Here is a 227,352-nt window from a genome sequence, read left to right as displayed (position 1 = left end):
TTCGCGAACGTCAGCAGCGCGTCGTACGGCGTCTTCCCGCCCTTCGACTTCACCGCCTCCGGCTTCTCGCCCGCCGCCGCGAGCGCGCCGATCACGATGGAGGTGGAGTTGGCGTCGCTGGCCCCGCCCGGGTTGTAGCCCCAGCCGCCGTCCGCGTTCTGCACGGACTTCAGCCAGCCGGCCGTCTTCTTCACGGTGGCGTCCTGCCCTCCGAGCGCGGCGAGCGCCTGCACCGCGGCGGCCGTGGCGTTGGAGTCCAGCGGCAGCTTGGCGTCGCACGCCTTGGCCGCGTCCGCGCGGTACGAGGGGAAGCCACCGCTGTCGCACTGCTGACCGGTCAGCCAGGCCACGGCCTTGGCCGCGGGCTTGACGCCCACCGTGTCCTGCGCGAGCAGCGCCAGCGACTGCCGCCAGACACCGTCGTACGTCGGGTCGCCCGTGCCGTACAGACCGGACGGCAGCACGGTCGACGGCGTCGGAGACGGCGCCGCGATCGCGGCCGGCGCGGCGGCCGAGGCTATGGCCATGCCGAGTACGGCGGAGGCGGCGAGCGATATGGCGCTGCGGCGAACGGGGGTCATGGCGGGCTGGGCCTCTCCTGCGGGAGCCGGGCACAGGCACGCTCAGGTACCAGGGCTCCGGCCCCGTATACCTCGACGGTGCCGGCCACCGGCGGGCTGCCGGTGGCACGAGCCGGTCACGACCAGGTACGGGGCATTCCGACTCACCGCTTGCGACGGCGGTTCACGGCTGCGGGTCAGCGCCGGATTTGCACCGGCTTCCCCCCGTACGGTCATGATGACGACTCGCTCACTCTACCGACCGGCCGGTGGTCGATCGCCGGTGGCCGGTCGCCGGTGGCCACCAGGGGTCAGACCGCCACGTACAGCGTCGGGTCGCTCCCCGCCAGCACCTCCGCGCGCCCCAGCTTCACCAGTCGCCGCAGATGTGCCTCCGCCTCCGAGACCGCGATGTTGCGTGATCCGTACGGGATCTGGTCCCAGGGCCGGTTCCACTCCATCCGCTCGGCGACCTGCCACGCAGTGCGCGGGGCGGCCAGCAGCCCGAGCAGGCCGGTGAGCCGTTCCTCGTGGTGGTCGAGCAACTCCCGTACCCGGGACACGGCATCGGGGAAGGCGTACTGGTGCGCCGGGAGCACCTCGGCGGGTGCGAGGCGGCCGATGCGCTCCAGGGAGTCGAGGTAGTCGCCGAGCGGATCGGTGACGGTGGCTGTGTCGCCGGCGTCCGGATCTTCGTAGAGGCCGATGTGCGGGGTGATCCGGGGCAGCAGATGGTCGCCGGAGAAGAGCCGCCCATTGCCGGGTCTGCCCGCCGGATGGGCCTCATCCAGGTGGAGGCAGACATGGCCGGGCGTGTGGCCGGGGGTCCAGATGGCGCGGAGCCGGCGGCCCGGCAGGTCGAGGAGTTCGCCGGGGACGATCTCCCGGTCGGGCAGGGCCGCGCGCAGGCCCGGCAGCGTACGCATCCGGCCCGAGGCGCGGGCCGCGCGCAGCGGAGCGGTGTGTTCGTCGGGGGCGCCGGCCCTGGAGAGTTTGTCCGCCAGGTAGTCGAGCCAGCGGGCCGGTTCGGCCTCCCTGGTGCGGCGTACCACCGCAGTGTCCGCGTCGTGCATCGCGATCCAGGCGCCGGAGACGTCCCGGACCTGCCCGGACAGGCCGTGGTGGTCGGGGTGGTGGTGGGTGATGACGACGCCGTGGATGTCACCGACCGCGACATCGAGGGAGCCGAGACCCGCGACGAGGGCGTCCCAGGAGGCCGGGTCGTCCCAGCCGGTGTCGATGAGTACGGGCCCGCGGTCGGTGTCGAGCAGGTGGACCAGGGTGTGACCGAGAGGATTGTCCGGAATGGGCACCTCGATGGACCAGACGCCCCCGCCGTGGTCGGTCACCTGGGTCATGGGGCTCTCGTCTCTCCTCGGCGACACAGCCACGGCCCACTATAACTAGAACTGGTTCCAATGGTCGCCCAAGTCGACTGTCATTCCAGCGGAGTTGGCTGACCTGCGGCGCGCCGACGACGAAGGCCCCGACCGGCGAACCGGTCAGGGCCTTTCATCCGCTGGAGCGGCCCGCCATCCCCGCAGAAGCGATACCGGGGCAAGCGGTGGCCGGATTCCTGGCGCCCGCTACTGGGCCGTTCCGAAGTCCTGCGTCCAGTAACTGTTGGGCTGCGCGAGGCCGATGCCGATCTCCTTGAACGCACAGTTGAGGATGTTGGCCTTGTGGCCGGGGCTGGCCATCCAGCCCGCCATGACGCTCTCGGGTGTGGCGTAGCCGTAGGCGACGTTCTCGCCGTAGGTGCTCCAGTTGTAACCGGCACTCGTGATCCGGTCGCCAGGAGACGAGCCGTCGGAGCCCGTGTGGGACATGTTCTTGTGGGAAGCCATGTCCTTGCTGTGGTCCTGGGCGGCCTTCGTCAGCTTCGCGTTCATGGTCAGCGCGGAGCACCCGACCTTGCCGCGCTCGCTGTTGACGAGCTGCAACACCCGGGCCGCATCCCCGGATGCCGGGGCGGCGGTCTTCGGTGCGCTCGGAGTCGCGGTGGCCTTGGGTGCGCTCGGAGTCGCGCTGGTCTTCGGTGCGCTCGGAGTGGCAGCGGGCGTCTGCGACGCTCCCGCCGCCGGCTTCTGGCCCCATGGAGCACCCGTCCACCGCTGCTCGGAGTTCGCACTCTTCCAGTGGTGGCCGTTCCAGTGGTGGCCGTAGGACTTGCTGCCCGCGTTCTCCTGGGGGTTCATGCAGGCCATGGCGGCAGAGGGCACACCTATGGCTCCCACGGCGACGGCCGCGATGGTTATCTTCCGGTAGTACGTCTTCCTACGGTGCTTGCTCATGCGTGACCTCGCTCGTTAATCGCGGGGCGCCCCCGGTGTGGCCGACTCTGCGCAGATCCGGCACCTGAGCTGCGGAGACGCTTTGCGCCGCCATTCTTAGAACTGCTGTCAGGGCAGGGCAACGAGCACCAGTACTACCTTGATTCGTAGGGCTGGAGGACTCTTGAAATGGGCGCACGGGCGTGCTGGTCCGGCTTTCGGGGTCGCGGGAGGTCCTGATGCTTCGTCAGAAACCCTTGCTCGCTCGCTGGACGGGCGAAAGTGACGAGCGGACCGAATGCCGTCAAACCCTGCGCGGGTTATGTCTGCACCAAGACGGACAAATATCGCTATGTCGCCAACGTGCCATCTACTATTCAGCGACCTAAGTGCCGAATGTCCGTGTGGCTGATGTCACTGGGCGATGGAGGAACCAGCCTCCCCGTTGGTCGCTCTGCGTGACTTTGCCGCTTATGAGGGTGAGTGGCGTGCGAGCGCGAATGTAGCCAGGGCGCCGTTTCGAGGCGCTCCTGGCTACATGTCCCCCGTGGTCGCGCTGGTCGGTGAGAACGCTAGGCGCGGAAGCCGTCGAAGGCGATGTTCAGGTGACGGGGTCCACGCAGCACAGCGTTCTGGCGGTAGGGCGGTGGGTCCTCCATCAGACGGGGGTTGTCGAGCCTGCGGGCGAGCTCGGTCAGGGCGAGCTGTGCCTCCATACGGGCGAGGGGCGCGCCGAAGCAGTTGTGGATGCCGCTGCCGAGGCCGAGGTGCTGGTTGTCCCTCCGGTCGGGGTCGAACCGGTCGGGGTCGGGGAACCGCTGCGGGTCCCGGTTGCCGGAGGCAAGGACGAGCCAGAGGGACGCGCCCTTGGGGATGGTGGTGCCGGCGACCTCGATGTCCGCGAGCGTGGTGCGTTGGGGCAGCAGCTGCACGGGGGGCTCGAAGCGCAGGAGCTCTTCCACGAGCGGGACGGCCAGCTGCGGCTCTTCCCGCAGCCGCTTCAGGACGTCCGGGTTGCGCAGCAGGGTGAGCATCCCGTTGGTGATGAGGTTGACCGTGGTCTCGTGGCCGGCGATCAGGAGCAGGGCAGCAGTACTGATCACCTCCATCGGGGTCATCTGCCCGTCAGGGCCGTGGTCGGTGGCCAGCGCGGAGAGCATGTCGTCGCCGGGTGCCTTGCGGCGTTCGTCGATGAGCCCGGCCAGGTACATGCCCAACTCGGTGCGGGCCTGCTGGGCGATGCGACGCCGCTCGGTGGGGTCCTTGGACGGGTCCGGGTCCAGGCTGGCGGCGATGGTGTCGGCCCAGGTGTGGAAGCGCGCCTCGTCGTCGCGGGGGATCCCGAGCAGCCTGCAGATCACCGTCACGGGGAAGGGGTAGGAGAAGTTGTCGACGAGGTCGACCTGCTCCCGGTCTCCGAAGCCGTCGATGAGATCCGAAACGATCTTGGAGAGTTCGCCGCGCATGTTGTGGACGCGCCGAGGGGTCTTCGGCGGTCCGAACGGCCGCATCGTCATACGGCGCAACCGGTCGTGCTCGGGAGGGTCGAGCTTCAGGAAGGTGGGCGGCAGGGTGCCCTCCTCCTCCTGGTCAGGGAGGGCGCCGGCGGCCTCGGGGGACAGATTTCGGGCGTCGGAGCTGATCCGCGGATCGTGAAGCAGGCCCTTGATGTCCCAGTAGTTGCTGACCACGTACGTGCTGCCGTCCTCCTCTCGGAACACCGGGGTCTTGCGGAGCTCGGCGTACAGGGGGTAGGGGTCGGCGCGGTTGGCGTGGTCGAGGATCTGTCCCAGGAGCGTGGCTTGCGTCATGACGGGTCCTTGTGGGCGTTGGAGACGGCTTTGCGGGCCGTGGACGGGCGTTGCCGTGCCCGCGATCAGGCTCGGACCGGGGTGAAGGAGATCCGCCGGTCGGTCGGCGAGTAGCCACTGAGGGTGACGGTCGGCGCATGTGTGGGCAGCGAGGGGTCCGGGAAGTCGGCCGAGACCGGTCGCAGACCTTCAGGACGGCGGTCGACGGTGGGGAAGCTCAGCGGGAACGGCGCGGCCGATTCGATCAGCCGCTGGTAGAAGTCCAGCCACTTCGTCTGGTCGAAGGTGACGGCGGCGATGACCCGGCCCTGGTATCCGTACACGCCGGTGAAGCGTCGCTCGGCGAGTGACCCCTGGGCGATGAGGATCTCCTCGCCCAGGGACGGAACGCCGACCGACTTGATGCTGACGCCGAACTGGGAGGACCAGAAGGCAGGCACCCACAGGTGCGGTCGGCGGTCCGAGCTGGCGCTGATCATGTTGTGCGCCGCGATCTCGGCCTGCGCGACGGCATTGCCCCAGTGCTCCAGGGACAGGAACTGGTAACCGAAGAGCGCATGGGGGGACCGCGCGACGTCACCGGCGACGAAGACGTCGTCGGTCACGATGCCCCGGACGTCGAAGGCGCGGCAGCCCGCGTCGCAGGCGATTCCCCGGGGTCCGGCGCCGAGCCCGGATCCGGCCAGCCACTCGGTGTTGCGTGTCGCGCCGAGCGAGATCACCGCCACGTCCGCGTCGATCGTCGTGCCGTCGGACAGGTGGGCACTGCGCAGCCGCCCTGCCGAGTCGCCCTCCAGCCCTGTGACCATGACGCCGCAGCGCAGGTCCACGCCTGCTTGGCGTTGCAACTCGGCGGCCACCTCACCGACCACGCCGCCGAGCGCGCCCACGAGAGGCGCGGCCGCACGCTCCGCGACGGTGACGGGCAGTCCCTGCTCACGGCAGGCGGAGGCGATTTCCGAGCCGGTGAAGCCGGCGCCGATGATGAGCACCCGGCGAGGTCCGGCCGCCAGCCGGCGGTGCAGCCCCGCCGCGTCCTCGCGCGTGCGCAGCACAAAGACCCCGTCCAGCTCGGCCTCTTCTTCATGCGGCCACGGCCGGGCACGGACGCCGGTGGTGATCAGCAGCCGGTCGTACTCCACCTCGTCGCCGCCGGCCAGGCGTACCCGCTTGGCGGCCATGTCCAGCCCGGTGGCGGCATCACCGAGCCGCCACTGCGCATCGATCGCCCAGCGACGGGGCAGTGCGGTGTGCTCCGCGGACGCCTTGCCGAGCAGGACCTGCTTGGACAGTGGCGGCCGGTCGTACGGCTCGTGGGGCTCGTCGCCGATCAGCGTCAGCGAACCGGTGAAGCCCTCCTCCCGCAGGGTCTCCGCGGCCCGGAGGCCGGCGAGGGAGGCGCCCACGATCACGATCCGCCCCTCGCGCCTCAGCCATTCCAGCTCACCGTCCACTGGACACCCCCTCCCTCACCGGGGCCGGCTCATTGCCCAGGTCGTCCACCAAGATGGCCTGGACCGGGCAAGCCGCGGCGGCGCGCGCCACGTGCTCCCGCTGTGTGTCGTCGGCGTGCGGGTTGTACAACAGCGCCTCGTCGCCGTGCATGGTGAATACGTCGGGTGCGAGGAAGGCGCACTGCGCGTACCCCTGGCACCGGTTGAGATCGACGACAAGCCTCATCAAGGGGCCGCCCTTCCAGTAGTACCCCTGCCCCAGCCTGTGCGTGCTCCTGTGGTTTCGCGAGCACAGGCGGGCCAAAGGAGTTGTCAGCCGATAACGCTCGGGAAATAGCTGGTCATGACGAGGGGGCCGGTGCGGGCCGCGGGCGGAAACTGGACACCAGAATGTAGAGGCTGAGAACCAGAGCCCACAGGGGGAAGACCAGCTCCGACCAGGGGATGCTGCTCGTCACGAGGAGCAGTGTCAGGGCGACGAGATAGCCCAGGATGGAAAGCCAGCGCGGCAGGACTCCCAGCCGACGCCCGATGGACGAGGTCGAGAAGGTGAATACCGCGGCCATGCGCATCGAGTAGGTCGTCAGAAGGCTGTAGGTGAAGTGATGGCCGAAGGACCGGAGTTGCACGGAGTCGGCTCCGGCCGTACCGGCCGTATCCAGCAGACTTCCGGCTGCGGCCGCGGCCCCGAAGAGAGTCGCCACGAATACCAGACCGCTGCCCATGAAGACAGTGGCGAGGAACTGATCCTCCGCCTCTCCGATACGCGCGCGCACAGTGCCCATGAACCACAGGAAGAAGATGCCCGCGAACGGGATGAGGGCGAGCGCCGTCTGTACCGTGTGCCGCTTCGAGGGATCGACGAACCAGGTGCCGCCCCCGCCGCTCGGCTCCTCCGGTATGGCCAGGCGGATCAGAACGATGGCAGCAGCGAGTAGTACGGCGAAAATGATCCCTACCATTCCTGCGGCTCGTGGGGTGCGCAGCGCCTGATCTCTCCTCTCCATGGGTGTCGTCGCTTCCTCTCCCTGTCGACTAGGACCAGCAAGCACCCGCGCACGCGGCCGCGCCACCCGGACCGCCCAAGAGGGTGACGTGCGCGGACCGGCAGCGAGTCGGCGTCGTGCGAATCGTGGTTCCGGATGATGCTTGGTAGCACCTCGCTGCTGTTGGAACGGCCCGGAAGCGCCGCGCGGCCCCATGGCGGACCCGCGCAGGCCGGTCGCCCCCGCCCAACGGGAAACCACTGGTCGGGGGCTATTTCGTTCCTGCCGTGGACTCCTTCAACTAGAACTGGTATCAGTTCTGAAACAGTGTCAGATAGCGCCGGGCCGCAGGAGGCAGCAGCCATGACCGAGCTTGTGGAACACGGAAAGCTGTTCATCGGCGGGGAGTTGACCGATCCGCTCGGCAGCGACGCCATCGAGGTCGTATCGCCGCACACCGAGCAGGTCATCGGGCGGGTCCCGCACGCCTCACCGGCGGACGTCGACCGAGCGGTCGCCACCGCCCGCAAGGCCTTCGACGAGGGGCCCTGGCCGCGTATGACGCTCGACGAGCGGATCGCCGTCATCACCAGGATCAAGGACGCGATCGCGGTACGGCACGAGGAGATCGCCCGCTCCATCAGCGCGCAGAACGGCTCCCCGTACTCCTGGAGCGTGCTCGCGCAGGCGCTCGGCGCGATGATGGTGTGGGACGCGGCGATCACCGTCGCGCGCGGATATCCGCACGAGGAGCAGCGGGCCGGAGTGCTCGGGCCGATCCTCGTACGGCGGGAGCCGGTGGGCGTCGTGGCGGCCGTGATCCCGTGGAACGTCCCGCAGTTCACGGCCGCGGCCAAGCTCGGCCCGGCGCTGCTGGCCGGCTGCACGGTGGTGCTCAAGCCATCGCCCGAGTCGCCCCTGGACTCGTACATCCTCGCTGAGATCGCGCAGGAGGCCGGGCTGCCGCAGGGCGTCCTCTCGATCCTGCCCGCGGACCGCGAAGTGAGCGAGTACCTGGTCGGGCACCCCGGCATCGACAAGGTCTCCTTCACCGGCTCGGTCGCGGCCGGCAAGCGGGTCATGGAGGTCGCCTCGCGCAATCTCACCCGCGTCACCCTCGAACTCGGCGGCAAGTCGGCGGCGGTGATCCTGCCGGACGCGGATCTGGAGTCGGCGGTGGCCGGGATCGTCCCGGCAGCCTGGATGAACAACGGGCAGGCGTGCGTGGCCCAGAGCCGTATCCTCGCGCCGCGCAGCCGCTACGACGAGATAGCGGAGGCGCTCGCCGCAGCGGCGAGCGCCCTGGTGGTCGGTGACCCGCTCGACGCCTCGACGCAGGTCGGTCCGCTGGTGGCCCGGCGCCAGCAGCAGCGCTCGCTCGACTACATCAGGATCGGGCAGGAGGAAGGCGCCAAGGTACTTACGGGCGGCGGGCGTCCGGCCGGTCTTGAGCAGGGCTGGTACGTGGAGCCGACGCTCTTCGGCGGGGTCGACAACTCCATGCGCATCGCCCGCGAGGAGATATTCGGGCCGGTGATCTGTCTGCTGCCGTACGGGGACGAGAGCGAGGCGGCGAAGATCGCGAACGACTCCGACTACGGGCTCAGCGGCAGCGTCTGGACGGCCGACGTCGAGCGTGGCATCGACTTCGCGCGGCGGGTCAGGACCGGGACGTACAACGTCAACACCTTCAGCCTCGACATGCTCGGGCCGTTCGGCGGCTACAAGAACTCGGGCCTGGGGCGGGAGTTCGGGCCGGAGGGCTACAGCGAGTACCTGGAGCACAAGATGATCCATCTGCCGGCCGGGTCCGGAGAGAACTGAGAGGAGAACTGATGGGAGACCGCTGGCACGTAGAGGTCGACCGGAACGTCTGTATCGGCTCGGGCATGTGCCTGAGCCACGCCCCGGACGGCTTCGCGCTCGACGCGGCCCGGCAGTCGCATCCACAGGACGCCGACACCGACGCCAACGAGAAGATCCTCGCGGCAGCCGAGAACTGCCCGGTCGAGGCGATCGCCATCACGCTGCTGGAGAGCGGGGAGCCGGTCTTTCCGCCCGAGGAGTAGCGGAGCAGCAACCGACCTTCGAACAGTGTGGAACAGAGGTTGACTCGTGCGTATCGCACAGTGATCTCATGACATGCGTGACTGTCCGGCCCCCCGGCCCCGTGGAAATCTTGGTGTCACGTCGCCGAGGGGGGAAGGGTCATGGACAAGCGGTACGAGGTCTTCTGTCTCGCGGACAGGATTTTCTACGAGACTCCGGACCGCTTGTCCTCCACGCGTACGTCTGCCGGCATGCCGTCCCGAACGGAGAGCAGCGTCCCGCTCTTCGAGGCGGCTCAGCGCCCGGTCCCCGAAGGGTGGCGAAGCTTCCTCTCCGGGGACTGGCTCCACATCAGCCCGGTGGACACGGTGCGCCCCCGCCAGGGCTGGAAGATCCATGCCTCGGCCTGTCTCGACAACGCCGAGAAGACCGCGGCCAAGGTGTGGGACTACTGCGTCCCACGGGAGATTCCCTTCAAGTTCGTCCCCGGCCGGCAACCACTGCACCTGCGCAACTCCAAATACGCGGGACGCGGCTCCAGCGGCAAGTTCGCCACCGTCTATCCGGCCGACGACACGGAACTCCAGCTGATCCTGGAGGAGTTGGGTGCGCTGCTCGACGGCGAGCCGGGCCCGTACATCCTCACCGATCTCCGCTGGAACGACGGCCCGCTGTATGTACGGTACGGCGGCTTCGCGAAGCGGCACTGTGTCGACGAAACCGGCTCCGGCGCCCTCGTGCCCGCCATCGAGAACCCCGAAGGCGTACTGGTGCCGGACCGCAGGGACCCGGTCTTCCAGCTGCCCGAGTGGGTGACGCTGCCCCCTTTCCTCGAGCCCCAGCTGGCGGCGCGCAACGCGACCACCACCGGCGAACTGCCGTACCGCATCGAGCGCGCCCTGCACTTCTCCAACGGCGGTGGCGTGTATGCCGGCACCGATCTGCGGACCGGCGAGCAGGTGGTACTCAAGGAGGCGCGGCCGCATGCCGGGCTCGCCGCGGACGGGGCCGACGCCGTGACACGGCTGGAGCGCGAGAGAGCCGCGCTCGAGCGGCTCACCGGGCTCGGCGTCGCACCCGAGGCGCGTGACTGGTTCATCCTCGGCGACCACCGCTTCCTCGTCATGGACTTCCTCCCCGGCCGCACCCTCAACTCCTTCTTCGCGCAGCGTCATCCGCTGCTGGCCGTCGAGCCGGATCCGGCGGCGCTCGCGGAGTACACGCAATGGGCGCTGGGTGTGCTGCACGCGGTCGAGGAGGCCGTGGCGGCCGTGCACGGCCGTGGTCTTGTCTTCAACGACCTGCATATGTTCAACATCATGGTCGACCCGGACGACGATTCCGTGCGGCTGCTGGACTTCGAGGCCGCGATGCCGGTGGGAGAGCACCGCGGCCAGGCCATGGCCCACCCGGGGTTCGTCGCGCCGGGTGACCGTGAGGGCTTCGAGGTGGACCGCTACGCACTCGCCTGCCTGCGGCTCGCCCTCTTCGTGCCGATGACGACGCTGCTGGTCGTGGACCGGGGCAAGGCGGCGCATCTGGCCGAGGTCGCGGCGGAGCAGTTCCCCGGCCTGCCGGACGGTTTCCTCGACGAGGCGGTACGGGTGATCAGAGGCAAGTCCCCCGAACCCACGGGGAGTTATCTTCCCGCGAAGACCGGGGACCGGTCTCTCGGCCGCGACTCCATGGTCCGCGCGATCCTCGCGTCCGCGACACCGGAGCGCGACGACCGGCTCTTCCCCGGCGATATCGCGCAGTTCGCGGACGGCGGCGGACTCGGACTGGCGCACGGCGCGGCCGGAGTGCTGTACGCCCTCGCCGAGACGGGCGCGGCACGCTACGAGGCGGGCGAGGAGTGGCTGCTCAGCCATACGGCCCCGCCACCGGCCGGCACCCCGCTCGGTCTCTACGACGGGCTGACGGGCGTCGCACACGTCCTCGACCGGCTCGGCCACCGCGAGCGTGCCGTCGAACTCGTCGGGCGGGTGCTCGACGAGAAGTGGCAGCGGCTCGCGCCCGATCTGCACGGCGGGCTGGCCGGCATCGGCCTCGTACTCGACCGGCTCGGACTGCGCGCAGAGGCGCTGGAGGCCGCGCGGGTCCTCGTCGACCGGCCGCCGACCGCCCACGGCAGGCGCGCCGGGCTGCTGCACGGCGCGAGCGGACCCGCCCTGTTCTTCCTGCGGCTGTACGAGTCCACCGGCGATTCCGCCCTGCTGGACCAGGCGGCCGAGGCGCTGCGCCGGGATCTCGCCCGGTGTGTGACGGACCGGTCGGGGACCCTGCTCGTGGACGAGGGCGTACGCACCATGCCGTACCTCGGAGCGGGCAGCGCCGGCATCGGCGCGGTCCTCGACGACTACCTCGCCCACCGTCACGACGAGGAGTTCGCCCGCGCCAGGGAGGCGATACTGCCCGCGGCTCGGCTGCGGTACTACGCGCAGCCCGGACTGTTCAACGGGCGCGCGGGGATGGTGCTGCACCTGGCCCGTACCCGTGCCCCGCGCCCGCAGCTGGACGCCCAGATCGCCGCACTCTCCTGGTACGCCGTGCCGTACGAGGGTGAACTCGCCTTCCCCGGCGACCAGATGATGCGGCTCTCCATGGACCTCGCCACCGGAACCGCCGGCTGTCTGCTCGCCCTCGGAGCCGCGTCCGGTGAACGTCCCGCGCAGCTGCCGTTCCTGCCGCCGCTGAAGGCGGCCCCACAGACGGCCCCGCAAGGGGTCGAGCAGTAAGTACGTACCGTCCCCATGAAAGAGGAGATCACCATGGCACTTCTGGACCTGCAGAAGCTGGATGTCCCCGAGACCGACCACGGCGGCGGTGGCGGGGAGAGCAGCGTTAGCCTGCTGCTGTGCGACAAGCACAGCTCGCACAGCAACCTTCTCTGCCTCTGATCATCTGCTTCTGATCAGGTGATTTGTTCGCGGCCCCGGACGGCACCGCTGGCCGTCCGGGGCCGCGTGCACGCATGCAGATGGTGAGGGAGGGCGACCATGTTCCTGCGCGAAACCGTCCGGCACGGTGCGCCGCGTGCCGTCTCCGTCCTTCTGCTGACCTGCGCCCTTGCCGCGACCGGGCTTGCACTGCCCGCCGTACTGGGCCGCGCGCTGGACCTGCTGCTCGCCGGCCGGCGGTCGGACGCCGGGCCGTGGCTCGCTCTCTGCGCGGGCCTCACCGGCCTCGCCGTCGTACTCGGCGCCCTCGACGGACTCGTCACCGGCACTGCCAACGCCCGTACCACCGCCTGGATACGGGAACGGGTGCTGCGGCACGCCCTCGCGTCCGGACCCCGGCTGCGCCTGGCCCCCGGCGAGGTGGTGGCACGCCTCACCGGCAACGCCGCACAGGCCGGGACCGTGCCGACGACCCTCGCGACCGCGCTCGCCGCCGTGATCACACCCGTGGGCGGGCTCGTCGGGCTCGCCGTCACCGACTGGTGGACCGCGCTCGTGGTGATCGCGGGGATGCCCCTACTCGTCCTGCTGCTGCGGGTGTTCATCCGGGATTCCGGCGAGAGTACCGCGCGCTATCTGCGGGCCCAGGGCGAGATCGCGGGACTGCTGACGGAAGCGGTGCGCGGAGTCCGTACGATCGCCGCCGCCGGAACCCGGGGCCGGGACGCGGCGCGCATCCTTGCGCCGCTGCCCGAGCTGTCACGGCAGGGCCACCTGATGTGGTGGATCATGGGCCGATCCACCGCGCGGGCAGCCGCGCTGCTGCCCCTGCTGCAGCTCGCGGTGCTGGCTGTCGCCGGAGTACGGCTCGCGGAGGGCGCGTTGAGCGTCGGCGGAATGCTGGCCGCGTGGCGGTACGGAGTGCTCGCCACCGGCACCGGCGTATTGGTCGGACAGCTCAACGGCCTGGTGCGCGGACGCACGGCGGCGGGCCGGCTCGCGGAGATCCTCGAGACGCCCGAGATGACGTACGGGGAGCGCGAACTTCCACCGGGCGAAGGTACTTTGGAGCTGCGCGGGGTGCGGCTGAGCGGGCTGCACAATGTCGATCTGGTGATACCGGGCGGCTCGGTCACCGCCGTCGTGGGCCGCTCGGGCAGCGGCAAATCGGCCCTGGCGGCCGTCGCCGGACGCCTTGCCGACCCCGAGGCGGGGACGGTGCTTCTCGACGGCGTCCCGGTGGCCGGGCTCTCCCGAGAGGTGCTGCGCCGCGAGGTCGGCCACGCCTTCGCCCGGCCGGCGCTGCTCGGCGGGACGGTCGGCGGCACGATCGCCTTCGGTGCGTACGAGCCCGGCGATGCGGCGGTGGCGGAGGCCGCGCGAGCCGCGTGCGCCGACGACTTCGTACGCCGCCTGCCGCACGGCTACGCCACCGCGTGCGCGGCCGCGCCCCTGTCCGGCGGTGAGGCCCAACGCCTCGGCCTGGCACGGGCTTTCGCGCATGCAGGGCGACTGCTGATCCTGGACGACGCCACCTCCAGCCTGGACTCGGCCACCGAACTGAAGGTGTCCCGCGCGCTGCTTCACGACGTCCGCGCCCGTACCCGTCTGATCGTCGCCCACCGCGCGCCGACCGCGGCCCGCGCGGACCTGGTGGTCTGGCTGGAGGAGGGCCGTATCCGGGCCGTGGCCCCGCACGCCGAGCTCTGGCAACTTCCTTCCTACCGCGCGGTGTTCGCGGAGGACGCGGTCGACGACGCAGCCGCGGAGGAGACGGTCGCGGAGATCGCGGCGGGGGAGAAGGCGGTCGTGGAGAACGCAGCCGGACGGGAGGCGGTCGCGGAGAACGCAGCCGGACGGGAGGCGGTCGTGGAGATCGCAGCCGGGCAGGAGGCGGTCGCGGAGAACGCAGCCGAACGGGAGGCGGTCGTGGAGATCGCAGCCGGACGGGAGGCGGTCGCGGATGGCTGAGGCCCGGCTCCGGCTGCTGCGGCACCGGCCGCGGGTGCTCGTACGCCTCGCCGCGTGGTCTGCGCTGGAGGCGGGGCAGACGTTTCTCCTCGGGTACGCGCTCGCCCGCGCCATCGACGGCGGATTCCTCGCCCAGGACCCCGCCCACGGTCTGTACTGGCTGGCCGCCGCCGCGGTCGCCGTCGTCCTCGGGGCCTTCGGTACCGGCAGGGTCCACCGGGTGGTCGCCGCGCTGGTGGAGCCCGTACGGGACGATCTCGTACGCCGGGTGGTGGACCGCGCTCTGCGGGACGGCGACGACGCGGCAGTCTCCCGGCTCACCCATCAGGTGGAGATCGCCCGCGACACATTCGCGGGCCTCGTGCTGGTCTCGCGCACCTTCGTCTTCACCGCGGCAGGGGCTCTGGCCGGGCTGTTCTCCCTCGCGCCCGTCCTGCTGCTGGTGGTACTGCCGCCGCTGCTCGCCGGCCTCGCGCTCTTCCTGGCGACCCTGCGCCCGCTGGCCCGCAGACAGGAGACCTTCCTCGCCGCCGACGAGGCCATCGCCACCGAACTGGGCGCGCTGGTCTCTGGATTGAGGGACATCACGGCTGCCGGGGCCGAGGATCGCGTGGCGACGGACGCGGCTGCCCGGATCGCCGACGAGTACCGCGCGGCCCGCGGCCTGGCCCGCTGGGGCACGCTGCGGGTCCTGGCCGTCGGCATCGGCGGCCGCCTCCCGGTGGTGCTGCTCCTGATCACCGCGCCCTGGCTGCTCGCGCACGGATTGACCGCGGGCGCTCTGGTCGGCGCCCTCGCCTATCTCACCCAGTCCCTGCTCCCCGCTCTGCAGTCGCTGATGCAGGGCCTCGGCACCTCGGGCGCCCGCCTCGCGGTCGTGCTGCGCCGGCTCACCGCGGAGGGAGTCCCGGAGGAGCCGCGCGCGGTGCGCACCGGCCCCGACACCGGGGCTGGCGCCGGGGCCGGTACGGCGGTACGGCTGCGCGGCGTGACGTTCGCCTACGGTCCGGGCGCCGCGCCCGTCGTCGACGGGCTCGATCTGGCCGTTCCCGTGGGCGGTCATCTCGTCGTCGCGGGCCCGAGCGGCATCGGCAAATCCACGCTCGCCGCGCTGATCGCCGGGGTGCTGCGGCCGGACGACGGCGAGGTTCTGCTCGGCGCCGAGCGGGTGCTCGTGCCGCAGGAGGCGTATATCTTCACGGCCACCGTGCGCGAGAACCTCGGCCATCTCTGCCCCGAGCCGCCTCCGGACGCCGCCGTACTCGCCTCCTGTGCGGCCGTCGGCGCACACGGGCTCGTCGAGCGGCTGGGCGGTCTCGACGCGCCGGTCGACCCCACCGCGCTGTCGGCCGGAGAGCGCCAGCTGCTCGCGCTGGCCCGCGCCCATGCCGCGCCCGCGCCTCTCGTGCTGCTCGACGAGGCGACCTGCCACCTCGACCCGGCGGCCGAGGCGCGCGCCGAGCGGGCGTTCGCCACCCGGCCCGGCGGCACGCTGATCGTCGTCGCGCACCGGATCGGCTCGGCGCGGCGGGCCGGCCACGTGCTGGTGATGGACGGGACGCACACGGAGTACGGCACCCACGAGGAGCTGTTGGCCCGCTCCTCCTTCTACCGCGAACTGACAGGGGCCTTCGCAGGGTTCTCACACCCAGCCTTCGCCCTGGGAGATCCTTATGGCGTCGACCCGGTTGCGCGCACCGGTCTTACGGGTGATGGCCGCCATGTAGTTGCGCACCGTGCCGTTGGACAGATGGAGACTGTTCGCGATGTCGCCGATCGAGGCTCCCTCGGCAGCCAGTGACAGCACGCTCAACTCCCGTTTGGTCAGCGGCATTTGAGCGGCTCGCAGAAAGCTGAAGCCCAGTGAGGTGTCGACGAAAAGTTCCCCCTTGGCCACCTTCCGGATGGCGGCGATCAGATTCTCGGGCGTGCCCTCCTTGTCGACAAAGCCACAGGCGTATGCCTCGACGGCCCGCCGGAGTGGACCTGGCCGGTTCGCGTTGGCGAGCACCAGTAACGGGCTGCTTCCCCCACCGGTCCGGCTTCCCGGCAGCTCACCGAGCGGCGCGATGCCGTACGACTCCGAACAGTCCAGGTCCACCGCGCACACGTCAGGGCGGAGCATTCGCGCCCGGCTCGGCGCGCTGCGCCAGGGCGCGTGAAAGACCTCCAGGTCGGGCTCTCCGGCGAGTCTCTCCGCCAGCGCCGACCGCAACAGACACACATCGTGCACCAGAAGTACCCGGATCACGTTCTGTCCCCCTAGCTCACCGCTCAACGGTTGCTTCATTCAGAACGCAAACATTCTTAGCGTGTCGCCCGCGTCATGGAGGTGCAGAACCAGCCAAGGGGTGGCAAGGGGGGCGCACGTGCCAGGCGCGAACCCCCAGTCTGCGACAACCCGCGCACGCGCGTGCCAGGCTTCTGCGGTGATCGAACGGGTGCTCGAGAGCGGCGGCCGAACCGCCCGCGCCGTGGCGACACACCTCAGCCCGGGCACACGCCAATGGCGCAACGACGAAAGAGAGTTGCGCATGGCGCTATGGGCGACTTCCGGTGCGCCTGGGGTCTATGCGGCGCATTTGACACCAAGTGTACATATGGTTACTTTAGAACCAGATTGAACGAAATATCCGTCTTCTCGCCTGGCGAGAAGACGAACAATCTCAACATCCCGATCGACGACCACCCGGTCGTTGGTTGTCCGATGGACGGATGCTCCGCCGCGGGGATTGCTGCACTCAGCAACCCAGGTGGGCCCGATGCCGCGCATTCAGCGTGTGAGTCGGCGACGGAAACTCCCGTCGTGGTGATACTCCCGCCATGACGATGGCAACTTCCGCCATCTTCAAGGCCGATGTACCGGACCCTTCGCGAACGCATCATTGCGTCACCAGTACTGACGCCACCGCGGCCGTGCAGGCTCGGGCCCGTCTACGCTCCCGGGAAGGGAAAGCACCATGCGGGTAATGACATCCAGGACTCTTCGGCTGCTTGCCAGCCTGTTTGCTGCTCTGACTCTCGGCCTCGTTGGAGCCGGCGCAGCCAGTGCCACCAGCTCGTCCCACCCCGCTGCGCACGACTACTGCGGCTACTCCAACAGTCGTTACGACGACTGGTGCAACTACGGCAACCGTGACTCCCGTGACTTCCGCGACTTCCGCGACAACGGCCGCCGCGACTTCCGTGACTTCCGCGACTTCCGTGACTTCCGCGACGCCAATACCGTCATCGTTTTCGTCCGCTGACGCATGAAGGCTTAGGCCGAATCATCTCGGCGAGGCCGGTCGGGCCCTTTCTCCGGCAGTCCCGCGTGGCGACAGCTGCGCGGGACTGCCTGTGTCGCGATCAATGCAAGCCCCGGCCGCGGCCCTCGCCCGGCCCTTGCGGCGTCGTCAGGTCGATCAGCCGGCACACCGTCTCGATGTCGATCTTCACTTGCGCGATCGAGGCGCGCCCCGAGAGCCAGGTGATCAGCGCCGAGTGCCAGGTGTGCTCGATCACCCGCACCGCCGAGAGCTGCTCCGGCGTCGGATTCTCCAGCCCCATGGCGTCCAGGATGATCGCCGTGGTCTGGCGGGAGACCTTGTCCACCTCGGGGCTGACGCTGCGGTCCGCGAAGGTCAGCGCCCGCACCATCGCGTCCGCGAGATGCGGTTCGCGCTGGAGCGCCCGGAAGGCCCGCATCAGCGTCTCGGCAACCCGCTCCGCCGCGCTGTCCCCGGCCGGCGGCTTTTTGCGCAGGGTCGTGTGCATGTGCTGGAGCTGGTCCTGCATGGTGGCGACCAGCAGATGGATCTTGGAGGGGAAGTAGCGGTAGAGCGTGCCGAGCGCGACGCTCGACGACTCGGCGACCTCGCGCATCTGCACCGCGTCGAAGCCGCCCCGGCTGGCCAGCTGGGCGCTGGCGTGGAGGATACGACGCCGGCGCGCCTCCTGGCGTTCCGTCAGGGGCGGCGAAGCAGGCACCGCCGACTTGGCTTCGGCTGTCATATGTCCCGTTCCATGCGCGAGTCCGGATCGCACAGCATGGCAGGGCCCCCGTCGTGGCGCGAATCACCTGATCCGGCCCTTACAGCAGCGCTACCTGCCGGTAGATTCGAAGCTCCTTGAGCGATCAAGTCTGAAACTTGTTCTAGATTAGCGTGAGCGGTTACGCTCCGGCGAAAACGCAGTGAGAAGGGGGCCGTGAGTGACCGCTGAGGCCATAGAGGCCGGCCCTCGTCCGGGCAGGTCCGGCGGCGGTGACGAGCCGCTGCGCATCGCGCTCCTCACCTACAAGGGCAACCCCTTCTGCGGCGGCCAGGGCGTCTATGTACGGCACCTCTCGCGCGAGCTCGCCCGCCTCGGCCACAGCGTCGAGGTGATCGGCGCGCAGCCCTATCCCGTACTCGACGAAGGCGTGCCGCTCACCGAGCTGGGCAGCCTCGATCTGTACCGGAGCCCGGACCCGTTCCGTACGCCGAAGCGCGACGAGTACCGCGACTGGATCGACGCGCTCGAGGTCGCGACCATGTGGACCGGCGGCTTCCCGGAGCCGCTGACCTTCTCGCTGCGCGCCCGGCGTCATCTGGCCGCTCGGCGCGGTGAGTTCGACGTCATCCACGACAACCAGACGCTCGGGTACGGGCTGCTCGCCGACCTCGGCGCACCGCTGGTCACCACCATCCACCACCCGATCACCGTCGACCGGCAGCTGGACCTGGACGCCGCGGACGACTGGCGCAGGCGTGCGTCCGTACGCCGCTGGTACGGCTTCACGCGGATGCAGAAGCGGGTCGCGCGCCGGCTGCCGTCGGTGCTCACCGTTTCCGGTTCCTCGCAGCAGGAGATCGTCGATCACCTCGGCGTGCCGGCCGGCCGCGTCCATGTCGTCCACATCGGGGCCGACACCGACCTCTTCTCGCCGAACCCGGCGGTCGCGGAGGTCCCCGGCCGGATCGTCACCACTTCCAGCGCGGACGTCCCGCTCAAGGGCCTCGTCCATCTTGTCGAGGCGCTGGGGAAGCTCCGTACGGAGCATCCCGCCGCGCATCTCGTCGTCGTCGGCAAGCGCGCGGAGGACGGTCCCGTCGCACAGCTGATCGAGCGGTACGGCCTCCAGGACGCCGTCGAGTTCGTCAAGGGCATTTCCGACCCCGAGCTGGTCGATCTGGTGCGCAGCGCGCAGATCGCGTGTGTGCCGTCGCTGTACGAGGGCTTCTCGCTGCCCGCAGCGGAGGCGATGGCGACGGGCACGCCGCTGGTCGCCACGACCGGCGGTGCGATCCCGGAGGTCACGGGCCCGGACGGGGAGACCTGTCTGGCGGTGCCGCCGGGCGACGCGGGTGCGCTCGCCGCGGCGCTGGGCCGGCTGCTCGGCGACGAGGCGCTGCGCGTACGGCTGGGGGCGGCGGGCCGGGAGCGCGTGCTGGAGCGGTTCACCTGGCGGCAGGCAGCGATCGGTACGGCCGAGCACTACCGCGAGGCGATCGCGACGCGCTCGCCCCGCTCCGCGGCGCTGGGGGCCGCCCGGTGACCCGTCTCCACCAGGCGCGGTGTGACAGGACCCGTACCGGCTCCCGGCATCCCCGGCGCTCCGTGCCACAGGCATCGGCCCGCTCCGCGGCGCCGTACCCCGGCCGCTCCGCGGCCATATGTGTGGGCCGCAGGCCCACGAATCCGGACCGCACTGCGGACCCGCGTACTGGAACCTCCGACCGCGAAAGCAGGTCTACGTGCTGACCGTCGACTTCTCCCGCTTCCCGCTCGCCGCGGGCGACCGCGTGCTCGATCTGGGCTGCGGTGCAGGCCGGCACGCGTTCGAGTGCTACCGGCGCGGTGCGCAGGTCGTGGCCCTCGACCAGAACGGCGAGGAGATCCGCGAGGTCGCGAAGTGGTTCGCCGCGATGAAGGAGGCCGGGGAAGCGCCGGAGGGCGCCACCGCCACCGCCATGGAGGGCGACGCGCTCAACCTGCCGTTCCCCGACGAGTCCTTCGACGTCGTGATCATCTCCGAGGTCATGGAGCACATCCCGGACGACAAGGGTGTGCTCGCCGAGATGGTGCGGGTGCTGAAGCCCGGCGGACGGATCGCCGTCACCGTGCCGCGCTACGGCCCCGAGAAGATCTGCTGGGCGCTGAGCGACGCGTACCACGAGGTCGAGGGCGGCCATATCCGCATCTACAAGGCCGACGAACTGCTCGGCAAGATGAGGGAAGCCGGCCTCAAGCCGTACGGCACGCACCACGCACACGCGCTGCACTCGCCGTACTGGTGGCTCAAGTGTGCCTTCGGCGTCGACAACGACAAGGCCCTGCCGGTCAAGGCGTACCACCAGCTGCTGGTCTGGGACATCATGAAGAAGCCGCTGGCCACACGGCTCGCCGAGCAGGCGCTCAACCCGCTGATCGGCAAGAGCTTCGTGGCGTACGCGACCAAGCCGCACCTGCCCGCAGTGGCCGCCAAGTGACTGTGCCCAAGCGCGGCCCCGGCCGTACGGAACACCTGGTCCTGCCCGGGGTCCTCACCGCGGAGGAAGCACTCGAGACCGTTGCCGGGATACTCGCCGTACAGCGCGAGGACGGCGCTATCCCGTGGTTCCGGGGGCATCACCTCGACCCGTGGGACCACACCGAGGCGGCCATGGCGCTGGACGCGGCGGGCGAGCACGAGGCCGCGGCCCGCGCGTACGAGTGGCTGATACGGCATCAGAACGAGGACGGGTCCTGGTACGCCGCGTATCACGACGGCGAGGCGGACCGGCCCACCGACCAGGGCCGGGAGAGCAACTTCTGCGCGTACATCGCCGTCGGCGTCTGGCACCACTTCCTGGCCACCGGCGACGAGGGGTTCCTCGACCGGATGTGGCCGGCCGTCTACGCCGCGATCGAGTTCGTACTGGCGCTGCAGCAGCCCGGCGGCCAGATCGGCTGGAAGCGGGAGACGGACGGCACGGCCGTCAATGACGCGCTGCTGACCGGCAGTTCGTCGGTCCACCAGGCGCTGCGCTGCGCGCTGGCGATCGCCGAGGAGCGCGAAGAGCCGCAGCCCGACTGGGAGCTGGCGGCGGGCGCGCTCGCGCATGCGATCCGCCGGCATCCGGAGCGTTTTCTCGACAAGAGCCGCTACTCGATGGACTGGTACTACCCGGTCCTCGGCGGTGCGCTGACGGGTGCGGAGGCCAAGTCCCGTATCGAGGACGGCTGGGACGACTTCGTCGTACCGGACCTCGGAGTGCGGTGCGTGCTGCCCAACCCGTGGGTGACCGGCGGTGAGAGCTGCGAACTCGCCCTGGCGCTGTGGGTGATGGGCGAGTCCGACCGGGCGCTGGAGATCCTTCAGTCCATCCAGCATCTGCGCGCCGAGGGCGGCATGTACTGGACGGGGTACGTCTTCGAGGGCAACCGGGCCGTGTGGCCGGAGGAACTCACCGCCTGGACGGCGGGCTCGCTGCTGCTGGCGGTGGCCGCGCTCGGGGGAGACGAGGCGACGGTTGCGGTGTTCGGCGGGGAGCGACTGCCGCGGGGGCTCGCCCCGGAGTGCTGCTAGGCCCTGCCGGCTGGGGCTCCGCCCCAGGGCCCCCGTACGCCCTTCGGGCGCGTCCTCAATCGCCGGCGGGGCTGGACTTTCCAGCCCCGCCGGCGATTGAGGCGCGGGGATCCGGGGGCGGAGGCCCGGTTACGGGAAGGGGCGGGGTGGGGAAGGCTCCCCCGGTCACCGGCTAGTACCTCCGCAGTCGGCCCGCCACCGCGTGGCCGATGAAGAGGTACACCACCGCCGCCAGGCCGTAGCCGGCGACGACACGCGCCCAGGCGTCGTCGAAGGTGAACAGGTCGTAGGACCAGCCGGCGAGCCAGTGCGCGGCGTCCTGGATGAAGCTCACCAAGTCGTTGGCGCGGTTGGCGTCCAGCAGGTACATCAGGATCCAGAGGCCGAGGATGACGGCCATGACATCGGCAACGATCATGATGACCGCTGCGGCCTGATTCGTTCCGTTGTGATGACGAGGACTCATGGGCATCGGGTTACCGCTTGTGAGCGTGTGAAACCCTCGACGTACAACAGGCTCGGGACGGAGCTGCCGTACCCCTCCCAACTGGGCGAGCGAGCCTAGGAGTTCAGCTCCGCAAGGACGCGCAAAGTGTGCGGGTCCGGAGCGGTCACCAGCAGGTCCGTGACCGGGCCCTTGCGCCACAGCTCCAGGCGTTCCGCGATCCGTTCACGCGGCCCGACCAGCGAGATCTCGTCGGCGAAGGCGTCGGGCACGGCAAGCACGGCTTCCTCGCGGCGGCCGTCGGCGAACAGTCGCTGGATATGGCGGGCCTCGGACTCGAAGCCCATCCGGGCCATCAGATCGGCGTGGAAGTTCCGTGCAGCGTGGCCCATGCCGCCGATGTAGAAGCCGAGCATCGCCTTGACCGGGAGCAGGCCCTCCGCCACATCGGTACAGACCTTGGCGCGGGCCATCGGCGCGATCATGAACCCGTCGGAGAGGCTGCCGAGCGAGGCCTCGTAGACGTCCGTACGCATCGGCGACCAGTACAGCGGCAGCCAGCCGTCGGCGATGCGCGTCGTCTGGGAGATGTTTTTCGGCCCTTCGGCGCCCAGCAGGACGGGAAGTGAGGCACGCAGCGGATGCGTGATCGGCTTGAGCGCCTTGCCGATGCCGGTAGCGTCCTCTCCTCGGTACGGATGGGAGTGGAAGCGGCCCGCCAGTTCAACAGGGGCCTCTCGCCTGAGCACTTGGCGGATCACATCGACGTACTCGCGGGTCGCCGTCAGCGGGCTCTTCGGGAACGGACGGCCGTACCAGCCCTCCACCACCTGCGGCCCCGACAGACCGAGTCCGAGCATCATCCGGCCGCCGGACAGATGGTCCAGGGTGAGCGCGTGCATCGCGGTGGCGGTGGGGGTGCGGGCGGCCATCTGTGCCACCGCCGTGCCGAGTCGGATGCGGGAGGTGTGCGCGGCGATCCAGGTCAGCGGGGTGAAGGCGTCGGAACCCCAGGCCTCCGCCGTCCATACGGAGTCATAGCCGAGGCGCTCGGCCGCGCGCGCGAGATCGAGATGGGCGGGGTCCGGGCCGCGGCCCCAGTAGCCGAGAGCGAGTCCGAGTCGCATGCCGTGTCCCCTCCAGCGCTACGTTTCTGACGGTGCGTCAGAGTACGCCAACGGCCCCCCGCCCGGAAGGGCGAGGGGCCGCTCTGCGGACCGCTGTTCGCGTCAGCCGCGCTGGATGCCCGCGGTGTCCTGCAGCACGCCACGACGGCCGTCCTGCGTCTGGGCGATGAGGCCCGGACCGCGCTGCTCGACCGCGAGGTACCAGGTGCCGGGCGCGAGCTCGGCGATCGGGGTCGGCGAACCGTCCTCGCCGTACAGCGGGCGGGCCACCGGCACCGCGAACCAGAACGGCGTGAAGTCCGCGGCGCCGCCGGCGTTCTGCGGCGCGGCCGGGGCCGGCTGCTGCTGGCCCGGCTGCGGCTGGGCGCCGTACGGCTGGGGCTGACCCGGCTGGCCGGGCTGCGCGCCGTAGGGCTGCTGCTGGGCACCCGGGTAGCCGTAGCCGGCTCCGGGGACGCCCGGCTGCGCGCCGTACGGCTGCGCGACCGGCTTGGGGGCGCCGAGGAGCGGGGCCTTGAAGGCCGGGACGATGAGCGAGCAGACCGCGCCGGCGGCCAGGACGAGCGTGGCGATGAAGCCGAGGATGAGGCCGACGCCGGCGTCGACACTGCCGCCGACGTCCAGGGAGCCCGCCGGGTCGAAGATCGCGCCGAGCGCGCTCCAGGCCGTGAAGACGGTCAGGGCGACGCCGAGCTGGCCGAGGTCGAGCCCGATGACCTTCGGCGGCTGCGGCAGCCCGCGCGAGATCACGATCAGAGCGGCGCCGATGATGCCGGCCAAGTAGACACCCAGGAGCAGGGACCCGTTGTCCCAGGCGTTCGGCACGCCGTCGCAGTTGCTGCCGGAGCAGTCGAACGTGTCGAGGAACGAGGCGATGAACAGCAACACCGCTGCTCCGATCACCACGCCATCGCCTCGAGTGAGGGAGCGGATGTTCACGTAAATGTCCTTCGTCGGGTCGTGTCATCGGGGCGGTCGTCGCTGCCGCCGGTGCGGCGGTGTGCACGGCGCGGAGCTCGGGGGTGACTCCCCATCGTAGAGCTGAATCTATCGTCTGCCCGATCCGGCCGTCTGCCGGGTATGGGAGTTACCGGTCGAGGTAGCTGCTGATGCCGTCAGCCATTCCCTGCGCCGCTTTCTGCCGCCAGTTGGAACTTGTCAGCAGAGCGGCATCCTTCGGGTCACGCATATTGCCGCATTCGATGAACACCTTGGGCACTGTGGACAGGTTGAGGCCGCCGAGATCCTCGCGTACGTCCAACCCCGTGCCGTCGCCCACATAGTTGGAGGGCGCGCTGCCGGTCGCGTGTACGAACTTTCCGGCGATCCGCTCGCCGAGTTCGCGCGAGGGGCCGACGATGGTCGCGGTGTCCGCCGCACCCCCCTTGACCAGGGCGGGAAGGATCACATGGAAGCCGCGGTTGCCGACGGCCGAGCCGTCGGCGTGAATGGAGATCACCGCATCGGCCTTGGCCTTGTTTCCGATGCGCGCCCGTTCATCCACACAGGGGCCGAAGGGCCGGTCGTTGGTGTGGGTGAATTTCACCGTTGCGCCCTGCTTCTCGAGCAGTGTGCGAAGACGTTGTGAAACATCGAGGCTGAATTCGGCCTCGGTGTAACCGGCGTTGGTGGACGTGCCCGTCGTGTCGCATTCCTTGCGGTTGGTTCCGATATCCACGAGTTTGTTGATTTCGCTCGTGTGCTGGAAATTGCGGGGGTTGTGCCCCGGGTCGACGACCACGACCCTGCCGGCGAGCGGCCCCGGCGCACCGGCCCTCCCCTTCGACGGCGACGGCGACGGCGAGGCGGTGGCAGAGGTGGCGGACGGTGACGGAGAGGCCGGCGGGGCGGGCTTGCCCGCGGCGGTCGACCCGCTCGGCAACGCCCTCGGCGGCTCGTTCTCGTCCGGGCCGCTCATTGCCTGCCAGCCGAGCCACCCCGCCAGCGCGGTCGGCACCAGCGCGGCAATCACGATCGTGAGATTGCCGCGACCGAAGCGGCGCGGCGGCATGGAGGGCTGGTTCTCGTCGTACGACACCCTCGCGATGCTAGCCCGGCGGCTCAGATCCCCGTTCCGGTACGCCGCAGGACGCGCAGCGAGTCGGTCGCCGAGACCTCGGTGAACGCGCCGGACGCGAGTGCCCGGAGGTAGACGCGGTACGGGGCCTGGCCGGTCCACTCGTCGACCGGGTCGGGGAAGACGTCGTGGATGACGAGGAGGCCGCCGTCGGCGACATGCGGCGCCCAGCCCTCGTAGTCGCCGCCCGCGTGCTCGTCGGTGTGGCCGCCGTCGATGAAGACCAGGCCCAGGGGTGTGCCCCAGACCTTCGCGACCTGCGGGGAGCGGCCGACGACGGCGATGACGTGGTCCTCGAGACCGGCCTTGTGCAGGGTGCGGCGGAAGGTCGGCAGCGTGTCCATCTCGCCGACCTCCGGGTCGACCACGGTCGGGTCGTGGTACTCCCAGCCCGGCTGCTGCTCCTCGCTGCCCCGGTGGTGGTCGACCGTGATCGCCGTCGTCCCCGCCTCACGGGCGGCGTCGGCGAGCAGGATGGTCGAGCGCCCGCAGTAGGTGCCCACCTCGAGCAGCGGCAGCCCGAGCGCCCCGGCCTCGACGGCGGCCGCGTAGAGGGCGAGGCCCTCGGCCACGGGCATGAAGCCCTTGGCCGCCTCGAAGGCGGCGAGGGTCTCCGGCTTGGGGGCGGCGGCCATGGTTCCTCCTGGTCGTGCGGGGTGTCCGGCCGCCCATCGTGCCTCACACGTCGCACTCGAACCACATCGTCTTGCCGCCGGGTGCCGGCAGCGTGCCCCAGCGGTCGGTGACCGCCTCGACCAGGAGCAGCCCGCGCCCGCCCTCGTCCAGCTCGTCGCCTCTGCACTCGGGGCGCACCGGGCGGGGGCAGTGGGGGTGCGCGTCCGCGACCTCGACCCGCAGCCCGTCCGGCCGCCGCAGGATGAGCAGCGTGCAGCGCCTGCCGGGCACATGCCGGACGACATTCGCGACCAGCTCGGTCAGCGCCAGCTCGGCGGCGTCGGTGAGCCCGGGCATGTCCCAGCGGGTCAGGAACGTCCGCAGGATGCGGCGCAGGTGGCGGGCGGAGTGAGTGCCCACCGTGAAACCCATGCGGTAGCAGTCGTCCATTGCCGCAATTGCCGCTGGTGGGCAGTCGGTTACGTGATTCATGTCACCAGCGTGGAGTGGTGCGATTACGCTCGGCTACGAACGGAAACGAACGCCGCGAGGCGTGAGCTTGGGGGTGACCGCCGCGTGGTCAATATCCGCGACCTCGATCCCAGCGCATCGCCGCTGGACTATTACGGCTCCGAACTGCGCCGCCTGAGAGAGGATGCCGGGCTGAAGCAGGGCGAGCTGGGCGGCTGTGTCTTCTGTACGGCGTCGCTGATCGGCCAGATCGAGACGGCGAGGAAGGTGCCGACGAGGGATTTTTCGGAACGGGTGGACGCGGCGCTGGGGACGGGCGGGGTGTTCTCAAGGCTGGTGGGGCTGGTGCTGCGGAGCCAACTGCCGAGCTGGTTCCAGGCGTACGCGGAGATGGAGGCCCGGGCGGCGTACATCTCGTCTTTCCAGGCGGAGGTGGTGGACGGACTGCTGCAGACGGAGGGGTACGCGCGAGCAGTGCTGGGTGTACGGAACGAGGAGAACCTCGACGCGAAAGTGGCCGCCCGCATGGAGCGGCAGCGCATCCTCGACCGCGACAATCCGCCGCTGATGTGGGTGGTGCTGAGCGAGGCCGTCCTGCATCAGGAGATCGGCGGCCGGGAGGTCATGCGGAACCAACTTGCCCACACGTTGGACCTGCGGGGGCGGGAGTGGGTGCAGGTGCAGATCCTGCCCTTCGAGGCAGGCGCGCATGCGGGGGTGATGGGCTCGTTCTACTTGCTGCGGTTCGACGACGACCCGGATCTCGTCTATACCGAGGACTTCGTCCAGGGCCATATGACGGCCAATCCGCAAGCTCTCAGGGAGGGTTCACTCCGTTACGATCACTTGCAGGCCGCCGCGCTCTCCGTGGAGGATTCGGCGGCACTGATCGCCCGCGTAATGGAGGAGCGCTATGGCCACGAACCAGCATCTGACGGGCGCGCGTTGGCGTAAGTCGTCGTACAGCGGTGACACCGGCGGCGCCTGCGTAGAGTGCGCCCCGCTCGGCCCCGCCGCCTGGCGCAAGTCGTCCTACAGCGGGGACACCGGCGGTCAGTGCATCGAGGTCGCCGCCCACCCCTGCCGTATCGCCGTCCGTGACTCCAAGAACCCCGACGGCCCCGCCCTCGCCGTCACCCCCGCCGCCTTCGCGGCCTTCGTCACAGCCGCAGCCGTGGGCGGCCTCTGAGAGGCCCGATCCGGCGTCGCACTGTGCGGAGGGCGTGCTGGACACGCCCTCCGCAGTGCTGAGTCAGTCCTTCTTCTTCTCCAGGCAGACGACGTACGCCGTCAGGCTGGCGCCGGGCTCAGGATGCGTCACCGAGACGGCCCAGCCGGTCGCGCTGGTTCCATCGGCGGCGGGGGCGCCGTTGGCGCCAATGGGGTAAGAGTCCGTGAGGTAGGCAGTGACGGCGTCGGTGGTGTTGGTGAAGCCGCCGCCGCCGACCGCAACTCCTTTGGGCGGGCACTGGACCCATGCGGTCACATTCTGGTCCGGAACCAGGGCCATGGGGGCGCCGACGTAGGTCGTCGCGACCACCTTGCCGTTCTTGTCGGATCCGTCCGTATCCGGATCGTCTGTCGCGTAGGCCGTGGATGTCATGCCAGTCGCGAGCATCATCGGGACGCTCGCCAGAGCGAGAACTATGGAGCGCTTCAACTCCAGACCTCCTGTTAGGGGTTGATACCCGATCCGCAATCTGTAGCGGATCGATCACGTAGTGTGTAAAGCTAAAGGTGCATATGGTCGATTTGCCACTGCGTGGGCCTGAATGGGTGAGGGGGGCCCTTCCGGTCGTGGTCGTCCCGGTGTCCGGCCCGCAGCCGCGACCATCGAACGCCGGCGAGCGGCCCCCGTGGCAGCCAATCCGGCGCGGGCCTACCCCAGGTACCCCCCCGATCTGATCTACCGTCAGATTGAAACGTGTTCTAGTCTGCCGTTCATGGGCATCGGAATCACGCAAGAGCAGCGGGAGTTGGCCCGGTCCGTACGCGGCTGGCTGGCGCGCGCCGTGCCGCCCGAGGCCGTACGAAAGCAGCTCGACGCGACCGGCGCCGGGGCGGGGGGACGCCCCGGCTACTGGGACGGCGCCGCCGAACAGGGGCTGCTCGGCGTGCATCTTGCCGAGAAGTACGGGGGCGGGGGCGGGACCATCCTCGACCTTGCCGCCGTCCTGGAGGAAACGGGGCGCGCGGCGCTGCCGGGACCGTACCTGCCGTGCGTGCTCGCCTCCGCCGTATTGGCCCGCGCGGGCAGAGCCGATCTGGCGGGGACGCTCGCGCGAGGGGAGCGCATCGCGGCCGTCGCGCTCGGTCCCGGGACGCTCACCGCCACCCGTACTCAGGGCGGCCACCGGCTCGACGGCACCGCCCCGCCCGTCCTCGGCGCCGGGCACGCCGATCTGCTCGTACTCGAAACCCCGACGGGCTGGCTCGCGGTGGACGCGGGTGCGCTCACCGTCCGAGTGCACGAGAGCGCCGACCCGACCCGGCCCACCGCCGAGGTCACCGCGCACGGCGTGACCGTGCCCCGGGACCGTGTACTGGAGATCGACACCGCTCTCGTACGGGACCTCGCCTCCGTGCTGTACGCGGCCGAAGCGTGCGGCACCGCCGCCTGGGCCCTGCACACCGCCTCCGAGTACGCGAAGGTGCGCGAGCAGTTCGGGCGGCCCATCGGGCAGTTCCAGGCGGTCAAGCATCTGTGCGCCGACATGCTGGTGCGCGTCGAGCAGGCGAGGGCGCTGACGTGGGACGCGGCACGCGCGGTGGACCAGAGCCCGGGCGTACGCGGCCTGGTGGCCTCGCTCGCAGCCGGGACCGCCCTTGATGCCGCGTACTCCTGCGCCAAGGACTGCATCCAGGTGCTCGGCGGGATCGGGTTCACCTGGGAGCACGACGCGCATCTGTATCTGCGGCGGGCTCTCGTCGCACGGCAGCTGCTGGGGGCGGGCGACAGCCACCGGCTGCGGGCCGTGCGGCTCGCCGCGGGCGGGGCGCGGCGCGAGCTCAGACTGGAGCTGCCCGCCGAGGCGCAGACGTACCGGGAGCGGGCCCGCGAGGCCGTCGCGGCGGCAGGCGGCCTCGAACCGGCCGCCGCCCGCCGCGTGCTCGCCGCCACCGGCTACGCCGCGCCGCATCTGCCCGAGCCGTACGGCCTCGGCGCAGGCCCTGTCCAACAGCTCGCCGTACAACAGGAGTTGACGCACGCCGGGGTCGAGCTGAGCGGTCTGGGCATCGCGACCTGGGTGGTGCCCTCGCTCCTCGCGTACGGAACCGAGGAGCAGAAGCAACGCTTTCTGCTGCCGACGCTGCGCGGCGATGTGCTCTGGTGCCAGCTGTTCAGCGAGCCCGGAGCGGGATCGGATCTGGCGAGCCTGCGCACCAGGGCCGAGAAGACGGCGGACGGCTGGCGGATCACCGGACAGAAGGTGTGGACGAGCGCCGCCCAGTGGGCCGACCACGGGATACTGCTCGCCCGTACGAACCCGGATGCTCCCAAGCACAAGGGGCTGACGTACTTCCTCGTGGACATGAAGAACACCGAGGGGATCGACATCCGGCCGCTCAAGGAGATCACCGGGGAGTCGCTCTTCAACGAGGTGTACTTCGACGGGGCGCTGCTCCCGCACGACGCCGTGGTCGGGCAGGTCGACGACGGCTGGAAGGTCGCCCGTAACACCCTCGGCAACGAACGCGTCCACATGGCCGACCAGCTGACCTTCGACACCGGGCTCGAAGCGCTGCTCGCGCGGGCCTCCGGCCTCGACGGCGCCTGCCGCGCCCGGATCGGGTCGCTCGCCGCCGAGGCGCACGCTCTCGCCTGCATCGGCCTGCGGACCACCATGCGGCAGGTGTCGGGCCTCGACCCGGGCGCCGGGGCGTCCGTACGCAAGCTCGTTCAGACCACGCACCAGCAGAAGACCGCCGAGCTCGCCGTCGAACTGCTCGGACCCGAGGGCGCGTTGCGTGAAGGGGCCGGGGAGCGGGCGGTGCACGGGCTGCTGATGTCGCGCTGCCTGACCATCGCGGGCGGCACCACGCAGGTCCAGCTCAATGTCATCGCCGAGCGCATCCTCGGCCTCCCGCGGGACTGAAGGAGTAGGACATGAAGAGCTACATCGTCGGCGTCGGGATGACAAAGTTCGAGAAGCCCGAGTCGAGGGACTGGCAGTACTGGGACATGGCGAAGGAGGCCGGCTCGCGGGCTCTCGCCGACGCCGGGATCGCCTACGAGCAGGTGGAGCAGGTCCCCGTCGGCTACTGCTTCCAGGCATCGACGGCGGGCCAGCGGGCCGTGTACGAACTCGGTCTGACCGGCATCCCCGTCTACAACGTCAACAACAACTGCGCGACCGCGTCGACGGCGCTGATGATGGCGCGGCAGTTCGTCGAGGGCGGCGTCAGCGACTGCGTACTCGCGCTCGGCTTCGAGAAGATGGCCCGCGGCGCTCTGGGAGCGGGCTCCGACGGCGGAGCCCGCGGCGGAACCGCCGGTGTCGGGGGCGGGACGTCGCCGGTCGCCCGGCACTACGGCGTCATGGCGGCCGGGCACGGCTTCGAGATGTCCCCGCCCACCGCCCAGATCTTCGGCAACGCCGCTCGCGAGCACATGGAGCGGTACGGCACCACCGAGGCGCAGCTTGCCGCCGTCGGCGCCAAGAACCACAAGCACTCGGCGACCAACCCCAACGCCCAGTTCCAGGACGTCTATTCGGTCGACGAGATCCTCGCCGCGAAGACGATCCACCGGCCGCTGACCAAGCTCCAGTGCTCGCCGACATCCGACGGTTCGGCCGCGGCGGTCGTCGTCTCCGAGCGCTTCGTCGTCCAGCACGGCCTCCACGACAAGGCCGTGGAGATCACGGCCCAGTCGATGACCACCGACACCGGCGAATCCTTCGCGTCCGGCTCCTGCATCGACGTCGTCGGCAAGCCGATGTCCCGCGCGGCCGGTCAGCAGGTCTTCGGGAGCTCCGGGCTCGGCATCGAGGACGTCGACGTCGTGGAGCTGCACGACTGCTTCTCCATCAATGAGCTGCTCACCTACGAGGCGCTGGGCATGTGCGCGGACGGCGAGTCCGGAAAGCTGGTGGAGAGCGGGGCGACGACCTACGGCGGACGATGGGTGGTCAACCCGTCGGGCGGCCTGATCTCCAAGGGGCATCCGCTGGGCGCCACCGGACTGGCCCAAGTGGCAGAGCTGGTCTGGCAGCTGAGGGGCGAGGCGGGTCCGCGGCAGGTGGACGGGGCGCGGGTCGGGCTCGCGCACAACATCGGGCTCGGCGGGGCCGCGGTGGTCACACTGCTGCGAAGGTCCTAGGTCCGGCGGGTCCCCGGTCCGTACATCGAATTCCCGATGTACGGACCGCCGGGCGGCTGCGACCATGACCGTCATGGCCCAAGCCCCATCAGACGTCGAGCAGTCCCTCATACCGGCATCCGCCGCCCGGTCCTCGCGTACCTGGGCGGTGATTCTCGCCGCGTGCGCCGGCCAGTTCCTCGTCGTCCTCGACGTGTCCGTGGTCAATGTCGCGCTCCCCTCGATGCGCGCCGACCTCGGGCTCTCCACGACCGGCCTGCAGTGGGTCCTCAACGCGTACTCCATCGCCTTCGCCGGCTTCATGCTGCTCGGCGGCCGGGCCGCGGACATCTTCGGCCGCAAGCGGATGTTCCTCGTCGGGCTCGGCCTGTTCACGGCCGCGTCCGTCGCGGGCGGGCTCGCACAGGAGGGCTGGCAGCTGCTCGCCGCCCGCGCCGTACAGGGCCTCGGTGCGGCCGTGCTCGCTCCGGCGACCCTCACCATCGTGACGGCGGCCGTGCCGCCGGGTCCCGCGCGGACCCGGGCGATCGGCACCTGGTCGGCGGTGGGCGCGGCGGGCGGCGCGGCCGGCGGGCTCGTCGGCGGCGCCCTCACCGATCTGCTGTCCTGGCGCTGGGTGTTGCTGATCAATGTGCCGGTCGGTGCGCTGGTGCTGGTGGGCGCGGCGATCTGGCTCACCGAGAGCCGGGCGGGCGACGGCCGCCGGCTCGACCTGCCGGGCGCGGTGCTGGTCACAGGCGGCCTCGCGGCGGTCGCCTACGGCATCGTGCAGACCGAGGAGTCGGGCTGGACCGCGCCCGCCACGCTGCTGCCGCTGCTCTGCGGGCTTGCGGTGCTCGGGGTCTTCGTGGCGGTGGAGGCGCGGACCGGGGCGCCGCTGATGCCGCTGAAGGTGTTCCGGTCGCGGGCGGTCTCCGCGGCGAATGTGGCCATGCTGGTCTGCGGTTCGGCGTCCTTCGCGATGTGGTTCTTCATGACGGTGTACGCGCAGAATGTGCTGGACTACACGCCGTTCCGGGCGGGCCTGGCACTCATCCCCAGCTCGCTGAGCGTCATCGTCGGCTCGAAGCTGGCACCCCGGCTGATGGCGAAGGCCGGCGCCAGGAACGTCGCCGTCATCGGCGCGCTGGTCGCCGCGACCGGATTCGGCTGGCAGTCCACGATGACCGCCGACGGCACGTATCTCACCTCGATCCTCGGCCCCGGCATCGTGATGATGGCCGGCGTCGGTCTCGCCGCGACGCCGCTCGCCTCGCTCGCCACATCGGGCGCGGCACCGGGCGACGCGGGCCTGGTCTCGGGGCTGATCAACACCTCGCGCACGATGGGCGGCGCGCTGGGCCTGGCCGTTCTGTCCACGGTCGCGGCGGCGCGCACGGGGGGCGGCACCAACCCGGAGGCGCTGACGGCCGGTTATGCGCTGGCGTTCCGTACGGGGACAGGGGTGCTGGTGGCGGCGGCGGTGCTGATGCTGTTTTGGCTGCCGCGGCGGGTCGAGTCGTAGCCGGGGCTCCGCCCCAGACCCCGCGAGCCTCAAACGCCGGCGGGGCTGATTTTCGAGGCTCCGCCCCCCGGACCCGTACGCGCTTCGCGCGTGTCCTCAATCGCCGGACGGGCTTGATATGTGGCCCGGCACACTCAAGCCCCGCCGGCGATTGAGGCGCGGGGGTTCCGGGGCGGAGCCCCCCGGTTACAGCCAGCCCTGCCGGCGGGCCGCCCGTACCGCCTCCATGCGGTTGCGCGTGCCTGTCTTGCCGATCGCGGACGACAGATAGTTCCGTACGGTCGACTCGGACAGATGCAGGGCCGCCGCTATGTCGGAGACCGTTGCTCCGTCCACCGAGGCGTTCAGTGCATCCCGTTCACGCGCGGTGAGCGGACTCGGCCCCGCACTCAGCGCCGCCGCGGCCAGCGCCGGGTCGATCACGGTCTCCCCGGTCAGCACCCGCCGGATCGCCGCGGCCAGCTCCTCGACGGGCCCGTCCTTGACCAGGAATCCGGCGGCCCCGGCCTCCATCGCCCGGCGCAGATAGCCGGGCCGGCCGAAGGTGGTGAGGATCAGCACCCGGCAGTCGGGAACCTCCTCCCGCAGATCGGCTGCCGCGTCCAGGCCGCTGCGGCCCGGCAGTTCGATGTCCAGCAGCGCCACGTCGGGCCGCGAGGCGAGCGCGGCATCGACGATGGCGTCGCCACGGCCGACCTGCGACACCACCTCAATGTCCTCCTCGAGCCCCAGCAGCAGTGCGAGTGCGCCGCGCATCATGCCCTGGTCCTCGGCGAGGAGCACTCTTACAGATCTTACAGGGCGGTGGTCCTGCGGCATCTCGTCCATGCACCAAGAGTACGGGCGGAGTTGCTGGTCAGAGCAGCAAGAGACCCCGCCCGGCACTTGGCCGAACGGGGCGTCGAACGAGCACCAGGACGACTAACGCGAGCCCCGCCCATGCGCCACGGGGGCAGCACACGGACGGGGCTCGCTTCCCTCACCGCGCGGGGGTCGGGCGCGGCACCCTTCAAAGATCGGCCCGTCATGATCGGACCGGCTCACATCTCGCGGGGCGGACCGGGGCGGGAGTCCGAACAGTCTCGTTCGGTCGGGGCACGTCTGCCCCTACTCGGGCTTGTCCGGTCGGGGGAACCGTCTGCCCGCCGGCTCACGGGTGCCGGACGAGCGGACGGGGCTTCGGGCTAGCGGAGCGCAGAGAGGACCCGGTTCCGCAAGCGCTCGTCCGTGAGCGTGTCAGGGCTCCGCCACACGAATCCGCTTACCTCCTCTTCCTGCAACTCGACTTCCACGGGTCCGGACGTGCGGAACAGGTACCGAACGTCCGCGTGCTGGTGCGCGGGCTCGCCCTTGCTCTCGCTCGCCGGGATCTCGTGCACGTCGATGTGCACCGGTCCCGGCAACAGGGGGGCGATACCGGACCGGATGCCGGTCTCTTCGCTGAGTTCACGGAGCGCGGCACCCAACAGGTTCGGGTCCTCGGGCTCCAAGTGCCCGCCGGGGGTGAGGTACTTGTTCAAACCCTTGTGGTGGATGAACAGCACTTCCCCGTTGTCGTTGACGAGCACGGCTCCCGCAGTGACGTGGACGGGCTCGGTCTTGCGGCTGGTCAAGTCGGCTTCCTTGTCCAGCGCTTCCAGTACGACGGACAGCGCGGCTTTCTCGTCGGGGTGCGCGTTGGCGTACTCCGTGAACGTCTCTCGGATGTGGTCGGGCTTGATGAGCATGAGGTGATCACCTGTTGAAGTAGTTGAGCCAGGTACGGGCGATGGTGCTTCGGTCGTCCGCCGATATCTCGTGCACGGCGGGGGCGAGGTCTCCGCGAGCGAGCGCACGAACACCCGCGATGATCTCGGCTTGAACAAGGAAGATGAACGGTCCGACGCTCGCGCCGTGGATGAAATTGACCGCCTCACCTCCATTGAGCAAGTAGAAGTAGTGCCCGGTCGTCTCGAACCGGGTCACGTGCTCTTGAGCGGTGTTCCGGGTGTAGCCGTCCGGAAGCCCGGCTAGTTCCAACTCGTCTTCCGAGCTGGTCACGGTGGCGACGTACGCCCCGTTCTTGAGTTGCGGAAAGTCCTCGCCCCTCAGAGCCATTGAGCCCGTGGCACAGAGCACCAGCCCCGCCGTGCTCAACGACGCTTCGCGGTTCCGCGCTACGGCGAACCCTTGGGAGAGTGCTTGCGCGCGCCGTACCGGGTCGATGTCGTACACCGTGACGTGCACCCCCTTTGCGTGCAGTAGGCGCGCGATGCTGGACCCGAGCTTGCCGAACCCGATCACCAGGGCCGGGCGACCGTGCAGGATGTCGCCCCGCCCTCGCAACAGGGCTTCGGTGGAGAACACCACGCTCTGACCGACTAGGAAGTCTTCCGGGTCTTTGAGCGGGCTCCGCGCGACGGAGACCACGGGGCACGGCAGCTTTTCCCGCTCGGCGTAGCGCTTGTGCCCGTTCTCGGTGTCTTCCACCACGCCGAGAATCCGCCCGGAGAACCGTTCACAGAGCGCGTCCAGCACGGGCGCGAAGTACCCGCCCACGTCCAGTAAGACGACCGATTCGCCGGCTGCCCGGGTCTCCAGGTACGTCACGGCTCGGTCGGGGTCGGCGAACAGCTCGCGGGACAGCTCGTCCACGGCAAAGCTGGATTCGACTTCCCGCCGAGCAACGGCGGTAACGGACTTGGGCTTGGGCAGCACGGCCCGAACTTCCGAGACCGTGCCGACCGCGCGCACGAAAGCGGGACGCTCGGGCAACAGGTGAGTCACCAGGAGCGATGACGGGCGTTCCGTCGGGGTGAACAGTTCGGCGATCTTCCGCCAATAGGTCTCTAGCCGTGCGCGCTCTGAGGCTTCCACGGGTCACCCTCTCTTGTTTTGTGGCGGTCGATTGGGCCCGTCCGGCTACCACCGTCCCCAGACAGGGGGCAGCCGGACGGGGGCTAATGGGTATCCGCCGTGATTGCGTCGTACTCGGGGTCATCCATGGCCCATGAGCACGTGGGGGCTACGCATGGGCGAGGACACCCGGAACCGGGGCGGGGGCCGGGACGACCACGGGGCGAGCGGTGAGCCCGTACCAACCGGTCTCGTCGCGTGCAACGAACTGGAAGGCGAGCCCCGCTGTGAGCTGCCGCAACGCGTCGTCCTGGTGCTCGTTGTTGTCGGCCCATGCGCGAAGCTCGGCGGGTGCGTTCCGCTCGGCGTGCGTCACTGGTTGAAGGGCTTGGGGCGGAAGCCACTCGGCGTACGGGTCCGGGTCCAGCGCGTTTGCGCACCGGAGAGCCTGACCACGGAGCCAACGCAGAGCAAGCCGGCGGAACGGAGCGACGTAGCCGCCGAGATAGACGGTCGTCACAGCATCGCCCGCGTACACCTCGGCGACGTACGTAACCCCGGTCATGCGGCACGCTCGCCGTTGCCGGGCTGGACCAGGTTCCGAAGCCGGTCGGCTGCCGCTGCAATCTCTTCCAGCTCGGTCGTGCGTTCCGCGTTCCGCTCGGCAATCGCAGTGTCCAACTCCGCGAAGAACAGCGCTCGGTACATGGGGTCCGATTCGATGCGCTGTAGCTCGGCGAACGGATCGTAAGGCTCGGGGCGTGGGGTCAGTGCCCACATGATCCGGGGGAAGCGCTGCCGCAAATGGACTTCCACGGCCCCCGCAGCGAGGACGAGCCGAACCGGTAAGAGCTTCACGCCACTTCCCCCCGGCTTCTCGCGTTCTCTCGCGCGGTCTTGGCGCTAAGCCGCTCGGCGGGCGTGGCGGGGCGGACGTGCTCGGGCTCGGCTTCCCACTCGGTGCCACCAGCCACGGGCCGCAGCGACCAGTACGGGCCGGCGAGCCCTCGGAACTCCCCGGTTCGGTTCGCGTGTCCCGTGTCCACCAGGAGCACTCCCACGGCGGGTACTAGCGACTCTGTCTCCACTGTCCTTGATCCCTTCCGCGTCGCGCTCGGGCCGTTCGCTCTAGGCAACAGCCTGGTCACGCACAGCGGTACTGTTGGGAAGCGCACAAGAATTAAGAGCGTTAAGCGCTTAGCGCCACCGTGCATGGGGAGTTGAACGAACCGTGAGCACCAGCGAGCCGAACACGGGCCTAGAGCGGCTGTATCGCGAAACGGGTTGGACGCTGCGGCAGTGCGCCCAAGCGATCAACCGAGTGGGAACCGAGCAAGGCACCCCAACCCAGTACCGTGCACCTTCCGTACATCAGTGGTTGAGCGGGAGTGTGCCGCGCGAGGATGTGCGGCCACTGATCTTGGAAGCGTTCGCCCGCAGGCTCGGGCGACCCGTCACACACCTTGAAGCGGGCTTTCCGGCACCCAATGGCGGGGCGGAGGTAGAGCCCCATGGCACAGTTGACGGGATCATTGATCTTGGAAGGCTGGACATGGACCCTTCCCGCCGAAGCGTGCTGAGCGCTGCCCTCTTCTCTGTCGCCCTCACCGTGCCGAACTGGCCGGACGTGGTGGGTCGCATGGAAGCCGCCCAGCGAGGGACCAGGACGCGCATAGGAATGTCCGACGTGGCTACGGTCTCCGCAATGACCGAACAGCTCTCGTCCATGGATGACCAATTCGGGGGCCGTACCGCTCGCCCGCTCGCCGCAGCATTCCTCGTGAATACGGTTGCCCCATTCCTCCAGACTGACGGGCCGGATGACGTACGCAAAGCGATGATGTCCGCAGCGTCCGATCTCTGCTATCTAACGGGCTACATGGCCGTTGATGAGGGCTTGCATGGACTCGCACAGCGCTACTACCTCAAAGCGCTGGAACTCGCCGGGGCTTCGGAAGATCACCTGACGTTCTGCACCACGCTTCGGGGCATGAGCGTGCAAGCCGTAGACCTGAATCAAGGCCCAATCGCCATGCGACTAGCCAATGCAGCTGCCGCGTCGTCTCCCCAAGCTGGTCCCCGGATGCGCGCCTTCCTCGCCGGTCAGCAAGCCCATGCCGCCGCACAGATCGGCGATCACCGTGCCGCGCGCATGTACCTGACGGAAGCCGAAGTTGCGATGGACCGTGCGGAGTCCCGCGGAAAGGCGTTCGGCTCGTATGACCCTGCATCGCTCAACTACCACACGAGCCAAGTCCGCTTTGAAATGGGCGACTTGACCGGCGCTGTTGCCGCCATGCAGGAATCGGACAAGCTGCGATACAGCGTCTATCGCCGAACGCGCGTTAAGGAACGGGCGATCCTCGCAGAGCGGCAACTGACCGTCGGACACCTAGAAGCCGCGTGCACAACGTGGGGGCTCGCACTTGACGACTACCCGCAAGTTAACTCGGGCCGTATCGACAAGCGCATTACTGACATGTTCAGTCTCATCGGTCCGCACCTCAAGAACCACGATGCGCAAGCGCTGTACGAGCGCGCGCGGACGATTGTCCGCCCCGAACTGATCCCCGCATGACGAAAGCCCCGCCGGGCCCCTGAGTCGGAAGCATGGCGGGGCTGGTGGTCACGCTGCCCGGCGGTAGGGCTCGGGGCGCGCGAGGGTGCCGAAGCTGAGCACGGCGGGGGGTTCCTGGTCGGGCTCGCGGTCTGTGAGGTACACACCCCAACCCTGATCACTGCGGGACACAGGGATGCGGTGCACGGACACGCCGAACCGCTCGGTGAGCCGAGCGCGGACTAGGACGGCAGCCAAACGGGCAGCGTTCGCCGAAGCGTCGTCGCGCTGCTCGAATCCGTCCACGAACGTCCGAACGTTCTCGGCGCTCACGCGGCGACCAAGGCCGTGTCTTCGGCATGTGCAGTGGTGTTCACGCCGATCACGAGTGCCATCGCGCCTACGGCGGCAAGGGCAAGAGATGCAATCCGAGATTTCAGCATATGGTGTCAACTCCCTTTGATGTTCTAGTGGTTACCCTCGTTGTGCACCGTGGAGCCCGTTCGCCTCGGGCACCGGTCCCGGTTTCGATAGCGTCGATAAGGTCACGCCGTTTGTGAACGTGCACCTCGTCCACAATCGCCCCGCTCACGTTCAACCCGTGGGCTGTCTCGGCAATCTTGGACAGTGCCCGGAAGATACCGCTGGTCCGCGGGACTCGGATAAGCCCCCGTAGAACCTCTACGCGGCCCCGTACGGCTCGGGAAGTCAGAGCCATACGCTTAGCGTCGTCAAAGACGCGTTCGGCTTGCGGAAGCGATCCGGCAGCCGCGTATACCTCTGCCCCGATCTCCCGATCCGCGAGCAACAGGACCAGACCGATACCGCTGGATAGAGTCGATTTCCCGTTCTTACGCGGAACTTCAATCCACACGGACCGGATGACCCGCACCGCTCGCCCTAGCTCGGGGTCATGAGCGAGCCATCCGAAGATCGGGGCAATCACCCATACCGTCTGCCACGGCGAGAGCTTCACCGAGTTGAACCCCAACGTCCCTTGGTGTGCTTGAACGACTGGATAGCGTCGATGGCTCGCCGAGCGGCTGCCACGTCGAAATACGCGCCCGGTGCGTCCGCTGCCTGTTGAGCAACGACCAGCGGGCGGGACTCCAGCGCTTCGGCTATCTCGTCCTCGGACAAGCCGAGTTCGTACAGAGCGTCCAGCGGGACGGGCAGAGCGTCAGTCAAGGATCCCGTCATCCTCGCCCCCGCGGTCATCCGGCGGTGTCAGCCGGCCACGGGCGGACGGGGACAACCCAAGTTCTCCGATGTACCGGGCAAGCTGAGAGCGGTACTGCCCCACGATTGTGGTTGCGTCGTTCTTCTGCATCCCGCGTTCGCCCTGCATGAGAATGCCGTTCGCGGATATCTCGCGCTCGCACTGGTCGATACGGGCGACGCAAATGCAGTAGTCCGTAAGCGTGGCGGTGTCCACCGTGCCGATACCGGCCGTGAACTCCAGTACCGGGACGACGCGTTGCCACTCGCGGGAAGCGACTTCCCGGCACCGGGCATTCACCGCGCGCTGATCTCCACCAGCGTCCCCGAACGTGTCCAGCCAATCCGGCTCGGACAGCTCGGCTGGCGGAACCCGCACACCCTCGGAAACGGGGCGCCTGCCGGGGTTCCCCTCGCGGATCACTTGCAGTGGCGGTGTCTTGCGCGTTGGGTCTGCCATTCCCTCACCCCTCCCATGGGTCGTGAGTAGGTCATGTGGGCAGCGCAGAGCCCCGCGCAAAGGGCGGTAGCTGCGGCGCGAGTTTTTTGCCTCCCTGCCGTTCTTTTGCGGGAGGGCGAGGGGGCACCCGCCTGGTCGGCTACGACCGGCGCGGCTTCACACGCTCGGCAGCCCAACCACCCGGCTGGTGCTTCGCGGTCTCCTTGTTGTGGCACGACGTGCACAGCGGACGGAGCCGAGAGAACGCGTCCGGATCTTTCACACCCTTGGCGACCAACTCACGGCGAGACTCGGGGAAGTGGTCAGCAACGGTCGCCGTCTTGCTGCACAGTACGCACCACGGATGCGCGTAGCGCACCGCGCGCACCGGGCACCACCACGGGCACCCACCAGAGCACGGAGCCGAACGGCCCCCGAGAACACTCGGACCAGCACCGCACGGCGGACCCGCCGAGCACGCACCGAAGCACGCCGTTCGTAGAACACCCATCCCGTTCAGCCAGCGGCAGACCCCGCGTGTGGACACTCCGTCCTCGGCGATCATGCGGAACATCTCGCGCACCAGGGCGGCGGGGCTCCACTCCTTGCGGGTCGCTACGTGGCAGAGGAACGGCTCGTCGTCCGGTGACAACACGCGGTCCCGGGAGACTGTGTATTCGTAGGGGGCTCGCCCAGCGACCCACAAGCCCCGGTCGCGCTGATCCTCTTTGGTGTCTCTGGCGCGCTTGGAAAGACCCTCGCTGTACTCGCGGGCTTCTTCTGCACGGTTGATGATCCAGCGACGGTCACGCGGCTCGTTGGAGTCCAAGCCGTCCATGTCGAAGATGACGCGCGCCTTGCCGATGACCTTCAACAGGTCCTCGGCACCCTTACGGCTGAACCGGTCGATGGCGTAGGCCCAGAGCGCCGGAACGTCCTCGTTGGCGAGGGCAGCCAACGCGCGATCAAAGTCGGAGCGCTTCACGGCCTTGAACGCGCTAGCTATGTCCTTCCAGACCTTCCAGACCTTCCAGACCTTCCAGACCTTCCAGACCTTCCAGACCTTCCGTACCGCGTACCCCTTGCGGTGGCTCCAGCGGTGCCCCTGCTCCGTCTGTGCGTCGGTGCTCTGCTCCCGGCGGTGGTCGTCCCGGCTGAGCTTCTTGGACTTCCTGACATAGAGATCGATGGCGTTCGGCTCGGACTCTCCACAGATGGTGCAGACGTATGCGGCTGACATGTCACGCGCTCCCGGTAGGCAGTAACCCTTAGGGCACGTGGGGACCAATGGATTCCCGGGACGGAAAAGCACAGGTCAACCTAGGTGTCTAAGGGTTCACTTCTCCTCGGCGAGGAGGACGCGTACGGACTTGGCGGGCCGGTGATTCCGGGGCATCTCTTCCACGGCGTAAGAGTATGTCCGACCAGGGCTCATTCGACCTGCGCCGGTTCCGCCCGCTGTTCGGCTTCCGGCTGGCCTTCCCGCTGCTGTTCCTGCAGTGCGTCCACGGGGAGTTCCGCCCGGACCCGGAAGCCGCCCCGCGACGACGGGCCCGCCGCCAAGGATCCGCCCGAGGCCGAGAGGCGTTCCGTCAGGCCCTTCAGGCCCGTGCCGCCGAGTGTGGGGGCGGCATCGTCGACGGGGGACCCTCGGCCGTCGTCGGTGATCGTGAGGCGGACCCGGTCCGGGGCGCCCTCCAGAGTGATCTCGCAGTGGGCCGCGCCACTGTGGCGTATCGCATTGGTCACCGCCTCGCGGACCACCCAGCCCAGCAGCGCCGCCGTCTGCGGTTCCAGTGGCGGGCCCGACTGGCGGACCACCGGCTCGATGCCGGCCGCCGTCAGCGCCGAGCGGGCCCGGTCCAGTTCGGTGGCGAGGCTGCCCTCGCGGTAGCCGGTCACCGCCTCGCGTATCTCGGTGAGGGCCTGGCGGCCCACCGACTCGATGTCCGTGATCTGGATGATCGCGGCGTCCATGTCGCGCGGGGCGAGGCGGCGCGCGGCCTCCGACTTGACCACGATCACCGACAGCGTGTGGCCGAGCAGATCGTGCAGATCGCGGGAGAAGCGCAGCCGCTCCTTCTCGACGGCGGTACGGGCCAGCTCCTGCCGGGTGTCCCGGAGTTCCCGCACGGTCTCGGACAGGGCGAGGATCGCGGCGGTCACCATGCCGGAGATGAACGTCCCGTACGCGACATTGACCGCACCCCAGCCGTCCCGCACCCCGGCGATCACCCCGGCCAGGGCGCTCAGCCCCAGCACGGTGGGGCCGAGCCGCCGCCCCCGTACGACCGAGCCGACAGCCAGGCCGAGGAGCGGGAAGAAGAGCAGCCAGCTGCCGCCGTACCCGATGGCGAGCCCACAGGTGACCGCGGTCATCGCCACCAGCAGCCAGCGGGTGGAGGGCGCCTCCCGCGCCTCCTTGTGGAAGGCGCGGAACACCACGGAGATGTAGAGGGAGTTGAAGACCAGCAGACCGATGCCGCCGATCCAGGGGTTGGGGGTCTTGCCCTGGAGGAGGTTGGAGAAGGCGCCCATCCCCATGAACAGCCAGGGCAGCATCGCGAAGCCGTTGGGCGGGCCCATCTCCTCGGCCCCTCGCTGCCCGGCCTTTCTGCGAGTCCGCCATTCGGCCTTCTGTCCGCACCAGTCGGCCTTCCAGGCGTCCATCCGCGCGGTGTACCCGGCGTACCAGTCGCTCTTCCCGCGCATCGTCGCTCCCGTCATGCCGTCCTCGCAGCCCGACGGTATGAGATCACCGCGTACGAGCCGAACACCAGCAGCCAGCCCAGCAGTACCGTCACCGTGGTGAGGCCGGGCGCATGGCCCAGTGTCGTCGACCAGCCCAGGTCCGCGAAGCGGTTGGCCGGGGTGTACTGCGACAGCGAGCGCAGCCAGCCGGGGAACAAGTCCACCGGGAACCACAGTCCGCCGACGACCGCGAGCCCCAGATTGCAGGCCATGTTCACCACGCCCGTCGTCTGCGCGGAGAGCCGGTAGCCATTGCCGAGCCCCAGCAGCGTGAAGGGGAGTGCGCCGAGCCAGAGCAGCACGCTGAGTGCCACCCACTGCCAGGCATCCAGCCGTACGCCGTTGAGCAGACCGCCGGCCGCGAGGACGGCGACGATCGCGGGCAGCACGGTCACCGAGCCGGTGAGCGCGCGGCCGGTGACGACCTGGCGCGGGCTCATCGGCGTGATCCGCAGCTGCCGCAGCCAGCCGAGTGCCTTGTCCTCGGCCACCCCTCCGCCGGTGGACAGGGCTGCGCCGAGCGCTCCGTAGGCGGCCATGCCGACCATGGAGGCGGTCTTCCACTCGGCGGCGTTCTCGCCGAGGTTGGTGAAGAGCAGGTACATCATCACCGGCATCCCGATACCGAAGATGACGAATCCGGTGTCGCGCAGCGTGCGGCGTACTTCCAGCTTGAGGTAGGCGGTGATCATCGGGCTGTCTCCAGTTCGGGCGAGGCCGAGGTGAGGGCGAGGAAGGCGTCTTCGAGCGAGACCGGGGCGACTTCGAGGCCACGGATCGCGCCCAGTTCGGCGAGTGCGACGACCGTCGCGTCGGAGTCGTCCGTACGCAGCCGGGCACGGTCGCCCCGTACCTCCACGGAGACGACGCCGGGGAGCAGGGTGAGCCCTTCGGTGCTCCGGCCGGCCAGGTCGAAGGAGACGAGATTGCCGCCGGCCGAGCGCTTGAGCTGCTCGCTCGTGCCGTCGGCCACGATCCGGCCGTGGTCGACGACGACGATCCGGTCGGCGTTGTCATCGGCCTCCTCCAGGTAGTGGGTGGAGAAGAGCACGGTGTTGCCGCGCTCGGCATAGCCGCGCATCGACTTCCAGAAGGCGTGCCGCGCCTCGACGTCGAGTGCCGCGGTCGGCTCGTCGAGGATGATCAGCTCCGGGTTGCCGGCCAGCGCGACGGCGAAGCGGACGCGCTGGACCTGGCCGCCGGAGAGCCGGTCGGCGCGGCGGTCCGCGAGCCCGGTGAGCCCGGCCAGCTCCAGCGCCTCAGCGACGGGCAGCGGCCGCGGGTAGGTGGCGGCCACGAAGGTGACCACTTCGCGAACGGTCACCCGGGGGATCGGGCGGCCGTCCTGGAGCATCGCGCCGACACGGCCGGCGGTGACCGCGTGCTCGGGCGCGCGGCCGAAGAGCCGGACCCGGCCGGCGTCGGGGTCGTTCAGGCCGAGCATCAGGCTGATGGCGGTGGACTTGCCCGCGCCGTTGCGGCCGAGCAGGGCGACCGTCTCGCCGCGCCGGATGTCGAGGTCGATGCCGTCGACGGCGCGCACCTCGCCGAAGACCTTGGCCGCCCCCGCGAAGCTCACCGCCGCCTCGCTGTCTGTTGTCTGCCACTGCGTCTGCGTCATGTGGATCACGCTACGGAGCGGGCACAGGGTCCCGGCAGATGCGCATGTACGGACTCGGCAGTGACAAATGTCCTGGGTGGGCCGCACTTCTGACGTGGCGTCAGCAGTCTTCACAAGTGTTGGGGCCTGCGTTATACATAGGGGCCATCGGCCTAGAACGCGTTCTAGAACGGGCGTCGGGGCCGGTCCCGTACGACCTCGGTGCGGCCGACGGTGCGGACGGCCGCGCCGAGGTCTTCCACTCCTCAAGGAGCAGCATCCTCATGCCCATTGATGCCGCCAAGGCCGTCGCCGCCGAACCCCGCAGCGCCGAGATCGGCTGGGACCACAAGGACGTCCTGCTCTACCACCTCGGCCTCGGCGCGGGCTCCTTCCAAGGCAGTCCGGGCCCCGCCACCGACCCCGACGAACTGCGCTACACCCTCGAGTCGAAGTTGCATGTGCTGCCCAGCTTCGCCACCGTCGCCGGCGCGGGCAGAGGCGTCATCGGCGGGCTCACCGGACCCGGTCTCGACATCAACCTGGCATCGGTACTGCACGGCGGACAGACCGTCGAGGTCCACCGCCCGATCCCGGTCGAAGGCAGGGCCGTCTCGACCTCCCGGATCGCGGCGGTCCACGACAAGGGCAAGGCCGCGATCCTCGTCCTGCGTTCCGAAGCGGCCGACGACGAGGGCCCGCTGTGGACCAGCGACGCCCAGATCTTCGTACGCGGAGAGGGCGGCTTCGGCGGCGACCGCGGCCCCTCCCGGCGCATCGAACTCCCCGCCCGCGCCCCGGACAGGACCGTGGAGCGCACCATCCGTGAGGACCAGGCGCTGCTCTACCGGCTCTCCGGCGATTTCAACCCGCTGCACGCGGACCCCGAGTTCGCCAAGCTCGCCGGCTTCGACCGGCCGATCCTGCACGGGCTCTGCTCGTACGGCATGACGCTCAAGGCGGTCGTCGACACGATGCTCGGCGGGGATGTCACCCGCATCCGCTCGTACACCACACGCTTCGCCGGGGTGGTCTTTCCCGGCGAGACCCTGCGCATCAGGATGTGGCGCTGCGCCGAGGGCACAGCCCGCGTCCAGGTGTCGGTCACGGCCGTCGAGAGGGACGACGCGCCGGTCCTCGCCGACACCATCGTCGATCATTCCTGAGCCGATCACCTGAGCCGATCACCTGAGCCGATCACCTGAGCCGATCACCTGAGTCGATTACTCCTGAAGGGAGCCGCGCCGTGCGCGCAGCCGTACTGCACGAGACAGGGCAGGACAAGCTCGAAGTCCTCGACGACATCGAGGCGGTGGGCTTCGGCCCCGGAAAGGTCAAGATCCGGGTCCGGGCCACCGGACTCTGCCACTCCGACGTCTCCGCGATGAACGGCGTGCTGCCGCAGCCGGCGCCCTTCGTCCCGGGCCACGAGGGCGCCGGCGAGATCATCGACGTCGGCGACGGTGTGAGCGGCGTCAAGCAGGGCGACCGGGTGCTGCTGTGCTGGCTGCCCGCGTGCGGTGTCTGTCCCGCCTGCAAGCGCGGCCAGACCCAGCTCTGTCTCGCCGGCTTCATGAACGCGGGCACGCCCAACTTCAAGCGTGCCGGCGCAAGCCCCTCCGACGTGTTCGGCTTCGCGGGCACCGGCACCTTCGCCGAGGAGGTGGTCGTCGATGCCGGCTGCGCCGTACCGATCCCCGACGATGTGCCGTTCGACATCGCCGCGCTGATCGGCTGCGGAGTGACCACGGGTCTCGGCGCGGCCGTCAACACCGCGGATGTGGCGGTGGGTTCCTCGGTCGCAGTCATCGGCTGCGGCGGCGTCGGTATCTCCGCGATCCAAGGAGCCAGGCTCAAGGGCGCGGCTCAGATCGTCGCCGTCGACCCGGTCGCGAGCCGACGTGCGGCCGCCCTCACCTTCGGTGCCACCGAGGCCGTCTCGCCCGACGAGCTGGCCGACGCCAAGCAGCGCATCACCGCCGGCGAGGGCTTCGACTACGTCTTCGAGGTCGTCGGCAAGTCGGCGACGGCCCGCATCGCGTACGAGACGACCCGGCGCGGCGGCACCCTGTGCATCGTCGGCGCGGGCGCCATGGACGACTTCCTCCAGCTCAATATGTTCGAGCTGTTCTTCGACGAGAAGCGGATCCTGCCGTCCATGTACGGGGGCGGGGACGTACTCACCTCGTACGAGCGGGCCATCGCCCTGTGGCGGGCGGGCCGGATCGACCTCGAAGGGCTGATCACCCACCGGGTGCAGCTCGCGGAGATCAATGACGCGCTGGCCCAGATGCGTACGGGCGAGGCGCTGCGTACCTGCATCGAAATCTGAGAGGAACCGGATGTCTCTGCCACTCGACGGCCTGTCGGCGATCGTCACCGGGGCGGGCCGCGGTCTCGGCCGCGCGGAAGCTCTGGAACTGGCCGGGCTCGGCGCGAGCGTCGTCGTCAACGACTTCGGCCTGCCGGGCCGCGACGGCTCCGGAGAGGCCTCGGCCGCACCGGCCGAGGAGGTCGCCGCCGAGATCCGGGCGGCGGGCGGCTCCGCCGTGGCCCACCAGGGGGACGTCTCCGACTTCGCGCAGGCCCGCGAGCTCGTCCAGCTGGCCGTCTCCCGCTCCGGAAAGCTCGACATCCTGGTCAACAACGCGGGCATCCTGCGCGACCGGATGGTCTTCTCCATGAGCGAGGAGGAGTGGGACTCGGTCATACGGGTCCACCTCAAGGGCCACTTCAACACGACCCACTTCGCGGCGGTCCACTGGCGCGAGCGCTCCAAGACCGCGGGCGGCCCGGTCTACGGCCGGATCGTCAACACGTCGTCGGAGGCGTTTCTCGCCGGCTCCGCGGGCCAGCCGAACTACGCGGCGGCGAAGGGCGGCATCGTCGGCCTCACCACGTCCACGGCGCTGGCGCTGGGCAAGTACGGAGTGACGGCCAATGTGATCTGCCCGCGCGCCAGGACCCGTATGACGCAGGACGTCTTCGCGGGCTTCGCGGAACCGGTGGACGGCGGGCTCGACCCGCTGGCGCCGGAACATGTCGCCCCGCTGGTGGGATATCTGGTTTCTCCGGCAGCGGCAAAGGTCAACGGCCAGCTGCTCGTTGCGCACGGCGGAATGGTGGCAATCGTCGAACGGCCCAGGGTGGCCGCGAAGTTCGACACGTCCAAGGAGGCGTTCAGCTACGACGAGCTGGACGGGCTGCTCACCCCGCACTATGCGGACCGGCCGCCGAACGAGACGTTCGCGGCGGCGGAAGTGCTGGGCCTCAAGCACGGGTGACCGGGGCCGTCCGGTGGCCGGCTTGTCCTCAATCGCCGGACGGGCTCGGGTTCAGCCCCTCCGGCGATCGAGGAGCGCGGTCCGGGGCGGAGCCCCGGGTGTCCGCGTCAGACCGCGCTGCCTACCTCCCCGGGCCGGCGGTGCCGCCCGTGCGCCGGAGTCGCGGAGTCCTCCGTCGTGGCCGCACCACCCCGGTGCTTTCCGGCGCCGCCGGCCTCGGCCTGGACGGCGGCCGCACCGTGCGGACGCTCCTGGGTCGTGTCGGTTCGGGCTTGAGACATGTGGGAAGTCACCCCGTCGTGATCGCTGAATTACGTGTCGCAGGGCCCCCGCCCACACCCATGAACCCCGTCACCGCCGGCGTCGGTCGGTGCGGCTGAGCAGCCCGGCCCGAGAATTTAATCAGGGGCCGTACGCCCGGTGAGAGGCGCCTGCTGCAAAGGAACCGGCTTGCACACAACAGGAGTCCCGGCGCCCTCGGACGGTTCCCCACCTGCGCATTCCGCTTGTGCCGGTTCTGTGATCACCTCGGGCTGCGTGGTCACATCCGGTACGAAGGTGTCCGTGGGCCCGTCGATCCGCGCCACCCCGCACGGCACCGCCCCGGTCGCGTACGGCAGTTGCAGCACCCCCTCCCGGCTCCACAGCCCGGCTCCCGCCAACCACCCGTCCGGCGCGGCAAGTTGATGCAGCCGACGCCCCGCTGGGCGCCACAGGCCGAGCCAGCTCCCCGCCGCCCCGTCGATCCGCAGCGCCACCGCGCAGCTCTCCGGCATCAGCGCCTGTCCGGGCTGCACGGCGAACGGCGTCACCGCGCAGTCCGCGAGCCGCAGACATTCCGGGAAGCGCACCGGCCGCAGACTTCCCAGTACCCCCCAGCCGAGCCGGCCGTGGCCCGGTGCGTTCGAGCGGATCAGCAGCAGTCCGCTGTCCGGCTCCGCCAGCAGCAGCCGGTCGTCGCTCTCCTCGGTGATCTGCAGCAGCGGCGTCGCCTCCCCGCCCCGCTCCAGATCGACCGCCACCGCCTTGACCGGGCCGTCGTCCCACTGCCGGTCCAGGGCGAGCATCCGCCCCGTACGGTCCAGCCAGACCCCGCCCGAGCAGCGCCCCGGCACCTCGGCGACCAGCTCGGGCCCGAACGCGCCGCCCGCCACCAGCCAGACCGCGGTGGACTTCGCGCCCGGTGCCAGGGCGTAGGCGGACACGCCGTCCGGCGACGGCGGCAGCAGCGTGAGCTCCGCCGACTCGATCCAGCCGAGCGGCAGTTCACCCGTCCCCGGCCCCGTCGGATACAGCAGCGAGAAGGCATGTGTGCCCGCCACCCGCCGCCGGATCAGCACCCGCCCGTCGGTCAGCGGCAGTACCTCGGCGTCGCGCTCCTCCGGCTGGCCGAGCGGCAGTGGTACCGCATACGGCTCGGGTCCGTCGAGCGTCCACCGCTCCGGGAACAGGGCCTCGCCGTCCCCGGCCAGCCGGGCCGCGTAGGACCCGTCCGCAGTGATCGTGAACCCCGTACTCCCCACAGCTCCGTTGGCGGTCTCGATGGCACAGGCTGTCATCGGCACGTCACCTCCGGTGACTGAAGCTAGGTATCCTCCCTATGCCGGACAACATCGAAACCGCCCACTTCACACATAAGGGTGGCCGGGCCGGGATTCGCCTGAGGGGCAGGGGGCGACTGTGCTCAGCGGGATGGCGGTGCTCAAGGTGAGGCACGCCCAAGTGCTGCGCGGACAAGGTCCTCGAGTTCCCCGGCCGTAGTCGATCAAGCAGTGGCGGCGGTCGAACAGGCCTCCCAGACCGACGGGGCACCGAGCGCGGGTAACCTGTTCTCGTGCCCCGTCTGTCTGAAGTCCTCGCCGCGCTCGACGCCCTGTGGCCCCCCGAGCGGGCCGCAGAGTGGGACGCCGTCGGCACGGTCTGCGGGGAACCGGAAGCCCAGGTCAGCCGGGTCCTGTTCGCCGTGGACCCGGTGCAGGAGATCGCCGACGAGGCGATCGAGCTCGGCGCCCAGCTGATCGTCACGCACCACCCGCTCTATCTGCGCGGTACGACGACGGTCGCGGCCTCCACCTTCAAGGGCCGCGTCGTGCACACGCTGATCAAGCACGACATCGCCCTGCATGTCGCGCACAGCAACGCGGACACCGCCGACCCCGGGGTCTCCGACGCCCTCGCGGGCGCGCTCGACCTCCGGGTCGTACGCCCTCTGGTGCCGGACGCCACGGATCCGAGCGGTCACCGCGGCCTCGGCCGGATCTGCGAGCTCGACCATCCCGAGACACTGCGCGACTTCGCCGCCCGCGCGGCGAAGCGACTGCCGCCCAGCGCGCAGGGCATCCGCGTCGCCGGCGATCCGGACGCACTCGTCCGTACCGTCGCGGTCAGCGGCGGCTCCGGCGACAGCCTCTTCGACCAGGTGCGGGCCGCGGGCGTGGATGCGTTCCTCACCGCCGACCTGCGCCACCACCCGGCCTCCGAAGCCACGCAGCACTCGCCCCTCGGGCTGGTCGACGCCGCCCACTGGGCCACCGAATGGCCCTGGTGCGAGCAGGCCGCCGCACAGCTCGACGAGATTTCCGACCGGCACGGCTGGGGCCTCAGGGTCCACGTCTCGCACACGGTCACCGACCCCTGGTCCGCCCACCACTCTTCTCCTGGAGCCCCCAACTGAACGCCGCGCCCGCCGACCAGATCCGACTCCTCGACGTCCAGGCCCTCGACGTACGACTGTCGCAGCTCGCCCACAAGAGCAAGTCGCTGCCCGAGCACGCCGAGATCGAGTCGCTCAACAAGGACCTCACGCAGCTGCGCGACCTGCTGGTCGCCGCGCAGACCGAGGAGAGCGACACCGCCCGCGAGCAGACCAAGGCGGAGCAGGACGTCGACCAGGTGCGCCAGCGCGCCGTACGCGACCAGCAGCGCCTCGACTCGGGCGCGGTCACCTCGCCCAAGGACCTGGAGAACCTGCAGCGCGAGATCGTCTCGCTCGCCAAGCGCCAGGGTGACCTGGAGGACGTCGTCCTCGAGATCATGGAGCGCCGTGAGTCCGCGCAGGAACGTGTCTCCGAGCTGACCGAGCGGGTTTCCGCAGTCCAGGCCAAGGCCGACGACGCGACCGCGCGCCGGGACGCCACGCAGGAGGAGATCGACCGCGAGGTCGCCTCGGTCACCAAGGAGCGCGAGGTCGTGGGAGGTTCCGTACCGGCCGATCTGCTGAAGCTGTACGAGAAGCTGCGCGTCCAGCAGGGCGGGGTGGGCGCGGCCCGCCTCTACCAGCGCCGTTGCGAGGGCTGCCAGTTGGAGCTCAACATCACCGAGGTGAACGAGGTCAAGGCGGCGTCGCCGGACACCGTGCTGCGCTGCGAGAACTGCCGCCGCATCCTGGTCCGCACCGCAGAGTCGGGCCTGTAGTGCGGGAGTTCGTCGTCGAGGCCGACGGCGGCTCCCGGGGGAATCCGGGCCCGGCCGGCTACGGCGCGGTCGTGCTCGACCCGAAGTCGGGCGAGCCCCTGGCCGAGGTGGCCGAGTACATCGGTGTGGCGACGAACAACGTCGCCGAGTACAAGGGCCTGATCGCGGGGCTGAAGGCCGCGAAGGCCCTCGACCCCGGGGCCTCGGTCCGGGTCCGGATGGACTCCAAGCTGGTCGTCGAGCAGATGTCGGGCCGCTGGAAGATCAAGCACCCGGACATGAAGCCGCTCGCGGCAGAGGCCGCGCGGATCCTGCCGTCCGGCCAGGTGACGTACGAGTGGATCCCACGCGAGAAGAACAAGCACGCGGACCGGCTGGCCAACGAGGCGATGGACGCGGGCAAAAAGGGCAAGCAGTGGGAGCCGTCATGCTCCACGGCGGCCCTGGACGCGCTTGACGCGCGGGACGCGGAAGCGGCGCGAGTGGTGGGCGACGCGGCAGCCGGCGCGGCGAAGGCGAGGGCGGCGCTGACGGGCGGCGGGCCGACGGATTCGGGCCGTGCGGAGTCTTCTGTCGGGTCCGGGTCGGCCAGTGCGAGTCGCGCGGGGTCTTCCGTCGGGGCCGGGCCCTCGGGTTCGGGTCGCGCGGGGTCTTCTGTCGGGTCCGGGTCGGCCAGTGCGAGTCGCGCGGGGTCTTCCGTCGGGGCCGGGCCCTCGGGTTCGGGTCGCGCGGGGTCCTCCGTCGGGGTCGGATCGACCCCGAGCAGCGAAGCCGCGCCGACGGCCCCGCCGGTCGGCTGGGGCCCCGCGGACCTCGGCGCCCCGGCCACCTTTGTCCTCCTGCGCCACGGCGAGACGCCCCTCACCCCCGAGAAGCGTTTCTCGGGCAGCGGCGGCAGCGACCCCTCACTGTCTCCGGTGGGCCTGCGCCAGGCCGACGCGGTCGCGGCCGCGCTCGCGGCGCGCGGCACGATCGAGGAGATCGTCAGCTCCCCGCTGAAGCGCTGCCGCGAGACCGCGGAGGCGGTCGCGGCCCGCCTGAACCTCGATGTCCGTATCGAGGAGGGTCTGCGTGAGGCGGACTTCGGCGCGTGGGAGGGCCTGACGTTCGCGGAGGTGCAGGAGCGGTACGGCGACGATCTGACAGCCTGGCTGGCCTCGTCGAAGGCGACCCCCTCGGGCGGCGGCGAGAGCTTCGCGACGGTGGCCCGCCGTGTCGCGGCAACCCGCGACAAGCTGCTCGCGCGCTACGCGGGCCGCACGGTGCTGCTGGTCACGCACGTCGCCCCGGTCAAAACCTTCGTCCGGCTGGCCCTGGGCGCTCCGCCGGAGTCCTTGTTCCGGATGGAGCTCTCGGCGGCGTCGATCTCGGTGGTGGCGTACTACTCGGACGGAACCGCGTCGCTGCGCCTGCTCAACGACACGTCTCACCTGCGCTGACGCGATGACCTGGTATCTGACCGAGGACGTCGAGGAGTTCCGCCGCGCCGCCGGCGACTGCCTGGCGCGGGACTCCGCCCTCAGCACCGCGCTGCTCACCGTGAGCGAGAGGGTGCGGCGGCACGGACCGCACGCGTACGGGGACGCGGAACCCGCTCGGTTCGGGTGGTGGCGGGAGAGCGACGACGCACCCGTGGACGCCGCGTTCCTGCAGACGCCGCCGCGGCCGCCGCTGCTCGGCCCGATGCGGAAACCCCTCGCCCGTGTGCTGGCGCGGAAGTTGCGCGCGGCAGGGGTACCGCTCAGTGGCGTGAAAGGCGGGGACGGCAGCACACAGGCCTTCGCCGACGAGTGGACGGGCGGAGGCGGCTGGACCGTCGCCACGCGGCTGCGGCTCTTCCGGCTCGGTGAGCTGACGCCGCAGCAGCCTCCGCCGCCCGGCCGCGCCCGGCAGGCCACCGCCGACGACGTCCCGGCCGCCGCCGCCTGGATGAAGAGGTTCGCCGCCGACATAGGTGAGACGTCCGACGCGGACTACACGCAGAACATCTCGCGCCGCGTCGCCGACGGATGCCTGTACTTCTGGGAGACCGACGACGGACAGCCGGTCTCCATGGCCGCGCGCTCGCCGCTCGTCGCGGGACAGTCCCGGGTCTCGCCCGTCTACACCCCGGCCGGGCTCCGCGGACGCGGATACGCCGGCGCGGTCACCGCCGCCGTCAGCCGCGCCGCGCTCGAGGCGGGCGCGGAACAGGTCCTGCTCTTCGCGGACCAGGCCAATCCCACCAGCAACGCCCTCTACCAGCGCCTCGGTTACCGACCGCTGGCCGACTTCGTAGACGTGGACTTCGTGGAGGTGGACTTCGTGGAGGTGGGCTTCGTAGAGGTGGACCTCGGCTGAACTCAGCCGCGCAGCGCGGCCGCTCCGGCCGCCAGGGTCTCGACCCGTGCCCAGTCCTTGGCAGCGATCGCGTCTGCGGGCAGCATCCACGTACCGCCCACGCACCCCACGTTCCGCAGCGCCAGATACGACGGTGCCGAAGCGGACGAGATCCCGCCCGTCGGGCAGAAGCGGGCCTGCGGAAGCGGCCCGGCGAGGGACTTGAGATACGGCGTGCCGCCGGCCGCCTCCGCCGGGAAGAACTTCATCTCGCTCACTGAGCGCTCCAGCAGCGCCACGACCTCCGAGGTCGTCGAGACACCGGGCAGGAATGGCACGCCCGACGCCTTCATCGCGTCCAGCAGCCGTTCCGTCCAGCCGGGGCTGACCAGGAACCGCGCTCCGGCCGCCACCGCCGCGTCCACACCGTCCGACGAGATCACCGTGCCCGCGCCGACCACCGCCTCCGGCACCCCGTCCGCGATCGCGCGGATCGCATCGAGCGCGGCCGGCGTCCGCAGCGTCACTTCGATCGCAGGCAGACCCCCGGCGACCAGCGCCCGCGCGAGCGGTACGGCATCGGCGACGTCGTCGATGACGACGACGGGTACGACAGGCGCGAGGTCCAGCACGGAGGTCATGGCCCCATCCTGCCGGTCCCACTGCGCACCCCGCAACGACCGTTGCGCACAGTGCAACGCCTCAGTGGATCTGAGTGACCACCACGTCCAGCGCCCACGCCCGCCCCGCCCTGGCCGGCGCCTGCGCCTCCACCACGTACCCGAGATCCCGCAGCGTCTCCACCAGTTCGCCGGGCCCCGCCGGCTTCGCGCCCGTCATCAGCAGGTCCCGTACCAGCCGGCCCTTCGTCGCCTTGTTGAAGTGACTGACCACCGAGCGCTTCTCGACCCCGTCGACCAGCTGCGAGTGCAGCACCCGCACCGTCGCCGTACGCCCCGCCACCTCGCCCTGCGGCTTCCACGCCGCCGTGTACGCCGAGGACCGCAGATCCAGCACCAGCCCGTTGCCCGCCGCCTCCGGCAGCACGGAGGCCATCCGCCCGCGCCAGTACGCCCCCAGCGCGCCGAGCCCCGGCAGCTTCACGCCCATCGAGCAGCGGTACGACGGAATCCGGTCGCCGACCCGCACCGCGCCCCACAGCCCCGAGAACACCAGCAGCGACTGCCGGGCCCGCCGCCGTGCGTCCGGCTCCAGCGTCGCCAGACCGAGCGCGTCGTACAGCACGCCCGTGTAGATCTCCCCGGCCGGCCGGGTCCCCGCGGTCCGCAGCTCCACGTTCTTCGCGATCTCGCCGCGCAGACCCTCGCTCAGCCCGAGCACCTCCCGCGCCTTCTCCTCGTCGGCGGCGCACAGTTCGACCAGTTCGTCCAGCACCGCGGCGCGCGCCCCGGCAAGACCCGGCAGCGACAGCGACTCCGGCTTCAGCGGAGCCCCGCGCCCGGAAGCGGCCTTACCCTCCGACGGCGGCAACAGCACGAGCACGGCAGGTCTCCTTCGTACGTACGGGGGCGGGGGGTGCGGCCCCCGCGCCAGCCTACGGTCATCCGGGTGCCGTCCGACTCCGCCCGCCATACGCTCGGTCCATGCCCCGCCGCCATATGCACATGACCGGCGCAGCCGAAGCTCCGCTGCGGGCCGCACTGCGTGAGCTGCGTACCACGCTCGACGTGCCCGAGGGCTTCCCGGCCGAGGTCCTTGCCGAGGCGGAGTCCGCCGCCAAGGCGCCGCGCCTGCCGGACCACGACGCCACCGACATCCCGTTCTTCACCATCGACCCGCCGGGCTCCGTCGACCTCGACCAGGCGATGCACCTCGCCTCCCGCCGCGCCGGCGGCTTCCGCGTCCACTACGCGATCGCCGACGTCGCCGCCTTCGTCACCCCCGGCGGCGCGATCGACGCCGAGGCCCACCGCCGGGTGCAGACCCTCTATTTCCCGGACGAGAAGGTCCCCCTGCACCCGGCCGTGCTCTCCGAGGGCGTGGCCAGTCTGCTGCCCGACAGGACCGCGCCGGCGCTGCTCTGGCGGATCGACCTCGACGCCGAGGGCCGTACCGTCACGACCGAGGTGCGCCGCGCGCTCGTACGCAGCCGGGCCAGGCTCGACTACGAGGATGTGCAGCGGCAGATCGACGCGGGCACCGCCGAGGAGCCGTTGGGGCTGCTCAAGGACATCGGGCTGCTGCGCGAGGCGCTGGAGCGCGAGCGCGGTGGCATCTCGCTGAACGTCCCGGAGCAGGAAGTCGTCGAGCGGGACGGCGCGTACTTCCTCGAATACCGCGCCCCGCTCCCGGCCGACGCCTGGAACGCCCAGATCTCCCTGCTCACCGGGATGGCCGCGGCCGACCTCATGACGGCGTCGGGCACCGGCATCCTGCGCACCCTGCCCACCGCCCCGGTCGGCGCGGTGGCGAGGCTGCGCCGCTGCGCGAAGGCCCTGGGCATCGACTGGCCGCACCATGTCTCGTACGCCGAAGTGGTGCGCTCCCTCGACCCGCACAACGCCCGCCATGCCGCCTTCCTCCAGGAGTGCACGACGCTGCTGCGCGGCGCGGGCTACGCCGCCTTCTCGGGCGGCGAGCTGCCCTCGCCCGCGGTCCACGCCGCCGTGGCCGACGAGTACACGCACTGCACCGCGCCGCTGCGGCGGCTGGTCGACCGGTACGCGGGCGAGCTGTGCGTGGCGGCGGTGGCCGGGCAGGCGCCCCCGGAGTGGGTGACGGCGGCGCTGGACAAGCTGCCGCGGGAGATGGCGGAGGGCTCCCGACGCGCCAACACGGTGGAGCGGGAGTGCGTCGACCTCGTCGAGGCGGCGCTGCTGAGGGAGCGGGTCGGCGAGATCTTCGACGCCTTCGTGGTGGATGTGAAGGAGCACGAGCCGGCCGTCGGGACGATCCATCTGGCGGACCCGGCGGTGGTGGCCAGGATCGACGGCGGCGGCGAGAAGCTTCCGCTGGGGGAGCGTGTACGGGCCCGGCTCACGCAGGCCGACCCGGGGACGGCGAAGGTGCTGTTCGCGCTCGCGTGAGCGCGCCGGCGAGCGCTTTCGGGTCATCGGCGTGCCGATCGTCCGGGCGCCGGTCCTCGCGGGCCTGCGCGGCCGGCTCGCCCACATCTCGTACGATCGCGCCTTCGGCTACGGACTTCGAACCAAGAAAGGCTTTCAGAGTGCCTGACTCCACCCGTGCTCAGCAGATCATTGCCGCGGCCCGCGAACTGCTCGAGCAGGAAGGCCCGGAAGCCCTCACCATGCGCCGCCTCGCCGAGCGGGTCGGCATCAAGGCCCCGTCCCTCTACAAGCACTTCCCGGACAAGTCCTCGGTCGAGACTGCCCTGATCGCCGAAGCCCTTCGCGAGAGCGCCGAGGTTCTCGAGGCCGCGGAGGCCGCGACCCCCGGCTCCTTCCAGGCCCTGGCCACCGCCTACCGCGCCTACGCCCTGGCTCACCCGCACCTCTACCGCCTCGCCACCGACCGCCCGCTCGCCCGCGAGGCCCTGCCCGCCGGCGTGGAGGACCGTGCCGCGGCCCCCCTTGTCCGCGCGGTCGGCGGCGACGCGGACACCGCCCGCGCGGCCTGGGCCTTCGCCCACGGCATGACCATCCTCGAACTGAACGGCCGCTTCCCGCCGGGCGCCGACCTCGCGGCGGCCTGGGCCACCGGCTCCGCGGGCTTCGTCCCCGCACACGCCAGGTAGCATGGCCGACACGGCAGACGAGCCGGGCGGACGGCCGCGTGAAGATCTTCTGGATCTTCCCGAGGAACGTCCGGGCTCCACAGGGCAAGGTGGTGGGTAACGCCCACCCGGGGTGACCCGCGGGACAGTGCCACAGAAAACAGACCGCCGAGGACCTCGGTCCTCGGTAAGGGTGAAACGGTGGTGTAAGAGACCACCAGCGCCTGGGGTGACCCAGGCGGCTAGGTAAACCCCACCTGGAGCAAGGTCAAGAGGGGTCGCGGTAAAACGCGGCCCTGCGCGGACGTTAGAGGGCTGCCCGCCCGAGTCCGCGGGTAGACCGCACGAGGCCGGCGGCAACGCCGGTCCTAGATGGATGGCCGTCTCCCCGGCCGCCGCGAGGCGACCGGGCGACAGAACCCGGCGTACAGCCCGACTCGTCTGCCGCCACCTGCTGCTTTGCCTCGGAAGGGGCCTCTGACCTGCGTCGGAGGCCCTTTCTGGTCTTTCGGGGCTTGCCGCGTTAGGCCGCGAAAAGTCCCTCGGAAGTCCCTCCGACAGGGCTGAAAGTCCCTGAAAAGCCCCTGGAGCGGAGGGGCGGGCGACGCCCCCCGGCCATGTGATCGGTCGCGTATTTTCCCGTCGAAGGCGTCGCTTTTCGCGCCGCGTGATTCCCAGCTCGGCCGAGGTCGTTGACGGGCTGTCCGACGGGCAAGTACGAGACCTGGCCTGGTCAACCGAGCGTGCCTGCGGCGACGCTCGGAGCTGGGCTTCGCCCACCCCGGACAGTACTGACCAGCCTGACCGGAGGTCCGGCTGGCAGACGGCTCGGAGACCCTGGCGTCGTCGGGGACGGCGGAGTGGTCGCGTAGACGCGAACGCCTCCGTTTCTGTGGCCAATGTGGCGACGCGCTCAGGTGGGGAATTGTGCGGCCTCAGGCCTGGGCGAATATCGCCGTCCTCCACACCCGGCTTCACCGTCGGCACCAGTGGTCGCAGGATTTCCCACTCGGCGTCGGACAGATCCGTCGAGCAACGGATGCGCGGCTCGCCCACGTCGGCCCCCGAAAGCGCGCCGCCACTCCGCTACCTGCCCGTATGGTCCGCTGACCAGCCTTACAGACGCCTTCCAGGTAACTGGGAGGTGTAGTCCTCTCAAGCGCCGGCTGCTGGAGAGAGCAGGCGGCGCAGGAACGGGCTCGGAGTGCCGTGCCAGAAGATGTCGAGGCTGTCGCGCGCCCGGGTCGCCGCGACGAACAGCAGGGATCGAGCCCGCGCAGCCTCCCTGCGATAGCGGGCGGTGTCCGCCTGGCGCAGCTGGTTCACCTGTTCGCGCGGGACCAGACCGTCGCTGACCCCAGCGATGATCATGCGCTGGTACTCCAGCCCCTTGAACCGGAACATGGTCCCGATGTGGATTCCGGGCTCGCCCCGGGCGCCGTCGGCTCCGATCTCCAAGGCCCGGACGCCGTGTTCCCCGAGCGTTCTCCCCAGTTCGCTCGCCATGTGTTGGTGGGGACGCAGATGGCGATCTGCTCGTGCGCGATCCGTTCATCCGGATGAGCGTCCCAGGCCAGGATGTGCGCGGCGATCGCCTCGCGCTCCGACTGCCAATCGACGCACGGGTGCAGGCCGGGTGTCCCGCCGCTGAGCACGGAACGGTATCCGGCGAGGGTCTCCGAGCTGCCGTCGAGGTCGTCGTAGATCTCCTCGCCCAGTACCTCCAGCGCGGACCGCAGGATCTGCCGTGTCGTCCGGTAGCTGAGGCTGAGCTTCGCGGAGCGCCCGCGGATGTTGATTCCGAGGCTGCCGAGCGTCACCTGGTTCTTGTAGATGCGCTGGTGGGTGTCGCCGACCAGGAACAGGTCGTCAGTGTCGCGGGCCGTCATCGCCCGCAGCATCTTCCAGTGTGCTGGGCGCAGATCCTGCGCCTCGTCGACCACGATGTGCCGGTACCGGTAGCGCAGCCAGCCGCCGGAGCCGTCCTGTAGGTGGATGTTCTCGAGGCCGCCTGCCTCTTCCCGCTGGCGTTCGATGGCGCGGATGCGCTGTTCCCGCCCTATCTCGAGGCGGGCGGCGCGCTCGGCCACTTGGTCCCACGTCTGGCGTCCGAGCCGGTCCAGGCGCTGGGAAAAGTGCTCGGCGAGCTGCCAGATGGCGGCCCGCTCCGACCGGCCCACGTTTTTGCCGCGACCGGCACGGCGGGCCCGGAAGTAATCAGTGCGGGTGCCGACGGCCTGCCCGAGGATGACCTGCGTCCACTCGTCGTGCAGGAACTCCGCGTCCCAGCCGCTCTCGTCGAGTTCGTCGAGCATCGCCCGCCACTCCCGTACGGCCTGGCTGTCGTCGATGGTCTGCTTGCGGCTGCCGGGCTCGGCTTCCCGTACGACACGCAGCGCGAGCTGGTCGACGTGGCTCACCTCCACCCGCGACAGCAGCTGCTCACCGCCCAGTTCGAGGAGACGGGAGCGCAGATCGGCGGCGAGGTTCTTGTTGTAGGTAGTCAGCAGCACGGGCTTGGTGTGACCGGGCGGCAGCTGGGACACCAGGTGTCGGACACGATGCAGGGCCACGATGGTCTTGCCCGTGCCGGGGCCACCGCCGACGCGAGCGGGGCCGGAGTAGCGGCGCTCGACCAGCTTGGACTGGGCGGGGTGGAGGAAGACCTTCCAGCGGCCGAAGTCCCCGGCCTCCAGCGCCTCGCGCAGCGCGTCGTCGGACGTGGTGACGACCGTGGCGGGTCGCTCGGCGGCCGTCCGGAAGTCCTCGGTGTCGACGGCGTCCGGGGCGGCGACGGGGGCGGTGACCTCGTCCCGAACCTCTTCGAACGGCTTTCCGTCGTAGAGCGCGAGTAGGACCTCACCGGTGAGCTGCGGCGCGTACTCGATCAGCCCGAGGAGCTGTTCCTCGGTGGTGAGGGTACGGATGACCGGCACCAGGGGCTCCGCCACACCCAGTTCGCTCAACTGCGCGTCGCTCCAGGCGGCGAACAGCGGCTGGGCGGAGGGGAGCGGGGCTTCGGCGGGCGCGGCCGGGGCGGTGGGCGACGGTTCCTGTGGCGGGATGCGTCGCAGGACGCTGTCCTCCACCACCTGGAGGTCGACGTACTCGATGCCACCGGTGACGTGGTTGATCCCGTAGGCCAGCCGGTCGTAGACCTCCTTGCGGTGCTTGACCGAGACGATGAGCCAGTCGTCCTCGGCCAGCCGGAGCAGCAGAGCGCGGTACTCGTCGTTGATGCGCGCGGACCAGATTCTGCTGTCGCCCTTGAGCTGCTTGAGCTTGAGCCCTGGGGTACGCGGGTTGTCCTTGAACTTGTGCTGGAAGTCGAACAGGGCGCCCTTGACCGTGCGCGGCAGCCGGAGGATTTCCTTGTCCGCCTTGTCGAGCAGGCGCAGCGTCACGCCCCCGGTCTTCGTCATGCCGACTCCCCGTTCTCGTTCTCGTCGTGCCGGGTCGTGCCGGTGCCCGGCCGACCTTGATCTGTAGGGCTGTTCGGTGTCCGCTCGGCACCGACACCGAGACGTCCGGCGATCTCCTCCGCGGTCCACCCGCCCGCTGGCCGTACGTCCCAATGGGCGGCGGTGAAGGCACGATCGCGGTCCTGGGCCTCGACGTCCGGTTCCTCGGCCGTGCCCTGCGGCGCCAGAACCACACCCAGCCGGGCATAAGGCCAGGCGAGTTCGGCCTGCCAGCCGTGCTCGTCGAGTTCGAAGCCGTCCTCGGGCGCGGGAACGCCCAGTTCGGCCAGTGCGTGGGCCAGTTCGGCCAGCCCCGCCTCGTCGGGGTCCACGTACTCCAGCACCGCGTTCCAGGCGCCGTCGCGCTTCGGTCGGGACTCGGCGGGCGCTTCCTGGGCCGTTCTCGCGGGTACCGCGGGCAGTCCGGTGGTCACGGCAACCGGTGGCAGGCTGTCCGGTTCCCTCTGCAAGCCGTCAGCGGTGGGCAAGGCGATCCGGGTCGAGGACAGCCACCCCGCTCCGCCGGTCACGGTGAGCACGTCCGCGGTGAAGCCGTCCAGCAGCGCGGTGGTGAGCTGTGCGCTGTCGCCGCCGCCGTGCTCCAGGAACTGCAACACGTTGCTCCAGTACAGCCAGGCCTGCCAACGCCGCTTGTGGGTCTTCTCGTTCGCGACGGCGTGGGCGCTGTCGTCCAGGAGCGTGAGTCCCGTCCAGGCCGGTGGCCGGTGCCGTACGTCGGCGACGAGGACGAGTCGGCATCCGGACCGGTCTGTCGCCGTCAGGACGCGCAGGGGCCCGCTCGGCGCGTCGGAAAGTTCGCCGCGCAGCGCCGCTTCGACGGCCCGTCCGACCGTGTCCGCTCGCACCGGTGTGTCCCGCAGGCCAGGTGTCCCGATGAGTCCGGCGACGGCGGCCTCGGCCCGGTGGTGCCACCGTTGGGCGTCGGGGGCCCGGAGATAAGCGAGCAGCAGTTCGGCCGGGTTGACCCACACGGTCTCCGACAGCTCGCCGGGCAGGCCGCCGCGCGTGCGCTCGTAGTAGGCGCGTGCTCGCTTCTGTCCTTCCTGGTCGTAGGGCAGCCACACCGGGTCTGCGGGAGCGACCCCGGCGTATCCCGTGTCGCGGACCCGGTTCTGCCACTCTTTGATGTCGTGGTACGTCAGTTGGAACACCCGCAGCCCGTCTGCCCGCAGCCGGGCGCGTTTCGCCGCGTCGTCCGCGAGACGGTTGTGCTCGGTGCTCGCGTGATAGCGGTATCCGTCCAGGTAGACGGCGAGCCGTGGGCCCGGTGCGTCGAGCCGCTCGAAGAGTACGTCGGGCCGGGTGCCCTCGAGGACGCGCTGCTGCGAGACCCGCCAGCTCACGGTCGTTCCCTCGCCGGTGGTCAGCCGCAGATCCAGCGCACGGGTGCCCGCCGGCGTGGTGTACGTGTCCGCCGTCGCCCGGGACTCGGGCTGCTTGGCCCACTCCTCCAGCGTGTCGACGAACATGACCTCCAGGTCGCTCTCCGCCTGTCGCTCCAGCGGGATCTGACGGGTCGTCGAGATCGGCGAGGTCTGCCAGCGTTCGCCGTGGGAGCCGAGGAGCTCGTCCAGCATGGACTGCACTTCCCGGCGGGAGACGCGGTCGTAGTCAGAGGGGGGCACCCTGCGCAACAGGCACTGGTGACAGCCGTCCAGCTCCTTCTGCTGGCACGGGCAATTGTCGATGACCTCCCGCGCCTTGAGGAGCACCTCGCGGAAGCCGTCCGCGGACGCCAGCCGGTGCAGATAGCCGGTGCCACCGGGCAACCGGTCGTAGACGACGAGGAAGCGCCGCGGGAAGTCCGAGCCGAGCTGGTCCGGACTGTCCGGCATCGAGGCGGCGGCGATGTCGATGTGGTCGGGGTCGCCGCCGTAGCGTGCCGCGATACCGGCGAACAGCGCCGCGGTGAACGAGGCGAGCCGTTCCCGGGCCCGTGTCACCGAGGCGGGCAGCAGGATCCGTACGGCTTCCGTGGTCAGCTCGTGGGCCAGCAGCAGCGGTACGTCCCGGCCCGCCCCTTGTCCCTCTCCGCGTCCGGAGCCCTGAGTGCGCCGCCGCGGGCACCACAGCAGATGATGGGCGCTGCCCTTCGTGGCGGCGGCCCCCGAGTCGGTCAGTGCGTGCTGCGGCTGGTCGACGACCGGCTTGCCCTCCGCCGTCGCGCCACCGCAGGTCGTGCAGACGTAGAACGGGTTGATCCGTACTTCCTCGCCGGCCAGCGGCACCGTGGAGCTGCCGTCCTGCCGGTCGAGTCCCAGATTCAGCGTTCGGATGACAGCTCTATGGGAGAAGTCCACGCCGAAGGTCGCCGTGTCGTGCCGCCAGGAGTCGATGGCCAGGTGGTCGGGGTCGATGTCCACGGTGGTCAGGACCGCGTACTGCCGACGGGCCCGCTCGTCGCGGTCGTCCCGCACTCGGGCGTCGTCCCGCTTGTCGCGGGCGACGACCCGGCGCGGCTGGAGCACGTACTGGACACAGCCCGCGTCGGCGATCTCCTGCCCGTCGCAACGTGGGCAGGGTGAAGTGTCGGTCTGCGCGTGCTGCGTGCGCACGTATCCGCAGGACGGGCACAGCCGCCATACCGACCAGGCGCGGCGCTCCGGACTGCCGATGTCGAGGGCGCGCACCACATGCTTGTAGCCGTTGACGTAGAAACTGTTGCCCGGGGCCAGCTCGGTGAGGGCCGTTTTTCGGGAGCGTTCGTAGTCGTGGGTCTCGCTGCGGTAAATGCGCCCCGTACCGGGCGGCTCGGCTTCCCTCGGGGCGCCGCTCTCGGCGGGTTCGTCGGTGTCCGAGGGAACCTCGGACCAGTACAGGGTGGCCTCCAGCTGGGTCGTGGTGTCGGCCAGGCTGTAGTTCGGCAGGAGTCCCAGTTCGACGAGTGTGCCGTGCGCGCTGGTCCGGCTCAGCTCCCGCAGGAGGTCCCCGGTGCTGCGGCGCTCGGCGAGCAGCTCCCGTCGTTCCCGGTCCTGGACCTCGTCGGTGCGGGCCAGGGAGTCGACGGCCTCGTCGATCGCGGCGATCCTGCGCCGCAGTTCCTCCCGCCGCCCCGTCCAGTCCTCCTCCGCCTCCTGGAGAGCTCGTACGATGCCGCCGGTCGCGTACTTCCGGAGCTCGTCGGCGGCGTGGGCTGACACCCCGGTGTCGTCACCATCCGGCGAGGCGAGGCCGTCCGCGGCTCGCGGGTCGGGTCCTGGAGAGGTGCGCGGTGTTGCCCCGCCGACGCGCGTGGGCGTCGTGAGGGTCAGAACCCGGCTCGCGCCGCGTAGGCCTCGCGCAGCTGCTGGGCTGTGCGCCTGGCCTGCGCGGAGTGGCGGAGAGAGCGGGCGGGGGGCCGGCCGGTGTCACGAGCACGCCGGGGCAGGTCCTGCGCATTACTCGGGTCCTGCTTGTCCGGGGTGCCCTGCTCGTCCTGTGTGCTCTGCGTCCTCTGCGTGCTCTGTGGCGCCAGGGCTGTCGGCTCCGGTTCGGCGGGCGGCCCGGCCGGGGGTGTCTGATGTGGCGACGTGAGGAACAGAGTGGGCGCGGCTTCCGAAGTGGACTCGTCCGTGGGCGGTGCGTCCGCCGGACGGGACGGAACGGGGAGCGGCGACACGACGCCTTCCGACGCCGCTGCCGGAAGCAGCGTGAGGAACTCCTGAGGCGGCGCGGCGGTGTAGGTGGTGAGACGCCGGCGGGCCTGGGCGAGTTTCAGTCCCTGCGCCTCGACCAGGGCACGGCAGTGCTGGACGACCTCGCTGACCGTGGGCCGGGCTTGAGCCTGATGGGACAGCATGGAAGTCAGCAGGGGGACCAACTCGGGCGGGGTCCCGGTCAGATCGGGCGCGGTCGCCGGATCGGTCACCATGCGGAAGAGCACATGGATGTTGGTCGCGTGGTACGGCAGATGGCCCGTCGCGGCGAACAGCAGCACCGTCCCTAGTGCGTACACGTCGACGGCGCTCGTCAGCGGCTTCTCGCCGTTGGCCTGCTCGGGTGGCATACAGGACGGCGTGCCGACGACGGTGTTGGCCGCGGTGAGAGAGGCGCTCGACTCGGCGAAGACGGCGAGACCGAAGTCGATGATCTTGGGGCCGTTCGGTCCGAGCAGAATGTTCGCGGGCTTCAGGTCACGGTGCAGCAGACCCTGTTTGTGCACATAGCCCAGGCCCTCGGCGATGGTCGCGCCGAGCGACAGGACGAGAAGCGCGGGCAGCGGACCGTGCGTCATCACGTGCTTGCCGAGATCCGGTCCCTCCACGTACTCGGTCGCCAGCCACGGCTGCTCCGCGTCCGCGTCCGCATCGAGGAGCTGTGCGATCCGTGCGCCCCAGACCGTCTTCAGGATCTCGATCTCCTGCGCGAAGCGCTGTCGGGAGGTCGAGTCGACGATCGACGGCTTGATGACCTTGACCGCGGCCGGCTCGCCGCCCGGCGACTCACCCAGGTATACCTGGCCCATACCACCCTGGCCGATCCGGCCGAGTAGCTCGAAGCCACCGATCCGGACCGGGTCCTCGGGGCTGAGCGGCGTCGTCTGCACGTCTTTCCTCTGGTCGGGTACGGCGGGTGAGCATGGTGGGACAGGCTGCGTAACAAGCTAGCCGATCCGGCCGACAGACCGCTGTGGCCCGGCGATTCCGTCCTGTGAACTCCGCACTCACCATGCTCCCGGACGACTTGCCCACGGCGGGACTGCGATCGAAATCCGCCTATGGCCTGGCGACGTGCTCACCAGGGGCGCTCAGATTCGGGGCTGCCTGCCCCGACGGCCCGGGGCCGCGGTCGCGACCGCTGGAGGTAGCCGCCCCCGCCCGGCGCGCAGTGCATGGTCTGGGCCACTGATGAGGTCGACCTTTCGACAGGCCGCCGACGGGGTGGGCCAACAACCCTAAGCTGGCGGTCGTCACAAGCGATCCCGGTGGAAGACGTAAACGCATGAACAGCCTTACCGAGGCGAACCTCAAAGCGCTGGCCGGTCCCCGTTCCTACGAGCGTGGCCTCGGCTGCCTCGACGCCGTGTCCGGGGTCGAGGTCGGCGACAGCCGGGTCACCGCGACCGTTCACGGCACGGAGCGGTACGAGGTGGAGCTGGTTCTTGAAGGGCCCGGCGGGCTCGGTGGCGAGTGCGACTGCCCATACGGTCTGGAGGGCAACTTCTGCAAGCATCTGGTCGCTCTCGGCCTCGTCGTGCTGGCCGAGCCGGAGGGCAGCCTGCCACGGCAGAGGAAGGCGGCCCGGGACCGGGGACAGGACTTCGACGCTTGGCTGTCCGGCCTGTCCAAGGAGGAGTTGCTGGGCCTGATGCGGGAACAGGTGGGCGAGGACCGGCAGTTGCGGCGCCGTCTGGAGCTGCGGGCGGCGAGCGCCCGGGGTGACCTCGCCGGGGTCAGGGCGCGCATCCGTGAACTCCTCGACATCGGCCCGTTCGCGAGGTACGGATACATCGAGTACGCCGATGCCCGAGCCTACGCCGACCAGGCCGGGCAGGCGGTTTCCGCCATCAGGGCACTCACTGCTTCGGGCCGGTCCGCCGACGCGATGCCCCTCGCGCGGGAGGCGATGCTGCTGCTGACCGAGGCGGTGGAAAGCGTCGACGACTCTGACGGAGGGCTCGGGCAGGTCGGCGCCGACCTCGCCGACGCCCATCTCGACGCGTGTCGTATGGCGCGCTGCGATCCTGAGGAACTCGCGCGCTGGCTGGTCGGCCATGTGCTCGGTGACTTCGACGACCTCACCGGCATCGATCCGCTCGACTACGAGAACGTCCTCGGTGACCGGGGGATGACCGTCCTGCGGAAGCTGGCCGTGGAGGCGTGGCGGGGCAACCGTACCGGTTGGGCCGAGAAGTACCTGATGGAACGCTTGGCCAAGGCGGGAGGCGACGTCGACGCGGTGGTCGCCGTGCACGCGGCCGACCTCGCGGAGAACGGCCACACGCACCTGATCATCGCCCGCGAACTGGACACCGCCCGTCGCCCCGACGACGCCCTGCGCTGGGCGGAACGCGGCATTCGGGATGCCAGGGACCCAGCCGCTGTCGACACGGCCCTCGTCGACTACCTGTGCGACCGCTACGCGCAGGCGGCCCGGCTGCCCGATGCCGTCGCCTTGCGCCGCGACCACTTCGGCGCTCGCCGCACCCTGCTCGCGTACCAGCAGCTGCGCGCCGCCGCGCGGGCCGCCGACTGCTGGCAGGCCGAGCGCGAGGGGGCGCTGGTCCTGCTGCGTGCCGACGCGGGACGACGGCAAGAGGGCTGGTACGGCGGTCCTGTCCTGGTTGACGCCCTGCTCGACGACAAGGACGTCGACGCCGCCTGGGAGGTGGCCACAGAAACCGGCGCACACGACCGGCAGTGGCTCGCCCTCGCCGACCAAGCCCGTGCCAGCCGTCCCGCCGACGCACTTGGCGTTTACCTGCGTCTGACCGAGCCGCTCACCAAGCAGACCGGCAACGCGGCCTACGAGCAGCTCGTCAGCCTGCTGCTCAGCGCCCGCGACTGCCACCGCCGCCTGGGCACACTGGACGAGTTCACGGCGTACGCCATCGCGCTGCGCACCGCCCAGAAACGGAAGCGGAACCTCATGCGCCTGATGGAACAACACGGCCTGTGAGCCGGTACGGCGTACCGGTCCGTGAGCGGTGCCCCCTGCCGGGTGCACGCGATGTCACGTGTACGCGATATGTGCAGCGGTGGCCATTTGGAACGCACGCGCTGCTCAGAGGCCGATCGCACGAATCGCGACACACAGGTAGCTACTCCCGGCGTACAGCCCGACTCGTCTGCCACACCGCTCCGGCCCCCCGTCGCTGGGAGAGTGGCCACGGGCCTTGACTGCTCGGCGGATCCGCGCGTTCACCGATTCGATCGCATCGGTCGTGCAGACGGTCCGGCAGATGTCGGTATCGAAGCGGAGGAACGGCGTTACGAACGCCATCCCCGCAAATTACCTGGCCTTTCTCGGACTCGCCGCCGCCCTGTGCTGCTACGAACGACTCCTCCGCCTCACCATGCAGGACACGGTCTTGGCCCTGATGATGCAACATGATCAACAGACCGAAGCTACTCAGCGCAGTACGGCCGCCAGCAGGTCGGCACCCAGCGCCGTCAGATCGGGCAGATTGAGGGTGTAACGGACGTAACGGCCGTGCCGCCGGGCCGTAAGCAGGCCCGCGCGGCGCAGGACAGCGAGGTGGCGGGAAACCTCCGGGGGTGAAAGTTCCCAGGCGTGGGCCAGCTCACCGGTGGTGTGCGGGCCGCGGGCCAGGGTGCGCAGCAGCCGCAGCCGTACCGGATGTGCGAGTGCCTCCAGCCGTAGTCCGACCGTTTCCAGCGATACCGGCTCTGACGGACTCGGCTCGGCCACGGGGTACTGCACCACCGGCTGCCATCCGGGCGTGTGGACCGCCACCAGGTGCGGGCTGCCGAAGACACTGGGGATGAAGGTGACCCCGGTGCCGTGGGCGGCGGTCGCCTTGTCCTGCAGCTTGTCCACGATGATGCAGTCGCCGTCCGGTGCCAGGGTGACTGCGTCGGAGACCGATGCGAGTGCCGCCCCGATGCCCTGGCGCTTCAGCAGGTCGTTCTTCAGGCGCAGGTCGGTGGCGAGCTGCACGGCGACGCCCGCCCAGGCGGTGTCGAAGAAGGCCTCGGCGCACTGTTCGAGGGTGTGGCGCACCCGCGCCCGCACAGCGGCCGGGTCCGCGAGCAGCCGTTCCGCGAAGGCCTCTTGCAGCGGGCCGCGGGCCTGTGCCAGGTCCAGGGCCCGCTCGCGCGCAGTCGCGTCGGTGAGCGGCGACGGCGCGGCAAAGTGGACCCGGTTGCTGCCGCACGTGGTGACGAGCGCGGCGGTCACATACGTTTCGTCGTCGATCCGGTCCACGTCGTCCAACTCCTCGGCGAGGCTCGGCCGAGGCCGGGCGGGGACCAGGAAGTCGGCTTGTGAGGAACGCCAGAGGAACTCCGCCTCCCGCAACCGCTCGGCCAGCTCCGGCCGCAGCCCCGCCCAGACATCCCCGGCCCAGCCGGCGAGCTGCGGATGATGCCCGGGTTCGGCCAGCACATGCAGCATCGCCGTCAGCTCGGCCAGCGGGGAGGCGGCGAACCGCAGTCGCTCGGACGGCAGGCCGCTGATGTCGATCCTCAACGTCATCCCCTCAGCATCCCTGACCGGATGGCCGGTGACGGCGTCGGTTGACGGTGTCCGTCAACCGACGTACCCAGCCCTGTGGCCGAACGCACCGTTGACGCCATGGCAACCACCACCAAGATCCAGCCCCGCGCCCTCGTCCGTGCCTCCGGAGGCCCCCGCTACGCCGTCGCCCTGGCCGTGGACGCGCTCGGCACCGGCCTGCTGCGGCCCTTTCTGCTGCTCTACGGGGTGACGGTGCTGAGGCTGTCCGCGCCGGCCACCGGCATCGCCATGACGGTCGGCGTCGTCGTAGGCCTGGTGTGCATGCCCGCGGTGGGCCGTTGGCTGGACCGGGGTGCACGCAGCACGGTCGTGGCAGCGTCGATGCTGGTGCGGGTGCTGGGCGTGGTGCTGCTGCTGGCCACCCCGGCGGGGCACGTCTGGCTGTTCGCGACGGCGGCGCTCTTCCTCGGCATCGGCAACCAGGCATGGCCGGCCGCCCACGCAGCTCTCGTGGCCACGGTCGCCCACGGCCGGGAACGCGACACCGCTCTCGCGGGAGGCCGCGCCCTGCGCAACGCCGGCCTGGGCGCGGGCGCGCTCATCGCCACCGCTTGCCTGGCGGGCGGCACCACCGCATTGCAGGCGCTGGCAGCCGTCACCGGGCTCGCCTATCTCACTGCGGCGGCCTTGGCGTGGTCGGTCCACCTGCACGCGCATCCGGCCGCTGCCCCGGCCATGGACAGGGCCGACGGGCCCGCACCCCGGATGCGCGCGCTGCTGGCCGCCAACGTGGTCTACGTCTTCTGCCTCAACGTCCCCGAAATCGCGCTCCCTCTGGTCCTGTTGACACAGTTGCACGCATCCCCGGTGTGGTCGGCAGCCATCTTCGTGGCCAACACGGTGCTGGTGGTCACCCTGCAGGTTCCGGTCACCGTCCTGATGTCCCGCTTCTCCCGGCGGACCGTGCTGGCCCTCGCCGGCGTGGTACTCACCGCGTCCTACCTCGGCTTCCTCGTGGCCACCTCACTGGGACACGGCTGGGGTGCCCCGGCCGTCGCCACGGTGTCCGTGGTCTGCACTATCGGCGAGATCATCTATGCCGGCAGCGCCACCGCGCTCGTCACCGCCCTCGCCCCGGCCCATGTCCTGGGACGCACCCTCGCCCGCTTCGAGCTCTCCACGGGCTTCGGCCTCGCCGTCTCCCCGGCGGCCATCACCGCTCTCGCACCCCACGGCTCGGCCGCCCTCTGGGGCAGCCTCGCCGCTGCGACGCTCCTCTCCGCCTCCGCCGTTGCCACCGAGAAGGATCAAGGAACGCGACTCAGCGGTTGCTGCCGCCGGGTGCGAGCAGGCTCGTGAGCTCGGCAATCGCCTCTGGCGACGGTTTGAAGTAGCGGCGGACGTTCTCCGAAGTGCCCCGGCCGGGGTCGAGCTGGTTACCAACCCGATGGATGTCGTGCGCTACTGCCAGGCTCGCGAGGCTGCTTGGCGCAACGCGGCACCGCACGCCGAGGGGTAGCGGTACCGTCCGGGTGACCACGGACTTCCAGCAGTCCCGCGTTTCCCTCGGCGGGCGGCTCCGTGAGCAGCGCGGCCCGGTGTCGGGCCGCGCTGGTCACGGAACGGCTGGGCCGGCCGCAGTCGAAAGTGTCGAAGTTGGAGACCGGCCGGCAGACCGCGACCGCCGAGGACCTTCGGGCATGGGCGGAGGCGGCCTGCCGGCCTGAGGCTGCGGCCGAGCTGGAGGCCCCGCTCCAGGGGCTGGAGTCCCGCACCCGATCGTGGCGCCGACAGCTCCGGGCCGGGCACCGCCCGCTGCAGGACCTTCACGCCCTACGCGGTCTGCGCCGACACCACACCGTAGGGCGGCCTGCCGCACGACGTGACCCCAAGACGTTCGGCGAGACGGTGGAGCTGACCGCCGTAGAGGCGCCGCCTCGGGAGTGGGAAGCCCCACAGCGTGGCATGTCGGATCAACCCTTCACCATGCCCGGCTACGGCCGATGGCGCGCTCAACCACCTCAGTTTTCGTACTGGTTGGGTGGGGCCGGGACCGGTCTGGCCCGGCTGACGTCGATGAACGGGATGATGCCGTCGTTGACGGGGTCCCTGGTCTGTTTGCCGGTGTAGGTGCCGATGACTTCGAGCCAGGTGTCGGGTTGCAGGGCGGAGGCGGGGGGAATCCGTCCGGACAGGCCGATCTTGACGGGTTGGGCGTCGGCAGCGCAGCAGTTGAGGCTCATGCGGACGAGGTAGGGTGCGCCGCTGCCGTCGAGGGTGATGAAGCCGGTGATTTTGATCCGCCGGTCGCCGAGTGAGTGTCCGTGGTCGTAGACCGCGCGGCCGGCGTAATCGACGACGCTGAGCTGGAGAGGGTCGCCGGCGGGGAGGGTGGGGAAGCCCCAGGGTTGTTGCAGGGCCGTGCCGGCGCGCAGGGCGCTGTAGGAGCCCAGTGCCGGTGGGGCGACCAGGATGAGAGCGAGCACGGGCAGGACGAGGAGCCAGGATATGCGTGGTTCGCGATGGGCGTGGCCGCGACGGTCGTGGTGCTCACGCCCGGGCTGGTTCTCCTCGGTCGCGCGCGGCCGTCGCAGTTCGTACCAGACGGTGGCGACGGCGGCGACGATCAGGACGATGCCGGCCACCAGCAGCAACGGGCGCAACCCGGCCTTGACGTAGCGCAGGTAGAGGTCCGTGAAGCCGGCGTGCAGCACCGCCGCGCCGATGAGGAACAGCACGGCTGCTTGCGCCTGCCGGTTCACAGCAGGACCGCCCCGACCAGGACCGACATGAGGACGGCCAGGGTGAAGGTGGCGGGGGCGAACCGCAGCGCGAACCCGCGGCCGAACGTGGCGGCCTGCATGGCGAACAGCTTCAGGTCGATCATCGGTCCGACGACGAGGAATGCCAGCCGGGCGGTGAGCGAGAACTGGGTCAGGGACGTGGCCACGAACGCGTCGGCCTCGGAGCAGATCGACAACACCACCGCGAGGATCGCCAGGGTGAGGATCGACACCACAGGGTTGTTGGCCGCGGTGTGCAGCCAGCTTGCCGGTACCACGGCTTTGAGGGTGGCCGCGGCCATCGCGCCGACGACGAGGAAGCCGCCGGCGTGCATCACGTCGTGCCGTACGGATCCCCAGAACGCCGCCCCCTTGCCGAGGCCGTCGAACGACGGGTGGGCCGGTGGGCGCAGCCAGTCGCTGCGGCCCAGCCGCTGCCACAACCAGCCCATCGCGCACGCCACGAGCAGACTCGCCACGAGCCGGGCGAGAACCATCTGCGGGTCGCGGGGAAACGCGACGGCGGTGGCGGTCAGCACGATCGGGTTGATCGCCGGGGCGGACAGCAGGAACGTCAACGCCGCCGCGGGGGTGACGCCGCGGCGCACCAGCGCCCCGGCCACCGGCACGGAGGCACACTCGCAGCCGGGCAGGACCGCCCCGGCCATCCCGGCGACCGGCACCGCGAGGGCCGGCTGTTTCGGCAGCGCGCGGGCAAAGAACGACGGTGGGACGAACACCGCGATGATCGCCGACAGCAGCACGCCGAGGACCAGGAAGGGCAGGGCCTGGACGACCACCGCGACGAACACGGTCATCCAGCTCTGCATCACCGGCACGGACAACGCCCGGCGGATCGGCCCCTGCAGCACAACCACCAGGAGCAGCGACATGGTCAGGACGAGAGGTGAGTTGAACCGCCAACCCTGCGGATCGTCCGCGTCGCGATGGTCAGCCCGGGGCGGGGCTGTTCTGGTGGCGGTCACGGGTGAGGTACCTCCGGTATGGAAAGGCTTCGCGGGTTGGTTCCCCTCCACCTTCAGTACGCCGGTTCGGGCACAGCTTCTCATTCCTGAATCAACACGAGTTGATCGAGGCTTGCCTTGGTGTACGGGGGAAAACCCACCGCGACGTTCGTACAGGCAGGATCGATCCGGCCGGCAACGACTGTGATCGTGGAAGCATGGAGATCACGCAGCAGTCACTTCGCCGTTCCGCCGGTTCGTTCGTTGCGAAGACCCTGGGCAGGCCCGGCCGGTCTGGGTCTGGCGGGGCATCACCAGGGGCGGCCCCACCCTGGCGGGTGCCTGGGCGGCACACGCGGCGCTGGCCGTGCCGATTCTCGTCGCTACCGTATGGCTACTGCGTGGCCTGGTCGTACTCGGTTCCGGCAATCAGGAACCGTCCACCGGATCGAGGTCCCACTGGTGTGGCAGGCCGCTCGCCCTCCTGTTGGCCGCAGCGGGGCGGTGTTGTTCGTGGGATGGATCAATCAGCTGTGAACCGGAGACGGCGTTCGGCACTCTGCGCCCTGCCGGACGGCAAAACCGTGGCCCGTCAGAGCGGCCGCGCCGACTGGCCGACGAACTCGAACGAACTCGACCCAACTCACCAACGCGGTGGTACCTGCGGCCTTCTGTGTAGCCGCTGCGGTTCGGGCGGGGGCGGCGTATTGGCCCGCAGTGGAAGCGCCAGCAACGCCCCGGCCACGAAACCGACCACATGGGCGAGATAGGCAACGGTGCCGACCTCCGCGACGCCGTAGCCGGCCGAGTAGAACGCCTGCAGGACGAACCACAGTCCCAGCACCGCCCAGGCGGGGAGCCGCAGAGGGAAGAAGAACAGGAAGGGCACCAGGCCCCACACCCGAACCCGCGGGTAGAGCACCAGGTAGGCGCCCAGCACGCCGGCGATTGCCCCGGACGCCCCGATCAGCGGTTCGGCGGAATCGGGGTTGGCCAGCGCGAAGCCGTACCCGGCCACGTACCCGCAGAACAGGAAGAGCAGCAGGTACCGCACCCGCCCCAACCGGTCCTCGATGTTGTCACCGAAGATCCACAAGAAGAGCATGTTGCCCAGCAGGTGCAGCCAGCTGCCGTGCAGGAACATCGAGGTCAGCACGGACAGCGGAGGCGCCTTGTCGTAACGGGGCGGTCCGAGCAGGCAACCCGGCCCCTGGGGGCCCACCGCGGGGGTCCCGGTCGGGACCAGGTCCGGCACCCGGTTGTGGATCAGCTCCCGCGGGACGGCGCCCCACTGCTCGAGGAAGGCATGCAGATGGCACAGCCGCGCGAGGCCGCTGTCGTCCGCGATCGAGGACACGGCCACGGGCGTACGCAGGAACACGACCACGTTGGCCACGATCAGCGCGTAGGTGACCCAGGGGGTGCGTCGCACCGGATTCGAGTCATAAACGGGAATGACCACATAAGGAACCTGCCCCGATCGTACGGAGAATCCGGCCCGGCCCCTGCCATGTCAGCCGCCCGGCCGTATCGGCGGCGGCTCCTCGCGCTGCCGAGCCGATGTCAAGCGCGGTTGCAGCGGTGGGGTTCAGGCGTCGCTGAAGCCGGTCGAAGGCCGGTCGCCTTCGTGCCGGATGACCAGCTCACTCGCGTGCTGACGTCCTGCCGCCGCCAATAGGATCTAATGGAGTGGCGCACGCGGAGCAGAGACATACCGATCATCACCGGTCGACAGTTCCGCCTTGGATCCGCGCGGCTCTCAAACTCTGGATGGTTGTGCATGACTGCTGCCTCTCCCCACCTCGAACCTGCCCGGCCCGGACAGACCACGGCAGGCTCGCCAGCTGCGCCGCAGCACCACGATCTGTTTCTTCAGCCGCAGTACACCGTCGAGCTGCCGCCACTGGATGAGGAGGAAGAAGACGCCTCCTACGCGGTTTCACCCCTTCCCGCGCACCGGCGGCGCGGAGCAACCCGCGGACGTTGACCGCTGCCCGTAGCGCGCGGTGAGTCGTTCTGCTGCGAACTACGGGCTACGCGGAGGACTGCGGCGGACGCGGGCGAGGACGAGCACCGTGTCGTCGTCCGGCGGGTCGGGCAGCAGGCTCGAGAGCATGCGGTCCGCTGTTTCCTCCAACTGGCCCGACGCCCTGCGTAGTTCGGCACGCACCGCGGCCAGGCCCTCTTCGATGTCCTGGCCGCGTGCTTCGATGAGGCCGTCGGTGTACAGGGCGAGAATGGCGTCCTCCGGCAGGGTGATCTCGATTGTTGTGAAGGGGTGACCGCCCACCCCGAGGGGAACTCCCAGGACATTGCTGATGGTCTCGACCGTGCCGTCAGGGTGGCGTACGAGGGGCGGGGGGTGGCCGGCGCTGGCCATGCGGGCGCGGCCGGTCGTGGGGTCGTACAGGATGTAGAGGCAGGTCGCCAGCTCGATTCCCGCCTCCTGGGCACAGGTGTCGAGCTCGGCGAGCAGTTCGTGCGGTTCCTGGGTGTGCCTGGCAAGTGCCTTGGCCGTGATGCGCAGCCTCCCCATGGCCGCGGCGGCCGGCACCCCGTGGCCCATCACGTCACCGACGACCAGGGCGACCCGGTCGCCGGGCAGGTTGATCACGTCGTACCAGTCGCCGCCGACCTCGGTGATGTGGCTGCCGGGCAGGTAGCGGTGGGCGACCTGCACATAAGGGCTCGTCGCCAGGGCGCTGGGGAGCAGCGCGCGCTGGAGGGTGACCGCGATGTCATGCACTCGGCTGTAGAGACGCGCGTTGTCCAGGCAGAGCGCGGCGCGGGAGGCGAGCTCGCCGGCCAGGCTGAGGTCCTCCTCGGTGAAGGCCGGCCTGTCCGCGGAGCGTCCGAACATGGTGAGGCCCTGGACCGTGCCCCGGGCGATGAGCGGGGCGATGAGGATGCAGGCCAGGCCGCTGTCTCTGAGGAGCTGTGCGCGGGCCTGGTGGATGACGGTCCGGGTCATGAACTCGTCGTTCACCAGGACGGAGACGGGGCGGCCCGTGCGCAGCATCCGGTGGATGGCGGAACCCGGTGGGTATGTCACGCTCTCCAGCCCGCTCACGAGTTCGGTGGCGGGCGGGGGCAGGATGGTGCCGGAGGCGATCCGGCGCGTGACCAGCGGAAGTTCCGGGTCGAACACCTCAGGCTCGTCCATCCACTCCACGACTTCCACGACGGAGGCGTCCGAGAAGTCGGGAACCGCGGCGTCGACCAGCTCCCGGGCGGTGACGTTCACGTCCAGGGTGGTGCCGATCCGGGCCGCGGCCCGGTCCAGCAGAGCCAGCCGCTGACGACCGGCGGTTGCCTCCATGATGGCCTGCTCCCGGTCGGTCACATCCACCAGCAGGCCGCCCACTCCGGACCGGCTTCCGACCGCGCCGCTGAGGGGGAAGAAACTCACCGACCGCACCTGATCACGATCCGGGTGACCCGGCGTGCGTACACCCACCAGCGCGCCCACGACGGGCCGTCCCTCCGCGGCGACCGCGCGCAGTATCCGCTGGTACTCACCCCCGTCGGAGGTGATCATGATCTCTTCCATCCGCCGTCCGAGGTGCTCCTCGATGGGAAGTCCGTCCATGTCGGCGAGCGCCTGGTTGAGGTGGACGTACCGCAACTCCTCGTCGAGCATGACCAGGCCAATGGGGCAGGTCTCGAAGAGGGCGTCAAGGAAGGCCAGGTTGGTCTTCACCCGATCGAGTTCGTCACTGCGGCTCGCCAAGGCCATGACCACCGAACGGCCCCCTGCGCCGGTGACGGGGAAGACCCGGAAACCGCAGTCGAAGACCGCGCCGTCCAGGTGCCGTGCCTGCAGCCGGCCGCGCCAGTACCCCAGGGTGCGGCCTCGCTCCGCCAGCCGGATCGAAGCGTCAGGGGCGCCGCGGGGCGGATCCGGGAAGAGCACGCCGGCGGGTTTGCGCAGCACCGCAGCGGGGTCGTGCCCGAAGAGGTCCCGCGCGCCGGGTCCCCAGTAGCAGATCCGGTCGTCATCATCGATGCCGAAGACGGCAACGGCCACGTGTTGCAGTAGCGTCCCGGGCTCGGACCAGAGCGGACCGGGAGCCTTCTCGCCCCCCGACCGATCTGACGGCACGACTGTCGCCTTCCACCCGCGGCACAACGCATCGCCTCGCCCCACCCACCGGGCGCCGATAGAGGCTCAGGCGTCTTTGTCATCCATTGTGCAGATATCTGAGTGACTCTGTACGGTCAGAGGCTCTGTCGCTCGACCCGGTTGCCAATCGTGCCGGCACCGTTACTCCGAGTGATGCATGGATCGCCGCGGCCTCCACCGACGGCGGCTGCCACGAGGCGGCCCGGCGTGCGGCGACGGTGCTCACGGTCGCTCCGCGCGGCGTGGTGCCGGTACGCCCCGGTCGTTCTGAAGGACCCACAGTTCCTGGAAGAGCCCGGGGGATCCGACCAGTTCCCCGAAGGTGCCCTGCTGGATGACGCGCCCGTGGTCGAGTACGACGATCTGGTCCGCGACGGCGACATTGGCGAGGCGGTGGGTGACGAGCACGACGGCGCGGTCCTTGGCGATGTCCCGGAGTCCGGTGAAGATGCGGTGCTCGGCGCGGGCGTCGAGTGCGCTGGTGGGTTCGTCCATGACGAGCAGCCCGGCCGGGCGGTGGAAGGCGCGCGCGATGGCGATGCGCTGCCACTGGCCGCCGGACAGTTCCACCCCGCCGAACCACTCCCGCGCGAGCAGCGTGTCCAGACCGCTGCGCAGACCGTCGACCACCTCGGCGGCCCCGGAGCGTGCGGCGGCGCGGAGAACCGCCTCGTCGCCGTCGTGGAGCTGGCCCAGCGTGATGTTGTCCCTGGCGGACATGGGCCAGTGCGCGAAGTCCTGCGGGACGATCGCGGTCTGCGTCCACAGGGCGTGCGGATCGAAGTCGGCGACGTCCTTCCCGTCCCAGGTCACGGTGCCGTCGGTCGGAAGGTAGAGGCCGGTCAGGAGCTTGCTGAGAGTGGTCTTGCCGGAGCCGTTCTCGCCTACCAGAGCCAGGACTTCGCCCCGGCGGACCTCGAGACTGACCTTCTCCAGCGCGGGGCGGTCCGCGCCCGGGTAGCGGTAGGTGAGGGCCTCGGCCTTGACGGTCTGCGGGGGCGGCGGTGTGAGAGTGCCACGATGCAGACGGTGGCCGCCGGCCTCCTCGATGAACTCGGCCCAGTCGTCGAGATAGAGCCCGGTGCGGAAGAGGCGGGTGCCGTAGCCGACGACGCCGTGGAGCGAGGAGCCGACCGTACGCAGGGCGAAGACCGCCGTGCCCGCCGAGGCGACCGACATCCGCCCCGACGCCAGGAGCAGAGCGAGGGCCACCCACACCAGCCCGGCCGCCAGCCCTCCGGCCATCGCGCCGACGATCGCGTAGCGCGCGCCCTGGTGCACGGCCTTGTCGGTCGCGGAGTCGACCCGGTTGCCGATGGCCCGGTAGCGGTTCAGGAGGAACTCCGCCATGGTGCACGAGCGCAGCTGGTCGGCGGTGTCCTTGTCGACCACGAACCAGCGCAGCAGGTTCAGGGTCCGGCGCTCCGCGGCCATGGCGCGCGAGGTCTCGTAGTGGACGCGGGCGCCCTTCACGCTCGCGATTCCCTGCGGGACCGCGGCGAGCATCAGCAGTGGCAGCAGGACCGGATGCAGGACCGTGACCACTCCGGCCGCCGCGACGAGCGAGGCGACGCAGGCCATGACGTCCTGGGATTCGGTCAGGAGATCCTGGGCGACCTCGGCGCCCCGGTCGGCCGCCTCGCGCTTGTCGTTGAAGCCGGGATGGTCGTACGCCGCCAGCTCCGCGTTGACCGCCGCGCTCAGCATCTGCAGCTCGGCCTCCCGGGAAATCCTGGGGGACAGGCGGCTGGAGATGTTGCTGACGGCGATACCCAGAAGGGCCCGCAGGCCGGCCGCGCCGGCCAGTACGCCGATCGAAGGGAGGGCGTCCAGAAGGTTGTCGCCCATATTGCCGCCGGCGATCAGCGCCGTGATCGTGCTCGTCGTCGCGAGCAGCCCGAACGCCTCCATGAAGCCTGAAAGGGCCTGGCAGACAAGGAGGGTGACGACCGCGCGCCGGTCGACGCGCCAGGCGAGGGCCAGAGCCTTGCGTACGAGCTGGGGCAGCCGCTTGGCCATCGCCTTCGTGGTGACCGGCTGCTGCTCGAAGGCGGCAAGTGTGGCTGAGCGGTACCGCAGCTCCTCACCGGGGTTCTCGGCGGCTTCGGTGGTCTTGATGGTTTCGGTGGTCTTCGTGGTTTCGGTGGTCTCAGGGGTCTCGGCGGTCAACTCGGTCCCTTCTTCAGCCACGCCACTGTCCTGACGGGTTGAACTCCGGGAACCACCTTTCCCGCTGTCGGTCCACGGCGATGTCGAAAGCGCCGAAAACCAGCGAAAAGTGTCAGGGCTGACACGCGGCGGCGGACGGGGGCGGGTCAGTCCGGTGACCGCTCCAGCGAACGCACCGCAATACCGCGAAGATGCGCGTCGAAGACCTCCGGCGCGTCCGGCGTGAGCGTCCGCAACGCCACCATCGCCGTGATGATCACGTCGCAGAGCTCCGACTCCACGTCCTGCCAGCTGTGCGTCGTCCCCTTGCGCGGGTTCTGGCCCGTCGCGCCGATGATCGCCTGGGCTACCTCGCCGACCTCCTCCGACAGCTTCAACATCCGTAGCAACGTCTCCTGTTGGGGCGGCAGATCGCTCTCCGCGTCGAGCCAGTCGTGCAGCCGGCCGACCGTGTCCCAGATGGGGTCCAGGGTGTGATTCATGCGCGCAGCCTGCCATGTATGGGGTGCTTTCGGGGTGCAGTCGGCGGGGTGCAGTCGGCGGGGCGCAGCCGACGAGGAACGGCTCGCGCAGGTGGCCGACGCCAAAGGGTGAGGCGGGGTCCGGAGGTGTAGGGATGGAGGTGGCTCCGCCCAGTCCTCGTAGCGAAGGAGACCCCGTGACCATTTCCGTGGACAAGCTCAACGAACCCGCCGTCCGCGCCTTCGTCGGCGCCCTCAACGCCGGTGACCGCGAACGCTTCCAAGCCATCCTCGCGCCGGGCGCGACCATGTCCGACGACGGCAGCGACCGCGACCTCGACGACTGGACCGAGCGTGAGATCTTCTCCTCGCGCGGGCATATGGAGGTCGATTCGCAGTCCGCCGACGGGCTGTCCCTGGTCGCCCGCTACCTCAATGACACCTGGGGCGAGATGAGGACCTCCTGGAAGTTCAAGGTGGAGGGCGGGAAGGTCGGCCGCTTCGAGACCGGGCAGGCCTGACCGGCCGGCCTCGATGACGGGATCTCGGTGACGGGACCTCAGCAGCGGAGCTCGGTGGCGCATCCCGGTGGCAGACCTCGGTGGCGAACCTCAGCGGCGGGCCGGCCTCAGCCGACGTCGGGAATGCGGGCCCCTGAGCCGCTCACCCGCACCCGCGGATCGCCTTCGCTGAGCGTCACCGTGAGCACTCCGGGACGGCCCATGTCCTCGCCCTGGTGCAGGATGAGTTCCGATTCGCCCGGTACGAGGCCGAGTTCGCGCACGTACGCACCGAACGCCGCCGCCGCCGCGCCCGTCGCCGGATCCTCGACCACACCGCCCACCGGGAACGGGTCCCGGACATGGAACACCGAGGCGGACTCGCGCCACGCCAACTGGACCGTCGTCAGGTCGAGGCGGTGCATCAGCGCTTCGAGGCGTGCGAAGTCGTACTGAAGATCCGCGAGCCGGGCGCGGGTCGCGGCCGCCAGGACCAGATGGCGCGCGCCCGCGAAGGCGATACGCGGCGGCAGCGCCGGATCCAGGTCCTCGGCGGCCCAGTCGAGAGCGGCGAGTGCCTCGCGCACATCATCGGCGGCCGCCTCCTCGACGTGCGGCTCGACGCTGGTGAGCGTCGCGCGCAGCACGCCGTCCACAGACTCGACCGTCACCGGCACGGGGCCGACGCGGGTGACGAAGACGAAGTCGCCGGGGCCGGTGCGCTCCGCCAGCGCGACGGCCGTCGCGACCGTGGCGTGACCACAGAACGGGACCTCGGCCTTCGGGCTGAAGTACCGGACGGTGAAGGCCTGCCCGGACACGCCGAGGCCCTGCCCGGAGACGCCGAGGCCCTCGGGCGGTGCCGTCAGGAACGCGGACTCGCTGTAGCCGACCTCGGCCGCGACCGCGAGCATCGCCGCGTCGTCGAGCCCGGACGCATCCAGGACGACCCCCGCGGGGTTGCCCCCTTCGGGGTCGGTCGAGAAGGCCGTGTAGCGCAGCACATCGGCAGTCGTGATCATGGCCGGAACCCTACGCGACCGCCGCGCCCGCCAGAAAGGGAGTTCAGCCCCGGCCGATGTACGGCATGGCCGTCGCCATCACCGTCGCGAACTGCACATTCGCCGCCAGGGGCAGCTCCGCCATATGGAGCACCGTCCGCGCCACATCCGCCGCGTCCATCACCGGCTCCACCATCACGTCCCCGTTGGCCTGCAGGATCCCCGCCTGCATCCGCTCCGTCATCTCGGTCGCCGCGTTGCCGATGTCGATCTGGCCGCACGCGATCGAGTACGCCCTCCCGTCGAGCGACAGCGACTTCGTCAGGCCCGTCATCGCGTGCTTCGTCGAGGTGTACGGCGCCGAGTTCGGGCGCGGCACATGCGCCGAGATCGAGCCGTTGTTGATGATCCGGCCGCCCTGCGGCGACTGCTCCTTCATCGCCCGGAACGCCGCCTGAGCGCACAGGAACGCGCCCGTCAGGTTCACGTCCACCACCGTGCGCCAGGCCTCGTACGTCAGGTCCTCGAAGCTGACGCGGGGGCCGGATGTGCCTGCGTTGTTGAACAGCAGGTCAAGTCGGCCGTGGTGTTCCCGTACCGCGGTGAACAGCGTGGTGACATCGGCCGGTGACGTCACATCAGTGGGGAAGCACAGCACATCCCCGCCCGCCAGAGACGCCGTTTCCGCCAGGGCCTCGGCCCGCCGACCCGCCAGGACCACCGACCAGCCCGCACCCGCCAGCGTCAGCGCCACGCTCCGGCCGATGCCCGAACCCGCTCCCGTCACCACCGCAATCCTCGATACAGCGTTCATGGACGCGCAGCGTAGTCGCCTATCTGTACGTGGAACTCATCCGACCGACATACGGATGTTGTGTACTCGACAACGCAGAGTCGTCGGCCCCTACTCCAATGCGGAAGAACAACAGCCGTCAGGGGAGGGGCACATGAGAACCACATCGCACGCACCCGAGCTCCGGGCCGCCGCCCAGCACATCGGCCGCCGCAGGTTCCTCACCGTCACCGGCGCCGCCGCCGCGCTCGCCTTCGCCGTCAATCTGCCCGGTACCGCCCACGCCGCCGAACTCGACGCCAAGAAAATCACCGAGGATCCCTTCACCCTCGGCGTCGGCTCCGGAGACCCGAAGCCCGGTTCCGTACTCCTGTGGACGCGCCTCGCGACGCGCCCGTACGAGCCCGACAGCGGACTGCCGCGCGCCAAGGTGCCGCTGCGCTGGGAGCTCGCCCACGACTCCCGCTTCACCCGTATCGCGCGACGCGGATCCGTCACCGCCCACCCGGAGTTCCACCACAGCGTCCACGTCGACGTCCTCGGCCTCGACAACGACCGGCCCTACTACTACCGCTTCCGCGCCGGGAACTGGATCAGCCCGACCGGACGGACCAGGACCGCGCCCGCCCGGTCCGCGCGGATCAGTGAGCTGAAGCTCGCCGCCGTCTCGTGCCAGGCGTACCACGACGGCTACTTCACCGCGTACAAGCACCTCGCCGAGGAGGAGCTCGACGCCGTCTTCCACCTCGGCGACTACCTCTACGAATACGCCGTGGACGCGGTCGGCGGCGCCCGGAAGTACCCGGACCGCCGCCTCCCCGCCCACTACAACCGCGAGACCGTCACGCTCGAGGACTACCGGCTGCGCTACGGCCTCTACAAGTCCGACCCCGATCTGAAGGCCGCGCACGCCGCGCACCCCTTCATCGTCACCTGGGACGACCACGAGACCGAGAACAACTACGCGGACGAGACCCCGGAGAACGACGTCCCGCCGGAGGAGTTCCTGCTGCGCAGGGCCGCCGCCTACCGCGCGTACTGGGAGAACCAGCCGCTGCGCAAGCCGCAGCAGCCCGCAGGACCCGATATGCAGCTCTACCGGCGGCTGTACTTCGGGCAGCTCGCGCAGTTCGACATCCTCGACACCCGTCAGTACCGCTCCGACCAGGCGTACGGCGACGGCTGGCAGATCCCGGGACCGGAGTCCGAGGACCCGGCGCGCACCCTCACCGGCGCCGGGCAGGAGCGCTGGCTGCTCGACGGGTGGAAGGCCTCGCACGCTCGCTGGAACGTCGTGCCGCAGCAGGTCACCTTCGCGCAGCGGCGCGATGTCCCCACCGGCACCTTCAAGTTGAGCATGGACTCCTGGGACGGCTATCCGGCCTCCCGCGACCGAGTCCTGGCCGGTGCGCAGGCGGCCGGTATCGAGAACCTGATGGTTCTCACCGGGGATGTGCACGTCGGATACGGCCTCGATCTGAAGAAGGACTTCAACGACCCCGCGTCCCGCACCGTCGGCACCGAGATCGTCGCCACCTCCATCAGTAGCGGAAAGGACGGCGCCGAGAAGCCCGCCAACTGGGACAAACTCACCCAGGCCAACCCGCACATGAAGTTCTACAACGGCCGCCGCGGCTATGTGACCGTCACCCTCGGCGAGCAGCAGGCGCGCGCCGACTTCCGGACCGTCAGCGCCGTCACCACACCGGGCGCGCCCGTCATCACGGCGGCGTCCTTCGTGACCGAGGCCGGCGACCCGGGCCTCAAGCCGGTGTAGCTCGCGCCGTCGGTTCAGCTCGCGCCGTCGGTCTGGCTCCCGCCGCCGGCCTCGCCCGGGAAGCGGATGCCGACGCGGTCCTGTACCGCGTCGGCGTCCGCATCACGGCACGGCCGCCGGCGCACCCCACCGCGATCCCGCTCGTCCCGGACCCGCCCTCGAGAAAAAGGGTCCCGACCACTCCCGACGAGCTGAGAGCATGGATGCGGACACCAGGAACAGGAGCTGTTGATGCCGGAGAGCGGCCAGAGCACACAAGGACACATACCCTCCGCCGACCCGGCACCCGCACAGGCAGCACCCGTACCCGCAGCTGCTCCCGTCGCCGCGGCCCGCCGCGTCGGCCTTCTGGTCACCCTCGTCCTCGGCGGCCTCACCGCACTGCCGCCGCTTTCCATGGACATGTACCTCCCGGCGCTGCCCGCCGTCACCGAATCGCTGCGCGCGCCCGCCGCGACCGTCCAGCTCACGCTCACCGCCTGTCTCGCGGGCATGGCGCTCGGCCAGCTCGTGGTCGGCCCGATGAGCGACAGGTGGGGGCGCCGCCGCCCGCTGCTCATCGGCATGATCGTGTACGTCGTGGCCACCGCGATCTGCGCACTGGCGCCGACCGTCGAGCTGCTGACCGGTTTCCGGCTGCTGCAGGGACTGGCGGGCGCGGCCGGCATTGTCATCGCGCGGGCCGTGGTGCGCGATCTCTACGACGGCGTGGAGATGGCCCGGTTCTTCTCCACCCTGATGCTGATCTCCGGTGTCGCGCCGATCATCGCGCCGCTGATCGGCGGCCAGGTGCTGCGGATCACCGACTGGCGCGGCGTCTTCGTCGTCCTCACCGCCATAGGCATTCTGCTCACCCTCCTCGCGGTGAAGTGGCTGCACGAGACCCTCCCGCAGGAGAAGCGCCACAGCGGCGGCGTCGGCCAGGCCCTGCGCACCATGCGCGGGCTGCTCGCCGACCGGGTCTTCACCGGATACGTGCTCACCGGCGGCCTCGCCTTCGCCGCACTCTTCGCGTACATCTCCGCCTCGCCGTTCGTGGTGCAGGAGATCTACGGCGCATCCCCGCAGACCTTCAGCCTGCTCTTCGGCGTCAACTCCGTCGGTCTGATCATCGTCGGCCAGATCAACGGCAAGGTGCTGGTGGGCCGGATCAGCCTGGACAAGGCGCTCGGCTTCGGCCTGGCCGTGATCACACTGGCCGCCACCGCGCTGCTGCTGATGACATCGGGAGTCTTCGGAAGGGTGGGCCTGTTCCCGGTCGCGGCCGGTCTCTTCGTGCTGATGTCGGCGATGGGTCTGGCGATGCCCAACACCAACGCCCTGGCCCTGATGCGTACCCCACACGCCGCGGGCTCCGCGTCCGCGCTGATCGGGACGGCGTCCTTCCTCATCGGCGCCGTCGCATCCCCGCTCGTCGGGATCGCGGGCGAGGCGACGGCGGTTCCGATGGCCGTGGTCCAACTGGCTTCCGCACTGGCCGCGCTGGGCTGCTTTCTGGTCCTGTGCCGGCCGTGGCAGCGGCGCGCCGAGGCCGTCTGACCGAGGCCGTCCGACCGGGGCAGTCCGACGCGGGCGAGACCTGGCTGCCGGGGCCGGCCCGCGCAGCCCGAGGTCAGCCCTGGCGGCGCGGGTACCCGATCAGATGCAGCCGGTCCTTCGTATCCGTCCAGCTGAAGACTCCGACTCCCGCGGTCTCCGCACCAGGCAGCCGGACATTGGGCGAGAGCGCCTGGGGCACCGCGGTGGCCAGGTCCAGCTCGATGGGCGCACCGCCGCCGGCCAGCGCGTCCGCCGGGCTGCGCGCGCTCGTCGCGCCGTACGCCGTACCCGAGTCGGTCACGGTGGTCAGCGTCAGCGGCTTGGAACCGTCCGACTCCTCGAAGCAGTACGCCTTGCGCTGCTCCAGGTCGAATGCGAGGTTCCCGGCGACGAGATAGCCGCCCTCCGGCGAGAGCATCGCCTGCGGATACTCGCCCGGCTCGATGGCCGGCTTGTGACACCGCACCTGGACCAGCGGCCTCCCGGTCGTCACCTCGTGCACCGCCCAGATGTCGTACGTGCCCGCGTCCTTGCTGCCCTTCGCCGGCTGCCACTTGGCCAGTACGTACCCGGGGGCCACCGAGGTCGGCACTCCGGAGGCGGGATCGGTGCGGGCCGGACCCACGCTCCGGCTGGACCAGCCGCCGCGGACCCAGAAACCGGGATCCCCGCTCAGCAGCAGCCCTTTCGTGGTCACCCCGCGTACCGCGGTCAGCCGGCGGCAGCCCGTACAGCCCTTGGGGTAGCCGAGCGCGTCCTGCGGGACCCGGGTCACCTCGCCGGAGACCGGGTCGACGACCGCGCTCCTGGTGCCGCCGTCGGAGATGAGAATGCCGGGACCGGTGCCCGAGACGGTCGGCGCGGTGGGCCACGGGACCTCTATCCGCTGCCGGCCGCCGTCCGCGACGTCGTACACATCGAGCGCGACAAAGGTGCCGGCCGCGTTCAGCGCGTCCTCGCCCGCCGTACCGAAGGACCAGGTCACGAAGTACTCGCGGCCGTCCTTGGCGACAGAGAGCAGCCCGGGGAACTGGTCGGCGGAGGCCGGCGGATGCCAGGGCTGACCGGTCCACCCGGGCCTGCCGGTCGCGGAGTCGAGCGTGCGCAGCCGGAACCGGGACTCATCGACTCGCTCCAGATAGCCGATACGGCCGCTGTCCTGCGCGATGGCGTACTCCGGAGAGACGTTGGAGATCTCCCACCCCTGCCGGGTGTCGTACGCGGACGGGACGGTGAGCCGGGTCAGGGGGCCGGCGCTGTGCCGCACCGGCTTGCCGGTCTTGTCGTCGGCGGCCTTGCCTGCGCCCTCGCCATCACCCCCACCGCACATGCTCAGCAGGAGCAGCAGCGCCAGGACGATCAGCCCGGCCACCAGGGTCACGCGAACGACCCTCTGTCTCATGGTCCCCCCGTGAGCGGTGCGGCACGTAGCGTGTGCGGCGACGGCCGTCAGCGTAGCAACTGCCCTTGCGCTGCCAGCAGTTCGATACTGTCGCCGTTCCGTCCCGGTTCCGTACCACCGGGGACGACAGTGGGAAGGGGCCGCCGACACGGCCGACATGCCTAGAATCTGTCGGTGAACGCCACCCTCCCCACCGCGGAAGCCCTGCGCAGTGCCCTCGCCGGGCTGCTGGACGGGCTGCCGCCCACGCAGGCGGCGCAGGCCGTCGAGCGGCTGATCGTCAACTACCGCGGGACCACCCCGACGGACGCTCCTGTGCTCCGTGACCGTTCCGATGTCGCCGCATACGCCGCGTACCGGATGCCCGCGACCTTCGAGGCCGCACGGTCCGCGCTCGCCGCTCTGCGCGCCGCGGCACCCGACTGGTCCCCGTCGACGCACACCGATATCGGCGGCGGGACGGGAGCGGCGAGCTGGGCCGTCGCCGAGGCCTGGGAGGAGGACGGCCCGCGCACCACCGTGCTCGACTGGGCCGAGCCCGCGCTCGAGCTGGGCCGCGAACTGGCCGTCGCGTCCGGAGTGCCCGCCCTGCGTGCCGCCGAGTGGCAGCGCTCGCGGATCAGCGCGGCGCTCAGTATCGAGAGCACTGATCTCGTCACGGTCTCGTACGTGCTCAAGGAGCTCACCGCCAAGGACCGGGCTGCTGTCGTCACCGAGGCCGCCCGCGCGGCCCAGGCCGTCGTGATCGTCGAGCCGGGCACACCGGACGGTTACGCCCGGATCATCGAGGCCCGCGACCGGCTGATCGAGGCCGGCCTCAGGATCGCCGCGCCCTGCCCGCACAGCGCCGCCTGCCCGATCACCGCGCTCAATGAGGCGGGTGGCTCGGACTGGTGCCATTTCGCCGCGCGGGTCAGCCGCTCCTCGCTGCACCGCCAGGTGAAGGGCGGCTCGCTGCCGTACGAGGACGAGAAGTTCAGCTATGTCGCGGCGGTGCGCTTCCCGGCCGCGCCGGCGCCCGCACGAGTCACCCGCAAGCCCCAGATCCGCAAGGGTCTGGTCCTGCTCGAGCTGTGCACCGAGGCGGAGGAGCTGCGCCGTGAGACGGTCACCAAGCGCCATGGCGCGCTGTACCGTGCGGCGCGCGATGTGGCATGGGGCGACGAGTGGCCGCCGCCCCACAGCACCCACGACGCGTCAGACGCGTAGCTCCTGAGTGCAGCACTTCACGCTGCCGCCGCCCTTGAGCAGCTCGCCGAGGTCCATGCCGATCGGCTCGAACCCCCGCTCCCGCAGCGGCTCGAAGAGCCCGACCGCGGCCTGCGGCAGCAGCACATGGCGGCCGTCGCTCACCGCGTTCAGACCGAGCGCCGAAGCGGCCGGCTCCTCGGCGATCAGCGCGTCGGGGAAGAGCCGGGCCAGTACGGAGCGGCTGCCCGCGGAGAACGCGCCGGGGTAGTACATGATCTCGTCGGCCGCGTCGTCCAGCACGCTCAGCGCGGTGTCCAGGTGGTAGTTGCGGGGGTCCACCAGGTCCAGGCCGATGACCGGCCGGCCGAAGAACTCCTGCGCCTCGTCGTGCGAGAGCGGGCTGGACCGGAAGCCGCGCCCGGCCAGCAGGTAGGAGGCGGTGACGGCGAAGTCGCCCTCGCCCTCGTTGATGTGCACCGGCTCGTGGATCCCGGTGAAGCCGTGGGCGCGGAACCAGTCGAGATGGACCTCGGCCTCGGCGGCGCGCTCCGGATGCGCGAACCGGGCGCCGAGCACACGGCCGTCGATGACCGTGGCGCCGTTCGCCGCGAAGACCATGTCGGGCAGTCCGGCCCGCGGATCGAGCAGCTCGACGGTGTGGCCGAGCGAGCGGTAGCGGTCGCGCAGGTCCTCCCACTGGGTGAGGGCGAGCGGCAGATCCACCGGTTTCGTGGGATCCATCCATGGATTGATGGAGTAGGTGACCCGGAAATGGGCCGGCGGACACATCAGGTAGCGGCGTGGCGAGGCTTGACGACCAGAAGGGCGGCGCGAAGCGTCTCGGTGAGGGGCGGCGGTCGGGCGGCGGGTGGGAGTTGAGCGCAATGAAGGCTCCTCACGTACGGCAAGAGGCACGCGGTCTGCATGAGCCCATGGTGCGGCCTGCGAAGCCCGCGCGCTGTGAACCGATCGGGTGGTTCATCGTCCAAGCAGACGATCTTCCGCCGGTCGCCTCCAAGGCCCCCGTCCCCCTGCGGCCATTCAGCCCGGGGCGTACACGGGAAGGTACCGACCGCTACCCCGGTTGGGGACTGTGTCCACCCGAGGAGCAGGATGGTGGGACCATGGCAGAGTCCGCCAAGGGCGAGCGTGAGGTGTGAGGGGATAGATGGGCGACGGTATCGGCCGCTACCGCGGCACGGAGAACAGGCTCTCCCGGGAGAGCAGGCTGCCCCAGTGGCTGCGCCGGCGCCCGAAGAACACCGACGCCGAGGACTCCCGCCGCGAGACGCTGCTACTGGCCGCCGCTGCCGCGGGACTGCCACTCGCACCCGCCGCGTACCCCGTCGCCTACCGATGTTCCTGCGAGCGAATCGGCTGCCCCACCCCGGGCAGGCACCCGGTCTCCTTCGCCTGGCAGACGCAGTCCACGACCGACCCCGGCCAGATCGGGCGCTGGGCCCTCGGCCAGCCGCAGGCCAACTTCATCACCGCGACCGGCATGGTCCACGACGTCCTCGACGTCCCGATGGAAGCCGGCCGCAGCGCCCTCGCGCGGCTGCTCGAGCTGAACATCGAGGTCGGCCCGGTGGCCGAGTCCGGCGACGACCGGATGCTGTTCTTCACCGCCACTCGCGGCACCCCCGAGGACGAGGACGAGTGGTGGCCCTGCGAGCTGGACTGCCACCCCGAGACGATGGACGAGCACCCCGGGCTGCGCTGGCACTGCCGCGGCAGCTACGTCCTCGTACCGCCCGCGCGGCTCCCCGGCGATCTTGAGGTGCGCTGGCTGCGTGGGCTGGAGCATCCGCTGCCGGATCCGCTGACGCTGCTGGAGACGCTGACGGATGCGTGCGCGAAGTGGGCGGGCGGGGTGGAAGGCGTGGACCGCCACGAGGTGGCGTGGCCGCAGAGCCGCTAGGCCTTCCCGAACCGGGCTCCGCCCCGGACCCGGCGCCTCAACCGCCGGCGAGGCTTGAGTTTCCGCCGGACGGGCAGAACATTTAAGCCCGTCCGGCGATTGAGGACCCGCCCGAAGGGCGCACGCGGAGCCCCGGCTACGGTCAACTCACGTGCCGCTACGAGCCCTTGGCCGCCGTCAGCCCCGTCAACCGGCCCAGCACATCGACCTTCCCGGCGTTCGCGCCGCCGCCCGGCGGCACCACCACCGCCTGGCTGGAGACCCGCTCCTTGGTGACCGTGGACTTCACGTCACCCGTCAGCAGCGCCTTGACATCCGGGTGGACCTTCAGCCGCAGCCCCTTCGCGGCCGTCTGCCGCTCGTAGTTGCGCACCGAGAAGAAGACCAGCGCGCCGCCGTCCTCGGTGGTGAGCCCGAGCGGTGCGAAGTCGTCGCTGTCCAGCGACTGGTCGATGTACTGCGTGGACATCCCCGGCAGATTCGCGTCCTTCTTGCGGGAATCGCGCCAGCCCGAGGTGTGCGGCCCGTCCTTGAAGTGCTCCGGCTTCCCGTTCTGCATGTACGAGGCGTACTCCTCGCTCAGATTGCGGGGAGCGACGGCCAGCGCCGCGCTGTCCGGGGCGACGGGCTCGGCCCAGCCGTCCTTGTCGGTCTTGAACGCCGGAATCCTGCTGGGGGAGAGGATCGTCAGATACGCCGCCTGCCACACCTGGTCCGGGTCGCTGCGTACGAAGACCAGCACCCAGCGGTTGTCCTGATTGCCGTTGTCCCGGTCGCGGTTGGAGTCGACATCGGCGACGAACCAGCGCGGCCAGCCGGCCTTCTTCGGGATGGTGTACTTCGCGTCCGTCAGCTCCAGCGGTACGTGCTGCGGATTGCCGTCCGGGTAGTTGACGCTGCGCGCCTTCAGCCCGGCCTGGTTGATCGCACCGAGCGCACCGGTGACCCGGCCCGCGTCGAGGGCCGGGTCGTAGGCCTTGTCGGCCGCGTTGTACGCCTCGGCGAAATCCTTGAGCGCCTGTGTGGCCTCAGGTTTTGTCGCCGACGGAACGACTTCCCGTTCCCCGTGCACCGTCACGCACCCGCTCGCCGTCAGGGACAGCACCGTCATCGCCGCGAGCCTCGCCGCCGCCCGATCCAGCCTTCTCATCGGTTGCCTTCTGCTCTTTGACCCCCACTGACCGTCCGAACCCTACCGGGGCGAGGAACAGCCCGAGCGTCGGGATCAAATACAGCGCCCACACCGTGACCTGGATGACAGTCGGGTCGGGCTGGAAGTTGAAGACGCCCTTCAGCAGCGTGCCGTACCAGCTGTCCGGCGGGATCGTCGCGCTGATGTCGAAGGCCTTGTTCGCCAGACCGCCGAGGAAGCGCGCCTCCTGCAGGTCATGAACGCCGTACGCAAGGACGCCCGCCGCCACGATCACCAGCATGAGGCCGGTCCACTTGAAGAACTTCGCCAGGTTGATCCGCAGCGCGCCCCGGTAGAACAGCCAGCCCAGCACCATCGCGGTGGCGATACCGAGCAGCACACCGATCAGCGGCCCGGACGAGCCGTCGCTGCTGGCCCGTACCGACGCCCACACGAACAGCGCCGTCTCCAGACCCTCGCGACCCACCGCCAGGAACGCGGTGGCGACCAGCGCGCCCGTGCCCATCTGCAGCGCGGCGTCCAGCTTGCCGTGCAGCTCGGACTTCAGATGCCGCGCGGTGCGCCGCATCCAGAAGACCATCCAGGTCACCAGGCCGACCGCGAGGATCGACAGCGAGCCGCCGAGCAGCTCCTGCGCCTCGAACGTCAGCTCCTGCGAGCCGAATTCGAGCGCGAAGCCGAAGCCCAGCGAGATGGTGACCGCTACCCCGATGCCGATCCAGACCGGACGCAGCGCGTCGCGTCGCCCGGCCTTGACCAGATACGCGATCAAAATGCAGACGACGAGGCTGGCCTCCAGGCCCTCGCGCAGGCCGATCAGATAATTGCCGAACACGTCGGGTCCCTTCTGGTCAGGAGAACAGCGCCCGGCCCCACCAGTCGTCCTTGTCCCGGACGCCCGGCGGGACGGCGAACAGCGCCGAACCCACGTGCTGGATGTACTCGTTGAGGTCGTCGCTGGCCGCCAGCGAGCGCTGAACCGGAATGAAGCCCTTGTGCACGTCGCGCTGGTACGCGAGGAAGAACAGCCCCGCGTCCAGCCGGCCCAGACCGTCCGTGCCGTCGGTGAAGGAGTAGCCGCGGCGCAGGATCCTCGCACCGCCGTTGGTGTCCGGGTGCGCGAGCCGTACATGCGCGGTCGGCAGCATCGCCTTCAGGAAGGGCTCGTCGCGCTCCTTGGCCTTGCCGACCGGTGCGCCCTCGCCCTTGTCGCGGCCGAAGATGTCCTCCTGCTCGCTGAGCGGAGTACGGTCCCAGGTCTCGATGTTCATCCGGATCCGGCGCGCGACGAGATACGAGCCGCCGGTCAGCCAGCCCGAGCCCTCCTTCTCGGAGACCCAGACATGCTTGTCGAGTGCGGCCGTGTCCGTGCCGGCGATGTTCCGGGTGCCGTCCTTGAAGCCCATCATGTTGCGCGGGGTCTGCGCGTCGGGCGTCGTCGACGAGGTCTTGCCGAAGCCCAGCTGCGACCAGCGGACCGCGACCTTGCCGAAGCCGATGCGGGCGAGGTTGCGGATCGCGTGCACCGCGACCTGCGGGTCGTCCGCGCAGGCCTGCACACACAGATCGCCGTCGCTGCGCGCCGGGTCGAGGTTGTCGCCGGGGAACTTCGGCAGCTCCGCCAGGGCCGCCGGGCGCTTGCCCTCAAGGCCGAAGCGGCCCTTGGCGAACAGGGAGGGGCCGAAGCCGATGGTGAGCGTGAGCCGGGACGGCTTGAGGCCGAGCGCCTCGCCGGTGTCGTCCGGCGGCGACTCGGCGAGACCGCCGAACGCGCCTTCGCCGACTGCCTGCCCGGCCGTCATCCGCTCCGCGGCCCGTGTCCAGTCCTTGAGCAGCTGGACCAGCTCGGCGCGGTCGTTCGTCTTCACGTCGAAGGCCGCGAAGTGCAGCCGGTCCTGTACGGCGCTGGCGATGCCGGCCTGGTGCGCACCGTGGAAGGGCACGGCCGCACCGGCCGAGGCGGCGGGCTCGGCCGTGTCCCCGCGGCTCAGGGCAACGGCGCCGCCGGCCGCGGCGGCGCCGAGCGCGAGGCCCGCACCGCCCCAGCCGAGCACCGAACGACGGGACGGGGCCTGGTCCTGGGACTGGCCGCCGGTCTCCGTGGTCTCCGTGGTCTCGTCGGTCTCTTCGTTCTTCTCGGACATGCCGATCCCCCCGTTACTTCGCAACCGCGGCGCCGAGCTTGGACAGCGGCTCGGCGAGCGCGTTGACGCCGTCGCTGAGCTCCTTGCGCTGGTCCTTGCCGACCTTGTCGTAGGAGGTGAACTCGTACGAGGTGGTGTCCTTGCGGTACTTGTCGAGCAGCGCGTTCAGCGTCGCGAACTGCTTGTCCAGCTCGGCGACGAGCTTCGGGTCGTTCTTGGTGGCGACCGGCTTCAGCAGCTCGAAGGACTTCTGCGCACCTTCGACGTTGGCCTTGAAGTCGACCAGGTCGGTGTGGCTGTAGCGCTCCTCCTCACCGGTGACCTTGCCGGTGGCGACCTCGTCCAGCAGCTCCTTGGCGCCGTTGGCCATGGAGGTGGGGGTGATGTCCGCCTTGCCGACCTTCTTCTGCCAGTCGGCCAGGTCCTTGGTGAGGGTCTCGGCGAGGGCCTTCTCCGCGGGGCCGAGCTTCTTGGTCTGCCACAGCGCCTTCTCCAGCGTGTGCCAGCCGGTCCACTTCTGGCCCTTCTCCAGGCCGTCCTCACGCAGGTCGACCTTCGGGTCGATGTCGCCGAAGGACTCGGCCACCGGCTCGGTGCGCTCCCAGCCGATGCGGGAGTCGGCGTAGGCCTTCTTGGCGGCCTCGATGTCGCCGGCCTTGACGGCGTCGGTGAAGACCTTCACCTTGGGCAGCGTCTCGTCGGCCTGCTGCTGCACGTACTGGCGGTACGCGGCGACGGCGGCGTCCATCTGCGGGCTGCGCTTGGCGGCCTTGCCGTTGCCGGTGGCGGTCACCTTCTGGCGGATGCCGTCGCCCTTCATGCCGGGCTTGCAGGCGATCTCGTAGTCACCGGCCTTGACTTCGGCGGTGATGTTCGCCTTGGTGCCGGGGCCGATGTTCTCGCGCTCGCTGACGATGCGGCCGTCCGGGAAGAGGACGTAGACCTCGGTGACCTTGGAGCCCTTGTTCGCGATGTCGAGCTGGACATGCCCGGCCGGGAACTCCTTCTTCGACACCTCGCAGGAGTCGTCCTTCGCGGTGACCTGGACGGCGCCGTCGCCGCCCTTGGCATCGCTCTTCTCGGCGCAGCCCGTGACGGCGGTCAGAGCTGCCACGGTCGCGGCTGCGGTGACGACGGAGAGACGGACGGGTCGCATGCGGGCTCCACGATGGAAGGGGGTACGGGGACGGTGCGGGGGGTGGGGACTGGCTTGGAACTTAGGGTGAGGCGGACCTAACTTAACCGAGGCTTACCTGACCGATACCCACCCGTCCAGTGATTCAGCTCTCATGTACGCGGAGAGACACGGCGGGGTCACGAGGTGCTCACGGCGACGCCACGAAAGGGTCAAGTAATGGCCAAGGGGCGCGATTTCGACGGCGGGCAGCCGAGGGGTAACTCGGCGGGCTCGGCGGGTCAATCGCGGCGGCCCGGGAGGCTCTGATGCTTGAATGCCGGAGTGAATGAACTCGACGTGCTCGACGTGCTCCATGTGTTCTGCGGCGCCGACGGCCGCCACGGCAACACGCTCGGTGTCGTACGCGACCCCCGCCGCTACCCCGACCAGGCGTCCCGGCAGGCACTCGCCGCCGAACTCGGCTTCAGTGAGACCGTCTTCGTCGACGACCCCGAGCGCGGTGTCGTCGACATCTACACCCCAGGCCTCCGGCTGCCGTTCGCCGGCCATCCCCTCGTCGGTGCCGCCTGGCTGCTGGACCTCGAGGTCGTCAATCCGCCCGCCGGTGAGGTGTGGGTCCGGCAGGACGGGGAGTTCACGTGGATCACCGCGCGCGCCGAGTGGGCGCCGCCGCGCACGCTGCGGCAGTACGGATCGGCTGCCGAGGTCGAGGCATTGGAGGTGCCGCCGCCCGGGGAGTGGGTCTACGCCTGGGGGTGGGAGGACGAGGCCGCGGGACGGGTACGGGCGCGGGCGTTCCCCGGCCGTGACGACGGCATCGACGAGGACGAGGCGACCGGGGCCGCCGCCCTGCTGCTCACCGACCGGCTCGGCCGGGCGCTGAACATCACCCAGGGCCGGGGATCGCAGATCCTGACCGCCCCCGGCCCCGACGACACGATCGAGATCGGCGGGCGCGTACGCCTGGCCGTGCCCGCTCCTGCTCTGCGCTGAGCGGGCTATGCGCTGAGCGGGAACTCCGCTCCCAGCTCCCGGAACACCGCCCCATTGAAGTCGAACGCCCGCTTGCACTCGTCGATGATCCGCTGCTTCTCCAGATCGTCCGCGTCCACCGCGTCCAGCAGCTCGCGGTAACCCCGCTTGAACGCTGCCGGGTTGGCGATCTCCTCGAAGACGTAGAACCGCACGCCGTCGCCCTTGCGTGCGAACCCCCACGTCTTCTCCGCCCTGTCGCGGATGATCTGGCCGCCGGAGAGGTCCCCGAGGTAGCGGGTGTAGTGGTGCGCGACATACCCGGGGGGCCAGCTCCGCGCGCACTCCGCGATCCGCGCGGCATACGCGGCGGTGGCGGGCAGCGGCGCGAGCCCCTCGCGCCAGTCGGCGCCCCGCAGATGCGCCAGGTCGCGCTCCAGCTCCGCGGTGCGCATCAGCTCCGGCCGGATGAACGGCCCGGCGACCGCGTCGTCCTTCAGCGACCCCGCCGCCTCCTCCAGCGTCCGGTACACGAACCACAGCTGCTCGGTGTAGCGCGCGTACGCGGCCACGCTCAGCCGGCCGCCGAGCAGATCGCTCATGAAGGCCGAGGTCTCCGCCTCGGTGTGCTGCTCGTGCGAGGCGGCACGGATGAGCGTCGAGAAGGGCGTACCGGAGCCGGTGCCGGTGGCGGTGGCGTCCAAGGCGGGCCTCCAGGGACCGATGGGGACGGGAAAGGAGGCGATGACGGCAAGGCGCGACTGCCGGCACCGATCTTCCTGCTCAGGCTTACCTGAGCCAATGTGTTCCCGACGTCCTGTCGGTAAAAACCCTACGCCTCGCAGCGATCACGGCAAGGTGAGGATTTCGGCCCCGCTCTCCGTCACCACCAGCGTGTGCTCGAACTGCGCCGTGCGCTTGCGGTCCTTCGTCACCACGGTCCAGCCGTCGTCCCACATGTCGTACTCGTGCGTGCCGAGCGTGAGCATCGGCTCGATCGTGAAGGTCATCCCGGGCTGGATGACGGTCGTCGCGTGCGCGGCGTCGTAGTGCGGGATGATCAGCCCGGAGTGGAACGACGAGTTGATCCCGTGCCCGGTGAAGTCACGGACGACGCCGTAGCCGAAGCGCTTGGCGTACGACTCGATGACCCGGCCGATGACATTGACCTGGCGCCCCGGCTTGACCGCCTTGATGGCGCGGTTGAGGGACTCCCGGGTCCGCTCCACCAGCAGCCGTGACTCCTCGTCGACGTCGCCGCAGAGGTAGGTGGCGTTGTTGTCGCCGTGCACGCCGTTGATGTACGCGGTGACGTCGAGGTTCACGATGTCGCCGTCGCGCAGCACGGTGGAGTCCGGGATCCCGTGACAGATCACCTCGTTCACCGAGGAACAGAGCGACTTGGGGAAGCCGCGGTAGCCGAGCGTGGAGGGGTAGGCGCCGTGGTCGCACATGAACTCGTGCGCGACCCGGTCCAGTTCGTCCGTGGTCACGCCGGGCGAGATGTGCTTGGCGGCCTCCTCCATCGCCTGCGCGGCGATGCGACCCGCGACGCGCATCCGCTCGACGGTGTCGGAGTCCTGGACCTCCGGCCCGGCGTACGGCGTCGGCGCGGGCTTCCCGACGTACTCGGGGCGCCGGATGTTTCCGGGAACGGAGCGGGTGGGAGAGAGCTCCCCTGGTACGAGCAGCGACTGGCCAGACATGCCAGCGAGTCTAACCAGGGGCGATGGGGCAGCATGGCCCCATAGGAAGGAGCCGACGATGGCCCTGTTCAAGAAGCGCACGGTCGGAAAGCCGGGCGAGTGGTACTACTGCCTGGAGCACAAGAAGGTCGAAGAGGGCCCGGAGTGTCCGGCGAAGGACCGCTTCGGACCGTACCCCTCCCGCGAGGAGGCGGAGCACGCGATGGAGATCGCGCGTGAGCGCAATCTCGAGTGGGAGAACGACCCGAAGTGGCACGACACGTCCGCGCCGTCCGGCGACGACCCCGCGTAGGGGCGCCCGGCCGTTCGGTACGTCCACGACCCGCGCAGGGGCACCCGGCCCGGTGGCGCGGGCTGCCTGCGGCGCTTTCCCTGCCCGCCCCTTCCCTGCCGGCCCCTTCCCTGAACCGGGGCAGGCCCCCGGACGCCCGTTCGGGCGTGTCCTCGAACGCCGGACGGGCAGGACTTCAGCCCCTCCGGTGTTCGGGGAGCGGGCCGGTTTCGACCGGCTCCGGCGTACCGGCTCTACCAGCGGGCCGGCGGCGGCGCGGTCAGCTGGTCGGCGAGGCGCGAGAGCCGGTCCCGGAACCGGCGCCGGCCGCGCTGTGCGGGCAGGCTGTTCTCCCCGGTCGCAGCGCTGACCAGGTGCTGCACGGTGTCGATGTCGACCTCGTCGGCCTGCGCGGTCACCGTCAGCGCCTCGTGCGCGAGACCGTGCACCTCCGGGTCCCCGCCGTCCAGCGCCAGCACCGTCGCCCCGGCCCGCCGCGCATCGTGCACCCGCTCGAGCAGCCCGGCGTCCGGCCGTGCGGGCGCCACCACCAGCAGGGTCTCGCCGCGTCGCGCCGCCTCCAGCCTGCCGAGCCCGACGGCCAGCTGTGCCGGGTCCCCCGGTCGTACCCGGTGCCGTACGAGCGTCGGTGTCAGCTCCGGCTGCCCGGACCACGCGGCCTCGTCCACGAGATGCGCGGACAGATGCCACGGCTCGTACTCCTCGGTCCCCACCAGCAGCAGCCTGCCGCCCTGCGGCACCACGGAGGACCGCAGCACGCCGGCGAACCTCCGGGTCGCCGCCGGCCACTGCGTACCCGCCAGGACTTCGCGCAGCAGCGCGACGCGTACGGCATCCATGCCCCGGCATCCTGCCCCACGACCGCGCCCGGTGGGGCCCGGTTGGCACCGCCTCACCCGATCGGGAGCCGATACCGGCAAGTAAAGTCGGGCTCATGACTTCTACTGACAGTGCGGGCACCGCGAAGGCCCCGGCCAAGGACCCCTGGGACCTCCCCGACGTATCCGGCCTGATCGTCGGCGTCCTCGGCGGCACCGGCGACCAGGGGCGCGGGCTCGCGTACCGGCTGGCCAGGGCCGGGCAGAAGGTGATCATCGGGTCCCGGGCCGTGGAGCGCGCCGAGACGGCGGCCACGGAGCTCGGCCTCGGCATCGAGGGCGCCGACAACGCCGAGTGCGCGCGGCGCAGCGATGTCGTGATCGTGGCGGTGCCGTGGGAAGGGCACGCCAAGACTCTTGAGGCGCTGCAGAAGGAGCTCGCGGGCAAGCTCGTCGTCGACTGTGTCAACCCGCTCGGCTTCGACAAGAAGGGCGCGTACGCGCTGAAGCCGGAGGAGGGCAGCGCCGCCGAGCAGGCCGCCGCCCTGCTGCCCGACTCGCGGGTCACCGCGGCCTTCCACCATCTGTCCGCCGTACTGCTCCAGGACGCGTCGATCGAGGAGATCGACACCGATGTGATGGTCCTGGGCGAGGCGCGCGCCGACACCGACATCGTGCAGGCGCTGGCCGGCCGTATCCCGGGCATGCGCGGAGTCTTCGCGGGCCGGCTGCGAGGCGCCCACCAGGTGGAGTCGCTGGTCGCCAATCTGATCTCGGTGAACCGCCGCTACAAGGCACACGCGGGTCTGCGCGTCACCGACGTGTAGGCGTCGGCGGGCATGGCGGGGCATGGGGGACACTGGTCGGGACGTACAACACCCCGACAGGAGCCGTACCCCATGCCCCGCCTCGCTCTGTACTCCCTCGTCGTCTGCGCCCTCGCCGTTGTCGCGGCCGTGGTGTCCTTCGTGCAGGGCAGCTGGCTCGGGATCGTGTGGGTGCTGCTCGCCGGGCTCTCCTCGAACATGGCCTGGTACTACCTGCGCCGGGCGAAGGCTGCCCGCGGGGCCGGCGAGTAGGGCTGCCGCCGACCGACCGACCGACCGACCGACCGACCGACCGACCGACCGACCGACCAGGCCGACCGACCAGGCCGACCGACCAGGCGGCCGGCTGACGGACCTACCGGCGGTCGGGCCTACTGACTGGCGATCGAGTCGCAGACCGGGTTCCGCTCGCTCCAGAAGCGGTAGAAGTCCTGACCGCAGTACGTCTCCGCCTGGCCGACACCCAGCCCCCGCAGGATCGCGTCGATCGCGTCGAAGAACGCGTGGTTCACCTCGGGGATGAAGAGGATGCCGAAGACGGCGAGCAGACCGAAGGGCGCGTACGGCTCGACCTGGCGGCGGATCTTGTACGAGAGCCACGGCTCGATCACGCCGTAGCCGTCGAGGCCCGGCACCGGCAGGAAGTTCAGGATCGCGGCGGTGAGCTGCAGCAGCGCGAGGAACGCGAGCGCGAACCGGAAGACCAGCGGCACCCCGTCCAGCGCGCCCAGCCAGAACGGCGCGGTGCACACGATCGCGAACAGCGCGTTCGTCAGTGGTCCGGCCGCCGAGATCACACTGTGCTTCCAACGTCCCTTGATCCGGCCCCGCTCGATGAAGACCGCGCCGCCGGGGAGGCCGATACCCCCCATGATCACGAACAGTACGGGCAGCACGATGCTCAGCAACGCGTGCGTGTACTTGAGCGGGTTGAGGGCCAAGTAACCCTTCGCGCCGATGGTGATGTCGCCGCCGTGCAGCGCGGTGCGGGCGTGCGCGTACTCGTGCAGACAGAGCGAGACGATCCACGCCGAGGTGACGAAGAGGAAGACGGCCACACCCGGGCTCGACGCGAAGTCCGTCCACACCGCCCAGCCCGTCACCGCCATCACGGCGACGATCCCGAGGAATACGGGACTGATCCGCCGGTCGCTGTGGCGTGAGGTCGCGGTGGTCATGGGTGCGGCTCCTGGAGACGTGGCGGGCATGCGTGTCGACCGTACCGGTGGCGTGGGGAGAACGTCCCACGCGTACGCCCGGGTTCCTGCTGTACGGGCTCCGCTCCGCACCGGTGACAATGGACGGGTGCACTATCGGGTTCTCGGTACCACTCAGGCACTTCACGACGACGGCACACCCGTCGCGCTCGGTGGCGCGCGGCTGCGTGCGCTACTGGCCGTGCTGGCGTTGCGGCCCGGGCGTACGGTCCCGGTCGGCCTCCTGGTCGACGAGGTGTGGGACGGCGACCCGCCGGCCGACGCGGTGGGCGCGGTGCAGGCGCTCGTCGGGCGGCTGCGGCGGGCGCTGGGGCACGCCGCGGTGGCCTCGGCGGACGGCGGCGGCTACCGGCTGTGCGCGGACAGCGAGGATGTGGACCTGCACCGTTTCGACCGTCTCGCGGGGGAGGGGGCGCGGGCGCTGGACGAGGGCGACGCGGTGAAGGCCGCGGCGCTGCTCGACGACGCGCTCGCGCTCTGGCAGGGGCCGGTGCTCGCCGATCTGCCCGACCGCACGGCGGAGGCGGCGCGTTGGGAGGCCCGCCGACTGGACGCCCGCCGCTCACGTCTGGCGGCCGCGCTCGCGCTGGGCCGGGCGGAGGAGGCGCTGCCGGAGCTGGTCGCGCTGTGCGAGGACCATCCGATGGACGAGCCGCTGCAGGCGCTGCGGATCCGGGCACTGCGGGACGCGGGCCGCGCGGCCGAGGCGCTGGCGGCGTACGAGGGGGTACGCGCGGATCTCGCGGACAGCCTGGGCGCGGACCCGGGCCGTGAACTGCGGGCGCTGCACGCGGAGTTGCTGAGACCGGATCTTTCCGAAGCCGGGACCGGAACGGGCTCGCGACGCGGTCACTCCCCGGCCCCGCCCCTTTTGGGGACGGGGGCTGCGCGCCGGGCCCCGCTCCCGACGCAGCCCGAGACCCCGCTCCGCGATGAAGCATCCTTGGGCACGGCCCTGGAGCGGGGGGAGGCCCGCCCCGGCAATCTGCGTGCCCGGCTCACCTCCTTCGTCGGGCGCGAGGCCGATATCGCCACCATCCACGGAGACCTCGGCCGCGCCCGCCTCGTCACCCTGCTCGGGCCCGGCGGTGCCGGGAAGACCCGGCTCTCGCAGGAGGCCGCCGAGCGGGTCACGGCCGACGCGCGGAGCCCGTGGCCGGACGGGGTCTGGCTCGCCGAACTCGCGCCCGTGGACGATCCGGAGACCGTCCCCGAGGCCGTCCTCACCGCGCTCGGCGCCCGGGAGACCGTGCTGCGCGGCGCGCGCGCGGAGGAGATGCGGGCCGCCGAGGGATACGCCGACGACGCCCTCGTACGGCTGGCAGAGCACTGCTCACGTCGGCGCATGCTGCTGCTCCTCGACAACTGCGAGCACGTCATCGGCGCCGCAGCCACCCTGGCCGAGCGGCTGCTGGAGAGCTGCCCCGGCCTTACCGTCCTGGCCACCAGCCGGGAACCGCTGGGTGTTCCCGGCGAGTTGGTGCGGCCGGTCGATCCGCTGCCGGATCCGATGGCGCTGCGGCTGCTCGCCGAGCGGGGCGCGGCGGCCAGGCCCGGTTTCCGTATCGACGCCGATGAGGCCACCGCCGCCGCGGCCGCCGAGATCTGCCGTCGTCTCGACGGACTGCCGCTCGCCATCGAACTCGCCGCCGCCCGGCTGCGGATGCTCACCCCGCGCCAGATCGCCGACCGCCTGGACGACCGCTTCCGCCTGCTGACCAGCGGCAGCCGCACCCTACTGCCGCGCCAGCAGACACTCCGTGCCGTCGTCGACTGGTCCTGGGACCTCCTGGAGGACCCCGAACGCGCCGTTCTGCGACGGCTGTCGGTGTTCGCCGGCGGCAGCGACCTCCCGGCCGCCGAGGACGTGTGCGCCGACCCGGGCGGGCTCGACGTCGCCGACGCCCTTGGCTCACTCATCGACAAGTCCCTCGTCGTCGCCGCGCCCGCCCCCGACGGCGAGATGCGTTACCGGCTTCTGGAGACCGTCGGCGAGTACGCCGCCGAACGCCTCGACGAGGCCGGCGAGCGCCCCGCCGTCGAGCACCAGCACCTTGTCCACTACCGGGAGTTCGCCCGTACCACCGACCCCCTCCTGCGCGGCCACGGGCAGCGCGCCGCCGTCGACCGGTTCCAGCTCGAGTACGAGAATCTGCGCACCGCGCTCCGCCGCGCCGTCGCCGCCCGCGACGAGCACGAGGCGCTCTGCCTCGTCCTCTGTCTGTCCTGGTACTGGCAGATGCGGGATCTGCGCACCGAGGCCCGGCACTGGGCCATGGCCGCGGGCGAGCTCGGCCCCGACCCCTTCACGCCGCCCGTCGAGCCCGCCCCGCCGATCACCGAACGGTTCACGGACGCACCGCCGCCCATGTCGCCCGAGCTGCTCCAGGAGGCCCGGCGCGGTGCCGCGCTGCTTCTGATGCTCTTCATGGACTACGACATGGACGAGTGGGCCACGCCGGAGAAGCTGGACCGGCTGCGCGTGGTCACCAAGGTCTACCGGCCGGGGCTGCCGCAGACCTGCCGGCCTCCGGGCTCGCTCTGGTTCTTCGCCGTTCTGCTGACCGGGGGCGGTGAGCAGCTCAGGAATCTGCTCGACGAGAGCATCGCGGCCTGCCGCGCGTACGGATACGAGTGGGAGCTCGCCGCCTCGCTCCAGGCACGGGCCAATGTCCTCGCCAACCGCAGCGAATGGACGGGCGACGCGTCCCGCGACGCCGACGAGGCCCTGGAGATCTTCACCCGGCTCGGAGATCTCTGGGGCACGGCCGAGGCTCTGTCCGCGCGTGGTGAGGCGCGGGAGCGCAGCGGTGCGTACCCGCTCGCCGCCGAGGACTTCACGGCCGCCATCGGGTACGCGGAGCAGATCGGAGCCCAGGCCCAGACGGCGGTGCTGCGCTCCCGCCTCGCCGGCGTCCTCGTGGAGATGGGGGAGGGTGAGCGGGGCGAGGCCCTCGTCCGTGAGGTGCTGGCCGAGCAGGGGGGCGCGAACAACGAGTCGTCGGCCGCGGCCCGGATGATCCTCGCCCTGTGGCTGGGCCGCACCGATCGCATCCCGGAGGCCCGCGCGGAGATCGAGCTGCTGATGGTGCAGTTCCGGTCCAGAACCCTCGCGATCTTCGAGGGCATGGTGACCGGCTTCCTGGCCTGGCTGGACCTTCTCGACGGCGAGTACGAGCTGTCGCTGGACAGGGCGTGCACGGCGCTGGACAAGGCGCAGGATCCGCTGACCCTGATGGTCGCTCCGCAGATGCCCTCGATGCACATGGTGACCGTCGCCTGGGCGTTGGCCCTGGGCCGACCGGAGCGCGCGCGGGACGCGGCCCGGATCATCGGAGCATCCGACGGCATGCTGCCGGCCGGCCATTTCGCGCCCAAGTACGAGCGGGAGAACCGGGCCGATGCCGAGGCGGCCGTGCGCGCCGTCCTCGGGGACGCGGCGTACGAGTCCGCATACGCCGAGGGCGGCAGCCTCACCATCGAGGAGGCAGCCGCCCTCGTGTGACCCCATGTCGGGATCAGGTCTTCTTGCGGAACTTGGCGACCGCGAGCGGCGCTGTGACCAGGGTGATCAGCGCCGCCCAGCCGAGCGTCATCCACACCGAGTGGGCGACCGGACCGCCGTTGATCAGACTCCGGGCCGCGTCCGCGAGGTTGGACAGCGGGTTGTAGTCGGTGAAGCTCTGCAGCCAGCCGGGCATCGTGGTCGGCGGGGCGAAGATCGACGAACCGAACTGGAGAGGCATCAGGACGAGCATGGCCACTCCCTGGACGGCCTGGGCCGTCTTCATGGTGAGACCGAGCAGAATGAAGATCCACATCAGCGAGGCGCCGAAGACCATGGACAGGCCGACCGCCGCGAACAGTTCGAGGACCGAGGTGTGGATCTCCAGGCCGAGCAGGAAGCCCATGGCGAGCAGGATGGTCGTGGCCACCAGCATCCGGCCGACCTCGACCACGATCTTCGCGATGAGGACGGAGGAGCGGGCGATCGGCATGGACCGGAAGCGGTCCATCACGCCCTTCTTGAAGTCGTCGTTGACGCCGGTGCCGACGGCCATGGCGATGTTCATGCCCTGCATCGCCATCAGACCGGGGATCACGTAGTTGACGTACTCCTGCTGGTTGCCCTTGCCGGAGATCGCACCGCCGAAGACGTACACGAACAGCAGCGTGAAGACGATCGGCATCAGTACGGCGTCGAACATCGACTCCGGGTCCTGCTTGATCTGCAGCGCGTTGCGGCGCACCAGCGCGCCGATGTGCCGGAGATTGGCCCGCAGGCCGATCCGGCCCTCGCCGGCCGGCGCGCTCCGCACCGGGGCGGGCGCGGGCGACTGAGCGGTGGTGGTGGCAGTTGCCGTACTCATGCGGCGACCTCCTCGGGAAGCGTGTCAGACCCTGCCGGCAATGTGGTCTTCTCGCCGGTGATCGCCAGGAACACTTCGTCCAGGCTGGGCAGATGGGTGCCGATGTGCGCGATGCCGAAGCCGCGCGAGCCCAACAGCCCGACCACAGCCGTCAGTTGCTCATCGCTGAGAATTGGGATGTACAGCAGACCGTCGTCGGGCACGACCGTCGCACCGGCGATCCCGTCGAGTCCAGACTCGCCCAGCGCACGGGCCATCGCGGGCAGTTGCGCCGGATCGGTCGGCCGGATCTGCAGGGTGCGTCCGCCGACCTTCGCCTTGAGCTCGTCCACCTTGCCGTTGGCGATGACCCGCCCGCGGTCGATGACCGTGAGCTCGCTCGCGAGCTGCTCGGCCTCTTCCATGTACTGGGTGGTGAGCAGCACGGTCGCCCCCTCCGCGACCATCCGCTGCACCTCGTCCCAGACCTCGTTACGGGTACGGGGGTCGAGGCCCGTCGTCGGCTCGTCCAGATAGAGCACGGCCGGCTGCCCGATCATCGAGGCGGCCAGGTCGAGCCGGCGGCGCATACCGCCGGAGTACTGCAGTGCGGGCCGCTTCGCGGCCTCGGTGAGCGAGAAGCGCTCCAGCATCTCGTCGGCACGCCTGCGGGCGTCCTTGCGGGACAGATCGAGCAGCCGCCCGATCATGTAGAGGTTCTCCCAGCCGGAGAGCTTCTCGTCGACCGAGGCGTACTGGCCGGTGAGGCCGATGGTGCGGCGCAGCTGCCGGGGCTGCTTCACCACGTCGAAGCCGGCGACCGTGGCATGGCCGGCGTCCGGGGCGACGAGCGTGGAGAGGCAGCGTACGAGAGTGGTCTTGCCGGCGCCGTTGGGGCCGAGGACACCGAGGACGGTGCCTTCGCGGACATCCAGGTCCACGCCGTCCAGCGCTTTGGTCTCGCCGTAGTGCTTGACCAGCCCCCGCACCTCGACGGCGTTGCCCGTGCCGCCGTTGGGGTTCTTGTCGATTCGCGTCATGCCGTCAACGGTGCCGGGCCTCGCCGACAGGCCGCCGACAAGCTGCCGACACATGGCCGACAAGTCGGCGACGCCGCGGAAATGGCAGGTCGGAGGGGCTGTTCGGAGTGCGGGGGATCAGGCGCGCCGGGGCTCCCCGGGGCACTCATGCCGACAGCCCGCCGACGGGGGATGATCGGCGGGCTGTCGTCTGTACCGGAGGTGGTCAGTGGAAGGTGTGCTCCTCCTGCGGGAACGCTCCGCCGACGACATCCTCGGCGAACTCGCGGGCGGCGTCGCCGAGCGTCTGGCGGAGGTTGGCGTACTGCTTGGTGAAGCGCGGCACCTTCCCGCCCGTAAGGCCCGCCATGTCGGTCCAGACGAGGACCTGAGCGTCCGTGTCGGGTCCCGCGCCGATGCCGATGGTCGGGATCTGCAGGCTGCGGGTGACCTCGGCGGCCAGCTCGGCCGGTACGAGTTCCAGCACGACCGCGAAGGCGCCGGCGTCCTGTGCCGCCTTGGCGTCGCGCAGCAGCCGGTGCGCATCCTCGTTACCGCGGCCCTGCACCCGGTAGCCCATGGTGTTGACGGACTGCGGAGTCAGGCCGAGGTGCGACATGACCGGGATGCCGGCCTGGACCAGCAGCTCGGTCTGGCCGAGCGAGCGCTCGCCGCCCTCCAGCTTGACCGCGCCGACGCCCGCGTCCTTGACCAGCCGGGTGGCATTGCGCAGGGCCTGGACGGGGCCTTCCTGGTACGAGCCGAAGGGGAGGTCGCCGACGACGAGGGCGCGCTTGGTGCCCCGTACGACGGCGGCGGACAGCAGCGTCATCTCGTCCATCGTGACCGGCACGGTGGTCTCGTAGCCGAGATGGCAGTTGCCCATGGAGTCGCCGACGAGTACGACCGGGATACCGGCCTCGTCGAAGACGGACGCGGTCATCGCGTCATAGGCGGTAAGCATGGGCCACTTCTCACCGCGCTCCTTGGCGGCGGTGATGTCGTGGACGGAGATACGGCGAGTGCCCTTGCCGCCGTACAGCGCCTTGCTGCTGTCGGAGGGCTTCGGGGCAGCCTGAAGCGTCATGGCTCAACGGCTCCTTCGTCATCTCGAGGCGCCCTGACGGCGTCCCCGGATCCCCTACATGGTGGCACCTCGTGCCGCTCCGGCGGAAGGGGACCCGTCCGTTCGCTAGAGTGTGTTCCTATACGAGACGGTCTCGTATCGGAATAGGCAGGCTGAGGTCCATGTCGACAGAGTCCGGCACACCTGCCGCTCCCCGCCTGCCCGAAGCCGTCCACCGCCGCCGCTGGGCGATCCTCACGGTCCTGATGTTCAGCCTGCTCATCGTCGTGCTGGACAACTCGATCCTGAATGTGGCCGTCAAGACGATCTCCGGCCCCGAGCCCACCGGCATCGGCGCCACCCAGAGCCAGCTGGAGTGGGCGATCAACTCCTACACGCTCGTCTTCGCCGGACTTCTCTTCACCGCGGGTCTCCTCGGCGACCGCATCGGCCGCAAGAAGGTGCTGCTCTTCGGCGTCGCCGTCTTCGGCGTCGGCTCGGCCCTCGCGGCGTTCTCCGGCTCGCCCGGCGAGCTGGTCGCGTACCGCGCGGTGATGGGCTTCGGCGGGGCCTTCGTGATGCCGGCGACCCTCGCCGTAGTGATGGACGTGTTCGAGCGCCACGAGCAGCCCAGGGCCATCGGCATCTGGGCGGGCAGCGTCGGCGTCGGCATGGCCATCGGCCCGATCACCGGCGGGCTGCTCATCGAGCGCTTCTGGTGGGGCTCGATCTTCCTGATCAACGTGCCTGTCGTGGTCGTCGCGCTGATCGCGATGGCGCTGCTCCTGCCGGATTCCAGAGACCCGAACCCCGGGCGTATGGACCCGCTCGGCGTAGTGATGTCCGTCATCGGGCTGATCCTGCTGGTGTACGGCATCATCCGCGGCGGCGAGCTGGCGGACTTCTCGGCGCCGTCCGTGCTGCTGCCGATGCTGGGCGGTCTGGTGGTACTCGTCTGCTTCGTACTCCACGAGTGGCGCAGCGACCATCCGGCCATCGACCTCACGTACTTCAAGAGGCCGGCCTTCGCGGCGGCGGTCACCGCGATCGCGCTGGTCTTCTTCGCGCTGACGGGCGTGACCTTCTTCTCCGCGTTCTATCTGCAGAGCGTGCGCGGCTACGGCCCGCTGCAAGCGGGCCTGCTCATTCTGCCGCTGGCCGTGGCGCAGATGGTCGTCTCGCTGCGCGCACGGCTGATCGTCGACCGGTTCGGGGCGCGGACGGTGTGCACGGTCGGCATGCTGCTGGTCGCAATGGTGCTGGGCGCTTTCGTGATGTTCGATGCCGCGACCCCGGTGTGGGGGATCGAAGTGGTCCTCTTGGTGCAGGGCACAGCGATGGCGCTCATCACGCCCCCGGTGACGGTCTCGGTGATGCAGTCGCTGCCCCGCGAGAAGGCGGGGTCCGGCTCGGCGGTCAGCAACACCTTCCGCCAGGTCGGTGGGGCACTGGGTGTCGCGGTGCTCGGTTCGCTGCTGTCCACGCAGTACCGGGGGGCGATCGAGGGGCACCTCTCAGTGGTCCCGAGCAGCGCCCGCCAGGCCGCGGGTGAATCGATCGAGTCGACGCTCGCGGCTGCGGAGAGACTCGGCCCGGCGGGCAAGGCGCTGATCGGCCCGGCGAACGAGGCGTTCCTGCACGCGATGCATCTGACGGCGATGGTCTCGACGGGTGTGGCACTGATCGGCGCGCTGGTGGTGGCGGTCTTCCTGCCCAACGGAGATCCCGAGCCGGAACGGGAGAGTGCCGAAGGTGCTCCGGGGCGGGCGCTGCCCGTCAGCGGGCGATGACGATGACGAGAGGCGGACCGGACGTGCCGGTGAGCGACCACCAGGACAACCGCGGCCGCAATGCCGATCCCGCCGCCCGTCGCGACAGCACGCCCCGCGACACGGGGTCGGCCGCAGCGGCTTCGGCGTCCGGGGTGGCCCCGGTGCCGGGCGTCTCCGGCGCGGCGTCCGCCTCCGTATCGGGGCCCGGGCCGGCCGGCTCCTCCTCCTCCCCGGCGCGGCGCGGTCGGCCCCGCAGCGAGGCCGTCGAGCGTTCGATCGTCGAGGCCGTGGTGCATCTCCTCGAAGAGGGCGTACCCCTCTCGGAACTCTCCATAGAGCGCATCGCCCGCACCGCCGGAGTCGGCAAGGCCACCATCTACCGCCGCTGGGAGGGCAAGGAGGCCATCTTCGTCGATGTCGTCCGCTCGATGGAACCGGTGGACCCGCCGCTGCCCGGCACCTCGGTCCGCGACGATCTGGTCGCGATGATCGAGATGCTGCGGCAGCGCGGCCTGGCCAAACGCTCTTCGGCCCTGCTGCACAACGTCTTCGCGCAGATGCAGAGCTATCCCAAGCTGTGGGACATGTACCACCGCACCTCGGTACTCCCGCGCCGGCAGCTGATGAACAAGGTGCTGCGGCGCGGGATCGCGAACGGCGAGATCCGGGCCGACCTCGACTTCGAGCTGCTCGGCGATCTCTTTGTCGGCCCGATGCTGGTACGGACCGTGCTGCGGCCGCACGGGACGCCCGGCGAGGGCAGCGCGGAGCGGCTCGTCGACGCGGTGCTGGACGGTGTGCGCCCGCCCCGCTGAACAGCCACTTTTCCGCCCAGTCCGAAGTGTGCGGGTTCTGTCACAGCGTCCCTGCCCGGGCCGTGGACCGGAACCCCGCGCGCTGCCCTGTCGTCATCGAGGCAGTACGGCCGTCCGGCGACGGCAGGGAAATCACCCGTCATCCCCTAGGGTCAACGGCGAGGACGGCGTGACGGCAAGGCAGTGAGGACAGCTCCATGGCGCAGGCGGAAATGACGGAGACCGGGAACGGCGGCCCGGCGAACCGGCCTACCGGATCCCGGGTCCGGAGCCTGCTCGACCGCTGGCGCGGTGACCCCGGCATCTGGCAGCGCGGTATCGCTCTCGCGGCCGTCGCCGTACTCCTCGCCCTGCTGATGAGCTTCCACGCGCAGATCCCGAACCGGATCGGCAACCTGGGCAGCCTCACCGAGACCTTTCTGCCATGGCTGGGGATCTTCATCCCGGTGATCCTCGTCGTGGCGCTGCTGCGGCGCTCGGCCACCGCGCTGATCGCCCTGCTGGTGCCGGCCGTTGTCTGGCTCAATCTCTTCGGCGGGCTGCACACCGAGAAGTCGGGCAGCGGCGGCGATCTGACCGTCGCCACGCACAACGTCAACGCCGACAATCCGGACCCGCAGCGCACGGCCAAGGACGTCGCCGCCTCGGGCGCGGACGTACTCGCGCTGCAGGAGCTGCCGGCCGGTCAGGTCGCCACGTATGAAGAGGCCTTGGCCGGGACGTACAAGTACCACTCGGTGCAGGGCACCGTCGGGCTGTGGAGCAAGTTCCCGATGAGCGACACACAGCCCGTCAACATCCGGCTGGGCTGGACCCGCGCCATGCGCTCCACGGTGACGACGCCCGAGGGAGAGGTCGCGGTGTATGTGGCCCATATGCCGTCCGTACGCGTCAAGCTCAACTCCGGCTTCACCGCCAACCAGCGGGACAACAGCGCGGACGCGCTCGGCGAGGCGATCGCCCACGAGCAGCACGGCAAGGTCGTGCTGCTCGGCGACCTCAACGGCACGATGAACGACCGCTCGCTGAACGCCGTCACTTCCCAGATGCGCTCCACTCAGGGCGCGGCGGGCGACGGCTTCGGCTTCAGCTGGCCCGCGGCGTTCCCGATGGCGCGCATCGACCAGATCATGGTGAAGGGTGTCGAGCCGGTCTCCTCCTGGACGCTGCCGCAGACCGACAGCGACCACTTGCCGATCGCGGCGCGCATAAAGATGTGACCTCCCCTCGGATCCATCCTCGTCGGCGTTCGAGGCGCGGGGGTCTGGGGGCGGAGCCCCAGCTATGTGACGGCAACCACCCGTTCACCGGGCGGAACAATCCGCGTGCGAGCATTTGTTCAGAAGGAGAACTAACCTCGGAAGGGCACTCCATGCCGCTCGCGCTGCTCGCGCTCGCCGTCTCCGCCTTCGGTATCGGCACCACCGAGTTCGTGATGATGGGCCTGCTGCCCAATGTCGCGGACGACCTCAACACCTCCGTACCCACGGCGGGTTACCTCGTCTCCGCGTACGCGATCGGCGTCGTCATCGGCGCACCGCTGCTCACCGCCCTCGGCTCCCGCATACCGCGCAAGCGGATGCTCCTGCTGCTGATGGCGCTCTTCGTCGTCGGCAACCTCGCCTCAGCCCTCGCGCCCGGCTTCGGCTGGCTGATCGCCGGTCGCGTGCTCGCCGGGCTGCCGCACGGCGCGTTCTTCGGCGTCGGCGCGGTCGTCGCCGCGCGGCTGGTCGCGGACGGGCGCCAGGCGCGGGCCGTGGCGACGATGTTCCTCGGCCTCACGGTCGCCAATATCGTCGGCGTACCGGCGGCCACTCTGCTCGGCCAGAACCTCGGCTGGCGGGCCACCTTCCTGGTCGTCACCGTGATCGGCCTGGTCGCGATGGCCGCGCTCGCCCGCCTCGTTCCGTACGTACCCGTCGACGCGCACCAGAGCGTGGGCCGCGAGCTGCGCGCACTGGGCAACCGGCAGGTGCTGCTCGGACTGCTCACCGCGGTCTTCGGCTTCGCCGGCGTCTTCGCGGTGTACTCCTACCTCGCCTCCATGACGACCGAGGTGATGGGCTTCGGCGAGTCCTCGGTGACGCTGGTCCTCGCGCTCTTCGGCATCGGCATGACGCTCGGCGCGCTGGCCGCGGGACCGCTGACCGACCGGGCGCTGCGCCCCACGCTGTACGGCTCGCTGGCTGCCCTCGCGCTCGTGCTGGTCGCCTTCCGCTTCACCGTGCACATCCAGTGGGCGGCCCTGGTCACGGTGGTGGTGCTGGGCGCGGTGGGATTCATGACGACCACACCGCTGCAGATGCTCGTCATGAACAAGGCGAAGGACGCGCCGACGCTCGCCTCCGCCTCGAACCACTCGGCGTTCAACCTCGCCAACGCGGGCGGCGCCTGGCTCGGCGGCGCGGCCATCGCAGCGGGCTGGGGCTGGACCTCACCGGCTGTCGTCGGCGCGGTCCTCGCCGCCGCCGGCTTGGCGATCGCGGTGACGGCGGGCCTCCTCGACCGGGGCGGCCGGGACGGCGTGGACGGCCTGGACGGCCTGGACGGGCGGGCCACGACAAAGGGGGCCTCCCGCGTGATCGCCGCAGGAAGCCCCCGTACCGCGGAGCCGGAACTCAGCCGCTCGTCGTCTCCCGCCAGCGGTTCGTGATCGGCAGCCGCCGGTCCTTGCCGAAGCCCTTCGCCGAGATCTTGGTGCCCGGCGGGTACTGGCGCCGCTTGTACTCCGCCGTGTCCACCATCCGCAGTGTCTTCGCCACCAGCTCCTCGTCGAAGCCGGCCGCGACGATCGCGTCCTTGCCCTGGTCCCGGTCGACGTACAGCTCCAGGATCCGGTCCAGTACGTCGTAGTCCGGCAGCGAGTCGGTGTCGACCTGGCCGGGGCGCAGCTCCGCGCTCGGCGGCTTGGTGATGGAGGCCTCGGGGATCGGCGGGGTCTGGCCGCGCTCCTCCGCCGCCCGGTTCCGCCACTTCGCGAGCCGGAAGACCGTCGTCTTGTAGACGTCCTTGATCGGCCCGTACGCGCCGACCGAATCGCCGTACAGCGTCGAATAGCCCACCGCCAGCTCGGACTTGTTGCCCGGCGCGAGCACGATGTGGCCCTCCTGGTTGGAGACGGCCATCAGTGTCGTGCCGCGCAGCCGCGACTGGAGGTTCTCCTCGGCGAGACCGGTCAGCTGGAGCGCGTCCATGTACGCGTCGAACATTGGCTCGATCGGTACGGTGCGGAAGTTGAGCCCGGTGCGGCGGGCCAGCTCGGCCGCGTCGCCCTTGGAGTGGTCCGAGGAGTACTTGGACGGCATGGAGATGCCGTACACGTTCTGCGCGCCGAGGGCGTCGCAGGCGATCGCCGCCACCAGCGCGGAGTCGATACCGCCGGAGAGCCCGATCAGCACGGACCGGAAGCCGTTCTTGGCCGCGTACGCGCGCAGGCCCACGACCAGCGCGGAGTACACCTCCTCGTCGTCGTCGAGCCGGTCGGCGTAACCGCCGGCGAGCTCCGCCTCGTACGCCGGCAGCGGCTCCTCGGAGAGCACGACATGCTCGATCCGCAGCCCGTCGTCGACCACGCCCGCAGGTACGTCACCGGCGGCCGGCAGCTCCAGATCGAGGACGATGCAGCCCTCCGCGAACTGCGGGGCGCGGGCGACGACTTCGCCGTCCGCGTCGACGACGATCGAGTCGCCGTCGAAGACCAGCTCGTCCTGCCCGCCGATCATGGCGAGATACGCGGTGGTGCACCCGGCCTCCTGGGCGCGCTTGCGCACCAGCTCGAGCCGGGTGTCGTCCTTGTTCTGCTCGTACGGCGAGGCGTTGACGGAGACCAGCAGCCCGGCCGCGGCGGACCGGGTGGCCGGGACACGGCCACCGTCCTGCCAGAGGTCCTCGCAGATCGCGAGCGCCACGTCGACGCCGTGCACGCGGATCACCGGCATGGTGTCGCCGGGCACGAAGTAGCGGAACTCGTCGAAGACGCCGTAGTTGGGCAGATGGTGCTTGGCGAAGCTGAGCACCACCTCACCGCGGTGCAGCACGGCGGCTGCGTTCTGCGGCGACCCGGCGGGCTGGCCGTAGCGGGGCTGGGCCCGCTCGGAACGGTCGAGATAGCCGACGATGACCGGCAGCTCGCCGAAGCCTTCGTCGTCCAGGCGTACGGCGAGCGCGCGCAGGGCGGCCCGGGACGCTTCGACGAACGACGACCGCAGGGCCAGGTCCTCGACGGGATAGCCGGTCAGCACCATCTCGGGGAAGGCGACGAGATGCGCCCCCTGCTCGGCGGAGTGCCGGGTCCAGTGCACGACCGCCTCGGCGTTGCCGGCGAGATCGCCGACGGTCGAGTCGATCTGATTCAGAGCGAGGCGTAGTTGAGGCACGCGGCCCAGTGTAATCGTCTCTCTGACGCGATGTCTCCGTCGTGTGGTGAGTGCCACCCCATGCCCACCGGCGAGAGTGTGCGTGGGACCGAATCCCGGCGAGCCAGGTCCCCGGGGCGGGGGTTCGGGGGCCCCGCCCCTCCCCCCAGGGCTACGCGCGGTAGGCGACGGTCGTCATCATCCCGGACTCGGAGTGGTAGATGTTGTGGCAGTGCAGCATCCACAGGCCCGGGTTGTCGGCGTCGAAGTCCACGGTCACTTTGCGGTGCGGCAGGACCGCCGTCGTGTCCTTGCGGGCGCCGGACCCGTTGATGCCCGCCAGGGCGAAGGTGTGGCCGTGCAGATGGATGGGATGCCACATCTCCGTGGTGTTGATGAACACCATGCGGACCCGCTCGTGGGCGCGGACCGGATAGAGCCGGTCCGGGGAGTAGGGCTTCTCGTCGAAGGCCCAGTCGTACTTCTTCATGCCACCGGTCAGCTTGATCCTCATGATGCGGTCCGGTCTGCGCCGGGTCAGGGCCACCGACTCGTCGGGTTCGAGGTGGGCGGCCGACGACAGCACCTTCCGGTTCAGCTCCGCCGGACGTACGGACGGCGCAGGGAGCGCCCCGCGGCCGGTGCGCAGCACGGCCATCGACGAGGCCTTCTTTCCCTCGGCGAGTGCGGTGAGCGGAAAGACCCCGTCCCCGGCGGTGACCATCACGTCGTACCGCTCGCCCATGCCCACGAGCAGGGAATCGGTCTTGGTGGGGCGGACGGGGAAGCCGTCGGTGTGGGTGACCGTCAGCTTGTGGCCGCCGAGCGCCACCCGGAAGGCCGTCTCACCGCCGGCGTTGATGATGCGCAGCCGGATGCGGTCGCCGGGCTTGGCGCTGAACTGCGCGGGGTCGTCCGGCATCCGCCCGTTGATCAGGTAGTACGGGTAGGCGACATCGCCCCCTTCGCCGCCGAGCAGCTTGCTGGTCGCGCCTCTCCTGACCCGCGATGGGCCTTTCGCCTTTCCGGCCGGGGGTGCCATGGACATCATGTGCTCGCCCGAGTGTCCGGCCCTGCCGTGGTTCAGCTCTGCCAGGACCGCCTCCGGTGTGGAGCCGTCGACCCCGTCCACCCAGTCGTCCAGGAGGACGACCCACTCCTTGTCGTACGACATCGGCTCGTTCGGGTCCTCCACGATCAGCGGGGCGTACATACCGCGGTCCAACTGCACACCCGAGTGCGGATGGAACCAGTACGTCCCCGGGTTGGAGACCTTGAAGCGGTACGTGAACTCCGCGCCCGGGCGGATCGGCTGCTGCGTCACACCCGGCACCCCGTCCATGTCGTTGCGCATCGAGATGCCGTGACAGTGCAGCGAGGTCTCCTGCGGCAGGTGGTTGGCGAGGGAGAGCGAGAGGATCTCACCGGCCTTGAGCCGGACCTCCTTGCCCGGCAGCCGGTCCCCGTACGCCCACGTCTTGACCGTCCGGCCGCCGCCCAGCTCCAGCCGGGTGGCCGTGGCGGTCAGCTTGAAGGTGCGGACAGGGCCGGAGTCCCGTGCCTCCTCGCGCCCGACGACATCCGGGCCGTCGGCGGAGACGAAGCCCTCCGGGCCGTCGGGGGCGACATAGGCCTGCGGCGTCGCCTTGGGCGTCGCCTTCGGAGGGCTGCCGCCGTGGTTCGTCGATCCGTGGCCGGTGCCCGACGAGTCGGAGCAGGCGGCCAGAACTCCCGTACCGGCGGCGGCGATTGCTGCGCCGAGCACGGCGCGGCGCGTGTGGTGAGCGCGCATGACTGTGCACCTCGTGGTGTGTGGTGATGCGTGGCAGATGGGCGCGTCTGCTGCTTCTGGTACACCGCTCGGAGCGCGGAGGTTCCCAGGCAGCCGGGCGCATTTCTAGATCCGCAGCACCGACAGCCTGGCGAGGAGGGTCTTTCGGAGAGGCGGGTTGGGCCACAGCGCACGGAGTATCCGGGCGTGCCAGGCCGCGAGCAGAGCGACGGGGTCGGTCCGCAGCAGCCCCGCCGTCAGCAGGACGAAGGTGAAGGTGTCCAGCGCGGCGAGGCACAGCGTCATCAGGTCCATGCCTATGCCCGGGAGGTCCGGTCCGGCGTTCTGCAGGCTCACGGGACCGGCGGTGTGGTGGCGCCCAGGGAGCGCCATGTCCACCGCCGAGGACGAGAGGGTATGCCCCACTGCCGAGGTCGGGACCGTGTGTTCCTGCGCCGGGGACGGGGCCGCGTGCTTCTGCGCAACGTCACCGTGCACCGGCACCGGGCGTCCCGCCGTGTGCATCGTGGCGATCCCGAACAGCAGCGCCACGAACAGCAGCGGCTGCCCGAACCGCGCACGCAGACCGATCGCCATGGCCCGCACGCTACCCCCACCCGGTATGCGTCAACGTGCGACCCGCCCTCTCGCCTCCAACTATTAGCCCATAATGTCCGGAAGTGTCTGCGTCGCTCTGCCGGGAGTGCTCGCCATCGCCCGGACCCTCCGCCGACGCCACCTTCCAGGCAGGCCGCCGCACTTGGTCACGGGGGCGGGTAATGGCTCCACGTGGTCCTCGTGGCAGGCTGGCCGACGGTGCTCGCGCTGTCCCTGGCGCGGGAGGGGGCGAAGGAGCGACGGTGACCTTTGTACGAGTGGGCGGCGTACCGCACCATGTGGTCGTCGAAGGCAGCGGCCCGGTCTGCGTACTGAGCGCGGGCCTCGCGATGAGCTGGTTCGACTGGGACCCGGTCGTGCCGCTGCTCGCACCGCACCGCACCGTCGTCCGTTTCGACCGGCCCGGACACGGGCTGAGCGGCCCGGCCGCCGTACCGCCCTCCGCCGCTGGGGAGGCTCATCGCATCGCGGGCGTCCTCGACACCCTCGGCCTGGACGGGCCCGGCCAGGACGGGCCCGCGACCGTCGTCGGGCACTCGATCGCCGGGTTCCACGCCGAGGCCTTCGCCCGCCTCCACCCCGCCCGTACCGCGGCCGTTGTCCTCGTCGACTCCAGCGTCGAGGAGCACGCGCGCGTGCCCGCCGCACCCGCACTGCGCACCGCTGCCGCCCGTACGCTCGGCACCGCGCTCGCCGCCGCCGGAATGCCCGCGGCCCTCGGGCCGTTCACCCGCCGCGCCATGATCCGCCTCTCCCGCACCGCCGGTGGCGACCCGGCCCCCGCCGCTCTCGTACGCCGCCGCTACGCCACCTCCCGGGTGCTGCAGGGCGCCCTGCTGGAGAACACTCACTACCGCGCCGTCGCCGCCGGGCTCCTCGCCCTGCGCGAGCGCCACGCCATACCGGACCTCCCGGTCACCGTCCTCGCCGCGACGGCCGGGGCGACGGCCGGCGGGGCGCGCTGGCTGGAGCGGCAGCGCGCACTGGCCCGGCAGCTCGGCGGCCGCTTCGAAGCGGTCGAACCGGCGGGCCATCTGATGATGCTGGACCGTCCGGAGGCGGTGGCCCGGGCGGTCCTGGACAGCTACGGTTCGCGAGCCGGGCGAGCCGGGCGAGCCGTCCGGGCCACCCGGGACGGCTCCGGTTCGGCGTCCCAGCCGCTCGCGTAGACCCGCTCGGTCCGGTGAAAGGGGCCCTCTGGCATGGCACGGCTGACCCTGCGCATCACGGGCCATGAGCTGCCCGGCAGCGCCTGCGGCGAATACCGCCATATCCATGTGGGCACGCAACGCGGCAGGGATCCCGACCAGCTGGTGTCCGCCGACGCGGCCGATGCGGTATTCGAGATCCCCGTCGAGACCGTCACCGCGCCCGATGGAACGGCCGACTTCCGCGGCCCGTACGTCCAGGGGCGTCGTGGCGAGCGCTTCATCTATCTGACCTGGGGTGAGCTGCCGCCGGGCGGCACCTTCGCGATGTTCCGCCGGGCCAAGGTCTTCCTCGCGGAACTGCCGGAAGAGGCCCTGGCCGGCGGCGCCGTGGAAACCTGCCTCGGGCTGACGGACGGGCAGGGCATGCCGCTCTGCGCCGCCATCCGTCCGCCCCGGATCGCCTGGCGGCTGACCAGGACGGACGGCTGAGCGCGGCCGGGACTCTCAGGCCCCGGCACCGGGATCTTCAGGTCCTCAGGTACGGACCTCGGCGCCCCGCTTGTGCAGCAGATCGACCATCAGGCCGACCTCCGAGCGCTGGGCGTCCACCATGCCCTGGGCGAGATCCCGCTCCGTATCCACGGTGCAGAGCTTCACACAGCCCTCGGCCATCGAGATGCCGCCGTTGTGGTGGATGATCATCAGCTGGAGATATTCGATCTCGGCCTGCCTGCCACTGGCCTTGCCGAGCCGCCCCAGGTCGGTATTGGTCGCCATGCCCGGCATCAGCGAGCCGTCCTTGGCCTGATGCCCGGAGTGCGCGGCGTGACCGCCTTTCATGTCCGGCATCATCCACGCCATCGGCTCGCTGTCCGTGGAGACCTTCGGCAGCCCCCACAGATCCAGCCAGCCCAGCATCATCCCGCGCTGGTTGGCCTGGGTGTTGGCGATGTCGTACGCGAGGCGGCGCACCTCGTCGTCCTTCGTACGGTCCCGGACGATGAAGGACATCTCCACCGCCTGCTGATGATGGACCGACATGTCGCGCGCGAAGCCGGCGTCCGCCGAAGCCGCCGACGGCGTACGGGACGTGGCGCCTTCATTGCCGCTGCCGCCCGCGGAGGCCACCGTGGCGGCGCCCGCGAAGAGCAGCGCGAGCACGACCGCCGTGATGGCCGCCCAGTGCGTACGGGTCATACCCGTCACTTGGCACCCAGACCGTTGGTGCACGCCGCGCCCGGCTCGGGGGTCTGCGTGCCCTGGACGTACTTGGTGAAGAACTGGTTCACGCGCGGGTCGTCGGCACTGTCGACGGTGACCTGCTTGCCCCAGGCGCTGAGCATGATCGCACCGGACTGGTTCTTGACCGGGCTCATCAGCGTGTACGGGGTCTTCTTGACCTTCTCGCCGAGCTTGGTCACATCGGCCGCGGGAGCCTTGTCGTTGTACGTCACCCAGACCGCGCCGTGCTCCAGCGAGTGCACGGCGTTCATGTCCGGGATCGGCTCCTTGTAGACGTCACCGTTGCAGTTCATCCACACCTGGTTGTGGTCGCCGCCGACCGGCGGCTTCATCGGGTAGGTGACCGTTTTGGTGACATGGGTGCGGCCGAGCTTCTTCGCGTTCCAGGACTTTTCGCCGGTGATGGGAGCCTTGGCGTCGGCGACCTTCTGCTCCTTCTTGTCCGACTCCTTGTTGAGCGCGAAGACGCCGAAGCCGACGAGACCGGCGACGACGACAGCGCTGATGCCGATCGTGATGATGCGGTTACGGCGCTCGCGGCTCTGCTCGGCGCGGCGCATCTCTTCTATCCGGGCCCGGCGGTCGTTATTGCGGGAAGCCATGGTGGTTGTCGTCCTTCGTGAAGTCTGCGGTGATCAAGGGGCTGGGGGAGGCGGGACCTGTTATGTCCGCAGCACTTGAAGAACGTGAAGGTCCGGGGCGCGCGCGAGCGCCCCGGAGCGGGGCAGCCGGCCGGTGGGAGCCGGCAGGTCGAGATGCGGGGGCTGTGCGCCGGCCTCGAGCGGGGAGTCCAGCGGTGGCGCGGTGAGCACGGCCGGGCTGACCAGCGGCAGCAGACCGCAGGCGCCGTCGTCGTACGGGCAGGTGTACGCGGTCGGGACGTCCGGACGGGCGGTGTGGTGCGGGGCGGGGGCCGACGGGCTCAGACAGATGAAGAGCGCGCTGAGGAGCGTCGTCACGGCACTCAGCAGTGCCATGGGACGCGCGGTGCGCGCGATGTGGTTGAGCCGGGAACCCCCCATGGCCGCAGATGGTAGTAGGCAGCGGCGTTGCGCACCTCATATGGGGCTGGTAACAGCCATTCCCCCACCTCCCGGGAAGTGGCGGGGAAGGAGCGAAGGGGGCCTCAGGGTCGTCTCGGGGTACGTCCTGACCCACAATGGGCACTGTCGGTACTGCCGGTACAGCGGGCACCGGCGGCGCGGGCAGTGGACGCGGGCCGCAACGCGCCTGAAACTCTTGGATGGCATGCTCGTGCGGAGCAGGCGGCTTGACCAGCAAGGATGGGTGGAAATGGATAAGCAGCAGGAATTCGTGCTCCGTACGCTCGAGGAGCGCGACATCCGCTTCGTGCGCCTCTGGTTCACCGATGTGCTCGGCTTCCTGAAGTCGGTCGCGGTGGCGCCCGCCGAGCTCGAGCAGGCCTTTGACGAGGGCATCGGCTTCGACGGCTCCGCGATCGAGGGCTTCGCACGGGTCTACGAGTCCGACATGATCGCCAAGCCGGATCCGAGCACCTTCCAGATCCTGCCGTGGCGCGCCGAGGCGCCCGGCACGGCTCGGATGTTCTGCGACATCCTGATGCCGGACGGTTCCCCGTCCTTCGCCGACCCGCGCTTCGTACTGAAGCGCATCCTCGCCAAGACCTCCGACCTGGGCTTCACCTTCTACACCCACCCGGAGATCGAGTTCTTCCTGCTGAAGAGCAAGCCGCTCGACGGCACCCGCCCCACCCCCGCGGACAACTCCGGCTACTTCGACCACACCCCGCAGAACGTCGGCATGGACTTCCGCCGGCAGGCGATCACCATGCTCGAATCCATGGGCATCTCCGTGGAGTTCAGCCACCACGAGGGCGCGCCGGGCCAGCAGGAGATCGACCTGCGGTACGCGGACGCGCTGTCCACCGCGGACAACGTCATGACCTTCCGCCTGGTCATGAAGCAGGTCGCGCTGGAGCAGGGCGTGCAGGCGACCTTCATGCCGAAGCCGTTCAGCGAGTACCCGGGCTCCGGCATGCACACCCACCTCTCACTCTTCGAGGGCGACCGGAACGCCTTCTACGAGTCGGGCTCGGAGTACCAGCTCTCGAAGGTCGGCCGCTCCTTCATCGCGGGCCTGCTCAAGCACGCGGCGGAGATCTCGGCCGTGACCAACCAGTGGGTGAACTCCTACAAGCGCATCTGGGGCGGCTCGGCCCGCAGCGCGGGCGCGGGCGGCGAGGCCCCCTCGTACATCTGCTGGGGCCACAACAACCGCTCGGCCCTGATCCGCGTTCCGATGTACAAGCCGGGCAAGACCGGCTCGGCCCGGGTCGAGGTCCGCTCCATCGACTCGGGCGCGAACCCCTATCTGACGTACGCGGTCCTGCTGGCGGCGGGCCTCAAGGGCATCGAGGAGGGCTACGAACTCCCGGCCGGCGCGGACGACGATGTGTGGGCGCTCTCCGACGCGGAGCGCCGGGCGATGGGCATCGAGCCGCTGCCGCAGAACCTCGGCGAGGCGATCGCGCTGATGGAGCGCAGCGAGCTGGTCGCCGAGACGCTGGGCGAGCATGTCTTCGACTTCTTCCTGCGGAACAAGAAGCAGGAGTGGGAGGAGTACCGCTCCGAGGTCACCGCGTTCGAGCTCCGGAAGAACCTGCCGGTGCTGTAAGACCAGGTCAGGGCGGTCTCTTCCGTCCGTTAAAGCGCAGAGGCCGACGATTCGCATCGTCGGCCTCTGCGATCACCTGCGTGAGACCTGTCAAAGACCGAGGCAGGACAATCCCACGCCGCATCCCCCAGCGGCCGTGCGGCACGCGCTTCACACGAGCGCACCGGCATAGACCATGGACGCAGTCACCACCGCTATCCGATCAGGACGGGCTGGGACGGTTGTTCACCCCGAACCGGGGCTCTGCGGACGCTCCTACCACTGGTCCCGCCGTCGTCCACTCACACGTGCTGTGCTGCGGAGCGTCCACGGAAATGGGACTCTTGAAGCTCAGCCTCCGGGTACGGGTCACCGACTCGAGATTGATTGCTCAGCAGGAGGACCGCCCATGATCAGAGTTATGCGGCCGCTTCTTCACGGCGCTGTTGCGGGACTCGCCGGTACGACCGCGCTCAATATCGCAGGCTATGCCGACATCGCGCTTCGAGGCCGGCCCATCAGCGATGCACCTGAGATCACAGTGCGTAGCCTTGCTGCGAAGCTCCGTATTCGGATCCCCGGGGACGGTCAGATCCTGGAGAACCGGATCGCTGGCCTTGGCCCCTTGACCGGATACACCGTGGGGCTGGGCATGGGGGCGGCGCTGTCATTGGCACAGGCTGCTGGTTGGCCTCCGACGAAGGCTTCCCGCTATGTCGTTGCGTCTCTCTTTGCCCTGACTGCCACAAATGCGCCGATTATTCTTTTGGGAATCACGGATCCACGGACCTGGGCAACCTCGGACTGGGTCTCAGACATCATTCCGCACGTTCTCTATGCGGTAGTCACAGTCAGCGTCATTGACAAGCTGGAAGCAGCAGGCCCCAGCTTTGATGGCCAGATCCCGCAATGACGCCCTCGGACAGTCCTTCACCCAACCTCGATTCGTCGGCAGCCACACCCGAGACCGTGACCTGCGGCAACATGGAATAGTCAAAGGGCCTCCGGAGCCGTGTGCTTATCAACTCCTGGGCAGTCGAGCAGTGGCTGGCAACAATCATTGACAACTCCCCGTTGCCTGGCGCGAAGGGTCCGGCGCGGCCTGGCCGACCCCGACGCGGAAGGCCGGATCGACTGGTCGATGGTGAGCGTCGATCCGACCCGTCTCTGGGCCGTCGAAGGGTGGCCCACAGCGACCAACAACGACCAAGAACCTGCCAGTGCTGTAGCGGCAGGTCAGCGGCGCTCAGCCGACAGAGCAACGTACCGGGCCAGAGGCAGTTCGCCTCTGGCCGGCGTTGTCTCAGGGGACCTTTAGCACGGGATGACGTGCCAGACCGGGGCCCAGTCGTAATTGCCGTTGTTGGCGTACGCGCCGGGCGTTGTGTAGATGGTGTTGTAGCCGCGGTCCAGGAACCTGGCCCTGGTGCCCGGGGTCTGGTTGTTGCTCCAGGATCCGGGGCCGTTCCAGTTCGAAAGGTCGTACGTCTGGCACTTCCACAGGTTGAACTGGGTGCCGGTGAAGCTGGTGCCGGTCCACATGCAGAAGTTCTCGTACGGACAGGCAGCCTTCGGGCCCGCCGCGCTGGTCAGGTCGCGGGCGTAGCGCTCTCCGGGTACGGCGACGACGATCTCGCCCTTGCCCGCCAGTTCGATCTTGTTGGCGGCGACCTGCTTCCCACCCACCGTGGTGAGGTAGCCGTCGACCGTGGTCTGCAGTTGCTTCGCCTGGGCGCCGGTCAGCCCCGCCTGCTTCGCCTGGGCGGCGAAGTCCTGGTGGCTGATACCGCTTGCGGCGGAGGCCGTGCCGGTGAGTCCGATCAGTGCTGCGGCGACGAGTGCCATGACGGCGAACACCGACGCGGTCAGCTTGCGTAACGCCATGCGTGATTCCCTCAACTGGTTCTCGAGCTGAATGCCCGCGCTCTTGCGGCGGGTATGCCCATGAGTCTCTCGGGGCGTCAGCGGGGCGGACAACCGCTTTCTGTATAGATGTCCACAAGACGCCACTCATGCCATTGATCACTCAACGGGCAGGAATGGTCCTTGTGTTAGCGCGCCCCTCCCGGGGCTCGGGTGGCGGGGACGCGGCACGTCGCCCGGCGGCCCGGCGGCGCCGTAGCCCGGCCGGCCGCTCCCCGGATGCCACCCACCCGGGAAACCGGCAGGGTGGCTTCACCAGGACTTTCCCGCACAGACGAGGACCGCCCATGTCCGTGACCGATCACCGGCGTCTCCGCGTCGCCGCCGGGGCCGTGCTCCTGACCTTCGCCGTCTCGGGCTGTTCCGGTCACGGCCGCGACGCGGTGGGCACCATCTCGTACAGCACGGAGAAGAACCTTGTGGTGACGGTGTCGAATCCCCTGGTCACGGGCTGCCACCGCCTCGGGCCCGCCGGTGCGGTCAGGGTCGTCAACAACACCATGGTGGACATGGTTCTGTACCCCAACGAAAACTGCTCCCGCGGTACGACGACGTATGTGGCAACCACGTTGTCCGACAACATCGCGCCCGTCGCCAGGCCGTGGCGGAGCTACAGCCTTGTCCATTGAGGTGCCCCGACGCCGGCCGAAATCTGTTCGGCGACCGCGAAGTACCGCGCCTCACTGTTGGTAGATGTACCTACATTCGTATCGAGGAGCCGTCGTGCACTCACACGCTGAACAGCCCGCCGATGTCGTCGCCCGGCTGCGTGCCACCTTCCGCACCGGGCGTACCAAGCCGCTCTCCTGGCGTACCGAGCAGCTGATCGGCCTGCGGACCATGCTGACCGAGCACAGTCAGGAGTTCGCTGCCGCGCTCCGTGCGGACCTGGGCAAGAGCGAGCGCGAGGTGTCCCGTACCGAGATCGGCTCCACCGTGGGCGGGATCGACCACACCCTGGAACAGCTGGAGGAGTGGCTGCGGCCCGAGCCCGTCGAGGTTCCCGAACGTCTGCGTACGGCGACGGCATGGACGGTGCAGGACCCGTTGGGTGTCGTACTGGTCATCGCGCCCTGGAACTATCCGGCGCACCTGCTGCTCGCGCCGGTGGTAGGCGCGCTCGCCGCGGGCAACTGCGTCGTCGCCAAGCCGAGCGAGCTGGCTCCGGCCACCTCCCGGGTCATCGCCGAGCTGCTGCCGCGGTTCGTCGACAGGGACGCGCTTGCCGTGGTGGAAGGCGCCGTCCCGGAGACCACCGCCCTGCTGGAGCAGCACTTCGACCACATCTTCTACACCGGCAACGGAACCGTGGGCCGCATCGTGATGCGCGCGGCCGCCGAGCACCTCACCCCGGTGACTCTGGAACTCGGCGGGAAGTCGCCCGCGTTCGTCGACCAGGGCGCGGACCTGCAGACGGTGGCCTCCCGGCTCGTAGCCACGAAGTTCGTGAACGCGGGCCAGACCTGCGTAGCCCCGGACTATGTGCTCACCGACCCGGTGACCGCGAGCAAGCTCGAGGACGCCTTGGAGACGGCTGTGCAGCAGGCGTACGGCGATGACCCGGCGGCCTCGCCCGAATACGGGCGGATCGTCAACGAACGGCACTTCGACCGGCTGACCGGCCTCCTCGGCTCGGGCCGTCCGGTCGTCGGGGGCGAGCACGACCGCGCGAGCCGCTATCTCGCCCCGACCGTACTGGCCGGAGTGTCGCCGGACTCCCCGGTCATGTCCGAGGAGATCTTCGGCCCGATTCTGCCGATCGTGGAGGTCGCCGGCCTCGACGAGGCCATCGCGTTCATCAACGACCGGGACAAGCCGCTGGCGCTGTACGCGTTCACGGGATCCGCCGCGACCCGCGACCGGCTGCTGGCGGAGACCTCCTCGGGCGGCGTCGGGTTCGGCCTCCCGATGGCCCATCTCACGGTGTCCGGTCTGCCCTTCGGAGGGGTCGGCGAGAGCGGCATGGGCAACTACCACGGCCAGTACTCGCTGGAGACGTTCAGCCACCGCAAGGCCGTGCTGGACATGCCGCTCGGCTGAACCGCGCGGTGGCTCCCGGGCGGGGAACCGGGGTTTCACGCTGTCTCCCATCCGCCGGCGAGGCGGCGGTGCCACCAGAATTGCGTGCGCCACCTCCTGCGGCGGGCGAACGGGTCCGGCAGGGTGCGTCGCGAGTACGCCGCATCCAGCGGATCCAGGAGTTGCTTGAATTCGGCACGTGCTCTCGCCGGCAACTTCTCCAGGACGTCCTCGAGCACGTCGCGTGCGTGCCTGACGTCATCGAAGGAGCAGCCACGGCATGGGCACACTGCGTCCTGCGGGTACAGGGCGCGTCGACCTGGTGGGCTGAGGAACTCCCGATACCGCCGCAATGCCCGATCGGTGGAACCCGGAGATACGTAGTAGTCGTCGCTCAGTCCCTCGACACGGTGTACTGCCACGCTCGTGTCGGCAGAGAGGCCATGGATTCGGGCGGGCGGGGCAGGTCCCCAGACGCGGGGCAGCGGCTGTTCGGCGCGCAGAGCGCGAGGCCGTCTACGCGGCATCGGCCTTTCGGCATATGGTCATGGCTGTCATCATGCCAGCCTCAACGGCCGCGTGAGCACCTGGTGTTCCCAGCCGAGCCGCTCGGACTCGTCGAACCCACCTGCTCTCGCTCTCACCAGGGTGTTACGGGACGGGGCTCCTCTGTCAGCGGTTGGATGTGTACGCAATGAAGTCGGCGCATGCTCGCGGCGCGAGGGCGAGCTGTGCGCCGTCCACGTCCTTGGAGTCCCGTAACGGCGACCGCTGCGACCGAGCCCTCCGTGCTCCGGAACCGGGATGCTGCCCCGGCTGTGCCGCACGCGGAGACCTGGCCGCCTGAGTCAGCGTTCCGCGAGTGGTGCCGGGGCCTCCTGGACCACCCAGCCGTTGCCGTCCGGGTCCTTGAAGAACATGAACGAGTTCCATGTCTCGCCCGGGCCGTCCTCCCAGCCCCCTCGGCCCACGTGCTGGATCGCGCTGACGGGCACGGACCGGTCGGTCAATGCGGTGTGGGCCGCGGCGATGTCCGTCACGCACAGTTGGAGGCCCTGGAGTGAGCCCGGGGTCATGGCCTGCTGGCCCGGACGGTCGGGCATGCCGCTGGTCAGTGCGATCGAGCAGCGGGAGCCGGGCGGGGTCAGCTGGATGATGCGGATGCCGGGGGCCACCTCCTGGTCGAGGTCGACCTTGAAGCCGCAGCCGTCCTCGTAAAACGTCTTCGACCGGTCGAGATCGGAGGACGGGACCATGATCACTTCAAGTGTCATTTCCATCGGTGGTGTTCCCCTCGCTGAGATCGATTGAGCTGAGACCGATTGGATTGAGATCGACTGAGCTGAGACCGATTGGATTGAGATCGATTGGGTGGAGACCTGCCGAGTTCACTGCGCGAACTGCCATCGGGTCTGCCCGAACGGGTCGCCCTTGCTGAAGCCGAACGCCGTGCGCGGCGAGACCCGGAAGACCAGCGCCGGGCCGCCGCCGCCCACGAACACGCCGTCGCGGACCTCGAACTTCCAGTCCTCGCCGTACTTCTCGACGTACACCCCGGCCAGCGCGCGCAGTCGCGTCTCGTCGGTCACCCGCACCGCCTCGCCCTCGACCACCAAGTCGTAGCCCTCGCTCAGGGCGTTGGCGCCGGTGGTGAGGACGACCTCCTGATTGTGGCGGAGGTTCTTCGCTTTGCGCTCGTCCGCGCCGGTGCAGAAATGCAGCCCGCCGTCGTGCCATACGGCGATCAGCGGGGTGACGTGCGGACGGCCGTCGGGCCGTACGGTCGACAGCCAGAAGATCTCGGCGGCGCTCAGGCGTTCAACCGCCCGGGACCAGTCGGCAGTGGTGGCCTTCTCGTCGCTGTACCGGGCGTCCAGCTCGGCTTGGGGCTCGTCCTCGGGGTTGTTTCCGGGGCTGTTCACACGGTCGTTCTCGGGCATGGCGCGGTCCTCTCGCATTCGGGGTCACCGAATGTGTAGACCGTGCCCCGCGCCCGTACTCATCGGTCAGCCGACCGGAGTCCAGGAAGCCAGCGAACCGCGGGCATCGGCCTGCGCCCAGTACAGGCGGCCGTCCAGGCCCACCGCCGCCAGACCCGCGCTCTTCGCCCCGCCCGGTACCCCCGACGGCGCGCCCGCGAACAGCGAACCGGCCGCCCGCCACTGGGCCCGCCCGGTCTGCGCCGACCTGCCTGCCGCGCCCGTTCTGCCGGTCCCCGCGACGGCCGGTGCGAGCAGCGCCGTGCCGGGTACCCCGGTCCGGGAGCGGACCGCGAGCAGGGTGTCGTCCGGGCCCGAGGCGCTGACCGGACCGAAGCCCGCCAGGCCGCCCAGCTCCGTGACCGGTGAGACGCCGGTGCCGGAGAACCGGACCGTGCGGACATCGCCCGAGCCGGGCTTGCGGAACCAGAGCCGTACGCCGTCGCCGTCACGGCCCGCGCTCAGCGTGAGCGTCGTCGGCGGCAGTCCGGTCGCGGTCGGGCCGGTCAGCGGCGCGCCGGGCGCCGGCTGGATGAAGGAGACGACCGAGCGGGCGGTGCTGACGAAGACGTACTGGCGGCCCGTCGCGTCGGTCGCGGCGACCGGGTCGCCATGCAGATTCCGGCCGCCCCGCGCCTGCCACGGCGTCCAGGAGCCGTCCGGCCGCTGGGCGGTGGAGCTGAGCGAGTGGCTTCCATTGCGCAGATGGACGGTCATCAGGCCGGCGCTGTTCACGGTCACCGCCGGGGCGCTGATGTCGGAGGTCTTGGAGGCGTCGTCGCGCTCGGGGGTGCCGAGCGAGCGCCATGGCCCGAACGCGCCGTCCGGTGTGCGCTGCACGGTCGTGACGACGTCCCTGCGGTAGTCCTCCGGGCCGCCGCCCAGCGTCGTACGGGTGCCGAACACGGCGATCCGCCCATCAGGCAGCTTCGCCGAGGTCACTCCGCTGTCGATGCCCCCGCCCGCCAGCAGCTTCGGACCGCTCCACGCGCCCTTGGCTCCGGCAGGCCCGGCCGCCCTGTGCCAGACCGCCAGCCGCGTGTCGAGCACCGAGAACGCCCAGAGCCCGCCGTCCCTGCCCGGCTGCACCCAGGACGTGGACTCGCCGCGCGTGTAGCGGACGGACTGCGCCCAGCCGTGGCCGGCGGGGCGGGCGGCCACCTTGCGGTCGCCGCAACCGGCCTTGTCGCCGCAGTGGTCCTCGCCGTCCAGCCAGGCGTACGTCTTCAGCGTGCGCAGCTTGGCCGCGGCGGTGGCCGGGTCGAGGGTGCGCGGCAGTCCGCTGGTGAAGTAGCCCAGATAGTTCTGGACGCTGAAGGCGGGACGGCCGGGTGAGTCGGCGTACCGCGTGAGCGCCGCCTGCACGAACCGCGCGGCGTACATGTGGTCCTGGTGGTCGGTGAGCTTGCCCGACGTGGCGTTGCGGCCCGGCGTCGGGTCCTGCATCCGGACGTGGGTCGGGCGGAACCGCTCGAGGAGACCGGCGACCGTGTCGACGACCTCTTCCCTGGTGTACGCGAAGCGCTTGGTGACCGGGCCGCCGGAGGCGAGCTGCGAGCCGAGCGTGTCCACCCGGCCGTCCCACAGACCGTGCAGGCTCTTCGGCCGGTCGCCCGCGATCGAGCCGGCCTCGTGCAGCTGCACCCACACCAGGTTGACCTCGGGCCGCGTCTTGAGGGTGTCGAGCTCGGCCGTGCCGCCGCCGGCGGTGGGGATCGTGATGCGCTGCCAGGGGCTGGTGCGGTTGCCGGTGGCCATCTCCGCGTAGGCCGCGCGAATGCCGTTCTGCCGGGCCTCCGCGTAGCGGCCCTTGTCGGCGGCGGGCAGCTTGGCGAGCGCGTCCGCGGACAACGGGCCGCCGCCCGGAGCGCTTTTGGAGGCGTTCACGCCGTCCGCTTCGCCCGCCGTGAGGTACACCGACGTCAGAGCGCGGCCGGCACCGACCGACTGGCTGGTGTCCGGGTTCATGAAGAACAGGTCGTCGTCCGGGTGGGCGACGATCTGCATCACGGAAGCGCCCGCGGGACGGGCCGCCGGGATCACGTTCTCCTGGGCGTCGGAGGTGGCCTCCTCGGCGCCGGAGAGGCAGGCGATGGCGACGAGCGGAGCCAGGATCAAGGTCGCCGTCAGGCCACGACGGGACAGCAGGGCGGAGCGGCGGGGCCCGGACGACAGCATGCGGTTGTGCCTTCGGTTTTCAAGGGGTCAAAGGGTCCTGACCAGCGGTGATCGAGAGCGATCAGTGCTGGTCGGCCAAGAAGACGGAAATATCGAGCATGCGGTTCATTCGCCCCGAAGGCCGAACAACATGTCTCATGTCACGTCACCCGCACCGCGGCTCACACTTCATCCGCACCGCGGCTCACCGGGGTCCCCCGCGCGTCCCTGCGGCTACGCTCGAATCCGGACCTTGATCGGCCGGTACGGGACCGCAGAGCCCGGCCGGAACAGGGCAGGCAGGACAGGGCAGGCAGGCAGGACCGGGCAAGCAGGACAGGAGACCGCGGAATGACGGTGCCGGGGCGCAGGAGCAGTAACGTCACCCGACTGCTGCGGCACGGCTTCACCGATCCCTCCGCCGCCGAACGTCTCCTCGACCTCCCCGACATGTCCTCCGCTCGGACGGACCCGGTGCTGCTCGACGCGCTCGGGGCCACCGCCGACCCCGACCTCGCGCTCCGCGGCCTCGTACGGCTGGTGGAGGCGCAGGACCCGGCCGAGCGCCAGAGCCTCCTCGACACCCTCATCACCGCGAAACCGCTGCGCGACCGGCTGCTCGGAGTGCTCGGCGCCTCCGAGGCGCTCGGCGACCATCTGGCCCGCCACCCGCGCGACTGGCAGGCCCTCGTCACGTACGAGGCGACCGATCTGCACCCGGGCGTCGCCGACTTCGAACGCGGCCTCGCCGACGCCATCGACCCGGTCACCCTGCGGATCGCCTACCGGCGGTGCCTGCTGTCCATCGCGGCCCGCGATGTGTGCGGTACGACCGACGTCGCCCAGACCGCCGCCGAACTGGCCGATCTGGCGACGGCCACGCTGCGGGCGGCCCTCGCCATGGCCCGCAGCGCCGCGCCCGCGGACGCGGCGCAGTGCCGGCTCGCCGTCATCGCCATGGGCAAGTGCGGCGGCCACGAACTGAACTATGTCTCAGACGTGGACGTCATCTTCGTCGGCGAACCGGTGGAGGGCGCCGACGAGAGCAAGGCCATCCAGGCCGCGACCCGGCTGGCCTCCCATCTGATGCGGATCTGCTCCGAGACAACGGTCGAGGGCACCATCTGGCCGGTCGACGCCAATCTGCGGCCCGAAGGGCGCAACGGCCCGCTGGTCCGTACGCTCTCCAGCCATTTCGCGTACTACCAGCGCTGGGCCAAGACCTGGGAGTTCCAGGCGCTGCTCAAGGCCCGTCCGGTCGCCGGTGACCTCGCGCTCGGCGAGGACTACATCGAAGGCGTCTCACCACTGGTGTGGCAGGCCGCGGAACGCGAGAACTTCGTCGGCGACGTGCAGAAGATGCGCCGCCGTGTCGTCGACAACATTCCGGTCGCCCAGGTGGAACGCGAGCTCAAGCTGGGCCCGGGAGGTCTGCGGGACGTCGAGTTCGCCGTACAGCTGCTGCAGCTGGTGCATGGGCGCAGCGACGCGACACTGCACAGCGGCACCACGCTGGAGGCCCTGCGGGCGCTGGCGCACGGCGGATACGTGGGCCGGGCCGACGCCGCGCAGCTGGACCAGGCGTACCGCTTCCTGCGCGCCATGGAGCACCGCATCCAGCTGTACCGGCTGCGGCGTACGCATCTGGTGCCGGAGGACGAGGCCGATCTTCGCCGCCTCGGGCGTTCGCTCGGCCTGCGTACGGACCCGGTCGCCGAGCTCAACAAGGAATGGAAGCGGCATGCGTCGGTGGTGCGACGGCTGCACGAGAAGCTGTTCTACCGGCCGCTGCTCGACGCCGTCGCCCAGCTCACACCCGGCGAGACGCGGCTCAGCCCGGAGGCGGCGCGGCAGCGGCTCGAGGCGCTGGGTTACGCCGATCCCGGCGCCGCACTGCGCCATCTGGAGGCCCTGTCATCGGGTGTGACCCGCAAGGCCGCGATCCAGCGGACCCTGCTGCCGGTGCTGCTCGGCTGGTTCGCCGACTCGGCCGACCCGGACGCCGGTCTGCTCGGCTTCCGCAAGGTGTCCGACGCGCTCGGCAAGACCCCCTGGTATCTGCGGCTGCTGCGGGACGAGGGCGCGGCCGCCGAGAATCTGGCGCGCGTGCTGTCCGCCGGGCGGCTCGCCCCGGACCTGCTGCTGCGGGCCCCGGAGGCGGTGGCCCTGCTGGGCGACCCGGAGGGCCTCGCGCCGCGCGGCAGGGAGGCGCTCGAGCAGGAGGTCCTGGCGGCCGTCGGGCGCGCGGACACGGCGGAGGCCGCGGTCGCCGCGGCCCGTGGTGTACGCCGACGGGAGCTGTTCCGTACCGCCGCGGCGGATCTGATCGGTTCGTACGGCACCGAGGACAGCCCGGCCGAGGCCGACCCCGGCGAGCTCGTGGACCGGGTCGGGAACGCGGTCACCGACCTGAACGCCGCGACGATCTCGGGCGCGCTGAGGGCCGCTGTGCGCGCGCAGTGGGGCGACGCGCTGCCGACGCGGTTCGCGGTCATCGGCATGGGCCGCTTCGGCGGCCACGAGCAGAGCTACGGCTCCGACGCGGATGTGCTCTTTGTCCACGAGCCGCGTGAGGGCGAGGACGAGCAGGAGGCGACGCGGGCCGCGAACAGAGTCGTCGAAGAGATGCGCAGGCTGCTTGAGCTGCCCACCGCGGACCCGCCGTTGCTGATCGACGCGGATCTGCGTCCCGAGGGCAAGAGCGGCCCCGTGGTCCGCACGCTCGCCTCCTACGAGGCCTACTACCGGCGCTGGTCGCTGGTGTGGGAGAGCCAGGCGCTGCTGCGGGCGGAGCCGATGGCGGGCGACGCGGATCTGGGCCGGCGCTTCATCGATCTGGTCGATCCGCTGCGCTATCCGGCGGAGGGCCTCGGCGACGACGCCGTACTCGAGATCCGCCGGCTGAAGGCCCGGATGGAGTCCGAACGACTTCCCCGCGGCGCGGATCCCACGCTCCACACCAAGCTGGGCCGCGGCGGGCTGAGCGATGTGGAATGGACGGTCCAGCTGTTCCAGATGCGCCACGGCTGGGCGGAACCGGGCCTGCGCACGACCCGCACCCGGGAGGCGCTGGCGGCCACGCACGCGGCGGGGCTCATCTCCACGGAGGACGCGCAGATCCTGGACGAGGCGTGGGTGCTGGCGACGCGGGTGCGTAACGGCGTGATGCTGGTGCGCGGCCGGGCGGGCGACACGTTTCCGTCGGGCGGCCGCGAACTGGCGGCGGTGGGGCGGTACTTGGGTTATGGCCCGGGGCATGTGGGCGACATGCTGGACGACTACCGCCGGATTACGCGCAGGGCGCGGGCCGTGGTGGAGGTGCTGTTCTACGGGGCGTAGAGGGGCGCCGGGGTGGAGTTCCCGGGGCCCCTGTCGGGGCCACGCCCCGAACCCCGCTCCTCAATCGCCGGAGGGGCTTGTTCTGGCCCGGTAGGGCTTGTGCGGGCCCGGTACCGCGCCGCGCTCCTCAATCGCCGGTAGGGCTTGTTTTCAGCCCGGGGTTTTCAGCCCGGGGCTGAAGCGGGGTAGCGGCCGGCCCAGGGTGTCGTTCTTCTCCACCAGCTGTGGCAGCTGATGCGGCAGCGTCCGGTACCAGGCGTACGAGACCGCGAAGCCGAACGCCAGACAGATCATGCCGCCCACCGCGTCCAGCCAGAAGTGGTTCGCCGTGGCCACGATGACGACCAGCGTCGCCGTCGGATAGAGGATGCCGAGGATCTTCACCCAGGGCGCGGCAGCCAGAGCGCAAATGATCAGGCCGCACCAGAGCGACCAGCCGATGTGCATCGACGGCATCGCCGCGTACTGGTTCGACATGTTCTTGAGGTTGCCCGAGGCCATCGAACCCCAGGTGTGGTGGACCAGGACCGTATCGATGAAGTCGTGGCCGTCCATCAACCGGGGCGGTGCGAGCGGATACAGGTAATAACCGACCAGAGCCACACCTGTCGTGGCGAAGAGGGCAGAACGGGCAGCCGCATAACGGCCCGGATGCCAGCGGTAGAGCCACACCAGCACACCGATCGTCACAATGAAGTGCAAGGTGGCGTAGTAGTAGTTCATCGAAACGATCAGCCATGTCACGGAATTCACGGCGTGGTTGACCGTCTGCTCCACCGCGATGCCGAGCGAGTGCTCGGCATTCCAGATCCAGTCGGCGTTGCGCAGTGCCTGCGCCTTCTGCTCCGGCACAGCGTTGCGGACCAGCGAGTATGTCCAGTAACTGACCGCGATCAGCAGGACTTCGAACCAGATCCGCGGGCGGCGGGGCGACCGTAGCGTGTGCAGTCGCGTACGGGCTGGCGCTTCGGCGGCCTCGTCCACCATGGGTGACGGGGCAGCCGTCCGGCTTTCCATAGTCTTCACGGTCGTTTCACCCATGGGACGAGAGTCTGCCAGATGCCGTCCCCCGACCGATCATCCCCTGGTTGAGTTCCCGACGCATCCGCTACGCCTTGAGGACACTCAGGTACGCCCGGCGGCTCCGGGTCCGGAAGCCGTTGAACCGCGAACCACCAGCTCAGGCATGAAAACGAACTCGCTGTGCGGGGCAGGGGTGCCGCCGATCTCCTCCAGGAGCGTTCGGACGGCTGCCTGACCCATGGCCTGCACCGGCTGCCGGATGGTGGTCAGCGGCGGGTCCGTGAACGCTATGAGCGGAGAGTCGTCGAAGCCCACCACGGATACATCCCGCGGCACCTCCAGACCCTGCCCACGGGCGGCCCGGATCGCTCCGAGCGCCATCATGTCGCTCGCGCAGACCACGGCGGTGCACCCGAGCCCGATCAGGGCGCTTGCCGCGGCCTGACCGCCTTCCAGTGTGTAGAGGGAGTGCTGTATGAGCTCTTCGGACTCCTCGGGGGCGAGGCCGAGTTGATTCTCCATTGCCTGCTGGAAGCCCTCGATCTTCCGCAGCACGGGAACGAAGCGCTTCGGGCCGACCGCCAGGCCGATCCGGGTGTGGCCGAGTGAGGCGAGATGGGTCACCGCGAGGTGCATCGCGGCCCGGTCGTCGGGCGAGACGAAAGGGGCCTTCACCTTGGACGAGAAGCCGCCCAGCAGGACATAGGGGACACCCTGCCCGCGCAGCTGGTCGTAGCGCTGCATGTCGGCCGTGGTGTCCGCGTGCAGGCCCGAGACGAAGATGATCCCGGAGACGCCACGGTCCACCAGCATTTCGGTGAGCTCGTCCTCGGTGGAGCCGCCCGGGGTCTGGGTGGCCAGGACCGGGGTGTAGCCCTGCCGGGTCAGTGCCTGGCCGATGACCTGCGCGAGTGCCGGGAAGATCGGGTTGTCCAGCTCCGGCGTTATGAGGCCGACCAGGCCGGCGCTGCGCTGTCGCAGGCGCACCGGGCGCTCATATCCGAGCACATCGAGCGCGGCGAGTACGGATTCGCGGGTTGCCGCGGCCACACCGGGCTTGCCGTTGAGCACGCGGCTGACTGTGGCTTCGCTGACCCCCGCCTGGGCTGCGATGTCGGCAAGCCGTGCGGTCACAGGATTGGACTGTACCGGTCGCACGTCAGATTGCCCACCACGCACAGCAATCAGCCGGAATACGGGCTGTGTCACCCGTCGGCTCCATGGTCCCGGAGGAGAGCAGCAGCCGTCCCGGCAGGGGCACTTCGATCACCGATCCGGTGGTGTTGAGGGTGCAGGCCAGGCCCGGGCGGGACAGGGCGAGCAGCCCTTCGGGGCCCGGCAGCCACCGCATCGGGCCGCCCGGCAGCTCACGGCGGAGCGCCAGCGCCGAGCGGTAGAGCTCGAGCGTCGAGTACGGGTCGCCGGTCTGGGCCGCCACGGACAGCTCCCGCCAGCTGTCCGGCTGGGGCAGCCAGCTGGATCCGGGGCCGAAGCCGTACGGCGGTTCCTCGCCGGACCAGGGGATCGGCACCCGGCAGCCGTCGCGGAAGCCGTCCTGCCCCGCCGCGCGGAGGAAGGCGGGGTCCTGGCGCACATCGCTCGGCAGATCGGTGACCTCGGGCAGGCCGAGCTCCTCGCCCTGATAGATGTACGTCGAACCGGGCAGCGCGAGCATGAGCAGCGCGGCCGCGCGGGCCCGGCGCAGCCCCTGCTGCCCGCCGCCGTAGCGGGTGGTGTGACGGACCACGTCGTGGTTGGACAGCACCCAGGTGGTGGTCGCCCCTACCGAGGCGGTGGCGGTCAGTGACTCATCGATCACACTGCGCATTTCCTCGGGATCCCAAGGGCACCGCAGGAACTGGAAGTTGAAGGCCTGGTGCAGTTCGTCGGGGCGTACGTACAGTGCGAGCCGGTCCGGGCCGGGGGCCCAGGCCTCGGCGACGCCGATCCGGTCGCCGGGGTAGGAGTCGAGGAGCCTGCGCCAGGAGCGGTGGATCTCGTGCACCCCGTCCTGGTCGAAGAAGGGCAGTTTCTGGGCGCCGATCAGCCTGGCCTGTTCCTTGTGGCCGATGTCCGGCAGGCCGACCGCCTTGACCATGCCGTGCGCGACATCGATACGGAAGCCGTCGACGCCGAGGTCCAGCCAGAAGCGCAGCACAGACTCGAACTCCTCGTGCACCTCCTCGTTCTCCCAGTTGAGGTCGGGCTGCTCGGGCGCGAAGAGGTGGAGGAACCACGCACCGTCCGGAGTGCGGGTCCAGGCTGGGCCGCCGAAGACCGACTCCCAGTCGTTCGGCGGCAGCTCACCGGCGGTGCCCCTGCCGGGCCGGAAGTGGTAGCGCTCGCGGGCCGCACCCCCGTCGTGGTCCGCGAGCGCGGCCCGGAACCACGGGTGCTGGTCCGACGTGTGGTTCGGGACGATGTCCACGATCACCTTCAGGCCCAGCGTGTGGGCGGTGCGGACGAGATCGTCGGCGTCGGCGAGATCCCCGAAGAGCGGGTCCACGGCCCGGTAGTCGGCGACGTCGTAGCCGCCGTCGGCCTGCGGCGAGGCGTAGAAGGGCGTGAGCCATACGGCGTCGATGCCCAGCTCGGCGAGATGAGGCAGACGCCGGGTGGCCCCGCGCAGATCCCCGACGCCGTCACCGTCACTGTCGGCGAAGGAGCGCACGTACACCTGGTAGATGACGGCATCGCGCCACCAGCCAACGCCCTGGGTGGAAGAGCTTGCAGAACGCGGACCCTCGGCTGCCGCGGGGCCGGGCAGGGCGACGGCGGAAGCGAGTTCGTGGGTCATAGGTGGTCCCTCTCGTACGGTCCGGATGCGGGGGGGACGTACAACTAACGAGGTCAACGTGGGTGTGGGCGCGTGGTGGCGGTGCTCGGAGGACCAAAATAACAGCCTTGCAAGAGCTTGCGAGGGGTGTTGCGGAAGTCTGCCGCAGGTGCCCAGGGCGGCGGAAATGGCCTCCGTCAAGCGATGTAATGGCAACTCTCAGGACACGCGGATGTAACGATCCCCCGCTCTTGCAGAAAATTGCCGCAAGGTCTTTCCGCTCTCTTTCATCCTTGTTACGTTCCTGCCGAACCCGGCGCCGCGAGGGAGCGGTCGGCAGGGGGCTTGGCCTCCGCCATCTCGGGCATCTCTGAAGGAGTTCACATGCGGCGTGGCATAGCGGCCACCGCGCTGGTAGCGGCACTGGCACTGGCAGCGACGGCGTGCGGCGGGGACGACGGCGGTGACAAGGCCGGCGGCCCGGTCACCCTCACCTGGTGGGACACGTCGAACGCGACCAACGAGGCGCCGACGTACAAGGCGATGATCGCCGAGTTCGAAAAGGCGAACAAGGACATCAAGGTCAAGTACGTCAACGTCCCGTTCGACCAGGCGCAGAACAAGTTCCAGACCGCGGCCGGCAGCAAGGGCGCTCCCGACATCATCCGCGCCGAGGTCGGCTGGACCGCCTCCTGGGCCAAGTCGCAGTTCCTGGCCCCGCTCGACGGCACGGACGCGCTCAAGAACACCGGGGACATCACTCCCTCGCTCCTCAAGCAGGCGCAGTACCAGGGCAAGACCTACGGTGCCCCCTTCGTCACCGACTCCCTCGGCCTGATGTGGAACAAGGAAATCCTGAAGAAGGCCGGCTACGACAAGGCGCCGGCCACCTGGGACGAAGTGAAGACCGTCGCCAAGGCGGTCAAGGCGAAGGCCGGCGTCGACGGCTTCACCGTCCGCGCCGACGCCTACTTCGAGCTGCCGTTCCTCTTCGGCGAGGGCACCGACATGGTCGACGCCGCCGGCAAGAAGATCACGGTCAACTCGCCCGAGGCCGTCAAGGCCGTGGACACGAGCAAGGCCCTGCTCGCCGCGCCGGGCGTCTCCAAGCTCGATGTGACCGCCGACGCCTACGCCCACATGATGGACGCGTTCAACACCGGCAAGGTCGCGATGATCGTCCAGGGCCCGTGGGAGCTGACGAACGTCTACAAGGGCGCGGCCTTCAAGGACAAGGCCAACCTGGGCATCTCCAACGTCCCGGCCACCGCCTCCGGCAAGGCCGGCGCCCCGACGGGCGGCCACAACCTCTCCGTGTACGCCGGCTCCGACAAGGCGCACCAGGCCGCGGCCCAGAAGTTCGTCGGCTTCATGACCTCGGGTGAGACCCAGGCCAAGATCGCGCTGAAGAACGGCACGCTGCCGACCCGCACCTCCGCCTACACCGCCGAGGTCAAGGCCACCCCGGGCATCACCGAGTTCCAGGCGATCCTCGCCGGCTCTGCCCGGCCGCGTCCCGAGCTGCCCGAGTACAGCTCGCTCTTCGCCGACCTCGGCACCAACCTCGCCGCGATCCTCCAGGGCAAGGTGAGCACCCAGAAGGGCCTCGACACCACCGCCGAGTCCTACAAGAAGCTGCTCAAGGACTTCTCCTAAGGCGCCCGCCGGCCGTCCGGACCGCTCCCGAACAGGGACGGGCCGGACGGCCGCCCGTGGTGGTACGGCCGGCCCACCGGCCGTACCACCAGGCCGCACACCCTGCTGAGAATCTGTTGTAAAGGTGTCGAAGATGACCGTCGCCGTCGAGGGCGGAAGCCGAAAGACCCAGCGTGGCCCCGGGCCGCGTCGCGGGCCGATGAGCCGTATCAGGCAGTCGTACAACCGCAATTGGTACGCCTGGGCGATGGTGGCCCCGGTGGTCGCGGTCATCGGCGTCCTGGTGCTCTACCCCCTGGTCCGCGGCATCTATCTGTCGCTGACCGACGCCAACAGCCAGAACGTCGGCCGGACCATCGGCGTCAACAAGATCCCTGACAGCTTCTCGTGGGTGGGTCTCGACAACTACACGGAGATCCTCTCCGGCGGCGACCACCAGTTCTGGCCCCACTTCACCTGGACGATCGTCTGGACCGTCGTCTGTGTGGCCCTGCACTACGGGATCGGCATGAGCCTCGCTCTGCTGCTCAACCGTAAGATCCGCGGCCGCACCTTCTACCGGATGGTCCTGATCCTGCCGTGGGCGGTGCCGACCTTTGTCACCGTCTTCGCCTGGCGGCTGATCCTCGCCGACGACGGCGGTGTCTTCAACATGGCTCTGGAATGGGTGCACTTGCCCACCCCGGCCTGGCTCAGCGATCCCTTCTGGCAGAAGACCGCCGCCATCATGGTCAACACCTGGGTCGGCGTCCCCTTCATGATGGTCTCCCTTCTCGGCGGACTGCAGTCGATCCCGCCCGAGCTCTACGAAGCCGCCGAGGTGGACGGTGCCACGCCCTGGCAGCGCTTCCGCCATGTGACGATTCCCGGTCTGCGCTCGGTGAGCAGCACGGTCGTCCTGCTCGGCGTCATCTGGACCTTCAACCAGTTCGTCGTCATCTTCCTGCTGTTCGGCAACAACTCGGGCACGGACGCCCAGATCCTCGTCACCTGGGCATACCGCCTCGGCTTCGGACAGGACCCGCGCGACTACGCCGGCTCCGCCGCGTACGGCGTCATCATCCTGTCGATGCTCATCGTCTTCGCCTCCTTCTACCGGCGATGGCTGGCCCGCAACGAGAAGGCCGTCTGACGGTCCGCCCAGGACCACCGGGCAATCAGCACCAGCCATGACGAAAGAGAGGGCCAACCCCATGAGCACCACAGCAGATGTCCGGGTCGCGGGAGCGGCCGAGGCGGCTACCGCCGGCCCGCCCCGCAAGCGCGCCGCGGGCAAGAGGCAGTTGAAGCGCGGAGAGCGCCCCCGTTCCGTATCCCTGCTGATCCACGGCGCGCTGATCACCGCGAGCTTTATCGCGGCCTTCCCGATCGGCTGGATCGCCTGGATCTCGCTCGGCCCGGACAAGACCGACTTCCTCCACCCCGGCGACATCGCCGACAAGATCAGCTTCGAGAACTACACGACGGTCCTGAACGACACGTCGTTCATCCAGTGGTTCGTCAACTCGCTGATCGTCGCGCTCGGTACCTGCCTGCTGGGCGTGTTCATCGCCGCGAGCTCCGGCTACGCGGTCTCCCGGATGCGTTTCCCCGGACACCGCCAACTGATGTGGACCTTCCTGGTCACCCAGATGTTCCCGGTCGCCATCCTGATGGTGCCGCTCTACAACATCCTGGCGAACCTGGGTCTGCTCGACACCTACTGGGCCCTGATCCTGGTCTACTGCACCACGGCGATCCCGTACTGCGCCTGGCTGCTCAAGGGGTACTTCGACACCATCCCCGCGGAGATCGACGAAGCCGGCCGGATCGACGGGCTCACTCCGTTCGGCACCTTCTACCGGCTGATCCTGCCGCTCGCCCGGCCGGGTATCGCGGTGGCCGCGTTCTACACCTTCCTCACCGCCTGGGCCGAGGTCGCCTACGCGTCGGTGTTCATGCTCAGCGACGACAAGTACACCCTCGCCGTCGGCCTGAAAACCTTCATCAGCGAGCACGACACCCAGTGGGACCTGATGGCCGCGACCTCCGTGCTCATCGCCATCCCCGCGTCGCTGTTCTTCTACCTGGTCCAGCGCCACCTGGTCACCGGCCTCACTGCCGGCGCCGCCAAATCCTGACCCCCACGAACCGGGGCACCCGGCCGCCTGACCGGCCGGGTGCGCCCTGCTGCCCGACGTTTCGCCCGAATTGCTGTACCGAGCCTCAGAGGGATCGAGAATGACCCAGTACCTGGCTGACGCCCATCACGCCGACCTGCCCGCGGCTTCCGCGGACTGGTGGAGAGACGCCGTCATCTACCAGGTGTACCCCCGCAGCTTCGCCGACGGGAACGGCGACGGCATGGGCGACCTTCCGGGCATCCGCAGCAGACTGCCGTACCTCAAGGAACTCGGCGTCGACGCCGTGTGGCTGAGCCCCTTCTACGCCTCCCCGCAGGCCGACGCCGGCTACGACGTCGCCGACTACCGCGCCATCGACCCGATGTTCGGCACGCTGCTGGACGCCGACGCGCTGATCCGGGACGCCCACGAACTCGGGCTGCGCATCATCGTCGACCTGGTGCCCAATCACTCGTCCGACGCCCACGAATGGTTCAAGCGCGCACTGAATGAGGGCCCGGGATCCGCGCTGCGCGACCGCTACCACTTCCGTCCCGGCAAGGGGGAGAACGGCGAACTGCCCCCCAATGACTGGGAGTCCATCTTCGGCGGCTCCGCCTGGACTCGCACCGAGAACCCCGACGGCACCCCCGGCGACTGGTATCTGCACCTCTTCGCTCCCGAGCAGCCCGACTTCAACTGGGAACACCCGGCCGTCGCGGACGAGTTCCGCTCGATCCTGCGCTTCTGGCTCGACATGGGCGTCGACGGCTTCCGGATCGACGTCGCCCACGGCCTGGTCAAGGCGCCGGGCCTGCCCGACATCGGCGGCAGCGACCAGCTGAAACTGCTGGGCAGCGATGTCATGCCCTTCTTCGACCAGGACGGCGTCCACGAGATCTACCGCGCCTGGCGCAAGATCCTCGACGAGTACCCCGGCGACCGCATCGCCGTGGCCGAGGCGTGGACACCCACCGTCGAGCGCACCGCCAACTACGTGCGCCCCGACGAGCTGCACCAGGCCTTCAACTTCCAGTACCTGGGCACCCATTGGGTCGCGGACGAGCTGCGCCGGGTGATCGACGAGTCGCTGGACGCCATGCGGCCCGTCGGCGCCCCGGCCACCTGGGTGCTCTCCAACCATGATGTGACCCGTCACGCCACCCGCTTCGCGGGCCCGCCGGCAGGCACCCAGATCCGTGCGGCCGGCGACCGGGAGCTGGGACTGCGACGGGCCCGCGCCGCCACCCTGCTGATGCTGGCGCTGCCCGGATCCGCCTATCTCTACCAGGGCGAGGAGCTCGGTCTTCCCGACGTCACCGACCTGCCCGACGAGGTCCGGCAGGACCCGGCCTTCGGGCGCACGGAGGGCCAGGACGGCTTCCGCGACGGCTGCCGGGTGCCGATCCCGTGGACCGCAGAGGGCTCGTCGTACGGCTTCGGCCCGGGCGGCAGCTGGCTGCCCCAGCCGGACAGCTGGGCCGGGCTGAGCGTCGAGGCGCAGACCGGTGACCCGGACTCGACCCTGGAGTTGTACCGCAGCGCCCTCGCGGCGCGCCGCGGGCACCCCGCGCTGGGCGCGGGCGACGCGGTCGAGTGGCTGGAGGCGCCCGAGGGCGTGCTCGCCTTCCGCCGGTCAGGCGGCTTTGTCTGCACCGTCAATACGACGGGCGCGGCCGTACCGATACCGGCACCCGGCCGCGTACTGCTGGCCAGCAGCGCTGTTGAGACGGCCGAGGGCGAGGCCGAGCTGCCCGCGGACACCGCTGTGTGGTGGACGGTGTGACGATTCCCCCGCCGCGGGGCGGCGCCGTCCAGACCGGCACCACCCCGCGGCTCGCGGACATCGCGGCTCAGGCTTCGGTCAGCGAGGCGACCGCGAGCCGCGTGATGAACGGCAAACCGGGCGTGGCGAGCGGCACCCGTCAGCGGGTGCTCGCGGCGCTCGATGTGCTCGGATACGAGAGGCCCGTACGGCTGCGGCAGCGCAGTGCGGGTCTCATCGGCCTGCTGACCCCCGAGCTCATCAACCCGATCTTCCCCGCGTTCGCCCAGGCCATCGAGCAGGTCCTGGCCGGACACGGCTACACCCCGGTGCTCTGCACCCAGCTGCCGGGCGGCGCGACCGAGGACGAGCTGGTCGAACAGCTCCTGGAGAGCGGCGTCAACGGCATCGTGTTCCTGTCCGGACAGCACTCCGACGCCTCGGCCGATCACACGCGGTACGCCGAACTCGTCGCCCGGGGAGTTCCGTTCGTCCTCATCAACGGGTACAGCGAGCGCATCAGCGCGCCCTGCGTCTCCTGCGACGACCGGTCGGCGATGCGTATGGCTGTGCACCATCTGGCCGAACTGGGGCACGAGAGGATCGGTCTGGCGATCGGTCCCGGCCGCTATGTGCCGGCTCACCGCAAGACCGAGGGCTTTCTGGACGGCCTCGCCTCCAACCTGGGCTACACCGCCGCCGCGGCCGAACAGCTGGTCCAGCGCTCCTTGTTCAGTGTCGAGGGTGGCCATGCGGCGGCCGGTGCGCTGTTGGACAAGGGGTGTACCGCCATTGTCTGTGGCAGCGACATGATGGCGCTCGGCGTAGTGCGGGCGGCCCGGGAGCGCGGCCTCGATGTGCCGTACGACCTCTCGGTGGTCGGGTTCGACGACTCGCAGCTGGTGGCGTTCACGGATCCGCCGCTGACGACGATCCGCCAGCCGGTGAAGGCGATGGCGGCCGCGGCGGTCGGCGCGCTGCTGGAGGAGCTGCAGGGAAGTCCGGTACAGAGCACGGAGTATGTGTTCCAGCCGGAACTCGTGGTCCGGGGCACCACCGCGCAGGCGCGCCGGTAGTCGCGTAACCGGACCGGCCGGCCGAGCGCGTGGGGACCGGACTTGCCGGGCCCCCGGCCGGCCGGCCCGGAGCCATGGCTGAAAGTAGCACCCCTGCAAAGCTTGCGAAAGGTCTTGCAGTTGGGAAACAGCAAGATTTCCGCAGTGCGACGAGAGTGTGTCCGAAGGGTTGACCCCGGACCGGGGAGGCTCGTACGGTCGCGACCGCAATAACTTTCTGCTGCCTTGCAGCAAGAACCCTCAAAGGCCTTACGGGCACGGCGCGTTGCCGGACAAGGCTGCACCGTCACCCGCACCTCCCCCCATGCAGGAGGAAAAATGGCCGGCAGACCTCTGGCCGCGGCGCTCGCCCTTGTGGCGGGCGCCGCGGTGAGTGTGGTTGCACCGACGGGCGCCGCGCAGGCGACCCCGCCGGGGGACAAGGACGTCACGGCCGTCCTTTTCGAGTGGAAGTTTGCGTCGGTCGCGAAGGCGTGCACCGACACCCTGGGCCCGGCCGGCTATGGCTATGTCCAGGTCTCTCCACCCCAGGAGCACATCCAGGGCGGCCAGTGGTGGACCTCGTACCAGCCCGTCAGCTACAAGATCGCCGGCCGGCTCGGCGACCGCGCCGCGTTCCAGAGCATGGTGAGCACCTGCCACGCGGCGGGTGTGAAGGTCGTCGTCGACAGCGTGATCAACCACATGGCGTCGGCGTCCGGCACCGGTACCGGCGGCTCCTCGTACGAGAAGTACAACTACCCGGGCACCTACTCCGGCGCAGACATGGACGACTGCCGCTCGAACATCACCAACTACGGTGACCGCGCCAACGTCCAGAACTGTGAGCTTGTCGGGCTCGCCGACCTGGACACCGGTGAGGATTACGTACGCGGCCGAATCGCCACGTATCTGAACGACCTGCTCTCGCTGGGCGTCGACGGCTTCCGTATCGACGCCGCGAAGCACATACCGGCCGCGGACCTCGCCCACATCAAGTCCAGGCTCAGCAATCCCGGCGTGTACTGGAAGCAGGAAGCGATCTACGGGGCGGGCGAGGCGGTCTCGCCCAGCGAGTACCTGGGCAACGGCGACGTCCAGGAGTTCCGGTACGCCCGTGACCTCAAGCGGGTCTTCAACAACGAGAACCTCGCCTATCTGAAGAACTACGGCGAGGGGTGGGGGTACATGGAGTCCGGCAAGTCCGGGGTCTTCGTCGACAACCACGACACCGAGCGCGGCGGTGACACCCTCAACTACAAGGACGGCGCCAACTACACGCTCGCGAATGTCTTCATGCTGGCGTGGCCGTACGGATCGCCGGACGTCCACTCCGGCTACGAGTGGTCGGACAAGGACGCGGGGCCGCCCAACGGCGGCACGGTGAACGCCTGTTGGCAGGACGGCTGGAAGTGCCAGCATGCCTGGCCGGAGATCAAGTCGATGGTCGCATTCCGCAATACGGCGCGCGGTCAGGGCGTCGTCAACTGGTGGGACAACGGCGGGGACCAGATCGCGTTCGGGCGGGGTTCGAAGGCCTACGTCGCCATCAACCACGAGTCGTCGTCGCTCACCCGCACGTTCCAGACATCGCTGCCGGCGGGTGGCTACTGCGATGTGCAGTCGGGCCGTCCGGTGACGGTCAGCACCTCGGGCCAGTTCACGGCAACGCTGCCACCGAACACGGCGGTGGCGCTCCACGCGGGAGCCCGCGCCTGCGGCTAGCCCTTGCTGGGGCTCCGCCCCGGACCCCGCGCCTCAATCATTTCAGCCCGTTCCGGCGATTGAGGACACGCCCGAAGGGCGTACGGGGGTCTGGGGGCTTGCCCCCAGACACGGGAAGGGGCGGGGTGGGGGAAGCGCCCCGCGCAGCGGCTCCGTAGCCCGCACCCCGCACCCCGCACCCCGTCCCCCGACACCAACACCTCCGCCCCACCCAAGGAGAACCAACCGGTGACCACCACCCCCCGCGTCAGCGCGGCCGGCACCGCCATAGGCACCGCCGCCGCCCTCCTCGCGGCGCTCATATCCGCCGGGCCGGCCGCCGGCGCGCCCAGACCCCCCGCCCCGCCCTCCGACCGCGCGCTCGCCGCCACACCCGCGCGGCATGACCTGACGCGGGAGCAGTTCTACTTCGCCCTGCCCGACCGGTTCGCCAACGGCGATACGGCCAACGACCGCGGCGGACTCGATGGCGACCGCCTCGAAACCGGATACGACCCCACCGACAAGGGCTTCTACCAGGGCGGCGACCTCAAGGGCCTGACGAGCAAGCTCGACTACATCAAGGGCCTCGGCACCACCGCCATCTGGATGGCGCCCATCTTCAAGAACCGGCCCGTCCAGGGCACCGGCAAGGACGCGTCCGCCGGGTATCACGGGTACTGGATCACCGACTTCACCCAGGTCGACCCGCACTTCGGCACCAACGCCGACCTCGAGAAGCTGATCGACAAGGCCCACGCCAAAGGCATGAAGGTCTTCTTCGACGTCATCACCAACCACACCGCCGACACCGTGGACTACGCCGAGAAGAAGTACGGCTACCGCCCCAAGGGCGCCTATCCGTACCTGGACAGGAGCGGCCGCCCGTTCGACGACCGGGCCGGCGTCGGGAAGGTCGACGCCGGCTCCTTCCCGTACACGCCCAAGGTCAGCGGGAAGAAGGTGCCCGCCTGGCTCAACGACCCGACGATGTACCACAACCGCGGTGACTCGGCCTTCGCGGGCGAGAGCTCCGAGTACGGAGACTTCTCCGGCCTCGACGACCTGTGGACCGAGCGTCCCGAGGTCGTCAAGGGCATGCAGGAGATCTACGAGAAGTGGGTCCGCGACTTCGACATCGACGGCTTTCGTATCGACACCGTCAAGCACGTCGACATGGACTTCTGGACCCAGTGGGCCACCGCGCTCGACGCCTACGCCGCCAAGCGCGGCCGAGACGACTTCTTCATGTTCGGCGAGATCTTCGCCGGGGACACGGCGATCACCTCGCCGTACGTCACGCGCGGCCGGCTCGACGCCACGCTCGACTTCCCCTTCCAGAGCGCGGCCCGCGCCTACGCCTCCCAGGGCGCGTCCGCCGACACGCTCGCCGACGTGTTCGGGAACGACTACCGCTACACCAGCGACAAGGCCAACGCCTATGAGCAGGTGACCTTCCTCGGCAACCACGACATGGGCCGCATCGGCACCTTCCTCAAGCAGGACAACCCGAAGGCCGACGACGCCGAGCTGCTGAAGCGGGCGCGGCTCGCCAACGAGCTGATGTTCCTCTCCCGCGGCAATCCGGTGATCTACTACGGCGACGAGCAGGGCTTCACCGGCGCGGGCGGCGACAAGGACGCCCGCCAGAGCCTCTTCGCCTCCAGGACCGCGGACTATCTGGATGACGACCAGCTGGGCACGGACCGTACGCACGCGTCCGACGCGTACGACACCTCGCACCCCGTCTACCGGTCGATCGCCGCGCTCTCGAAGCTCACCAAGGAGCACCCGGCGCTGCGCGACGGCGTCCAGACGGAGCGGTACGCCAAGGACTCGGTGTACGCCTTCTCCCGTACCGACGCCAAGGCGCGCACCGGGCCCATCGAGTATCTCGTCGCCGTCAACAACGCGGACAGCGCGAAGACCGTGACCATCCCGGCGGACGCCACGGACTTCCGTGCGCTGTACGGCGGTTCGGGTGCGGTGCACGCCGTCGACGGGAAGATCACCGTCACCGTGCCGGCGCTGTCCTCCGTCGTGCTCCAGGCCGCGAAGCCGCTCGCCGCGCCCGCCGCCAAGCCCACGCTCACCCTCAAGGCCCCGGCCGCCGGAGCCACCGGCACCGTCGAGATCGCTGCCGACGTGAACGGCGGAGGTCTCAACCGCGTCGTCTTCGCCGCCCAGGCGGGCAACGGCAAGTGGCGCACCCTCGGCTCGGCCGACCACGCCCCGTACAAGGTCACTCAGTACGTCGATGTGGCGGCCGGAACCTCCCTGCGCTACAAGGCAGTTGTGGTGGACAGCGCGGGACGTACAGCCAGTGACCGGGCGGAGACGACCGCCGGCCAGGCACCGCCGCCCGAGAAGCCGGTCGTCGAGCGCGACTACGCGGTCGTCCACTACCAGCGGCCCGACGGCGACTACGACGGCTGGCAGCTCAGGACCGGCACCCAGCAGACCGCCTTCACCGGCCGTGACACGTACGGCGCCTTCGCCTGGGTGAAGCTCGCCGAGGGCGCCACGACCGTCCCGTACACCGTCGAGAAGAACGGCACCGCGGACGGCCCGCAACGCACCGTCGACCTGGCCCGCACCGGCCAGGTGTGGATCGCCCAGGGCAAGGAAGGCCAGTCGGACACCGCGCCCGACGGCGCCTACCCGCCGCAGGACAGGGCGAAGGCCGTCCTCCACTACAACCGCGCCGACGGCGACTACGACGGCTGGGGTCTGCACACCTGGACCGGCGCCGCATCGCCCACCGACTGGTCCAAGCCGCTCCAGCCGGTGAAGAAGGACGCGTACGGAGTGACCTTCGAGGTGCCGCTCGCCGCCGGCGCGACCTCGCTCAGCTACATCCTCCACAAGGGCGACCAGAAGGACCTGCCGACCGACCAGTCCCTGGACCTCGCGACGTACACGAACGAGGTCTGGCTGCTGGCCGGGCAGCCGAAGTATCTGCTCCCACAGACCGGCGGCGCGCCCTCGCTCGACCTCGCCAAGGCCGAGGCCCAGTGGATCGACCGGAACACCGTGGTCTGGAAGGTGAAGGCGACCGACGCCACCAGCCAGCAGCTGGTGTACGCGGCGGACGGCGGCATCACCGTCAAGGACGGCGCACTGTCCGACGAAGGCCGGTGGCTGCGTCTCACCTCCGCCAGTCTGAGCGACGCGCAGAAGGCGAAGTACCCGCACCTCAAGGACTATCCGGCGTTCACCGTCGACACCCGCGACCGGGACCGGGTCCGGCAGTCGCTGCGCGGCCAGCTCATCGCCACCCAGCGCGCGGCCAACGGCGCGCTGCTCGCCGCCACCGGCGTCCAGACGGCCGGGATCCTCGACGACCTGTACGCGGGCAAGGCCACCAAGGCAGCCCTGGGACCGGTCTTCGACCGCGGCCGCCCCACCCTCTCCCTCTGGGCTCCCACCGCGCACTCCGTCTCGCTCGAACTCGACGGCAGAACGGTCGCCATGCGACGGGACGACGCGAGCGGCGTCTGGTCCGTCACCGGCCCCAAGGGCTGGTCCGGAAAGCAGTACAGATACGCGGTGAAGGTCTGGGCGCCCAGCGTCCAGAAGCTCGTCACCAACAAGGTCACCGACCCGTACTCCACCGCCCTGACCACCGACTCGGCACGGAGCCTGGTCATCGACCTCGCCGACCCGAAGCTCGCTCCGGCTGGCTGGACAGGTCTCGCGAAGCCGGCCGCGACACCGCTGCGCGACGCGCAGATCCAGGAGCTCCACATCCGCGACTTCTCGGTCGCGGACCGCACATCGAAGCACCCGGGGCAGTATCTGGCCTTCACCGACCGTGACTCGCAGGGCATGAAGCATCTGCGCGCACTCGCCGCCTCCGGTACCTCCTACGTCCACCTCCTGCCGGCCTTCGACATCGGCACCATCCCGGAGAAGAAGTCCGACCAGTCCGTGCCCGACTGCGATCTGTTGGTGTACGCGCCGGACTCCGACAAGCAGCAGGCCTGCATCGCGAAGGCCGCCGCGAAGGACGCGTACAACTGGGGCTACGACCCGCTGCACTACACCGTCCCGGAGGGCTCGTACGCCTCCGATCCGGAAGGCACCCGGCGTACGGTCGAGTTCCGGCAGATGGTGCAGTCCCTGAACTCCAGCGGCCTGCGCACCGTCATGGACGTCGTCTACAACCACACCGTGGCGAGCGGACAGGCCGACAAGTCCGTGCTCGACAAGATCGTGCCGGGCTACTACCAGCGGCTGCTGGCCGACGGCACCGTCGCCACCTCCACCTGCTGCGCGAACACCGCGCCCGAGAACGCCATGATGGGCAAACTCGTCGTCGACTCGGTCGTCACCTGGGCGAAGGAGTACAAGGTCGACGGCTTCCGCTTCGACCTGATGGGCCACCATCCGAAGGCCAATATCCTCGCGGTGCGCAAGGCGCTCGACGAGCTGACGCCCGCGCGCGACGGCGTGGACGGAAAGAAGATCATCCTCTACGGCGAGGGCTGGAACTTCGGGGAGATCGCGGACGATGCCCGCTTCGTCCAGGCCACCCAGAAGAACATGGCGGGCACGGGAGTGGCGACCTTCTCCGACCGGGCCCGTGACGCGGTGCGCGGCGGCGGGCCCTTCGACGAGGAACCGGGCGTGCAGGGCTTCGCCTCCGGCCTCTACACCGACCCCAACTCCTCGGCGGCGAACGGCACTCCGGCCAAGCAGAAGGCCCGGCTGCTGCACTACCAGGACCTGATCAAGGTGGGTCTGACGGGCAATCTCGCCGCGTACTCCTTCACCGACAGCTCCGGCCGCAGCGTCAAGGGCTCCGAGGTCGACTACAACGGCGCCCCGGCCGGATACGCCGCCGCCCCCGGCGACGCCCTCGCCTACGCGGACGCACACGACAACGAGTCGCTGTACGACGCTCTCGCCTTCAAACTCCCGCCCGCCACCTCACCGGCGGACCGGGCCCGTATGCAGGTGCTGGCGATGGCGACCGCGGCCCTCTCCCAGGGACCGGCGCTCTCGCAGGCCGGGACGGACCTGCTCCGTTCCAAGTCGCTGGACCGCAATTCGTACGACAGTGGTGACTGGTTCAACGCGATCCAGTGGGACTGCCGGGACGGCAACGGCTTCGGCCGCGGGCTGCCGCCGGAGGCCGACAACAAGACCAAGTGGCCGTACGCCAAGCCGCTGTTGACGTCGATCACGGTCGGCTGCCCGCAGATCACCGGCGCCTCGGCCGCCTACCGGGACCTGCTCACCATCCGTACCACCGAGAAGGCCTTCAGCCTGGGCACGGCGGGTGAGGTGCAGTCCGCGGTCTCCTTCCCGCTCTCCGGCAAGGACGAGACCCCGGGCGTGATCACGATGCGCGTCGGCGATCTGGTCGTGGTCTTCAACGCCACACCGGAGCGGCAGACGCAGCGGGTCACGGCGCTGGCCGGGAAGGCGTACGCGCTCCACCCGGTGCAGGCTGCGGGCGCAGACCTTATCACCAAGTCGGCTTCGTGCGAGGGGAGTTCGGGAAGCTTCACCGTACCGGCGCGTAGCGTCGCCGTTTTCGCCCGCAGTTGACCGAAGCGGGTTAGCGTGGTGGGCCGACTACGGGGCGGGGTGTCCTCGGTCCGAGGAGATGCGCAACATGACCCAAGCCGACGGCGCCACTGTGCTGGTCGTCGACGACCTCGAGGCCAATCGTTACGCCATGGGCGCGGTGCTGCGCCGGGCAGGCCACCGGGTCGTGTCCACCGCGAGCGCCGGCGACGCCCTGATCGAGCTCGATACGAGACTCAGGTCGGGTGCGTTGCCGGACGCCGCGCTGGTCGACATCGGCCTGCCCGACATGAACGGCTTCGAGCTCTGCCGCCGGATCAAGGCCCATCCGTTGATCGCCGCGATGCCGGTGGTGCACTTCAGCGCCGCGGCGATCACCCCGCGCGACCGCAGCCGCGGACTCGACGCGGGTGCCGACGCCTATCTGACGGTCCCGGTCGAACCGGAGGAGATCGAGGCGGTGATCAGGGCCGCGCTGCGCGGGGCCCGCTCCCGTCACGACGCCGAGGCGCAGGCGGGCCGGCTGACCCGGCTCGCCGCCGCGATCACGGAGCTGCACTGCGCGCACGGCCCGCAGGAACTGGCCGATCTCACCGCCGCCGCGACCGCCTGGCTCACCGGCGGCCCGGCGGCTGCCTTCGTCTTCGGTGCCGAGGACACGCTGTACGCGGGCAGCCCGCGGCGTTGGGGATCCCCGCCGGACTCCGGCGCCCGCATAGCCGTGGCCCAGCTGCTGCAGCGGTGCATGGCGGGCCGCTCGGGTGTACATCCCGTGATGGCGCCCGCGCCCCTGTGGCCGCCGGGATTCTTCGTCCCCGAAGTCCCCGGCGGCGCAGCCCTGTTACTGGCCCGCAGCCGACCCGGCCAGCCGCCGGTCTGCCTGGCCCGCCCCGCCTACGCCCCCAACGACCCGGACACGGCACATCTGCTCGGCCGGCTCGCCCACGCCGCCGCCCTCACCGCCGGGACACTGCGCACCGCCGCCGAGGAACGCCATGTGGCGCTGACCCTGCAACGCAGCTTCCTGCCCCAGCAGCCGCCCGCCCTGCCCGGCGCCGACCTCGCTCTGCGCTATGTGCCCGCCTCCCGGAACGCCGAGATCGGCGGGGACTTCTATGTCGCCCTCTCCACCCCCGCCGGACTGCTGGTCGGCGTCGGCGACGTGGTCGGCCACTCACTGGACGCGGCGACCGTGATGGTCGAACTGCGGCACGCCCTGCGCGCGTACGCGACCGACGAGAGCGACCCGGCCGTGCTGCTGCACCGCCTCGACCGGATGCTCCAGCGCTACCACCCGGAGGCCACGGCCACCGTCTGCCTGGCCCTGATCGACCCGGTCACCGGCCGCGCCCGGATCGCGAACGCCGGCCATATCCGCCCGCTGGTCGTCGCGGCCGACGGCGAGACGTCCTACCTGACGGTCTCCGGCCCACTGCTCGGCCTCGACCTGGAGCGTCCGCATCCAACCGCAGTCCAACTGACTTACGGCGACCGGATGTTGATGGTCACCGACGGACTGATCGAGACCCGCGGCACGGACCTCACGGTCTCCCTCGAACGACTCCGCCACGCCGCGGCCCACGCGCCGCGGGGCGTCGCCGCTCTCTGCGACACCCTGCTGGACTGCTTCGGCACCCGGGAGGACGACGTCGCGCTGCTGGCCCTTCAGCTGACCGGCCTCAGCTGACGGGCCTCAGCTGACCGGTTTCATCTGACCGCTTTCTCCAGCAGGATCACTCCGTAACGGCTGCCGTCCTTCGCCACCTTGCCGGGCTCCTCACCGGCGACGCGGTAGCCGGCAGCCTCGTAGTACGTCCGCAGCGCGGGATTGTTCGACAGACAGTCGAGCCGTACGAACTCCCGCCCGGTATCGGCGATCCGCTGCTCGGCGTGCGCGAGCAGCAGCCGGCCGAACCCGGCCGGAGCCGCATCCCGGTCGATCATCAGCCGGTGCACATACCCGGCCACGGGGGGCTGGATCCCCCAGGCGGGCTGGTCCTCCCACCACAGTTCGTATGCCCCGATCGCATCGCCCTCCGCGGTCTCCGCGATCCAGACCTCCCCCTCCTTGATCCAGTGCCGGAAGTGGTCGGCATCCTTGTCGCCGGGCTTCCACTGGGCGATGCCGTTGAGCTGCATCCAGCGGGCGGCCCCGTCGAAGAGAGCGACGAGGGTTTCCACATCGGTGTGTGCGGCGAGCCGACAGATGATCTTCATTCCAGCATTATTGACGGGGTCATGGACACTTGCGTAAGGGTGGGTCCCGCAACTGCCCGACCATGCCCTGACTGTGCCCGACCATCCCTTGTCACCTGTCACCCGTGCTGGAGCGCCCGATGCCGCAGATCACCGTCGACTACTCCGCGAACCTGGAATCCTCGTTCGACCGCCGGGGCTTCGCGCTCGCGCTGCACCCGCTGATCGTCGAGTCGATCGACACCGAACTGGGCGCCTGCAAGACCAGGTTCCGCCGTGTCGACGAGACGGTCGTGGCCGGAGGGACGCCCGACGACGCGGTCATCCACATCGGAATCGCCCTGCTGCCGGGCCGCGCCCCCGAGCTCAAGGCGCAACTGTCGGAAGTCGTCCTGGACCTGCTGGCCGGCCATCTGAAGCCGTCCGAGGGCGTTGTGCCCGTCATCTCCGCCGAGGTGCGTGACCTGGAAGCGTCCTACCGCAAACGCTGAGTCGGCACCTTGGAGAGCGAGGGCGCCAGCGTCATGAGCCGGCCGACCAGATCGCCGAACGGGCCGTCGGCCGGCTCGTCCACGAGGACGCGGATCAGGATGCCCGCCATCTCTTCGTCGTACGCCGCACTCACCGCACACAGCGCCGCGAAGTCGTGCACCAGCTGCAACTCCAGCTCGGCGCGCGGAATGCGCCGCCCGTCCAGCCAGAGCAGCGCGGTCGACTCGGCGAGCGACACCCAGGACCGTACGACCAACTCCAGGCGCGCCGGCGGAGTGCCGATCCCCAGATGGGCCAGGATCTGTTCGTACGCCGCCTGCCGGACCTCGTCGATCATCGCGTTCGTCGCCGAATCCGCGTCCCTTGAGCAGGCTCCGCCCGCGGAGACCGCGGGACCGCCCCGCATCAACGCCGAGAACCCGGGCCCGTGGTCGTTCACGAAGTCGAAGAACCGTCCCATGACCCGCAGCAGCCGCGCCCCGAGCGGCCCCTCGGGCGGCTCCAGGAACCGCGCGGCCAGCTCGTCGGCGGCTCGCCGCAGCGCGGCCTCGTACAGGCTCTGTTTGCCCGGGAAGTAGTGGTAGACGAGCGGCCGCGAGATTCCGGCGGCCGCGGCTATCTCGTCGATCGAGACATCGTCGGGCGAGCGGTTGCTGAACAGCTCCAGCGCCACACGGATCAGTTGCTGCCTGCGCTCCTCGACGCCCATCCTGCGGCGTACCCCGGTCGTCATGCGAACACCCTAACGGGCAGCGAACGCATATCGGGCCGACGGGTCGAGGCACTGCGACATGACGTCGACGTACTGGCGGGTAGATCGCAGCGAGAGAGGTGAGCCGGAGAATTCCGGGAGCCGCTCAGTGCAGCGCACCCACCCGACGGCCGTCCTTCAGGCGGCCGTTCAGCTCCGCCCGCGCACCCTCCTTTGCCTGTACCGCCAGCAGATGACCCTTCGCGCTGCCGTCCACCCCGCCCGAGGTGGCCAGCGTTGCGAACTGCTCGCTTCCCGCCGCGAGTACGAACCAGTGCCCCGCCTGCGACTTCCACAGCACACCCGCCAGCACCCGCGGATCCCGCACTCCGCAGGACGGCGAGTCCTCGGCCCGCGCCGCGATCGCACCCGGCGCGCCCGCCTGTGCTCCCGGCGCGTGGAACTGCGCCATGACCCGGCTCCCCGTCCCCCGCCAGGTCTCCGCGCGCGTGCACAGCCAGGCCGCCGTGCCGTTCGACTCGGGCAGCGACTGCTGTGCGTACTGCCACGAGTTGACGCTGCGCACGCCGTGCGCGCGCACCCCGGGCAGTAGACAGGCCGTACGGGCCCACGAGGCGCGGGCCGCCTGACCAGTGACGTCCTTCGGGGCGGACGGTGGCCCCGAGGTGAGCCTGGCCGGGGTCAGTTCACCGAGGTCGGTCAGCAGCCGCTCGGCCGTTTCGTCGCGCACCTCCAGCACGTCCCAGGACCGGCAGTCCCGCGCCTGCGCAGGGCTCGACAGCGGGCTGGTCACACCGTCCGTGCCCCGCTGGAGGGGACGCGGAGTGCCAGCCGGGTCGAGCAGATCCCGTACGGACGTCTTCCGCACCCAAGGAGCAGTCAAATAGCGGACACTGCCATCGGTACGGCTTGCGACAATCGCGGCCGAGGAGGCGGCGTCGGCGCCGTCCGTCCGCGCGAAGTCGAGCGCCACACCGCCGGTGCCGTCCTTCGGCTCGGCATAGCGGACCACGCGCAGCCCGTCGTGGAGCAGCACCACACGTGCCTGGTCGACCTCGCCCGCGTACAGCAGCTGCGGCGAGCCCATCGGCGGGCCCGGGGGAGTGCCTGGGGTCGCGGAGACCTGGACCGCGCTGCCGGGCCTGGCCCAGACGGCGAGCGCGCGGCGCAGCAGCGCGCGGTCCTCGGTGAGACCGCCGCGGGCCGGCCAGACGGAGAAGTCGGTACGGGACGAGCGCTGCCACGCCGTGGCGGAGACCAGCGTCAACCGGGCCGGGTCCAGGGCGGATTCGGCCGCTGGGTTACGTGCGTACGGCGGCGCGGCCGCACCGTCCGGGCCCCAGCCGTCGCCCGGCAGCCCGAGCAGCGCGCCGCACACCGCGAGGGCCGCGGTCGCCACCATGGCCGCCTTGCCGTGCTGGCGGCGGCGCATCAGATCGGTGGGGCGTGCCTGCAGAGAACACGGGTCGAACTCGGAGGATTCGAGAAGAGCCGCAGTGCCCTTCACCTCAGTGCCTCCTCCCTCCGTGCCCCTTCCCTGCGTGCCCTCTCCGCCCCGGCTCTCTCCCGCCGCCACCGGGTCCATGCCGTCCGCCTCGGCCAGCGCTGCCCGCGGATCACCGACTCCGGCCGCGCTGAGAGCCTGCTGCACCTCGGTGTCGGGCAGCCCCTCCAGGCCGCGCAGCACATAAGCCGCCCTCGCGGGCCCCGAAAGCGCGGAGAGGCGCTGGTCCAGAGCGAGTTCATCGGCACCGCCCGAGCGCGGGAAGACCCGCAGACCCCACACATGCGGCAGCAGCGGCGGGAGCTGCGAGCGCTTCGGCCAGGCCAGCCGCCGCAGCGGGAGTCCGGCGTCCAGGGCCTGGCGCAGCACCCTTCCCCGTACATACGCATAGCCGGGGTCGGCGTCGCCCGGCGCCCGCCGGGAGGCCGGGATCGCCGTGTCCATGGCGTCTGTGGCGCCCGCGGGAGCGGTGCGGCCGCGCGGCAGCGAGCGCTGCGCGAGGGCGTGCGCGGTCAGTACACGGCGATTGCGGCCGAGTGACGGCGGAAGTACGAGATACGCGATCCGTACGAGCCGGGGGTAGTGCTCGACAAGGGCCGCTTCGGCCTGCTCGACCTCGACACGGCCGGCGATGGGGGCGGGAGCGGGGGCGGGAGCGGGCGGGGTGACGACATCCTGTGGGCGCACGTTCAGCAGAACGAGCGAATCGTCTTACGGTCACCAGGCCCAGGAGCTCAGCTCGTCGCTGTCAGCCGTTCCCGGATGCGTTCGACCGCCTGGTCCGGGACGCCGAGCCCCTCGCGCACGTACCTCTCCATCGTGCCGTGGCGGGCAGCGACCGTGTCCAGCGCCGCCGCCAGATACTCCGGGAACACGCCGATCATCGCGAGGGCGGTCTCCGGGTCGCCGCCCTGTGCGATGAAACCCTCGACGAGCGAGGCGAAGGCCTGCCGTACCGCCGGATTGACGGAGAGGTACTCCGCCTCGACGGTCTCCGGCGTCGCGCCGAGGAGCGTGAGCAGGATCGTCGCCGCCCAGCCGGTGCGGTCCTTGCCCGCCGTGCAGTGGAAGAGCAGCGGTCCGGCGCCGGGCTCGGCGAGTTCGCTGAGGAAGGCGCCGTAGGCGTGCCGCGCGGAGTCGCTGATGACGAAGGCACGGTAGGCGTGCGCGAAGAGCGACTGCGCCCGGCCGCCGCCCAACTCCCGCTCGGCGACGGCCGGATCGCTCAGCGCCTGCTTCAGCTGGGCCGCGACCGGCATCCGGCCGAAGGCCACCTGGTCGGCGAAGACATCGGCGAGCAGCAGCCGCCCGCCCTCGGGGACGTGGTCGGGGCGGGCGCGGCGCTCCGCCTCGGTGCGGAAGTCGACGACCGTACGGATCCCCAGCGCGGCGACGACCGGATCGGCGGCGGCGTCGAACCGGTCGAGCATCCCGGAGCGGAAGACAAGACCGGGGCGTACGGAACGGCCGCCGGGCAGCGCAATGGAGCCGAGGTCGCGGAGGTTGGCGACGGTGTGGGCGGGGATCGCGGTCATGGCGGGAAGGCTCCCTGACTGATCGTGCGGTCGATATCTACCGAATAGCCGTGCTTTGTGCGGAACGGTAGTCGACGGTCACGCCACCGGCGCGGCACCGGCTGTGCCGGTGCCGCAGGCAGCGGATCATCCCGCGATGACCGACCAGCCGCTGAAGTGCACCGTGCCCCTGGCCCCGCTGCCCCCGCTGGTCGCGCTCATGAAGAGCCCCACGTCCTGGACGGCGGCGGACCCCGGCACGGAGACGGTGGCGACCGTGCGCCAGGTGGCACCGCCGTCCGTGGAGCAGGCGCCGGTGAAGGAGGTCCCGGCGTTCCGGGTGAGCCGCAGCAGCACCGGGGCCTTGATACCGGTGATGCGCAGGTACGTGTCCAGGGTGCCGTCGGCGTTGGTGTCGTACGACAGCACGATGCCCTGGCCGGGGGTCGCGGCCAGATTCAGGAACCCGGTGTCCCCCGGCTTCGCCAGGCTGTTGCGTACGACAATGCCGGACCGGGCCCAACTGCTGGTGTTCTCCTGGGAGTCCACCCGCAGGACGACGCTCACACCCTCCGTCAGCGCGCCCTCCCGGTAGGCGGTGCCGAACTGTGTGGTTTCCCTCCACAGGTCGTTGCCCGCGCCATTGATCGCGAAGCGGTCGCCGACCTGCCCGAAGACGGCCGCGTTGCTGGTGAAGGTGCGCCACTCGGGATCCAGCGGCGCCGCCAGCTGCAGCTTGCCCTTCTGCGTGACAGCCACCCGCTCCTCGCCGCGCGGTCCGTACTGCGTGCGCAGCTCGTAGTCCATGGCGACCAGCGGCTCGGTGAGCGGTTCGGGGGGCGCCGTCACCCGCCAGGAGACCCTGCCGGTGCCGCCGGCCGGCACGCTCTTCAGGAAGGTCGGGCCCTGCGGCTCGGCGGCCGGGCCGGTCAGGGCCAGGTCGACGCGGCCCGTGGAGCGCAGCCCGTTGAAGTTGCGGAAGGTGGCGGCGACGGTGCCTGTGCTGCCGGGGGTGAAGGCCGGCGGGTCCGCGGTGACGGAGACGAAGCCCTGGTACGGGGCGGTGGCGAGGGTGTCGTACACGCGCCGGGCGGTGCGGTACGCGTCGCCCGTCGGCCGCACCGGATAGGCGCGCCGGTCCTTCGTCCACGCCTCCTCCGCCGGATACCAGTCGAAGGACCTGGGTGCGCGGCCCTCGGCCATCGCCGCGGCCTGCTCCTCCAGATACGCCTCCCACTGCGGCACATGGACGTCGTTGATCAGTCCGTGCCAGTCGCGGTTGGCGTAGTTGCTGAGCTGGTTTGCGGCGGCCCGGTCCGCCCAGGTGGTGAGCAGCACACGGGCGGTGCGCTCCAGCTCCACCGCCTCGGCCGGACCGGGGGCCAGCCGCTTGGCATCCTCCAGCCAGGGACCGAGCAGGAACGAGCGATGGCAGCCTGCCATGGTGTCGCTCAGCCGCATCAGCTTCAGCCAGAGCCCGGACAGGGCACGGAAGGTGTCCACATCCTTGTCCAGATACGCGGCGCGCAGCGGGAGCTGGAGCGTGCGCGAGCGGTTGGCGAGCGCCTGGCGGGCCAGATCGGTCACGTCGTGGCGGTACGCGTCACAGTCGCGCAGCGCATGCCGTACGTCCAGCAGCGCGGCGAAGGCCCGGTCGAACCCGGCCGGGTCGAAGGCCGTGCCGATGGAGGAGGTCATGCTCGGTCGGCGGCAGAACAGCGAGTCGTACGGGCGGCCGTCGGTGCTGGTCAACTTGTACGCGGTCGCGGCGAGCGCGGCGAAGGCGGTGTGCGCGGAGCGGTCCTCGCCGCCGTAGCGGACATCGGCGTACTGCTCGAACCACGCGTCCCGGTCGATCTGCTCCTCGCGCCAGGCGAGCTCGCTGAACAGCTCCAGGGCTGCGGGATCGCGCTCGGCGGCCTCCGGCATGTACGCGGTGCCGGCCAGCGCGCTGCCCGGTTTGTCGCGCCAGGCGGTGAACTTCGCGGTCCACCGGTCGGTGTTCGCGCCGATCGTCGTACGGCCGCCGAAGTTGGGGATGGTGCCGAAGGCGTACGGCGCACCGCCCCACTCCGTCTCCCGGTCGGTGACCGTGTCCAGGTCGGAGAGACCGTCGACGATCAGCACCCGGTCGGTGTCGATCGCGGCGAGCAGCGCGGGCCGCGGATTGGACTGCCAGCCGAGGATCACCCAGGTCGCGCCGGGACGGGCGGTCTGCAGGGACTTCTCGACGGCGCGCGCGGCGTCGGCCACCGGGACGTCCCCGGCGGTGCCGCCCTCGTGCAGCAGATCCATCTTGAAGTGGCCGACCTCGCCGAAGAGTTCCGCCTGGTGCCGGTAGAAGGCCGCGGCGACGTCGCCGAAGCTCGAGGTGCGCGGGTCGAGCCAGTCGGGGCGGCGCTTGCCGTTCCAGGTGCCCTGCGGGATGACGCGGGCGCCGGCGTTGCGGGCGACGAAGCCGTCCGGGACCGTCCCGAAGTAGCCGGGCAGGACCGGGTGCATACCGAGCTCACGCATCCGGTCGGCGATCTGTCTGCCGAGGCCGGCGCGTCTCTCGATGAGTTCGGGGCTGAGCGGGCCGCCGTACTCGCTCATGTTCTGCAGCAGCCACCACGGCTGGTGCGAGGGTGCGGGGAGCCAGCTGCGGGCCTCCGTGTCGGTGTACCCGAAGTCCTGCAGGAGCCGGTGGTAGACGGCCTCCTGGCCGGGGGTCACCAGCACCTCGTTGCAGCCGTGCAGGGCGAGGATGTCGAGCAGCCGCTCCCAGCGCGCCCAGTCGGCGTACGGGGCGGTGTAGCCGTCGTGCGTGTCGTTGAACGCGAACCGGTGCGGGACGGTCGCCGAGCGCTCGAGCGCGTCACGGGGCGCGGGCAGCAGTCCGGGCAGATCGAGCTGGCTGCCGGACCACGAGATGTGCGCCCGGCAGACGTATTTGAGGTACCAGTGGACTCCGGTGAGCAGCACGGCCGGACTGGTGCCCGCGACCTCGATACGGCCGGTGGAACCGGTGACCCGGAAGCGCTCGGGGCCTTCGAGAGCCCGCAGCCGGAACTGGCCGGCATGGCGGGGAAGCAGTCGCTGGAGTGAATCCTGCGCGGGTGACGTGGAGAACACTTCCGCCGTGGCCGGGGCGGCGGCGGCTCCGGCTGCTCCGGCGGCGGACGCGGGCGTGTGCCCGGTTAACGCCGCGCCGATGCCGATTGCTCCGGCGGTGCCCAGCAGAGTACGTCTCGACAGCTCGTTCATCAGCGCTCCTTATATGTTGTTCAAGTGACAACAGGTGCGTGCGTGTCGCGCAGGTTACCCGCCGTTCGGCTACCCGACAGGAGTGCGAGAGGGCACGATGGCCGGATGAGTACGAGTACGAACACCGGCGCGAGGCGTACGGCCCGGACAGCACTGGCGGTTCTGGTGCTGACCCTTGCCGCGGCCTGCGGAGCGGGCGATGACGGCGATGGGCGTGGCGGCGGCGAGAAGAGTCCCGAGCCGCCGAAGACAGCGACGGGCAGCCTGGAGCAGCTGGCGGCGAAGGCCGAGTGCAAGCCGAACATCCAGACGAATGCGGCCGAGCTGCGGCAGGCCAACTGCACCACGGGTGACGGCAAGTATGTGCTGGCCACCTTCGCCACCGACCGCGGCCAGCGTGAATGGATCAACGAGGCCAACGACTACGGCGGCTCGTATCTCGTCGGCAGAAAGTGGGTCGCGGTCGGCGACGCGAAGGTGGTCACAGCGCTGCGCGGCCGGCTCGGTGGATCGGTGGAGACCGGCGCTCAGCACCACTCGGGGAGCAGCGGTGGCACTGGGGAGAGCGCGGGAGGCCACTCCGCGGGGGGCCACTCGGGGCACCACGGGAGCTGACCGCGCAGGTACGTGGCGGGGGGCCGGTCGCAGCGGAGCGGCCCCCCACCCTGGGGGGCCGCTCCAGCCTTCCGGGTCAGTGGATCACGTGCACTTCTGGCCGCTGTTGATGCAGTTCACCACCTTGTTCATCAGGTTGTCGTCGAAGACACTGATGAAGTCGCCGTGGTCGGTGACCGGCTTGTGCAGCTGCTCCGGGAAGGAGTCGACCGCGAAGCCGGGGCCCGGCGGGACGTCGTACACGATCCGCTGCACCAGCTGCGGGATCGCCTTGAATCCGTTTCCGCAGTTGCCGTTGGCGTCCGCGAACGCCACATGGGTGCGGTGATTGGCACTGTCGATGTTCTGGCCGTCCCAGCAGCTCTGGAACTTGAAGGAGCGCACTACCTGGCTGCCTTGGGGGCAGATCGGGTACTTGTCCTTCAGCTGACGGTCCTCGAATCCGGTGCAGCTCCAGGAGGCATTGGCGTTCGCATCGCCGTTGGTGAATGCCTTGGCGTCACCGGTAATGATCCGCAGGAATCGAGGCATCGCGGTGACCTTGCTCACCGGATTGCCGACGAAATTCAGCGTGACCTGGGACGGAGTCTGGATCTCTCCGATGTTCTGGTCCTTGCCGCCGCCGTCCGCCTGGGCGTCGTTCTCGTTCTGCCCGTTCTGCAGTCGCAGTACAGGCCAGTAGTACGTGGACTTGTCGCCCTGGTTCTGGCAGGTGGTGTCACCGTTTGCCAGATCGTCGTCACTGGCGAACGCGTCGTTGGCCTGGTTTCCGACGTAATCGTGCATATGGTGCGCGCCATTGCTCACACCAGGGGCGACGATGACATTGTCCGGATTGAACTTGCCGTTCTCGTTCTTTCCGCACTCCGTGACGAAGGTTCCCTTGGAGCCGCCGCCGCGCTGCTGGGGCTGGGCGACGTTCGGCTGGACGGACTGGATGTCTACGAAGTCGGCGGCTTCGGGGCCATTGCCCTGTCCGCCGCCGTTGCCCTGGTCATTGCCCTGACCCTGGCCATCGCCCTGGTCATTGCCCTGACCGTTGTCCTGGCCGCCATTCTGGTCACCATTCTGACCACCGTTCTGGTCGGCGCCGTCCTGCCCGGTGTTGTTCGCGCCGTTCTGGTCGGCGCCGTTGGCGTCACCCTGGCCGTCGTTCTGGCCGTCGTTCTGGGCGTTGCCGTCGTCAGCTTGCAGCGAGCAATCGGCGAGGTCCTGCATGCCCTGCGGACGCTGGGCGTTCCGGCCGATAGCCGTGGCAATCCGGTCGATGCTCGCCCGCCGCTTGTCCCTGAGCGGATTCAGGATGGCGTTCTTGCCCCATTGGGGATCGCTCTGGACCTGCTGCTTCTGGTCCGCGAACCTCTTGTACGCGTCGGTGATCTGGCTGTCCATCTTGGCCAGCTCACCGTCGACTTCCTGGCGCGCCTGGGGCGGCACGTCCGGGAGGCCGTTCGCGACCTCGGGGCAGTCGATGGTCGACACCTGCTGCCCGGCGGCCTTCTTCGTCCAATTGGAGCCTTGACCGGAATGGTTTTCGCCCGCGGATGCATACACATTGACCGCGACCAGCCCACCCCCGCCCAGGATCAATGCGGCGGAGGCGACGATCGCCCGGTTCGCCAGTGTCGAGCGTTTTCTCGTTGCGTGTCCCATGGAACTCCTCTGCTTCGTCGCCGGGTGTGGGTTAGGGGGGTACCGGCTGAGGGAGAAGCGCGACGTTCCATACGGGTGTGGCTCATGGGGTGTTCAAGCCGAGTGGGTCCGGAGCGGGAATTCGTAGAATTCTCCATCAGCAAAACCGCCGTATTGCGCTGAAGTCGGACGCGCCCGCGGATGGCAGGATGGGGCCCATGACCGAGATCCAGACTCCCCGACTCCTCCTCCGCCGCTGGCACGAGGACGACCTTGTCCCGATGGCCGAGATCAACGCGGACCCGGAGGTCATGCAGTGGATCGGCGACGGCTCGGTCCGCGATCTCGAACAGACCGCGGAGGACATCGAGCGATGGGAGGAGGAGTGGGACGAGGAGGGCTTCGGCCTCTTCGCCGTCGAGCTCCTCGCCTCGGGCGAACTGGCAGGCTTCGTGGGCCTGTCCGTCCCCGCGTTCCTGCCTGAGGTGCTGCCCGCCGTGGAGATCGGCTGGCGGCTCGGCCGGCAGTTCTGGGGCCAGGGGTACGCCTCCGAAGCCGCCCACGCCTCACTGGAGTTCGCGCTCCAGGACCGCGGACTGGACCGCGTGATCAGCATCACGCGGACCGGCCACGAGGCATCCGAGAATGTGATGCGCAAGCTCGGCATGGAGCTGGAGCGCCAGACTACGCACCCGGTGTACGGCCTCCCGCTGAGCATCTATGCGATCGACCTCACGCAGTACGAGGCCTGACGCGTCGGCCGGCTCGACCTCGAACGCCGGACGGGCTTGATTTCCAAGCCCGTCCGGTGATCGAGGACAGAACAGCCCTAGCCGCGGTCCAGGTACGCCAGCACCGCCAGCACCCGGCGGTTGTCGTCGTCCGACACCGGCAGATTCAGCTTCCCGAAGATGTTCGACGTGTGCTTGGCCACCGCCCGCTCCGTGACCACCAGCTGCCCGGCGATCGCGGTATTGGAACGGCCCTGCGCCATCAGCTCCATGACCTCCAGCTCGCGCGGGGTCAGTCCGCCCATCGGCTTGTCCTGCGCCCGCCGCGACAGCAGCTGCGAGATCACCTGCGGATCCATCGCCGTACCACCGGCAGCCACCCGCCGTACCGCGTCGATGAACTGCTCCGCGTCGAAGACCCGGTCCTTGAGGAGATAGCCGACCCCGCCGTTCCCGTCGGCCAGCAGCTCACGCGCGTACAACTGCTCCACATGCTGCGAGAGAACGAGCACCGGCAGCCCGGGTCTGGCCTGCCGCGCCGCCAGGGCGCACTGCAGCCCCTCGTCCGTGTGCGACGGCGGAAGCCGGACATCGACGACGGCGACGTCCGGTTGCAACTCGGCGAGTGCTTCGGTGAGTTCGGGTCCACTCTCCACGGCGGCCAGGATCTCGAAGTCGTAGGCCTCGAGCATGCGGACCAAGCCGTCACGCAGCAGGAACAGATCTTCGGCTAGGACAACTCGCAAGGGATCTCCATGGTGACCATGGTGGGACCGCCCACGGGACTGCTGACGGCCAGGACGCCGTCGAATGTACCGAGTCGGCGTTCGATACCGCTCAGTCCGGAGCCGGTTCCGATCACCGCGCCGCCCTTGCCGTTGTCCGTGACCGCGATACGCAGGAAGCCGCCCGAGTGGGTGACGTCGACCCAGAACCGGTCCGCGCCGGAGTGCTTGACCGCATTGGTGAACACCTCGCTGACCGCGAAGTACGCCGCCGACTCGACGGGCGCGTCCGCGCGACCGGGCAGCTCCACGTCCACCTCGGTCTTGACCGGCAGCCGCAGTGCCAGCGCCTTGACCGCGTCGCCGAGGCCGCGCTCCGCCAGCACCGGCGGGTGGATGCCGCGGACCAGGTCGCGCAGTTCGGTCAGCGCCTCGGCGGAGGACTCGCGGGCCTTGGAGATGAGATCCTTGGCCTGCGCCGGGTCCTTCTCGATGAGCGCCTCGATGGTGCCCAGGTTCATGCCCATGGCGACCAGCCGGGCCTGTGCTCCGTCGTGCAGATCCCGCTCGATACGGCGCAGTTCGGCTGCCGAGGTGTCCAGGGCATCGTGCCGGGTCTCGGTGAGCCGGTCGATGCGCTGCTCCAGCTCGAGGTCGTGGTTCGGGGCGAGCATCGCGCGGCTGAGCCTGAAGTGGGTGCGGATCAGCAGCTGGTTGGCGTTCATGGCGACGGTCAGCCAGACCAGTCCGAGCAGTGCGGCAAGACCTGCCGTGCCCCATCCGTCGACCGGGACGAAGGAATACCAGTACGTGCCGTCCGCTTCGACGATCGGCTGCCACAGACCGGCGAGGAGCAGCAGACCGAAGATGCCTTCCAGCACCAGCGTCGGCGGGAGGATGGCCACGATGGCCCCCGCCGTCATGTCCATCAGCAGCCACTGCATATCGCGCCAGGTCGCCGGGTCCTTCAACATCAGTGTGCAGCGCTCCACCTGGCCGGTGATGCCGGTGCGCATATCGCGGGGGAGGGGGCGGTACGGGAGCGGGATGCGTACCGAGGACCACTGGGCCGCCAACAGCCGCCGCCTGTTGGCGTGGGCCCGCACCAGGTGCAGCAGGGCGGGTGTGGTGAAGACACCCACACCGATCGGTATGAGGGCCATGGAGACCACCGCCAGGCAGAAGACGGTGACCGAGCCCACCAGCCCCATGAGTGCCAGCGCAAGCCCTCGTGCGCCGGCCACCACCGCGTCACGTGCCTTCGTCGCGTTCATCGGATCCCCCTCGTTGTTCGGTCTCGGGCACCAGTGTCGCCGGTGCCCGCTGTCACGGCACTGGGCCCGGACACCAGCTGGGGGTGTACCTGGCACCACCTTCCTGAGCTCGCCTTTCGTCTCCGCGGCAGGGGGCCTTGACGGCTGGGACGCGAGGCCGCGGATTTCTAGCGTCGTACTCGACTTATTCGGCGCTTACCTCTGGGGGCGAAACGCCATGCGGCGTAACCTCGCGGCACGTATCGGTGTGTGGAGCGCACACCACCGCAAAACGGCGATCATCGGCTGGCTGCTTTTCGTCGTCCTGGCCACGGTGGTCGGCGGGGCATCGGGAATGGTCGAGATGTCCGAGTCCGAGCAGGGTACGGGCGACTCCGCGCGGGCCCAGAAGATCCTCGACGACGCCGGCCTGGATCAGCCGGCCGACGAGCTCGTCCTGGTCAGCAGCAAGACGGCCGGCGGCTGGAAGGACGCGGCGCGCGAGCTGGCCGTGGCCATCGACAAGACGGGCGAGGCGCAGAAGGTCGAGCCGCCGCTCGCCTCCAAGAACGGCAGGGAAGCGCTGATCCGCTTCCAGGTCAAGGGCGATTCGAGGACGGCGGCGGACCGGGTGCAGCCCGTGCTCGACGCCGTACGGGACACGGGCAAGGTCCAACAGGACGTCGAGATACATCAGTTCGGGCAGGCCAGCTCGGAGAAATGGCTCGGCGATCTGCTCTCCGAGGACTTCCAGAAGGCCGAGTTCACCGCCGTACCGCTGGCGCTCGGCATTCTGCTGGTCGCCTTCGGGGCCGTTGTCGCGGCGCTGCTCCCGGTCGGTCTTGCGCTGACGGCGTGCATGGCTGCCTTCGGTCTGCTCTCGCTGGCCAGCCATCAGCTGCACCTCTTCCAGACCACGTACTCCGTGATGTTCCTGATGGGGCTCGCGGTCGGCGTCGACTACTGCCTGTTCTATCTGCGGCGCGAGCGTGACGAGCGGGCCGCCGGGCACGACGCCGAGACCGCGCTGCGGATCGCTGCCGCGACCAGCGGGCGGGCCGTCCTCGTCTCCGGTGTGACCGTGATGCTGGCGATGGCGGGGATGTTCCTGTCCGGGCTGATGCTCTTCAAGGGCTTCGCGCTGGCCACGATCCTCGTCGTCTTCATCGCGATGCTCGGCTCGGTGACGGTGCTGCCGGCGCTGCTGGCCTGGCTGGGGGACCGGATCGACGCGGGACGGATTCCCCTCCTGAACCGGCGTGGCAAGAAGGGCGCGCACGAGAGCGGCGCGGTGGCGGGCGCGGTGCTCAGGCCCGTACTCGCCAGGCCGAAGCTGTTCGCGTTCGGCGCGGTCGCCGTGCTGCTGGTACTCGCGGCGCCCGCGGTGGGCATGAAGACCGAACAGCTCGGAATGGAGAAGCAGTTCGGCTCCGACGCCGCGCTGTCCGTCGCTTACAAGAAGATCACCGAGGCCTTCCCGGGCGGTCCGGAGCCGGCGCGGGTGGTCGTGAAGGCCGACGACATCGACTCGGAGCGGATGCGGGGCGCGCTCGCGAAGTTCGACGCGAAGTCCGACAAGGTGACCGTGCACAAGGCGCAGAACGTCGCGGAGATCGAGGTGGCGCTGGCCGGCAACGGCAGCGACGCCCGCTCGAGGGAAGCACTCGCGGACCTGCGCGAGAAGCGGGTGCCGACGGCGTTCGCGGGGACCGGGGCGGAGGTGCATGTGGGCGGTGAGCTGGCGGGGTCCGTCGACTTCAACGACCAGCTGAAGCGCGGCATCGTGCCGGTCTTCGCGTTCATCACGGCGGTGACGTTCCTGCTGATGCTGTTCTGCTTCCGGTCGTACGTCATCGCGGTGACGTCGATCCTGCTCAACCTGCTCTCGGTGGCGGCCGCGTACGGCGTCATGGTCGCCGTGTTCCAGCACGGCTGGGGGGCGTCGGCGCTCGGTACGGAGTCGGTGGGCGCGATCGAGGGCTGGCTGCCGCTGTTCGTCCTGGTGGTGCTGTTCGGTCTGTCGATGGACTACCACGTCTTCGTGGTGTCGCGGATTCGCGAGGCGCGTGACCGTGGGACGGACACGCGCGCGGCGATCAACGAGGGCATCCGCCGCACAGCGGGCGCGGTGACGGGCGCGGCGGCGATCATGGTCGCGGTGTTCGCGGTCTTCGGGACGCTGTCCATGCAGGACATGCAGCAGATGGGTGTGGGCCTCGCGGTGGCGGTGCTGCTGGACGCGACGATCGTACGGATGGTGCTGCTGCCGTCGGTGATGGCGCTGCTGGGCGAGCGGAACTGGCGCACGCCGAGGGGCCTGAGGTGGCTGCCGCACCTGGAACACGGCGAGTCGGACGTACGGCCGACGCCGCAGGGCGACCGCCACTCGCCCCCGGTGCCGGCGGAGCTGCGGAGGACTCGGGCCTGACCTGGGCTCCGCCCCGGACCCGGTACGCCCGCAAATCAAGCCCCGCCGGCGATTGGGGCCCGGGGTCCGGGGCGGAGCCCCCCACGCGGCGCAGCCGCACATCCGCACTGCGGGAAGCGGCGGGCAGGGGAACACGCCCGCCTCGGGCGACCCGTTCACGTGCCGAGCAACTCCGCCTCCACCACCGGGTCCAGGCCAACCGGCACGCGGTCCGGCCGTTGGGGTGCGGGGCCGCCCAGGGACTGGAGCCAAGCCCATGTGTCCGTCACCGTTGCGCCGACCGGGCGGCAACTCAGGCCCACGGCAAGCGCCTTGGCGACGTTCACTCCATGGATCGCGCGGTGGAGCTCCGGCTGCTGCTCCCGCGGGATCCAGATCGGGAGGTCCGTCCAGGGCTCGATGCCTGCCGCCAGGATCGCCTCCGGTGGCGTCCAGCGCAGTTCCGCGTCCGAGCCGGTGGCTCGCGCACACGCCTCCAGCAGTTCGCCGGTCGTCGTGTGGCCCTGCTCGCTCACCAGGTTGTACGGGCCGCTCAGGCCCCGTACCACCGCATCAAGCATCCACTCCGCGAGGTCGCGTACGTCGATGTACTGCAGCGGGGTGTCCCGCGGACCCGGCGCCAGCACCGGGCCGCCGCGGGCCATCCGCCGCAGCCACCACGGCAGTCGGCCGATGTTCTCCCACGGACCGATGATCAGCCCCACCCGGACCAGCAGCGAACGCTCCGCACCGAACGCGTCCAGCACTGCCAGCTCCCCGCCCCGCTTGGCCTCCGCGTAAGGGACTTCGACCGCGTCGGGCGAGGCCTCGACCACCGGGCACGTTTCGTCGTTGCCGGCCGATGGCGGCCAGGCATACACCGAGCAGCTCGATACGTAGACATAGCGGCCGACCCGACCCGCCAGCAGCCGGGCCGCATCCCGTACGACCGACGGCGCGGCCGACCAGGTGTCGACGACCACGTCCCACTCGCCGTCAGCGAGCGCCGCAAGCCCGTTCGGCGCGGTGCGGTCGCCGAGCAGCGATGTGACACCGGCCGGTGCTTCGTGCCGCCCGCGATGGAAGACCGTCACCTCCCAGCCGCGCGCAAGGGCCGACTCGACCACCGCACGGCCCGCGAACTCCGTGCCTCCCAGAATCAGAAGTCTCATACCCGCGACTCTGCCTGCTGGGCCGTTCCGGACCAAACGATTCTGCTGACAGGGAAGCGAAGCGCGGGCTCCTCCCGAACCCCGGCCCCGGGAGGGCGGCATGTGCGGACCATGTCGCCGATGCGCGCCCTTCGGTCCGTGTGTGTCCGGACGGCCAAGTCCCAAGTGGGCGTGTACATAAGGCGGCGGTCTCGTTGATCTGTGCGTGACGACAGACCTCGAGACTCTCGCGTCCGTGTACAACACGTGACACACACAAAATCGACACACTATGACATTCGCCAATGAAACGTTCGCGCTTCGGTAGTCTCGTGGTTGCGCCCCGTTACGAGTGTTCTGGGGCACGTGTCTTGTCAATCCGGCGGCGACCGCCGCGCCTTTCCACGTCTCAGGGGACCCTTTGTCAACTTTCGCTGTGCCTATCGCCGGGGGCCGTGCGCTGCCGGTCTGGCCTCAGTCATCCTCCGAAGACAGAACTGCCACTGCCCCCGAGCCGGTCGACCGGAGACCGGTGGCGATCGTAGGTATGGGATACGTGGGACTCCCCACGGCTCTCGCGTTGCTCGCCTCGGGGAACGAGGTCATCGGACTCGACGCGAGTCAGCAGCGGATCGACGACATCCGAGCCAGCCGAGTCGACCTGGTTTCCGACGACCACGAGCGGCTGCGGGAGTTTGCAGGGAGTGACAAGTGCACCCTGACCACCGATCCGGAGCGGCTCGCGGCCGCGGGTACCGTCGTGATCTGCGTACCCACTCCGGTGGACGGGCATCTCGTACCGGACCTGAGCGCACTCTCCGCGGCCTGCGCCACGGTGGTGGAACACGCGGTACCCGGCCAGACCATCGTGCTGACCTCGACCAGCTACGTCGGCACCACCCGCGACCTGCTCCTGCAGCCGCTGGCTGACCGGGACATGCACGCCGGGCGCGACGTGTTCGTCGCGTTCTCCCCGGAGCGGATCGACCCGGGCAACACGGTCCACCCGCAGAACGCCACGCCGCGCGTCGTGGGCGGCGAGACCGAGGAGTGCACCCGCCGTGCGGTCGCCGTTCTCAAGGGCTCCGCGCCGGAGGTCCATCAGGTGGGCTCCCCGGAAGCCGCCGAGATGTGCAAGCTCCTGGAGAACACCTTCCGTGCCGTCAACATCGCGCTGGCCAACGAGTTCGCCACAGCCTGCGGGCACCTGGGACTCGAGGTCACGGAGGTGATCGACGCCGCCGCGACGAAGCCCTACGGGTTCATGCCGTTCCGCCCGGGGCCGGGGGTGGGTGGTCACTGCATTCCCTGCGACCCGCACTACCTGCTCTGGCAACTGCGGCGGCAGCGCGTCACCCTGCCGCTCATCGACACAGCGATGACCGCGATCGCCACCAGGCCCCGGACGGTCGTACGCCGGGCTCGCGAACTCCTCGCGGACAGCGGTGTGCCGCTCAGTCGTGCCCGCGTTCTGGTCCTCGGCGTCAGCTACAAGCCGGATGTGGACGACCTGCGGGAGTCCCCGGCGCTGGAGATCCTCGCCGAGTTGACCCAGGCAGGCGCCGTGGTCTCGTACACCGACCCGAGGGTGACGGAACTGGCCGTCGCCGGGAAGCGGATGGAGAGCGTGGCGAAGCCGCAGGCCCAGATCTGGGACCTGGTGGTGGTCCACACCGTCCATCGGGGCCAGGATCTGGACTGGCTCCAGGAGCAGCCACTCGTCCTGGACGCCACCTACCGCCTGGACGCGGTAAAGGGCCGGACGGTGGTGTGATGACGGTCCAAGCCACCGGATACAGCACGACCCCCGCCCAGGCCCAGGCCCAAGCGCAAGCCCAGGCCCCGGCCCCGCCCAGGACGCAGGACCAGGCCCGAGCGCTCTCGCCGTCCCCGCCGGAGCAGTCCCGGCGCCCGGTCCTCGGAAGCCTGAACCACGCGCCGCCCCCGCCGGAGCGGCGGACTCGGCGCCCGGTCCTCGGACGCCTGAACCGGCTCGATCCCGTCCTGCGGCAGGCCGTACGGCGGCTGCTCACCCTGCTGCTTCTGCTGCCGCTCCTGCTGCTCCTGGCCCGGAGCGCCCCCGAACTCCTCCGGTCCCCCTTCCTGCTCGGCTATGGCTTCCTGGTGCTGTTGGGGGCGATCGCCATCTTCTACGTCGCCTACGCCCAGTACGACGACCCCGCAGTAGGCCAGTTGCGCAGGCGGCCCCGCAACCTCTCCCAGTTCCCGGCCCTGCCGACGGTGCCCCGGGTGAGCTTCCTGCTGGCGGTCAAGGACGAGGCCGAGTGCATCGAGGCGTGCGTGCGCTCGATGGTCTCCAGTAACCATCCGGATCTGCAGATCGTGGTGGTGGACGACGGCTCCAACGACGGCACCCGGGAGATTCTGGCGTCCCTCGCTGCCGAACTCGCCATCACCGTACTGCCGTTGGAACAGAACGTGGGCAAGAAGCACGCTCTGGTGCGGGCCGCTGAGCTCGCCGACGGCGATGTGATCGCCTTCACCGACTCCGACTGCGTGCTGGCCGAGGACGCGCTCACCCGCTGCGTCACTGCGCTGCTGCGCCACCCGGAGCTCGGCGCGGTCAGCGGGCACGCGCGGGCGCTCAACGCCGACGAGAGCCTCCTCTCCCGGATCCAGGACGTCTGGTATGAGGGCCAGTTCCGGGTGTCCAAGGCCGCCGAGTCCGCGTTCGGCTCCGTGACCTGCGTCTCCGGGCCGCTCGCAGTCTTCCGCCGAGACGCCGTCTACAACTACCTGCCCGCCTGGGCGGGTGACCGCTTCCTCGGCGGCGAGTTCCGCTTCGCCACCGACCGCCAGCTCACCGGATACGTCCTCGGCCAGCAGTGGAAGGGGCGGCGGCTGAAGCGCCGGTACGCCGATTCGCCGTTCGTGCAGGAAGCGGACTACCCGGAGCTCCCGTGGCGCGTCGGCTATGTCGAGTCGGCCAAGGTGTGGACCAACGTGCCGACCCGGTTCCGGCCCTTCATGCGCCAGCAGGTCCGGTGGAAGAAGAGCTTCGTCCGCAACCTCTTCTTCACCGGAACATTCATCTGGCGGCGCGGGCTCGGACCCGCGGCCCTGTACTACCTGCACGCCCTGTGGGTCCTGGCGGCCCCGGTGATGGCGGTGCGCCACCTGGTGTGGGTGCCGTTGCAGGGAACGTACTTGCTCACCCTGCTCTACCTGGCCGGGGTCCTCGTCAAAGGAACCTTCTGGGGCCTCGCGTTCAGGCTCGACAACCCCGGCTCGACCGGATGGCGTTACCGGCCGCTGATGAGCCTTCTCTCGTCCGTGCTGCTGTCGTGGCTGCTGTTCTACTCCGCCGCCACCATCCGGCGCGGTGTGTGGTCGCGGAGCGCGACATGAGAGCCGTCATCCGCGTGTTCACCGTGGCCGTGACCGGCGCGGTCGTCCTCGCCCTCTACCTCGTCGTGCTGTCTCGCGGAGGAACGGAGACATGGCCCTTTCCCTAGCGCCGCCGGGTAGCCCACCAGCGGGCCGGTCGCCGTCGGGGCGCGATATTCCCCCCGCCGCTCCTCCGAGGCGCCGACTGCTGCGCGCCCTGCTGGCCCTGGCCGCCGTCCTGGTGGTGACGGTGCCCTTCGCCGTGGCGTGGCGGCTGCACAATGCCCGCGAGAGCCTCAGCCCCCAGTACACCACCACCCCCGCCGACATCGATGCGCAGACCCTGAACACGTGGCGGGCGCTCGGGGCGGGCCTTCCCCAGCATGCGGCACCGGTGGTGCTCGCCTACCACGACGTCCGGCCCGACAGTGGAGGCAACCGTTATGTGGTGACACCGCATCAGTTGGACGCGCAGCTCACCGCACTGCGCGCTGCCGGCTACCGGACGCTGACGGCTGACCAGTTCGTCTCCTACTTCCAGGGCGGAGCCGTGCCCCGCCGGTCGGTCCTGCTCACCTTCGACGACGGAACGGACGGTCTGTGGCGCTACGCGGACCGCATTCTCGAGCGGCACCACCAGCACGCCACGTCGTTCCTGATTTCCGGCCGGGTCGGGAAGCACCGCCCGTACTACCTGTCCTGGGAGGAAGTCGGCCGGATGGCCCGCTCCGGCCGGTGGGACTTCCAAGACCATACGCACGACCTGCACAGTCGCGGAGTCGTCGGCCCGGACGGCCGCAAGGGCTCGTTCCTGACCAACCGGATCTACGACCCCGCCGGCGGCGAACTGGAGAGCCTCGCGCACTACCAAACGCGCGTCCGGAGCGATCTCGCCGCATCACTACGGGACTTCACGTCCCACGGCCTCCCCAGGCCGCGGCTGTTCGCCTACCCGTTCTCCGACGCGGACGGCGCCCGGCCGGGCAAGGGCCCGCAGGGCCCCGGCACGCCCGGCAGTGCCACGACGGTGTATGCGCGCAACCTTCTCCGACAGTTCTTCGCGGCCACGCTGACCGACAGGATGTCCAGCCCGACGCCGGCCGGCCGGCGCTCCGCGGCACAGAAGAGCATCCAGCGGCTGGAGGTGTTCAGCAGCACGACCCCGGAAGCCCTGCTGCGCGAAGTCGTGTCCCGTACCCCGCTACCGCCCTCCGGCCGACCACTGGAGCACCCGGGGCACTGGGCGAGGGTCGACTGGCACCACGCCGAGACCATCGGGTTCCTCACCGGCCGGGGCCCCTATCCGCAAGGCGGCTCGTATGCGTACGCCTCCTACGCCCCGTACGCCACCGCCGACTGGATCGACTACACCGCCTCCACCGACATCGGCGGGCTGAACTCCCGCGGCCCCAGAGGCAACCTGCTCGTCCGGGTCGGGAGCACGTCGGTTCTGGCCGTCAGAGTCTCCCGGGACACCGCTCAGATCGCCGCCGCAGGCGACGACGTCGTGCTCGTCAGGCGGGATCTCCTACCGTCCGCCCGGCACCACGTGGAGGTCACTGTCAGCGGCACGCGGACTGTCGCCGTGATCGACGGCACCGTCCGGCTCTCCGTCCAGAGCCCCCCCGGGCCGTCCAGCCGCGGTGGCATCGGCCTGGCGGTGAGCCGAGGTGTCCGGGCCGGCAGCTGGCCCGTCTTCGCCGACCTGCGGGTCACCCCGATCTCTCATACCTCACAGACATCTGCAGGAGGACACCGATGACGGATACGCCCCGACTCCGCGGCCCGAGCACCCCGTCCACGTCCCGCCGGGCATGGCTGCGCGCTGCGCTCCTCGGCGGCGCGACGCTCGCGGTCGCCGCGCCGCCGGTCGGTGCGGCCCTGATGCGCAGGGCCGCGGTGCCGGCGCCGTTCCGTCCGACCTTTCCGAAGAGCGGGCTGGTGACCAATGAGTACGCCCACTGGAACCCGGGCAACCCCGGGGCGAAGCTGTCCACCGTCTGGGACATGACCAGCGGTTCCGTCTTCGGCCTCAACGGGGCTGCCTGGTCAGGGGTGCCGGACAGCATCTCCCCGAACGCCGGCTCCACAAACGGCAACAATTCTTGTGTGTTTCGGCTGGCCAGCCAGCGGCACGACTTCGAGAACACCGTCGTCACCCTGCAGATGTGGCTCTCCGCGCTGGTCAGCACGCCGCGCACCCCCGCACTCGCCTGGGACGGGTTGCACATCTGGCTTCGCTATCACGACGAGACGGAGCTCTATGCGGTCAGCGTCGCACGCCGTGACGGGGTCTGCGTCATCAAACGCAAGAACCCCCCCGGAAATGAAAACGGCGGTACGTACTACCAGATCGGCTCGACCGCCAAGAACGTCTTCCCACGCAACACCTGGGTGGATGTCAGGACCAGTGTCACCACGCTCTCCAACCGCACTGTCCGGCTCACCCTCGACGTCGGCGGGCGGCGGGTGCTGGACGTCGTGGACAGGACTCCCCAAAATCTGCTCCTCGCCGGCGGCGTCGGAGTCCGGGGGGACAACGCCAATTTCCAGTTCAGGAACCTCGTCGCGATCTCATCCTAGAACTCCCGCCGTCGCATTCCACTTCGCTGACCACCTCGGCGGCGACGAACATCAAGGATCTCCCGCATGTCCGTGCACTACCGGTCGTCGACCGTACCGGCTCTCGCGCTCCTGGCCGCCTGCTTCCTCACCCTCATCATGCCCCTGTCCGGCCTGCCCTCAGCACACGCGGCGACGACGACCGTCGTCTCGCTCACCTTCGACGACGGCAGGCTGTCCCACTTCACCGAGGCCCGGCCGATCCTTCGTGCCCATGGCATGCGGGGGACGTTCTACCTGATCAGCAGCAGCCTGGACAGGCCGCAATACATGAGCACGGCGCAGGCAGCGCAGCTTGCCGCAGAGGGCAACGAGATCGGCGGGCACACCCTGCACCATCCCCGGCTGCCCAACCTGAGCGCCACCGAGCAGAAGCGCGAGATCTGTGACGACCGCAAGGCCCTGCAGAAAAAGGGGTTCTCGGTCCGCAGCTTCGCCTACCCCTTCGGTGCCGCCGACGCGGCCTCCCAGCGCGCTGCCGCCGAATGCGGCTACACCAGCGCCAGGGGAGTGGGAGGCCTGGTGACCCCGGGGCACTGCGACGGGTGCCCGTACGCCAACCGGATGCACCCCGACAACGCGTACTACATCCGGACACCGGGCTCCGTACAGACGTCCACAAGCCTGAGCAACCTCAAGGATCTGGTCACACAAGCCGAGAAGCGTGGGGGCGGCTGGGTCCCACTGGTCTTTCACCATGTCTGCGACGGGTGCACACCCACGTACGGGATCAAGCCGAAGGTTCTGTCCGCGTTCCTGGACTGGTTGAAGACCCGCGCTTCGGCCGGCACGCGTGTGGCCACGGTCGGCGAAGTGATGTCCAGCAACGGGAAAAGTACGGGGCAGAGCAGTACCGAGCTGAGCAGTACTGAGCAGAGGAGTACCGAGCTGAGGAGCACCGAGCGGAGCAGTACCGAGCAGAGGAGTACCGAGCGGAGCAGTACTGAGCAGAGCAGTACCGAGCAGAGCAATGCCGCACTGCGCAGCATCGGGCTGGGCAATGCCGCGCTGAGCCGTACCGGGCTGAGCAGCACCAGTGCCAGAACCGGCGGACTCGCTCCTGGTCCCGCACCGTTGTGGGACCCCACCCTCGGTCTCCTCGCCGTATGGGGACTGCCGACGATCGGAGCCATCCTCGCAGCATTGGCCTGATCACCGGACTGCGCCGGTCACATCGGGGCTGCCCCACCCATCGTCCAGAAGGAGAAGCGCATGAAGATCCCGGTTTCCGTACCGCAGCGGAGAGGTAGAACACCGGCTCCCGCAATCCTGTTGGCCCTGTTGTTCTCGCTGGTGGCGTCGGTATGTGCCACGCCGCTGGCGTTCGGGGGGGCCCGCGCCCCCAGTGCGGTCGCGTTGACCGGTGTCCAGGCGATCGCCGCCGGGGACAGCCACACCGTGGCGCTGATGAAGGACGGCACCGTCAAAGCCTGGGGGATGAACACCAACGGCCAGATCGGTGACGGCACCAACATCGACCGGCTCACCCCCGTCACGGTCCCCGGGCTGACCGGAGTGGTGGCCGTCTCCGCCAATGGCCACCACACCGTGGCGCTGTTGTCGGACGGCACCGTCCGGACCTGGGGCTGGAACGCGTTCGGGCAGCTCGGTGACGGCACCACCACCGACCGGAACTACCCGGTCAGCCCCGTGGGGCTGACCGGCGTGCGGACCGTCGCGAACGATGACGGCCACACCATCGCCCTGATGTCCGACGGCAGCGTCAAGGCCTGGGGCTGGAACGCGTACGGGCAGCTCGGGGACGGCACCACCACCGACCGGCTCACCCCCGTCACGGTCCCCGGGCTGAACAACCCAGGGGACATCAGCGTCGGCCATGCGCACACCGAACTCGTACAGCCGGACAAGACCGTCGTGGCCTGGGGAAACAACTACGACGGCCGCCTCGGAGACGGCACCATCATCCACCGCCACGAGCCTGTCAAGGTCCTGGGGCTGACCCGGGTGCGGTATGTGGCGTCGCACAGAGCCCACAGCCTGGCCGTGCGGAACGACGGTACCGTCCGGTCCTGGGGCTGGAACTTCTACGGGCAACTCGGTGACGGCACCACCACCGACCGACACACCCCGGTGCTGGTTCCCGGACTGAAGGATGTGCGGAATGTCGCGACCGGCGTGGCCCACAGTCTGGCCTTGCAACAAGGCGGCAGAGTCAAGACGTGGGGCTGGAACCTCTTCGGTCAGCTCGGTGACGGCACCACCACCGACCACCTCATCCCGGTGACCGTTACCGGGCTGTCCCGCGTGCGGGCGGTCGAGGCCGGGGACAACCACTCCGTAGTGCTGATGTCGGACGGCACAGTCCGGACCTGGGGTAGCAACGAAAGTGGCCAGCTCGGTGACGGCACCACCACCGACCGGTACCGTCCCGTCAAGGTAATCCAGTCCTCATAGTGCTGGGCCTGCTCCTGCGCCCACCGGCGCGCTCGGACCGGCTCCCGTCACCGCGCACCGAAGCCCTCGTAGCCCAGCTACGAGGGCTTCGGCAGATACGGCCGACGCGTATGCCGGTCGTCCCGACCGGTCGGACACCGCCCGGACAGGACTTGGCTCAGGGCGTGTACTTGTAGCCGACCCGCCGTACGGTCTGGATCGTACGGCGGCGCTCGGCGCCCAGCTTGCGGCGCAGCCGGGCGACATGGACGTCGACGGTCCGGCCGTCGCCCACATGCCCGTAGCCCCACACGGTGGTCACCAGCTGGTCGCGGGTGTGCACCCGGTGCGGATGCGCCACCAGATGCGCCAGCAGCTCGAACTCGAGGTAGGTCAGATCCAGCACCTGCCCGTCCACCAGGGCGGTGCGCTGGACGCTGTCGATCGACACCGGTCCGGCGCCCTCCTCGGCCCGGGCCGGCGTGGGTGACTGCACCAGAGCGGCCGGCGGCTGCTGATCGGCCGGTACGAGAACGAGGTAGCCGATCATCGGCGGCTGACCGGGCAGGGTGGGCAGAGTGTGCTGGGGCGCGGGAAGCCAAGTGGCGCCCGGCGGGAGGAAGTCCACCACCTGCCCGGTGGTCACGACCTCGTCCCGGTCGACGGCACGCAGCCGGTGCCGACCCGGACTGATCGGATTCTGGTTGACGGCGGTCGCAGCGGAGACGGCGGGTACGGCGGAGAAGGAACGGGAGTTCGCCATGAGAGGTCAGCTCTTTCGCGCGGAGGAGTCGTCGAGTCGAGAGGACGGACGTACGTCGTGCGCGCTGGCCGAAGACCGGGGTGAGCGGCTTTAGAGGGCCTGCGCGTTCACCGCGCGGCAACACACCCGGTCGAAGTCATGGTGCTGCCGGGAAGGCCAGAACGGCTCAAGGTCGCTGCGACCTGTCGCGATGTGCTGGAAGCTGGCCATGTCCCTATTGAAGCAGATGTCGTCCGGCGGCAGCAGTGGCCTTCCGCACGTTGATACGGACGTTGATACGCGCATTGATACGGACCTGACGGACACTCGGCGCGATCCACGCCGAAGGGCGCCCGCCGGCGGGACCGGCGGACGCCCTCGTGGGTGCGGCATGGCAGCGCGATCAGACCTGGCCGGCCTTCTCCAGCGCGGTGCAGCAGGTGTCGACGATCAGCCGCGTCACCATGTACGGGTCGACGTTGGCGTTCGGACGACGGTCCTCGATGTAGCCCTTGCCGTCCTGCTCGACCTGCCACGGGATACGGACCGAGGCGCCGCGGTCGGAGACGCCGTAGCTGTACTCGTTCCAGGGGGCGGTCTCGTGCAGACCGGTGAGGCGGTCGTCGATGCCCGCGCCGTAGTTCTTGACGTGGTCGAGCGGCTTGGAGCCCTCACCCAGCGACTCGCAGGCGGTGATGATCGCGTCGTACCCCTCGCGCATCGCCTTCGTCGAGAAGTTGGTGTGCGCGCCCGCGCCGTTCCAGTCGCCCTTCACCGGCTTCGGGTCGAGCGTCGCGGAGACCTCGAAGTCCTCGGCGGTGCGGTACAGCAGCCAGCGCGCCACCCACAGCTGGTCGGAGACCTCCAGCGGCGCCAGCGGTCCGACCTGGAACTCCCACTGGCCGGGCATGACTTCGGCGTTGATACCGGAGATGCCGAGGCCCGCCTTCAGGCAGTTCTCCAGGTGGGCCTCGACGACGTCACGGCCGAAGATCTCGTCGGAGCCGACACCGCAGTAGTAGCCGCCCTGCGCGGCCGGGAAGCCGCCCTCGGGGAAGCCCAGCGGGCGGGAGCCCTTGAAGAAGGTGTACTCCTGCTCGATGCCGAAGATCGGCTCCTGGGCGGCGAACTTCTCCGCCACCTCGGCGAGCGCGGCACGCGTGTTGGTCTCGTGCGGCGTCATGTCCGTGTTGAGGACCTCGCACATGACCAGGACGTTGTCGCCGCCGCGGATCGGGTCCGGACAGGAGAAGACCGGCTTGAGCACGCGGTCGGATGCGTGGCCCTTGGCCTGGTTGGTGCTGGACCCGTCGAAGCCCCAGATGGGCAGCTCGGCGCCGTCCGCCAGTATCTTCGTCTTCGAGCGAAGCTTGGCGGTCGGCTCGGTGCCGTCGATCCAGATGTACTCAGCCTTGAAGGTCACGGGGCCTCATCCTTTGCGGGTGCAGCGGTATGGGGCGCAGCTTCGCAATACGGGATTTCCCGTCCGTTGCCCGTTTGTGAACCCCACGTTACGCCGAACAGGCGGGCGGAGCTGTCCGTCCGTGAGCGGGTTCGGCCGAGGCCGCAAGCGCGACGCCGTGCTCGTTGAGCAGGGACTCGAAGCCCGCGGCACGGATCCGGCGTACGAGATCGAGGTAGCTGGTGCCCAGCGCCTCGGCGGTCCGGCCCAGGTGCCAGTCGTGGTCGTGCAGCCGGTTCAGCAGATGGCCGCGCCGGACCTGTGCCTCGGAGAGCCGGAAGGTCTTCAGATAGGCGACGCGGCCCTTGTGGTCGGTGATCACCTCGCCGATGTGCTGCTCCGGCTCCCCGCGCCGGAACGGCGGCAGAAAGCGCCACAGACTGAACGAGCCCATCCGGTAGACGCGCTCGAAGAGGTACGACGGGTCGAGCAGCCGGCCCGCGAACAGCGTGTCGTGATCCTCGGCCCAGGCGCGCTCCTGCGCGCGGGCCGCCGCCCGCAGATCGACGATCGTCCGCAGATACGGGCTGTCGCGGATGCGCGCCTCGAAGTCGGGGACCGGGCCGCCGAAGTACGCGTACTGATGGACCAGCTCTCCGTAGAGATCCTCGATCAGGGACGGGTGCAGGGCGCGGTAGTCGGCGGGGTGCGGTACGACGAAGGCAGCGGCGAGCGAGTCCGCGGCGTACATCAGCACACCGCACTGGCCCGGGTGTATCTCGAAGATCCGCAGCGCATCGCCGAGGCCGCGCACCTGCCATCCCGCGTAGGCGTCCTCGGCGCGCGGCGACAGGCCCTGGCGTACCGCCTGCTGGGACCACTCGTCCCAGACGACGGACGGGCCGCCGAAGTGAAGTGCCAGATATCCCTCCAGCGCGAGATGGAGAGGAAGGAAACGCAGCCGGTCCTCGGTGCTGCCCTTTGCGGAGCGGCGCTTGGCCATCCGGTGGTGACGGCGCACGGGGACGCAGGCGGGCCGCTCGTCGCCCAACTGTGTTCCGTACGCGGCGGACCGGCCGCCCTCGCCCGACCAGTCCGCGACGAAGCCGTGCGGGATGTAGGAGAGATAGTGCGTACGAGGGCCGACCTGGACGTCGCCGTAGCCGCCGTAGATCTCGTGGTGCAGCCGCAGCCCGTCCACCGGCTCCTCGCGCACCAGCGGCACCAGCCGGATGCCGCCCCACACCTGCGCGGGCATGGTGGTCAGCCCGGTCATGTCGAGCTCGTTCATCGCGCCCTCTCCAGGTGTCGGTCCGGGTGGTGGCCGTCCAGGAAACGGTCCGTCCGGCGGTCCAGATACGTCTGGAGCTCGGCCAGTCCCGTCCGCCCCTCCGCGAACTGCGCGATCTCCACCAGCGCCGCCAGATCCTCGGCGTCGCGGATCCCTGCCGTCGGCACGCTCGGCGTCAGCCGGCGCACATCAAAACCGTCCGCGTCGTATACAGGGTTCACATGCACGACACTCGTCCTCCGGTCCCGGTCGAGGCGGGTGCGCCAGACTCGCAGTACCTCGCCCGCCAGCCCCGGCGGCGCGTTGTCCCAGCCGTCCGAGACGATCACCAGCCGGTCCGGCGAGTCCTCCAGGGCATCGAGGATCCGGGTGCCGAGCGGGGTCGGCCCCCAGGGGCGTACGAGCAGCGGATCGGCCGCTCCCGAGGTCCAGTGCGCGCGGTACGAACCGGCCAGCGCCTCCAGCAGGAAATGGCAGCCGAGCGCGACCGCGAGCGGACGGCGGCGCTTGACGCCCGAACCGGAGGCGGAATAGCTGTCGTCCAGCACGGCCGACACCCGCCCCCACGTCCCGGCGTACGGCCCCGCCGCACGCAGCGCCGCGGCCCGCAGCGCACCGGTCAGCTCCGCACGCCGCCGTACCCGCTCCGCCACCTCGAGGGAGAGTACGTACAGCGCGAGGCGGGTGAGCGGCATGACGCTGAGGTCGGTCTTCGTCCCGGCCCGCTGCGTACGCAGCCGCTCCAGCCGGGTCATACGCGGCGCGATCCGCTCCAGGAACGCCCCGCGCGGGATGCCGTGCTTCGCCGCGAAGCCCTCGGCGACGGTGAACGGCAGATCGTAGACCGCGACCTGCTCGAAGTGGGCGCGGCGGTACGCGTCCAGGAAGGCGTGCTCGTAGCGGACGCGCCGGCCGGGACGGAACAGGAAGTCGCCGAACTCTCCGCCCGCGAACTCGCCTTCTCCGAAAGGAAGATGGGCATGGCGAACGGCGGTCTTCAGACCGCCGCGGTACTTCACCGCGTCATGGCCGAGATCGGGCCGCGCCGCCAGCCAGTCGCGCAGGATCGCACGGGTGCGGCGGTTGTTGACCTTGGCGGCGCGCAGTGTGCGGAACAGCCGGTAGACACGCTGCGGCGGCAGCACGGCCAGCCGCGCCGCTATCAGCCGGCCCTCCGTCCGCTTCTGCGCGTCGCTCGCCTCGCCCGCCGTGCGCAGCAGCTGCTCCACGATCCGGGCGGCGTTGTGGTCGTTGATGTCGAGTGCGAGCGCGGCGGCGTACACAGACCGGTAGTTGACCCGTACGTACTCATGGAGGAAGGAGAGCGACAGCTGTTGCGCGTACGCGTCGGAGCGGAATTCACGCTGTCCGGTCGACGTCACGGCGGCGTTCACGAACAGGAGCACATCCTCGGCAGCGACCAGATCGGCGTGCGTCTCGATGGTCGGTTCAGCGTCGGCCCCGGCGGTCTCCGCCATCGTTTCTCCCCGTACGTACAAAGACGGAAGCCGACCGGGGAATGAGGGCGCGAACAGCGAAATCACTGCGTTAGAAGCAAGTCCCGGAAGTCGCACCGGAGTCCCGCGGCCGGCTCCGAAAACGTAACACCGTTCGTTTCGCGTTCCCCGGCATTTTTCTCCACGGGGCAGACTGGGCCGTATGACGAAGCCCGCGAAGCAGCTGCGTATCGGACTCCTCGGGGCCGGGCCCTGGGCGGAGCGCACCCAGGCCCCCGCGCTCGCCGCCCATCCGGATGTCGAGTTCGCCGGCGTGTGGGGGAGGCGGGCCGAAGCGGCCGCCGCGCTCGCCGCCGTCCATGACACGACGGCGTACTCCGGCGACGACGGAATCGACGCGCTCTTCGCCGACTGCGACGCGGTGGCCTTCGCGCTGCCGCCGGACGTCCAGGCGCCGCTCGCGGCGCGGGCGGCCGCGGCCGGCTGCCACCTGCTGCTGGACAAACCGGTCGCGACGACGGTGGCCGGAGCGCGTGAGACGGCGGAGGCGGCGGCGAGGGCCGGGGTCGCGTCGGTCGTGTTCTGTACCTTGCGCTTTGCCGCCGAAACCGCGCCCTGGATTGACGAACAGGCGAGGGTGGACGGCTGGTTCACGGCCCATGCGCGGTGGCTCGGTTCGCTGTACGCGCCCGGCGGGGACAGCCCGTACGCGGCTTCTCCGTGGCGGCGCGAGAAGGGCGGGCTGTGGGATGTGGGCCCGCATGTGCTGTCCGTACTGCTTCCGGTGCTCGGCGATGTGACGGAGGTGACCGCGGCTCGTGGCCCGGTCGACACCGCGCATCTGGTGCTGCGGCACGAGTCCGGGGCGTCGAGCACGGCGACGCTGAGTCTGAGCGCGCCGGTGAAGGCTTCGGGCGTGAGTATCGAACTTGTCGGCGATCGGGGGGCGGCGGTGCTGCCGGCCTGGGGCGACGCGATCCGCTCGTTCGAGGCGGCCGTCGACGCGCTGCTGGAGTCGGCGCGGACAGGGCGGGCGCACGACTGCGACGTACGGTTCGGGCTGCGGCTCACCGAGATCCTGGCGCAGGCGGAGGCGGAGCTTCTGCTGCGTGGTTAGAGCTGTGAGCTGTGGTGCTGCGTGGCCAGAGCTGTGAGCGGGGGCTCAGTCGGTGAGCGCGGTGGCAAGGACGGTGCCGTGAGGAGGCGAACGGCACCGTCCTGGAATCCGTCAGCGTCAGCTGACGCGCTCGATCCGCGCCTTGCGGATGAGGAACTTGCCGGGCTCACGAACCTGCTCGAAGGCCGCGTTGTTCAGCAGGGCGCAGCTGCCGGAGGCGGAGGCGACCTTGACAGTCGTCGACTTGTTGTTGTCGAGGTTGGTCACCTTGAGGGTGGTGCCGACCGGGAACTGGTTGCTGGAGGCGGCGGGGGCGCCGCCCTCGCCGGAGAGGGTCACGGTCGAGCCGGCGCAGACGACCTCGCCGACGTTGCCCTGGCCGCCGCCTGCCTGGTTGCCGGCATCCTGGCCGCCACCTGCCTGGTTGCCGGCACCCTGGCCGCCACCTGCCTGGTCCCCGGCACCCTGGTCGCCGCCCGCACCGGCGGGGGGCTGCGACTCGGCGGGCGGTGCGGCGGGCTGTGACTCGGCCGGGGGCGCGGCCTCGCCACCACCACCGGCACCGCCGCCGACCTCGCACCCCGAAGCTTCCTGCTGCCGCTTGATCTGCTCGATGACGGCCTGTCGGTTGGCGATCCGCGCCTCGGACTGCGCATCCGGATTGGCGCGCTGGTCGGCGATGAACTTCTCGTTGTTCTGGAGGGCGGTGACCAGCCCGTCGCAGGCCACCGACGCCTGACTGGTGCCAGTCATCACCACCGCCGTACCGCCTGCGAGGGCGGCGGCGCCGACAAGCAGAGCGATCTTCTTCTTCCCGCTGAGGGTCTTCTTGCGTGACACGTGGGACTCCTGTCGGGTGGGTTCCGTGTGCCGTTACGTACGAGTAGCCATTCCGTTCTTCTCAGCACTCTCACCTACAACTTCCTTAACTTTCCTTAAGGTTGTTGCTGCTCAACGGGCGGCAGCGCCCGGCACAGCGCGTCCAGCGCCCCGGCGTAGACGTGCTCCGGCGGTGTCGCATAACCGATGACCAGTCCGTCCCGCCCGTCCGCGGGGAAATCGGCGTGCCGGTAGTCGGCGAGCCCCTCGACGGCGAGCCCCTGCCAGGCCGCCGCCTTCACCACGGCCCGCTCGGACCCCGCCGGAAGTTCGAGCACGGCGTGGAGCCCCGCCGCGATCCCGGTCACCCGCACCTGCGGCGCCCGCTCCGCCAGGACCAACACCAGCTGGTCGCGCCGGCGCCGGTGGCGCTGCCGCATCTTCCGCACATGCCGGTCGTACGCCCCCGAGGTGATGAAGTCCGCGAGCGTGAGCTGCTCCGTGGCGCTCGACCACTGCTCGCGCTCACCCTTCGCCGCCACCACCTCGTCCACCAGGTACTCGGGCAACACCGTCCAGCCGATACGGAGGGTGGGGGAGAGGCTCTTGCTCACCGACCCCATCAACACCACCCGGTCGGGGTCGAGGCCCTGCACCGCTCCCACCGGCCGGCGGTCGTAGCGGAACTCGCCGTCGTAGTCGTCCTCCAGGACCAGCCCGCCCGTCGACCGCGCCCAGTCCACGACGGCGGCCCGCCGCTCCGGATGCAGCGGACCGCCGGTCGGGAACTGGTGCGCGGGAGTCAGCAGCACGGCGTCCACCGCGCCCAACTCGCCTATCCGGGCGCCATGTTCATCGACCGGCAGAGGTGTGGTGCGTATGCCGCCGTCGGCCAGCAGTCCGCGGTGGAACGGCAGCCCGTACGACTCCACGGCCCACCGTCCGCCCGCGACCGCCGCCATCAGCCGCAATGCGTGCGCGGCCCCGGAGCAGACGACGATCCGCCGCGGATCGGTCCGCACCCCGCGCACCCGCGCCAGATACCCGGCCAGCGCCTCCCGCAGCTCGGCCCGCCCACGCGGATCGCCGGGCCCGAACGCATCGTGCGGCGCGGTGGTCAGTGCCCGCCGCGCGGAGGCCAGCCACGCGCCGCGCGGAAAGGCGGAGGGGTCGGGCTGCCCCTGCACGAGGTCGTACGTCGGCCGGACGGTTCTGGCCGCAGTGCGCTGTCTGCGTACGGAAGCGACCGGCGCGACCTCTCCCCTGCCCGGCGGTGGGCAGGCCCCCTGCGCGACCCGGGTCCCGGACCCCTGGCGCGCGGTGAGCCATCCCTCGGCGACCAGCTCGGAGTACGCGTCGGCGACGGTGTTACGGGCGATACCGAGGTCGGCGGCGAGGGAGCGGTAGGGCGGCAGCTTCGTCCCCGGGGCCAGTCGCCCGCTCCTGACGCCTTCGCGCAGGGCCCGCATCAGAACGGCGCGCCGACTGCCCGGACCCGTCAGCTCCAGATGCAGATCCGCACCCAGGATCTCCGCCAAATTGACCCATGAATCTGCCACTGAAATGCACCCCATTGCCGGTCGCCTGAGCCTCTAGATTCGTACACATGACGACGACAGAGATCAACACCCCGACCACCGCCCGCATCAACTTCGCGAAGCTGGCCCCGAAAGCCTTCCGCGCCGTGATCGGCCTGGACGCCGCGGCCCGCGAGGGCCTGGACCCGACGCTGGTCGAACTGATCCAGGTCCGCTCCTCGCAGCTCAACCACTGCGCGTACTGCCTGCACATGCACACCGCCGACGCGCGCAAGGCGGGCGAGAGCGAGGAGCGCCTGCACATGACCGCCGTCTGGCGGGAGGCGAAGCACTTCTTCACCGAGAAGGAACAGGCGGCGCTCGCCCTGACCGAGGCGGTCACCCTGGTCGCCGACGGCGGAGTGCCGGACGCGGTGTACGCCCACGCGGCGGCCCACTTCGAGGAGCAGGAGCTGGCTCACCTGCTCGCCCTGATCTTCACCATCAACACCTGGAACCGCATCGCACTGGCCACGGGCAAGGTGGCGGGCACGGACGAGCGGTGACGGCCGAAGAGCGGTGACAACTGGTGAGCGGTGACAGCTGGTGAGCGGTGGGCGGCTCCTCATCAACCGCCGCCCCATCGACGCCCGCCTCGTCCACACCAATGCCGAAGCCGCCTACCACGCCGCCCGCGCCGGAGCCTTCAGCGGCGAGTCGTCCCCGGCGTCGTCCTAGGACCGGCCGAGTGCGTCCCGTACCGCCTCGTCCGTACGCGCCACGACGGCCGTCCCGTCCTCAGCCGTGATGATCGGCCGCTGGATCAGCTTGGGGTGCTGCGCGAGCGCCGCGATCCACCGCTCCCGCGAACCGTCGTCGCGAGCCCAGTCCTTGAGCCCCAGCTCCTTCGCCGCGGCCTCCTGGGTCCGCGTGATGTCCCACGGCTCGAGCCCGAGCCGCCCGAGGACGGCCCGGATCTCCTCCGCGCTCGGCACGTCCTCCAGATAGCGCCGGACGGTGTACGTGGCGCCTTCCTCGTCGAGAAGGTCGATGGCGCTGCGGCACTTGGAACAGGCCGGATTGATCCAGATCTCCATGCCCCCACCGTACTGGCTCGACCACCCTCAAACACCGTCTGGCCAGCGGCGATTGTCAGTGATGGGCAGTAGAATGAACAGTAGTTCGGGATGGTCCCGCCACCGCGCCAGGAGGTTGCCGATGGCCGTTGCCACACTCACGACGAAGCCCGTGTACAAGCCGCTGAAGAAGAAGCCACTGCCGGCCGGACAGCCGCGCGAGTGGTACGTGTCCCACAACCGCCGGTTGAAGGCCATGCGCCTGGCGATCGCCCTGCTGGACTCGGGCGTCTATCACCCGGCGACCGCAGACAACCGCAAGATACATGCGACGGCGGAGCGCATCGGGGTCCACCCGCCGTCCGACACGACGTGCCGGATGGTGCGGGCACTGATCCGCTACGGCCGCTGAACAGACTCAACAAGCTGAGCAGCGCGAACAGCTGGACAGCGTGAACAGCTGAACAAGCCGAACAACCGCGTCCCGCCGCTGTCACCCGAGGTGACGGCGGCGGGACGCGCACGTCTTCGGGAAGCTGCGCAGACCGGATGCCATCGGCGAGGCTCTCGGGGCACTCGCGCCGCCTGTCGGCAACTGTGACTCGCCCGGCCACAAGCTCCTCGTAACAACTCAAACGGCATAGGGTGCAGTTGGCGCACATTGGGGCATTCTGGTCCCACTCGGTTCGAGCTGCCCTGGGGGAGTCATGTCCCATCCGCACCGCACCCTTCGAAGTTTCCTCGTCCTCGCGGCGGCCGGCGTGCTGGGTGCCGGCGCCGCGCTCGCCTTCGCTCCGCCCGTCGCCGCCGAACCGGCGACACCGGTCGCCTATCCCGCGGGAGCGAGCGCAACCCGGTACTCCGGACTGGCCTTCGACACCTGTACGGCACCGCCGCTGTCGGCGATCCAGACGTGGAGCGCATCCCCGTACCGCGCTGTCGGTGTGTACATCGGGGGCATAAGCCGCACCTGCGCCCAGCCGGAGCTGACCGCGTCATGGGTGACGTCCGTATCGGCGCTGAAGTGGCGTCTGCTGCCCATCTACAAGGGCCTGCAACCGCCTTGCGGCGGCAGGCCCACCGACGCCAAGATCAGCCGGGCCGCCGCGACCGCCAGGGGCCAGGGAACCGCGGCGGCCGCCGACGCCGTCGCCAAGGCGAAGGCGCTCGGTATGCAGCCCGGCAGCGCCGTCTACAACGACATCGAGCAGTACACGCAGACCGACGCCACATGCCGGACCGGAGTGCTGGCGTTCGTCTCCGCCTGGACGAAGGAACTGCACCGGGTCGGCTATGTCTCGGGCGTCTACATGAACCTCAACTTCGGTGCGAAGCAGCTCTCCGACGTCTTCACGTCCACCTCCTACGCCCGTCCCGACGCGCTGTGGATCGCCCGCTTCGACGGGGTCGACTCGCTGAAGGGCTGGACCGGCATCGCCGATTCCACGTGGGCGGTCCACCAGCGGGCCAAGCAGTTCAAGGGCGATCACGACGAGACCTACGGCGGCGTCACCCTCAACATCGACACCGACCGGCTCGACGCGCCGGTCGCCACCGTGGCGTACACGTACACGGTGACGAGCTCCACCACGCTCAACGCCCGCACCGGCCCCTCGACCAGCTCCCCCGCCGCCGCGTCGCACGCGCCCGGATCCGCCCTCAAGGTGGTGTGCCAGGCGCCCGGTTCCACCGTCGGCACCACCGCCGTATGGGACAAGCTCTCGGACGGCACCTACGTCACCGACTACTACGTCAGCACCCCGTCCAACACCGGATACAGCGCCCCGGTGCCGCGCTGCACGTACCCCTACCAGACCACCGCGGCCGGCGGCCTCGCCGAGCACACGGGCGCCGGCACCTCGTCCGCTGTCCGTGGCACGTCCCCCAACGGGTCTTTGGCGTGGATGGTCTGCCAGCGGTCCGGCTCGGCGGTCGGCACCACCAAGATCTGGGACCGGCTCGACAACGACCGCTATGTCTCGGACTACTACGTGGCCACACCCAGCAACACGACCTACAGCAAGCCGGCTCCGCGCTGCTGACGTACATGCCCGGGGCGATCGCTCAGGCAGCCGCCCCGGGCGCCCACGTCGGCACTGCCGCATCGCCGACGCCCAACGTCCCGTGCCCGAGGACCGCCGCCTTCATACCGAAGCTGACCTTGTTCTGGTACTCCGGCTCCCGCCGGTACGTCGCGAGCGTACGGATCGGCTCGGGGCCTACGCGGAGCCCTGTGAGCTGGTCGACCAGCGGGACACCGCACCGCATCGCCCGGACCGCGTAGGCGAGCCGGACGGTCCCGATCTCCAGCCGTCGCATCTCGTCCTCGGCGTGCGGCTCCGCGCAGCCGCCGAGGACGATGTTCGGCCGGAAGCGGTCCATCGGCACCGGAGCCGCGCCACGCTCCGCGATCCGCGCGTTCAGTCCGTCCACCGACGCCTGAGACGCCACCAGCACGGCATGCGCGTCCGCGAACCCGACCTTGCCCGGCGTCTCGCCCCAGCCGTCCCGGTCGAAGTCCGAAGGCACCCGCGCCAGCCGGGACTTCGCCCCCAGCACCTCGGAGAACCACTCCGCGGCGGCATCCCCCTGATCCGCGCCCTGCCCGATGGCCCGCCCGAACATGCTCACCGGCCGCCGCTCGCCGTCCGGGTCGACCGCCAGCAGCACGCTCTCGACCCCGTCGGCGGACAGCCGCAGTGACGCACCTCCGTCGACGATCCCGGGCCGGATCGCGGCCATGGCGGGCAGCGTGCGCTGACTGCGGAATGCACCGTCCGAGGCGTCGACGACCATGAAGGTACGGTCGTGCTCGAGCCCCGTCTCGCCGACCCGGGCGGAGTCGACTTCCGTACCGGCGCAGCCCTTGACCGGGTAGTACGTCAATTTCTGCACAGTGATCCCCATGCCGCTCGATCGTACGTGCGCGCGGCGGCGTGGCGACCCCCGGTCAAGGCCCCGAGACGGTCAAGGCCCCGAGACGGTCACCGCCTCCGGCGGATCGCCGCCTCGCGACCCGGCAGGTCAGATCCGGGCGCTGAGGCGCGCCTTCGCGGCCGGCCACTCCTCCGTGAGGAGGGAGAAGTACACGGTGTCCCGCCATGTACCGTCCGGGCGTCGGCGGTGGCGGCGCAGCACACCCTCGCGCCGGGCCCCCAGACGCGCGATGGCGGCCTGCGACCGCTGGTTCATATGGTCCGTCTTCAACTGGACGCGCCCCATGCCCAGCTCCTCGAAGGCATGCGTCAGCAACAGCAGCTTCGCCTCGGTGTTGACCGCGGTGCGCCAGGACGCGCGCCCGTACCAGGTCCAGCCGATCTCCAGACGCTCGTTCTCCGCGTCGACGTCCATGAACGTGGTCCAGCCGACCGCCCGGCCGGTCGCGCGACGGATGACGGCGAACGGTATGTACGTGCCGTGCTCCGCGGCTTCAAGCAGTTCACCGAGCGTGGCGCCGAGTTCGTCCTGCGTATGCGGCGTCGGGCCGCCCTGCCAGCGCCAGACCTCGTCGTCTCCGCCGCCCGCGGCGAAGAGGTCGCCGAGATGCTCCATCGTCAACGGTTCGAGGCGCACATGGCGGCCAGTCAGTGTCAGAGGCAATGGTGTCTGGGCAGGCATGGCTCGAACCGTAACCATTTTCTGCACTAGCCGCAATCCTGTTTTGCACTAGTGCGATGCCCTACCGATTAGGCTTGCCGCGGGCCCTGAATCGATCAAGTATGCAGTTCCAAGTGGGTAGTTACCCCAGGGCAAGCGGCGGGAGGGGCGGGGCATGGGGAACGTACGGAGACCAGGGGCGTATGTCTGCGGGATCGACGCGGCGATGGACGTGGTCGGCGGGAAGTGGAGGGTGCTGATCCTCTGGGCGCTCAACGAACAGACCTGCCGCTTCGGCGAACTGCGCAGGCTGGTGCCGGGCGTGACCGAGAAGGTTCTCGCCTCTCATCTGCGGGAGTTGGAGGCAGACGGCATTGTGCATCGCGAGGTCCATGCCGAGGTACCGCCTCGCGTCGAGTACTCGCTGACCTCGCTCGGGGTCTCACTCAACGACGCGCTGGCGCCTCTCGGCGCCTGGGGACGGGAGAACGTACTCGCGGGCTCGGTGGACGCTCACCAGCCACAGCCCTAGGTGCCGAGCCTCCTCACGGAACGAGTGTGCCGCGTCGGCGCAGTGTGACGTGTCACAGACAACTCGGCGGTGCTGTGGGAGTTTCAACTGTGTTACTCCCCAGTGGAGTTGCTGAAGAGCCGAGGATGAGGACCGGACGGCACGACGGACCGCATCGGTCGCCCCGCGAGGGCGCCGGGGGCGGAACCGAGGGCCGGCGGCGGCATCCGGCTCGAGACGGTCTGCCCGTACGTGGAGAGGATCGAATGAGCACTCTGGAAGCCATGACGCTCGACCAGGTGGTCGACACGGCTCGGTACCCCCTGCCGGAACTCGAGAACGCCGAGGGACAGGCCGTGGTTGCCCGTGCCCGGCGCGAACTGTCGACACTCGGCTGCACCGTGCTGCCGGACTTCATCCGCCCGTCGCTCCGAGATGTCCTGCAACAGGAGTGCTCGGCCATCGCCCCCCGGGCACACTTCGAGGTCGAAACGGTCAACGTCTACAACATCGCGGTGGACTCGGCTCTGCCGGAGGATCACCCCGGCCGGAGGACCTTCCAGCGGGGCAACGCGTTCGTCGCGCGGGACCGCGTCCCCGCAGACTCCCTCATCAGCCTTCTCTACTCGCACACGGTGTTCCAGCGCTTCGTCGCCCGCTGCTTCGGACTGCCGCAGCTGCACGAGTTGGCCGACCCGCTCTCCGGGCTGGTTCTCAATGTCGTCGCGCCGGGTATGGAGCACCCCTGGCACTTCGACACCAACGAGTTCACCGTGAGCATGCTCACCCGGCAGGCGCAGGACGGCGGCCTCTTCGAATACTGCCCGAACATCAGGTCCGCGCACGACGAGAGCTTCGACGACGTCCGGGACGTACTGGACGGCCGGGGTGAGCGGTTGACCAGGCGCCTCTCCCTGCAACCTGGTGACCTGCAGCTGTTCAAGGGCCGCTACTCGCTGCACCGGGTGAGCCCCGTGCGGGGCGAGGTCGCGCGCCACTCCGCGATATTCGCGTACAGCGAGCGCCCCGGAGTCATCGGCAGCGTCGCACGGACCCGGCAGCTCTTCGGCCGGGTACTGCCCGAGCACCTGGCGGCCGAGGGCCGGGCCGTCCGGGGCGACCGACTGCTGGATTAGCAGACCGCGAAGGAGTGCAGTCGTCGCAGGCCGTTTCCCCACTCTGAGATCGACCGAGGAGTAAGCCCTGTGCGTTTCGACGCGACCGGAAAAGTCTCTCTCGACCACATCTACACCCAGCCCGATCCCCGCAGCTATTTCCGCCTACTGCGCCCGCTCGGCTACTGCGTTCCGCAACAGGCCAAGCCCTACTTCGCGAAGCTCATCAAGGAGTACCGGGAGTCCCAGCACGTCACGGTGCCGAAAGTGCTGGACATCGGCTGCTCGTACGGAATCAACGCCGCCCTGCTGAAGTACGACGCGACGATGGACGAGCTGTACGCGCGCTACGACGACGAGGATCGCGAGGGGGAGAGCCGCGAAGCCCTGCTGGCCCGCGACCGCGAGCTGTCCCGCTCGCGCCGACCCGCCCAGCCCATCCGCTTTGTCGGCCTCGACACCTCCGGCAGCGCGCTGTCCTACGCGCTCGAGGCCGGGTTCCTCGACGACGCGGTGCACGCCGACCTGGAGGACCACGAGCCCACACCGCGCCAGCGCGCCCAGTTCGCCGGGACGGACCTGGTGATCTCGACGGGCTGCCTCGGCTATGTCACCGAGCGGACGCTCGGGCGCGTCATCGAGGCACAGGGCACCCGCCGGCCCTGGATGGCGCACTTCGTGCTGCGGATGTTCCCGTTCGACCCCGTCGAGCGCGCACTGGCAGGGCTGGGCTACCGGACCATTCGTGTCGAAGAGGTATTCAAGCAGCGGCGGTTCGCCTCTTCGCAGGAACAAGCGCTCGTACTCGAGCGCATGTCGGCCGCCGGAGTGGATGCGCGGGGCCTGGAAGCGGAAGGCTGGATGTACGCACAGCTCTTCCTTTCCCGGCCCCACGACATCCCAATTCCCAACGATCCGAATCGAGAGCAGAATTGAAGATCAGTCAGGACGTAGCAGGCAACGTGACCTTCGCCCAGGAGGACAGCCTGCCGCGCGTGCCCCTGCCCACTCTGGAGGCGAGCTGTGAGAGGTTTCTCGCCTGGTCCGCGCCGCTGCTGAGCGCCGACGAGCGGGCGGCGACCGAGGGTGAGGTGGCCGCCTTCCTCCGGCCGGACGGCCCCGGCCGGGTGCTGCACGCGGCGCTGGAGGAGTACAACGCCGCGGAGGGCGTGCACAGCTGGCTCGATACCTTCTGGCCCTACCGCTACCTGGGCCGCCGGGACCGGATCGCGCTCAACGCCAACTTCTTCTTCCTGTTCCAGGACTCCGGCCAGGCGCAGGTGGAGCGGGCGGCCGGGCTCATCGCCGGGGCTCTCAACTACAAGCGGCAGCTCGATCAGGAGCTCATTCCGCCGGTGGTGCAGCGCGGAGCGCCCCAGTCGATGGTGCAGAACAAGTTCCTGTTCTCCGCCACCCGGATCCCCGGTGCGCAGCAGGACACCGTCCGCGCCCCCTACACCGACCAGTGGCCCGGCCCGTCCGACGCCCGGCACGTCGTGGTGTTCTTCCGGGGCAACATGTTCCGGCTGGACGTGCTCGGCTCGGACGGTGTCCCGCACAGCCTGGACGACCTCGAGGCGGGGCTGCGCGCCGTGATGAAGTCCGGCGCCGAGCCGGCCGGCGCGGACTCCTCGGTGGGCCATCTGACCACCATGGCCCGCGCGGAGTGGGCGGCCGCCCGCGAGTCCCTCCTCGCCCGCCACCCCCGCAACGCCGACGCACTGGACGACGTCGAGACCGCGCTGTTCTGCGTGGCTCTGGAGGACTTCGCACCCGCGGACACCCAGGACACCTGCGACCAGCTGCTGTACGGCGACCGCGGCAACCGCTGGTTCGACAAGGCCGTGTCTTTCATCGTCTTCGCCGACGGCCGGGCGGGCATCAACGTCGAGCACTGCGAGCTGGACGGGACCACCATCCTCAGCTTCACCGACGCCTTGCTCAGCGCCCCGGCAGAGGAGCACTCACTGCAGTCCGGGGCCCGTTCCCAGGGGCTGCCGGCGCTGGAGCCGATCGTGTTCGAGCTGGACGACGCCCTGCGGGCCCAGGTGCGCTCGGCCGCCGACGCGTTCGCGGCGTACGGGCAGAACACCGCGACCAGCACCGTGTCGTTCGCGGACTTCGGCAGCAGCGCGATCAAGGCACTGGGGGTGTCGCCGGACGCATTCGTCCAGGTCGCCTACCAGCTCGCCCACCAGCGCGCGAAGGGGCACCTGGGCGCCACGTACGAGTCGATCGCCACCCGGCAGTACCGGTACGGGCGGACCGAGGCGATGCGCGTTGTCACCCCCGAGATGCGGGAGTTCGTGGCGGCGATGGACGACCCGGCGACGGACGCGGACACCCGGCGCGCCGCGTTCCGGGCCGCCGCCCAAGGCCATGTGGCGCGCGCGAAGGAGTGCCAGGCGGGGCAGGTGCCCGAGCAGCACCTGTGGGAGCTGGAGCTGATCCAGCGGCGGCGCGGGGCCGAGCTCGGGGTGACCGAGCAGCCCGCGCTGTACCGGACGCCGGGCTGGCTGACGATGCGGGACGACTACCTGAGCACCAGCTCCGCGCCGTCCGAGAACATCCAGTACTTCGGCTTCGGCTCGACCAGCAGCCGGTGTATCGGTGTGGCGTATGTGCTGCTGCCCGAGCGCTTCAACCTCTACCTGAGCACGCCGCTTGCGGTGGCCGACCAGATGCGGACGTTCGCCGACCGGCTCCGGGAGGCGGTGGCCGAACTGCGGGAGCTGGTGTCGTCGGAGGGGTCCGAGGACTGAGCGGCCCGGGACGGGCCAAGGCGGGCTGACCAAGCCCGGGGGCCGACTCGTCAACAGAGTCGGCCCCCGCACACGGCTGAGGTCCGCATGCTGCGTTGCGCTACGCCATCAGGGCGAGCAATACGCGATGGCCTGAATCCTCTTGGTGCTGCGGGTTGGGTTGTCGCCGACGACTTGCCAGCTGTCGTCGGGGGTGGCGGTCGTGGTCCGCCAGGAGATACCCGGCACAACCCCGGCGTTGGGGGTGTACCAACCGCCGGAGACCGCCTCCTGGCCGGACGGACATTGGGCTGTGCTCTGGGTGGAACCACCCGCAGGCACGCTGACGAGTGGTCCCCAGTATGCAGTGGTGCCGCCGGCGCCAGCGGGACCTGCGGGGCCGGTCGGCCCCAGCCCGCCCGTCGGACCCGTCGGCCCGCCCGGCGTACCCGGCACACCCTGCGCGCCCGTCGGACCCGTCGGACCCGTCGGGCCCGTCGCTCCCCTCTTGCAGTTGTCGTTGCCGCCGAGTTGCGACACGTCCGTGCACGCATCGACTACGCCGCTCGGACCGCTCGATGCGCTCACGCGCTCGCCCAGGCTCTGAGCCGCGGCCGCGACAGGACTGATCACCCCGGCCGCCACGACCAGCGCAAGCGAGGCGATGGTGCTGCCGGCCAACCACTTGTCTCGAGGCGGCAGTGGCCCCAGCACGGCCCCTGTCCTGTTGTCAGGACTCATGTATTTGCTCCTTGTTTCAATCGTTTTGTCCGAACCCAAGGGTGAGCTTGGCCCGTACGCGGCCGATCGATCGTCACGCACGACCGGAACGCGCCGACTTTCGATAACTCGGAGCAATCGACATATTCATGATGAGCCGATTTTCGTCCGCTGCCAGGCGGTTGGGGGCGCGCGGCCTATCAGCACCGTTCCGAGCCGCTCCGCGTAGGCAGAAGCCCGTAAATTGCGTGTACTTGAGCCCGGTCACGCACCGGGGCCGTCGAAGTGCGCGAGCCTCGGCGACGGAGATTGCTCGGGTAACTCTGGTACGCCGCGCGGTGTTTCGGTTCGGACGCGGTGGTGTGGTGCCGCGAGGAGCATTGCGCGGCACCACAGGCGGGGCAGCTTGTCAGCCGTTGACGCAGGTGTTGCCGGATGCCTCGTTCAGCAGCGCGATGATGTCGATGGTGTTGCCGCAGAGGTTGATCGGGACGTGGACCGGAGCCTGGATCACGTTGCCCGAGACGATGCCCGGGGAGCCTGCGGCGACGCCCTTGGCCCCGCTGTCGGCGACTGCGGCACCGGCGCCGCCCAGGAGCGCGCAGGCAACCAGGCCGGCTGCGGCAACCATTGATCGGACTTTCATGCTGATCTCCTATCGGTTGAGGTCGTGCCAACTCATCCGATAACACTTGCCTTGTGTGACCGAGTCGTTCACTCCTTGGTGGGCGAGTCGGTGAACGAGCAGGGCCGGGGCCTGAACGGGTCCACCTGCACCGCTACCCGGGCCGGCGCAGCGCCAATGCCCGCCACCCCGATGTCCTCGCCGCCCAGCGCCGGGAACGCGCCCGCATCCGCAGCGCAAAGGGCATCCGCCGGGGCGGACGCCCCCTGTCGGTGGCCGCGTGACCAATCACCTTGGTGAGTCCTACTCCTGGGGCTGCCAGGCGTAGCGAATGTCCGGCTCATGTTCCTCATTGCGCAGTCCGTCAGTGCGCTCAACTGCGATGAAGCCGTGTCGCTCGTAGAACCGTTGCGCTGGTTCGTTGACCTGGAACGTCCACAACCTCAGTCCATCGGGCCGCTGCTGCTTCGCCAACTCCACGAACCGGTCGCCCACACCCCGGCCGCGCCACGACGGATCGAGGTAAAGCTGTTCCAGTTCTCCGCCATCGAGTACCAGGAGCCCGACCACGGCGCCCTCGGCGACGACTACCCAGGTCTCGTACTGAGGCACGACCACGTAGGAGAACCAGTCCCGCACCTCATCGTTGCTGTGCGCGCGGCGCACGGTCGGCAGCGCAGCGGTGAAGGAACGCAGCCACACGTCGGCTATGTCGGCCGCATCGGAGTCGTCCGCACGCCGAAAGACAAGCTCAGCACTGTTCACAGCGCGCGACTATCGCAGATGAGTGGTCCTGACGCATCCGGATTCGAGATCGCGGCCCATCCACGAAGGTTTCTCCGCTCAGTCATCCATACGTGTCGCTGAGCACCCAGCATGCCCAGGTGACGACGGTCACCGGCACGACGATGGCCACCGAGCCGAGAACAATTCCGGCCCGCGCGCGGTTGCGGGCAACCCCCTCCTCCCCCTGCATGTCGCGCAGAGCCCCCACGCCGGAGACGACCGCACAGATCCCGACAGGCACGATCAGGTAAACGGGGAAGAGCCGGATCCACCAGGAGACGGCGGACGGCAGCCAAGGGCATCCGAACATGGCCACGGCGCCGACGCCCAGGAGCAGCGAGCAGGTGCCGGCGCGCCCCTGCGGGGCCGTCACTTGGGGCTCCACTCGGACTCCGGCCACTCGTACTCGTCGAAGCCGTCCGGGAGCTTCCCGCACGGGGCGAAAATGCTGACGGCGAGCGTTCCGGTGGGCTGGTACCAGTCCACATCGACCTTTTCGTCGGTGTCTGGGCGCTCGAACCTGAAGCCCAGGTCGGAGACGTTCTCGCTGGAGAGCTTCCAGCCCTCCTGCTCCAGCCGTCGGCGTACGCGCTCCTGACCGGTGCGGGCGGTGTTCCTCGGGACGTCCGTCACACGCCATTCGAGTCCGAAGCTGCGCACGTCGCTGCGGCCTTCGTCTATGTGCGCGATGGACCGCAGCCCGCGGTAGTAGCAGGTGCCCGTTTTCACGCGGGAGCTCACGTCGGGCGGCCCGGGCAGGGCCACCTCGTCGTACACCCGCCGGGCTTCCTGCTTGAGCCGAGTGGCGACCTGGTCAGGGTCGCTCGCCGGATATGGCTCCCCGTTCCACACGCGGTAGCAGGTCACGGCCACGGTCACGGTCATGGCCACGACGAGCAGGACGCCGATGAGCCACAGAATCGAACGAACGGGGTGCTTCTTCAGCATCCGTCGGCCCCCACGCCGGCCGTAGTGGCGGCCACGCGAGGGACGCGCCACATCGAAGCGGGACGGAAGGTGCAGGTGGCAGGCTGAACGGAACTCATAGTGCGGAGATTAGAGGGCCGGGGACGCGCGGCGCGTGGGGGTGGCTACTCAGATCCAGGTGAGTAGCCAAGCAGCTCCGGCAGTCGAACATGGGGTTCAGCGGGCCGACACGATGGCTTGCCGCACCGACCGATTGCCCCGCCCTCAGACGCCAGCGACCGCGCGGTGAGGTCGAGGCGGTGCAGGCCGAGGTTGGCCCAGGCAACCTGGTCCGTGGCCGTCGGCCGTACTCCTCCGAAGGGGAAGAGATGGAGCGGGTGGCAGCCGCGTGACAGCGGTGAGGGCTGCTACCGGGAAATTGGGGGTAGCAGCCCTCGCTGCTGTTGCTGACAGCGCATCAGGATTTGGCGTGGCGATGCACACTCAATCCAACGCGATGGTGCTCAACTGATCGACACTACTGACCGGCGTCAGCCGCCCAGCCCGTCAGCGGCCTGCTTGATGTCCGCCGCGAAGGTGCTCACCTCGGTGTAGACACCGGGCTTGCCCGGGCGCGCGCAGCCCTCGCCCCAGCTGACGATGCCGACCTGGATCCAGGCACCCGCGTCGTCCTTGCGGAACATGGGGCCGCCGGAGTCGCCCTGGCAGGTGTCGACGCCGCCGGTGTCCAGGACCCCGGCGCAGAGCTCTTCGCCGGGGGTCAGCTGGTCGCCGTACGCCGTCTGGCAGGTGGCATCGTCGATGAACGGGACCTTGGCCTTGAGCAGATAGCGCTGCTGGGCGCCGCCTTCCTTGTCCGCGCCCCAGCCGGCGATGTCGAAATCGCCAGTGTTGAACTTGTCGTCTCCGGCGATCGGCAGGGTCGGCAGATCGATCGGCTTCTCGAGCTTGATCAGTGCCCAGTCCTTGCCCTTGCCGTTGTAGCCGGGCGCCTGGAGGACCTCGGTGGACTTCGCGCTGATGGCGTTGGAGTCCTCCAGGTCGACGACGCCCGCCGTCGCGGTGATGCCGGTGTTCGGGCCGCTGCCGTCGACGCAGTGAGCGGCGGTGAGAACGATGTTCTTGGCGTACAGCGCGCCGCCACAGCCCATGGACAGGCGGACCATGAACGGGAATTCACCCTGATCGGCCTTGGTCCCGCCGACGACCGTGGTGCCTACCTCACCGCGTGGGGTCGGTGCGGAGGCGGCGTTGGCCGAGCCGGGCTGGAGGCTGAAGGCGGCGAGGGCGACGGCACCGATCGCGGTGGTCGTCCTGAGGTGCTTCAGGTAGCTCTTCAACGGACTTCCTCTCGTGGGGGGTACGCCCAATGACGGGCCCGTGCCAACCCCGGAATCGGAAGTCACCACCGAAGGAAGTGCGTTGAAAAACGGCAGCACGCCGCAAGGCGTCCGAACCCAGTGGGGGATGAGTCCGCAAAGCGCCCTGCGATTATGTGGAACAAGTGACCGGGGCGACAAGGGTGCGCAATCCCTCAACTCCCTCTAGTGCTGTGGCCTGTTGGGGACATACCGGCCGATTCAGCCGCCGGCTCGGGGTGATGGGCCTGACGAGTAGAGGCGGGAAATCTTTCTGACCTGCATGTCTGCGGCTGGCATCAAGGCCTCGCCGCAGGCGCGTTCAATGCGTACCGGATCGGCCGGCGCCGGGTCGTGTTCCGGGAGTCGTTGACCGGTTCGACGATCACTGATCGGCCCGAGGAAGTCACGGCGCACGTCCATGCCTGCGAGCATCTTCGTGCGCGCGCTGCTTCTCCGGCGGCGTCACTTGATCTGATCGACTCGGCGAGGAGCGCCCTGTGTCTGGAACTTCGGAACAGCTGGTCTGGGTGAAGTCGACCTATACGGACGCCGGCGCCTGCGTCGAATGGGCACGGCCCGCAAGTGGCGTACTGCGTGCCGGTGGATCGCAGTACGGCACGCCGACGACCACATCCACATCCTCGCGACCACCGTCCGCGCCGACGGCCGCCGCCCCCGTACGAACCGGGACGGCTGGCGAGCACAGCGGGAATGCCGAAAGATCGAGGCCGAGTTCGGGCTGCGCCGCCTGAAGTCCGGCGACCTCACTGCCCCGCGCACCCCCACAGGCGCCGAGCGGGCCAAGGCCGAGCGCCAAGGCCGGGAGGAGCCCGCGCGGGAGTGGCTGCGCGAGCAGGCGTACGCGGTCGCCGCCGCAGTACGCAGCATCGACGAGTACTTCACCGTGCTGCGTTCCCTCGGCATCCAGGTCAAGCCGCGCATCGGCCCGGAAACCGGCGAGGTGACCGGGTACAGCCTGGCCGCCCCTGGCGACACCACCGGAGGCCAGCCCGTCCGGTACGGCGGCTCAAGCCTCGCCCCCGACCTGTCCTACAACCGCCTGTGCGAGCGTCTCCCCACCCAGGATCTGGTCGACCGCCCCCAGCAGATGACGGATCCGGCCGAACCGTGGCACCGCGCCGAAACCGCTATCCGCCACACCCACGCCGCCCTCGCCTCGGGCGACGAAGCCATGGCCCAGGGCCACCTGGATGCGTTCGGCGACGCACTCCACAACCTGGTCCTCGCCACCCACGGCCCGCACCAGGCCGAACTACGAGCCGCAGCAAGGGCGTTCAACCGCGCCCGACGCTCGGCTGTCCGAGCCGACCACCAGGCCGCCAGCGCTCTGCGCCAAGCCGCCAAGGAACTCTCCTACGCCACACGCGATCCTGGCGGCTTCGCCGTCGCCGTGATCTTCGTCGCCCTCCACCTGGCGCGTGCCGCCGCCAATTGGCACGAGCAACGCGGCCACGAGCAGCAGGCGGCAGCGGCCGAGGAAGCCTTCCGCCACCTGCAGGCGGGTTACCAGCAGGCCGGCGAGCCGGTACTGGCGGATCTCACCCGACGCGCCCCACGCACCGCCACCGTCCGCCGCTTCGAGCAAGACCTGCGCGCAGCCCTCCCCGACCACGCCGACCGCATCCTCGCCGACCGCATCCTCGCCGACCCCGCCTGGCCAGCCCTGACCACAACCCTCGCCCGCGCCGAGACCGCCGGCCACAACCCCCGGCGCCTCTTGGCCGAAGTCGCCGCCCAGCGAGAACTCGACACAGCCGGACAGCCCGCCGAAGTCCTCAACTGGCGCATCACCGTCCAGCCGAACAAGCGAGCACAGGCAGCACGCAGTCGAAGCACCCGGACACCCACGCCCGTCACACCCGCACCGCAGCTCACACCTATGACGGTGAGCGAACGGCCACCGGAACACAGCCGACGCCGATAGCGAAGTTGGCCCTCAGCGACGGCAGACGAGGATGCCGCCCAGGCACGTGACCTCGAAGGCCCCGGACTGGGCGATGTGATCGACGAGAATCGCACGGGCCCGCTCGATCGTGGCCTCGAACGGCACGTCGTGCTGGTCCGCCCAGGCCTGGTAAGACGCCATGTGCGCGATGACCGGCTCGGGATCCTGGACCGAGATGGTGCCGGGCAGTTCGATTGTCTCCACGCGACCGAACTGCTCCCCCAAGAAGGCTCCGGCCTTCTCCAGGGAGAAGCGGGCACTGAGCGAGATGCGGGCCGGGCCCCGTCCGGTGCCGAGGACGTCGCCTGCGGCCCGCTGCCACAGGTCGTCGAGTTCGGCCTTGTCCCGGTCGCTGTTCGTGGAGGCGATCACCAGCCCGTCACGGGCGACAATGCGGGACAGCTCCCGCACTGCCCGGGGGATGTCGGGGACGTGGTAGAGCATGTGCAGCGCCAGGGCGGCGTCGACACTCGCCGTGGCCAACGGCAGGCGAGTGGCATCCGCCACGGCGACGGGGCCGGGCACGCCGGTGAGGATACCGGGAGCGATGTCCAGGCCGAGCAGAACCAGATCGGGCCGCTCGTCCCGAAGCCGCTGGATGAACTTGCCATTGCCGCAGCCGACATCGACCACTCGCCCACGTACACCGCTCAACTGCTCGGCAACGATGCCGGGCAGGTCGTAACGGGGCATCTGCCACTGGTAGAGCGACTGACGGGCGGCCAGATCCCGGTCACTGCTGTAGGCGCTCCCGGCGAGGCGGCTCCGGTCGGTGACAGCGGCGTCGTGCGCGGCGGACAGTTCGGTCACGTCGGCAGCTCCGGAGGATGGGGGGCGGGTGAGGCCGCGAGAACGGCCGTGTGCTGGAGTCGTTCGCGTAGGTGTGCGGCCTGCGCGGCTCCACCGTACTGCGGCCCGCTCAGCTCCCGGCCCAGAGCGGTGAGCCGGCGCACGATGCTGGCCGACATGCGCTCGGGCGGGGATTCGAGGACGAAACCGAGCATCGCCTCGGTACCGTCCAGGTCGCCCAGGAGCAGATGACCACGGGCGAGATCGACATGGGCGGCGAACAGGTCACCCACCGACTGGTCGTCGTCCTCGGCACTGCGGTAGAGCCGGATCGCGGTGTCCGCGCTCACGATGGCCCGCCGGACGTGCTCCCGCCCGCCCACGGCCAGGTAGCTCGTCCCGGCGTACGCGAACTGCTTGGCGGCCGGGAAGGCGAAGAGGCCCGGCACCTCGTCGTGGCCAGGCATCGCTTCACGAGAGCGTTGGGCGTCCGCCAGCGCGGCCACTGCACCCGCTCGATCTCCGGCTATGGCCAGTGCCCGTGCCTCCAGGCTCGCCAGCCGGGCTCCAATGGTGCCGCTAGCCCGGTGGTGACGGCCCGCCTGCGCCAGCCGCGCCGCCTGCTCGTACTGCCCGGTCCAGTAGGCGATCAGGGACTGCACCGCACGTACCCAGGCCAGCATCCCCTCGTGCCCGGCCGCCTCGGCGCAGGCCCGGGCAGTACGGGCATGCGTGGCTGCGGAGTCGTAGTCGCCCAGGTCGAGGCAGACGTGTGCGGACAGCCCGCACAACCGTGAAGCCGCGACGTACAAGTCGGTGGTCTGCCGGGGGCGCTGACGCCCGCGTAGCAACTCGAACGCCCCGTCCCGCAACCGCTTGATCTCGACATGCAGTTCCAGCAGCGGGTGGCTGACATAGACACGGGCGAGACGGGCGACGTCGGCCTCCAACTGCTCGACGACGAACTCGTCGGCGTTGCGCTGCGCGATGAACCGGGCGAAGTCGGCTGACATCGCAGCGTCCGCCAAGACTGCGCCCACACCCGAGCGCGAAGGCGCCACAGGCGGCGCCGTCGAGGCCCCTGTGGCGCTGTCTCCGCCCAGGCGGCTCTTGCTGACCGCGACAGCACGGTCGAGCACTGCGACGTCGACGCCGAACACCTGCGCCAGGTGTTTGCGGGTGTACGGGACCGGGATACGCGCCTCACGCTCGTAACGCCCGATCTCCTTACCGGTCTTGGCGGCACGCCCCTCCAGGGCGTTGTACTCGTCGGCCACCCGCTGCTGCGTCCAACCACGGTCGGTGCGCAGCCGAACGAGCAGCCCGCCGATCCCCGTGTCGCCCATCCGCTCTCCCTCGAGCACGCGAGTTCTGGCCCCCATAGTGGCCCCTGGTATGGCCCCCACGCTGGCTCCCGACCCAAACGAGCTACAGCGGTTGGCTGTTGGCCATGCCCAGCACACTGCCCGACGAGCCGGACACCCTCGCACCGGTCCAAGCCCTCGACCGCGCCGTCGAGCACGAAGCGATGCTCTTCGACCGACGCCGAACCACCCCAAGCGCCGCCCGCTCCTTCGTCGCCGAGACCCTTACCCAATGGGGCCGGACCGAACGCCTCGACGACATCCGGCTGTGCGCGTCCGAGCTGGCCACCAACGCCGTCCTACACGGAGCCCCTGCGGGCGGTCAGGTTCTCGTACGCGTCGAAATGCACGCCACCGTGCTGCGCATCGAAGTGCACGACGGCGGCAACGGCAGACCCGAAAAACGGGAGACGCGGGACACCGCCGACGACGGCCGCGGCCTTCTGCTCGTGTCCGCAGTCGCCGACCACTGGGGCGTGGAGGAACGTCAGGGTCCCGGCAAGTGCGTCTGGGCCGCCTTCCACCAAAGCGCGGTGCCCACATGCTGATGCCCGCGAGTGCCAAGTCCTTGACCCCAACGGCTGGGTTGATCACCTCTCTCGCCACCACCACATGGGTGGACACCACTCCAAGGGGCGCCACGCTGTGCTGCCTCCTACTCGTGCCTCAGCCACCCCGCGGTACGTACGAGACGACGGGCGTCATCGAGCAGCGCATGCGCGCCGTCGCCGACGCTCTGCGCCTCGGTCCCGCCACCGCGCCTCCGCCGGACATCGGGCCACGCCTGCGTCAAATCACTCCGACCGAGGTGGCCTTGCGTTTTGACGGCACCCCTTACCGCAAACGCATCCCCTCAGGCCGTCCCTGGACTCTGCTGCTCGGTCAGGGAACACCAGTGGCCCTCGTCCTGGGCCTGGACCCGCTCTCCCGCAGCGCCACACCAGCAGCGATCGACGCCTACCTGGACCGCGCCACTCTGCGCCGGCGCCTGCTCTTCGGCCACACCCAACCCGAATGAATCCCAACCCACCCCCAGGGGGACATCCCGTGACGACCTACCCCGTCTCGCCGAACACCGTCCTCGCCAACGCCCTCCACCACACCGAGGACGTACTGACCCCGCGCATCCTGGCCACCCCGCCGGAGCGAATCGTCCTGGTCGTCGGAACACAGATCAACGGCGCCCCGCACATCGGCACCTCCCTCGTACAGTCCCTGGCCTTCGCCATGGCCGCCCGCCTGCGCGACCGCTTCGGCATCCCCACCGAGGTCCTCTTTAGCGCCCTCGACAACGCCCCCTACGAGCTGACCACCGACCCGGTCAGCGGTCACCGTTACCAGCGCGCCTACGCTCAAGCCCTCGGCCGCGAAGCGCTGACCGATCTCGTCACCGCCCTCTACCAACCCCTGTTCACCGCGCTGTCCCGGCGCCTGGGCATCCCGCACCGGGTCGAGACCTACAGCCAGCAGCAGGCCGGCGAACGCTTCCGCCGCACCTGGCTGCGGCTCCTACCCCGCCTTGACGCCGCCCGCTGGTGGCTCGCCCCCTCCACCGGCACCCCACACCTGCGCGTCCCCTGCCCGAATCCCGGCTGCGGCTGGGCCGAGAAACACGCTGAACGTACCCACGTCCACCTCACCGACCGCGAGACCGCGCACGTCGCCGCCGTATGCCTCCACCACGGCCCCTACCAGGCGACCATCACCCCAACCAGAGGTGCCTACCTCGACCTGGCCACCCTGTACCGCAACACGGTCAAGGAACTCGCTCTGTCCAACCCCCACGGCACACTCCACGTCATGATCAAGGGCGGCGACTGGGTCTTCGGGTCCCACCTGCTCGACGAAGCCCTCCAGGCCGTCGGCCTCACCCGCACCCAACTCCCCGCCCGCCTGTTCTGCCCACAGGTCGTCACCGACACCGGCGCCAAGCTGTCCAAATCGCTGATCCGCGAGGGCCGTGCGCCGTTACCAGAAGGCGCAGCTGCCTGGATGCTCGACACCCGTCGGTGGCCCGGCACCATCGCGGAGTATGTAGAGCAACTGCTGGCCATGACCGATACCTTGCTGTCCGACCCCCGGCACTTCTTCCGCGCGTACTCGGCCGCCGAGATCGGCCGCATGATGACCGCACCAGTCACCAGGAGCGTTCCCGCCCTATGACCGACACCACCGCCCGCGTCCGCGAGCTCAACCTTTACCGCCAGTACTTCGGCCTCGTTGCCGCGGGCACCAAGACCATCGAGGTGCGGGTGAAGTACCCGCACCTCGCCAACATTGCCGCCGGCGACACCATCCGTTTCCGTATCAAGGGCACCGATGAGACCTGCGACGTGAAGGTCAAACGGGTCACGGAGTACGCCGATTTCGAGGCCCTACTCGACGGCGAGGGACCGGCCAACGTCAATCCGACCGCCACTCGCGAACAGCAGCTCAACAACATCCGAGCCATCTACCCGCCCGAGAAGGAAGCCCTTGGCGCTCTGGCCATCGAAATCGAACGTACCGCTGATCATTAGGCCGAAGCTGTCCACTAATGGGTCGAGGAAGGAACGTAACCGTGGCTCAGCCTCAGTCCGACGACCAGCCCAAAGCCCTGCCGCCCGCCCTCGAATCCATGACCCTTCTGGTCGCCGCCGTCGTCGTCCACGACAAGGCCACCAACCGGATCGTCCTCCTCCAGCGCAGCCAGGACGCCAAGTTCGCCCAGGGCATGTGGGACCTCTCCGTCGGCAAGAGCGAGCCCGGCGAGCCCGTCACCGAGACCGCGGTCCGCGAGCTGCACGAGGAGACCGGCCTGACCGTGAAGCCAGAGGCGCTGAAGGTTGCCCACATCATCCACGGCGCCTGGGGCGTGGAAGCTCCCAACGGCTTCCTCACCGTCGTCTTCACCGCCCACGAATGGACAGGCGAACCCGAAAACCGCGAACCTCGCAAGCACGCGCAGGTCTGCTGGGTCGATGCCGACGCTATTCCCGCGGAGTTCGTGGACACCACCGCTGGCGCCCTCCACCGCTACCTCGCGGGTGGTCCGGAAGTCTCCCTAGACGGCTGGTGTTAGGAACACCGATGCCCCTCATGAACCGAAACCGTAGCCGACGCCCCACGAGTGAAGCGCACCGAGACCCCCAAGGCTCCGAAGCAGTAGCCTTTCTTCATGCTGCTCCACCACTTCACCAAGGCATGGCAGGAGATTGAAGCGGCCTGAGTGATCGAGGCGAGGTGGCCCGAGGCGCTGGACGGCCCGTTCACAACCAGGTTCGTGCACCTGGTTGTAAAGCGACTCCGTGGATAGCCTCCCGGAAGCGATACGCCGGGATGTGAGAGAGCGGATCACCGTCGAGATTCCCGACGCTGAAGAGGTGCCTTGGCTGCCGTGGCTGAGGCAGAACTATCCCCAAGCCGAGTGGAGCTTGGGGGACAAGCGTCGGACTCTGGCTGGAACGGTCGTGAGAGACGGCGACGCCTCACAGTGGTATGTCACCGCGCGCTATCCCAGCCGTGCAGTGGCTCACAACAGTCGACCTCAACAGCGGATCCACAGTGTGGACGCCTGCTTCTCATGGCCGATGAGGGTTCACCCGCACGTGAATTAGCGGGCAGCCTAACCTGATCAACGAGTAGCACCAAGGGGACATCGGATGAGCGCGAGCGCCAGCCTCAAGCACGACATAGCCACTCAGCTCCTCGAAAGTGACCTCATGTTCTCTCGTGGCTTCCTCGGGAGCGTGCTTGCGGACCAGGGAAACTCGGTCATTCCGGTCTTCTGCATGAACAATTACCTCTCGCTCTTCATCCACGAGTCGCATAGGACCCTAAAGGTCATCGACCCGCAGCGTGCGGCGCTCTTGGCGTACAGCCACGAGGCCGTGATTGAGAAGGCGCGGCACAGCGTCAAGCTGTTCGACGGATCCAAGGTTGGCCACGCGGGCGTCCTCGGTGACTTCACAGCGATCATCGCCGCCGGTCGAGAGAGGTTCCTCAACAACACCTGGTTTCCACCGGCCCGGGTGTTGGAGACCGACCTTGGCGAGTGGCGCTACCGAGGTCGGCTGGTGACGACAACCCAGGTGGCCAGCTTCTTCATGGGCATCCCCACTATTGCTACGTCCGACATCCCTGTCGTCGGCCGAACTCTCATGGCCGTGGCTGAGGCCCAAGCTCGCTTTGTGGACCTGGTAACCGAGTCACTACCGTGGCACGGGTCGTCGTTCATGACCGCCATGAGCTTCGGAGAGCTCAAGAGCAGGGACCGGCGGTCTGGGCGATACTTCAAGCGCCTCTTCGATCCGGCCCTATCGGATGAGCTAACGGCTTCGCTGTCGGCCTTTCAATGCTCGCTCAACTTCCTCGACGTGATGTTGTCGGCTGACCAGACCGCTGCTTCGGCCGAGACCATGCTCAAACTCAGGTTCATCACGCTCTACCACGTGCTCTCAAGTCTCACTGAGCTTAAGGCCGAGTACGGCAGCAAGCTGAGCAGTGCGTCCCTCGGCCTCCTGGACGCCATCCTGAGTCATCAGTCGAGCGTCACCATCATGCACGCGGATGGGCGGGGCTTCCGTAACACGCTCGTTCACTACACTCCCGAGGAGCGGGTCGTACCCCGGCTGTCTTTGAGCTTGCCGTACTACGGGCTGATCGAGGAGTACTACCCGGCACACGACTTCACCACGCTGAGCCAGGAACTCGGCGAGCACACGACGCGTGTGGCAATGCTTCTCGATGAGTGGGCGCAAAACTAGGCGCACCCGTGTAGATGTCAGCCTGCTCAGGAGACGGGGCTCGATGTCTGCCCCCTCGGAACCGACGACTGCGGTTTTACCGGATCGCCTCCATCGCTCCTGGTGTCGGCTCTACGCTGCGTCATGCTGGTGATCGCTGAGACGCAAGCAGGGGGGAATCATAAAATGAGCACGGAGATCGTGCAGTTGGTGGACCAGGCCACCCCGTACCTGACAGCTGCACTCGGAGCCTATGGCGGTGCGGTGCTAACTCGCGCGGAGGATGCGGCTGTCGACGCCACTGCCAATCTGGGTCGCCGGCTCCTCCAGTTGGTCTGGTCCCGTCGCAACGAGGACGGGCAGGCAGCGCTGGACCGCGCGGTGCAGGATGCGGCCGAAGACGCCGAGGACGCGGACGCCACGACCGCGCTGTTGTACCAACTCAAGCGAGCCTTGCGTGACGACGAGGACTTGCGTTGCGAGTTGGCCGCACTTATGCCCGAGTCATCTGGGACGGTGACGATCACCGCGTCAGGGAACCGGGCTATCGCCGCGCACAGCATCGGCACTGCCGTCACCGGTGACCACACTCGGATCGGGGAGTGACGACCGAAAGGCCCCCCGAGGGAACCCATATCCAAGCTGTGGGTCCTCGGTCGATTGCCGCTGGCATCATCGGTACTGCGGTCACCGGTGATGTTGTTCTGCCGGCCGAGGCGCTCAACGCAGCTCGGGACATCGAAGCGCCTCCCGGGACCAGCAACTTGCCCCCACGGGGCCTCTGCTTGGGGCGCGAGGACGAGCTCACCTGGCTACGAAACACGCTTACGGTCAGCAACGGAACCGCAATCACACAGGTTTCGGCGGTACATGGCCTGGGCGGAGTTGGTAAGAGCACTCTGGCACTGGCCTACGCTCACCGTCATCGATCTGACTACGCGCTCACGTGGTGGGTTACCGCAGACTCCTCCGCTCGCATCGAACAGTCCCTCGCTGGCCTCGCTCTGCGTCTATTCCCATCGTGGGCGGGCAGGGCGTCCGAGCACGAGCGGTTCCAATGGACAATGAACTGGCTACAGTGGCACGCTGGCTGGCTCTTGATCTTCGACAACGTCGAAAACCCCCGCGACCTCGCGCTCTACACGGGGGCCCTCAACCGTGGGCAACATCTAGCAACCAGCCGCCGCATCACCGGATGGCCCCGCACTACGCCCACCCGCGCCTTGGGCACTCTGTCTGCCAATGAGGCCGGGGAATTGCTATGCGTATATGCGCTGGATGGCGCCGCACCAACAGTCCACCAGCGCCAAGAGAGCCTAGCTCTCGCCTCCGAACTCGGTTACCTGCCTTTGGCCTTGGAACAGGCCGGTGCCTACCTAAACCAGAACCCCACCGTCAGCATTGACGCCTACCGTAAACGCCTGGCCACGAAGCTAGACAAAGCTGCCGACGGCATCGACGCCGAGCGCACCATCGCACGCGTCTGGAGCCACACCCTGGAGGCCCTCAACTCAAGTAATCCACTTGCCGTCAGACTTCTGTACATCCTGGCGTGGCTCGCGCCCGACAACATCCCCGTTCGCCTCATCGAGATCATCGAAGACGACTCCGACGAGATCGCCGAAGCTCTTGGCGCCCTGCGGGCTTACAGCATGATCAGCTTCTCGCCAGATCGGACTAGCGTCAGCATCCATCGCCTCGTGCAAGTCGCACTCCGAAGCAACACAGCTTCAGGCTTGGCCACAGCAGGCCGACGAGAAGCCGAAGAGGTAATTCTCCGCACCCTTCCAGTCCCCTCGCAGTCCGACGTGGAACTTCCACCGGAATGGGATCTACTAACCCCTCATCTGATAGCCCTCGCTGCCAGTGCGCCACGCAGCCAACAGAACGAGTCGATCGTTACGGCCTACACGTTCGCCGCTGAACAGCTCTATTCGCAAGGACATAAGGCGAGCGCCATCCCGCTACGGGAAGCTATCTTCAATTACTTCAAATCGTCTGCGGGAGATTCCGATACCGACACCATACTGGCCCAATCAAACCTCGCCGCCTCATACGAGTCGGCAGGCGACATGGCTCGCGCCGTATCCATGTACGAAGAGTCGCTCAGGCAGTGCGAGGAGGTTTTCGGACTGCAGCATCGAAAAACTCTGATAACTCGCGGGAACTTGGCTGGCGCCTACGAGTCGGCAGGGTATGCAACCCGAGCCATCTCCCTATACAAGAAAGTGCTCAAGCAGAGCATTCGAGTGTTCGGCGAGGACGACCCCGAGACCCTAACTATGCAAAACAATCTTGCCTACGCCTATCGAGTTACCGGCAACCTGAAGCGCGCCATACCACTATACAAGGCCACCCTTTCCCAACGCACGAGAACGCTTGGAAGTGATCATCCAAGCACGCTGAACAGCCTCAACAATCTCGCCACGGCATACCAAGCAGCAGGGGATCTACAGCAAGCTACTCCGTTGCTGGAGAGTGTTCTCGCCCAGCACGAGCGAGTACTCGGCAAAAATCACCCCCAGACCATGACCGTCCGCAATAATCTGGGAATTGCCTACTCTGAAGCGAAAGAACTGAAGCACGCAACCGCTATTCTTGAGCCCACGCTCGCTCAACGTGAGCAATTCCTAGGAAACACTCACCCTGACACCCTGCAAAGCAGAAACAACCTGGCCACTGCATACCTAATGTCTGGCGACTTGAAGCACGGCTTGCCCATGCTGGAAACGGTTCATGCACAGTACGAGAGAATCCTCGGGGAAACCCACCCCCTGACGATTAACACCCGACACAACCTCGCCAGCGGCTATCAGGCTGCAGGGCGGGCGCATCGCGCTGTAACCCTCCTTGAGACAACGCTTGCCCAGTCAGTAGATGTCTTCGGCCGTGATCACCCAGACACCATGGCGGCCCGCTACAGCCTCGCGTACGCACGTCGCCAACGAGACGCCGAACTACGGCAGCGTCCGTCAAGCAGCTGACTCTATGAAGGAGCGCCCCTCCAGAGGTCGCCTTGCAGCGGGTGCGCGACCCTGCGCTGCCGGATCATGTCGCCCTCGGCAGACAGGAACGCCGAGGGCGAGCACCGAATGTCACTCACGTACAAGCACCACCCGACGCCACAGCGAAAGCACCCGTTGCACCATTCCGCGCGGTCGCTGAACGACATGCACTCCAGCACCCCGGTCATCCGGGATCATGCTCGTGGGGATCGCGTGGGGCCACACGGACTGTCGGCCCAGTCCGCACCCAGTCCGCGAGACACCCGCTCAAGACCGTCGCACCCCATCGCCACCAATCACCAAAAGGCCAGGTCAGCGCCCCACGGGGAAGATCCCCGCAGGTCGCCGACCTGGCTCACTACTAGGAGACGAAGAAGGCCGCCGCCGCATACAGAGTCTGGACAAGCAGCGAGGGCCGTTACCCCGACTATGGGGTAACGGCCCTCGCTGTCGTTTCTGACATCAAGTCAGAGAATTGGCCAGGCGGTGCACACTCGGTGCACAAGGGGGTGGAAAGCAAGGGGTGACAGTGAGAACTGCTGAGAAGAGTTTTCGCAGGTCACAGCCTTTTTGCAGGGCCTCCACCCAGGTCGCCCGACTCCGCTTCTTAGATGTCGTAGTACAGCTCGAACTCGTGCGGGTGCGGCCGCAGCTGAATCGGCGCGATCTCGTTCGTGCGCTTGTAGTCGATCCACGTCTCGATCAGGTCCGACGTGAAGACCCCACCGGCCTGCAGGTACTCGTGGTCCGCCTCCAGCGCCTCGAGCACCGCCGGGAGCGAGGTCGGGACCTGCGGGACGCCCGCGTGCTCGTCCGGGGCCAGCTCGTAGAGGTCCTTGTCGATCGGCTCCGCCGGCTCGATCTTGTTCTTCACGCCGTCGAGGCCCGCGAGCAGCAGGGCCGAGAACGCCAGGTACGGGTTCGACGACGGGTCCGGGGCGCGGAACTCGACGCGCTTGGCCTTCGGGTTCGAGCCCGTGATCGGGATACGCATCGCCGCCGAGCGGTTGCGCTGCGAGTAGACCAGGTTGACCGGGGCCTCGAAGCCGGGGACCAGGCGGTGGTACGAGTTCACCGTCGGGTTCGTGAACGCCAGCAGCGACGGCGCGTGCTTCAGGATGCCGCCGATGTAGTAGCGGGCGGTGTCCGACAGGCCCGCGTAACCCTGCTCGTCGTAGAACAGCGGGACGCCGCCCTGCCACAGGGACTGGTGGACGTGCATGCCCGAGCCGTTGTCGCCGAAGATCGGCTTCGGCATGAAGGTCGCGGTCTTGCCATTGCGCCACGCGACGTTCTTCACGATGTACTTGAAGAGCATCAGGTCGTCGGCCGCGGCGAGCAGCGTGTTGAACTTGTAGTTGATCTCGGCCTGGCCGGCGGTGCCCACCTCGTGGTGCTGGCGCTCGACCTGGAGGCCGGACGCCTCCAGCTCCAGGGAGATCTCGGCGCGCAGGTCGGCGAAGTGGTCGACCGGCGGCGCCGGGAAGTAGCCGCCCTTGTAGCGGACCTTGTAGCCGCGGTTGTCCTCGACCGCACCGGTGTTCCAGGCGCCTGCCTCGGAGTCGATGTGGTAGAAGGCCTCGTTCGCCTTGGTCTCGAAGCGGACGTTGTCGAAGACGTAGAACTCGGCCTCGGGGCCGAAGTACGCGGTGTCCGCGATGCCGGTGGAGGCGAGGTACGCCTCGGCCTTCTTGGCGATGTTGCGCGGGTCGCGGCTGTACTGCTCGCCCGTGATCGGGTCGTGGATGAAGAAGTTGATGTTGACCGTCTTGTCGCGCCGGAAGGGGTCGACACGGGCGGTCGACAGGTCCGCGCGGAGCGCCATGTCGGATTCGTGGATGGCCTGGAAGCCGCGGATCGACGAGCCGTCGAAGGCCAGCTCCTCGGCCGGGTCGAACGCCTTTGCCGGGATGGTGAAGTGCTGCATCACACCAGGCAGGTCGCAGAACCGGACATCGACGAACTTTACGTCTTCGTCGGCGATGAACTTCTTCGCGTCGTCGGCGTTCTGGAACATCCAACTCCTCCTACTCCCGACCCGGGAGGGGCGGGGTTGTAGCTCGGTCGTGCGGCCAGTGCGGTGGCACACGCTGGACCCGACCATAGGTAGACGGGATTTCTCAAGCATGACCCATTTGTTTCGCCGAAGTTAACCGGACCGGGGTCGGCCGTCGCGTCAAGGCCCCGACCGCAGGTGGGTGAAACCGGGCGCAGTACCGTGTACGGGTGGACAACAGGCAAGCAATCGGATCGTGGCTCTCCGGGCCCCGCGCGGCGGCTGAGGACATGGGCGCCGACTTCGGTCACCGGGGCGAGCGGCTCGGCCTGCCGGAGGCGGGCCCCGGCTCCATCGCCCCCCTCGGGAGGCGGTTCGGCGCCGTCTTCATCGACTGGGGGCTCTGCCTCCTGATCGCATACGGGCTGTTCGCCAACGGTGACCGACAGGCCGTCGGAAACTGGGGGCTCGGCATCTTCCTCGTACTCAGCGTGCTGACCGTCGGCACCGTCGGCTTCACCCCCGGCAAGCGGATCCTCGGTCTGCGCGTTGTCGCCGAAGGCGGCGGGCGGCTGGGGATCGTGCGGGTTCTCGTACGGAGCCTGCTGCTCTGCATCGCGATCCCGGCGCTCATCTGGGACCGCGACGGGCGGGGGCTGCACGACCGCCTCGCCCGCGCCGTACAGGTGCGGATCTAGAGGCAGAAGCGAGTAAGAAAACAGGCAGAACAGCCAGGCATGGCAGAGAGGCGGCCCGGGACGCATAGCGTCACCGGGCCGCCTCTCTCTGTCTGTCGTAGGTCAGCGCTGCTTTCCGCCGCGCGGCATCCGCGTGCCCTTCGGCATCGGACCCTTCGGAAGCGGCATATTGCTCATCAGGTCGCCCATCGCCCGCAGCCGGTCGTTGGCCGCCGTGACCTGCGGTCCGCTGAGCACCCGCGGCAGCTTCAGCATCGTGGTGCGCACCTTCTTCAGCGGCACCTGGCCCTCGCCGTCGCCGACGATGATGTCGTGCACCGGTACGTCCACGACGATGCGCGCCATCTTCTTCTTCTCGGCCGCCAGCAGCGTCTTCAACCGGTTCGGGTTGCCTTCCGCCACCAGCACGATGCCGGCCTTGCCGACCGCCCGGTGCACCACGTCCTGGCTGCGGTTCATCGCCACCGCCGGGGTCGTGCTCCAGCCGCGTCCCACGTTCTGCAGGACCGCGGCCGCCGCGCCCGGCTGGCCCTCCATCTGCCCGAAGGCCGCTCGCTCGGCGCGGCGTCCGAAGACGATCGCCATCGCGAGGAAGGCCAGCAGGAAGCCAAGGATGCCCAGATAGATGGGGTGATCGATCAAGAAGCCGATCGCGAGGAAGACACCGAAGGTGACAATTCCCACAGCCGCGAGGACAAGACCGACCTTGGAGTCGGCCTTCCGGGTCATCTTGTACGTCAGAGCGATCTGCTTCAGTCGCCCAGTGTTCGCAGCAGCGTCAGCGCTGTCTGAGTTTGCCTTCCTCGCCATGTCTGGAAGTTTACGTGGCCTAGGAAGGGCGGTCGGCCACGGCCTCCAGTACGTGCAGCGCCTCGACCCTGTCCTTGGCTCGGCGCCGGTCTTCGAGGACCGCCGTCCATGCGTTCCGGCGGGCGGTGCGCTGTCCGCCGCCCAGGAGCAGCGACTCCATGGCGCGCAGAGCATCGGTGACGGACGGAATGGCGGTAGCGAGTACGGGACGTACCGGCGCGGCCTGCATGGTTGAGGTCCCCCTAAGGGAGCGTCGACGACGAGTGGGAGCGGTGCAGTGCGGGGCGGTGCAGTGCGTGCAGCGAGCGGTGCGGTGCAGTGAGCTTTGAGTGCTGTGCGTAGACCCAATGTCACTGATTGGTGTTACCAGTGCATGACCGAGCGGTCAAACACCGATGAAACCTTTATGCGCCGCCCGCAAACGCTGACGCGGCCCGTACGCCGCCCCGACCTGCGGGGAGGGTGCGAGCCGCGTCAAACCGGCCATTACTCAGCGGTAATTACTTGTGCCTGAATTCACACAGTCTGCGGGGTGGCCGCGGCGCCCCGTCGCTCCATCGCCTGCTGGTACAGCCGGCCCGCGCGGTACGAGGATCGGACCAGCGGTCCCGACATCACACCGGAGAAGCCGATCTCCTCGGCCTCCTCCTTCAGCTCCACGAACTCGTGCGGCTTCACCCAGCGCTCGACCGGGTGGTGGCGTACCGAAGGACGCAGATACTGCGTGATCGTGATCAGCTCGCAGCCCGCGTCGTACAGGTGCTGCAGCGCCTCGCTGACCTCTGCGCGCTCCTCGCCCATGCCCAGGATGAGGTTCGACTTGGTGACCAGGCCCGCCTCGCGGGCGCGCGTGATGACCTCGAGCGAGCGCTCGTAACGGAAACCGGGGCGGATCCGCTTGAAGATCCGCGGCACGGTCTCGACGTTGTGCGCGAGCACCTCGGGACGCGAGGAGAAGACCTCGGCCAGCTGCTCGGGCACCGCGTTGAAGTCGGGGATGAGGAGCTCGACCTTGGTACGGCCCGCCTCGCGCTCCGACGTCATCGTGTGGATCTGGCGCACCGTCTCCGCGTACAGCCAGGCGCCGCCGTCCTCCAGGTCGTCGCGCGCGACGCCGGTGATGGTGGCGTAATTCAGGTCCATCGTGACGACCGACTCGCCCACGCGCCGCGGCTCGTCCAGATCGAGCGCGGCAGGCTTACCGGTGTCGATCTGGCAGAAGTCGCAGCGCCGGGTGCACTGGTCGCCGCCGATGAGGAAGGTCGCCTCGCGGTCCTCCCAGCACTCGTAGATATTCGGACAGCCGGCCTCCTGGCACACCGTGTGCAGACCCTCGCTCTTCACGAGCTTCTGCATCTGGGTGTACTCGGGGCCCATCTTCGCCCGGGTCTTGATCCACTCGGGCTTGCGCTCGATGGGGGTCTGGCTGTTCCGGACCTCAAGGCGCAGCATCTTGCGTCCGTCGGGTGCGACTGCGGACACGTCCGGCTCCCTACGACTTCGATTCTTCGGCGGACACCAGGGTACGCCCGTTATTTGTGTGGCCTTACGTCTGGCCAACCCTTGGCCAGAGGGCCGCATTCCCTAGACGGCGGCCTCGACGGCCCGCGGCCGCAGTTCGGCGTTCTCCAGGACGTCCCGCAGATGCTTCTCGATGACCGGGAGCACCTCGGCGATGGTGATCTCGCGGCCCAGTTCGTACGAGAGCGAGGTCACCCCCGCGTCCCGGATGCCGCACGGCACGATCCGGTCGAACCAGGTGTTGTCCGGGTTCACGTTGATCGCGAAGCCGTGCATCGAGATGCCCTTGGCGATACGGATGCCGATCGCGGCGAGCTTGCGGTCCTCGCGGCGCTGGCCGGCGTTGGAGGGGGCGTACTCCGGGCCGTTCAGCCGTGGGTCGAACTCCTCGTCCTGCAGCCGCGGGTCGAAGTCGAGCGAAAGACCGCCGATCGCCGGACGCTGTTCGACCGGGTCGCCGAGCACCCACACACCGCTGCGGCCCTCGACCCGGCTGGTCTCCAGGCCGAACTCCGCGCAGGTGAGGATCAGCGCGTCCTCGAGCCGGCGCACATGCGCGATGACGTCCACCGGGCGCGGCAGCTTCAGGATCGGGTAGCCGACCAGCTGGCCGGGGCCGTGCCAGGTGATCTTGCCGCCGCGGTCGACGTCGACGACGGGAGTGCCGTCCAGGGGGCGTTCGCTGTCTGCCGTGCGCCGGCCCGCCGTATAGACGGGCGGGTGCTCAAGGAGCAGGCAGGTGTCCTCGATCTCGTCGGCGAAGCGGGCGGCGTGGACCTCGCGCTGCTTCTGCCACGCCTCCTGGTACTCGACGGCTTGCTCGCCGAACCCCAGTTGGACGAACCGCAGCTCACTCACGGCTGTGCCTCCCTAGAACCTTCACCCTGCACTCATCGCGCCCTTGCCACTGTACGGCGGCTCCGGAAAAGGCGGCCGGGCAGGTGCCGGGGCGGTTCCGGGTCACGCGGCGCCCGTCAGCGGCGTCCCCAATCCTCACACGATCGGATGAATGTGGGGCGAAGCCCGCGGTTCGAGCGGTAGGGGCAGCTAAATTCGCGCCGTTCCATGAGGGCTGCTCCCGGCCCGGAAGGCAGGAGACCGCACAGCTGATGACGGAACGACCCTCGCAGCGCATCCCCAACCGACAGCTCGCCGCGCTCATCGCAGAAGCCGGATTCTCCAACGCAGGCCTTGCCCGCCGGGTGGACCAGCTCGGCCTCGAGCACGGCCTGGATCTGCGCTACGACAAGACCTCCGTAACCCGCTGGCTGCGCGGCCAGCAGCCGCGCGGCACGACCCCCGCCCTGATCGCCGAGGTGTTCACACGGCGGCTCGGCCGCCGGCTCTCGGCGCAGGACCTCGGTCTGGACGCCTGTGCGCCCGTCTACGCCGGTCTGGAGTTCGCGGCCACGCCCGAGGAGGCCGTGGACATCGTGAGCGGGCTGTGGCGCAAGGACTCCGGCAGCCATGCGGAGCTGCGCAAGATCGCCTTCACTCCGGCCGGGCTCGTGGTGCCCAGCAGGGACTGGCTGATCGGCCGGGCCGACGAGCGGGTGAGCCGGGCGGACGCGGTCCAGAACGGGACCGCCCGTATCCCGGCCCAGGGCCGGGCCGCCCTCCCGCGCCAGCGTGGCACGGACCGGGGTCCCGGCCAGAGGGTCACCAGCGGCGACATCGCGGCACTGCGCTCGGTCGGTGAGCTGTTCCGCACCCTCGACCACGCCTATGGCGGCGGGCACGCCAGGCAGGCGCTGGTGCGCTATCTCGAGCACGAGGCCGAGCCGATGCTGCGCGGCACCTACGGGGAGGTGACCGGGCGGCGGCTGTTCGCCGCGGCGGCCGATCTGACCCGGCTGGCCGGCTGGACCTCGTACGACATCGCGGCCCACGGCCTCGCCCAGCGTTACTTCGTCCAGGCGCTGCGGCTCGCCCAGGCGGCGGGCGACCGGGCGTACGGCGCGTATGTGCTGGTGACCATGAGCCGGCAGGCGGTCTATCTGGGGCATGGACGTGAGGCGGTGCAGCTGACGCGCGTCGCCCAGCAAGGGGTCGGCTCGTCGGCCCCGCCCGTGGTGCAGGCGATGCTGCATTCCGTCGAGGCGCGCGGGCACGGCGTGCTGGGCGAGGTACGGGCGTGCACGGCCTCGCTCGTACGGGCCGAGCGGGCGCTCGAGACGGCGCGGCCCGGCGACGATGTGCCGCACTGGGCGCGCTTCTTCGACGAGGCGCAGCTCGCCGACGAATTCGGGCACTGCCACCGGGATCTGCAGCAGTACCGGCCGGCGGTGCAGCATGCGGAGCGCTCGCTCCAGCTGCGCGCCCCGGCGTACGCGCGCAGCCGTCTCTTCTGCCGGGTGGTGCTGGCCTCCGCCCGGCTCGGACTGGGCGAGCTCGACCAGGCATGCGCGCTGGGGGCGGAGGCGGCGCTGCAGGTGTCGGAGATGCGGTCGGCGCGGGCGGTGGAGTACGTACGTGAATTCGAGCGGCGGCTGGAGCCGTACCGGGACGCGGCGGCGGTACGGAACTATCGCGACCGGGTGGCCGCGCTGGGCTGAGCCCGGGGCCCGGGTGGACCTCTGACCCGGACCCCGGACCTGACCCCGGGCCCCTGAGTCCGGGACTCCTGACCCAGGGACCTCAATCGACGCCCGGGCTTGATCTTGCCGCCCCAGGCCGCCGCAGAGAGGCCGCCCTAGGCCACCGCCGAGAGCGCGACCGTTTCGTACCCGGGCTGCTGGAGGCCGAAGTCGCGCAGGATCGCGTCCGCGGCCCGGCGGCCCGAGAAGAGCGCGCCCTGGACCGTACTCGTGTCGCGGTGGTCGCCGCAGACATAGAGGCCGGACAGCAGCCGCACCGGACGGCGCAGATCGTGCGGCGGAGGCATCGCGGGCACCGCCTCCGGGTCGTGGTGGACGGCGAGCAGCTCCCAGTCGTCCGTGGGCGTGCCGTACAGCGTGGCGAGGTGGGTACGGACGCTGCGGTCCAGATCCGGCGGAGGGGACCCGAGCACGGTCGACGAGATCAGTACGCGGCCGTTCGGAGCGCGCGACGGATCGACCTCGCTCATCACCGCCGTATGCGAGACGGGGCCGCCGCGGTCCGCGTCCAGCAGGAGCGCAGGGTCCGTCAGCGGCGGCGCGGACGCCGTGTGGTGAAGGACCGTCACGGGGTGGAAGGGCGGTACGCGCAGGCCCGGCAAGAGCTCCGCGGCCGCGCGGGCACCGGTCGCCAGCACCAGGGCGCGGCAGCCGATGTCGCCGTACTCCTTGGTCGTGACCTGGGTGATCGAGGCGTCGGTGACCCGCACCCCGGTGTGTACGGTGCCGGACGGCAGCGAGGCTGCCAGCTGCTCGGGCAGCGCCGCCGCACCGCCCGCAGGGACGCACAGTCGGCCGCGCGCGAAGCCGCGCAGCGCCAGATCGGCGCACCGGCTCGAGGTGGCCAGCGCCGGGTCGCAGAGCAGCGCCGACAGCAGCGGGCGCAGGAAGCCGTGGACCGTACGCGCCGGGAGGCCGCGGGCGCAGAGCGAGCCCGCGGTGGGCCGCTCGGGGCGGGTGAGGAGCCGCTCGACCGGAGTGGCAGCGAGGCGGGCGAGAGATGCGCCGAGCCGGGCCCGGTCGAGCGGCCGGGGGGCGCTCGCGAGGGCGCGCGCCACGGTAAATGCGCCCCGTGCGCTCCCCGCTTCACCGGTCCGCCGGACCGCTTCGCCGGTCCGCTGGAGCCGTCCTTGGCTGTGCACGAGTACACCGGGCGAGAAGGGCCGCAGGACGACATCACCGAGCCCTGCCGTGCGACGCAGCTCCGGATACGAGGTGTTGAGCAACTGGCCTATGCGGTCGAGCCGGAAACCGTCGATCTGCTGGGTGGCCATCCGGCCGCCCACATGAGGGGCGGCCTCCAGAACGCTGACCGAGACGCCTGCGCTGGTCAGTTGATGAGCCGCCGAGAGACCGGCGATCCCGGCCCCGACGATGACGACATCCGCATGGTGAGCGCTGCTGAGCACGTGCCCCTCCCCGAGGCCGGCGCGGCTGGTGGGAGGCTCATGCCCCCAACAGGCCCCGGGAATACCCGAGTGCGGACCGAGACTAGGGAGCCGTCGCCGTACCGCCAGTCGCGCATGCCGTGGAGCACCGGAGCGCGGGGGCGCACACGGCACCCGGCCGTCCGCCGGGCGGCGGGACTTCTCAGACGCGCCCTAGCGCAGAGCCGCGCCGACCGCGTCGTCGACGCCCGGAAAGGCGAACGAGAAGCCCGACTCCAGCAGTCGGGCCGGCAGCACCCGCTGGCTGCTGAGAATGTCCCCGGCCAGCTCGCCCAGCGCGATCCGCAGCGCGGGCGCCGGGACCGCGAACGCCGTCGGACGGTGCAGCGCCCGGCCCATCGCCGCGGTTACCTCGCGATTGGTGACCGGGTCCGGCGCCGTGAGGTTCACCGGCCCCGACAGCGACTCCGTGTCGAGGATGTGCCGCAGCGCCGCGACCTCGTCGTGCAGGGCGATGAAGCTCCAGTACTGCCGGCCGTTGCCCAGGCGCCCGCCGAGGCCCGCTTTGAAGAGCGGGAACATCCGGCCCCACGCACCGCCCTTGCGGGCCACCACAAGTCCGGTACGCGCGAAGGCGGTCCGCACGCCCGCCTCCTCGGCCGGGGCCGCCGCCTCCTCCCACTCCACGCACATCTTCGCCAGGAAGCCGTCCCCGGGCGGCGCGCCCTCGTCCACCGCACGCTCCCCGGTGTCGCCGTAGTAGCCGATGGCGCTCCCGCAGACCAGCACCCGCGGCGGTACGTCGAGGCCGGCGACGGCCTCCGCGATCGCCGCCGTGCCGAGCACCCGGCTGTCCCGGATCTCCTTGCGGTACGCATCCGTCCAGCGGCGCGCACCGACCCCGGCGCCGGCGAGATTCACCACGCCCTCGCAGCCGACCAGTCCGGCCACGTCGACGTACTGCCGGTGCGGGTCCCACTCCACCTCGTCGCCGGCCCGCGCGGGCCGCCGCACCAGGCGCACCACCTCGTGCCCGTCGGTGCGCAGCGAGCGCACGAGTGCCGTACCGATGAGTCCGGTGGAACCGGTGACCGCGATCCGCATGGCCCCCATCCTGCCCCCGCGCGGCCCCGTGGCACAGTGACGACCATGCCCCGGTCGCACATACGCCCCGCACGTCACACCGACGAAGCAGCGCTCAGTGCGCTCGACCGGGACACCTGGTCGCCGCTGCATGCCGTGCAGCCGAGGCCGAAGCCGCCGTACGACCCCTTTTTCGACGCGAACCACCGGCCCGAGGACTTCCTGGTCGCCGAGGACATCGCCGAGGACATCGCCGAGGACATCGCCGAGGACGGTGACGGCACGATCACCGGCTTCATCCGGCTGATCCCGCCCACCCCGCTCGCCTGCAACCAGCATGTGCGGCAGATCCAGGGCCTCGCCGTGGCCGACCGGGCGCGCGGCCGCGGGATCGCACGAGCGCTGCTGCGGGCGTCGTTCGACGAGGCGCGCCGCCAGGGCGCGGTCCGGATGACGCTGCGGGTCCTCGGACACAACACGCCGGCCCGCACGCTGTACGAGTCGGAGGGCTTCGCGGTCGAGGGCGTACTGCCGGGGGAGTTCTATCTGGACGGGCGGTACGTCGACGACGTGATGATGGGCCGCAGCCTCACCGTCTGAGAACCGGTCACCTGAGAGCCGGTCTCATGAGGAACCTTCTCGTGAGGACCGTTCTCACACGTTTCCGAAGCGCTCCCAGAGCCTGGGGAAACGTTGCGCCAGAGCCGCGTCGTCGTCGAAGTCGAACGGCGTGCCCAGCGGCTCGGCGGTCTGCGGCGGGATTCCCAGATCCGGTGCCACCACGCCGGTGAGCTGCTCGTACGCCTCGTCCGCCGCGTACCCCAGCTCCTCGCCGTCCCCGTCGATGTCCTCGTCGAACTCGTCCAGCAGCTCGGCGAGCGAGTCCGGGTCGTGCAGCGCGCCCTCGAAGATCTCCCGGCCCTGCCCGATCAGCCAGCAGCGGAAGTAGTCGAAGGCGTCGTCGCTGGCACCGCCGAGCAGCACGGCGGCCGCACCCCACAGATCCCAGTGGTAGGCGCGGTTGTAGCGGGCCTCGAAGTGCCGGGCGAAGTCCAGCACGGAGTCGGGGTCGAGCTGCAGCAGCCGCTCGACCATCAGATCGGCATGATCCTCGGGGTCACCCTCGGCGGCCTCGCGGGTGCTGTCGATGATCTCCCAGAACTCCGTCTCGTCCATCACGGGACAAGCATCGTGGTTGGCGAGGGGCGGCGCACGCGGAGCCGCCGAAATGCTGACTCTTTTGAATGGCGGACAGAGGATGTCGGGTATCCGTGCGACGGTCGGCGTATGACGACGGACACACCACCGGCAGGGAAGCCACTGGCAGGGAAGATCGCACTGGTCGCGGGCGCGACCCGGGGCGCGGGCCGCGCCATCGCCGTACAGCTGGGCGCCGCAGGCGCGACCGTGTATGTGACGGGACGGACCACCCGAGCGCAGGTCAGCGAGGTCGGCCGGGCGACCGAGACCATCGAGGAGACGGCGGAACTGGTCACGGCGGCGGGCGGCGAGGCCATCGCCGTACCGACGGACCATCTGGAGCCGGTGCAGGTGCGGGCGCTGGTCGGGCGGATCGAGAGGGACCACAGTCGGCTCGACATCCTGGTCAACGACATCTGGGGCGGCAATCACCTGCTCGACTTCAACACGAAGATGTGGGACGTAGACCTGGACCGCGGGCTGCGGATGCTCGAACTCGGCGCGAAGAGCCACATCATCACCAGCAGCATCGCTCTTCCCCTGCTGGTGCGGCAGTCCGGCGGCCTGGTCATCGAGGTCACGGACGGCACGGCCGAGACGAACAAGGGCTTCCGCGAGAACTTCTACTACGACCTCGCCAAGAACGCCCCGATCCGGATGGCCTTCATTCTGGGCGAGGAGCTGAAGAGCGTGGGCTGCACGGCGGTGGCGGTCACCCCGGGCTTCATCCGTTCCGAGGAGATGCTCGACATCTTCGGCCTCACCGAAGAGACCTGGCGCGACGGGATCGAGAAGCAGCCGCACTGGGCGCTCTCCGAGTCGCCGGTCTATCTCGGCCGGGGAGTCGCGGCACTCGCCGCCGACCCGGAGCGGGCCCGCTGGAACGGACAGTCGCTCTCCAGCGGAGCGCTGGCCAAGGAGTACGGCGTCATGGACACGGACGGCAGTCGGCCGGACGTCTGGGCCTTCATGCTCCAGGAGGCGGCGGGGGCGGAGCCCTCCTTGGCTGATTACAGGTAGCGCGGCTATCTGTAGAGCCGGGCCGCCCGCTCCGCCGACTCGGCGAACAGAGCACGCAGCTCCGGCGGCTCCAGCAGCTCCACCTCCGGTCCCAGCCCGAACAACTGTCCGTACGCGACCTCGTGGGACTCCACCGGCAGAGTGAGCGTCACCCGGCCCTGCCCGTCCGGCCCTTCCGCCGCCGCCAGCGCCTCGCGGGCCGCCGCCCGGTCCGTGACGTACGGCAGCCGCCGCGCGCCCACCTCCGTGACCCGGACCACCACTTCGGCACGGAGGATGGAGCGTACGAACTGGGCCGCGCGCTCCTCCCAGAAGGCGGGCAGGTCGAAGTCCTCGTCGCGGTCGAAGAGTTCGCCGTCCCCGTCCACCGCCGTGAACCGGTCGATCCGGTACACCCGGAAGGCCGTGCGGGCGCGGGCGCACAGGTACCAGACGCCCGCCTTGAGCACGAGTCCGTACGGCTCCAACTCCCGCTCCACCTCGGCGTCCCGGCGTCGATAGCGGGCCTTGATACGGCGGTCGTCCCACACCGCCTCGGCGACCGCGGGCAGCAGCGCCGGCGTCTCGGGCTCCTGGTACCAGCCGGGCGCGTCCAGATGGAACCGCTGCGCCGCCGAATCGGAAGCGCCCCTCAGCGAGGGCAGCAGCGCCGCGGACACCTTCAGGCGTGCCGCGGACGCCGCGTCCTCGAGCCCCATCTCCCGCAGCGCGCCCGGAAGCCCGGAGAGGAAGAGGGCCTCGGCCTCACTGCGCCCGAGCCCGGTGAGCCGGGTGCGGTAGCCGCCGACCAGCCGGTAGCCGCCGGCCCGGCCCCGGTCGGCGTAGACCGGGACACCGGCCTCCGACAGCGCGAGGGCGTCCCGGGTGATGGTCCGCTCCGACACTTCCAGTTCCCGCGCCAGCTCGGCGCCGGTCATGGAGGGCCTGGCCTGGAGGAGCAGCACCATCTTGATCAGCCGGGCAGCACGCATGCCCCCATGATGACGGAGGCACTCGGGCCACGGGCGCCGACGGAAGTCAGGCCAGCGGCTCCTGCAGCTCGGTCACCCACTTCTCGCGGTCCGCCGGGCATTCGAGGTTGACCTCGCGCGCATACCCCGCCGAGCGGTGGTCGCCCGCGTCGATCCAGCGGGCCAGGTTCTGGGCCGTCGGCACGATCGCGTCCATCGGGCCGCGGTGCACGATCGTCGCGGCCCGCTCGATGGCCGGCAGATCGACGATCTCGAAGTCCTGGCCGGGCTGCGGACCGGCCGCGACCGTCACTCCCGCGTGCACCAGGATCGCGCCGTCGCCCTCGGGCGCGTCCTCGTAGTAGGCAATGCCGGGCCCCGTCGGAGTCACGCCGGCCGCCTCCAGACGCTTGAACAGCTCGTCGTAGAGAGGGCTGATGACCGGGCTGATGTGCTCGGGTTCGTAACCTGCCGCGGTGGCGGTCAGCTCGGCCACCCGTACCGCGGGGATGCTCTTGACGATGACGTCCTGACTGGGCATGTGCCCCTCGCTCTCGATCGACCGGAGCCTCGCCTCGACCTGGGCCAGCCGCGAGGCCGACGCGGCCATCGCCGCTTCCAGTTCCGCCTGCCGCAGGGTGAGCATCCCGCGCAGCTCCTCCGTACTCACCCGGTCCTCCAGGATCTCCTGCACCTGTTGCAGCGTGAAGCCGAGATCCTTCAGGGCGATGATGCGGTTGAGCTGCGCGAGCTGGGCCGCCGCGTAGTGGCGGTAGCCGCTGAACGGATCTGTCCGCGCGGGACGCAGCAGCCCGATCGCGTCGTAGTGACGCAGCATGCGGGCCGACACACGGCCGTGCCTGGCGAAGTCTCCGATGGTGAACATGACGCCCCCTAGTGCACGGCTTCACACGGTGTCAGGGTCAAGCATCACCTACGACGGAACCCCCGGCGGCCGAGCGGCCACCGGGGGTTCGTCGTACGTCGGCCGAGGTCAGAGGCCGTAGCGCTCGCGCGCTTCCTTCACGGCCGAGGCCGGGACCTCGCCGCGCCTGGCCAGCTGGGCCAGCGCCGCGACCGTGATCGACGGGGCGTCGACGCCGAAGTGACGGCGGGCCGCGTCACGCGTGTCGGAGAGACCGAAACCGTCCGTGCCGAGCGAGGAGTAGTCCTGCTCGACCCACTGGCTGATCTGGTCCGGAACCTGGCGCATCCAGTCGCTGACCGCGAGCACCGGGCCCGGAGCACCCTCCAGCGCCTGGGTGACGTACGGAATGCGCTGCTCGCCGCGCAGCAGTGCCTCGTCGCACTCCAGCGCGTCACGGCGCAGCTCGCCCCACGAGGTCGCGGACCAGACATCGGCCGTAACTCCCCAGTCGGAGCTGAGCAGTCGCTGTGCCTCGAGGGCCCAGTGGATCGCCGTGCCGGAGGCCAGCAGCTGCAGCCGCGGGGAGTCCGCGGCCTGGGCCACGCCCTCCTTGAAGCGGTAGAGACCGCGCAGGATCCCCTCCTCGACACCTTCCGGCATCGCGGGCTGCGGCTTCGGCTCGTTGTAGACGGTCAGGTAGTAGAAGACGTTCTCGGCCTCGGGGCCGTACATCCGGCGCAGACCGTCCTTGACGATGACGGCGATCTCGTACGCGAAGGCCGGGTCGTAGTTGAGCGACGCCGGGTTCGTGGCCGCAATCAGCTGCGAGTGGCCGTCCGCGTGCTGCAGGCCCTCGCCGGTCAGCGTCGTACGGCCGGCGGTCGCGCCGACGATGAATCCCTTGCCGAGCTGGTCGGCGAGCTGCCACATCTGGTCGGCCGTGCGCTGCCAGCCGAACATCGAGTAGAAGATGTAGAACGGGATCATCGGCTCGCCGTGCGTCGCGTACGACGTGGCGGCGGCGATGAAGTCGGCCATGGCGCCGGCCTCGGTGATCCCCTCGTTGAGGATCTGGCCGTCCTTGGCCTCCTTGTAGTACATCAACTGGTCACGGTCGACCGGCTCGTACGTCTGGCCCAGCGGGGAGTAGATGCCTGCCGACGGGAAGAGCGACTCCATACCGAAGGTGCGGGCCTCGTCAGGGACGATGGGAACCCAGCGCTTGCCGGTCTCCTTGTCCCGCATCAGGTCCTTCACCAGGCGTACGAAGGCCATGGTGGTGGCCATCTCCTGCTTGCCGGAGCCCTTTTCGAGAGCCTTGAAGGCACGCTCCTCGGGCGCGGGCAGCGCCACCGCCTGTACGCGGCGGGCCGGGGCCGGGCCACCGAGGGCCGCGCGGCGCTCCTGGAGGTAGCGGACCTCGGGGGAGTCGGCGCCGGGGTGGCCGTAGGGCACCAGGCCGTCGGCGAAGGCACTGTCCGGGATCGGGAGTCCGAGCAGGTCACGCATGCCCTTGAACTCGTCGATGGTCAGCTTCTTCATCTGGTGGTTGGCGTTCTTCGACTCGAAGCCCTTGCCGAGCGTGTAGCCCTTCACCGTCTGCGCGAGGATCACGGTCGGCGTGCCCTTGTGCTCGACGGCCGCCTTGTACGCCGCGTACACCTTCCGGGCCTCGTGGCCGCCGCGGGAGGCGTAGAAGCACTCGGCGATCTTCGCGTCGCCGATCAGCTTCGCCAGCTCGACGAGCGCGGGCTCGGCCCCGAAGAAGTGCTCGCGGATGTACGCCACATCACGCGTCGCATACGTCTGGAACTGGGCATCCGGCACCTCGCGCAGCCGGCGTACCAGCGCGCCCGTGGTGTCGAGCTGGAACAGCTCGTCCCAGGCGGAGCCCCACAGCGTCTTGATGACATTCCAGCCCGCGCCGCGGAACTGGGCCTCCAGCTCCTGCACCACACGGAAGTTGGCGCGGACCGGACCGTCGAGGCGCTGCAGATTGCAGTTGACGACGAAGGTCAGGTTGTCGAGACGCTCACGGGCCGCGAGGGCGAGTGCGGCGGTCGACTCGGGCTCGTCCATCTCGCCGTCGCCGAGGAAGGCCCAGACGTGCGAGCCCGCGGTGTCCTTGATGCTGCGGTTGGCCAGGTAGCGGTTGAAGCGCGCCTGGTAGATCGCGGAGAGCGGGCCGAGGCCCATGGAGACGGTGGGGAACTCCCACAGCCAGGGCAGCCGGCGCGGGTGCGGGTAGGACGGCAGTCCGTTGCCGGCCGCCTCCTGCCGGAAGTTGTCGAGCTGCTGCTCGGACAGGCGGCCGTCGAGGAAGGCGCGGGCGTAGATGCCGGGCGAGGCGTGGCCCTGGATGTAGAGCTGGTCGCCGGAGCCGTCACCCTCCTTGCCGCGGAAGAAGTGGTTGAAGCCGGTCTCGTAGAGCCAGGCGGCGGAGGCGAAGGTGGCGATGTGGCCGCCGACGCCGAAGCGGGAGCCACGGGTGACCATGGCGGCCGCGTTCCAGCGGTTCCACGCGGTGATGCGGGCTTCCATCGCCTCGTCGCCGTCGAAGGCGGGCTCGGCGGAGGTGGGGATGGTGTTGATGTAGTCCGTCTCCAGCAGCCGGGGCACGGGAACTCCGGCCGTCTCGGCGTGCTGAAGGGTACGGCGCATCAGATACGCGGCGCGGTGCGGTCCTGCGTGCTCGGTGACGGCGTCGAGGGACGCCGCCCACTCGGCGGTTTCCTCAGCATCACGGTCCGGGAGCTGGTCGAGCTCGCTCGGAAGCTTGCCTACGGGGTCGGTCATGATCGCCGCCTTCCGGACAGGAGGGGGGTGGAGAAAGGAGCCTTGTCTGGCAGGACAGGGCGAGGGGTTGGTGAACCCGGCGACAACTGTAAGTCGCTGATCGATGATCGATCAAAGCTTGGAGCGGGAAACTTCTCAATCTGAAGAAATTGGCATTCGGTGCCGCGAAAAGGGGCACGGGGTGCCGGGCGAAAGTGGGGTGATTCGGGCGCCGCGTGCACCTCGGAGCGGGGGCGACGTCACCTGTGCGCGTCGGGATCGAGCCCGGTGGGGCCCGGATCCGCCGCAGCCGGGCCGCGCCCGCGCCCGCGCCCCGAGTGCGAGGTGCGGCCATCACGCCGGGGCGGCCTGGGGCTGCCGGGCCTGCGGGTGCGTGGCCACGCTGTACGGGGATGCCGCGCCTGTCAGGGTTCGCGACGGCAGCTGCGTCGGGGCCCGGCGCGAGTCGCAGCCGGGCCGCGGGTCAGGTGCGCGAGCGCAGCCGGGCCTCGGGCCAGGTGCGTGGGATGCCCGGGCCTCGGGTTGGGTGCGCGCGCAGTCGAGTTCCGGCCCGGGTGCGTGGGGTGCTCGCCCGGCCGGCGCGCGACCTGGAGCCGCGTCCCGGCTCGGCACGTGGGATGCCCGGGCCTCGGGTTGGGTGCGCGCGCAGTCGAGTTCCGGCCCGGGTGCGTGGGGTGCTCGCCCGGCCGGCGCGCGACCTGGAGCC

At 69.8% G+C, this 227,352-nt stretch carries 196 protein-coding genes, 1 other RNA gene, 6 pseudogenes and 1 riboswitch (1 of these 204 cut by a window edge); of the genes and pseudogenes, 91 read left to right on the top strand and 112 right to left on the bottom strand.

Features of this window, described 5'->3' with window-relative positions:
• The 7 genes from AB0D12_RS02025 to AB0D12_RS01995 form a co-directional block, all read right to left on the bottom strand.
• Positions 1–581 carry the start of a prenyltransferase/squalene oxidase repeat-containing protein gene (locus tag AB0D12_RS02025; protein ID WP_362676079.1) on the bottom strand. The gene continues 661 nt to the left of window position 1, outside the view, so only the first 581 of its 1,242 coding nucleotides appear in the window; its start codon is at positions 579–581; the stop codon falls past the left edge of the window.
• 110 nt (positions 582–691) lie between these two features.
• Positions 692–815: riboswitch (cobalamin riboswitch) on the bottom strand.
• 56 nt (positions 816–871) lie between these two features.
• Positions 872–1,918, bottom strand: coding sequence for an MBL fold metallo-hydrolase (locus AB0D12_RS02020; protein ID WP_362676077.1), 1,047 nt, complete (start codon positions 1,916–1,918; stop codon positions 872–874).
• Positions 1,919–2,146: 228 nt separating this feature from the next.
• Positions 2,147–2,854 carry a CAP domain-containing protein gene (locus AB0D12_RS02015; RefSeq protein ID WP_362676075.1) on the bottom strand — a complete coding sequence of 236 codons (708 nt, stop codon included), beginning with the start codon at positions 2,852–2,854 and terminating at the stop codon, positions 2,147–2,149.
• Between the two features lie 551 nt (positions 2,855–3,405).
• Positions 3,406–4,644, bottom strand: coding sequence for a cytochrome P450 (locus AB0D12_RS02010; protein WP_362676073.1), 1,239 nt, complete (start codon positions 4,642–4,644; stop codon positions 3,406–3,408).
• A 65-nt stretch (positions 4,645–4,709) separates the two neighbouring features.
• On the bottom strand, positions 4,710–6,098 hold the full coding sequence (locus AB0D12_RS02005) for an FAD-dependent oxidoreductase (RefSeq protein ID WP_362676071.1): 1,389 nt from the start codon (positions 6,096–6,098) through the stop codon (positions 4,710–4,712).
• A complete protein-coding gene (locus AB0D12_RS02000) occupies positions 6,088–6,324 on the bottom strand; it encodes a ferredoxin (RefSeq protein WP_362676069.1) in 237 nt (78 codons plus the stop codon). The genes AB0D12_RS02005 and AB0D12_RS02000 overlap by 11 nt, the downstream gene beginning before the upstream one ends.
• Before the next feature lie 115 nt (positions 6,325–6,439).
• The gene (locus AB0D12_RS01995) at positions 6,440–7,105 is read right to left on the bottom strand and encodes a hypothetical protein (protein ID WP_362676067.1); all 666 of its coding nucleotides are present in this window, start codon (positions 7,103–7,105) and stop codon (positions 6,440–6,442) included.
• Positions 7,106–7,447: 342 nt separating this feature from the next.
• Between AB0D12_RS01995 and AB0D12_RS01990 the strand changes: the two genes are divergently transcribed.
• From AB0D12_RS01990 to AB0D12_RS01965, 6 genes and pseudogenes are all read left to right on the top strand, one after another.
• Entirely contained in the window at positions 7,448–8,908 is a 1,461-nt protein-coding gene (locus AB0D12_RS01990; protein ID WP_362676065.1) for an aldehyde dehydrogenase, read from the top strand.
• Positions 8,909–8,919: 11 nt separating this feature from the next.
• Entirely contained in the window at positions 8,920–9,153 is a 234-nt protein-coding gene (locus tag AB0D12_RS01985; protein ID WP_327323284.1) for a ferredoxin, read from the top strand.
• A gap of 141 nt (positions 9,154–9,294) precedes the next feature.
• Entirely contained in the window at positions 9,295–11,871 is a 2,577-nt protein-coding gene (gene lanKC, locus AB0D12_RS01980; RefSeq protein ID WP_362676063.1) for a class III lanthionine synthetase LanKC, read from the top strand.
• A gap of 33 nt (positions 11,872–11,904) precedes the next feature.
• Positions 11,905–12,033 (top strand): SapB/AmfS family lanthipeptide, encoded by a 129-nt coding sequence (locus AB0D12_RS01975; protein ID WP_327323282.1) that lies wholly within the window; start codon positions 11,905–11,907, stop codon positions 12,031–12,033.
• 99 nt (positions 12,034–12,132) lie between these two features.
• Complete coding sequence (locus tag AB0D12_RS01970) at positions 12,133–14,004, top strand: ABC transporter ATP-binding protein (protein ID WP_362676061.1); 1,872 nt, start codon at positions 12,133–12,135, stop codon at positions 14,002–14,004.
• A pseudogene (locus AB0D12_RS01965) lies at positions 13,997–15,370 on the top strand (ABC transporter ATP-binding protein); the annotation flags it as partial. The gene AB0D12_RS01970 and the pseudogene AB0D12_RS01965, both read left to right, overlap by 8 nt.
• A gap of 276 nt (positions 15,371–15,646) precedes the next feature.
• Here the strand turns inward: AB0D12_RS01965 and AB0D12_RS01960 are convergent.
• On the bottom strand, positions 15,647–16,255 hold the full coding sequence (locus tag AB0D12_RS01960) for a response regulator transcription factor (RefSeq protein ID WP_362676059.1): 609 nt from the start codon (positions 16,253–16,255) through the stop codon (positions 15,647–15,649).
• Between the two features lie 718 nt (positions 16,256–16,973).
• On the opposite strand from AB0D12_RS01960, the gene AB0D12_RS01955 reads away from it, so the two are divergent.
• Positions 16,974–17,252 carry a hypothetical protein gene (locus AB0D12_RS01955; RefSeq protein ID WP_362676057.1) on the top strand — a complete coding sequence of 93 codons (279 nt, stop codon included), beginning with the start codon at positions 16,974–16,976 and terminating at the stop codon, positions 17,250–17,252.
• A gap of 100 nt (positions 17,253–17,352) precedes the next feature.
• Here the strand turns inward: AB0D12_RS01955 and AB0D12_RS01950 are convergent, their stop codons facing one another.
• Positions 17,353–17,997, bottom strand: coding sequence for a TetR family transcriptional regulator (locus tag AB0D12_RS01950; RefSeq protein WP_362676055.1), 645 nt, complete (start codon positions 17,995–17,997; stop codon positions 17,353–17,355).
• 199 nt (positions 17,998–18,196) lie between these two features.
• On the opposite strand from AB0D12_RS01950, the gene AB0D12_RS01945 reads away from it, so the two are divergent.
• From AB0D12_RS01945 to AB0D12_RS01935, 3 genes are all read left to right on the top strand, one after another.
• Positions 18,197–19,522, top strand: coding sequence for a glycosyltransferase family 4 protein (locus tag AB0D12_RS01945; RefSeq protein WP_362676053.1), 1,326 nt, complete (start codon positions 18,197–18,199; stop codon positions 19,520–19,522).
• 199 nt (positions 19,523–19,721) lie between these two features.
• Positions 19,722–20,456, top strand: a complete 735-nt coding sequence (locus tag AB0D12_RS01940) for a class I SAM-dependent methyltransferase (RefSeq protein ID WP_362676051.1) — start codon at positions 19,722–19,724, stop codon at positions 20,454–20,456.
• Positions 20,453–21,535, top strand: coding sequence for a prenyltransferase/squalene oxidase repeat-containing protein (locus AB0D12_RS01935; RefSeq protein ID WP_362676049.1), 1,083 nt, complete (start codon positions 20,453–20,455; stop codon positions 21,533–21,535). Before AB0D12_RS01940 ends, AB0D12_RS01935 begins: the two co-directional genes overlap by 4 nt.
• A gap of 172 nt (positions 21,536–21,707) precedes the next feature.
• Here AB0D12_RS01935 and AB0D12_RS01930 read toward each other — a convergent pair whose 3' ends face one another.
• From AB0D12_RS01930 to AB0D12_RS01905, 6 genes are all read right to left on the bottom strand, one after another.
• On the bottom strand, positions 21,708–22,001 hold the full coding sequence (locus AB0D12_RS01930) for a hypothetical protein (RefSeq protein WP_327323274.1): 294 nt from the start codon (positions 21,999–22,001) through the stop codon (positions 21,708–21,710).
• Positions 22,002–22,096: 95 nt separating this feature from the next.
• Positions 22,097–23,107 carry an LLM class F420-dependent oxidoreductase gene (locus AB0D12_RS01925; protein ID WP_362676047.1) on the bottom strand — a complete coding sequence of 337 codons (1,011 nt, stop codon included), beginning with the start codon at positions 23,105–23,107 and terminating at the stop codon, positions 22,097–22,099.
• Positions 23,108–23,209: 102 nt separating this feature from the next.
• Positions 23,210–24,046 (bottom strand): hypothetical protein, encoded by an 837-nt coding sequence (locus tag AB0D12_RS01920; RefSeq protein ID WP_362676045.1) that lies wholly within the window; start codon positions 24,044–24,046, stop codon positions 23,210–23,212.
• A 148-nt stretch (positions 24,047–24,194) separates the two neighbouring features.
• A complete protein-coding gene (locus tag AB0D12_RS01915; RefSeq protein WP_362676043.1) occupies positions 24,195–25,118 on the bottom strand; it encodes an N-acetylmuramoyl-L-alanine amidase in 924 nt (307 codons plus the stop codon).
• Between the two features lie 50 nt (positions 25,119–25,168).
• Complete coding sequence (locus AB0D12_RS01910; protein ID WP_362676041.1) at positions 25,169–25,819, bottom strand: class I SAM-dependent methyltransferase; 651 nt, start codon at positions 25,817–25,819, stop codon at positions 25,169–25,171.
• Between the two features lie 43 nt (positions 25,820–25,862).
• Positions 25,863–26,291, bottom strand: a complete 429-nt coding sequence (locus AB0D12_RS01905) for an ATP-binding protein (RefSeq protein ID WP_362676039.1) — start codon at positions 26,289–26,291, stop codon at positions 25,863–25,865.
• An 84-nt stretch (positions 26,292–26,375) separates the two neighbouring features.
• Between AB0D12_RS01905 and AB0D12_RS01900 the strand changes: the two genes are divergently transcribed.
• Positions 26,376–27,224 carry a helix-turn-helix transcriptional regulator gene (locus AB0D12_RS01900; RefSeq protein ID WP_362676037.1) on the top strand — a complete coding sequence of 283 codons (849 nt, stop codon included), beginning with the start codon at positions 26,376–26,378 and terminating at the stop codon, positions 27,222–27,224.
• The gene (locus tag AB0D12_RS01895; protein WP_362676035.1) at positions 27,184–27,459 is read left to right on the top strand and encodes a DUF397 domain-containing protein; all 276 of its coding nucleotides are present in this window, start codon (positions 27,184–27,186) and stop codon (positions 27,457–27,459) included. The genes AB0D12_RS01900 and AB0D12_RS01895 overlap by 41 nt, the downstream gene beginning before the upstream one ends.
• Positions 27,460–27,522: 63 nt before the next feature.
• Here AB0D12_RS01895 and AB0D12_RS01890 read toward each other — a convergent pair whose 3' ends face one another.
• A complete protein-coding gene (locus AB0D12_RS01890; protein WP_362676033.1) occupies positions 27,523–27,930 on the bottom strand; it encodes a hypothetical protein in 408 nt (135 codons plus the stop codon).
• A gap of 283 nt (positions 27,931–28,213) precedes the next feature.
• Between AB0D12_RS01890 and AB0D12_RS01885 the strand changes: the two genes are divergently transcribed.
• The 3 genes from AB0D12_RS01885 to AB0D12_RS01875 all read left to right on the top strand — a co-directional run bounded on the left by AB0D12_RS01885 (position 28,214) and on the right by AB0D12_RS01875 (position 33,097).
• Entirely contained in the window at positions 28,214–30,367 is a 2,154-nt protein-coding gene (locus tag AB0D12_RS01885; protein ID WP_362676031.1) for an acyl-CoA dehydrogenase, read from the top strand.
• 11 nt (positions 30,368–30,378) lie between these two features.
• The gene (locus tag AB0D12_RS01880) at positions 30,379–31,593 is read left to right on the top strand and encodes a lipid-transfer protein (RefSeq protein ID WP_362676029.1); all 1,215 of its coding nucleotides are present in this window, start codon (positions 30,379–30,381) and stop codon (positions 31,591–31,593) included.
• A gap of 73 nt (positions 31,594–31,666) precedes the next feature.
• Positions 31,667–33,097 (top strand): MFS transporter, encoded by a 1,431-nt coding sequence (locus AB0D12_RS01875; protein WP_362676027.1) that lies wholly within the window; start codon positions 31,667–31,669, stop codon positions 33,095–33,097.
• A 186-nt stretch (positions 33,098–33,283) separates the two neighbouring features.
• On the opposite strand, the gene AB0D12_RS01870 is transcribed toward AB0D12_RS01875, so the two are convergent.
• From AB0D12_RS01870 to AB0D12_RS01845, 6 genes are all read right to left on the bottom strand, one after another.
• On the bottom strand, positions 33,284–33,925 hold the full coding sequence (locus tag AB0D12_RS01870) for a response regulator transcription factor (protein ID WP_362676025.1): 642 nt from the start codon (positions 33,923–33,925) through the stop codon (positions 33,284–33,286).
• Positions 33,926–34,281: 356 nt separating this feature from the next.
• Entirely contained in the window at positions 34,282–34,824 is a 543-nt protein-coding gene (locus AB0D12_RS01865) for an NUDIX domain-containing protein (protein ID WP_362676023.1), read from the bottom strand.
• Between the two features lie 7 nt (positions 34,825–34,831).
• On the bottom strand, positions 34,832–35,953 hold the full coding sequence (locus AB0D12_RS01860; protein WP_362676020.1) for an adenosylhomocysteinase: 1,122 nt from the start codon (positions 35,951–35,953) through the stop codon (positions 34,832–34,834).
• A gap of 148 nt (positions 35,954–36,101) precedes the next feature.
• Positions 36,102–36,497, bottom strand: coding sequence for a hypothetical protein (locus AB0D12_RS01855; protein WP_362676018.1), 396 nt, complete (start codon positions 36,495–36,497; stop codon positions 36,102–36,104).
• On the bottom strand, positions 36,494–36,790 hold the full coding sequence (locus tag AB0D12_RS01850; protein WP_362676015.1) for a hypothetical protein: 297 nt from the start codon (positions 36,788–36,790) through the stop codon (positions 36,494–36,496). The genes AB0D12_RS01855 and AB0D12_RS01850 overlap by 4 nt, the downstream gene beginning before the upstream one ends.
• The gene (locus AB0D12_RS01845; RefSeq protein ID WP_362676012.1) at positions 36,787–37,020 is read right to left on the bottom strand and encodes a hypothetical protein; all 234 of its coding nucleotides are present in this window, start codon (positions 37,018–37,020) and stop codon (positions 36,787–36,789) included. The genes AB0D12_RS01850 and AB0D12_RS01845 overlap by 4 nt, the downstream gene beginning before the upstream one ends.
• A gap of 143 nt (positions 37,021–37,163) precedes the next feature.
• Here AB0D12_RS01845 and AB0D12_RS01840 point away from each other — a divergent pair, with 143 nt between their 5' ends.
• Entirely contained in the window at positions 37,164–38,510 is a 1,347-nt protein-coding gene (locus AB0D12_RS01840; RefSeq protein ID WP_362676010.1) for a tetratricopeptide repeat protein, read from the top strand.
• A 48-nt stretch (positions 38,511–38,558) separates the two neighbouring features.
• Here AB0D12_RS01840 and AB0D12_RS01835 read toward each other — a convergent pair whose 3' ends face one another.
• From AB0D12_RS01835 to AB0D12_RS01800, 8 genes are all read right to left on the bottom strand, one after another.
• Complete coding sequence (locus AB0D12_RS01835; protein ID WP_362676007.1) at positions 38,559–38,822, bottom strand: hypothetical protein; 264 nt, start codon at positions 38,820–38,822, stop codon at positions 38,559–38,561.
• Positions 38,823–38,925: 103 nt separating this feature from the next.
• Complete coding sequence (locus AB0D12_RS01830) at positions 38,926–39,435, bottom strand: terminase large subunit (RefSeq protein WP_362676373.1); 510 nt, start codon at positions 39,433–39,435, stop codon at positions 38,926–38,928.
• Between the two features lie 26 nt (positions 39,436–39,461).
• Positions 39,462–39,677, bottom strand: a complete 216-nt coding sequence (locus AB0D12_RS01825; RefSeq protein WP_362676004.1) for a hypothetical protein — start codon at positions 39,675–39,677, stop codon at positions 39,462–39,464.
• Positions 39,670–40,167, bottom strand: a complete 498-nt coding sequence (locus AB0D12_RS01820) for a phage terminase small subunit P27 family (RefSeq protein WP_362676001.1) — start codon at positions 40,165–40,167, stop codon at positions 39,670–39,672. The genes AB0D12_RS01825 and AB0D12_RS01820 overlap by 8 nt, the downstream gene beginning before the upstream one ends.
• A 139-nt stretch (positions 40,168–40,306) precedes the next feature.
• On the bottom strand, positions 40,307–41,386 hold the full coding sequence (locus AB0D12_RS01815) for a hypothetical protein (protein WP_362675997.1): 1,080 nt from the start codon (positions 41,384–41,386) through the stop codon (positions 40,307–40,309).
• Positions 41,387–41,577: 191 nt separating this feature from the next.
• Entirely contained in the window at positions 41,578–42,732 is a 1,155-nt protein-coding gene (locus tag AB0D12_RS01810) for a sensor histidine kinase (protein WP_362676371.1), read from the bottom strand.
• A gap of 137 nt (positions 42,733–42,869) precedes the next feature.
• Positions 42,870–43,586, bottom strand: a complete 717-nt coding sequence (locus AB0D12_RS01805) for an ABC transporter permease (protein WP_362676369.1) — start codon at positions 43,584–43,586, stop codon at positions 42,870–42,872.
• On the bottom strand, positions 43,586–44,518 hold the full coding sequence (locus AB0D12_RS01800) for an ABC transporter ATP-binding protein (protein WP_362675994.1): 933 nt from the start codon (positions 44,516–44,518) through the stop codon (positions 43,586–43,588). The genes AB0D12_RS01805 and AB0D12_RS01800 overlap by 1 nt, the downstream gene beginning before the upstream one ends.
• Positions 44,519–44,781: 263 nt before the next feature.
• On the opposite strand from AB0D12_RS01800, the gene AB0D12_RS01795 reads away from it, so the two are divergent.
• The 3 genes from AB0D12_RS01795 (at position 44,782) to AB0D12_RS01785 (ending at position 47,781) form a co-directional block, all read left to right on the top strand.
• Positions 44,782–45,663 carry a MaoC/PaaZ C-terminal domain-containing protein gene (locus AB0D12_RS01795; protein ID WP_362675991.1) on the top strand — a complete coding sequence of 294 codons (882 nt, stop codon included), beginning with the start codon at positions 44,782–44,784 and terminating at the stop codon, positions 45,661–45,663.
• 80 nt (positions 45,664–45,743) lie between these two features.
• On the top strand, positions 45,744–46,829 hold the full coding sequence (locus tag AB0D12_RS01790) for a Zn-dependent alcohol dehydrogenase (RefSeq protein WP_362675988.1): 1,086 nt from the start codon (positions 45,744–45,746) through the stop codon (positions 46,827–46,829).
• Between the two features lie 10 nt (positions 46,830–46,839).
• Complete coding sequence (locus AB0D12_RS01785) at positions 46,840–47,781, top strand: 3-oxoacyl-ACP reductase (RefSeq protein ID WP_362675985.1); 942 nt, start codon at positions 46,840–46,842, stop codon at positions 47,779–47,781.
• Between the two features lie 107 nt (positions 47,782–47,888).
• Here AB0D12_RS01785 and AB0D12_RS01780 read toward each other — a convergent pair whose 3' ends face one another.
• Both AB0D12_RS01780 and AB0D12_RS01775 read right to left on the bottom strand, forming a co-directional pair.
• Positions 47,889–48,062 (bottom strand): hypothetical protein, encoded by a 174-nt coding sequence (locus tag AB0D12_RS01780; protein ID WP_327323263.1) that lies wholly within the window; start codon positions 48,060–48,062, stop codon positions 47,889–47,891.
• Between the two features lie 117 nt (positions 48,063–48,179).
• Positions 48,180–49,340 carry a hypothetical protein gene (locus AB0D12_RS01775; RefSeq protein WP_362675982.1) on the bottom strand — a complete coding sequence of 387 codons (1,161 nt, stop codon included), beginning with the start codon at positions 49,338–49,340 and terminating at the stop codon, positions 48,180–48,182.
• Between the two features lie 275 nt (positions 49,341–49,615).
• Here AB0D12_RS01775 and AB0D12_RS01770 point away from each other — a divergent pair, with 275 nt between their 5' ends.
• Genes AB0D12_RS01770 through AB0D12_RS01755 form a run of 4 tightly spaced genes read left to right on the top strand, consistent with a single transcriptional unit; the run spans position 49,616 to position 53,535 of the window.
• Positions 49,616–50,455 carry a Nif3-like dinuclear metal center hexameric protein gene (locus tag AB0D12_RS01770; RefSeq protein WP_362675980.1) on the top strand — a complete coding sequence of 280 codons (840 nt, stop codon included), beginning with the start codon at positions 49,616–49,618 and terminating at the stop codon, positions 50,453–50,455.
• Positions 50,452–51,195 carry a C4-type zinc ribbon domain-containing protein gene (locus tag AB0D12_RS01765; protein WP_362676367.1) on the top strand — a complete coding sequence of 248 codons (744 nt, stop codon included), beginning with the start codon at positions 50,452–50,454 and terminating at the stop codon, positions 51,193–51,195. Before AB0D12_RS01770 ends, AB0D12_RS01765 begins: the two co-directional genes overlap by 4 nt.
• Positions 51,195–52,634 carry a bifunctional RNase H/acid phosphatase gene (locus AB0D12_RS01760; RefSeq protein WP_362675977.1) on the top strand — a complete coding sequence of 480 codons (1,440 nt, stop codon included), beginning with the start codon at positions 51,195–51,197 and terminating at the stop codon, positions 52,632–52,634. Before AB0D12_RS01765 ends, AB0D12_RS01760 begins: the two co-directional genes overlap by 1 nt.
• A gap of 4 nt (positions 52,635–52,638) precedes the next feature.
• Positions 52,639–53,535 carry a GNAT family N-acetyltransferase gene (locus AB0D12_RS01755; RefSeq protein ID WP_362675974.1) on the top strand — a complete coding sequence of 299 codons (897 nt, stop codon included), beginning with the start codon at positions 52,639–52,641 and terminating at the stop codon, positions 53,533–53,535.
• Positions 53,536–53,537: 2 nt separating this feature from the next.
• Here the strand turns inward: AB0D12_RS01755 and eda are convergent, their stop codons facing one another.
• Together eda and yaaA are read right to left on the bottom strand one after the other, a co-directional pair.
• A complete protein-coding gene (eda, locus tag AB0D12_RS01750; protein ID WP_362675972.1) occupies positions 53,538–54,155 on the bottom strand; it encodes a bifunctional 4-hydroxy-2-oxoglutarate aldolase/2-dehydro-3-deoxy-phosphogluconate aldolase in 618 nt (205 codons plus the stop codon).
• A gap of 61 nt (positions 54,156–54,216) precedes the next feature.
• Complete coding sequence (yaaA, locus tag AB0D12_RS01745; protein ID WP_362675970.1) at positions 54,217–55,017, bottom strand: peroxide stress protein YaaA; 801 nt, start codon at positions 55,015–55,017, stop codon at positions 54,217–54,219.
• A 101-nt stretch (positions 55,018–55,118) separates the two neighbouring features.
• On the opposite strand from yaaA, the gene AB0D12_RS01740 reads away from it, so the two are divergent.
• The 3 genes from AB0D12_RS01740 to rnpB all read left to right on the top strand — a co-directional run bounded on the left by AB0D12_RS01740 (position 55,119) and on the right by rnpB (position 57,652).
• Positions 55,119–56,561, top strand: coding sequence for an RNB domain-containing ribonuclease (locus tag AB0D12_RS01740; RefSeq protein ID WP_362675968.1), 1,443 nt, complete (start codon positions 55,119–55,121; stop codon positions 56,559–56,561).
• A 140-nt stretch (positions 56,562–56,701) separates the two neighbouring features.
• Complete coding sequence (locus tag AB0D12_RS01735; RefSeq protein WP_362675966.1) at positions 56,702–57,229, top strand: TetR/AcrR family transcriptional regulator; 528 nt, start codon at positions 56,702–56,704, stop codon at positions 57,227–57,229.
• Positions 57,230–57,247: 18 nt separating this feature from the next.
• Positions 57,248–57,652: RNase P RNA component class A (gene rnpB / locus AB0D12_RS01730), an RNA gene on the top strand.
• 711 nt (positions 57,653–58,363) lie between these two features.
• On the opposite strand, the pseudogene AB0D12_RS01725 reads toward rnpB, so the two are convergent.
• The 3 genes and pseudogenes from AB0D12_RS01725 to AB0D12_RS01715 all read right to left on the bottom strand — a co-directional run bounded on the left by AB0D12_RS01725 (position 58,364) and on the right by AB0D12_RS01715 (position 65,215).
• A pseudogene (locus AB0D12_RS01725) lies at positions 58,364–60,630 on the bottom strand (UvrD-helicase domain-containing protein).
• Positions 60,627–63,830: a DUF1998 domain-containing protein gene (locus tag AB0D12_RS01720; protein ID WP_362675964.1), complete on the bottom strand. Its 3,204-nt coding sequence runs from the start codon at positions 63,828–63,830 to the stop codon at positions 60,627–60,629. The pseudogene AB0D12_RS01725 and the gene AB0D12_RS01720 overlap by 4 nt, the downstream one beginning before the upstream one ends.
• Before the next feature lie 107 nt (positions 63,831–63,937).
• Positions 63,938–65,215 (bottom strand): serine/threonine-protein kinase, encoded by a 1,278-nt coding sequence (locus AB0D12_RS01715; RefSeq protein WP_362675962.1) that lies wholly within the window; start codon positions 65,213–65,215, stop codon positions 63,938–63,940.
• Positions 65,216–65,610: 395 nt separating this feature from the next.
• Between AB0D12_RS01715 and AB0D12_RS01710 the strand changes: the two genes are divergently transcribed.
• Positions 65,611–67,287 carry a hypothetical protein gene (locus AB0D12_RS01710; protein ID WP_362675960.1) on the top strand — a complete coding sequence of 559 codons (1,677 nt, stop codon included), beginning with the start codon at positions 65,611–65,613 and terminating at the stop codon, positions 67,285–67,287.
• A 192-nt stretch (positions 67,288–67,479) separates the two neighbouring features.
• Here AB0D12_RS01710 and AB0D12_RS01705 read toward each other — a convergent pair.
• A pseudogene (locus AB0D12_RS01705) lies at positions 67,480–67,602 on the bottom strand (transposase); the annotation flags it as partial.
• A 138-nt stretch (positions 67,603–67,740) separates the two neighbouring features.
• Positions 67,741–68,826 (bottom strand): helix-turn-helix domain-containing protein, encoded by a 1,086-nt coding sequence (locus AB0D12_RS01700; RefSeq protein WP_362675959.1) that lies wholly within the window; start codon positions 68,824–68,826, stop codon positions 67,741–67,743.
• Positions 68,827–68,925: 99 nt separating this feature from the next.
• Between AB0D12_RS01700 and AB0D12_RS01695 the strand changes: the two genes are divergently transcribed.
• Complete coding sequence (locus tag AB0D12_RS01695; protein WP_362675957.1) at positions 68,926–70,167, top strand: MFS transporter; 1,242 nt, start codon at positions 68,926–68,928, stop codon at positions 70,165–70,167.
• Here AB0D12_RS01695 and AB0D12_RS01690 read toward each other — a convergent pair.
• From AB0D12_RS01690 to AB0D12_RS01660, 7 genes and pseudogenes are all read right to left on the bottom strand, one after another.
• Positions 70,130–70,216, bottom strand: a pseudogene (locus tag AB0D12_RS01690) (site-specific integrase); the annotation flags it as partial. The gene AB0D12_RS01695 and the pseudogene AB0D12_RS01690 overlap by 38 nt on opposite strands.
• A 613-nt stretch (positions 70,217–70,829) precedes the next feature.
• Positions 70,830–71,570, bottom strand: a complete 741-nt coding sequence (locus AB0D12_RS01685; protein WP_362675954.1) for a TIGR03943 family protein — start codon at positions 71,568–71,570, stop codon at positions 70,830–70,832.
• Positions 71,567–72,577, bottom strand: a complete 1,011-nt coding sequence (locus AB0D12_RS01680) for a permease (RefSeq protein WP_362675952.1) — start codon at positions 72,575–72,577, stop codon at positions 71,567–71,569. Before AB0D12_RS01680 ends, AB0D12_RS01685 begins: the two co-directional genes overlap by 4 nt.
• Before the next feature lie 622 nt (positions 72,578–73,199).
• Complete coding sequence (locus AB0D12_RS01675; RefSeq protein ID WP_362675949.1) at positions 73,200–74,018, bottom strand: rhomboid family intramembrane serine protease; 819 nt, start codon at positions 74,016–74,018, stop codon at positions 73,200–73,202.
• 564 nt (positions 74,019–74,582) lie between these two features.
• Positions 74,583–76,658 (bottom strand): SpoIIE family protein phosphatase, encoded by a 2,076-nt coding sequence (locus AB0D12_RS01670; RefSeq protein ID WP_362675947.1) that lies wholly within the window; start codon positions 76,656–76,658, stop codon positions 74,583–74,585.
• Positions 76,659–76,901: 243 nt separating this feature from the next.
• Positions 76,902–78,869 (bottom strand): ABC transporter ATP-binding protein, encoded by a 1,968-nt coding sequence (locus AB0D12_RS01665; protein WP_362675945.1) that lies wholly within the window; start codon positions 78,867–78,869, stop codon positions 76,902–76,904.
• Between the two features lie 125 nt (positions 78,870–78,994).
• Positions 78,995–79,330 (bottom strand): MazG-like family protein, encoded by a 336-nt coding sequence (locus AB0D12_RS01660; protein WP_362675942.1) that lies wholly within the window; start codon positions 79,328–79,330, stop codon positions 78,995–78,997.
• Between the two features lie 176 nt (positions 79,331–79,506).
• Here AB0D12_RS01660 and AB0D12_RS01655 point away from each other — a divergent pair, with 176 nt between their 5' ends.
• Positions 79,507–79,830 (top strand): nuclear transport factor 2 family protein, encoded by a 324-nt coding sequence (locus AB0D12_RS01655; RefSeq protein WP_362675939.1) that lies wholly within the window; start codon positions 79,507–79,509, stop codon positions 79,828–79,830.
• 107 nt (positions 79,831–79,937) lie between these two features.
• Here AB0D12_RS01655 and AB0D12_RS01650 read toward each other — a convergent pair whose 3' ends face one another.
• Both AB0D12_RS01650 and AB0D12_RS01645 read right to left on the bottom strand, forming a co-directional pair.
• Positions 79,938–80,831, bottom strand: a complete 894-nt coding sequence (locus tag AB0D12_RS01650; protein WP_362675936.1) for a PhzF family phenazine biosynthesis isomerase — start codon at positions 80,829–80,831, stop codon at positions 79,938–79,940.
• A 43-nt stretch (positions 80,832–80,874) separates the two neighbouring features.
• Complete coding sequence (locus AB0D12_RS01645; RefSeq protein ID WP_362675933.1) at positions 80,875–81,624, bottom strand: SDR family oxidoreductase; 750 nt, start codon at positions 81,622–81,624, stop codon at positions 80,875–80,877.
• A gap of 133 nt (positions 81,625–81,757) precedes the next feature.
• On the opposite strand from AB0D12_RS01645, the gene AB0D12_RS01640 reads away from it, so the two are divergent.
• Together AB0D12_RS01640 and AB0D12_RS01635 are read left to right on the top strand one after the other, a co-directional pair.
• Positions 81,758–83,380, top strand: coding sequence for an alkaline phosphatase D family protein (locus AB0D12_RS01640; protein WP_362675930.1), 1,623 nt, complete (start codon positions 81,758–81,760; stop codon positions 83,378–83,380).
• Positions 83,381–83,611: 231 nt separating this feature from the next.
• Entirely contained in the window at positions 83,612–84,919 is a 1,308-nt protein-coding gene (locus AB0D12_RS01635; RefSeq protein WP_362675927.1) for a multidrug effflux MFS transporter, read from the top strand.
• 73 nt (positions 84,920–84,992) lie between these two features.
• Here AB0D12_RS01635 and AB0D12_RS01630 read toward each other — a convergent pair whose 3' ends face one another.
• Positions 84,993–86,321, bottom strand: coding sequence for a hypothetical protein (locus AB0D12_RS01630; protein WP_362675924.1), 1,329 nt, complete (start codon positions 86,319–86,321; stop codon positions 84,993–84,995).
• A 174-nt stretch (positions 86,322–86,495) separates the two neighbouring features.
• Between AB0D12_RS01630 and AB0D12_RS01625 the strand changes: the two genes are divergently transcribed.
• A complete protein-coding gene (locus tag AB0D12_RS01625) occupies positions 86,496–87,530 on the top strand; it encodes a small ribosomal subunit Rsm22 family protein (RefSeq protein WP_362675921.1) in 1,035 nt (344 codons plus the stop codon).
• Here AB0D12_RS01625 and ddaH read toward each other — a convergent pair.
• A complete protein-coding gene (ddaH, locus tag AB0D12_RS01620; RefSeq protein WP_362675918.1) occupies positions 87,519–88,397 on the bottom strand; it encodes a dimethylargininase in 879 nt (292 codons plus the stop codon). The two genes, AB0D12_RS01625 and ddaH, sit on opposite strands and share 12 nt — an antisense overlap.
• Positions 88,398–88,680: 283 nt before the next feature.
• Here ddaH and AB0D12_RS01615 point away from each other — a divergent pair, with 283 nt between their 5' ends.
• A complete protein-coding gene (locus AB0D12_RS01615) occupies positions 88,681–89,433 on the top strand; it encodes a bifunctional DNA primase/polymerase (protein WP_362675916.1) in 753 nt (250 codons plus the stop codon).
• Positions 89,434–89,590: 157 nt separating this feature from the next.
• Here the strand turns inward: AB0D12_RS01615 and AB0D12_RS01610 are convergent, their stop codons facing one another.
• From AB0D12_RS01610 to efeO, 4 genes are read right to left on the bottom strand one after another with little or no spacing between them, the layout of a single operon-like run.
• Positions 89,591–90,544: a hypothetical protein gene (locus AB0D12_RS01610; RefSeq protein WP_362676365.1), complete on the bottom strand. Its 954-nt coding sequence runs from the start codon at positions 90,542–90,544 to the stop codon at positions 89,591–89,593.
• A complete protein-coding gene (efeU, locus tag AB0D12_RS01605) occupies positions 90,462–91,421 on the bottom strand; it encodes an iron uptake transporter permease EfeU (protein WP_362675913.1) in 960 nt (319 codons plus the stop codon). Before efeU ends, AB0D12_RS01610 begins: the two co-directional genes overlap by 83 nt.
• Before the next feature lie 16 nt (positions 91,422–91,437).
• Positions 91,438–92,730 (bottom strand): iron uptake transporter deferrochelatase/peroxidase subunit, encoded by a 1,293-nt coding sequence (gene efeB, locus AB0D12_RS01600; protein ID WP_362675911.1) that lies wholly within the window; start codon positions 92,728–92,730, stop codon positions 91,438–91,440.
• A gap of 13 nt (positions 92,731–92,743) precedes the next feature.
• Complete coding sequence (efeO, locus tag AB0D12_RS01595; RefSeq protein ID WP_362675908.1) at positions 92,744–93,886, bottom strand: iron uptake system protein EfeO; 1,143 nt, start codon at positions 93,884–93,886, stop codon at positions 92,744–92,746.
• A 303-nt stretch (positions 93,887–94,189) separates the two neighbouring features.
• Here efeO and AB0D12_RS01590 point away from each other — a divergent pair, with 303 nt between their 5' ends.
• On the top strand, positions 94,190–94,861 hold the full coding sequence (locus tag AB0D12_RS01590) for a PhzF family phenazine biosynthesis protein (RefSeq protein ID WP_362675905.1): 672 nt from the start codon (positions 94,190–94,192) through the stop codon (positions 94,859–94,861).
• 5 nt (positions 94,862–94,866) lie between these two features.
• Here AB0D12_RS01590 and AB0D12_RS01585 read toward each other — a convergent pair whose 3' ends face one another.
• The gene (locus tag AB0D12_RS01585; RefSeq protein WP_362675902.1) at positions 94,867–95,544 is read right to left on the bottom strand and encodes a biliverdin-producing heme oxygenase; all 678 of its coding nucleotides are present in this window, start codon (positions 95,542–95,544) and stop codon (positions 94,867–94,869) included.
• A gap of 144 nt (positions 95,545–95,688) precedes the next feature.
• On the bottom strand, positions 95,689–96,546 hold the full coding sequence (gene map, locus AB0D12_RS01580) for a type I methionyl aminopeptidase (RefSeq protein ID WP_362675900.1): 858 nt from the start codon (positions 96,544–96,546) through the stop codon (positions 95,689–95,691).
• 58 nt (positions 96,547–96,604) lie between these two features.
• Between map and AB0D12_RS01575 the strand changes: the two genes are divergently transcribed.
• Positions 96,605–96,838 carry a hypothetical protein gene (locus AB0D12_RS01575; protein WP_362675897.1) on the top strand — a complete coding sequence of 78 codons (234 nt, stop codon included), beginning with the start codon at positions 96,605–96,607 and terminating at the stop codon, positions 96,836–96,838.
• 233 nt (positions 96,839–97,071) lie between these two features.
• On the opposite strand, the gene AB0D12_RS01570 is transcribed toward AB0D12_RS01575, so the two are convergent.
• Positions 97,072–97,677, bottom strand: coding sequence for a hypothetical protein (locus AB0D12_RS01570; protein WP_327323227.1), 606 nt, complete (start codon positions 97,675–97,677; stop codon positions 97,072–97,074).
• Positions 97,678–97,772: 95 nt separating this feature from the next.
• Between AB0D12_RS01570 and npdG the strand changes: the two genes are divergently transcribed.
• Together npdG and AB0D12_RS01560 are read left to right on the top strand one after the other, a co-directional pair.
• On the top strand, positions 97,773–98,483 hold the full coding sequence (gene npdG, locus AB0D12_RS01565; RefSeq protein ID WP_362675894.1) for an NADPH-dependent F420 reductase: 711 nt from the start codon (positions 97,773–97,775) through the stop codon (positions 98,481–98,483).
• Between the two features lie 72 nt (positions 98,484–98,555).
• Positions 98,556–98,735, top strand: coding sequence for a hypothetical protein (locus AB0D12_RS01560; protein WP_362675891.1), 180 nt, complete (start codon positions 98,556–98,558; stop codon positions 98,733–98,735).
• A 119-nt stretch (positions 98,736–98,854) separates the two neighbouring features.
• Here AB0D12_RS01560 and AB0D12_RS01555 read toward each other — a convergent pair whose 3' ends face one another.
• Entirely contained in the window at positions 98,855–99,661 is an 807-nt protein-coding gene (locus AB0D12_RS01555; protein WP_362675888.1) for a site-2 protease family protein, read from the bottom strand.
• Between the two features lie 127 nt (positions 99,662–99,788).
• On the opposite strand from AB0D12_RS01555, the gene AB0D12_RS01550 reads away from it, so the two are divergent.
• A complete protein-coding gene (locus AB0D12_RS01550) occupies positions 99,789–103,205 on the top strand; it encodes a BTAD domain-containing putative transcriptional regulator (RefSeq protein WP_362675886.1) in 3,417 nt (1,138 codons plus the stop codon).
• 13 nt (positions 103,206–103,218) lie between these two features.
• Here AB0D12_RS01550 and AB0D12_RS01545 read toward each other — a convergent pair whose 3' ends face one another.
• From AB0D12_RS01545 to panB, 3 genes are all read right to left on the bottom strand, one after another.
• The gene (locus tag AB0D12_RS01545) at positions 103,219–104,070 is read right to left on the bottom strand and encodes an ABC transporter permease (protein WP_362675884.1); all 852 of its coding nucleotides are present in this window, start codon (positions 104,068–104,070) and stop codon (positions 103,219–103,221) included.
• The gene (locus AB0D12_RS01540) at positions 104,067–105,089 is read right to left on the bottom strand and encodes an ATP-binding cassette domain-containing protein (protein WP_362675881.1); all 1,023 of its coding nucleotides are present in this window, start codon (positions 105,087–105,089) and stop codon (positions 104,067–104,069) included. The genes AB0D12_RS01545 and AB0D12_RS01540 overlap by 4 nt, the downstream gene beginning before the upstream one ends.
• Before the next feature lie 205 nt (positions 105,090–105,294).
• A complete protein-coding gene (gene panB / locus AB0D12_RS01535) occupies positions 105,295–106,155 on the bottom strand; it encodes a 3-methyl-2-oxobutanoate hydroxymethyltransferase (RefSeq protein ID WP_362675878.1) in 861 nt (286 codons plus the stop codon).
• 161 nt (positions 106,156–106,316) lie between these two features.
• On the opposite strand from panB, the gene AB0D12_RS01530 reads away from it, so the two are divergent.
• The 4 genes from AB0D12_RS01530 (at position 106,317) to AB0D12_RS01515 (ending at position 111,374) form a co-directional block, all read left to right on the top strand.
• A complete protein-coding gene (locus tag AB0D12_RS01530) occupies positions 106,317–107,924 on the top strand; it encodes a DHA2 family efflux MFS transporter permease subunit (protein WP_362675875.1) in 1,608 nt (535 codons plus the stop codon).
• A gap of 134 nt (positions 107,925–108,058) precedes the next feature.
• The gene (locus AB0D12_RS01525) at positions 108,059–108,721 is read left to right on the top strand and encodes a TetR/AcrR family transcriptional regulator (protein ID WP_362676363.1); all 663 of its coding nucleotides are present in this window, start codon (positions 108,059–108,061) and stop codon (positions 108,719–108,721) included.
• 197 nt (positions 108,722–108,918) lie between these two features.
• Positions 108,919–109,941, top strand: a complete 1,023-nt coding sequence (locus AB0D12_RS01520) for an endonuclease/exonuclease/phosphatase family protein (RefSeq protein ID WP_362675872.1) — start codon at positions 108,919–108,921, stop codon at positions 109,939–109,941.
• A gap of 152 nt (positions 109,942–110,093) precedes the next feature.
• Positions 110,094–111,374 (top strand): MFS transporter, encoded by a 1,281-nt coding sequence (locus tag AB0D12_RS01515; RefSeq protein ID WP_362675869.1) that lies wholly within the window; start codon positions 110,094–110,096, stop codon positions 111,372–111,374.
• On the opposite strand, the gene AB0D12_RS01510 is transcribed toward AB0D12_RS01515, so the two are convergent.
• The 3 genes from AB0D12_RS01510 to AB0D12_RS01500 all read right to left on the bottom strand — a co-directional run bounded on the left by AB0D12_RS01510 (position 111,340) and on the right by AB0D12_RS01500 (position 115,444).
• Complete coding sequence (locus AB0D12_RS01510; RefSeq protein ID WP_362675866.1) at positions 111,340–113,097, bottom strand: NAD+ synthase; 1,758 nt, start codon at positions 113,095–113,097, stop codon at positions 111,340–111,342. The genes AB0D12_RS01515 and AB0D12_RS01510 overlap by 35 nt on opposite strands.
• Positions 113,098–113,248: 151 nt before the next feature.
• Positions 113,249–114,868 carry a multicopper oxidase family protein gene (locus tag AB0D12_RS01505; RefSeq protein ID WP_362675864.1) on the bottom strand — a complete coding sequence of 540 codons (1,620 nt, stop codon included), beginning with the start codon at positions 114,866–114,868 and terminating at the stop codon, positions 113,249–113,251.
• A gap of 105 nt (positions 114,869–114,973) precedes the next feature.
• Positions 114,974–115,444, bottom strand: coding sequence for a hypothetical protein (locus AB0D12_RS01500; RefSeq protein WP_362675861.1), 471 nt, complete (start codon positions 115,442–115,444; stop codon positions 114,974–114,976).
• Between the two features lie 263 nt (positions 115,445–115,707).
• Between AB0D12_RS01500 and AB0D12_RS01495 the strand changes: the two genes are divergently transcribed.
• Both AB0D12_RS01495 and AB0D12_RS01490 read left to right on the top strand, forming a co-directional pair.
• Positions 115,708–116,634, top strand: coding sequence for an alpha/beta hydrolase (locus AB0D12_RS01495; RefSeq protein WP_362675858.1), 927 nt, complete (start codon positions 115,708–115,710; stop codon positions 116,632–116,634).
• 33 nt (positions 116,635–116,667) lie between these two features.
• The gene (locus AB0D12_RS01490) at positions 116,668–117,105 is read left to right on the top strand and encodes a DUF5990 family protein (protein WP_362675855.1); all 438 of its coding nucleotides are present in this window, start codon (positions 116,668–116,670) and stop codon (positions 117,103–117,105) included.
• Positions 117,106–117,150: 45 nt separating this feature from the next.
• On the opposite strand, the gene AB0D12_RS01485 is transcribed toward AB0D12_RS01490, so the two are convergent.
• Genes AB0D12_RS01485 through AB0D12_RS01475 form a run of 3 tightly spaced genes read right to left on the bottom strand, consistent with a single transcriptional unit; the run spans position 117,151 to position 118,880 of the window.
• Positions 117,151–117,813 carry a DUF305 domain-containing protein gene (locus AB0D12_RS01485; RefSeq protein WP_362675852.1) on the bottom strand — a complete coding sequence of 221 codons (663 nt, stop codon included), beginning with the start codon at positions 117,811–117,813 and terminating at the stop codon, positions 117,151–117,153.
• A 5-nt stretch (positions 117,814–117,818) separates the two neighbouring features.
• Positions 117,819–118,460, bottom strand: coding sequence for a DUF3105 domain-containing protein (locus AB0D12_RS01480; protein WP_362675849.1), 642 nt, complete (start codon positions 118,458–118,460; stop codon positions 117,819–117,821).
• Positions 118,461–118,520: 60 nt separating this feature from the next.
• Positions 118,521–118,880 (bottom strand): hypothetical protein, encoded by a 360-nt coding sequence (locus AB0D12_RS01475; RefSeq protein ID WP_362675847.1) that lies wholly within the window; start codon positions 118,878–118,880, stop codon positions 118,521–118,523.
• A gap of 271 nt (positions 118,881–119,151) precedes the next feature.
• Between AB0D12_RS01475 and AB0D12_RS01470 the strand changes: the two genes are divergently transcribed.
• Positions 119,152–120,513: a glutamine synthetase family protein gene (locus AB0D12_RS01470; protein ID WP_327323208.1), complete on the top strand. Its 1,362-nt coding sequence runs from the start codon at positions 119,152–119,154 to the stop codon at positions 120,511–120,513.
• A 388-nt stretch (positions 120,514–120,901) separates the two neighbouring features.
• Positions 120,902–121,405, top strand: coding sequence for a hypothetical protein (locus AB0D12_RS01465; protein ID WP_362675844.1), 504 nt, complete (start codon positions 120,902–120,904; stop codon positions 121,403–121,405).
• 401 nt (positions 121,406–121,806) lie between these two features.
• On the opposite strand, the gene AB0D12_RS01460 is transcribed toward AB0D12_RS01465, so the two are convergent.
• On the bottom strand, positions 121,807–122,376 hold the full coding sequence (locus AB0D12_RS01460) for a hypothetical protein (protein WP_362675841.1): 570 nt from the start codon (positions 122,374–122,376) through the stop codon (positions 121,807–121,809).
• A 326-nt stretch (positions 122,377–122,702) separates the two neighbouring features.
• On the opposite strand from AB0D12_RS01460, the gene AB0D12_RS01455 reads away from it, so the two are divergent.
• Together AB0D12_RS01455 and AB0D12_RS01450 are read left to right on the top strand one after the other, a co-directional pair.
• On the top strand, positions 122,703–123,044 hold the full coding sequence (locus tag AB0D12_RS01455; RefSeq protein ID WP_362675838.1) for a hypothetical protein: 342 nt from the start codon (positions 122,703–122,705) through the stop codon (positions 123,042–123,044).
• Between the two features lie 64 nt (positions 123,045–123,108).
• Positions 123,109–124,455 carry an aldehyde dehydrogenase family protein gene (locus AB0D12_RS01450; RefSeq protein WP_362675835.1) on the top strand — a complete coding sequence of 449 codons (1,347 nt, stop codon included), beginning with the start codon at positions 123,109–123,111 and terminating at the stop codon, positions 124,453–124,455.
• Positions 124,456–124,490: 35 nt separating this feature from the next.
• Here AB0D12_RS01450 and AB0D12_RS01445 read toward each other — a convergent pair whose 3' ends face one another.
• The 4 genes from AB0D12_RS01445 to AB0D12_RS01430 form a co-directional block, all read right to left on the bottom strand.
• On the bottom strand, positions 124,491–124,673 hold the full coding sequence (locus AB0D12_RS01445) for a hypothetical protein (protein ID WP_362675832.1): 183 nt from the start codon (positions 124,671–124,673) through the stop codon (positions 124,491–124,493).
• 609 nt (positions 124,674–125,282) lie between these two features.
• Positions 125,283–125,714: a VOC family protein gene (locus AB0D12_RS01440; RefSeq protein WP_362675829.1), complete on the bottom strand. Its 432-nt coding sequence runs from the start codon at positions 125,712–125,714 to the stop codon at positions 125,283–125,285.
• A gap of 108 nt (positions 125,715–125,822) precedes the next feature.
• Positions 125,823–126,374, bottom strand: coding sequence for a pyridoxamine 5'-phosphate oxidase family protein (locus AB0D12_RS01435; RefSeq protein ID WP_362675826.1), 552 nt, complete (start codon positions 126,372–126,374; stop codon positions 125,823–125,825).
• Positions 126,375–126,440: 66 nt separating this feature from the next.
• Positions 126,441–128,591: a PIG-L family deacetylase gene (locus AB0D12_RS01430; RefSeq protein WP_362675823.1), complete on the bottom strand. Its 2,151-nt coding sequence runs from the start codon at positions 128,589–128,591 to the stop codon at positions 126,441–126,443.
• 330 nt (positions 128,592–128,921) lie between these two features.
• Here AB0D12_RS01430 and AB0D12_RS01425 point away from each other — a divergent pair, with 330 nt between their 5' ends.
• On the top strand, positions 128,922–131,909 hold the full coding sequence (locus AB0D12_RS01425; protein ID WP_362675821.1) for a bifunctional [glutamine synthetase] adenylyltransferase/[glutamine synthetase]-adenylyl-L-tyrosine phosphorylase: 2,988 nt from the start codon (positions 128,922–128,924) through the stop codon (positions 131,907–131,909).
• Between the two features lie 150 nt (positions 131,910–132,059).
• On the opposite strand, the gene AB0D12_RS01420 is transcribed toward AB0D12_RS01425, so the two are convergent.
• From AB0D12_RS01420 to AB0D12_RS01410, 3 genes are all read right to left on the bottom strand, one after another.
• Entirely contained in the window at positions 132,060–132,950 is an 891-nt protein-coding gene (locus AB0D12_RS01420; protein WP_362675818.1) for a phosphatase PAP2 family protein, read from the bottom strand.
• Between the two features lie 84 nt (positions 132,951–133,034).
• Positions 133,035–134,066 (bottom strand): LacI family DNA-binding transcriptional regulator, encoded by a 1,032-nt coding sequence (locus AB0D12_RS01415; protein WP_327323195.1) that lies wholly within the window; start codon positions 134,064–134,066, stop codon positions 133,035–133,037.
• Positions 134,067–134,091: 25 nt separating this feature from the next.
• Positions 134,092–135,729 (bottom strand): alpha-amylase family glycosyl hydrolase, encoded by a 1,638-nt coding sequence (locus tag AB0D12_RS01410; protein WP_362675815.1) that lies wholly within the window; start codon positions 135,727–135,729, stop codon positions 134,092–134,094.
• Between the two features lie 363 nt (positions 135,730–136,092).
• Here AB0D12_RS01410 and AB0D12_RS01405 point away from each other — a divergent pair, with 363 nt between their 5' ends.
• The 8 genes and pseudogenes from AB0D12_RS01405 (at position 136,093) to AB0D12_RS01370 (ending at position 151,212) form a co-directional block, all read left to right on the top strand.
• A complete protein-coding gene (locus tag AB0D12_RS01405; protein WP_362675813.1) occupies positions 136,093–137,364 on the top strand; it encodes an extracellular solute-binding protein in 1,272 nt (423 codons plus the stop codon).
• A 133-nt stretch (positions 137,365–137,497) separates the two neighbouring features.
• Positions 137,498–138,496: a sugar ABC transporter permease gene (locus tag AB0D12_RS01400; RefSeq protein ID WP_362675810.1), complete on the top strand. Its 999-nt coding sequence runs from the start codon at positions 137,498–137,500 to the stop codon at positions 138,494–138,496.
• A gap of 61 nt (positions 138,497–138,557) precedes the next feature.
• A complete protein-coding gene (locus AB0D12_RS01395; protein ID WP_362675807.1) occupies positions 138,558–139,484 on the top strand; it encodes a carbohydrate ABC transporter permease in 927 nt (308 codons plus the stop codon).
• 100 nt (positions 139,485–139,584) lie between these two features.
• On the top strand, positions 139,585–141,252 hold the full coding sequence (locus AB0D12_RS01390) for a glycoside hydrolase family 13 protein (protein WP_362675804.1): 1,668 nt from the start codon (positions 139,585–139,587) through the stop codon (positions 141,250–141,252).
• Complete coding sequence (locus AB0D12_RS01385) at positions 141,237–142,307, top strand: LacI family DNA-binding transcriptional regulator (RefSeq protein ID WP_362675801.1); 1,071 nt, start codon at positions 141,237–141,239, stop codon at positions 142,305–142,307. Before AB0D12_RS01390 ends, AB0D12_RS01385 begins: the two co-directional genes overlap by 16 nt.
• Positions 142,308–142,625: 318 nt before the next feature.
• Positions 142,626–144,008: pseudogene (locus AB0D12_RS01380) on the top strand (alpha-amylase family protein); the annotation flags it as partial.
• A gap of 231 nt (positions 144,009–144,239) precedes the next feature.
• The gene (gene pulA / locus AB0D12_RS01375; RefSeq protein ID WP_362675798.1) at positions 144,240–149,546 is read left to right on the top strand and encodes a pullulanase-type alpha-1,6-glucosidase; all 5,307 of its coding nucleotides are present in this window, start codon (positions 144,240–144,242) and stop codon (positions 149,544–149,546) included.
• 67 nt (positions 149,547–149,613) lie between these two features.
• Positions 149,614–151,212, top strand: coding sequence for a fused response regulator/phosphatase (locus tag AB0D12_RS01370; RefSeq protein ID WP_362675796.1), 1,599 nt, complete (start codon positions 149,614–149,616; stop codon positions 151,210–151,212).
• Between the two features lie 20 nt (positions 151,213–151,232).
• Here the strand turns inward: AB0D12_RS01370 and AB0D12_RS01365 are convergent, their stop codons facing one another.
• Complete coding sequence (locus tag AB0D12_RS01365; protein ID WP_362675794.1) at positions 151,233–151,742, bottom strand: GNAT family N-acetyltransferase; 510 nt, start codon at positions 151,740–151,742, stop codon at positions 151,233–151,235.
• A gap of 119 nt (positions 151,743–151,861) precedes the next feature.
• Here AB0D12_RS01365 and AB0D12_RS01360 point away from each other — a divergent pair, with 119 nt between their 5' ends.
• Positions 151,862–152,212 carry a 5-carboxymethyl-2-hydroxymuconate Delta-isomerase gene (locus tag AB0D12_RS01360; protein ID WP_362675791.1) on the top strand — a complete coding sequence of 117 codons (351 nt, stop codon included), beginning with the start codon at positions 151,862–151,864 and terminating at the stop codon, positions 152,210–152,212.
• Here AB0D12_RS01360 and AB0D12_RS01355 read toward each other — a convergent pair.
• From AB0D12_RS01355 to AB0D12_RS01340, 4 genes are all read right to left on the bottom strand, one after another.
• Entirely contained in the window at positions 152,197–152,946 is a 750-nt protein-coding gene (locus AB0D12_RS01355) for a TetR/AcrR family transcriptional regulator (RefSeq protein WP_362675789.1), read from the bottom strand. The two genes, AB0D12_RS01360 and AB0D12_RS01355, sit on opposite strands and share 16 nt — an antisense overlap.
• A gap of 124 nt (positions 152,947–153,070) precedes the next feature.
• Positions 153,071–155,116 (bottom strand): hypothetical protein, encoded by a 2,046-nt coding sequence (locus tag AB0D12_RS01350; RefSeq protein WP_362675786.1) that lies wholly within the window; start codon positions 155,114–155,116, stop codon positions 153,071–153,073.
• A gap of 47 nt (positions 155,117–155,163) precedes the next feature.
• On the bottom strand, positions 155,164–155,964 hold the full coding sequence (locus AB0D12_RS01345) for a tyrosine-protein phosphatase (protein ID WP_362675783.1): 801 nt from the start codon (positions 155,962–155,964) through the stop codon (positions 155,164–155,166).
• Positions 155,965–156,090: 126 nt separating this feature from the next.
• Complete coding sequence (locus AB0D12_RS01340) at positions 156,091–159,189, bottom strand: alpha-N-acetylglucosaminidase TIM-barrel domain-containing protein (RefSeq protein WP_362675781.1); 3,099 nt, start codon at positions 159,187–159,189, stop codon at positions 156,091–156,093.
• A 105-nt stretch (positions 159,190–159,294) separates the two neighbouring features.
• Here AB0D12_RS01340 and AB0D12_RS01335 point away from each other — a divergent pair, with 105 nt between their 5' ends.
• Complete coding sequence (locus AB0D12_RS01335; protein ID WP_362675779.1) at positions 159,295–159,804, top strand: hypothetical protein; 510 nt, start codon at positions 159,295–159,297, stop codon at positions 159,802–159,804.
• A gap of 84 nt (positions 159,805–159,888) precedes the next feature.
• Here AB0D12_RS01335 and AB0D12_RS01330 read toward each other — a convergent pair whose 3' ends face one another.
• Complete coding sequence (locus tag AB0D12_RS01330; RefSeq protein WP_362675776.1) at positions 159,889–161,457, bottom strand: DUF1996 domain-containing protein; 1,569 nt, start codon at positions 161,455–161,457, stop codon at positions 159,889–159,891.
• Positions 161,458–161,654: 197 nt separating this feature from the next.
• Here AB0D12_RS01330 and AB0D12_RS01325 point away from each other — a divergent pair, with 197 nt between their 5' ends.
• Positions 161,655–162,188: a GNAT family N-acetyltransferase gene (locus AB0D12_RS01325; RefSeq protein ID WP_362675773.1), complete on the top strand. Its 534-nt coding sequence runs from the start codon at positions 161,655–161,657 to the stop codon at positions 162,186–162,188.
• A gap of 77 nt (positions 162,189–162,265) precedes the next feature.
• On the opposite strand, the gene AB0D12_RS01320 is transcribed toward AB0D12_RS01325, so the two are convergent.
• Complete coding sequence (locus AB0D12_RS01320) at positions 162,266–162,913, bottom strand: response regulator transcription factor (protein WP_362675770.1); 648 nt, start codon at positions 162,911–162,913, stop codon at positions 162,266–162,268.
• Positions 162,898–164,166 carry a sensor domain-containing protein gene (locus AB0D12_RS01315; protein ID WP_362675767.1) on the bottom strand — a complete coding sequence of 423 codons (1,269 nt, stop codon included), beginning with the start codon at positions 164,164–164,166 and terminating at the stop codon, positions 162,898–162,900. Before AB0D12_RS01315 ends, AB0D12_RS01320 begins: the two co-directional genes overlap by 16 nt.
• Positions 164,167–164,383: 217 nt before the next feature.
• Here AB0D12_RS01315 and AB0D12_RS01310 point away from each other — a divergent pair, with 217 nt between their 5' ends.
• Positions 164,384–166,573: an MMPL family transporter gene (locus AB0D12_RS01310; protein ID WP_362675764.1), complete on the top strand. Its 2,190-nt coding sequence runs from the start codon at positions 164,384–164,386 to the stop codon at positions 166,571–166,573.
• Positions 166,574–166,728: 155 nt separating this feature from the next.
• Here AB0D12_RS01310 and AB0D12_RS01305 read toward each other — a convergent pair whose 3' ends face one another.
• Positions 166,729–167,724: an SDR family oxidoreductase gene (locus AB0D12_RS01305; RefSeq protein WP_362675761.1), complete on the bottom strand. Its 996-nt coding sequence runs from the start codon at positions 167,722–167,724 to the stop codon at positions 166,729–166,731.
• Positions 167,725–168,235: 511 nt separating this feature from the next.
• On the opposite strand from AB0D12_RS01305, the gene AB0D12_RS01300 reads away from it, so the two are divergent.
• From AB0D12_RS01300 to AB0D12_RS01275, 6 genes are all read left to right on the top strand, one after another.
• Positions 168,236–169,477, top strand: coding sequence for a nucleotide sugar dehydrogenase (locus AB0D12_RS01300; protein ID WP_362675758.1), 1,242 nt, complete (start codon positions 168,236–168,238; stop codon positions 169,475–169,477).
• On the top strand, positions 169,477–171,072 hold the full coding sequence (locus tag AB0D12_RS01295) for a glycosyltransferase (protein WP_362675755.1): 1,596 nt from the start codon (positions 169,477–169,479) through the stop codon (positions 171,070–171,072). The genes AB0D12_RS01300 and AB0D12_RS01295 overlap by 1 nt, the downstream gene beginning before the upstream one ends.
• A 91-nt stretch (positions 171,073–171,163) precedes the next feature.
• Positions 171,164–172,813, top strand: a complete 1,650-nt coding sequence (locus AB0D12_RS01290; protein ID WP_362675752.1) for a polysaccharide deacetylase family protein — start codon at positions 171,164–171,166, stop codon at positions 172,811–172,813.
• Positions 172,810–173,634 carry a hypothetical protein gene (locus AB0D12_RS01285; RefSeq protein WP_362675749.1) on the top strand — a complete coding sequence of 275 codons (825 nt, stop codon included), beginning with the start codon at positions 172,810–172,812 and terminating at the stop codon, positions 173,632–173,634. Before AB0D12_RS01290 ends, AB0D12_RS01285 begins: the two co-directional genes overlap by 4 nt.
• Positions 173,635–173,700: 66 nt before the next feature.
• Positions 173,701–174,825, top strand: coding sequence for a polysaccharide deacetylase family protein (locus AB0D12_RS01280; RefSeq protein WP_362675746.1), 1,125 nt, complete (start codon positions 173,701–173,703; stop codon positions 174,823–174,825).
• 60 nt (positions 174,826–174,885) lie between these two features.
• Positions 174,886–176,088 carry a hypothetical protein gene (locus tag AB0D12_RS01275; RefSeq protein WP_362675743.1) on the top strand — a complete coding sequence of 401 codons (1,203 nt, stop codon included), beginning with the start codon at positions 174,886–174,888 and terminating at the stop codon, positions 176,086–176,088.
• A 157-nt stretch (positions 176,089–176,245) separates the two neighbouring features.
• On the opposite strand, the gene AB0D12_RS01270 is transcribed toward AB0D12_RS01275, so the two are convergent.
• From AB0D12_RS01270 to AB0D12_RS01255, 4 genes are all read right to left on the bottom strand, one after another.
• Positions 176,246–176,830, bottom strand: coding sequence for a winged helix-turn-helix domain-containing protein (locus AB0D12_RS01270; protein WP_362675741.1), 585 nt, complete (start codon positions 176,828–176,830; stop codon positions 176,246–176,248).
• Between the two features lie 382 nt (positions 176,831–177,212).
• Positions 177,213–178,232 carry a glutamine synthetase gene (gene glnII / locus AB0D12_RS01265; protein WP_362675738.1) on the bottom strand — a complete coding sequence of 340 codons (1,020 nt, stop codon included), beginning with the start codon at positions 178,230–178,232 and terminating at the stop codon, positions 177,213–177,215.
• Between the two features lie 88 nt (positions 178,233–178,320).
• Complete coding sequence (locus AB0D12_RS01260) at positions 178,321–179,502, bottom strand: hypothetical protein (RefSeq protein ID WP_362675735.1); 1,182 nt, start codon at positions 179,500–179,502, stop codon at positions 178,321–178,323.
• Positions 179,499–180,980, bottom strand: coding sequence for a hypothetical protein (locus AB0D12_RS01255; RefSeq protein WP_362675732.1), 1,482 nt, complete (start codon positions 180,978–180,980; stop codon positions 179,499–179,501). Before AB0D12_RS01255 ends, AB0D12_RS01260 begins: the two co-directional genes overlap by 4 nt.
• A gap of 181 nt (positions 180,981–181,161) precedes the next feature.
• Between AB0D12_RS01255 and AB0D12_RS01250 the strand changes: the two genes are divergently transcribed.
• Positions 181,162–182,076, top strand: coding sequence for a Gfo/Idh/MocA family oxidoreductase (locus AB0D12_RS01250; protein ID WP_362675729.1), 915 nt, complete (start codon positions 181,162–181,164; stop codon positions 182,074–182,076).
• Positions 182,077–182,193: 117 nt separating this feature from the next.
• Here the strand turns inward: AB0D12_RS01250 and AB0D12_RS01245 are convergent, their stop codons facing one another.
• Both AB0D12_RS01245 and AB0D12_RS01240 read right to left on the bottom strand, forming a co-directional pair.
• The gene (locus tag AB0D12_RS01245; protein WP_362675726.1) at positions 182,194–182,916 is read right to left on the bottom strand and encodes a hypothetical protein; all 723 of its coding nucleotides are present in this window, start codon (positions 182,914–182,916) and stop codon (positions 182,194–182,196) included.
• 95 nt (positions 182,917–183,011) lie between these two features.
• Complete coding sequence (locus AB0D12_RS01240; RefSeq protein ID WP_362675723.1) at positions 183,012–184,454, bottom strand: PLP-dependent aminotransferase family protein; 1,443 nt, start codon at positions 184,452–184,454, stop codon at positions 183,012–183,014.
• Positions 184,455–184,501: 47 nt separating this feature from the next.
• Between AB0D12_RS01240 and AB0D12_RS01235 the strand changes: the two genes are divergently transcribed.
• Both AB0D12_RS01235 and AB0D12_RS01230 read left to right on the top strand, forming a co-directional pair.
• Complete coding sequence (locus tag AB0D12_RS01235; protein WP_362675721.1) at positions 184,502–184,978, top strand: carboxymuconolactone decarboxylase family protein; 477 nt, start codon at positions 184,502–184,504, stop codon at positions 184,976–184,978.
• A 40-nt stretch (positions 184,979–185,018) separates the two neighbouring features.
• A complete protein-coding gene (locus AB0D12_RS01230; protein WP_362675718.1) occupies positions 185,019–185,150 on the top strand; it encodes a hypothetical protein in 132 nt (43 codons plus the stop codon).
• Here AB0D12_RS01230 and AB0D12_RS01225 read toward each other — a convergent pair.
• On the bottom strand, positions 185,147–185,509 hold the full coding sequence (locus AB0D12_RS01225; RefSeq protein ID WP_362675715.1) for an arsenate reductase family protein: 363 nt from the start codon (positions 185,507–185,509) through the stop codon (positions 185,147–185,149). The genes AB0D12_RS01230 and AB0D12_RS01225 overlap by 4 nt on opposite strands.
• A 121-nt stretch (positions 185,510–185,630) precedes the next feature.
• On the opposite strand from AB0D12_RS01225, the gene AB0D12_RS01220 reads away from it, so the two are divergent.
• Entirely contained in the window at positions 185,631–185,900 is a 270-nt protein-coding gene (locus AB0D12_RS01220; protein WP_327323157.1) for a hypothetical protein, read from the top strand.
• 295 nt (positions 185,901–186,195) lie between these two features.
• Positions 186,196–187,530 (top strand): glycoside hydrolase domain-containing protein, encoded by a 1,335-nt coding sequence (locus AB0D12_RS01215; protein WP_362675712.1) that lies wholly within the window; start codon positions 186,196–186,198, stop codon positions 187,528–187,530.
• 22 nt (positions 187,531–187,552) lie between these two features.
• On the opposite strand, the gene AB0D12_RS01210 is transcribed toward AB0D12_RS01215, so the two are convergent.
• Positions 187,553–188,395, bottom strand: a complete 843-nt coding sequence (locus AB0D12_RS01210) for an MOSC N-terminal beta barrel domain-containing protein (RefSeq protein ID WP_362675709.1) — start codon at positions 188,393–188,395, stop codon at positions 187,553–187,555.
• A 117-nt stretch (positions 188,396–188,512) separates the two neighbouring features.
• Positions 188,513–189,106, bottom strand: a complete 594-nt coding sequence (locus tag AB0D12_RS01205) for a GNAT family protein (RefSeq protein WP_362675706.1) — start codon at positions 189,104–189,106, stop codon at positions 188,513–188,515.
• 154 nt (positions 189,107–189,260) lie between these two features.
• Here AB0D12_RS01205 and AB0D12_RS01200 point away from each other — a divergent pair, with 154 nt between their 5' ends.
• The 4 genes from AB0D12_RS01200 (at position 189,261) to AB0D12_RS01185 (ending at position 193,473) form a co-directional block, all read left to right on the top strand.
• Positions 189,261–189,617 (top strand): helix-turn-helix domain-containing protein, encoded by a 357-nt coding sequence (locus tag AB0D12_RS01200; protein ID WP_362675703.1) that lies wholly within the window; start codon positions 189,261–189,263, stop codon positions 189,615–189,617.
• A 245-nt stretch (positions 189,618–189,862) separates the two neighbouring features.
• Entirely contained in the window at positions 189,863–190,732 is an 870-nt protein-coding gene (locus AB0D12_RS01195; protein WP_362675700.1) for an arpA protein, read from the top strand.
• A 69-nt stretch (positions 190,733–190,801) separates the two neighbouring features.
• Positions 190,802–191,647: a class I SAM-dependent methyltransferase gene (locus AB0D12_RS01190; RefSeq protein WP_362675697.1), complete on the top strand. Its 846-nt coding sequence runs from the start codon at positions 190,802–190,804 to the stop codon at positions 191,645–191,647.
• 26 nt (positions 191,648–191,673) lie between these two features.
• The gene (locus AB0D12_RS01185) at positions 191,674–193,473 is read left to right on the top strand and encodes a choline/carnitine O-acyltransferase (protein ID WP_362675694.1); all 1,800 of its coding nucleotides are present in this window, start codon (positions 191,674–191,676) and stop codon (positions 193,471–193,473) included.
• A gap of 108 nt (positions 193,474–193,581) precedes the next feature.
• On the opposite strand, the gene AB0D12_RS01180 is transcribed toward AB0D12_RS01185, so the two are convergent.
• The gene (locus AB0D12_RS01180; protein WP_362675691.1) at positions 193,582–194,193 is read right to left on the bottom strand and encodes a hypothetical protein; all 612 of its coding nucleotides are present in this window, start codon (positions 194,191–194,193) and stop codon (positions 193,582–193,584) included.
• A 388-nt stretch (positions 194,194–194,581) separates the two neighbouring features.
• Complete coding sequence (locus AB0D12_RS01175) at positions 194,582–194,818, bottom strand: chaplin (RefSeq protein ID WP_362675688.1); 237 nt, start codon at positions 194,816–194,818, stop codon at positions 194,582–194,584.
• Positions 194,819–194,964: 146 nt separating this feature from the next.
• On the opposite strand from AB0D12_RS01175, the pseudogene AB0D12_RS01170 reads away from it, so the two are divergent.
• A pseudogene (locus AB0D12_RS01170) lies at positions 194,965–195,081 on the top strand (IS630 family transposase); the annotation flags it as partial.
• A 19-nt stretch (positions 195,082–195,100) separates the two neighbouring features.
• Here AB0D12_RS01170 and AB0D12_RS01165 read toward each other — a convergent pair.
• The 4 genes from AB0D12_RS01165 to AB0D12_RS01150 form a co-directional block, all read right to left on the bottom strand.
• Positions 195,101–195,562: a GNAT family N-acetyltransferase gene (locus tag AB0D12_RS01165; RefSeq protein WP_362675685.1), complete on the bottom strand. Its 462-nt coding sequence runs from the start codon at positions 195,560–195,562 to the stop codon at positions 195,101–195,103.
• 82 nt (positions 195,563–195,644) lie between these two features.
• The gene (locus tag AB0D12_RS01160; protein ID WP_362675682.1) at positions 195,645–195,956 is read right to left on the bottom strand and encodes a hypothetical protein; all 312 of its coding nucleotides are present in this window, start codon (positions 195,954–195,956) and stop codon (positions 195,645–195,647) included.
• Positions 195,953–196,531, bottom strand: a complete 579-nt coding sequence (locus AB0D12_RS01155) for a hypothetical protein (protein WP_362675679.1) — start codon at positions 196,529–196,531, stop codon at positions 195,953–195,955. Before AB0D12_RS01155 ends, AB0D12_RS01160 begins: the two co-directional genes overlap by 4 nt.
• Before the next feature lie 509 nt (positions 196,532–197,040).
• A complete protein-coding gene (locus AB0D12_RS01150) occupies positions 197,041–197,850 on the bottom strand; it encodes a serine protease (RefSeq protein ID WP_362675676.1) in 810 nt (269 codons plus the stop codon).
• Positions 197,851–198,147: 297 nt separating this feature from the next.
• Here AB0D12_RS01150 and AB0D12_RS01145 point away from each other — a divergent pair, with 297 nt between their 5' ends.
• The gene (locus AB0D12_RS01145; protein WP_362676361.1) at positions 198,148–198,402 is read left to right on the top strand and encodes a Scr1 family TA system antitoxin-like transcriptional regulator; all 255 of its coding nucleotides are present in this window, start codon (positions 198,148–198,150) and stop codon (positions 198,400–198,402) included.
• Positions 198,403–198,436: 34 nt separating this feature from the next.
• Positions 198,437–199,816 carry a mobilization protein gene (locus tag AB0D12_RS01140; protein WP_362675674.1) on the top strand — a complete coding sequence of 460 codons (1,380 nt, stop codon included), beginning with the start codon at positions 198,437–198,439 and terminating at the stop codon, positions 199,814–199,816.
• Between the two features lie 12 nt (positions 199,817–199,828).
• Here AB0D12_RS01140 and AB0D12_RS01135 read toward each other — a convergent pair whose 3' ends face one another.
• Together AB0D12_RS01135 and AB0D12_RS01130 are read right to left on the bottom strand one after the other, a co-directional pair.
• Entirely contained in the window at positions 199,829–200,647 is an 819-nt protein-coding gene (locus AB0D12_RS01135) for a class I SAM-dependent methyltransferase (RefSeq protein ID WP_362675671.1), read from the bottom strand.
• Positions 200,644–201,972: an XRE family transcriptional regulator gene (locus tag AB0D12_RS01130; protein WP_362675668.1), complete on the bottom strand. Its 1,329-nt coding sequence runs from the start codon at positions 201,970–201,972 to the stop codon at positions 200,644–200,646. Before AB0D12_RS01130 ends, AB0D12_RS01135 begins: the two co-directional genes overlap by 4 nt.
• A gap of 104 nt (positions 201,973–202,076) precedes the next feature.
• Between AB0D12_RS01130 and AB0D12_RS01125 the strand changes: the two genes are divergently transcribed.
• From AB0D12_RS01125 to fxsT, 8 genes are all read left to right on the top strand, one after another.
• The gene (locus tag AB0D12_RS01125; RefSeq protein ID WP_362675665.1) at positions 202,077–202,538 is read left to right on the top strand and encodes an ATP-binding protein; all 462 of its coding nucleotides are present in this window, start codon (positions 202,077–202,079) and stop codon (positions 202,536–202,538) included.
• A gap of 113 nt (positions 202,539–202,651) precedes the next feature.
• Positions 202,652–203,008: a hypothetical protein gene (locus AB0D12_RS01120; RefSeq protein WP_362675662.1), complete on the top strand. Its 357-nt coding sequence runs from the start codon at positions 202,652–202,654 to the stop codon at positions 203,006–203,008.
• A 29-nt stretch (positions 203,009–203,037) separates the two neighbouring features.
• Positions 203,038–204,153 (top strand): hypothetical protein, encoded by a 1,116-nt coding sequence (locus AB0D12_RS01115; RefSeq protein WP_362675659.1) that lies wholly within the window; start codon positions 203,038–203,040, stop codon positions 204,151–204,153.
• Positions 204,150–204,509, top strand: coding sequence for an ASCH domain-containing protein (locus AB0D12_RS01110; RefSeq protein WP_362675656.1), 360 nt, complete (start codon positions 204,150–204,152; stop codon positions 204,507–204,509). The genes AB0D12_RS01115 and AB0D12_RS01110 overlap by 4 nt, the downstream gene beginning before the upstream one ends.
• Before the next feature lie 41 nt (positions 204,510–204,550).
• Positions 204,551–205,051, top strand: coding sequence for an NUDIX domain-containing protein (locus AB0D12_RS01105; protein WP_362675653.1), 501 nt, complete (start codon positions 204,551–204,553; stop codon positions 205,049–205,051).
• Between the two features lie 580 nt (positions 205,052–205,631).
• Complete coding sequence (locus AB0D12_RS01100) at positions 205,632–206,735, top strand: hypothetical protein (RefSeq protein ID WP_362675650.1); 1,104 nt, start codon at positions 205,632–205,634, stop codon at positions 206,733–206,735.
• A 165-nt stretch (positions 206,736–206,900) separates the two neighbouring features.
• Positions 206,901–207,320, top strand: a complete 420-nt coding sequence (locus AB0D12_RS01095) for a hypothetical protein (RefSeq protein ID WP_362675647.1) — start codon at positions 206,901–206,903, stop codon at positions 207,318–207,320.
• Complete coding sequence (gene fxsT, locus AB0D12_RS01090) at positions 207,317–209,698, top strand: FxSxx-COOH system tetratricopeptide repeat protein (RefSeq protein ID WP_362675644.1); 2,382 nt, start codon at positions 207,317–207,319, stop codon at positions 209,696–209,698. The genes AB0D12_RS01095 and fxsT overlap by 4 nt, the downstream gene beginning before the upstream one ends.
• 628 nt (positions 209,699–210,326) lie before the next feature.
• Here fxsT and glnA read toward each other — a convergent pair.
• The gene (gene glnA / locus AB0D12_RS01085; protein ID WP_362675641.1) at positions 210,327–211,736 is read right to left on the bottom strand and encodes a type I glutamate--ammonia ligase; all 1,410 of its coding nucleotides are present in this window, start codon (positions 211,734–211,736) and stop codon (positions 210,327–210,329) included.
• 209 nt (positions 211,737–211,945) lie between these two features.
• Between glnA and AB0D12_RS01080 the strand changes: the two genes are divergently transcribed.
• The gene (locus AB0D12_RS01080) at positions 211,946–212,413 is read left to right on the top strand and encodes an RDD family protein (protein ID WP_327323133.1); all 468 of its coding nucleotides are present in this window, start codon (positions 211,946–211,948) and stop codon (positions 212,411–212,413) included.
• Between the two features lie 102 nt (positions 212,414–212,515).
• On the opposite strand, the gene AB0D12_RS01075 is transcribed toward AB0D12_RS01080, so the two are convergent.
• The 4 genes from AB0D12_RS01075 to lipB all read right to left on the bottom strand — a co-directional run bounded on the left by AB0D12_RS01075 (position 212,516) and on the right by lipB (position 215,602).
• Positions 212,516–213,223 carry a DUF4191 domain-containing protein gene (locus tag AB0D12_RS01075; protein ID WP_362675637.1) on the bottom strand — a complete coding sequence of 236 codons (708 nt, stop codon included), beginning with the start codon at positions 213,221–213,223 and terminating at the stop codon, positions 212,516–212,518.
• Positions 213,224–213,242: 19 nt separating this feature from the next.
• Entirely contained in the window at positions 213,243–213,452 is a 210-nt protein-coding gene (locus AB0D12_RS01070; protein ID WP_362675634.1) for a hypothetical protein, read from the bottom strand.
• Between the two features lie 287 nt (positions 213,453–213,739).
• On the bottom strand, positions 213,740–214,705 hold the full coding sequence (lipA, locus tag AB0D12_RS01065) for a lipoyl synthase (RefSeq protein WP_362675631.1): 966 nt from the start codon (positions 214,703–214,705) through the stop codon (positions 213,740–213,742).
• Between the two features lie 102 nt (positions 214,706–214,807).
• Complete coding sequence (gene lipB / locus AB0D12_RS01060; RefSeq protein ID WP_362675628.1) at positions 214,808–215,602, bottom strand: lipoyl(octanoyl) transferase LipB; 795 nt, start codon at positions 215,600–215,602, stop codon at positions 214,808–214,810.
• A 251-nt stretch (positions 215,603–215,853) separates the two neighbouring features.
• On the opposite strand from lipB, the gene AB0D12_RS01055 reads away from it, so the two are divergent.
• On the top strand, positions 215,854–217,299 hold the full coding sequence (locus AB0D12_RS01055; protein ID WP_362675626.1) for a regulator: 1,446 nt from the start codon (positions 215,854–215,856) through the stop codon (positions 217,297–217,299).
• A 137-nt stretch (positions 217,300–217,436) separates the two neighbouring features.
• On the opposite strand, the gene AB0D12_RS01050 is transcribed toward AB0D12_RS01055, so the two are convergent.
• Entirely contained in the window at positions 217,437–218,750 is a 1,314-nt protein-coding gene (locus AB0D12_RS01050) for an NAD(P)/FAD-dependent oxidoreductase (protein ID WP_362675623.1), read from the bottom strand.
• A gap of 192 nt (positions 218,751–218,942) precedes the next feature.
• A complete protein-coding gene (locus tag AB0D12_RS01045) occupies positions 218,943–219,842 on the bottom strand; it encodes a TIGR01777 family oxidoreductase (protein ID WP_362675620.1) in 900 nt (299 codons plus the stop codon).
• A 36-nt stretch (positions 219,843–219,878) separates the two neighbouring features.
• Between AB0D12_RS01045 and AB0D12_RS01040 the strand changes: the two genes are divergently transcribed.
• On the top strand, positions 219,879–220,412 hold the full coding sequence (locus AB0D12_RS01040; protein ID WP_362675617.1) for a GNAT family N-acetyltransferase: 534 nt from the start codon (positions 219,879–219,881) through the stop codon (positions 220,410–220,412).
• Between the two features lie 54 nt (positions 220,413–220,466).
• On the opposite strand, the gene AB0D12_RS01035 is transcribed toward AB0D12_RS01040, so the two are convergent.
• Entirely contained in the window at positions 220,467–220,988 is a 522-nt protein-coding gene (locus AB0D12_RS01035) for a DUF4240 domain-containing protein (protein ID WP_362676359.1), read from the bottom strand.
• A 111-nt stretch (positions 220,989–221,099) separates the two neighbouring features.
• Between AB0D12_RS01035 and AB0D12_RS01030 the strand changes: the two genes are divergently transcribed.
• The gene (locus tag AB0D12_RS01030) at positions 221,100–222,032 is read left to right on the top strand and encodes an SDR family oxidoreductase (RefSeq protein WP_362675614.1); all 933 of its coding nucleotides are present in this window, start codon (positions 221,100–221,102) and stop codon (positions 222,030–222,032) included.
• Positions 222,033–222,037: 5 nt separating this feature from the next.
• Here the strand turns inward: AB0D12_RS01030 and AB0D12_RS01025 are convergent, their stop codons facing one another.
• The 3 genes from AB0D12_RS01025 to aceE form a co-directional block, all read right to left on the bottom strand.
• Entirely contained in the window at positions 222,038–223,003 is a 966-nt protein-coding gene (locus AB0D12_RS01025) for a WYL domain-containing protein (RefSeq protein ID WP_362675611.1), read from the bottom strand.
• 46 nt (positions 223,004–223,049) lie between these two features.
• Positions 223,050–223,868 carry a MerR family transcriptional regulator gene (locus AB0D12_RS01020; RefSeq protein ID WP_362675608.1) on the bottom strand — a complete coding sequence of 273 codons (819 nt, stop codon included), beginning with the start codon at positions 223,866–223,868 and terminating at the stop codon, positions 223,050–223,052.
• A gap of 108 nt (positions 223,869–223,976) precedes the next feature.
• A complete protein-coding gene (aceE, locus tag AB0D12_RS01015) occupies positions 223,977–226,646 on the bottom strand; it encodes a pyruvate dehydrogenase (acetyl-transferring), homodimeric type (protein WP_362675605.1) in 2,670 nt (889 codons plus the stop codon).
• Positions 226,647–227,352 lie beyond the last annotated feature (706 nt).

Source organism: Streptomyces sp. NPDC048479, assembly GCF_040651435.1.
Classification (GTDB): Bacteria; Actinomycetota; Actinomycetes; order Streptomycetales; family Streptomycetaceae; genus Streptomyces.
This window is presented reverse-complemented; position numbering and strand designations above follow the sequence as displayed.

Excerpts from the sequence above, each read along its gene's own strand:
- AB0D12_RS02020 (WP_362676077.1), bottom strand. The coding sequence starts at position 1,918 with ATGACCCAGGTGACCGACCACGGCGGGGGCGTCTGGTCCATCGAGGTG.
- AB0D12_RS02015 (WP_362676075.1), bottom strand. The coding sequence starts at position 2,854 with ATGAGCAAGCACCGTAGGAAGACGTACTACCGGAAGATAACCATCGCG.
- AB0D12_RS02010 (WP_362676073.1), bottom strand. The coding sequence starts at position 4,644 with ATGACGCAAGCCACGCTCCTGGGACAGATCCTCGACCACGCCAACCGC.
- AB0D12_RS02000 (WP_362676069.1), bottom strand. The coding sequence starts at position 6,324 with ATGAGGCTTGTCGTCGATCTCAACCGGTGCCAGGGGTACGCGCAGTGC.
- AB0D12_RS01995 (WP_362676067.1), bottom strand. The coding sequence starts at position 7,105 with ATGGAGAGGAGAGATCAGGCGCTGCGCACCCCACGAGCCGCAGGAATG.
- AB0D12_RS01990 (WP_362676065.1), top strand. The coding sequence starts at position 7,448 with ATGACCGAGCTTGTGGAACACGGAAAGCTGTTCATCGGCGGGGAGTTG.
- AB0D12_RS01985 (WP_327323284.1), top strand. The coding sequence starts at position 8,920 with ATGGGAGACCGCTGGCACGTAGAGGTCGACCGGAACGTCTGTATCGGC.
- lanKC (WP_362676063.1), top strand. The coding sequence starts at position 9,295 with ATGGACAAGCGGTACGAGGTCTTCTGTCTCGCGGACAGGATTTTCTAC.
- AB0D12_RS01975 (WP_327323282.1), top strand. The coding sequence starts at position 11,905 with ATGGCACTTCTGGACCTGCAGAAGCTGGATGTCCCCGAGACCGACCAC.
- AB0D12_RS01970 (WP_362676061.1), top strand. The coding sequence starts at position 12,133 with ATGTTCCTGCGCGAAACCGTCCGGCACGGTGCGCCGCGTGCCGTCTCC.
- AB0D12_RS01955 (WP_362676057.1), top strand. The coding sequence starts at position 16,974 with ATGACATCCAGGACTCTTCGGCTGCTTGCCAGCCTGTTTGCTGCTCTG.
- AB0D12_RS01950 (WP_362676055.1), bottom strand. The coding sequence starts at position 17,997 with ATGACAGCCGAAGCCAAGTCGGCGGTGCCTGCTTCGCCGCCCCTGACG.
- AB0D12_RS01930 (WP_327323274.1), bottom strand. The coding sequence starts at position 22,001 with ATGAGTCCTCGTCATCACAACGGAACGAATCAGGCCGCAGCGGTCATC.
- AB0D12_RS01925 (WP_362676047.1), bottom strand. The coding sequence starts at position 23,107 with ATGCGACTCGGACTCGCTCTCGGCTACTGGGGCCGCGGCCCGGACCCC.
- AB0D12_RS01915 (WP_362676043.1), bottom strand. The coding sequence starts at position 25,118 with ATGCCGCCGCGCCGCTTCGGTCGCGGCAATCTCACGATCGTGATTGCC.
- AB0D12_RS01910 (WP_362676041.1), bottom strand. The coding sequence starts at position 25,819 with ATGGCCGCCGCCCCCAAGCCGGAGACCCTCGCCGCCTTCGAGGCGGCC.
- AB0D12_RS01905 (WP_362676039.1), bottom strand. The coding sequence starts at position 26,291 with ATGAATCACGTAACCGACTGCCCACCAGCGGCAATTGCGGCAATGGAC.
- AB0D12_RS01895 (WP_362676035.1), top strand. The coding sequence starts at position 27,184 with ATGGCCACGAACCAGCATCTGACGGGCGCGCGTTGGCGTAAGTCGTCG.
- AB0D12_RS01885 (WP_362676031.1), top strand. The coding sequence starts at position 28,214 with ATGGGCATCGGAATCACGCAAGAGCAGCGGGAGTTGGCCCGGTCCGTA.
- AB0D12_RS01880 (WP_362676029.1), top strand. The coding sequence starts at position 30,379 with ATGAAGAGCTACATCGTCGGCGTCGGGATGACAAAGTTCGAGAAGCCC.
- AB0D12_RS01875 (WP_362676027.1), top strand. The coding sequence starts at position 31,667 with ATGGCCCAAGCCCCATCAGACGTCGAGCAGTCCCTCATACCGGCATCC.
- AB0D12_RS01870 (WP_362676025.1), bottom strand. The coding sequence starts at position 33,925 with ATGGACGAGATGCCGCAGGACCACCGCCCTGTAAGATCTGTAAGAGTG.
- AB0D12_RS01865 (WP_362676023.1), bottom strand. The coding sequence starts at position 34,824 with ATGCTCATCAAGCCCGACCACATCCGAGAGACGTTCACGGAGTACGCC.
- AB0D12_RS01855 (WP_362676018.1), bottom strand. The coding sequence starts at position 36,497 with ATGACCGGGGTTACGTACGTCGCCGAGGTGTACGCGGGCGATGCTGTG.
- AB0D12_RS01820 (WP_362676001.1), bottom strand. The coding sequence starts at position 40,167 with ATGGCAGACCCAACGCGCAAGACACCGCCACTGCAAGTGATCCGCGAG.
- AB0D12_RS01815 (WP_362675997.1), bottom strand. The coding sequence starts at position 41,386 with ATGTCAGCCGCATACGTCTGCACCATCTGTGGAGAGTCCGAGCCGAAC.
- AB0D12_RS01810 (WP_362676371.1), bottom strand. The coding sequence starts at position 42,732 with ATGGGCCCGCCCAACGGCTTCGCGATGCTGCCCTGGCTGTTCATGGGG.
- AB0D12_RS01800 (WP_362675994.1), bottom strand. The coding sequence starts at position 44,518 with ATGACGCAGACGCAGTGGCAGACAACAGACAGCGAGGCGGCGGTGAGC.
- AB0D12_RS01795 (WP_362675991.1), top strand. The coding sequence starts at position 44,782 with ATGCCCATTGATGCCGCCAAGGCCGTCGCCGCCGAACCCCGCAGCGCC.
- AB0D12_RS01785 (WP_362675985.1), top strand. The coding sequence starts at position 46,840 with ATGTCTCTGCCACTCGACGGCCTGTCGGCGATCGTCACCGGGGCGGGC.
- AB0D12_RS01780 (WP_327323263.1), bottom strand. The coding sequence starts at position 48,062 with ATGTCTCAAGCCCGAACCGACACGACCCAGGAGCGTCCGCACGGTGCG.
- AB0D12_RS01775 (WP_362675982.1), bottom strand. The coding sequence starts at position 49,340 with ATGACAGCCTGTGCCATCGAGACCGCCAACGGAGCTGTGGGGAGTACG.
- AB0D12_RS01755 (WP_362675974.1), top strand. The coding sequence starts at position 52,639 with ATGACCTGGTATCTGACCGAGGACGTCGAGGAGTTCCGCCGCGCCGCC.
- eda (WP_362675972.1), bottom strand. The coding sequence starts at position 54,155 with ATGACCTCCGTGCTGGACCTCGCGCCTGTCGTACCCGTCGTCGTCATC.
- AB0D12_RS01740 (WP_362675968.1), top strand. The coding sequence starts at position 55,119 with ATGCCCCGCCGCCATATGCACATGACCGGCGCAGCCGAAGCTCCGCTG.
- AB0D12_RS01710 (WP_362675960.1), top strand. The coding sequence starts at position 65,611 with ATGAACAGCCTTACCGAGGCGAACCTCAAAGCGCTGGCCGGTCCCCGT.
- AB0D12_RS01700 (WP_362675959.1), bottom strand. The coding sequence starts at position 68,826 with ATGACGTTGAGGATCGACATCAGCGGCCTGCCGTCCGAGCGACTGCGG.
- AB0D12_RS01695 (WP_362675957.1), top strand. The coding sequence starts at position 68,926 with ATGGCAACCACCACCAAGATCCAGCCCCGCGCCCTCGTCCGTGCCTCC.
- AB0D12_RS01660 (WP_362675942.1), bottom strand. The coding sequence starts at position 79,330 with ATGAATCACACCCTGGACCCCATCTGGGACACGGTCGGCCGGCTGCAC.
- AB0D12_RS01650 (WP_362675936.1), bottom strand. The coding sequence starts at position 80,831 with ATGATCACGACTGCCGATGTGCTGCGCTACACGGCCTTCTCGACCGAC.
- AB0D12_RS01645 (WP_362675933.1), bottom strand. The coding sequence starts at position 81,624 with ATGAACGCTGTATCGAGGATTGCGGTGGTGACGGGAGCGGGTTCGGGC.
- AB0D12_RS01640 (WP_362675930.1), top strand. The coding sequence starts at position 81,758 with ATGAGAACCACATCGCACGCACCCGAGCTCCGGGCCGCCGCCCAGCAC.
- AB0D12_RS01635 (WP_362675927.1), top strand. The coding sequence starts at position 83,612 with ATGCCGGAGAGCGGCCAGAGCACACAAGGACACATACCCTCCGCCGAC.
- AB0D12_RS01630 (WP_362675924.1), bottom strand. The coding sequence starts at position 86,321 with ATGAGACAGAGGGTCGTTCGCGTGACCCTGGTGGCCGGGCTGATCGTC.
- AB0D12_RS01615 (WP_362675916.1), top strand. The coding sequence starts at position 88,681 with ATGGGCGACGGTATCGGCCGCTACCGCGGCACGGAGAACAGGCTCTCC.
- AB0D12_RS01610 (WP_362676365.1), bottom strand. The coding sequence starts at position 90,544 with ATGACGGTGCTGTCCCTGACGGCGAGCGGGTGCGTGACGGTGCACGGG.
- efeB (WP_362675911.1), bottom strand. The coding sequence starts at position 92,730 with ATGTCCGAGAAGAACGAAGAGACCGACGAGACCACGGAGACCACGGAG.
- efeO (WP_362675908.1), bottom strand. The coding sequence starts at position 93,886 with ATGCGACCCGTCCGTCTCTCCGTCGTCACCGCAGCCGCGACCGTGGCA.
- map (WP_362675900.1), bottom strand. The coding sequence starts at position 96,546 with ATGTCTGGCCAGTCGCTGCTCGTACCAGGGGAGCTCTCTCCCACCCGC.
- AB0D12_RS01575 (WP_362675897.1), top strand. The coding sequence starts at position 96,605 with ATGGCCCTGTTCAAGAAGCGCACGGTCGGAAAGCCGGGCGAGTGGTAC.
- AB0D12_RS01570 (WP_327323227.1), bottom strand. The coding sequence starts at position 97,677 with ATGGATGCCGTACGCGTCGCGCTGCTGCGCGAAGTCCTGGCGGGTACG.
- npdG (WP_362675894.1), top strand. The coding sequence starts at position 97,773 with ATGACTTCTACTGACAGTGCGGGCACCGCGAAGGCCCCGGCCAAGGAC.
- AB0D12_RS01560 (WP_362675891.1), top strand. The coding sequence starts at position 98,556 with ATGCCCCGCCTCGCTCTGTACTCCCTCGTCGTCTGCGCCCTCGCCGTT.
- AB0D12_RS01555 (WP_362675888.1), bottom strand. The coding sequence starts at position 99,661 with ATGACCACCGCGACCTCACGCCACAGCGACCGGCGGATCAGTCCCGTA.
- AB0D12_RS01545 (WP_362675884.1), bottom strand. The coding sequence starts at position 104,070 with ATGAGTACGGCAACTGCCACCACCACCGCTCAGTCGCCCGCGCCCGCC.
- AB0D12_RS01540 (WP_362675881.1), bottom strand. The coding sequence starts at position 105,089 with ATGACGCGAATCGACAAGAACCCCAACGGCGGCACGGGCAACGCCGTC.
- panB (WP_362675878.1), bottom strand. The coding sequence starts at position 106,155 with ATGACGCTTCAGGCTGCCCCGAAGCCCTCCGACAGCAGCAAGGCGCTG.
- AB0D12_RS01530 (WP_362675875.1), top strand. The coding sequence starts at position 106,317 with ATGTCGACAGAGTCCGGCACACCTGCCGCTCCCCGCCTGCCCGAAGCC.
- AB0D12_RS01520 (WP_362675872.1), top strand. The coding sequence starts at position 108,919 with ATGGCGCAGGCGGAAATGACGGAGACCGGGAACGGCGGCCCGGCGAAC.
- AB0D12_RS01515 (WP_362675869.1), top strand. The coding sequence starts at position 110,094 with ATGCCGCTCGCGCTGCTCGCGCTCGCCGTCTCCGCCTTCGGTATCGGC.
- AB0D12_RS01505 (WP_362675864.1), bottom strand. The coding sequence starts at position 114,868 with ATGCGCGCTCACCACACGCGCCGCGCCGTGCTCGGCGCAGCAATCGCC.
- AB0D12_RS01500 (WP_362675861.1), bottom strand. The coding sequence starts at position 115,444 with ATGGCGATCGGTCTGCGTGCGCGGTTCGGGCAGCCGCTGCTGTTCGTG.
- AB0D12_RS01490 (WP_362675855.1), top strand. The coding sequence starts at position 116,668 with ATGGCACGGCTGACCCTGCGCATCACGGGCCATGAGCTGCCCGGCAGC.
- AB0D12_RS01485 (WP_362675852.1), bottom strand. The coding sequence starts at position 117,813 with ATGACCCGTACGCACTGGGCGGCCATCACGGCGGTCGTGCTCGCGCTG.
- AB0D12_RS01480 (WP_362675849.1), bottom strand. The coding sequence starts at position 118,460 with ATGGCTTCCCGCAATAACGACCGCCGGGCCCGGATAGAAGAGATGCGC.
- AB0D12_RS01475 (WP_362675847.1), bottom strand. The coding sequence starts at position 118,880 with ATGGGGGGTTCCCGGCTCAACCACATCGCGCGCACCGCGCGTCCCATG.
- AB0D12_RS01470 (WP_327323208.1), top strand. The coding sequence starts at position 119,152 with ATGGATAAGCAGCAGGAATTCGTGCTCCGTACGCTCGAGGAGCGCGAC.
- AB0D12_RS01465 (WP_362675844.1), top strand. The coding sequence starts at position 120,902 with ATGATCAGAGTTATGCGGCCGCTTCTTCACGGCGCTGTTGCGGGACTC.
- AB0D12_RS01460 (WP_362675841.1), bottom strand. The coding sequence starts at position 122,376 with ATGGCGTTACGCAAGCTGACCGCGTCGGTGTTCGCCGTCATGGCACTC.
- AB0D12_RS01455 (WP_362675838.1), top strand. The coding sequence starts at position 122,703 with ATGTCCGTGACCGATCACCGGCGTCTCCGCGTCGCCGCCGGGGCCGTG.
- AB0D12_RS01450 (WP_362675835.1), top strand. The coding sequence starts at position 123,109 with ATGTACCTACATTCGTATCGAGGAGCCGTCGTGCACTCACACGCTGAA.
- AB0D12_RS01440 (WP_362675829.1), bottom strand. The coding sequence starts at position 125,714 with ATGGAAATGACACTTGAAGTGATCATGGTCCCGTCCTCCGATCTCGAC.
- AB0D12_RS01435 (WP_362675826.1), bottom strand. The coding sequence starts at position 126,374 with ATGCCCGAGAACGACCGTGTGAACAGCCCCGGAAACAACCCCGAGGAC.
- AB0D12_RS01430 (WP_362675823.1), bottom strand. The coding sequence starts at position 128,591 with ATGCTGTCGTCCGGGCCCCGCCGCTCCGCCCTGCTGTCCCGTCGTGGC.
- AB0D12_RS01425 (WP_362675821.1), top strand. The coding sequence starts at position 128,922 with ATGACGGTGCCGGGGCGCAGGAGCAGTAACGTCACCCGACTGCTGCGG.
- AB0D12_RS01420 (WP_362675818.1), bottom strand. The coding sequence starts at position 132,950 with ATGGGTGAAACGACCGTGAAGACTATGGAAAGCCGGACGGCTGCCCCG.
- AB0D12_RS01410 (WP_362675815.1), bottom strand. The coding sequence starts at position 135,729 with ATGACCCACGAACTCGCTTCCGCCGTCGCCCTGCCCGGCCCCGCGGCA.
- AB0D12_RS01405 (WP_362675813.1), top strand. The coding sequence starts at position 136,093 with ATGCGGCGTGGCATAGCGGCCACCGCGCTGGTAGCGGCACTGGCACTG.
- AB0D12_RS01400 (WP_362675810.1), top strand. The coding sequence starts at position 137,498 with ATGACCGTCGCCGTCGAGGGCGGAAGCCGAAAGACCCAGCGTGGCCCC.
- AB0D12_RS01395 (WP_362675807.1), top strand. The coding sequence starts at position 138,558 with ATGAGCACCACAGCAGATGTCCGGGTCGCGGGAGCGGCCGAGGCGGCT.
- AB0D12_RS01390 (WP_362675804.1), top strand. The coding sequence starts at position 139,585 with ATGACCCAGTACCTGGCTGACGCCCATCACGCCGACCTGCCCGCGGCT.
- AB0D12_RS01370 (WP_362675796.1), top strand. The coding sequence starts at position 149,614 with ATGACCCAAGCCGACGGCGCCACTGTGCTGGTCGTCGACGACCTCGAG.
- AB0D12_RS01365 (WP_362675794.1), bottom strand. The coding sequence starts at position 151,742 with ATGAAGATCATCTGTCGGCTCGCCGCACACACCGATGTGGAAACCCTC.
- AB0D12_RS01360 (WP_362675791.1), top strand. The coding sequence starts at position 151,862 with ATGCCGCAGATCACCGTCGACTACTCCGCGAACCTGGAATCCTCGTTC.
- AB0D12_RS01355 (WP_362675789.1), bottom strand. The coding sequence starts at position 152,946 with ATGACGACCGGGGTACGCCGCAGGATGGGCGTCGAGGAGCGCAGGCAG.
- AB0D12_RS01345 (WP_362675783.1), bottom strand. The coding sequence starts at position 155,964 with ATGACCGCGATCCCCGCCCACACCGTCGCCAACCTCCGCGACCTCGGC.
- AB0D12_RS01340 (WP_362675781.1), bottom strand. The coding sequence starts at position 159,189 with ATGAACGAGCTGTCGAGACGTACTCTGCTGGGCACCGCCGGAGCAATC.
- AB0D12_RS01335 (WP_362675779.1), top strand. The coding sequence starts at position 159,295 with ATGAGTACGAGTACGAACACCGGCGCGAGGCGTACGGCCCGGACAGCA.
- AB0D12_RS01330 (WP_362675776.1), bottom strand. The coding sequence starts at position 161,457 with ATGGGACACGCAACGAGAAAACGCTCGACACTGGCGAACCGGGCGATC.
- AB0D12_RS01325 (WP_362675773.1), top strand. The coding sequence starts at position 161,655 with ATGACCGAGATCCAGACTCCCCGACTCCTCCTCCGCCGCTGGCACGAG.
- AB0D12_RS01315 (WP_362675767.1), bottom strand. The coding sequence starts at position 164,166 with ATGAACGCGACGAAGGCACGTGACGCGGTGGTGGCCGGCGCACGAGGG.
- AB0D12_RS01310 (WP_362675764.1), top strand. The coding sequence starts at position 164,384 with ATGCGGCGTAACCTCGCGGCACGTATCGGTGTGTGGAGCGCACACCAC.
- AB0D12_RS01305 (WP_362675761.1), bottom strand. The coding sequence starts at position 167,724 with ATGAGACTTCTGATTCTGGGAGGCACGGAGTTCGCGGGCCGTGCGGTG.
- AB0D12_RS01295 (WP_362675755.1), top strand. The coding sequence starts at position 169,477 with ATGACGGTCCAAGCCACCGGATACAGCACGACCCCCGCCCAGGCCCAG.
- AB0D12_RS01290 (WP_362675752.1), top strand. The coding sequence starts at position 171,164 with ATGGCCCTTTCCCTAGCGCCGCCGGGTAGCCCACCAGCGGGCCGGTCG.
- AB0D12_RS01285 (WP_362675749.1), top strand. The coding sequence starts at position 172,810 with ATGACGGATACGCCCCGACTCCGCGGCCCGAGCACCCCGTCCACGTCC.
- AB0D12_RS01280 (WP_362675746.1), top strand. The coding sequence starts at position 173,701 with ATGTCCGTGCACTACCGGTCGTCGACCGTACCGGCTCTCGCGCTCCTG.
- AB0D12_RS01275 (WP_362675743.1), top strand. The coding sequence starts at position 174,886 with ATGAAGATCCCGGTTTCCGTACCGCAGCGGAGAGGTAGAACACCGGCT.
- AB0D12_RS01270 (WP_362675741.1), bottom strand. The coding sequence starts at position 176,830 with ATGGCGAACTCCCGTTCCTTCTCCGCCGTACCCGCCGTCTCCGCTGCG.
- AB0D12_RS01260 (WP_362675735.1), bottom strand. The coding sequence starts at position 179,502 with ATGAACGAGCTCGACATGACCGGGCTGACCACCATGCCCGCGCAGGTG.
- AB0D12_RS01255 (WP_362675732.1), bottom strand. The coding sequence starts at position 180,980 with ATGGCGGAGACCGCCGGGGCCGACGCTGAACCGACCATCGAGACGCAC.
- AB0D12_RS01250 (WP_362675729.1), top strand. The coding sequence starts at position 181,162 with ATGACGAAGCCCGCGAAGCAGCTGCGTATCGGACTCCTCGGGGCCGGG.
- AB0D12_RS01235 (WP_362675721.1), top strand. The coding sequence starts at position 184,502 with ATGACGACGACAGAGATCAACACCCCGACCACCGCCCGCATCAACTTC.
- AB0D12_RS01225 (WP_362675715.1), bottom strand. The coding sequence starts at position 185,509 with ATGGAGATCTGGATCAATCCGGCCTGTTCCAAGTGCCGCAGCGCCATC.
- AB0D12_RS01220 (WP_327323157.1), top strand. The coding sequence starts at position 185,631 with ATGGCCGTTGCCACACTCACGACGAAGCCCGTGTACAAGCCGCTGAAG.
- AB0D12_RS01215 (WP_362675712.1), top strand. The coding sequence starts at position 186,196 with ATGTCCCATCCGCACCGCACCCTTCGAAGTTTCCTCGTCCTCGCGGCG.
- AB0D12_RS01210 (WP_362675709.1), bottom strand. The coding sequence starts at position 188,395 with ATGGGGATCACTGTGCAGAAATTGACGTACTACCCGGTCAAGGGCTGC.
- AB0D12_RS01205 (WP_362675706.1), bottom strand. The coding sequence starts at position 189,106 with ATGCCTGCCCAGACACCATTGCCTCTGACACTGACTGGCCGCCATGTG.
- AB0D12_RS01200 (WP_362675703.1), top strand. The coding sequence starts at position 189,261 with ATGGGGAACGTACGGAGACCAGGGGCGTATGTCTGCGGGATCGACGCG.
- AB0D12_RS01195 (WP_362675700.1), top strand. The coding sequence starts at position 189,863 with ATGAGCACTCTGGAAGCCATGACGCTCGACCAGGTGGTCGACACGGCT.
- AB0D12_RS01180 (WP_362675691.1), bottom strand. The coding sequence starts at position 194,193 with ATGAGTCCTGACAACAGGACAGGGGCCGTGCTGGGGCCACTGCCGCCT.
- AB0D12_RS01175 (WP_362675688.1), bottom strand. The coding sequence starts at position 194,818 with ATGAAAGTCCGATCAATGGTTGCCGCAGCCGGCCTGGTTGCCTGCGCG.
- AB0D12_RS01155 (WP_362675679.1), bottom strand. The coding sequence starts at position 196,531 with ATGCTGAAGAAGCACCCCGTTCGTTCGATTCTGTGGCTCATCGGCGTC.
- AB0D12_RS01140 (WP_362675674.1), top strand. The coding sequence starts at position 198,437 with ATGGGCACGGCCCGCAAGTGGCGTACTGCGTGCCGGTGGATCGCAGTA.
- AB0D12_RS01130 (WP_362675668.1), bottom strand. The coding sequence starts at position 201,972 with ATGGGCGACACGGGGATCGGCGGGCTGCTCGTTCGGCTGCGCACCGAC.
- AB0D12_RS01125 (WP_362675665.1), top strand. The coding sequence starts at position 202,077 with ATGCCCAGCACACTGCCCGACGAGCCGGACACCCTCGCACCGGTCCAA.
- AB0D12_RS01110 (WP_362675656.1), top strand. The coding sequence starts at position 204,150 with ATGACCGACACCACCGCCCGCGTCCGCGAGCTCAACCTTTACCGCCAG.
- AB0D12_RS01100 (WP_362675650.1), top strand. The coding sequence starts at position 205,632 with ATGAGCGCGAGCGCCAGCCTCAAGCACGACATAGCCACTCAGCTCCTC.
- AB0D12_RS01095 (WP_362675647.1), top strand. The coding sequence starts at position 206,901 with ATGAGCACGGAGATCGTGCAGTTGGTGGACCAGGCCACCCCGTACCTG.
- glnA (WP_362675641.1), bottom strand. The coding sequence starts at position 211,736 with ATGTTCCAGAACGCCGACGACGCGAAGAAGTTCATCGCCGACGAAGAC.
- AB0D12_RS01075 (WP_362675637.1), bottom strand. The coding sequence starts at position 213,223 with ATGGCGAGGAAGGCAAACTCAGACAGCGCTGACGCTGCTGCGAACACT.
- AB0D12_RS01070 (WP_362675634.1), bottom strand. The coding sequence starts at position 213,452 with ATGCAGGCCGCGCCGGTACGTCCCGTACTCGCTACCGCCATTCCGTCC.
- AB0D12_RS01055 (WP_362675626.1), top strand. The coding sequence starts at position 215,854 with ATGACGGAACGACCCTCGCAGCGCATCCCCAACCGACAGCTCGCCGCG.
- AB0D12_RS01045 (WP_362675620.1), bottom strand. The coding sequence starts at position 219,842 with ATGGGGGCCATGCGGATCGCGGTCACCGGTTCCACCGGACTCATCGGT.
- AB0D12_RS01040 (WP_362675617.1), top strand. The coding sequence starts at position 219,879 with ATGCCCCGGTCGCACATACGCCCCGCACGTCACACCGACGAAGCAGCG.
- AB0D12_RS01035 (WP_362676359.1), bottom strand. The coding sequence starts at position 220,988 with ATGGACGAGACGGAGTTCTGGGAGATCATCGACAGCACCCGCGAGGCC.
- AB0D12_RS01030 (WP_362675614.1), top strand. The coding sequence starts at position 221,100 with ATGACGACGGACACACCACCGGCAGGGAAGCCACTGGCAGGGAAGATC.
- AB0D12_RS01025 (WP_362675611.1), bottom strand. The coding sequence starts at position 223,003 with ATGCGTGCTGCCCGGCTGATCAAGATGGTGCTGCTCCTCCAGGCCAGG.
- AB0D12_RS01020 (WP_362675608.1), bottom strand. The coding sequence starts at position 223,868 with ATGTTCACCATCGGAGACTTCGCCAGGCACGGCCGTGTGTCGGCCCGC.
- aceE (WP_362675605.1), bottom strand. The coding sequence starts at position 226,646 with ATGACCGACCCCGTAGGCAAGCTTCCGAGCGAGCTCGACCAGCTCCCG.